Source organism: Flavobacterium sp. AK-345, assembly GCF_058310175.1.
This window is the reverse complement of sequence record NZ_JBZEER010000005.1, coordinates 1-230,686: the sequence shown is the minus strand read 5'-3', so window position 1 is coordinate 230,686 and position 230,686 is coordinate 1. Positions and strand designations below refer to the sequence as shown.

Below are 230,686 nucleotides of genomic sequence, written 5' to 3'. Positions count from 1 at the left end.
CCAGTTTCGGACAAAGCGGCGATTTTTACTTTCGTTTTCGCTATATCAGAAATAGTTTTTAGTTTCAAATTTGCTTTTGCAGCTCCGGCAGAACCTTGATTATCAAAATCTCCGTAATTATCCATTGCCAGAATATCTACATATTTGTCTCCTGGATATCGGCTTAAATAATTGGCTTCGGTAGTATAGGAGTTGTCAGGCGAAAATGCATATAAAATGTTGTGAACGCCTTTTGTGTTTTTCAAATAATCAACCGTAAATTGATATGCGGTTTTGTATTCATCGGCAGTACAAAAATTAGCGCCCCACCAAAACCAGCTTCCGTCAAATTCATGAAACGGCCTGAAAATTATCGGAATCAATTCTCCATTTGCGCCTTTTAAATTTAAAACAACGCTGGCAACTTTATCGAGTTTTTTCTTGTACCATTCGTGATTTGCTCCGCCAGGCAAAATACTTTTAAAAGCAGTGGTTTTTTGTTCCGATGACATATCGGCAGCATAAAAAGAATCTTCATTGTTAGGTTCTCTCAAATGCCAGCTAAAAGTATTTATCATGCCTTTGGCGTAAGCAATTTTCACATCATTTGTAATTTTTATTTCTTGCTGATAAAACCAGTTATCAGCCTGATTATTGTTGTTTTTATCGGTAATAAACATAAAATCAGAGCCTAAAACGGCTGGATCAAAACCTGTATTTTTCTTAATGTCAGAGTCGCCTGCAACATCTTGGTAAAAACTATTAAAAGCATCTTGCTGACCAATGGCAACTTTTGTTTTTGCAAGATTTTTTAAGTTATAAAATAAAGCTATAGTTTCTTTTGTAGCATTAGCATCAACCATATAATTGGTAACATTTTGCGTTGTCAAAGCATCATCCTGTGTAGGAGGATCTACTATAATTTCATTTTCTGCTTCTTTATCCGAAGAACAATTTATAAAAGGCAAAACAAAAAGACTTAAACATGCTATTTTGAGAAAAGTACTTTTCATTTTTATGCTGTTTTAATGCGGTGAATAAGTTCCATACAAGCCCGGCTATTATGATACGGACATTTCCAGAATCCGGCTTTGTCTTTTTCAATCAGGGAATTATCGCGATAAATACCCCAAAACCATTCGCCATTTTTAGTGTCCAGAATGTGGTTTTTTATAAAATCCCAGTTTTTCAAAACTATATCTAAATAAATTTCATTTCCTGTTAATTGATAAGCGTTGTAAAAACCAATTAAAGCTTCGGCCTGAACCCACCAGTGTTTTTCGGCAATTAGTTCATTCTTTTCGGGATCAAATTCGTACCATAAACCGCCGTCAGTATCTAAACCTTCTTTGGTCACTTCTGCCATTTGAATGGCGTGTTTTTTGTAATTGGCGATTAAAGTTTCATCTTCAGAAATTTCGGCGCATTGCAGCAAAAGCCACGCTGCTTCGATGTCATGACCGTATGAAATCACATCTGGTTTTTCGATCCAGTTTTCATCAAAAAACAAACGTAAATGTCCGGTTTCGGTATTGATGAAATGTTCTTCTATAGTTTGTAATAATTCGATAATATCGTTTTGAAGGGCTTTGTCCTTCCAAACTTTAAACAAATTTGCATATGCCTCAACAATATGCAAATGTGTGTTCATTGTTTTCTTTTCGTTGGCATCTTTTTCACTCAAACGCAAATCATCGATAGATTGCCAATCTCTTGTAAAAGCTTCCAGATAACCTTTGTTTGTTGGGTCGTAACTATTTTTCTTTATTCTTAAATATAAATTTATAGCTATTGCCAAAGCTTTTTCATCTTTAGAAATAACATAATATTCAGACAGTCCGTAAATGGCAAAAGCTAAAGCGTAGATTTGATTTTTTGTATCCTTTGGTGATTTATCAACATTGATGCTCCAAAATAATCCGCCAAATTCAACATCATAAAAATAGGCTGAAAGAAACTCAAAAGCGCGTTTTGCAATCTCTTTGTGTTCTTCATTTTTTGTGATTTGATAACTTGACGAAAACGACCACAAAATTCTGGCGTTTAAAACAGAACCTTTTTCTGCATCTTCAATAACATTTTCATCGTTATCAATCTGACCAATAAAACCACCATTTTTAGTATCGATTGAATTTTTTGACCAATAGTCTAAAATTGAATCCAATTCAGCTGATAATTCGGTTTTAAGTTGCTTTAGTTTTGTTGACACGGTGAATTATATTGCGTTATTTTTTTCAATTTGATTGATGATCGTTTTTACAGATCCTGCAGAAATAAAAGTATCTGCGGGAGCATTGGTAACATAATCAACCAGTTTTGCAACTGATGAAACAGCAACATGCATTCTCGTATCTGATGAAGCATAATAGATGTAAACGGTTCCGTCGTTGTCTTCAATCCATCCGTTTGAGAACAAAACATTTGATACATCGCCAACTCTTTCAATGCCTTCTGGCCCCATAAAATGACCTGCCGGAACATGTGTTACTTTTGTAATGTCGTTTAAATCTGTCATAAACATATAAAGAGTGTAGCGTAATCCTGCAGCGGTATTACGAACTCCATGTGCGAGATGCAGCCAGCCTTTTTCTGTTTTGATAGGAGCTGGGCCAAGACCATTTTTCAATTCGTAAATAGTGTGATATTGTTTTCCGAAGATGATTTTTTCATCCTTTACAATTGGGTTTGTCATATCTTCAACATAACCTAAACCAATTCCGCCGCCGGCACCAACATCAATAAATCCATCTTGTGGACGTGTGTATAAAGCATATTTTCCGTTTACAAATTCGGGATGCAAAACCACGTTGCGTTGTTGTCCGGTATTTGAAATTAAATCGGGCAATCTTTCCCAATTTACTAAATCTTTTGAGCGTACGATTCCGGCATTGGCTACAGCCGAACTGGTATCGCCTTTTGGTGCTTTTGGATCTTTTCTTTCGGTACAAAAAATACCGTAAACCCAGCCATCTTCATGATGGATCAAACGCATGTCGTAAACGTTTGTATCCGGTTCTTCAGTTTGTGGAATTACACATGGTTTTTCCCAGAACTTAAAATTATCGATACCGTTTGGACTTTCCGCTATAGCGAAAAAAGATTTTCTGTCGATTCCTTCTACACGAACGGCTAGTAAATATTTTCCGTTCCATTTGATGGCTCCGGCATTAAAAGCAGCATTCATGCCAATTCGTTCCTGCAAAAAAGGATTTGTTTTTTCGTTGAGGTCAAAACGCCAGTTTAATGGTACGTGAGCTGCAGTCACAACCGGGTTTTTGTAACGTTCATATATTCCGTTTCCAGCCTGATCCTGAGGCTTATTTTTTTGCTCAATCAGTGTTGTATGTTCTTTTTCTAATGCTATTTTTCTGTCTTGAAAAATAGTCGAAGATGTTATTGTAGTCATATAAATCGATTTCTGTATCCGTAATATTTTAATTTGTCAGGTCTCTTTTTTCATTTAAATCCTGTTCGATCGTTTGAAGTTTTTCTTCAGATAAAGGATAGAAAAAAATAAAAGCGACTGATATAAATGCTGCCAGAGCAGGAAGTATGCTTAACATTAATTGAATTCCGTTTTGGGTGGCAACGGTTTGTTCTACATTGGCCTGAAAACCAAAATAACCTAAAAGCCATCCTGCTCCCGCACCGCCAATTGTCCAGCCAAATTTTTGTGACATTGAGGAGGCAGAAAAAACCAAACCTGTGGCTCTGCGGCCTTGTTTCCACTCTGAATAATCGGCGCTATCGGCATACATTGACCAGATTAACGGGAAAATACAACCTGCGCAAATGCTTATCAAAATCTGGAAACTCATGATTAAGAAAACATCTTCTTTTCCGAAGAGATAGAAAACTAAACTTAAAAGTGCAGCCAATGCCATTGCGCCCAAAAAAGTTTTCTTTTTGCCAATTTTATTTGCAATTGGCGTTGCAATTATAACTCCGATGATATTTGCTGCTTGTCCTAGAACCAAATAAATAGAAGTTGGCGTCATATGAAAATCGGTTCCGAAAAGTGAAAAATCGAAGTTTACACTGCTGCTTACATAATATTTAAAGTAATAAACGGCTGCTCCATCACGAATGGAATTGAAAACCAGAGCACCAATTCCGGCTCCGAGTAAAATCCACCAGGGTTTATTTTGTAGCAGATCTTTTAAGTCTTCTTTTAAATTCGCCTGTTCGTCACCAATTGGTTTTACTCTTTCTTTGGTAAAGAAAAAACATCCCCAGAAAAAAGCTGTTGTTATAACCCCAAAAACGGAAATTGTTGCCAGCCAGCCTGTTTTGGAATTTAGGCTTCCGCCGAAATATTGTACTAAAGGTTCGATTAACCAAAGTGCCAAAAGACTTCCGCCAAAGGCAAAAACCATTCTGTAAGATGATAAAGTGGTTCTTTCTTTTCGGTCAGAGGACATTACGCCCAAAAGGGATGCATATGGCACATTGATTAACGAATAGATCATCATCATTGCGGAATATGTTACGTAAGCGTAGATTATTTTTCCTTTTTCGTCAAAATCAGGTGTGTAAAAAGTTAATACGCCAATTACGGCAAAAGGCACGGCAACCCATAATAAATAGGGCCTGAATTTTCCCCATTTGCTTTTTGTTCTGTCGGCAATGATTCCCACAATCGGATCAAAACAGGAATCCCAGATTCTGGTAATCAAGAACATGGTTCCTACAACGGCAGGTGCTAATCCGAAAACATCTGTATAGAAAAATAAAAGATACATACTGAAAATTTTCCAGAACATGGATGATGCGGCATCTCCAAGACCGTAACCTATTTTTTCTTTTAAACTAATTTTATCGTGCATTTAGGTCTTTTTTTATGGTTGTGGTTAGATTTGGTTAGTTGTTTTAATGTTTCTGTGTGTTGAATTTTTAGCACGCGGATGACGCGGATTTAAGCGGATTTTTAATTTTTAATTCTCAATTTTTATTGATATCCTTCTCAAATAAAGTTTTGTCCAAATTATAAAAATCAACAAAATCTTTCTCACTTATTTGTCCGGTATAGGGTGCGTAATAATGCATTTTTTGTTCTTTTTCCTGCCAGCCGTGATTTCGCCATAATAAAACATACGATATTTTATAATCTCCAATGGCTTTCAGTAAAGTACCTGTCCACCATTTTGGATCAGGAATTGCTTCATAACCAGCCTCTGCAACAGCAATTAATTTGTGCTTTTCAATGCCAATTTCGTTAATGATTTTCAACTGATTTTGAACTTCGGTGATGAATTTTTGTCCCTCTTTGTCGTCATTATTCTGATAAGAATCAAAGCTTATCATATCTGCGTAATTGTCTCCGGGATAATGAGCTAAAAAATCTTCTTTTGTGTTGAAACTGCTTGTGTTGTAGACATAAATCAGGTTGTGAACTCCTTTTTTCTGTAAATATTCAAAGGTAAATTTCCATGCAGCTTTAAATTCTTCCGGCGTGCAGTTTCCTTTTCCCCACCAAAACCAACCGCCGGTAAGTTCGTGATAGGGTCTGAAAAGAACTGGAATATTTTTCCCTTTTTTATCTTTTAAGGATAACAAATAAGCTGCTGCTTTATCTAGCCAAACGGTAAATTTTTGATGATTTTCTCCGCCTGGTAAAATTGTTTTCAATGAATTTGGTGTGTTATCCCAGGCACTTTTTCCAGTTGCAGGATTGTCAAAATGCCAGCTTATAGTTGTAATTCCGCCTCTTTCGTGACTTTCTTCTATATATTGCTTCATTTTGGTAAATGGAATTCCGTCGATATTATTAGGGCTGTCTTTTTCCAGCCCTGCCAAATCCCAGCCATAAACTCCGGGGTAATCTCCAACAACATCTTTTATATCGCTTCTGCCATCTTCATATTTCCACTTTACACCATAAGCAAGATCGTCCTGATGCCCGAAAAGAAATCCTTTCTGACTTAGTTTATTGAGTTTTTTGTATAGAGAAACGGTTTCAGGTGTTGCTTTATGATCTGAAAGTGACAAATTAGTATTAGCCTTATTATTTTGAGAAGAACAAGAACCGCCTATAAATACTGCAATTATTAAGGTTATTATGTTTTTTTTCATTTTAGAGTTTAGTTGTTTTCCTGTAATATGATATAAAAAGGTAAATTAATAATGACTTTTTTATAATTCAATTTTCGATCTTTAATTTGATATTGTTTTTTATATAAAATTATTAAAACTTTAAAAAGATATATTATTAAAAATGATTAATGTTTATTATTGATGTTGTTTTTGAAATAATGATAATTCTATTTTTCAAAGATAAACGGATGTTTATAGTCTATTTAATATTATTTTATCAATTATATATCATATTATTGCAAATAAAAAATTGAGTATCATTTTTATAAAACAGTTTTCAGGATGAGTAATGCTAAGAATTTTTACAGAGAAATTGCTCCGCTTTCTGCGGGAGACAGCTTTTTGGTGTTTGACAGAGTAAAAGATAATTTTGATTTTCCGGTGCATTATCATCCGGAATTTGAGATCAATTTTATTTTAAACGGAAAAGGAGTGAAGCGTGTTGTTGGAGATAATATTGAAGAAATTGACAATGTTGAACTGGTTTTGATTGGTCCCAATTTATATCACGGTTGGGAGCTTAGTAAGTGCACGAGTAAAAAAATACATGAAATTACGATTCAGTTCCATAATGATTTATTTCATGAATCTTTATTGTCGAGACGAATTATGAATCCGATCCGTGATATGTTTAATCGATCGATTCATGGTATTTTATTCTCTAAAAAAGTTACTGAAGAATTAACGCCAAGACTAGTAAAACTCTCAAAACTAGATGGTATGGACTACTTTTTGGAAATTACTTCTTTATTATATGATCTGGCAAATTCAAGAAATCAGCGTCTGCTTTCTACTTATACAGTAGATTATGATACGTTTGATGATTATGATAAAATGAAATTGGTTTATGAATATGTGCAGAAACATTTTGCCGAAAAGATCACTTTAGAGGATGTTGCTAATGTTGCGAGCATGTCTATTATTTCATTTAACCGCTTTATTAAAAAGCGCACCGGAAAAACTTTTGTCAATTACATAAATGATATTAGGATAGGATATGCAGCTCGCTGGCTTGTAGAAAAAGACATGAGTGTTTCTGAAGTTGCCTTTAAATCAGGCTTTAATAATATTGCCAACTTCAATCGTAGTTTTAAAGCTACTAAAAACTGTACACCAAGTCAGTATAGGGAAGATTTTTCTGGATTAAAGCGAATTTTATAGTGATACTTTTTTTGCACAAACAAATATTATTTTTAACGAAAACGTTTGCATTTCGCTCATTCGTTAATTTTTATTTATAATTTCAAGTTGTTTAAGGGTAGGTCATTGCGAATAATGTAAAAAAGATACATTTTATTTTTCATATATGTTTTTTTAAAGCGCTATAGTAAAAATATTATCATCAAATGATATAATACTATTAATTTAATCGTTTCTTGTGTTATAGATTTGTTAAATAATTTAGAAAGTAAACCACAACCCTTTATTACTGAATTATGAATAACAAATTTAAACTAACCAAACATTTATTATGAAAAGACTAATGACTAACTTCATTCATTGGAACGCTAACCACAGATTAGTTCCTTTGATTTTATTCTTGTTACTGACATGTAATTTTGTTACGGCTCAGGTAAAAGTAACAGGAATAGTTTCTGATGCTCAGGGACTTTCTATACCCGGAGCCAATATAATGGTCGTAGGAAGTAAAATTTCTGCCTCTACAGATTTTGATGGAAATTATTCTATTGATGTGCCTGTAAATTCAAATATTTCGGTTTCATTTATTGGATACGTTTCCCAAACTATAAACGTTAAAAGCGGAGGTAAAATAAATGTTGTTCTAAAGCTTAGTGCTGAAGATTTGCGTGAAGTACTTGTAAACGTAGGATATAGAAGCCAGAAACGAAAAGATGTTGCGGGTTCAATTTCTACTGTAACAGCCAAAGATTTTAAAGATTCCCAACAAGTTACGGTAGAACAATTATTGCAAGGACGAGCTGCAGGTGTTGTAGTTACAAATAACTCTGGCAGGCCGGGAGGAAATGTTTCTGTAAAAATTCGTGGTGCTGCCTCTTTAGGCGGATCAAATGAACCTTTGTATATTGTAGATGGGCTTCCTATTTCAGGAGATGCAACAAATCAGTCAACTGGAGGAACAATTGTAAGTGGTTATATAGGTACAAATACAGGTTCTGTAACCAATAGCCCACTGGCTTTTTTGAATCCTAGTGATATTGAAACCATGGATATTTTAAAAGATGCCGGAGCAACTGCAATTTATGGTTCAAGAGCTTCAAACGGAGTTGTAATTATTACGACTAAAAGAGGTAAAAAAGGTACAGGAAAAATAACTTATGACACAGCACTTTCTACTCAAAAGGTTACGAGATTGCTAGATACAATGAATTTAAGCCAATACGCCACACAGCAAAATGCATTGGCAAGTTATTATGGTGTTGCGCCAAGAGATGAGTTTGCAGTACCTTCTGTTTTGGGTAGTGGGACAAACTGGCAGGACGAAATATACAGAACTGCTTTAATGAACAGTCACCAATTGTCTTTTTCAGGAGCAAAAGATAACAACAATTATTATATTTCTGGGGGATATTTAAATCAGGAAGGTGTTGTTATTGGGTCTGATTTTAAAAGATATACTTTTAAAACTAATCTGGAATCAAAGGTAAAAGATTGGTTAACAATGGGCGTTTCTATAACAGCTGGTATAACAAATCAAAATATAACTATCGAAGGCTATAGCGATGGTATTATTGGTACTACAATATTATCGACTCCTGATGTGGCGGTTAAAAATTTAGACGGAACTTATGCTGGTCCGCCAAAAGACGGATCGCAGGGAGCCTGGATTAATCCGGTTGCAAGTACTTTGATGAATACCAATAAATTGGTTCAAAAGAATTTTCAGGGTAATTTTTATTCTACCATTAGATTGGCTAAAGGATTGGATTATCGTTTTGATTTTGGTGGTTCTACCAATATTCAAAATTTTGATGGATTTCAGCCTACTTATACATGGGGAGCAGCTGTAAATAAAGTTAATCATCTTCAGGAAAGAGCGAATACCTGGTATGGTTTAACGCTTAAAAATATGTTGACATACAATACTTCTTTAGGAAAACATAATTTTACTTTAATGGGGATTCAGGAAGCAAACGATTCTCATTGGTTTGGCGGAAGCCAGTCTATAAGCGGATTGTTAAGTAATGATGTACACTCTATAAACCTTGGAGATCAAAAGACTTTGGTAGCGAGCGAATATAAAGGTGCAAATGCTTTGTACTCTTTTGCAGGTTCTCTTAACTATAATTATGACAATAAATATTATTTGCAGGCTACAATAAGAGCTGACGGCAGTTCTAATTTTGCAGAAGATAAAAGATGGGGTTACTTTCCTTCGATTTCAGGATTTTGGAAATTGTCTAATGAGAAATTCATGGAAGGAACAAAAGACTTTGTAGATAATATTAAATTGAAAGCAAGTTATGGAGAAACAGGAAACCAAAATATTAGCGGCGGATTATACGCTTCTAACATCCAAACCATTAAATCGGCTTTAGGAAATTTCTTTACGGCAGGTAATATTGCGAATCCTGATTTGACATGGCAAACGGCAGAAGATACCAATCTGGGATTAGAGTTTAGTTTGTTTAAATCTAAATTAAATGCAAGTGTAGATGTATATAGAAAACAATCATCAGGATTTTTGTTTGTATTGCCTTTGCCAACTTATGTTACAGGTTTAGAACAATATCAAGGTGGTTTGGCGGCTCCTACAGTAAACTTAGGAAGTTTAAGAAATGAAGGTATCGAAGCTACTTTAAAATATTCTAACAATTTTAGTAAAGATTTTTCTTGGGATGCTACGGTTACATTCGCAAAAAACAACAATAAATTATTGAGTCTGGTTGATAACTTTGACTTAATTAAAGATGTTCAGGTTAATGGTTATACCACAAAAACGGTAACAAAAAGTGAAGTTGGTCAGCCAATAGGTCAGTTTTACGGCTATCAAACGGTTGGAATTATCAGAACAAATGAGCAATTGGCAAATGCACCAATTCCATTTACAGGAAACAAAGCAGTAAAAAGTGTTTTGGGAGATGTTGAGTATGTAGATCAAAACAAAGACGGATTGATTGATGAAAAAGATTTGACTTATATTGGAAATCCGGCACCTAAATTTACTTATAATTTTTCAAATTCATTTAGATACAAAAATCTTGATCTTACCATTTTCCTTACAGGATCTCAAGGTAATAAAGTAATGAACCTTACCAGAAGAGCTGCTACAAAAAATCAGCGTTTATATGAAAACCAATTGGCTGAAGCTGCTGATTTTTGGACCCCGGATAATCCGAATGCTAAATATCCGAGACCTGATGGCGGAGACGGACATCCAAATATTGCAATTTCTGACCGTTATGTTGAAGATGGTTCTTATTTGAAAATTTCGCAATTAACTTTTGCTTACAGCTTACCATCGGATGTTATTTCTAAAACTAAATTAAGTAAACTTAGATTTTATGCAAGTGTTCAAAATTTATACACTTTCACAAAATACACAGGTTATGATCCGGAGATTGGAGATTATAACCAAAATGCTTTATTGAGCGGGATTGATTCCGGACGTTACCCAACGAACCGAACAATTACTTTAGGAATGAATGTAGAATTTTAATAAAACGATTATGAAAATATATAAAATAAATTTTAAAAGCGTAGCGCTTTGCGTTTTGCTTACTTTATCTGCTTCATGTAGTGAAGATTATTTAGATCGACCTACTCAGGATGGTTATGTAAGTGATAACTTTTATACATCAGATGAACAAGTTCAGCGTACTACTTATGGAATGTATGGAAGAATGTGGGCGCCATTTTTTACAAAATGTTTTTTTGCACTTTCAGAAATGTCTTCGGGAAATTGCTGGTCTAATGTTGATGGAAATGAAGTTATTCAGTTTAAATTAACTTCTGATAGTTATATATTATCAGATCCTTGGAGATCATGTTTTGGAGTTGTTGCGCAATCAAATGATTTGATTAATAATTTAAATAATAATGCTAAAGCTGGTGTAAGCCCTGATGTAATAAAAAATACAATTGCAGAAGCGCATTTTTTCAGAGCAATTTCTTATTTCTATTTAGTTCGTTTATTTGGTCCTGTGCCAATTATTGAGGATAATTTAGCGCTTGCAAAAAATCCGTTGGTAAACAATAACAGAATTGAAGATGTATATAAATTTATTGAAAATGATTTAAAATATGCAGCAGCAAATCTTAAAGCAAAAGTTAGAGCCAGAGGCGCAAGTTCAGAAAATGTTTTTGTTTCTCAGGGAACTGCTGAAGCATTTTTGGCAAAGATTTATCTTTATCAAAAAGATTATCCAAATGCAAAAATAATGGCAGAAAAAGTAATTAATTCTGGCGAGTTTGCACTTGTACCAAATTATTCAGATTTATTTTTAACAAGCAAAAACAATAACGAAGAGTCTATTTATTCATGGCAATGGTCTGGTGCTGTAAATGAGTATCAGGCTGGGAATCCATCGAATGTTCAATATGGTTTGGAAATTTTAAACAATGCATCTTATGGAGCTGTTTACGTTCCTTCAAATGATATTCAGGAAGCATTTGAAACCGGAGATGTAAGAAGGAAAGAATCGTATATGATTTACGGTGACACATATCCTGGAATGCAAGGAGACGGCGTTGTTGGTTTCACCCTTGATAAAACAAAATATCCAAGCGCTTTGGATGCAACAGGTGCGGCAGTAAAAAAATATGTTGTAGGTGAGGCTACCGGAGAAACGGGACCTGCAGACAACTGGGCGTCTATGAGTAATTGTAATTATATCATGCGTTACGCTGATCTTTTATTAATTCATGCCGAAGCAATTATGGCAGGTGCAGATGAAACTAATAATGCTGCTGCAAAAGCATCTTACAATCTTGTTAGAAAAAGAGCAGGTTTGAGCGAATTAGATGCAAATACACCTTTGACACATACAGGTTTATTTCATGAAAGAAGAGTTGAATTTGCTTTTGAGGGAGAGTACTGGTATGATTTAGGCAGATTACCAAGAGCAGAGGCAATTGATATTATTTCGAAACAAGACAGAGGTTCAGATTATGAAGGAGTAAAACATTATACGCCGGTAGAAACAGATTTTATTTTTCCTAAACCAGCAAATGATGTTAGAAAAAATCCAAAATTAAAAGAAGCTCCGGTTCCTTATGTTTTTAAATAAACTTTAAAGAAAACAATTATGAAAAATCTAAAAAATATAATGTTGTTGAAGTTTTATTTTCTGGCTTCAATTTTAATCTTACTAAGTGCTTGCTCCAATGATGATGGAGGTTCATCGGGTACTTTAGCCGTTACCGGAATTAGCAAATCAGTTATTGATGATCCTTTAATAGAAGGTGACAGGCAAGTTGATGTACCTACTGATGTCATTAATGCAGGAAATACGTATATTATTAGAGGTTCCGGTTTTGCAACTTTAAAATCGATTTCTTTTAATGGTTTAGAGTCTGCTTTTAATCCAACTTTTGTTACCGATAATGCTATTGTAGTTAGTGTAGACCAAAAAACACCGTATTACAACGAAATGGACGAATTAAAAATCGTAACCAACATTGGTACATTAGTATATAATGTAAAAATAAGACCTCCATTTCCTAATATTAATGGATTTCCAATTAACCCAAATCCAGGTGATATTATTACCATAACAGGAGAATATTTTCTTAGACCTGTAGTTAATTTTGGCACTACTACTGTAGAACCAATATCTTCTACTTTGACAGAAATTAAAGTTCAGGTTCCAAATGATATCCAATACAAAAACTTATCAATAACGAATGTTTCAGGAACTACTGTTGCATCGCAATCTTTTGGAAGCGCTATTTACGATGATGCTTATACTTCGATAAAAGCATATGATGGTTTATGGAATGCTGCCGATGGTTATAATGTAGCTTATGATAAAGATGCTAAGCAAGGAACTAAAAGTATTCAATGGAAAGCTGGCGGATGGAATGGTTTGTATGTTGGTATCGACAAAACTAAGGTGGATATGACTAAATATAAGGGTATTAGAATTAATTTAAAAGGAGAAAAAACAGGAACAGCGAATATGATCGTAAACGGAAATTATGGCGCAACATTCAGTTTAGCATTCAAAACAGATTGGACTTATATTGAAATTCCTTTTAGTGCAGTGGGAAATCCAACAGAAATAACAGAAATTACGTTTCAGGAGTCTGGAAATTTTGGAGGAAATACAATTCTTATTGATGATTTTGGTTTTGTCTTAAAATAATAATTTAAAAACTTTCTAATGATTTTCATTTATTGAATTGGAATCTTTTAGAAAGTGATTTAATATCAAAAATAAACTTATGAAAATAATATATAAAATTAAGCAAATTGCAATGTGTTTGTGTTTGGTTGCCATGGCGGCTTCATGCGACGATTCACTGCCGGATGTTGGTGGCGCAGAGCAGAATTATAATTCGGTTTACGGCTTACTTAAAGCAAATACGAATCTAAGTCTTTATTATAAAGCAATTGGATTAACAAAATTAGAGACAACATTAGATACTGCAGATAGTTTTACCTTTTTTGTGCCAACAGATGCCGCATTTGAAGCATTTCTTGTAAAAAACGGTTATGTAAATACACTTGGTTATCCTGATATTAATCTCGTTCCTGTCGATGTTTTAAAACAAATCGTTTTAAGTCATGTTGTAAAAGGAGTCAAAAAACGAGTAGGAAAGTTAACAGGAGTTGAGGCAGATTATCTGGAAACCGGCCAATTAACAACATTGGCAAACCTCGCAAATTCAGATTTATACTTACTTGATGTAAAAGTTGAAGAAGGTGTTCTAAAAGTTAATGGTTCTGATAAAGCAGCAGTTGGTCTGGATTATTATGGAACAAATGGATTTGTACATGTTCTGGATAATGTCATTTCATTAATTCCTCCATCACCATCAATTACAAGTGTTTCGCAGGCTTTTGCTTCTCCTGGTGATGTTTTAATACTTAATGGAGCCAATTTTGTAAATGTAACTTCAGTGAAATTTGGAGAAGAAGAGGCTACATTCAAAACAGTTTCAAACTCAAAAATTGAGGTTACTGTTCCTGCTGATTTCGGATCTTATGCACTTATAAAGGTACAAACTGCTTTTGGTACCTCAAATACGGCCACTGTTGGAGTTAAATTTTTACTTTACGGAGATGATTTTTCAGGATCTGCAACACCAGAATCTTCTGGAGGCTGGGGAGGAGCTTCTGATTTTCAAAGTACAGTAAAAGTAAGCAGAGGAACGTATGCAATTGAAAAATATGCCGATGCATGGAGTGGTTTTAATATTGGATTCAATGCGTTAAATATAGCTGACTATGGTTACTTGAAAATTTCTGTTTATCCAACCCAAAGTACTAAAATCTTAGTTTCATTAAATTCTGATTTTGCCGATGAGTTTGGGACAACCGTTACATTAACAGCCGGACAATGGAATAATATTTCTATTCCGTTCTCTGACTTGAAAACAGATAAAGTTGGCGCAACTTTTAATACGCTTTTTATTAAAGAATACTCCAACGGAATTACGGTAGATCCGGGAAATCCAAGCATTCTTTATTTTGATGATATAGGATTTTTATAAGATTATATATTTTGAGTTTTGTTTTAAGTATTCCCTAATCTACTCAATTAGGGAATACTTTTTTTATAGTATATTTTTAAATTCACTTATGATGAAAAGAATAATTTTAATATTCCTATTAAGTATTTCATTTTTAGGCTTTAGCCAAGGGAATACACATACACAATCTGGAGTAAAATTTGAAGGTTTGGCCATGACTCCGCCAATGGGTTGGAATTCCTGGAATACTTTTGCAACCAATATTGATGAAAAACTGGTAAAAGAAACTGCTGATATAATGGTTTCTTCGGGAATGGCTGCTGCAGGTTATAATTATATTGTACTTGATGATGGCTGGATGACCAAAGAACGCGATGCTAACGGAGATTTGGTTCCAGATCCTGTAAAGTTTCCTAACGGAATGAAAGCTGTAATCGATTATGTTCACGGCAAAGGTTTAAAGTTTGGATTATACAATTGTGCAGGAACTCAAACCTGTGCCGGTTATCCCGGAACACGTGGATACGAATATCAGGATGCCCGTTTTTACGCTAAATTAGGGATCGATTTTCTGAAATACGATTGGTGTAATACAAAAGGAATTACCGCGCCAGAAGCATACACAACAATGAGCAATGCGCTTAAAACTGCCGGAAGACCAATTGTTTTCAGTCTTTGCGAATGGGGAGACAATCGGCCTTGGGAATGGGGAAAACCAGTTGGAAATCTCTGGAGAATCTCAGGTGATATATATCCTTGTTTTGATTGTGAATTCAAACATCCGGAAAATTGGTCATCCTGGGGATTTATGAAAATCGTCGAAATGCGAAAAGACATTCGTAAATATTCCGGTCCCGACCATTGGAACGATTTTGACATGATGGAAGTTGGCAACGAAATGAATGATACCGAAGATAAATCGCATTTTTCAATGTGGTGTATGATGGCGTCGCCTCTTGTTGCGGGAAACGATTTCAGAAAAATGTCAAAAGAAACATTGGCAATTTTGACTAATAAAGAATTAATAGCTGTCGATCAGGATAAATTAGGGATTCAGGGATTTAAATATTCTGCTGAAGATGGATTAGAAGTTTGGGTTAAACCTTTATCGGATGGAAATTGGGCTGTAACTTTCTTAAACAGAAGCGATGTTGCTAAAAAGATCAATTTCGATTGGAAAAAACATATTATTAAGGATGCAGATTTTGGTTATGAAGCCGATTTTAGCAAGACAGTTTTTAAATTAAAAGATCTTTGGAAAAATAAAGAAGTTGGAAATACAAAGAAAAACTTCGTTTCAGATCTGGCACCTCACGATGTAATTACACTGAGATTAATTCCGTAAATCAATTATAATGAAATCAAAAACTAAATTTTTTACTTTTATTTTCTTGTTGATTTTTTGTTTTTCAAATGCACAATTTGTAAAAAAGCATGGTCAGCTTAGTGTTTCCGGAACACAGTTGGTCGATAAAAATAATAATCCGATTGTACTTCGAGGAATGAGTTTTGGTTGGCATAGCATGTGGCCAAGATTTTATAATGAAAAAGCAGTCGCGTGGCTTAAAAAAGATTTTAACTGCAATGTTGTTCGTGCCGCAATGGGTATAGAATTAGGGCAAATGTCTTATATGAAAGAGCCACAATTTTCAAAAGAAAAAATTGAAGCGGTTATTAAGGGAGCAATAAAATCAGATATATATGTAATTATTGACTGGCATAGTCATAATGTTAATTTAAAAGAAGCCAAAGAATTCTTTGCAGAAATGTCTAAAAAATATGCGAAATACCCTAATGTAATTTATGAGATTTTTAATGAGCCCGATCAAGAAACCTGGCCGGAAATTAAGGTATACGCCGAAGAAGTAATTAAAGTTATTAGAGAAAATGATCCTAACAATATAATTTTGATTGGCTCGCCGCATTGGGATCAGGATGTTAATCTTCCGGCAGCAGATCCTATAAAAGGATACAATAATTTAATGTACACTATGCATTTTTATGCAGCTACGCACGGAAAAGAATTACGGGAAAAAACGGATGAAGCTATAAAAAGTGGATTGCCTATTTTCGTTTCAGAATCTGCAGGAATGGAGGCGACCGGCGATGGACCGTTAAATTATCAGGCATGGCAGGAATATATGGATTGGATGGAAGAACGTAAACTAAGCTGGATAACATGGTCTGTATCTGATAAAGATGAAACTTGTTCTATCCTGAATAAATCAGCGAAGTCTGAAGGAAAATGGAAAAAAGAAGATTTAAAAGAATCCGGAATTAAAGTTCGCGAGTATTTAAGAAGATACAATTCGCAAGAATAGTTTCTGTATATTATTTTATAATTAAAGCCTGTTCATTTTTGAGCAGGCTTTTTTGTTTATAAATAACATTCATAAAGCATTTTTTGGAGTTTAAGGCTGAATTTATTTTGTAAGAATTTTGAATTAAAAAAAATAACCGATAAAGCTTCGGTTTCAGGGGGTGTTGTTTTTCTTTTATTTTAATTAAAAACAACACACCCCCTATTTTTTATGGGGTATAATAGTTTTTGTTTCTTTTTGTAGATGTTTTTTGGTTGTTTATGGCTTCAATTTTGTTGTTGACCATGTTTTTTTAATGGATTTTTACGAAAAACCGTTATTGAATTTTCAAAAATAAATCTTTATAAATGTCAAATCACGATTATTGTTAAAATAATTTTTGTAATCCATAATTCTTTATCTAAAACGTCAAAAAAACAGATATCAATTCTTTTACTCATACAAAAGTTAATAAATTCGCTAATGAAAATGAAGAGGTTTTAAAGGGGAAAAAGAGGTTTTAGAAGTGGCTTATAGTATTACATACATATATAAAGATTTAACTAACCAGAATCAATTATTAACTAAAACCAATTTAAAAATGAAAAAAGCTTTTCACATTTTAGCCGCGATGTTAACTAGTTCTTTTGCTTTTGCACAAGACGAAACTGAAACAGCTACATCACCTGCAACGACCTGGGGAGGATCTGCAGATGCATATTATAAGTATGATTTTTCAAAACAAATGAATGGATTAACGAGCTTTACCAACTCACAAGATTCATTCGAATTAGGAATGGCTTCTGTTGAAGCATCACACACATTTGGTAAAGCTTCTGTTTTCGTCGATTTAGGTTTCGGAAAAAGAGCAGGAGAGTTTTCATATAATGAAACAACAGATAAAGATATTAACGCAAAATTTTTAATTAAACAATTATATTTTACATATCAGATTACAGAAGAATTTAAAGTAGTAGCCGGTAGTTTTGGTACACATATAGGTTATGAAGTATTAGATGCAGTCGATAATAAAAACTATAGCATGTCTTATGCATTTTCATATGGGCCATTCTTTAATACTGGGGTAAAAGCACAATATACCGCAGGAAAATTTACGGCAATGCTTGGAATAACAAATCCAACTGATTTTAAATCAGCAATGGATGCCGGTTCAAGCCAAAAAACATATATAGGACAATTGGGTTATATAGGAGAAACAGGAAGTGCTTATTTGAATTTTACAACAGGCAGTACTAACCCTACGCCGGGAAGTTTAGTTGTACCATCTGATGAAAATAAAACTCAGTTTGATTTAACCGCTTCAAAAACAATAAGTGATAGTTTTGGTCTTGGGTTTAATGCAACGTATGCCAAAACTAAAAATGATTTTGACAGTACTTTAGACGGAGAATGGTTTTCGTTAGTAGGATATGCTAATTATTCATTTAAACCATCTTTGCTTTTAGCATATAGAATAGAATATTTTGATGCTAAAGATGCTGCTCCAAGTTTAGGAACATTAACAGGAACTAGCGTTTTTGCAAATACAGTTTCATTGAATTATAAAGTTGGAAAACTAACAATAATTCCTGAGTTAAGATATGATGCATCATCAGAAGATATCTTTTTAGATAAAGATGCTTTACCAACAGGAGGCTCTTTCTATGCATTAATTGCTACAACATACTCTTTCTAGAGATAAAGATTGATATTTTTTTTTTTTTTTGGAGCTGTCGAAACATACTAATGTTTTGGCAGCTTTTTTATTTGTGCTTATTTTTTTTGCACAAATTAAAAGATGAGAAAGAGGCTGTTCATTGTGTTGAATTTTTTGTCACGGATTAAAAGATTAAAAAGATTCTCTTATTTGTGTTGAGCTTTTTTGCCAAGATTCGAACGATAGAGAACTAGAGAAGCAATTTCCCTATTTTTTTTCTAATTTCTAATTAAGCTAAGCGGATAATAAAAAAATAATCTGTGACAAAATTTCCACATTTTAAATTCGTGAAAATTAGTGTAATTCGTGGCGAAAACTTCTGTAAACACAAAAAGCGTTTCTAAATTTAGAAACGCCTTTTGTGTTTTATAATAATGATGTATTATTGAAGTTGCTTTTTATAAATCGAATAAATCGTATCAATCGTTTTTCGATCTAAAACAGATGTTGCATCCGTTTGAATATAATGTAGTTTAAACGCTTGAATTGCTGCAGTAAGATTCTTAGTGTTATAACCGATGATGCGCAAAGCAGGTTCAATTTTAAAATCAAAAGGAGCTTCTTCTAAAATTTCGTCTGGCCAGATTCCAAAACCTTTTTCTGCTAAGGTTTTCCATGGAAACAACGCACTTGGATCTTGTTTTCTTCCGGGAGCAATATCAGCATGACCTAAAATATTTTGAGTTGGAATATTGTAATCTTTTTTAAGTTTTGTCAAAAGCGCAACTAAACTGCTTATTTGTGCTTCGGTAAAAGGTTTAAAACCATTATTGTCAAGCTCAATACCAATAGAACTAGAGTTTAAATCTGTATTTTTCCCCCAAGTTGATGCACCAGCATGCCATGCTCTTAAATAATCATTTAGCATTTGCACTACTTTTCCATTTTCAGAAATAATATAATGTGCGCTAACCTGTGTTTTAGTTTTCGTAAAAGTGTTTATAGTTTGCTGTACAGAATCTTGAGCTGTGTGATGAATAATAATAAAACTCGGTTTTCTTAAATTAAAATTTACAGTACCAATCCATTCTGTGTTTATACCATTCAATAAAGCAGTTGACCCCGTTTTTGATAAGGTATCTTTTATGATACCTAATTGCTGTGCATAAGTAGTGTCAATAACTACAGGGCTAACAGCAGGTATTGGCTGAGCTTCTTTGCTTGTAATTTGATTTTCTAAAGTTTTAAGCTGTTGATCGTAGGCTTTTTCAGTAGTTTTATAAGGATTTGTAGAGCAAGAAGTAATAATAATTGCTAAAATCAGATAACAAAAATGTTTTTTTGCCATGGTTTTATTATTTTTTAAAGATATAGTTAAAACAATTATTCTTCTGTTTTTATTGCCTCTGTTTCTTTTTTATCGTCTTTGTTTTCTTTAGAATCTTTTTTCTTTTTAGATTTTGTTTTTTTGATCTCCTTAAAGTTCTCCATAAAATCGGTGTATTTTGGAATCTGGTCAGGATTTAAAAAAGCAGTTATTTTTTTAGTAGTGCTTTCTCTCAACGCTTTCATTTGCTCAATTTTTTCATCTTGGCTGCTGCTTTCGTTTTTCAAAAGAACCCCTTGTTCTTTCATGCTGTCTGTCAAAACATTGGTGATAGCAATAGCTTGCAATTCATCAAGGTTAACTTCGGGTTTCATTTGTTCTACGATCTTGGCTGCTGTTTCTTCAGCCGGAACTTCTTTTGGTTTGCTTGTGTTTCCTTGAGGACCTTGCATCATGCTTCTGTCCATGCCCATTCCGCCGCCTCTTCCGTAGCCATTGCTGCCATAACCATTGTTATACCCGTTTCCGTATTGAGCAGAAATAGTGTTGAAACATAATAAGGCGAAAACTAAAAGAAATAAAGATTGGATAGATTTCATAAATGTTTTTTCTAAAATTAGCAAATGAATACTGTAAATTTAAGCAGGTTCTCCGTATAAATCAAATTCTGTAGCTTCAATTATCCTTATATTAACAAATTCACCTGTTTTTACATAATGTTTTGATGCATCTATTAAAACTTCATTATCAACATCCGGGCTGTCAAACTCTGTTCTTCCAACAAAATGTGCGCCTTCTTTTCTGTCAATAATACATTTAAATACCTGTCCAACTTTTTCCTGATTCAAATCCCATGAAATTTGCGATTGTAATTCCATAATTTCATTGGCTCTGGCTTGTTTCACATCGGCAGGAACATCATCTTCAAGTAAATAGGCATGAGTGTTTTCTTCGTGAGAATAAGCAAAACATCCCATTCTGTCAAACTTCATTTCCTGAACAAAATCTTTCAAAATTTCAAAATCTTCCTGAGTTTCTCCAGGATATCCAACAATCAAAGTAGTTCTAATTGCCATTCCCGGAACTGCAGCACGAAAATCTTTCAATAATTGAGTTGTTTTTGCCTGTGTTGTACCACGACGCATCGATTTTAAGATAGAATCAGAAATATGCTGTAACGGAATATCAATATAATTACAAATTTTTGGTTCACGTTTCATTAATTCCAAAACGTCCATCGGGAAACCGGTAGGGTAGGCGTAGTGCAAACGAATCCATTCTATACCTTCTACTTTTGCTAATTCTTCTAAAAGCTCAGCAAGATTTCTCTTTTTATAAATATCAAGGCCATAATAAGTTAAGTCCTGCGCTATTAAAATTAATTCTTTAACGCCATTTTTAGCTAAGCCTTGAGCTTCTTTGACTAATTTTTCAATTGGTTGAGAAACGTGAGTACCTCTCATTAAAGGAATTGCACAAAAACTGCATGGTCTGTCACAGCCTTCGGCAATTTTCAAATAAGCGTAATTTTTAGGAGTTGTAGTTAAACGTTCTCCTAATAGTTCATGTTTATAGTCAGCTCCCAAAGCTTTCAATAGTTGAGGTAATTCTGTTGTACCAAAATATTGATCTACATTCGGAATTTCTTTTTCTAAATCGGGTCTGTAACGTTCAGATAAACATCCGGTTACGAAAACTTTATCAACTAAGCCTTTGTCTTTTTTATCAGCGTATTCCAAAATCATATTTACTGATTCAGCTTTTGCATTATCAATAAATCCACAAGTGTTAATTACAATGATATTTCCTTCTTCTGCAGCTGGTGCCTCGTGTTGTACTTCTTTTCCATTCGCACGAAGCTGTCCCATAAGCACTTCGCTATCATATACATTCTTCGAACACCCAAGAGTGATTACGTTAATTTTGTTCTTTTTTAAAGACTTGGTTCTCATACTTTTATAAATTGGAGTGCAAAATTACACTTTTTTATTCAAACACCACTTGTTTCGGTTTGTTTTACATGTTTTTTATGAAGCTAATCGTTTCAAAATTCTGGGTTCAATCTTTTTTCGTATTAAAAAAAAATCCGTCAGATAAAAAAACCTGACGGAAATTTCCATTCATCTATTTATTTTTAATTACAATTCAAATAATAAAGTCAGAGAAACATTATTCAGTTTCGATGTAATGTTTGGAGCGTCAGTAAGTCCTCTGTCAAAAATTCCCTGATTCGATTTTCTTTCTAAATAAGAATATGCTAAATCTACTTTTGTTCCTCCAAAATTATATCCTAAACCTCCAGAATAACTGTTTAAATCCCCAATCGTAGTTCCGTTTTTATACGGACTGCCTTCAAAACGATAACCGCCACGTAGGCTTAGTCGGTTTATTTTATATTCAGCACCAACTCTTAGTTCTCCATTGCTGGTCAGTTGATTGCTCATGTCGTTATTAACTCCTCTGAAACCTGCATCACTTGTAGGTTTGTATTTTGTATTACCATAATCTTTTATAGAATAATCAATGCTAATTAATCCTGATTTTCCAAATACATATGCTCCACTAAAAGTAAATTTACCTGGAGTTTGCAAAGTATAAGGTTCATATACATTTATAATATTTGGATTTACATCTGCAAAAAGTTCAGGACCATTTGCAGCTTGTCTGGTTGTGTAAACACTTTGTGAAACTTCATCATATAATTCATACCAAGTGTTTGATTCGTATGCTAATCCTAGTCTGAAAGCTTCTGTAACTTTGGCAATTGCTCCTAATTGAAAAGAGAAGCCATTACCATAAGTATATAATTCATTGTTAAATCTTAAATCAGAAATCGTTTCTTGCGAAGTAAGATTGTTGTTGTTGTATTCATAAAAGCTGCTTGATCTTCTATAATCTGTAATGTGTACATTTAAGTTCGCTCCCAGAAAAATACGATCTTTGTATGAAGTTGCAATATTAAAGCTTAATTTACTATTGTATCCCCTGGCGTAAATTTCATTTTCCTGATAGTAATTACCTCCGGTAGGGACGTTAGAGTTATATTGTGTGTTGCTATTATTATCAATGGCAGGATTTATTATAAAACCATTATAACCCAAATAAGCCTGCTGCTCATCATAAAATTGATCTCTGTAAGGTATATTTTTAATGTCACCCAAAGGAATTCCGTTAGCATAAGCTAAAAAATAATTTGCTACAGAATTTGGATTACTTCCAACAGAGAAGGTATTGCTGTCAAAATTATTGGTATTTTCATAAGTTGCTCCAATTACAACTTTATTCCATCCATTATTCGGGTTTCTGTCTTTGAAAACAAAAATACCACCAGCCTGATTCAGGATGAACGAATTGTCTTTGTTTTGAGTTTGGTTTCCATCAAGATAACTAGAATTATTAGCAAGATTTTGATTGCTTAATGTTAAACCAACCTGATTGTTGTTGAATACAGCAGATCCTGCAGGGTTTACAGAAAGAGAAGATAAATCTCCGCCAACAGCTCCAAAAGCTCCGCTCATGGCTCTAAATCTGGCAGTTCCGGTCAAATTGTCCTGAGCATAGCGTACGGCATCTGAAACTTCTTGAGAATGTGAGACGCTAAAAGTTAGTCCTGATAGAATTAGGAATAATATTTTTTTCATTTGATTAGGTGTTAAAATGATTTAAAGATTGAAACAGTAGAGGAATTATCTTCTTCCTCCACCGCCACCGCCGTAAGATCTTCCACCGCCGCCACCGCCGCCTGATGATCTCATGCTTCCGCCGCCGCCACTGTTATAAGAACGTGAAGAACTGCTGCTTGGTGTTGAATAACTTCTTGATGAGTTATTGCCGCTGTTGTTATAGCTTCTGCTAGTTGAGTTGCTTGATCCTCTATTTGAATAATCGTAACTACTATTTCTGGAAGAGTTGTTTCTGTTTGTAAAAGTAGGGCTTGTCGTTCTACTATTTACAGAAGAACCTCTTCTGTAATCAGAATAGCTGTTTTGTCTGTTTGTGTTGTAACTATTTCTGTTAGTAGTATAGCTTCTGTTTGAATAGCCTCTATTTGAATAATTTCTGTCTGTGTAGCTTCTGTTAGAATATCCTCTTGAAGTGTAATTTCTGTTATAAGCATAATTTCTTCCGCCATAGTAAGCTGCAGATCCTCTTCTTCCATAGTTATAGGCGTAGTTGTTATAACGGTATCCGTAACCACCTCCCCAGTATCCAGGGTATCCCCATCCAGGTCCCCAGTATCCAGGATAACCCCAGGCGTATCCAGGGTATCCCCAGTAGCCACCACCATAACCCCATCCATAATAAGGGTATCCTAATCCAAAGCCAAAACCTATTGACCAGGTTGGATCAGAATAATAGTTAACGGCAACTTCAGTATTACCGCTTCCCCATGCAGGATATGCATTCGTGGTTACAGCAGTTTGTGTGCTGTCATTTTCGGCATAATTGCCATAAGAATCTACATCAGTAAAAATTTCGGTCGGCTGATCGTCGTCTTGTAATGATTTAAAGTATTCTTTATATTGATTGTTGGTACCTGTGGTATTTGTTTGAGCATACGTTCTTGATGAACCACCATATACTCCGTCATTGTCATTATATGAAGTATTTTGGTAAGAACCACACGATGCTGCTAGAAAACTCAATAATCCAATTAAATAGAAATGAGCTGAGTTTTGGCGAAGAGAAATAGAAGTTTTCATATCTGTGGTGTTTTTTATTGTTGCACATTACAAAAATAGTTAGTTTTGTCAAACTATTTAGTTAAAATTATTAAAACAAAATTTGTGCCAAACTATTCAATATGAGTAAGAACCTCACTACAAGATCAGAAGATTATTCGAAATGGTATAACGAACTGGTTGTAAAAGCAGATTTAGCCGAAAATTCAGGCGTTAGAGGATGTATGGTTATCAAACCATACGGATATGCGATTTGGGAAAAAATGCAGGCTGAGCTGGACAGGATGTTTAAAGAAACAGGACATCAAAACGCGTACTTCCCTTTATTTGTGCCTAAAAGCATGTTTGAGGCTGAAGAAAAAAATGCAGAGGGATTTGCAAAAGAATGCGCCATTGTAACACATTATAGATTAAAAAACGATCCGGACAAACCCGGAAAATTAATGGTTGATCCAAATGCAAAGCTGGAGGAAGAACTTATTGTTCGTCCAACGAGTGAGGCAATTATTTGGTCTACTTATAAAGGATGGGTTCAATCCTACAGAGATTTACCTTTATTGATTAATCAATGGGCAAATGTAGTGCGTTGGGAAATGCGTACACGTTTGTTTTTAAGAACGGCTGAATTTTTATGGCAGGAAGGACATACAGCGCATGCCACAAAAGCAGAAGCGGTAGAAGAATCTGAAAAAATGATGAATGTTTATGCTGATTTTGCAGAGAATTTTATGGCGATTCCGGTTGTAAAAGGTATTAAAACCGAAACAGAACGTTTTGCAGGTGCTGATGAAACCTATTGTATTGAAGCATTAATGCAGGATGGAAAAGCATTGCAAGCGGGAACCTCTCACTTTTTAGGTCAAAACTTCGCAAAAGCATTTGATGTAAAGTTTGCTAATGCAGAAGGAAAACAAGAACATGTTTGGGGGACTTCCTGGGGAGTTTCTACCCGATTAATGGGAGCGTTGGTTATGACGCATTCTGATGATCAGGGATTAGTGTTGCCTCCAAATTTGGCACCTATACAAGTTGTTATTGTGCCAATCTATAAAACAGATGAACAATTAGCAGAAATTACGGCTGCGGTTAATGATTTGACTGCTAAGTTGAAAAAGTTAAAGATTTCAGTTAAATATGATGACAGAACAACTCAAAAACCAGGATTTAAGTTTGCTGAATGGGAATTAAAAGGAGTTCCTGTTAGAATTGCTGTTGGTCCAAAAGATTTAGAAAACGGAACTTTTGAGGTTGCGAGACGTGATACATTGACAAAAGAAGTGGTTCCTGCAGAAGGAATCGTTACTTATATAAATGACCTTTTAGAACAGATTCAAAACGATTTATTTAATAAAGCATTAGATTATCGTAATACACATATTACAGAAGTAAATAGTTTTGAGGAGTTTAAAGAGGTTTTAGATGGAAAAGGTGGTTTTGTATCTGCTCATTGGGATGGTACGGCAGCTACTGAAGAAAAAATAAAAGACCTGACAAAAGCAACGATTCGTTGTATACCTTTGGATAGTATCGAGGAGGCCGGAACCTGTGTGTTTACTGGTAATCCTTCTACAAGAAGAGTGCTGTTTGCTAAGGCATATTAAAAAAAATTAATTTTTTTTGCATCAGGTATTGTACATCTTAAAAATAGTTGTATTTTTGCATCCGCATTAGAGAAGCAGGCCCGTTCGTCTATCGGTTAGGACGCATGGTTTTCATCCATGTAAGAGCGGTTCGATTCCGCTACGGGCTACTACTTTTTTACTGCAAAATTGTTCTTAAAATACTGAGCATTAAAATGGCCCGTTCGTCTATCGGTTAGGACGCATGGTTTTCATCCATGTAAGAGCGGTTCGATTCCGCTACGGGCTACAAAATACCTCTATTTAAATATAGAAAAACTTAGAAGGATATGGTCTGTTCGTCTAGGGGTTAGGACTCCAGGCTTTCGTCCTGGTAACAGGGGTTCGATTCCCTTACAGACTACTAAAATTAGTTGTGAATAAGTTTTGTAAAATAAAAATTGGTGTCTCGGTTTTTGTTTTATTAGTTAAAACCAAAGTGATTGTTTTGCAATTGTGGGAGGTTTTTCTTTTTTAACTAGTATCTATAATAATTATTACATCTAAAATTAAAACAAAATGGCAAATCATAAGTCAGCATTAAAAAGAATCAGAAGTAACGAAAAAAGAAGAGTTCTTAACAGATATCAACATAAAACTACTCGTAATGCTATTAAAGCATTAAGATTAGCTACTGATAAATCTGATGCTGCTTCAAAATTATCAACTGTAATCTCTATGATTGATAAATTAGCTAAAAAGAACATCATTCATGATAATAAAGCTTCTAACTTGAAGTCTAAATTAACTAAACATGTTGCTAAATTGTAATTAATTACAATTTCCTAAAAATATAAAAATCCTCTTTTAGAGGATTTTTTTTTGTTTGAACAAAATTGAATTTTTATAAATTTTCAAAAAAAAATTCAAGTTCCAATATTTCTGTAGAAGTATTTGATTTTTTTTTTGATTTTTGATTATACGTTTTTAAAGCTCCATTTTCTTTTTTAAATATTCTAACATCGGCTTTGTAATTGGTTTTGAAAGAAAATCTATTATTATAGGGTATTTTTTGGCTTTGGCAAGATCGTGAGGATCAATTGTAGAAGACAAGACAATAACTTTTGCAGTATTAAATTCAGAATAAGCCTTAGAGGTAAAATGGTCTAAAAATTCCCAGCCACCCATCACCGGCATATTTAAGTCTAAAAAAATTAATTCCGGTTTTTTGCTTACCTTGTTTTTGTTATTGTATTTTAATGTGTTGAAATGATGTAATGCTTCTTCGCCATTTGGAGCAGTAATGATTTCTTTAGAAAAAGAAGATTTCGCAATCACTTTTTTGCATAGCATTAGTGTGATAGGGTCGTCATCAATACATAAAATTTGCTCAAGCATAATAATTAATTTTTAAATGTTATTGTAAAAGTAGTTCCTATGTTAACTTCACTTTCTATACTAATAGTGCCTCCCATTGTTTCTACTTGCGATTTTACAAGATATAATCCCAATCCTTTGCTGTCAGGATAGTTGTGAAATCTTTGGTATAATCCAAAAACTTTATCACGATTTCTTTCAAGATCAATACCAATTCCATTATCCTTAAAGGTTAGAATGACTTGATGATCTATTTGTTCTGCAGTTATAGATATTTTTAGTTTCCTGTTTTCTGATTTGTATTTTATAGAATTGGTGAGTAAATTAAGTAAAATACTTTCAATATAAGCTTTGTTTGTGTTTAATAATGGTACCCTGTCAAACTTAAGTTTGATTATTGGCTTATGTAATTCGATTTGAAATGATAGTTGGCTAAATACGTTTTCGAACACTTCTTTTAGAGAGACTTCTTCTTTTTGCATTGAAGGATTGTCTTTAATGATAATAACCTTTACTAAATCATTAATAGTCTCATTTAATAAGTGAGTTGATTTGCTAAATCCGGTCAAAATTTCTTTTAATTCAGGGTTTTCTATCGGAATATCTTCGGTAAGATTTAAAAGCCCAATTAAATTTGACAAAGGCGCACGCAGGTTGTGTGATGTGATGTACGAAAATTGTTTTAAATCTTTATTGTTTTGTGTTAATTCGCGAATAAGATGCTCTTTTTCTGTTTCTAGTTTTTTCTCATCTGTAATATTTCGTTGAATCGAAATCCAATGTGAAATAACACCTTCATTATTAAAAATCGGAATCATGGAAAAACGCACCCAATATTCTTCTTTATGTTTTGTGTAGCTTATGGTTTCTATTAAACATTCTTCTTCATTTTTAATAGCTCGCAAAAGTTTTTTTAATTCATCTGAATCTGAATTTGGGCCTTTGTTGAAAATATTAGTTGATTTTCCAATTATTTCATTTGAATGATAGCCTGACATTTGCAGGAATGCAGGATTTACATAAACAATTTTGGGTATTTTTCCGTTTATAGAGTTCGCTTCTGTAATTAAAATCGAATCTTTAGATTGTGTAATTACAGTTTCGAGAAGCTTCAATCGTTGCTCTTCTTCTTTTTGTTTGGTAATATCCTGGATTGCTCCAATCATTCTAATGGCTCTCCCGTTTTCGTCTTTCAGTAAAAAGCCACGGTCTAAAACGTATTTATAGGTTCCGTCTGCACATCTAAAGCGATATTGATCCTGCCATTTTTCGGTTTTTTGCTCTATAAATGAATATAGTTTTATAGACATTCTGATGCTGTCTTCGGGATGAATTTTGTCAAACCACCATTTTGAAGTTTTTCCAACCTCTTCTTGCTTGTACCCAAAAACGCTTTCAATTCCTTTATTCCAGTTAATGCTGTCTTCCTGTATTTTCCAATCCCAAATGGTATCGCTTGTGGCTTTTGCTACAATATCATATTTTTCATTCGATTCTTTGATTTCTTCGTTTGTCTGTTTTAATTTTTCAAAAATTGAGACATTTTTGCTTTCGTTTTTAGAGAGTATGTATTTGAAAACGAGACCGGTAATTAAGATGAAAATAATGTCTTTTATAATAAAAAAATAAAAGTTTTCTTTGGAGGAGATAAAACTAGCGAGTAATTTATGACAGATTATAGTCACAAATAACGAAATCATAATATAGATTAGAGTAATTTGGATAGTTTTACTTTTCATTACTCAAATATAATTAAATTAACCATAATTAAGCAAAAATTAGATTTCATTTTGACCTTAAAATTAACATTGAGAGTTGAACTAATTACTTGGATATACGCAAACTATCAAAGAAACGTTTTTTATATCAAAATAAAGTGTACCTTTGCACCCATTAAAAATCACAGATGGAATCTATTAGAAACATTGCAATTATTGCCCACGTCGATCACGGTAAAACCACTTTGGTTGATAAAATTATGTATCACTGTCAATTATTTCGTGACAACGAAAATACAGGTGATTTAATTCTTGATAATAACGATTTAGAGCGTGAGAGAGGTATTACTATTACTTCTAAAAACGTATCAGTTCAATATAAAGGAACAAAAATCAATATTATTGACACTCCAGGCCACGCGGATTTTGGAGGTGAAGTAGAACGTGTATTGAACATGGCCGATGGTGTATGTTTGCTAGTGGATGCTTTTGAGGGTCCAATGCCACAAACTCGTTTTGTACTACAAAAAGCGATTGACTTAGGTCTTAAGCCATGCGTAGTTATCAACAAAGTTGATAAAGAAAACTGTACTCCTGAAGAAGTTCATGAAAAAGTTTTTGACTTAATGTTTGAATTAGGTGCTTCTGAAGAACAATTAGATTTTCCAACTGTTTACGGCTCTGCTAAAAACAACTGGATGTCTGATGATTTCAGAAACCAAACTGACAACATTGAGCCTTTATTAGACATGGTTATCAAAAATGTACCAGCTCCTAAAGTATCTGAAGGAACTCCTCAAATGTTGATTACATCTTTAGATTTCTCTGCATTTACAGGTCGTATCGCTATTGGTCGTCTTGAAAGAGGAATTTTAAACGAAGGTATGCCAATTTCTTTGGTAAAAAGAGATGGTAAAGTTATAAAATCACGTATTAAAGAATTACATACTTTTGAAGGTTTAGGTCGTAAAAAAGTACAACAAGTAATTGCTGGAGATATCTGTGCTATTATTGGAGTTGAAGGTTTTGAAATTGGAGATACTATCGCCGATGCTGAAAATCCTGAAGCTTTACAAACTATCGCAATTGATGAGCCAACAATGAGTATGTTGTTTACAATTAACGATTCACCTTTCTTTGGTAAAGAAGGTAAATTTGTAACTTCTCGTCATATTAGAGAAAGATTAACAAAAGAATTAGAGAAAAACTTAGCTATGAAGTTAGGTGAAACTGATTCTGCTGATAAATTCATGGTTTTTGGTCGTGGAGTACTTCACTTATCTGTTCTTATTGAAACAATGAGAAGAGAAGGGTATGAGTTGCAAATTGGTCAGCCACAGGTTATCATCAAAGAAATTGATGGTAAAAAATGTGAGCCAATTGAAGAATTGACAATCGATTTACCAGAAAACCTTTCAGGTAGAGCAGTTGAATTCGTTACAATGCGTAAAGGAGAAATGCTTTCTATGGAAACTAAAGGGGAGCGTATGATTGTGAAATTTAATATTCCATCACGTGGAATTATTGGATTGCGTAATCAATTACTTACTGCAACAGCTGGTGAGGCTATTATGGCACACCGTTTTATTGGATATGAGCCTTACAAAGGAGAAATTGCCGGACGTAACAAAGGTTCGTTGATTTCTATGGAAAAAGGAAAAGCTATTCCTTATTCTATCGATAAATTGCAAGATCGTGGTAAGTTTTTTGTTGAACCAAATGCTGAAATTTACGAAGGTCAGGTAATTGGAGAAAACTCTCGTGCTGATGATATGTGTGTAAACGTAACTAAAGAGAAAAAACAATCTAACGTTCGTTCTTCTGGAAATGATGAAAAAGCAAGAATCATTCCACCAATTATTTTCTCTCTTGAAGAAGCTTTAGAGTACATTCAAAAAGATGAATATGTAGAGGTAACTCCAAAATCTATTCGTTTGAGAAAAATCTATTTGACAGAAACTGATAGAAAAAGATTTAAAATCTAAGGTTTTAAATTTCAATATAAAAATCCCAAATTCCGTAAGGAGTTTGGGATTTTTTATTTTTAAGATATTGGAATTTAGAATTTGATATTTGGAATTTTGTACTGTTATCTTTTTAAACTAAAATGACCTTTAACTATTTTGCCATCTACAAAAGTTAGATTAAACCAATAGTCATCTGAAGGTAATAGTTGCCCGTTAAAAATTCCATTCCAGCCACTGCTGTTTCGGTTCATTTGTTTTAGTAATTTACCATAACGATCAAATATAAAAAGAGTATAATTAGGTAGTTGATCTAAGTTTTTAATAAACCACAAATCATTATATCCATCTTCGTTTGGAGTAAAAAATCTAGGGTAGTCCAATACATATACAAGATAGGAGTTTGATAAACCGCAACCATTTATATCTCTGGCAATAGCATTATAAATTCCAGGAGCAACATAGGTAAATAACGGATCTTTTTGAAAAACAATTCCGTCTAATGAAAACTCATAATTTCCAACTCCTGTATATTCAAGTAAAACTGAATTTTCATTGGCAGAAAAATCTTTTATCGCTGCTCCTGTTATAGTTGCAGGTTCTGATAGAATTACTTTGAACTTTTTAGTCTTCTCACAACCATTTGCGTCTTTTACAGTAACTGAATAATCTCCGGCTGTATTTACGGTTATTGCATTTGTTGTACTTCCTGTATTCCACAAATAACTTGAGAAGCCTGTAGCAACTGTCAGATCGATTTCATCCCCTTTACATAGGTATTTAGATTCATCCTCAAAATTTGGCGGATCAAAAGTATTTACAACAAGTGTAATCGGAGTTATATCATAGCAATTGGGTCCGTTAATAATTCTCGCATAGATTATTTGTGTAAAAGCTGTTGTATTTTTAAAGATATTGGGTAAAGCATTTGTTTCTGTAACTGCAGCATTTGTGTCAAAATAATATTGAACAGTTAATCCAGCTGGTAACCCTGAAATAATTTGAGGAGTAACTTCTGCATTTAGATCAAATTGATACAAACCGTCTTGTATTTCATCTCCATCACACGTAGCTACCGGGTTTTGGCTTGCAATAGTTGTATTTGAAATTTGTAATGTTATTTCGGCTATTTTATAACAGCCGTACTTGTTTTCAAGTCTTGCAAAAATAATTTGAGAGGCTGATTTATTGGTATATTTTTCAGGCGTTAGAATTGGATTTGTTTTGGCTTCAGCATTAGTTAATGATTCATAATATCCACTGTTTAAAATTTCAGAATCATTATTTTTTATGATATTATTTACTTTCGTTAAATTGAAAATTGAAATTCCATCTGTATTATCATCACATTGTATTAAAGTCGTATTTGCCGAAAGGATTTCAGGTGCATAATCAATTTTTATTTCTCCTGATAGTACACATGTTGTTCCTATTACGGTAGCTTCAACCTTGTAGGTTCCGGCTTCTGCAACTTCAAAAGTTGAATTTGTGCCTAAAATTGTAGCAGGATTGTCTTTTTTATACCATTTAAATGTATGATCAGTAGCAGAAAGTTTGCTGTCTAAAAGAATTTTTTCTCCAAAACAAGCAGGATTATTGGTTGCAATTGTGCGATCTTCTCCAAAATCAATTTTTGAAATAAAACTTCCTGCTTCTAAGAATACAGCCGAATCATAATATTGATTCTTATCATCTGCAATAACGAGTTTTATGTGATATTTTCTTCCTGCAATTACATTAGTCTGCGCATTCATGACAACAGTTTGTCCGGCATAATTTACAGGGCTCGAACCATTATTTAATCCATTAAAATAAATTTCGTTTTTAGCTGGGCAGCCATCATATTTATCCCCGTTAATGGCGACGCTAGGTTCAATTTTTGGATGAACATTTGTTGATGAAACCGGTGTATTTGTATTAGGAAGTACAGCCAGATTTTTATAAGGATCGTTTGTTCCGACTTCTTTAATTAAAAATGCAAAGCCATCAGAATACACACATGGATAAAAAGATTGATATTCATTTGATGCAAAAATATAATTGAAACTTAAAAAGTTTGTTAACGGTACAAAATCAAATTCTAATGAAGTAGCATTTATAGAGCTAATTCCTAAAGTTTGATCTAAGTCTGAATCACCTAGCCATTTTGTACTTCCCTCACCTAAATCACTTTTATAAGGGCCAATTGCGTTTGTACTTTTAGAAGTTGCTAAAACTATACCTTCAGGAAAAGGAAAACGGGTTGAACCGGCATTAAAATAAGCAAAACTTTTTTGACCCGGACTAAAATCATCTCCTTTTCCTGATGAATTTGTAATAGAAACACAAGAACTGTTTACTAAAATATTTTCAATAAGCTGCTGGGGTGTTTTTTGATCATCAATACTTATAAATTGTGCATTTACCTTTACAGATAGACAACTTAGAAATAAAACGAACAAAACAATTTTAAAATAATTCATAGTAGCAAATATACTATAAATCTCTATTTTTTAGTATTCTGTAAGAAAAATAAACAAACAAATATGTCCAGATCATAACGATCAGAATTGAAAGATAATGGACGTCATAATCCTTAGTATTTTCAACACCAATTTGGTTTCCAATTGTTTTTATTACTGATAATCTTGTAAATGGTTCAACAATTAAATTAGACATTGCTTCTAAAGGTAAAAATTGCATGATATAGTCACCAGTATTACTATTTGGAAAAACCTGAAAAACTAAAAGTCCTTTTATGATTGATTCTACAAAAAGCCATACTAAAAGAAAACCTAATGCAAACGCAGATCGTTTTACGAAGATTCCTAAAAATAAACAAAAAGAAAAGAATCCGGTAAGTTTAACGAAAAAGGCCAAAAGGTAATCCAAATCCATGAAAATAACATCAAATTCTGTATAAGACGAAAAGCTAAAACCTAAAATTAAACTCATCACAAAAACAAAAATTGTAGAACATAATGCAAAAAGTACAACTGTCAGGAATTTAGATAAAATAAACTCTTTTTTGCTTAAACCATCAATTAGATTTTGTTTTAAAGTACCATAACTATACTCATTCGCCATCATTGAGACGATTACGATGGCCAGAAAAAGTTTCAGCCACGCGGCAATATAGGTATTAAAATGCCAGATGAAGGGGAAGTTGAAAATTCCCATTTCGGCTACATGAATTTTAACAACTCCAAAATCGAATTTTATCGATGCAATTAAAGCAATAAAGGAAAGTAAAATAAAATACGTTAAAGTAAGGACACGACTGGCTTTGTTTTTCCAGATTTTTTGTAATTCTATAGATATAAGTCGGTTCATGGTTTAGTTGTTTTTGATGGTGGCATTTTTGGTTAATTCTAAAAATTGTGCTTCTAAACTATTTTTACGTTTTACCAAATGGCTTAAAGTAAGATTTTTAGAAAACAAAAACTGATTCAGTTCTGATGCTGATAAATCTGATTTTAAGTAAACCAATAATTTTCCATCTTCTTCAGTAATTCTGTCTATTGCAGGATGTTCCTGCAAAACAGTTCTTAAAAGTACATTGTCATCTGCCATAACTTCAAAAAAGCCTTCATTTGCAGACATTCCATCTACTGAACCGGAATATAAAATTTCGCCTTTTCTTAAAACAATAACATGCGAACATACTTTTTCGACTTCATCCAATAAATGTGAAGCCAGTAGAATTGTCGTTCCCTGTGATGCTATTTTTTTTATTATATCTCTAATCTGGTGAATTCCCTGCGGGTCTAATCCGTTTGTTGGTTCATCTAAAATTAAAATTTCAGGATCATTTAAAAGTGCTGAGGCAATGGCCAAACGCTGTTTCATTCCTAAAGAAAAGGTACTGAATTTGCTGTTTTTTCTTTCTGATAAACCTACTAAATCCAATTTTTCGATTATTTTAGAATAGTCAATACTTTTTATTTTACAGACTAATTTCAGGTTTTCTTCGGCCGTCATGTAAGGATAAAAGTTAGGTCTTTCTATTATAGCACCAACTTTTTTTAGCGCTTCATGCGTTTGAATGTTCCCGTTGAACCAGCGATAATCGCCGGATGTTTTGTTTACAACATTCAGTACAATTCCCAACGTGGTTGATTTTCCACTTCCGTTGGGTCCTAAAATGCCATATACACGGCCTTTTTGTATTTCAAAAGATACATTTTTTAAGGCATGAATACGCCCGTATCGTTTGTGAAGATTTTCAATAGTAAGAATGGTTTCCAAATTTATTTCGGTTTTAGTTTTTAGTATGACGATTCAACTTGTATATTGTTACGCTAAATTTATTTATATCATGCTATTGATGTAAATTTGTATTAAAGATATTCAAAATGAGCGAACCTTTAATGGTTTTAAAAAAACCATCTTATCCTTTAACACAATCTCTTTTAAGTTATTTAGAACGATACGAACGAATTTCAAAAGTATCAGTGTTCTATGATGATTTGTTGCGGTTTGCCGGTTCTGTAAATGTTTATGATAAGAATGAAACCGATACGCTCTGGATTCGTGTTTATTATAGTGAATTTGAAAGAAATGAAATCGACCTCAATCTAAAAAAAGTCTATTCACTCTTGCATTCTGATGGAAATAGCGAGATTATCCAGTTTCTAAATATTGATGCGATTGATTATTGTACTTTCGGAAATTCGAAACCTTTTCGCATAAAGGTTAGAAATATTCTTAATGATAATTACGTTCATTTTTATATCAAAAAAGCAGATGCTTCAAGAATTTATGGTTTAGAATTGGAAGATATTCTTTCGCCTGATAAAATAAATTTTTTAGTTTTTAAAGACACTTTAATAGAAGAGCATATTATCGGAATTCCTGGGGATGTTTTCATGGATACTTTGCTGGATAATTGTACCGAAATGGAGAAATCTCAAATTGCAAAAGAGTTTGTAAAATTCAACGAACGTTGTATGATTCGGCTTTTAGGCGATATGCGAGCGTATAATTATGTAATTGTGCCAATTCACGATTTTGATCAGGTGGTTTATAAAATTCGTCCAATTGACTTTGATCAGCAATGTTATGAGGGAAATTTTAAAGTTTATCGTCCACAATTTTTTAAGGAAAATTATCCGATGATAAAGCTCATCAAAGATAAATTAGAAGAACGTTCTATTATTCAGTATAAAGATGAAGAAAGAGCAATTTTGGCAAAACGTATTCATTCTGCCGAAAACAGAATCAAAAAATTACTGAATATCATGTGTCATGATACCATTTCGACAGAAGAACATCTCAATCAACTAAAAATGGAATTGTACCGTTATACAAATGATATGAAATTTAAAAATGCAAAATCAATGGGGCATATTATGTTTGCAGCTTTTGAGTTTATTACACGTAATTTTAAAAATACTAACTTAATTTGAGTCTTTTTTTGCCACAGATTTCATAGAGTAAAATGATTTTAGAAACAAATCAAAAAAAACTTTAATTTATGAAATCCGTGGCTAATAATTAAAATAAATACTATGAAAAAGTTTTTTTTACTTGGAATTTCCGTTGCTTTATTGGCTTGTCAGCAACAATCAAATAATGATTTAAAGGAGCTTTATTCGCTTCCAAAAAAGTTGAAAGAAGTTTCGGGAATTACCTATTTCCCTAAAAACAATTTGCTTTATACATTAGAAGACAGTGGAAATAAAAACGCCATTTATGCTTTAAATTCTGATGGACAATTAAATAAAACAATAACAATTACAAATGCTACCAATGTAGATTGGGAAGATATTACCAAAGATAAAAATGATAATATTTATATTGGTGATTTTGGAAATAACGACAACGAACGTCAAGATTTATGTATTTACAAAGTTGCCAAGAATGAACTGAATAAAGATTTGGCTGTAGCCGAATATAAAGTTTCATTTTCGTATCCCGAACAAACAGAATTTCCGCCAAAGAAAAAAGAATTGTTTTATGATGTTGAAGGTTTTTTTGAGCATGGAAACTATTTTTATCTTTTTACAAAAAACCGCAGTAAAAATTTCGACGGCACAGTTTTTATTTACAAAATCTTAAACGCACCCGGAACTCAAAAAGCAACAAGAATTGGAGAATTTAAAACCTGCGATAACTATAATCATTGCGTTTTAACAAGTGCAACGATCAGTCCGGATGGAAAAAAAGTTGTGCTATTAAGTCATGATAAAATAGTTTTGTTTAAAGATTTTAAAGGAGATTTATTCCACAAAGGAACCCAGACAGAAATCAAACTAAATCACTTTTCTCAAAAAGAAGCCATAGTTTTTAAAGACAATAGCACGCTGCTTATCGCCGACGAAAAAACAAACAAAGTAGGAGGGAAAGTTTACGAGTTTAAATTAAAATAAGATTCTAAGTTGCTAAGGTTCTGAGATACTAAGAGAAAAAAATAAGCCACGAATTCACGAATTATTAGTAATAAAAATTTGTGAATTCGTGGCTAAAAACTTTGTCCTTTGCAACTTTGAACCTAGAAAATCTTAGAATCTCAGCAACTCAGAACCTTAGCATCTTTCAGCTAAAAACTATATGCCGCTCCAAAAATAACTCTTCCTACTTCATCAGGAGATTTAAAGTAAGAGATTCGTGCAGTTAACACATTAATTGCATTTACCCAAAGTCCGCCACCGTAATCCTGATGCCATTTTTTAGAATCTTCGCCGTCAAGCCATACTCTTCCATAATCAAAACCACCCAAAATTCCGTATGTTAATGGAGCAATTGTTTTTTGAATTTTACCAATGCTAAAACGTAAATCACTACTTTGAGAAAAATAAGAACTTCCTAAAAATCGTTCGTTTCTATAACCTCTTAAGTCAGTATCTCCACCTAAAGTTGCCCCGTGATAGAAATCATAATTATTATTTAATACAGCTTTTCCTTTTAGATAGGTAGCAAGAACTAATTTTCCGTTGTGATCAATTTTATGTGTAAATCCTAAAAGACTTTCAAGAGTTGGGAAATTTTGTTTGCTTTCATCTAAATTAGTCAACCAGGTTGCCGAAACCATAAAAGCCACGCCTAAAGTAGGTTTAGCAGCAAAATCGGAATTTTTAAAAAGATATTTTACCTTTAAACCGCCATAGTTCTGACTATCAAAAACATTTGGATTTATAATATTTGGTGTATCGATAAATCTGTTTTGGGTTTCTTCAACTGTCAGTCTTTGAAAAACAGGCTGCACACTAAATTCACTTCCATAACGTCCGACGTGTCTGATGGCACCTGAAACATTAAATTTTCTAATACGAACACGGTTGTAATCCATGTCAACTTCCTGATTATCATATTTGGTTTCGTTTCCGTAGCCAAAATAGTTCATGGCAAAATTTGGAGTTGTATAAAGTGATTCAACATCAATAACCCATTTACCCAATAATCCGGGAAAATGTGCTACATAATTAAATTCTAAACCACCCGTAGCAAAATAGTAAAATGCATTTATAACGTGTCTTTGCGTATACGGATTTTGTTTGAAATTGTTAACGGTATAATTTAAATTTACACCAACTTTTACGCCATCATCAGGATTAAATCCAATATTTGGAAGCCCTGAAATAACATTATATTTTGGTTTTTCGTAATTATATAAGTTCACATCATAATCATCAGTAAGCTCCGTTTTTGTTTTAGAATCCAGATTATAAGTATTGTTTTTTGATTTGAAATCGTAAACAATAACTTTTTTTCCGTTTTCGATATTATAAGTGTCATTATTTTGTCCGCCAATTAAACGAATTTTGATTTTTGATTTCTGATCTCCAACAACCTGAAAAACATCAGAATCGTCTAAACCATAAACCCAAAGATTTTTGGTTTTAGCATCCGTTACCGTTTTGGTATAAACAAGTTCATCACCGTCTTTTTTAATTCGGTATACCTGAATTTCAATGCTTTTTCTGGCATTATGATTTATAACGAATTTATCTTTTTTATCAGTCCCGGCAATCATTACTGTTTTAGACAGCACATCTGAATATTCCGAAGCATATTTTTGCAGGTCTTTTTTTCTGTTTTTCAGCTTACGTTTAATATCTTCAATAGTTTCATCCTGAACCTCTTTCGGCATATTTTTAAAAGCATTGTCAATATCAGTATCCGATAAGTTTTCCTGAATAAATTTTGCCTGTTCAATCCAGTCTTTTTCTTCAGAAGTTTTTAAGAAAGCCAAATCCATAGGATAAGGTTCTCTGGCAAGCCATTTTACATTATCAATTTTGTTTTTGAAAGTACGCATATGACGAAGCGCAGGAATATTCATTAAAAGAGAAAGTAAAGTTCCGTCGTATTTGGCAAAAGCCTGATCACGGTCACGCGGAATTGGTTTATAAATAACTTTGTCACCTTTTTTGTATTCTCCCCAACGCCATTGATCGCTGTGTCTGTCCCAGTCACCAATTAGCATATCAAACAAACGCGCTTTCATATATTCTTTTTCATCTACCGAATATTTTTCGTCTTTATGAAGGTTGGACATCATATCTTCGGTACTGATAATATCGGTTGGATTTCCAAAATTTTTGCCATCCAGATGATTATCTGCGGGTCTTTCTTCTACCATATACAATTCATCGCCAAAATTTGAATTGAATTCTTTCAATCCATTTTGTTTTGGAATATAATATAAAACAGGATTGGTGTGCGAAATCCCTAAATGATCTGCCATACTGCCAATTGCAAAAGGAGCATAAGGATGAGAAGTTGTATAAAAATCTAACAGAAAATTTTCAGTATATGTTTCTTCGAAATCATTTACAACGTATTGATCTTTAAATGCAACCGACTGTAAAAATACGGTTGCGCTTTTTTTCATGGCACGCATCACATATTCTCTTCCTTTTGGATCAGACATTCTTAAAGATACAGATTGATGTCCGCCGCCTTCGCGAATAGGTTTTAAACCACCCATTAAAGTGTCTACGGTAGCAATTCGGGCTTCGATAGGCATACTGTAATATTTTCTGTAATGCTGTCCGAATAAAAATTTATGAAACAAACTTTTATCGGTCATTTCAGCAGAATAAATTGAAGTATTAATTGTCGCGGGAAATTTATTTGATTCACCTGCTGCCCAGTTAATTTCTTTAGCTTTTATAATCTCACGTTCAAAAAGTAATTTTTCCTTTTGATTTTCATTTCCAAAGTAAGTCACTTTTGCATCTCCGCTTTTAAATAAAGTTAGTGTTGCATAACCATTTCCGCCGTACGAAAAATCATTTTCATTAATGGCTCTCGCAGCTTCAGATTTAGATCCTGCACCACTAATAATTTGCCTGATATTTTCTTTGCTAATGTATTGAAGGTTATGATCGTGTCCCGAAACTACAATTACATTTTTCTGCCCTTGTAAAAGTGTTTTAATTCTCTTGGCATAAATAGTATATTGTTTATTTTGAATATCCTGCGGACTCACGCCTGATGTTTTTCGAAGTAAATTAATCAACGAGCCAATTATAGGAAGCGGAATTTTTTTCTCTAAAGGAAATAATTGTTTCTCTAACGAAAATTGACCTCCATGTGTTCCGTTGCTTAATAAAGGATGATGTATTGCCAGAACAACTGTTTTTTCCTGATTTTTGTTTAGAATGTTTTCCAGCTCATCAAAAAAATCTTCTCTGGTTTTGATGTCACAATTATCATTAATTGTTGGATGATTGTTCCAATCTTCCAGAAACCATTCACTGTCAATAGCAACCAATGTAGCTGTACTATCAATTTTTATATCTTCTATCGGGCAGCTTTTTCTTGGCAGAAATGCTTTTTTATCGTTTAAATATTTCGTTACAAAATCTGCCTGGAGTTCCAAACCTTTAATACCGCTGTACCAATCGTGGTTTCCGGGAATAAAAACGGTTTTACCTTTAAATCCTTCTGTTAATTTTAATTGATTGGTTAGTTTTGTTTCTGCCAAAGTTTTATCCGAAGCATTGTTGTCGCTAGGAAAACCTTTTGGATATATATTATCTCCTAAAAATACTAAAGTCGATTTTTTATTCGCCTTCTTTAATTTTTGATGCAATAATTCAAGTGTTTGCTGCGATTGTTCTTCATCTGCATTTCCGGCATCTCCCACCAAAAATAAAGTGTGTGCAATTTTTATAGTATCAGTTGCGTTGTCAGTTTCGTTAGCGCTTACATTTTTTCCGTATTGCGCCTTATGTGTTGCGCAGGAATAGAGTAAGAATAATAGGGTAATTACTAAAGAATAACTTTTAATCTTAGTAATAAAATGATTATCCAAAAACAATTTCATAATTTAGTGGTATAAAAATATTCTTTATGAATCTAATAGAACAGTCCGAAGATTTCGTCAGTAATTTACTCAAAGATAAACTTTCTAATTTATATTCTTACCATAATTTTAACCATACTTTAACTGTAGTAAATGCGGTAAAAGAGCTGTGCAAAAAAGAAGATGTAGATGGAAATGAAAAAGAAATGCTTTTGGTCGCAGCTTGGTTTCACGATACAGGTTATACCGTTGGATATGAAAACCATGAAGAAGAAAGTGTTAAAATTCTAACTAAATTCCTGAAAGAAAAAGGACAATCTGATGAATTTATTGCAAAAGTTTCTTCCTTAATTTTAGCTACTATAAAAGAATATGTTCCAAAAACTCATTTGGAAAAAATCATAAAAGATGCAGATTACGCACATCTGATGGGATCCCAATATGAAACAACCTGCGAATTATTACGTCTTGAATTAAAAAACGCCTACAATGTTTCGTTTTCTAATGCCGAATGGGCAAAAGAAAACCTAAACTTTTTATTAAATAAACATCGCTTTTATACAGATTATGCCTTGAAAAAATGGCAGCCTTTAAAAGAGAAAAACTTGATTCTTGTTCAGAAAAAAATAGATAAACAAGAAAAGAAAGCAGCCGACAAAGTGGAAGAAGAAAATAAAAAGAAAGATAAAATAGAAAAACCCGATCGTGGCGTTGATACCTTATTTCGCGTTACGCTGGGAAATCATACGCGCTTAAGTGGAATTGCAGATAGTAAAGCCAATATTTTATTGTCAGTAAATGCAATTATTATTTCCATTGCACTTTCATCTATTATTCCAAAATTAGACAGTCCGAAAAATGCACATTTAGTGATTCCAACATTTATTATGCTAATGTCCAGTGTTACTACAATTATTTTTGCGATTCTTTCAACACGTCCAAAAGTAACTACGGGAGTTTTTACAAGAGAAGATATAGAAGCCAAAAAGATCAATTTATTGTTTTTTGGGAATTTCTACAAAATGCCTTTAGAAGAATACGATTGGGCAATGAATGAAATGATGAAAGATCGCGATTATCTGTATTCCACTATGATTAAAGATTTGTACTATCTGGGATTGGTTTTACAGCGTAAGTATAATTTACTCCGAATTGCCTATAATCTTTTTATGGCGGGAATAATTATAACGGTAATTGCTTTTGTAATAGCGTTTAAAGGAGTAGGAGCATAAGAGAAAAGCTCAACTAATTAGTTGAGCTCATCCAATAAATCCTGATAGGTTATTTTTTTTGTTGCCGGATTATTTACGTTGTTAATTACTTTTACACGAATAGCGCGTAAACCAGAAACTCCCTGAAGATCTTCTACTTCGAATTGTTCGATAGAAGGTTCCAGGATTTTTTTATGCTGTAAATATTTAATGTATTTCAAATATTCGGTTTCCTCATTATTTTGAGAATACACAATCGTAATTTTTTCTTTTTCAGTAATTCTGTCAGTTGTGCCTTTGATGTTTGCTTTGTCAATACGTTTTTTAACAACTTCATATCTTGCATTGTACGTTCCATCGACATCAAAACGTTTTTCATCCATTCTAAAACGAATAGAAAGCGCCTGACTAAAAACCAAAATCAACGAAGTTACATCCAACTCATAAGGTAAAGATTCTTTAAGCTGATGATGTTCTAATTCCATTTCGCATAAAGTCTGTAATTGCCACAAACGTAAATTGTGCAAATACATAATATCAAAAGGTTTTGTTGGCGAAATTGAAGCACCAATATATAAATTGTGTTCAACACCATCCGTTTTAAAACGCTCGTAATAATGCGGATAAATTTGTTGCGCCTCAAGCTGTTTTTTGTCCAGAACCGATGCTAATCTCTTGTTTATAATAGACATTGCATTATCGAATTTCTTTCTTTCCTGATAAAACATTCCTGTTTTTTCGTCCAGACTTTCAAAATACAATTCTTCCAGTTTTTGGTTTTTTGCCGTGTCTTTCGTATTCTTTAAAATAGGATGAATTTCTTCTTCTATATAACGTTGAATGTGTTGCTCAGTATCTGCTTTTAAAGGATTCTCCAGCTCAGCGCGCATAGACTCCAATTCAAATTTTCGTTGTTCAAGAAGTACTAAATTGCTGTTGGGTTTTTGATTTTCGAAAATATCCAAAAGTGTTGTCAGCTGATTTTTTAAATCTCTTTTAACCGTTTCATTTCTGTGTTCAGACGAACCTTTAATATCGATTTGTCCGTATAACGGAAACACATTTTTAAAAACAATTTCCTTAAAAATATAATCTTTTGTATGATTAATATTTTGAAAATAATTTTGAGATTCTTTTTTAAATTTCCAATAAACACTTGGGTGAATCGTAGTGTACTCACGCTGAATAATCGCTTCAACCTGATGTTGCATATCAGTATTGTATCGATCGATAGTGTCTGTTAAATAAGGTAAAACCAACTCTAGTTTAGTTGCATTTACACTATTTAAGTCTCTCGGATTTTCAGAAACCAATTCTACAACTCCCAGTAAATGTCCGTCTTTTACAACAGGCGCAAATACGGCACTTTGAATACCTAGTTTTAATAAATGTTCGCCAAGCCTGTTATTTGGAGATTCTTCAATGAATTTTTTTACATTTGAAATCACAAAAGGCTCTTTTTTATCTAATAAATTTTCAAACGAACATCCAAAAAAAGCATTTTTGCAATCTACTTCCTGTTCTTTAGAAAGTAAAAAACTCTGCAGCTGATTATCATATTTTACCGGTCTGATGAATTTTTCTTCTTCCGGATTATAAATAATAAAACCAACTTTAAGATGTGAAATCTTAAAAATCGATTTAAAAATATTCTCTATAATATCGTTAGAAGCAACCGTTTTTGTATCCGGTTTAAGTAAATTACTTTTCAAGTTCGAAATAGCACTTTCAGTCGTTGCATCAAATAACGAAACAATTCCGAAACCTTTTAAAGTCCAGCTTCCCGGAGGAAATTTAGATTTCCATAAATCAATATCATTATAATTATCAATTAATAAATCGATATCATCTTGTGTTAAATGCACTAAATTTTCTGTTGGAATAATTTCCATGAAATCGGCATTGTACAAAATTCGATAATGTTTTTCGACACCTTCTTCATCCGGAATATCATAAAAGAAAGGTTTATTGAAGTCAATATTTTGTTTATAATAACTGCTTAAAATAAGACAGCAATTGTTGATATAAAACTGATGACTATCAAAATCACGAATTTCCATGTAAAATTCATCTCCTGCATTACGCAATATTTTCTTAAAACGCTCAGTATAATTAAAAGATATATTTTGAAAAGGAATCGTAATCGCTTTTATTTCATTGTATGTTAATGCAGTAGGAAATAAATCTGCGGTAATATTTTTGATTAAAGCTTCATGCTTTTTAATTATTGTGTAGTCGTGAATTCCTGTTCTAAATTCCGGGATAGCTTCAACTTCTTTTAAAATTGCTTTGGCATAATTTGATCGATAATCAACATTTGATAAAGCAATTTCTTCAAAAGATTCAATTAGCTTATGAAAAGATATTATTGTTTGGAAAGGACTTTCGCTGTGTAGAAGATTATCCATTGGTATTTTTATTTAAGCTACAAAATTAAGCATAAATTAAGAATGTTTGACATTTTACGATTTCTTTCGTTTATAGCAACATAGATAGAATGCCTTAAAAATAGGAGCTTTTAAAAGCAGTAAATTATTTTAACTAAATATTAACATTAATTATAACGGAACGATCGTTCCGTTATAATATCTTTGTACCATAATAATTGAATAATCAATAATTTAAAAACAAATAAAATGAAAAATTTAGAAAACAAAGTAGCTATTGTAACAGGTGGAAATAGTGGAATAGGGTATGCAGCAGCAGCAGAATTAGTTGCTAAAGGTGCAAAAGTAATTATAACAGGAAGAAACAAAGAAGCTTTGGTAAAAGCCGAAACAGAATTGAACGTAACCGGAATCGTTTCAGACCAATCAGATTTAAAATCAATTGATAGTTTGGTTGAGCAAGTAAAAGCACAATTCGGAAAAGTTGACATCTTATTTTTAAATGCAGGAATTGCCTCTTTTGCTCCGGTAGAATCAGCTTCAGAAGAACATTATGACAGCATTATGAATGTAAATGTAAAAGGAGTTTATTTTACAGTTCAAAAAGTATTGCCAATTTTAAACGATGGTGGTTCTATTATCTTTAATACTTCAATCAACGCACATGTTGGTATGCCAAATTCAAGCGTTTACGCATCAAGCAAGGCTGCAGTTTTATCTTTAAACAAAGTTTTTGCTACAGAATTGGCGCCAAGAAAAATCAGGGTAAATGCTGTTTCTCCTGGTCCTGTTGAAACTCCGCTTTACGGAAAATTAGGTTTACAAAAAGAAGAAGTAGAAGGTTTTGGGGCTATTTTGGGAGAAAAAATTCTATTGAAACGTTTTGGACAATCTGCAGAAATTGCAAAAACTGTTGGTTTCCTTGCCTCAGATGATGCTTCATTTATTACAGGAACAGAAATTGTTGTAGATGGTGGACTTACTGTAAATGCAGTAGTATAATTTTTTTGACTAATTCAGGAACGATTGTTCCGTATTTTTGTATCTTTGCAAAGTAATTTAATTTTGAAGTTATGGCTAGAACAAAAGAATTTAAAGAAGATCAGGCTTTAGACAAAGCGATCGAGATTTTTTGGCACAAAGGTTACAACGGAACTTCGGCTCAGGATTTGGTAACGCATTTAGGGCTAAGCCGTTCTAGTTTGTATGATACTTTTGGAGACAAGCAGAAATTATTTGCTCAATCGTTACTGCGTTATCAAAAACAGTCACAAGATCAGGTTATTAAACTTTTGGATGAATCTGAAAACGTAAAAGAAACATTGCACGATCTTTTTAAACAGGCAACCGTAGAAAGTTTACAAGACCGAATTACAAAAGGCTGTTTCATGGTCAATTCTTCTGTAGAACTTGCCATGCATGACGAAGAGATTGCAAAAATCGTAAAAAACAACAGCCAGACAATGGAAGAAGTTTTTACAAAAGCAGTTCAAAAAGGACAAGCTGCCGGGCATATTTCTAAAGGTACTGATGCGAGGGTTTTAGCCAGATTTATTTTTAACAATTATTCCGGAATCCGGGTATTGGCCAGAACGGGCGAAAGAGATAAACAAGTTTATGACGATATTGTAAAAGCATTATTTTCTATATTATAATTTAGAAAACTGGCAATCAAAAAACGGCAATTACTAATGTAGTTGCCGTTTTTTGTTTTAATTGACAGAAAATAAAATAATTATCTGTTTCCATCAAGTAGTTTCATTTCATCTATAATAGAGACGATTGCTAATTGTTCATGTTCGTTTAATTTTTCAGTGTATAAAAGAGTAATTAAAATAGTATAAGAATCTTCTAAATTTGAATTTTCCTCCAATTTCAGATTATGTGGATTTTGATATTTTTTCAGCAATGTTTTTGTAGTTTCAAAAGCACGTTCTTCTAATGTAAGTTCTGTTTTTTTTAAAGTTGCCATTTTTTGGTGTAAGTGAGATAGAATATCAAATCTAGTAATTTATAAACAATAAATAAAAAACGGCAATTACTGAATGTAGTTGCCGTTTTTTGTTTTAAGTAAGTAATAGAAAATGAATAACTCTTAGCTTTTTTCTTCTTTGTTGAAATAAACTAAATAGTAATACATCTGTTTTTCTTCATCCCAGCCTTTTTCAACAAATTTTTCTGCGCTTTCAGGGTTGATAAAATCCATTTTAATCTGAATATGGGTATCCAGATTAATAACGTTTTTAATCGATTTTCTGGCGTCTGAAACTGCTGCGTTTGCAATAGGGAATGAGGTTACATCTTCGATGCTGTATTTTTCTCCTTTATCAACCTTATAGTTTTTGAATTCAGGAATCAAGTCCGGATTGTCTAATACTTCATTTAGGAAATTTTGTTCTTCAAACTGATCATTTTTAGCGAAATAATTCACAGATCTGTTCATAAACATTACTTCTTCTTTTTTGTCTTCTGCCGGTAAAACAACATCTTTTGCGAAGTTCTGGCAGAATTTTAAGTATTTTTTAGTGATGAAGTTCTCATCTTCAAAAGCATCTACAGATAAAAAGTGCTCTAACCAATAACGCGCATCATAACGGTTACTATCTACAGTTAGAATTTTATATCCTTCTTCTTTTTTGTAATTAAAAATCAAACAGCCTTTATCAAGTTTGCTCAGGTTGATTCCTTGCTGCAAAATCATTTCAAGATTGCTGTCTTTTTCTTCAAACTGTAAAAAGTCGGCTTGTAACTCACTTTTAAAAATTCCGATAGCATCAACAACGTTATTGTCGATACTTAAATTTGTTAAATACGTTACATAAACTTCTCCGTTTTTAATATGCGGATGGTTTGATTGCTCGAATAAATGCGTCGTGATTTTTTTTGAAATTTCCTGTAAGTTACCAGGATTAGTAAAAATCTCAGTTGCATATTTAAACATGTCATTGTAATCCAAATCGACTTCGTGCGCAAACTGATAATAGTTTTCTTCTTTCTCTCTAAAAGGTTTAAAAAAGTACTCTTTTATCAAAGGCACAATTTCATCATTTAAATTAAATGGCTGTTCCGATAAAAAAATAGCTTCGTTTCTGCTTTTGTTCCCTACGCGGTGTATCGCAAGCGTCTCGATGTGGGTGTTGAATAGGTTGATCATATTTTTTAGGTGCAGAGGTACAGAGGTTCAAAGCAACAAAGGTTATTTCCTGTCTTTTATTTTTCGGATAAAAGCACTTAACATTCGTTCTAATTCTCTGCTTTCTCCATTTATTTTGTTAAATTGATTTTCGTTTAAATATTTTAAATTGAATGAGATTTCAAGCTGTGTTTGCATCTCGAATAATATGACATTGAAATATTTAAAAATCTCAGGTAATCATTATTTCCATCTCTTCCGTAACCTTCAGCAATATTACTTGGTATAGATATAGAGCATCTTCTTATTTGTGAAGATAGTCCATAAATTTCTTCTTTGGGAAATGAATTTGTTAATTGGTAAATTTCAGTTACTATGGCCATCGATTTTTGCCAGATTAAAAGGTCTCGAAAAGTATTCATATTTTATATTTAAAAAAAAAAAATTAAATACAAAAATAAGAATATTCGTATATTTTAAATCAAAGATTTAAAAAGAAAAACCTCTGAGCCTTTGCAACTCTGAACCTTTGAACCTAAAAAACTAATTCCAATTCTCCTCAAATCCATAATCTTCAAAGCTGTCATCGCCTTCGAACATGTCAAGATCGTCTTCGTCAAGATCATCTTCAAATTCTCCGTAGATATCGTCGTGCATATCGGCTTCGAAAGTTTTTTCGGTGGCTTCGTCCGGCATTTCTCCATGAGAGAATAAAGTTTCAGGATAAATACCTCCGGCAGATTGTTCTTCAATAGCAGCCAATTCTACTAAGAAAGTCCACATGCTGATAAAATCATACACATAGATAATTTTAGTGTTTTCCTTGTCTAAAATAGAAGATAATGGATAATCGCCCATAGTTCGTTGTTCGCCGGGAATGTCGCCGGTATCAAAAAGTGGAATTTCATCTTCCTGATTCCAGGTTTCATCACAAGTATAAAATGAAGCAACTTCAGTTCCGTCAAAACCGAAAGCGTTGAAGATAGCATTGTGTAAATCCTCAAGCGTATCGTCTTCAAGAATTGCAATGTCTCTAAAAATGTCTTCTTCGGCGTCTAGAATTACTCTAAATTTATAAACCATAATCTTTGTATTTTTTGAAAAGTCAAAGGTAAAATATAAAAAATGAAATACGAATCACGAATTGCGATTTGTTGAAAAGATTTTTTCTCCGATCCTGCAAGGTTTTCAAAACCTTGTAGGTTTCAATAGCAATTGTAGTTATACCTACAAGGTTTTGAAAACCTTGCAGGAGAGAAAAACTATTATTTCCCAACCAAGCGTTTTCTAATCTTATGATAACGTTTATGATAAGAACTATGACTTGGATAGCTTCTGCTTGAAGTCATATTATTAAAAACCAAAGCTGTTAAAAGCAAAATCAAAACGCCGACTAATACTGGAGAAAAAACATATTCGTAACCCAAAGCTTTTATTTTGTCAGAACCAATAATCGCGATAAGAGCCGTTGCGCCTCCTGGCGGATGGAGTGTTTTGGTAATTTGCATTAAAATAATTGCCAGTGAAACGGCCAGGGGAGCAGCAATCCAGATAATATCCGGAGCAAGTTTATGAACTGTAACGCCAATAAAGGCAGAAACAAGATGTCCGCCAACTAGATTTCGGGGCTGAGAAAACGGACTTTGAATGATTCCGTAAACCAAAACGCTAGAAGCTCCAAAAGAACCAATTAAATAAACGGCATCGTTTCCTGAAAAATGAATCGATTGAATGTAAGCTAAAATTCCAATCCCGACAAACGATCCTATAAAAGACCAAAAATGTTCTTTAAAATCGATCAAAGTTTCTTTATAAAGAATATAACGTGTTTTGCGATAGCTCCTTTTTATTTTTTGGGTGGGCATTTTGTGGTATTATTTTGTTTTTTTGCCACAGATTAAATGATTTCAAAGATTAATTATCTGTGGCAATTAATTAATCTGTGGCAATATTTTTTTTACTTTATTAAACTTGGCGAATAAGAGTAAACTGTATACGGATAAATCATTTTTGCAGTGTATTTTGAAATTAAACAAACTACAAGAATCGGTAAAAATAAAGTATAATCATTTGTTAGTCCGCAAACTAAAAATATGGCTGTAAATGGCGCGTGAATACTGGCGCTTAAAACAGCTGCCATTCCGATAATCATGAAATTAACCGGAATTACATTTACATGGAAAAAAGTATTTAAAATCGAAGACAGTAATAATCCTAAAAAAGCGCCAATAAAAAGACTCGGAGCAAAAACACCCCCGTCGCCACCGGAAGCTAATGTTATGGAAGTAACAATAGGTTTTAAAAGTAAAATTCCAACAAAGGTAAAAGCCAGAGTTAATGTTAGCGGAAGTTGTGATGAACTGCCAAAAATCCCTTTTATAGCATGATATCCTTCTCCGTATAATTGTGGAAAAATAAAAAGAGAAACACTCAGAACTACAGATCCAATAATGATTTTATAATAATGTGTGTCGATTTTTCCAAATTGAGATTTGAAAAATAATACACAACGAGTCAGATAAACTGAATTCATTCCGGCTAAGATTCCTAAAAGAATAAAATAAGGAATCGCTCTTAAATGCCAGGTTGAAATTGTTACGGCGAATAAAGGTTCTTCTTTTAAAATAGAAAGTAATCCAAAAGCTATTGAAACCGCAATAACATTAGAGATAATAAAAGCGCGGGTTACTTTTCGTGAAATAACTTCCAAAGCAAATAAAATTCCCGCAATTGGAGAGCTGAATAAAGCTGTAACTCCGGCCGCAACTCCTGCACAAATTAATTCGGTTTTGTATTGACGAAATACATTTTCTTTTTGCTGAGCAACAGAACCAATTGTAGCGGTTGCAACAACGGTAGAAACTTCGATTCCTGTTGAGCCTCCAAAAATAACAGTTAATAATCCGTTTATAAAGTGTGATGGGATTTTATAAGAGGGTAAGTTTTTTGAAGTTGATTTTGTGCTTTCAAAAACTTCCTTGATTCCTTTATTTTCTTTTTTCTTAAAAAGATATTGTCTCAGGAAATAAATTACAGACAATCCGAAAACAGGAAAAAGAATGTAAAAAAGTGGGTTTACAGAAACTTCATGAAAGAAGATTTCTTCGTAATATTCAGTTATTTTTTTAAGTGAAATTCCTAAAAAGGCTGAAAGAAAGCCAATTAAAATAGAAACAATAACTAATTTTCGGAACTTAATAAATTGATGATTTTTTTTGATTTGCGCCGTTTTGTTCATCAGAAGTAAATTTGTAAACCGCATTATTTTTATGCGGATTACAAAATTAGAGAATCAAATTCGTTTTTTCGTAAAAAAGAATCATTAAAATGTGTTAAAACTTTAAAAAGAAGGAAAAATCTTTCTTTAAGGGGTAAGAATGCCACGAAGGCACTAAGACACTAAGTTTTTTGTTTTTTGTCATTTCTGACAAACAATACGTTTAATCATTTAATCTTAAAAAAAACTTAGTGTCTTAGTGCCTTCGCGGCAAAAATATCATCGCTCATAAAATTCAATGGGCAACAAATCAGGATCAGCAATAAATGTAAAACGTTTTTGAGTCGTTTCATCAATTCGAATTGGTTCTGCTTCTATATTTTTTGTGTTTAAAAAAGCAACAGTTTCGTCCAGATTAATTACTTCAAAAGCCAAATGGCGTAAACCAACAGCCTCCGGTCTTGAAGGGCGTTTTGGGGGATCCGGAAATGAAAATAATTCGATAATATAAGTGCCATTCAAAGCCAAATCTAATTTATAGGATTGTCGTTCTTCACGATAGATTTCTCTAATAATTGTCAGACCTAAAACTTCGGTATAAAAAGTTTTAGATTTTTGATAATCAGAGCATAAAATGGCAATGTGGTGGACTTTGTTTAAGGTAAGCATTATGTATTTGATTCAGTTTCCTGATTTAATTTTCTAATAATTTTTGCCGGATTTCCAACGGCTAGTGAGTTATCCGGAATGTCTTTTGTTACCACAGATCCTGCACCGATTACACATCCTTTTCCAATGGTAACTCCGGGACAAATAACAGAATTTCCGCCAATCCAGCAATCATCCCCAATAGTTACAGGATAAGCATTTTCAAGTGATTTTCTCAATTCGGCGTCAAGCGGATGCGATGCAGTGTAAATTTGAACATTTGGTGCAATAAATACATTTGATCCAATATTTACAGGGGCACAATCCAAAACAACACAATTTACATTGAAATAAACGTTATCTCCACAAAAAATATTATATCCGTAATCACAGTGAAAAGGCGGTTCTATATAAAAACCTTCTCCTGTATTAGGAATCAGTTCTTTTAATATTTCTTTCGCTTTTTTGGTTACCCTGTATTCTCTTACATTCAGAGTATGCAGAAGATTTTTTGCTGTTCTGCGGCCTTTTACTAATTCCGGGTCAAAAGCGTTGTAATATTCGCCCGAGATCATTTTTTCTTTTTCTGTCATTATAAGGGTATAATATTTTAGTACTGGCAATTTTCTGCAAAACTGCAGATGAATACTACGACGTTAATTTGGTAAAAAAGTTTTTTTTCTAAATACGATCAATTTGACATAAATCAAATCTTTTTCAGGAGCTAATCCCGCTATCCGTTTCAATCTTTTGCTCCATTTCATTACACAAAAGGATTTCCACTTCTATCGGGGCTAGGACACTCATTTTCAAAAGAATATTTTCGTTTATTTCGTCATTTCCAGAAACGAGAAGTTTTCGCAAGAACTCCATAAAGAAGTATCGTCTGTGTTGATTAAAATGCATATTTCTATTTAAAGAAGCTTCTTCAAAATAACAATTTGTCCCAAATGATAAACGTCATGCTGAATAATTCCATGAATATCTTCATAAAAATTATGATTGTTATTTGGATCTATTTTATCAAAACCTGCATCATCAAAATTACTCAAAAAGGCACTCCACTGTTCTTGAGATTTTGCAAGACTTTGTAAAGATTGTTCCCAGGCTGGTTCCGATGAATCTAATATTGGAACAAAATAATTGTGATCCGGAGTTGTGATAATTTCTCCCTGAACACGTCTTAAAATATTTCTTCTCCATTGTATTAGGTGATTGACAATTTCCCAAATCGTATTTAGATTAGGATTTACTTTTTTAATAGCCTGTGCAGCTGTAAGATCTTTTAAAGTATCTGCTAATGTGACCTCAAGCCACGGATTTCCATTATAAATGGACTGATATAAATTTGAAACTCTTTTACTTTCTGACATGATTGATAGTTTTTAAACGTGAAAGCTAAGATACGAATAAGTAATTTACAACTCATCCTCAAAAATCTACAATTGGGTTATTTATTATTTTTTTAGTAAGAATGTTAAAATACATTTGCTTCATCAAAATCAAAAACCATGACAACCAAATTACTTTTTACAATTAGCATTTTATTTTTTACAACAGTCATTTTTGCTCAAAATACCATTTCAGGAAAAGTGGTAGATGAAAAAGGAAAACCAGTTCCGGGAGCAAATATTTATATCGATGGAACTTACGATGGAGCAACAAGTTCTGAAACAGGAGAATTTTCTTTTGAAACAACTGCCGAAGGAAATCAATTTATAGTAGTGAGTTTTTTACTTTATGAAACATTCAAAAAAGAAATTGATGTTGCCAATTATAAAGATCAAACGGTAAAACTAAGAGAAAATGTAAACGCGCTTGATGCCGTTGTTATTACCGCGGGAACATTAGAATCTGGAGACAAAGCGAGAGTTTCTGTTTTAAAACCTTTAGATATTGTAACAACTGCCGGTTCTGCAGGAAATATTATTGCGGCTTTGCAAACATTGCCTGGAACACAAACTGTGGGCGAAGACGGACGTTTATTTGTTCGTGGAGGAGAAGCCAGCGAAACGCAAACTTTTGTAGACGGACTTCGCGTTGCACAGCCTTATGGCGCAACAACTAACAATTTACCAACCCGAAGCAGATTTTCTCCTTTCTTGTTTAGCGGAATCGCATTTTCTACCGGAGGATATTCTGCAGAATATGGCGAAGCTTTATCAAGTGTTTTATTGTTGAATACACAAGATGAACCGGATCAAAATAAAACAGATATTGCTTTAATGACCGTAGGTTTGGGAGTTGGAAATACACAAAAATGGAAAAAAAGTTCTTTTAGTATTAATACCAATTATATCAACTTAGCGCCTTATCAGGCTGTGATTCCGCAAAATGTAGATTGGAATAATCCGTATCAATCTCTAGGTGGAGAAGCTGTATATCGTTATCATTTTGAAAGAGGAATTTTTAAATTATACGCCGCTTTTGATTCAGAGAAATTCGATTTAAATCAAAAAAATGTGAACTTCACTGATCCAATAAGAACTGATTTAAACAATAATAATTTTTATTTAAACGGTTCTTACAAAGGAGATTTTGGAACTGGCTGGCAGCTTACAACCGGAATTAGTTACGGTTACAGCAAAAACAAAATCAAATACGATATAAATGATGTAGATACTAATGAAAATGCTGCGCAATTGAAATTAAAATTAAGAAAAAATATTTCGAACTATTTTAAATTATCTTTTGGTGCTGATTATTTTATCACAAAATTCAATGAAAATTTCAAGGATAATGTTTCAATTGATGTTGCAAACGGTTACGATTCAAATATCGCTGCTTTTTATACCGAAGGAGATATTTTATTCTCAAAAAATCTGGCAATGAAAGTCGGTGCCAGACTTTCGAATAATAGTTTATTAGACGAAACCAATATTGCACCAAGAGCTTCTATTGCTTATAAAGTTTCTAAAACGAGTCAGTTTTCATTTGCTTATGGAGATTTCTCTCAAACACCGGTTGTAGATTATATCAAATATTCAAAATACCATCAGTTTGAAAGTGAAAAAGCACAACATTATATTTTAAATTACCAGTTTACAAGACCTGGACAAACTTTTAGAGCCGAAGCTTATTATAAAGATTACAGCAATTTGGTTCAATATGATACAAGAGATATTGCTTACAATTCAGTTTTTAATAATAACGGTTCAGGTTACGCAAAAGGATTGGATTTGTTTTGGAGAGACAGTAATTTATTAAAACATTTAGAATACTGGGTATCTTATTCTTATATTGATTCTGAAAGACAATACAAGAATTTCCCAACGATGGCCACTCCAAATTTTGTTGCCAATCATAGTTTATCAATTGTAACAAAATATTTTATTACAGACTGGAAATCGCAAATAGGTTTTACAAACAGTTACAGTTCAGGTCGTCCTTATAATGATCCAAACCAAACGCAATTCATGAACGGAAAAACAAAATCATATAACAGTTTGAGTTTTAATTGGGCGTATTTATTGACAACACAAAAAATTCTTTATTTCTCAGTTTCAAACGTGTTAGGAACTCAAAACGTTTTTGGGTACGATTACGCCAAAACTCCAGACGCAAACGGAATCTACAACAGACAAGCCGTAACGCCAACCGCAGACAGATTCTTTTTCGTTGGTTTCTTTTGGACAATTAGTGATAATAAAAATGAGAATCAGTTGAAGAATCTTTAGGAAAGGTTCAAAGAGACAAAGGTTCAGAGGTACAAAGATTTTGGGCTGTTATATTTGAAAAACCTATAAAAAACCTTTGAACCTTTGGCACTCTGAACCTTTGTTCCTCAAAAAAACAATTCAGTAACCAAAATCAACAACTCAGTATTATTTAATTTTAAATGAATAATAACCAAAGTACTTTTGAAGTATAAATTAACAATCAGAGTTTTAATCATCAAAATCAGAAGGCACTGAGTTGCTAAGAAACTAAGAAAAAAACTTAGAATCTCAGAACCTTAGTCCCGAAGCCTCGGGATAGAAACTTAAAAAAGAAAAACCATGACCAAAATTATCGCAATCACAATGTTATTTATCTGCAGTTTTATTTCTGCTCAAAATGTAAAACTAACTGTTTCTGTTTCAGGTTTAAAAAACAACACAGGAGTTGTTAAAGTAGGTTTGTACAACTCAGAAGGTACATTTCTTAAAACAGTTTATAAAAGTCTTGCTTCTGAAATTAAAAACGATAAAGCAGTTGTAACATTTGAAAATCTTCCGGCAGGAGAATATGCAATTTCAACGTATCACGATGAAAACAATAATGGGAAATTAGACAGAAATGCAATGGGAATACCTTCTGAAGATTATGCGGCTTCAAACAATGCTAAAGGATTTATGGGGCCTCCTTCCTATTATGATGCTAAATTTGTTATCAATAAAGATTCAAAAATTGAAATTACATTATAAATAAATACTAATCAATAAATTAATATAACCATTTAAATTACTTATAAAATGAAAAGAATAATCACTTTAACCGCATTATTTATAGTTGCAATAAGCACTGCACAAACACAATTTGAACAAGGAATGACAAAAGCTTTCGGGCTTTGGAAAGAAGGAAAAAATTCAGAAGCATCGGCTATGTTTGAAAGAATTGCGTCGGCAGAAAAAACAAGCTGGTTACCCAATTATTATGTTGCAATGGTAAATACGACAGCAGCATTTAGTGAAAAAGATCCAACTAAAATTGATTTGATGCTAACAAAAGCGCAAGATGCAATTGATGTTGAAATGATAAAAGATCAAAGCAATTCAGAATTATACGTGATTCAGGCTTTACTTTATACGGCTTATGTGGTTGCCGACCCAATGACAAATGCGCCAAAATATTCTTCTAAAATTATGGAAGCTTATGCAAAAGCAAAAACCTTGAATCCAAATAACCCAAGAGCAGTTTTTGGAGAAGCTGATTACCAGTTAGGCGGAGCAAAATGGACAGGGGTTGACACAAAACCGCTATGTGCGCAAGTTGATAAAGCTATCGAACTTTTTGCTACTTTTAAACCAGAAACACCTTTTTCTCCAAAATGGGGATTAGACAGAGCTTTGGAAACCCAAAAATCTTGTAAAAAATAATTTAAGCTACTCATAAATGAAAGATCATAGAAATATAACTTATAGGGATTTAAAAAGCGGAACAATTGTTTCTTTCAAGATTTCTATGGTCTTTACAGTAATCTTTATAGCCTTTTTAGGGGTAGATTTAAATGTTAAAAACGTTCTTATTACTTTTTTTATAAGTAGTCTTTATTCTTTTGGTTTAGGTTTTGGCAACGGGTTTATCAACAGTCTTTTAGATAAAAAATGGGATTGGCTGGAGCAGACAAATCTTAGGGTTTATTACGGGATTTTGGTAACTGTTTTATATACGGTTCCGGTGGTTCTAGGAATAAACTATTACATCTTTATTGTTCTGCAAGACATGACAGTAAAAGAGTTTTTTGGAGAAAGAATGCTTTGGGTGCATCTTTTTTATATCATTCTTTCTTTAGGAGTTTCGACTTTTATGCAGGCCAGAAGCTTCATGGTAAAATGGAAACAGGCATCGAAGTTTGAAATAACACAGCAAAGAATTATTGCAGGAACGGCAAATGCGAAATTCGAAAGTTTAAAAAATCAGATAGACCCGCATTTTCTTTTTAATAGTTTAAATGTATTAAGTTCCTTGATCGAAGAAAATCCGGATAATGCACAACGTTTTACCACTTCTTTATCTAAAATTTATCGCTACGTTTTGGAGCAAAAAGATAAAGAACTGGTTTCTGTTGAAGATGAATTGTCATTTGCAAAAACCTACATGAATTTGCTGAAAATGCGTTTCGAAAATAGTTTGTTTTACGAATTGCCAGCAACAACAGATATTAATCCCGATGCAAAAGTGGTTCCGTTATCGTTACAGCTTTTACTCGAAAATACAGTAAAACACAATATTGTAAGTGAGCAGAAACCGCTGCATATCAAAATTTTTGTTGACGGAGATTATTTAGCCATTCAAAATGTTTTTCAAAAGAAAGAAGTTTTGCAGGATAGACAAGGAGTTGGTTTGCAGAATATTGTAGATCGATACGGAATTATAACCAACAGGAAGGTTTTGATAGAACAAAACAAGGAAACTTTCACCGTTAAAATTCCAATTTTAACCAAACAAATTACAGTTATGGATGCAAGTGTAGATTATAATGATGAAAATAAAGCTTATTTCAGAGCTAAAAAAAGAGTTGAAGAACTGAAAGGTTTTTACGGAAACATACTTTCATATTGTTGTGTAATTCCATTTCTGATCTTTATAAATTTAAAATTTTCACCAGGATTTCAATGGTTTTGGTTTTCGGCTTTAGGCTGGGGATTTGGAGTAGTAATGCACGCTTTTAAAGTTTTTGGTTATAGCTCTGATTGGGAAGAACGAAAAATTAGACAGATTCTGGAAAAAGAGAATAACAATCAAAAAAACTGGAAATAGTCATGGAAACAAATTCTGATATTGATCGTGAAAAATTTGATTTTCAAATCGCAAGTAAAAAAGTAATAAAACTAAAGTCATTTTATGTACATACGTTTATTTACATCACAGGATTAATTATTTTTATTTTAAAAGATTATTACGGATTTCCACTCAATTTCTTTCCGTTCAAATATCTTAATTACATTATAATGTTAATATGGACTTGTGTATTTATAATTTCAGCAGTTGATATATTTGCTTATTATAAGATTTTTGGAGAGGAATGGGAGCAAAATAAAGTCAAAAATATTTTAGATAAAAGAAAAGAAAAACAAAAATGGGAGTAATCATGGAAATGAATTTTAGCGAAGAAGACAGATACTATCTTGCAAAAAAGAAAGTAGAAAGCATAAAAGGATTTTACGCAAATCTTACGTCATTTATTGGTGTGAATGTGATTTTAATTTTCATTAATTTATATACAACACCAGATCATTTGTGGTTTTACTGGCCGCTATTGTGGTGGGGATTAGGCGTACTTTTTCACGGATTAAAGGTTTTTGAAGTACTTCCGGTTTTAGGAAAAGACTGGGAAAAAAGAAAAATCAAAGAATTTATGGAAAAGGAAAAAGAGAACAAAAACAAGTGGAAATAATTTAATTTATAATATAATGGGAAGATTTAGAAGACGTATGTACGAAGAATATTCGCAAGAATTTTCAACAGATGAAAGCTTTAATGAGGCGTACAGAAAAGTAAAAAGAATAAAAAGTTTTTATTCGCATTTAAGAATTTATATTATAGTAAACGCTATCATCATTGTTGCCAGTGTAAATGACGACTTTTTTTCAAAAGGAATTCTGGATAGCGGATTATTAGATTGGGAAACATATTCAACTGCTTTATTTTGGGGAATAGGTTTATTGGCTCACGGAGTCTCAGTTTTTGGAAGAGATGTGTTTTTTAGCGCTGATTGGGAGCAAAGAAAAATTGAGGAATATATGAAAAAGGAAGCTGCCAGTAATAAATGGGAATAATTGTAAATTTACTTTTTTAAATTTTGCTTTGTAATAAATGACAACACTAATAATAGAAGACGAAAAACCGGCTGCAAGGTTATTGCAACGAAAGTTAGAAAAGCTAAATATCGCTGTAGAAACCATGCTGCATTCTGTAGAAGAATCAGTTAACTGGTTTTCCAATAACGAGCATCCGGATTTGATTTTTCTGGATATTCAATTGTCAGATGGTTTGTCGTTTGAAATTTTTGAAAAAGTAGAGATTAAAAGTGCTATCATTTTTACAACTGCTTATGATGAATATGCCTTAAAAGCATTTAAACTCAACAGCATTGATTATCTTTTAAAACCCATTGACGAAGATGATCTTGACGTTGCGGTTGCTAAATTTAAAATGCGTTTGCCTAAAATAGAATCCGAACCCAAAAATCTTCAGCTGGATTTTGAGCAAATACGCCAAATGTTGTCTAATCCTTTTGAAAAGAGTTTTAAAAAGCGATTTACAGTTAAAATCGGTCAGCATTTAAAAGTAATTACCACAGATGAAATAGAATGTTTTTTTAGTGAAAACAAAGGAACTTACATTCATACTTTCGACAATCGCAACTATTTAGTCGATTCGACCTTAGAAATTTTAGAGCAGGAATTAGATATGAAGAATTTCTTTCGCGTAAGCAGAAAATTTATTGTTCCGCTTCCAGCAATCAAAGAAATTCAGGTTTACACCAATTCCCGTTTAAAAGTTATTTTACCAACGTATAAAGAAGATGAGGTTATTGTAAGCCGCGAAAAAGTGGGAGATTTCAAGAATTGGTTAGGGTAAAATTAATTCATAAATAACAATATGTATCTTTCCTACGGAACTTTATGCTGATTGAATTTAATTTTCAACGGATTCAAATGCGTTGCTACAATATAAACCATTCCTACTGAATTCATCTCAATAGTAAAGAGCCATCGGCTCGATCTATTTTGTAGGGCCGGATTTCAATCCGGTTTAAAATATAGAATTCAGCAAATCAAAAACATAAAAAAATCCTTCATTTGAAGGATTTTTTTATGTTTTGAAATTTATTATTTACTCAATCTGTGTAATGTAAATGTCATAGCACTTAAAAGGAAAAATGCCATTATTTGATGAATTAATCCTAATGCCAATGGCACACTATATAAAAGTGTAAATACCCCAAGTAAAAATTGAATAAAAACGAAAACTACCAAAGTTTTAATTCCGTTTTTTTGTGTTTGGCTAAGTGAAAATTTACTGCTTTTGTAAGCAAGAAAAAGAATCAGAGCCACAACAACATAAGCAAAAGTTCTGTGTACAAACTGAACACCGCTTTTACCTTCAATTAAGTTTTTTACCAAAGTCGATTGTTCAATAAAAACAGAATCGTGTATAAATTGACCATCGCTCATTAAAGGCCAGTGATTGTGAATTAATCCTGCATTTAATCCTGCCACAAAACCACCGTAAATAATCTGAATTAATAAAGCAACAAGAGCATATCTCGCAATATTTCGAAGCGGAATGATTTTATTGATGTCTCTCTTAGGATAAATCAAATCTAGCGCAACCCATAAAGTATAAGCAAAAGTGATAAAAGCAAAAGTAAGGTGTAATGAAAGTCTGAAATGGCTAACATCAGGATTATCAATTAATCCGCTGCGAACCATAAACCATCCTAAAAATCCTTGGAAACCGCCCATTGCCAAAAGAACAATGCATTTTTTAATAGTTTCGCGATCCAATTTTTTTCTGATTAAGAAATACACAAAAGGCACAAAGAAAACCAAGCCAATGATTCGACCAATAAAACGGTGAAACCATTCCCAAAAATAGATAAACTTATAATCTGAAAGCTGAAAATCATTGTGAATATTGATTTTTTGATATTCAGGAAACTTCTTGTATTGCTCAAAAGCTTCATTCCATTTTGCTTCTGTCAAAGGTGGAAAAGTATCGGTTACCAAATGCCAGTCAGTCATCGATAAACCCGAATTTGTCAAACGGGTGATTCCGCCAACAACAACCATTAAAAACAATAAAACACAACCTGATAGTAACCAAATGATTACTGATTTATTCTCTTTTTTCATTTTATAAATTACTTATTTCTTATACTTTTTTTAAGCCCAATTTCTCAGCTCTTTTAATTACAAAATCATAAGCCGCCTGATATTCATTTGGAATATCACCTTCTAAAATGGCTTCTTTTACAGCTTCTTTTAAAACTCCAATTTCGCGAGAAGGTTTCAAATCGAATATTTCCATAATTTCCTCACCAGAGATTGGTGGTTGAAAATTGCGAACATGATCGCGTTCTTCTACTTCAACAATTTTTTTGCGAACGATGTCAAAGTTTTTATGATACTTTTTAAATTTCGCCGGATTTTTGGTTGTAATATCAGCTTCGCACAACGTCATTAAATCTTCGACATCTTCGCCGGCATCAAAAACTAAACGACGAACCGCGCTGTCTGTTACAATATCTTGTGCTAAAACAATAGGACGTGAACTCATAATAACCATTTTTTGCACAAATTTCATTTTGTGATTCAATGGCATGTGAAGGCGTTCGAATATTTTTTTTGCCATTTTTCCACCCAAAAATTCATGCCCGTGAAAAGTCCAGCCTTGTTTTTTGTTGAAACGTTTTGTTGGAGCTTTCCCAATATCATGCAATAGAGCCGACCAACGCAACCAGACATCATCTGTGTTTGGGCAAATATTATCGACAACTTCTAAAGTGTGATAGAAATTGTTTTTATGTGTATGGCCTTCAATTTCTTCAACCTGATTTAATGCAGTTAATTCGGGAAGAATAATATCTAAAAGTCCGGTTTGATATAAAAGTAAAAATCCAATTGATGGTTTTGGTGTAGATAGAATTTTGTTTAATTCATCAACAATTCTTTCGCCTGAAATAATTTTAATACGATCTGCATTTTTAGTAATCGCATTCAATGAATTTTCTTCGATTTCGAAATTTAACTGTGTTGCAAAACGAATCGCCCGAAGCATTCGCAACGGATCATCAGAATAAGTAATATCTGGATTTAAAGGCGTTTTGATTGTTTTATTCTCTAAATCAGCCAAACCATTAAAAGGATCAGAAAGATCTCCGAAAGTTTTTTCGTTTAAAGATAAAGCCAAAGCGTTGATGGTGAAATCACGACGATTTTGATCATCTTCCAACGTTCCGTTTTCAACAATCGGATTTCGGCTATCAAAATTATAAGATTCTTTTCTGGCTCCAACAAATTCAATATCAGTATCTTCAAATCGTAGCATTGCCGTTCCGTACGTCTTAAAAACCTGAACTTTTGGTTTTTTAGGAAGCAATTCAGATACTTTCAAAGCCAATTCAATACCGCTGCCAACAGCAACAACATCAATGTCTTTTTTAGAACCTCGATTTAAAAGCAAATCCCGGACAAAACCACCAATGACATAACTGTCGACGTTTAATTCCTGAGATGCTTTCGAAATAATTCCGAATATTTTATGTTGTAAAGCTGTTTTATAGTTTGTTTGTATAGCCACGAATTCAGTAATTTTTATAAAATAATACGTTTGTGTTCAAGTGAGACAGAATTAAAGTTTGCTAAAATTGCTAAATGAGTTTTAGAAACTTTTAGATAATTTAGACATTGCGAAATATGTTTGGGATGCAGAAAATCACTTGATTTTATTTCAAGTATAATTTTATCAAACAAAACAAAATCAGCATAAAATCTGTGATTCAATATTATGTCTTTATAATTTACCAAATATTCTTTTTCTCTTTCAAATGGAATACTGGCCTTTTTGAATTCATATTCTAAAGCATCTTTATATACGATTTCTGAAAAACCTCCACCTAAATTTCTATGAACATCAAATAAAATTCCCATTATTTGATAACTTTCGAGTTGATATAATATTTTTGTCATTGTCTAAAATTTTCCGCCACGAATTCACGAATTTTTTTTATTAATTTTTTAAAAAGTTAATTTGTGAATTCGTGGCTATATTTAGAATACAACTTCCAATTTTATATTGAAATGTTATTTGGAATTTTATAGCGGCAAATTTACAACATAGAATGCGCCTTTTACAATCTATTGTTTACTTTTTTGAATAAATTCATATTTTTTAGGATCAAATTTTATTAAAACAAAAAACGGTAATCCGAATTTCACGAATCATAATCAATAAAAAAAGAAATTCGTGAATTCGTGGCGAAAAAAAACATCCGTTAGGTTGATTTATAGAGCTATCAAACAAATCAATCCTGATAGCTTATTATTAAAATTTCAATTTGTATTTTTGATTTTATAAAATCGCACAAATGAAAATTGTTATATCGCCGGCTAAATCTTTGAATTTCGAAAAAGAATTACCAACTACTCAATATACAGAACCCGCTTTTTTAAAAGAAGCACGTGTTGTTCATAAAGTTTTAAAACCCAAAAAGCCAGCTGAATTATCAGAGTTAATGTCGATCTCAGAAAAATTAGCCGATTTGAACTGGGAACGTAATCAAAAATGGAAAACGCCTTTTTCTCCAGAAAATGCGCGTCCGGCAGTTTATACTTTTGATGGAGATGTTTATACGGGTTTAGATGCTTATACCATTCCGTTAGATAAAATTGATGCTTTGCAAAGTAAACTCCGAATTTTATCAGGACTTTACGGAATCTTAAAACCGCTTGATTTAATGCAGGCTTACCGTTTAGAAATGGGAACAAAATTACCTGTTGGCGAATATAAAAATCTTCATGAATTTTGGAAACCAACCGTTACAGCCGCTTTAAATAAAGAATTAAAAAAAGGAGAATTATTTGTGAATTTGGCGAGTAACGAATATTTTTCGGCAGTTGATGTTAAGGCACTAAAAGTTCCAATAATTACGCCAGATTTTAAAGATTATAAAGATGGAAAATTAAAAATGATTAGTTTCTTTGCCAAAAAGGCGAGAGGAATGATGGTACGTTATATTATCGATAGCAATGCAGAAACTATTGAAGATTTAAAAGGGTTCAATTATGATGGATATGGTTTTGATGCCAATCTTTCTAAAGGAAATCATTTGGTTTTTACGAGATAGTTTTTTTGAGGTTCAAAGGCTCAAAGAGACAAAGGTTCAGAGGTTTTTCTAGAGAATTGTAGACTAGAATTCATATTCAAAATTATAAAATTAAAAAAGCCGGGTTAAATTAATAACTCGGCTTTTTCGTATTATAAATCAATTATTATAATTATTATTAATGCATTGCATCAGCAGGATTAATCTTGTTTTTTCCTTTTTTAATTAAAAGGATAATCGGTATACAACATAAAAACATAATTCCTAAGTACATAAAAATATCCATGTATGCCATAACAGTACTTTGTTTTAAAACAGTGTAATCTATAGCTTGATACGCTTTTTTAAGGGCAACATCAGCACTATATCCCTTAGACATGAAATTTTTCTGCATTCCTAAAATTCGTTGCTGGACCTGATAATTTGCAGGATCAACGTGCGTCAGTAAATTTACTCTGTGTTCCTGACTTAAACGGGTAATAAAAGTGGTAATAATCGCAATACCAAATGAACCTCCTAATTGACGCATCATTCCTGTAAAAGCCGCACCTTCACCTATATGCTTTCCTTTTAAGGTAGAAAGAGACAATGTAGTAATAGGTACAAAAAGTAATCCAAGACCAACTCCTCTTAAAATTAAGGGCCAGAACATATGCTCAACTCCCGTATCTGGAGTTAAACGATTATGCATCATAAAGGTAAAGAAGAAGAAAACCAAAAATCCAACTCCCACCATATAGCCCTGCGGAACACCTTTCTGAATCATGTTTCCAACAAATGGCATCATAATCGCTGTTGTAATCGAACCTGGAATCAATAATAATCCTGCGTCTGTCGCTGTCCATCCTAAAATAGATTGCGTGTAAATCGGGATAATTAAAGTAGAACCATATAAGCCAAACCCAAGAATAAAACACATTACAGTTCCAATTCTTAAATTTCCATCTTTTAAAACACTTAAGTTTACAATTGGATGTTTATAGGTGAGCTCCCTCCAAATAAACAGGACTAATCCAAGAACGGTAACAACGCTTAAGGTTACAATTAATGAATCATCAAACCAGTCGTCTTGCTGACCGTGTTCTAAAACAAATTGTAATGAACCGATAAATGTTGCAAGTAAAATAATTCCCCACCAGTCAACCTGATTTGCTTTTAATTTTTCTCCATATTTCGGGCTTCTTACAAAAGAAATAGCTAAAACTGTAGCAATAATTCCTAATGGAATATTAATATAAAAAATATAAGGCCAGGAATAATTTTCTACTAAGTAACCTCCCAAAGGCGGTCCTAAAGTTGGACCAACAATTACACCCATTCCGTAAATAGCCTGAGCCATACCACGTTTTGCAACCGGATAACTTTCTGTAATAATAGTTTGGGCTGTTACCAATAAAGCTCCACCACCCATACCTTGTACAAACCTGAAAGCAACCAATTCCCAAATATTACTGGCGTTACCACACAAAAAAGAGCAGACTGTAAATATTATGATTGAAGCCACAAAATAATTACGTCTTCCAAATTGCTGCGATAGCCAGCTCGTCATCGGTATTACGATAACATTCGCAATTGCGTATGCCGTAATTACCCAAGCCACATCTGTCAAAGTAGCACCAAGGCTGCCTCGCATGTCTGTTAGCGCTACGTTTACAATCGTCGTGTCAACAATTTCCAACAGTGCACAAAGTACTGCAGTAATCGTAATGATCACACGTCTGTATCCGTATTCTACTAAATCGTCGTCTGCTTGTACTGCTGTTGCCATATTTTATTTTAAATGTACGTCTACGTCAACATTCATTCCCGGACGTAATAATTTTACTTTTTCTGGATCGTTTGATTCGTCTAAACTAATTTTTACCGGTAATCTCTGAATCGTTTTTACGAAGTTACCTGTCGCGTTATCAGGAGGTAATAATGAAAAACGTGATCCTGTAGCAGGCGAAAATGATGTTAAAGTACCTTTGAATTCATAATTTGGATATGCATCTACTTTTAAACTTACTTTTTGTCCCACAACCATTTTGTTTAATTGTGTTTCTTTGAAATTAGCTACAACCCAGGCTTCAGTATTATTAATGATATAAAATAAAGATTGTCCTGGCTGAACCAATTGTCCCGGCTGAATATCTACTTTAGAAACCTGACCGTCAATTGCTGCAGTTACAACAGTATAAGTAAGATTTAATTTTGCAACATCAAGCATAGTTTTAGCTCTTTTGATGTTTGCTGATGCAACTTCTGTTTGTTTATCAGAAACTTTCGATTTTGACTGAATTACAGATTTTTGGTAAGAAGATGCTCTTTGTTGTTGTTCTAAAACTCGAACTTGGTTTTCAGCTTCGTCTTTTGCAGCCTGAGCTTGTTCAAATTGTTGTTTTGTAATAGTATGCGTTTTATACAAATTGTTATAACGGTTGAAATCGTTTGTCAATTGTCTCAATCTGATTTTTGCACTTTCTATAGAACCGCCTGCAGATCTCATTTGCGCATCAGAAACTGAGATGCTTGCGTAAGCACTTCCAATATCTGCTTTCGCAGCTTCGTATTGCCCTTCAGCACCTAATAAAGCAGCATTTGCTTCATCAATCTTCAATTGGTAATCTCTTTTATCGATAGTAAATAAAGTATCTCCTTTTTTTACAAAATCATTATCTTTTACATACACTTTGCTGATATATCCTGAAACTCTCGGGATAATCGGATTCATTTTTTTCTCGATCTGAGCATCATCCGTTTCTTCGTGTGCTAATGAATGCATGTATTTTGTTATTCCGTAAGTTCCGCCCACTAAAATCAATACGGTTAGTATAATGATGAATTTAGTATTTGTTTTTTTCTTTTCCATGAGAGCTATCGATTATATTTTAGAAAGATTGAATGATTGTGATAATTGTCCTGATACTGAAAGTAATTCGTAATATTTTTGAATTATAGTTGCTTTAGATACCGCCGTATTTATTTTAGCGCTTAATTGTTCAACATCGGCTTCAACCAAATCATTGGTATCAGCAAGACCATTGTCAAATTTATCTTTTACAAGTCTGTAATTTTCAACTGATTGTTGAAGCGCTTCATCATAAACAACACTTTGATTAATAGCCAAGTCATAATCTTCAATAGATTTTTGAACTTCAACTTTAATACGGTCTGTCATAATAGCTTCAGTATTTTTTACTTCAAGTGCTTTGCTTTCAGCTTGTTTTACATGCGCGCTGTTTTTAAGGATACCAGATAAATCATAAGATAAACCTAAACCAAAATTCATCGCATATTTTACAGTAATTATATCTTTAAGATCTAACGCAGTGTAACCGCCAAGTAACGAAATAGTTGGATAGTACCCGGATTTTGCTATTTTAATGTTGGCTTCAGAAGCTTTTTGCTGCAAGCGAATAGCCTCTAAATCTTTTCTGTTTTCAAGAGCCAAAGCATCAGATGTTGGTGCGTTGGTTGTCTTTAAATTAAAGAAATCATCTTCGTTAACCTGAATTTTTACAGACGGATCTAATTTAAGGATTGTCGTTAAATAAAAATTAATGTTATTGATATTATTATTAGCTTCATCAATAGATAATTGTGTTTTAGAAACCAATAATTGTGCTTTCAATAAATCATTTCTTGGAATAATTCCGTTTTTTTCCAGTTCTGTAAAATCAGTAACACGTTGTTTGGCGCTTTTTTGATTTTCATTTAAAACATCCAGCGTTTTTTGTGCCTTGTATAATGCAGTGTAGTAAGTGATTACTGTTAAAGCAACATCCTCTTTTGTTTTAATGGCATTAACGCTTTCAGCTTGATACAAGCTTTCGTATGCATCAATATTACTTTGAATTTTAAATCCTGCAAAAAGTGGCAAGCTTAAATTTGCCATTCCTATCATTGCGCGATCCGGAGAAGCTAAAGAAGCACTCTCACCTTGATTTGGCATGTCAATCGAAGCCTTTGTAAGGCGCTGATATTGACCGGATATTTTTAAATCAGGATATTGGTTATTCTTAACCGTTTGTAATTCGTATTTTTTTGTGTTTACCTTAGTGTTGGCAAGCGTAACTTCGTTACTTTTTTCCCAAGCCATTTTAACGGCTTCGTCCAAGGTTAAACTTGTTTTTTCTTGTGCTTCTATTGATGAAATTCCGATGAAGAAAATACCAAAGAGCATTAATTGATTAATTTTCATAAACAAGTAGAGCTTTTATAGTTTGTTGAATGTGCTTAGTAAGACTGGTTTTAATGTAATTGTTATACATTTCCTCGGTGTTTAAATTCAGTAATTCCACAAAAAATGATTTATTCATGTGGAAATGAAAAAAGGTTCCGATTATGGTCGGTGTAAGAAGCGGAATTATAATATCTTTTCTGAAAACGCCTTTGGCCTGGCCTTGTGCGATAATAGTTTCTACCGATTTTAAATTTCCTTTTTTTAATTCAGTAAAAGCGATCATGCTTCTTTCTCGTTTTTCGGAGTTGAGTTCAAAATGTAAAACCCTGAAAATCCCTTTGTTACAACTTATTCTGTTAATGTAAATTTCGATTAATTTATTGACTTTATCAATCGGTTCGAGATTTTCTTGTAATAAATTTTCGAGTTGTAATTTTAAATCAGAAGTTTTGTAAATAATCAAAGCTTCTAGTAGCCTTTCCTTTGAGCCAAAATAATACGAGACCATTGCAATGTTAATTTTTGCATGTTTGGAAATATCCCGTATCGATGTACCCTCAAATCCTTTCTCAGAAAAAAGCTTTTCAGCAACTTCCAGAATCTGAATTTTTTTATCGTTTAATTCGATGTGTGACATGGTATTGTTTCTATTCGGGTACAAAATTAAACAAGTGTTTAAATTAAACGATCGTTTAATTTTTGTTTAACATAATATTAACATAAAACGGTGTAGTAGATTTTGAGCATAAAAAAAGCTGAAATTTACATTTCAGCTTTGAATTTTTGACAAACTAGACTTTATTGTGTTTTTATTTTGAGTTTAACTATCGAATCTCCCCAACAAATTCCGAAATTTTTCCAGAACCACTTTCACTCAAATGTTTAATAAAAGCACTACCAATAATTGCGCCTTTTGCAAATTTTGTAGCCTGATTAAAAGTTTCTTTATTCGAAATTCCAAAACCAATAATCTGAGGATTTTTCAAATTCATGTTTGAAATTCTTTCGAAATAATCTTCCTGAACATTTCCGAAACCAGATTGAGAACCTGTAACACTTGCAGAACTTACCATATAAATAAATCCGTTTGAAACACTGTCTATAAAACGAATACGTTCGTCTGAAGTTTGAGGTGTAATCAAAAACACGTTTATCAATCCATATTTTTCAAAAATAGCTTTGTATTGATCTGCATAAACGTCAACCGGTAAATCTGGAATAATTAATCCGTCGATACCAATTTCTGCACATTTTTTACAAAAAGCTTCGACTCCGTATTGCAGCATCGGATTAAAATAACCCATAATAATCAACGGGATTTTTACGCTTTCGCGGATATTTTTCAGCTGATCAAAAAGAATTTGAGTTGTCATTCCGTTATGAAGCGCCGTTGTAGAACTCGCCTGAATTGTTGGTCCATCTGCCAAAGGATCGCTAAAAGGTAAACCGATTTCGATTAAGTCAACACCATTTTTTTCTAAATCCTGAATAATCTGAACTGTATCATTTAAGTTAGGATACCCGGCAGAAAAATAAATAGAAAGTATTTTTTTATCTTCTTGTAATTTTTGAGTTATTCTGTTCATTTCGTTTATGTTTTTTCTCCTGCAAGGTTTTCAAAACCTTGTAGGTATTTATTAAGTTTTATTTTTGCCACAGATTAAAAGATTTTCATTGATTATTGTGCAAATTTACTTCACGCAGATTTAAATAGATTTAAGCTGATTTGCGCAGATCTTTTTTAAATCTGCTTTAATCTGCCAAATCTGCGTGAAAAAAATCTTTTTAATCGTGCAAATCCGTGGCATTATATTTTTTTAAATCTTCACAACTTTGCTTGTCCAATTATCATTTTGATTTTCTACTAATAATAATCCGGAATCTGAATCATTCATTTGCCCAGCCAATTCACCTTTATTATTCCAAAAAGCGCTTTGTCCTGCCGAAGGATATCCCCAGGATTCTCCGCTAAAATTTGCCATCAAAACATTCATTTTATGTTTTTGAGCATAATTTTGTAAATCTCGATACGCATTCGGAATCCCGTTTGGAGTAAAGAAAATACTGGCTACATAAATATCAGTTTCTCTTTTACAGGCATTTTCAGGATGAAGCGGATTATCAATATCGGCACAAATTGCAAACGAAATATTTTTATTCTCAATCGTGATCATCGGATTATAATTAAAAGAAGATTCAAAAAATTCATCTTCGCCTTCATGCAAAAATTGCTTTGTATATATTGAAACTGAATTATCAGGAGAAATAATAAATTCTCCAATAAACATTCCATTTTCAATTTGAATTGGTGCACCGGCAACGATAATGATATTATTTTCGACAGCTAATTTTTTTAAATGATCCAAACGGGAATCATCTTTTTTGAAAGCCAATTTTTGCGCATCTTCTCTTTCATAGCCTGAAATTGATAACTCAGGAAATACGATTAATTGAGCTTTATTTTGAACAGCTAATTCTATAAGACGATAATGATCTAATAAATTAGCTTCAATATTTCCTCGTGTTGGTTTTGTTTGTGCTGCTGCTAGAATCATTTTGATCTGTAAATATTAATTTTCCATGTAAATCCAGGCTTCTGTTCCGGATTTCAATTTTACTCTAACTCTTTTATAGGAATTCGATTCGAATATATCAACTTTAGCTAAATCAGCATTAGAAACATCGAAAACTACGCCATGAATAATGTCTGAAGCATCTGCGCTTGGTATAACTACAACATAGTCTGCCATTCCAAATTCTTCTTCTATTTGCAAACTTTTAAGCTTGTGACCCAAAAGCTGATCCGGTTTTCCGGTTAATATTCTATTAAAAACCTGTCTTTGAATTTCTTTAGATCGTAATGTTCCGTAAGAAAATAATTGTTCCATGATTGCTATTTTTCTTGTTATTAGTTTTTGCGTTAGGGATGGGAGCGGTATCTCCCGATTTAGAAAAACAAGGCTTTTTAGCCGTAGTTTTTGTTAATCGGGAATTTAGCGGACAGCCCGATCCGCCGCGGCGGAGAACGCCCAAATTATTATATTACAACTTAAAATAATCAATATAATTGTCTAAATCTTTATCGCCACGACCAGAAAGACTTATAACCACAATATCTGTTGGTTTGAATTTCTTTTGATCTAAAACCGCAAAAGCATGCGCGCTCTCAATCGCCGGAATAATTCCTTCTAATTTAGTCAATTGTAAACCTGCATTCATTGCGTCGTCATCGGTCACCGAGAAAAATTCTCCACGTCCCGTTTGTGCCAAATGTGCATGCATTGGGCCAACTCCTGGATAATCCAAACCTGCAGAAATCGAATATGGTTCTGTAATTTGTCCATCGGGAGTTTGCATTAAAAGGGTTTTACAACCGTGAATAACGCCCACTTTCCCTAATTTACTGGTTGCAGCGCTATGCCCGCTGTCGACACCTTTTCCGGCAGCTTCAACAGCAATAATACCCACTTCCGGCTCATGCAGAAAGTGGTAATACGTTCCTGCAGCATTACTTCCGCCACCAATACAAGCGACAACGTAATCAGGATTTTCACGTCCTTCTTTTTCTTTTAACTGCCATTTTATTTCTTCTGAAATTACACTTTGAAAACGTGTCACCATATCCGGGTAAGGATGAGGTCCAATCGCAGATCCGATAATATAATGGGTATCTACCGGATTGTTAATCCAGTCGCGAATCGCTTCGTTTGTAGCATCTTTCAACGTTCTTGAACCCGAAAGTGCGGGACGAACTTCTGCGCCCAACATTTTCATACGAGCCACGTTTGGTGCCTGACGCGCAATGTCAATTTCGCCCATATACACGATGCATTGCAAGCCCATTAAAGCACAAACTGTTGCCGTTGCAACGCCATGCTGGCCAGCTCCGGTTTCGGCAATAATACGTTTTTTACCCAAACGTTTGGCAACCAATATCTGCCCAATTGTATTGTTAACTTTGTGCGCTCCTGTATGATTTAAGTCTTCTCTTTTTAGATAAACTTTGGTGTTGTATTTTTCAGACAAACGCTTCGCAAAATAAAGCGGACTAGGGCGACCAACATAATCTTTTAGCAATTGATCAAATTCTGCTTTAAAATCTGGTTCACTGGTAATTTTTAAATAATTCTGGCGTAATTCTTCTACATTAGGATACAGCATTTCAGGAATATAAGCTCCTCCAAATTCTCCGTAATATCCTTTTTCGTTAACGTTAAAATTCATTTTATTAAAATTTTAAAAGTTGGCAACATCAAATTTTCGTTTGAAATTGCTAAATAGATTTTTGTTTTTTAGCCCCGGTTCGATTTCAAATTTACTATTTAAATCGACTGCATAAATAGGAAGATTTGTTTTTGAAATTTCTTCTATGGCTTTTAATTCATTTATTCCGATGCCGCCACTCAAAAAGAAAGGCTTTTTCGAATTGTATTTTTTTAATATCGTCCAGTCAAAAGTGGTTCCGTTTCCGCCTGGTAATTTTCCTTTTGTGTCAAACATAAAGTAATCACAAACAGCTTCGAAAGGTTTTATAATTTCGAAATCAAAATTTTCATCTGCTGAAAAAACTTTGATGATTTCGATTTTCTTTGGCAATTGTTTTTTTAAATCTGATAAAAATTCAACCGATTCATGTCCGTGCAATTGAACGGCTTGTAAATTGTATTTTGCAACTTTTTCCAGAATTTCTTCCTGAGACTGATTTACAAAAACCCCCACTTTTTTGATCGTTTCTATTAGTTCCGGAATTTCTCCGTTAAAGTATCGCGCGGATTTCTCCCAGAAAATAAATCCCATATAATCGGGTAGGAGTGCACCTACCTCGAGGATGTTTTCTGGATATTTCATGCCGCATATTTTGAGTTTCATTTTTATTGTTGTTTTTGCCACGAAGGCGCTAAGACACTAAGTTTTTTTAAATTTTGATTGCGCTTAAAAAATGCAAAGCTTACAAAGTTTTTTTCGCCACGAATTCACGAATGATAATAAATAAATTCGTGGATTCGTGGCTATTTTTTATATACTCAAGTTTTTAATAAACTCTGTTGCGGCTTTTCCGGCGTTATCAGTTTTCATGAAGTTTTCTCCAATTAAAAATCCGCTGTAACCGTATGGTCTTAATTCTGAGATGGCTTCGATTGATGAAATGCCACTTTCTGAAACTTTAACGAAATCATCCGGAATTTGCGATGCCAATTGTTTACTGAAATCAAGACTTACTTCGAATGTTTTTAAGTTTCTGTTGTTTACGCCGATCATATCTAAGGTTGGCATAATCGATTTTTCTAATTCTTCTTCGTTGTGAACTTCCAATAGAACTTCTAAACCTAATTTCTTTGCAAATTCAGATAATGATTTGATTTCTTCACGAGTTAAAACGGCTGCAATCAGTAAAATCAAATCGGCTCCAAAAGCTTTGGCTTCAAGAATTTGGTATTCATCAACAATAAATTCTTTTCGCAAAAGCGGAATATTTACACTTGCTCTTGCTAAAAGTAAATCGTCAAGAGAACCGCCAAAGTATTTTCCGTCTGTTAAAACTGAGATTCCGCAAGCGCCTGCATTTTCATATCCTTTTACGACTTCTTCAACCGTAAAATTATGATTGATTACGGATTTTGAAGGCGAACGACGTTTGTGTTCGGCAATAATTCCTGTTGAACTTGTTCTTAGTTTTTGACTCAAAGAAATAGTTTCTCTCCCAAAAAACACAGAACTTTCCAATTGTGAAACTGGAATGATCGATTTTTTTAGAACGACTTCTCGTTGTTTATCAAATATTATTTTATCTAATATGTTCATGATCTCGTTTGTTTCAAGTTTCAAGTTTCAGGTTTCACGTTCCAACTAACTTGAAACTTGAAACCTGAAACAAAAGAAACTATTTTTTTATTTACTTAATTCTTGTAATGTCTGTAATGCTTTTAATCCTTTTCCTGAGAACAAGCTTTCTTTCGCTAATTCAAATCCTTCGAGCGGAGAACATTTTGTAACCGTTGCGATTGCCATTGCTGCATTGGCTAAAACTACATTATTCTGTGCTTCAGTTCCCTTTCCAGAAATGATTTTAGTGAACATTTCTGCCGATTCTTCGATGGTTTTTCCGCCTTCGATTTCGGTTTGAGATAAAAGTCTAACCCCAAAATCTTCCGGTTTCAACATTCCTTCCATATGTGATGTTATCGTTTTTGTTGGTCCTGTTAGTGAGATTTCGTCATATCCGTCAAGCGAATGTAAAATGGTGAAATTGATATCGGTATTTTGATATAAATAAGCATACATTCGGGCTAATTCAAGATTGAAAACTCCCACCAATTGATTCTGTGGAAACGACGGATTTACCATTGGTCCCAACATATTGAAGAACGTTTTTACAGCTAATTCTTTACGGATTGGTCCAACATTTTTCATTGCTGGGTGAAATAGGGGAGCATGCAAAACGCAGATTCCGGCTTTGTCGATACATTTTTCTAAAAACGAAGGATCATTGCTGAATTTAATTCCCATTTTTTCCATCACGTTGCTCGATCCTGAAATGGATGAAACTCCGTAATTTCCGTGTTTGGCTACTTTTATTCCTGCTCCAGCTGAAATAAATGAAGCTAAAGTTGAGATATTGAAAGTATCTTTTCCATCACCGCCTGTTCCGCATAAATCAATGGTATTATATGCTGATAAATCAACGCGAACACACAATTCTAATAAAGCTTCACGAAAACCCGAAAGCTCATCAATCGTAATGCTTCGCATCATAAATACGGTCAAAAATGCCGAAATCTGACTTGGATTATAACTTCCGCTTGAAATATTAATCAAAACCTCTTTTGCTTCTTTTTTAGAAAGCACTTCGTGATTGATTAATTTATTTAATATAGTTTTCATTTTTTTTTAAGTTGCTAAGATTCTAAGATACTAAGGTTCTAAGTTTTTTAAACTGAGACTTTAAACTGAGACTGTTTACTTGTTTTTCAATGTTCATTTCCCTGATAAATCCACATTGGTTCTGTTTTTCCTGCTCTTTCAAAACCATTTTTTTTATAAAAGTCAACCGCTTTTCCATCTGCGGTTAACATTTGCATGTGAAAGTGACTGTATTTCTCCTGCATTTTATCTACAATCATTTTTCCAATTCCTTTTCCCTGATAATCCGGAAGAACCAATAAATGTGGATAATAAACGGTTAAAAATCCATCAGAAATTGCATTCCCAAGTCCTACTAATTTTTCCCCTTCCCAAGCTGTAATTAAGGTTTCTGAATTTGTAAGTGCATTGTATAATTCATTTGGTTTATTGGCAGAACTCCATTCGTTGGCTTTGTATAAAATCAGAATGTCTTCAATGTTGATTTCTTTTGTTTCTGAAAGCGTTATTTCCATAAGGTTCTAAGTTGCTAAGATTCTAAGTGACTAAGGTTTTAAACTGTGACTGTATATTAGCTTTTTATCCAATTTTCTAATATTAATTTTCCCTTCGGAGTCAAAACACTTTCCGGATGAAACTGAACACCTCTTACGTCAAACGTTTTGTGTCTTAATGACATAATTTGACCGTTTTCATCAATTGAAGTCGCTTCAAGAACGTCTGGTAAATTTGCGTCTACAACCCATGAATGGTATCTTCCAACTTCGAATTCGTTGCCTAAACCTTCAAACAAAATTTCATCTGAAACTACTGTTTTGACATTCGTTGCAACGCCATGATACACTTTATCAAGGTTTGAAAGCGTTCCGCCAAAAACTTCACCAATTGCTTGTTGTCCCAAACAAACTCCAAGAATACTTTTTGTTGGAGCATATTTTTCGATTACGGCTTTTAATAATCCCGCTTCATCCGGAATTCCGGGTCCTGGTGAAAGTAGAATTTTATCGAAAGTCGCGATTTCGTCAATCTCAAATTCATCGTTTCTGTAAACGGTAACTTCGCAGTTTAAATCTTCCAGATAATGCACTAAATTATAAGTGAAACTATCGTAATTGTCTATAACTAATATTTTTTTCATGTCTTAATTTTGTTTCAGGTTTCAGGTTTTTTTTGTTTCAAGTTTCAGATTCCAACAACTTGAAACTTGAAACAAAGAAAACCTGAAACTATTTTTACTCTCGAACGTACTTTTCTGTAATAATGCGGTCGATTCCTAATTTTTCTATTTTTTCGACTCCTTTTTGAGTTAGTGTATCATTTTTGATTTTTACTACGAACTCAAATTTCCTATTTTCCCATTGGCGGTTATTGAAATATTCCAGATTCTCGGTGTAAATACTATCTTTTAAAGTGTATTTTCCGCCTCCGCCAAAGAAAACTGCTGCTGTGCTGTCTTTTCCATTATTTAAATCATGATTGAAAAAAGCAAAATGTGTGTCATTTATAATTTTAATCATTTTTGTTTTTGGATTGAAAGTCGAGAATGTTGAATCTTTTTCTGTTGTTTCAGCTGAGATAAGTCGCCAGGTTCCTTTAATTGGATTCTCTTTTTTTTCCGAATTACAAGCTGTTACGCTAATGATTAAAACTAAAATTAAAATCGCTTTTTTCATGATTATTTATGGTTTTATAGTTTGTTTGTTAATTATTTCATGTTTTACCAATCGTTGTCTCCAACGGTTGAAACCGTTGGCTATGTTTATATACGATTCCTTTTATAACTGCTTTTTAAACATTGCCCGAGGTTTCAACCTCTGGGAGACATTGTAGATTATTTTGTTCCCATGTTCCAACAACTTGACCCGAGGCTGAAAGCCGAACGGACGAAGTAAACTTGAAACTTGAAACAAAATAAACTATATTTTCTCCGCCATTTCCAGCGCTGTGTTCAAAGCTCTTAATTTATTATAAACTTCCTGCATTTCGCTTTCTTCGTCAGAGCTTGCTACAATTCCCGCTCCGGCCTGACAATGCAATTGATGATTTTTACTTAGGAAAGTTCTAATCATAATGGCGTGATTAAAGTTTCCGTTAAAATCCATGAAACCAATTGCACCTCCGTAGAAATTACGATTTGTTTTTTCGTAATCTTCAATCAATTGCATTGCTCTGTGTTTTGGTGCTCCGCTTAAAGTTCCTGCCGGGAAAGTATCTGCAACAACTTGCATCGTTGTTGCTTTATCGTGTAGATGCCCTGTTACTTTTGAAACCAAGTGAATTACGTGCGAGAAAAACTGAACTTCTCTATATTTCTCAACATTTACATCGTGTCCATTTCTGCTTAAATCATTTCTGGCTAAATCGACCAACATTACATGTTCGCTGTTTTCTTTTTTATCTTCTGATAGTTCTTTGGCTAAAAGTGCGTCGCGTTCGTCATTTCCGGTTCTTTTAAAAGTTCCTGCTATTGGGTGAATTTCGGCTTTTCTGTTTTTTACGATAATTTGTGCTTCGGGCGAAGACCCAAATATTTTAAAATCTCCATAATCAAAAAAGAACAAATAAGGAGACGGATTTATACTGCGCAAAGCTCTGTAAACATTGAATTCATCACCTTTAAAACCTTGTGTAAAACGACGTGATAATACCAATTGAAATACATCTCCGCGAAAACAATGTTTTTTAGCTAAAGCCACATTATGTTTAAATTCCTCATCTGTTAAGTTAGAAAAACCCTCACCTTCTTTAGTGAATTTGTATGAAGCTATATTTCTGGATTGTAATAATTGCTCAATTTCCGAAATGTTATTTTTCCCATCAACACTATGACAAAAAATGTAAGCTTCATTTTTAAAGTGATTGATAGCAATTATATTTTGATAAACGGCATAAAATACATCAGGGATTGAAGTTGCGTTGTCTTTTTTGGCAATCGAAACTTTCTCAAAATAACGAACAGCATCATAAGAAATGTATCCGAATAATCCGTTATTGATGAATTTAAAATCGTTTTTCTCTGATTGAAACTGACTTGAAAACTCCTGAATTACTTCTGGAATATTAGTTGAAGCATCAATTGAAATTTTTTCTGTTGTTCCGTCAGGAAACGTTTTTGAAATGGTTTCGTTTTCGATTTTAATCGTCGCAATCGGATTGCAGCAGATGTAAGAGAAACTGTTGTCATTTCCATGATAATCACTACTTTCCAATAATAAACTATTAGGAAATTTATCTCTTATTTTAAAATAAATACTTACCGGCGTAATAGTGTCTGCCAGAATTTGTTTGTAGTGTGTGTTGAGTATAAAAGGTTTCAAAGTATGTTGTTTTAATTTTAATTTATTTCACTTGAGTTTCGACCAAAAAAAAAAGGCTTGTCGTGATGACAAGCCTTTTAAATTTATAGTTTACAATACCATAGGAAGCTTTGTTCACGACGATTGACGTAAATTCTTCCACCACCAAATATTGTTCATTGTTGTTTTCATATCTTATTTTGATGTCACAAATATATAAATGTAATTTGGATTAGAATACATAAAATTTGAAAAAAAACTTTTCTAAATCTGCAAATTTGTTAAATTTCGACAGATAAGATGGTTTTAATTACTTAGTTTCCAATTGCAATAGTGTTATTTTGGTTTACTCTAAAATCTGGACTTCCTTTGATATTAGGCGTTGTAAATAAGTCAATGTTTCTAATTTTAGTAAAATCCAAAGCAAATTGCGGTTTGCTGTAATAACTTTTAATTCCCGCATCATTACTGCTTGATTCACTTGTAATTTCGCCCTGGCAATTATTTACAATTACATTTTTGAAGTTGATTTTAGATAAATTGGCATCTCCATTTCCTATATTTCCTTCTAATATAACAAAAGGTGTAAAACCGGATACGATACTATTTGTTAGATTAAAAAATGTATTTTCTTTTATATGAATAGATTCTCTAACCAATCCCTGATTATTTTCTTCCAGATTAACAAGTGTAATGTTAGAGGCATTTATTTTAGTCAATTTATTGATGTCCGTATTTTCGATTTTATCATAAGAGTCAATTTCAAAACATCTTGAACCTGAAATATCTGATGAAAACGGATGGCGAATAGCAATACTGTTGCTAATATTAATTTGCGCTCCCTGTGTAAAATCAAAATCATCATCAGTAGTTCTGTAAGAAACTAAGTTGTTCATGTCTAAATTTCCTCCGTAACATTCAAATGAATCGTCGTTTGAAAAACTAATTTGTATGTTATTTAAAACTGTCTTTTTTCCAACTGCGGCTAATGAAAGCCCGTTAAGTTCTTTCAAAGCACTTAATTTTCTTCCTGAATATTCGATTCTCACATATTTTAAAATTCCCGAATTGTCTTCGGCATCCTGACCACCATAATGATTTAACAAAGGATCAAGATCAAAAGGTAAAGTGTGTAATCCTCCAAGGCTATTTATTGGAGCTTTTCCCATAATAACAATTCCACCCCAGTCACCTGGTTTTCTATCCAAAACATCCTTGTTTGATGTAAAAATGATAGGATCGGTTTCTAAACCTTCAGCCATTATTTTACAGCCATTTGTTATTACTAATGTTCCGCAGGTTTTATCATCTCCGCGAATTACAGTTCCCGGTTCGATAGTTAAAACAGCATTATTGGTTACATAAACAGTGCCAACCAATTGATAAGTGTTTCGTTTATATAATTTGGTGTCTTTGTCAATCGTTCCTGCAATAATATTGCTAGCTTCGCTATATTCTGTGTTGGCCGGTTTAAAATTAGTCCAGTTGTTCATCCAGTTTGTGGTGCCAACAATTCCTCTTTGTTGTTGTGCCTGTAGAAAAAAACTGCTTAGAATGCTTAGAATTGCAATGCTGATTTTTGTTTTCATAACTATAATTTGGATTTCTAGTTTTTGATTTTTTAAGTACTCCAAAATTAAAAGCCGTATGTTAATCAAAACATTGTGCGTTGTTATGAAAGGGTTATTTAAGTGTTAAGAACGTTATTATTGTGAAAAGTATAAAAAAGAAACCCCAAAAGCCTAAACTTTTGGGGTTTTCTAAATTTTGAATCAGTAAGTCTAAAATATTAGAATTTTAAAGCTACAGTTAATTCGAAATCGTCATTGATAGTTTTGTCTCCTAAGTTTTCGAAGAAGTTACCAGAGTTGTATTTGATATCATATTTAGTTCTGTCAACTTTAAATGCAGTTGTAGCAGTGTTTCCAGCTACAGTGATGTCAAAAGTTACAGGTTTAGTGATTCCTTTGATCGTTAAATCAGCAGTTACAGTATAAACGTCAGTTGCTTTAGCTCCGATAGTTTTGAAAACTAATTTTGCAGTTGGAAATTTGTCAGTTCCAAAGAAATCGTCAGCTTTTAAGTGACCATTCAATTTTCCTTGGTATTCTCCAGTTAAATCAGTTGCAGTTAAAGAAGTCATATCAACAGTAAAACTACCACCAGTTAATTTTTTCCCTTTGAAAACTAAAGCTCCGTCTTTAAAGTTTACAGTTCCAGAGTGCTCTCCAGTTACTTTTTTACCTACCCATTTGATAGTAGATGCTTTAACGTCAATTTTTTTAGTTTGAGCATTTACTGAAATACTAGCCGCTGCTACGAATAATGCTATTGCAATTGTTTTTAAATTTTTCATTTTGTTAAAATTGATTTTGGATTAATAATAATTATATAGTGATAAATAATTCTTCGTGAGATTTTCTAACTTTTTTGTAGTGCTGAGCGTCGTCCTCATCATGTCTGTAACCTACAGTTGCAATAACTGAAGCGTTTAAGCCTAATTTATCGAAACCTAGAATTTCGTTAAATGCAGCTGCATTGAAGCCTTCCATTGGAGTTGCGTCGATTTTTAATTCGGCAGCAGCAGCTAATAAAGTTCCTAAAGCAATATAAGTTTGTTTTGCTGTCCAGATATTTTTAGCATCTTGTGATAAGTTTGAGATCACACCATTCATCATATCCGCAAATCCGCCTAAAGCTTCAGTAGGAAGACCTCTTGTTTCGCTTATGTTTTTAATATAAGCTGCTACAGATTCTGGTCCGGCATTTAAGTCATTTGCAAAAATGAATAATTGAGATGCATCAGTAATTTGAGTTTGCCCGTAAGCAGCAGCTTTTAATTGCTCTCTTAATTCAGGATTTTCTACGATAACAACTTTATATGGTTGTAATCCGTATGAAGAAGCAGCTAATCTAACAGCTTCTTTTAAGGTATTTAAATCTGCATCTGAGATTTTTTTTGTTGCATCAAACTTTTTTGTTGCATATCTCCAGTTCAAATTTTCTAATAATGTACTCATAATATTAATTTTGTTGGGTTCGGTATTTTTCTAATAATCGATTTAATAATTCTAATTCTTCCGGACTTATATTTCTGGCAAATGAACGCTCGTGTTCATCTACTTTCGGATCTAATTCTTTTAAAACATCTAATCCTTTTTGAGTGATTGATACTTCAATCTTTCTTCTATTGCCAGGACAAACATTTCTTGTAACATAATCTTTCAGTAACAGTTTGTCTACCAGTCTCGTCGTGTTGCTAGTTTTAGCAAGCATTCGCTCCTGGATCACACACATATTAGCAGGATTACCTTTTTGTCCTCTTAATATACGTAGCACATTATATTGTTCTCCGGATAAATCATACGGTTTCATCAACTCGCTGAAATGATCCTGAATCACGTTTTGCGTGTACATGATATTCAGAATAACTCTTTTCGCATTATCCATCTTAACTGTACTTTTAATAACCTCTTCAATTGTCATAGTCGTAAGTGTATAATTTGTATATACAAATGTATATCTTTTAATAGTTGTATATACAAGTGTTGTGTTAATTTTTTGTTAATTCAAATTAACAGCTATTATAACTTCATAAAGCCTATAGAATTAGTATAAAAGTAATGCAAAATTTTGATTAAGATGTTATTTGACTGATAATAAAATGGTTTCCTATAATTTTATTCTGAAATTGATTTGGGATAGGAGCGTACTAAGCAGGTTTTTTGCACTTATTAAGAAAGGCTTGTTGAAATTCAGGCAGTAAAAAACCTTTAGAAATTTCTTTAAAGTTTAAAATTTCTTTGTTGATCCAGACTTCATTATGTCCTATTTCTTTGGCAAGTATTCTCGCTACTTTTTCAGATGATTCAATTGCGGCTCTGGCATCTAAGAATAGTAAGCGAACACGTCTTGCTAAAATATCATCAACAGTTCTGGCCATTTCATGTCGAATAGCCCAAACAACTTCTGCCATTGTAAATTCGTGATCGGGATGTAATTTCTCTTTTAATTCGGGTTCGTTTTCTTGTAATTCAATTATTTTTGGGATATCCGAACCGTAGATATATAAATGATTTTCTCTATCTAAAGCAGAAGTGTCCTTATTTCCATGAATAGGAAGAAACTCCGTATTACAATCCTTTTTAGGAAGTTTGCCTGTCTTGATTGCTTTGTTTATAATGTCCTCAGAAATTTTTCTGTAAGTGGTCCATTTTCCTCCGGTAATTGTAATCAAGCCTGTTTCTGAAACAATAATTTTATGACTTCTGGAAACTTCTTTGGTACTTTTTCCTTCTTCCTCGGGAGCTGCCAAAGGGCGTAAACCGGCAAAAACAGATAAAACATCGGCTCTGGTTGGTTTTTTGGATAAAAAAAGCTGAGCAGTCTGCAACACAAACTCAATTTCACTTTCCAGAGCGATAGGTTCTAAACTGTGTTTTTTTATTAATGTATCGGTTGTTCCCACAACAATATAATTATGCCAGGGTACAGCAAATAAAACTCTTCCGTCACTTGTTTTGGGAATCATTAAAGCGTGTTCACCCGGTAGAAAAGATTTGTCAAATACAAGATGAATCCCCTGACTGGGAACAATATATTTTTTATAAACCTTGTCATTTAGTTTCATTATAGCATTTGTAAAAACGCCTGTTGCATTAATGATGGCAGCTCCTTTTATTTCGTATCTGTCACCTGTTTCATGATCAATTGCCAAAACACCAATAATTTGGTTTTTATCGTCTTTTAATAAGTTTATGACTTTGGAATAATTTAAAAGACACGCTCCTTTTTCAATAGCAGTTTGTGCGAGATTAATGGCTAAACGCGAATCATCAAATTGCCCGTCATGATAAATAACACCGCTTATCAAGCCTTTCCTTTCAACGGCGGGTAGCATTTCGATTGTTTTTTTCTTTGAAATATATTTTGAACTGCCAAAACTTAAACGCCCTGATAATAAATCATAGATTTTCAATCCGAAAGTATAAAACCAGCCGCCCCACCAATTATAATTTGGAATTACAAAAGATTGGTTTTTGACTAAATGACTTGCATTTTTTGCCAATAAACCTCTTTCTTTTAGTGCCTCTCTTACCAAATGAATATCTCCCTGTTCCAGATAGCGCACACCGCCATGAACAAGTTTGGTACTTCTGCTGGAAGTTCCTTTTGCAAAATCTACAGCTTCGAGCAAAATAGTTTTGTATCCTCTGCTTGCGGCATCAAGAGCTGTCCCTAAACCGCTAGCTCCGCCACCTATTATAATAACGTCCCACTTTTCAGTGTTTTTTAATATTGATAACTGTTCTGAACGTTTCATATTTATGGATTGTTTTGGCGGGTATTATTTTTAACAAACATAACTAAAGAAAATGAAACCAAACCTATTTTTAAAATTTGTCTGTTAATAGATTTAAAAGAGCAACTCTGGAAAAGTTATTAAAAGGCAAACCCGACAGATTTAAAACCTGTCGGGTTTGATATTTTAATTCGGAAAAAAAATTAATGAGGAAGTTTATCTTTTATCAAACCATAAAACCATGTTCCTGCAATCGCACTTAATAAAGTAACCACAATTACCGTAACTCCAGTACCAATTTGAGCAAATAAAGGACCAGGACAGGCTCCGGTTATTGCCCATCCAAAACCAAACATTAATCCGCCATAAATTTGTCCCTTACTGAAAGTTTTAGGCTGAATTTCTATTTTTTCTCCCTGGATGGTTTTAATATTAAATCTTTTTATGATTTGAACAGAGATTATTCCAACCACAACGGCACTTCCAATTACGCCATACATAAAGAAAGATTGTAATTGAAACATTTCCTGAATACGAAACCAACTAATGATTTCTGCTTTTACGAATACAATTCCAAAAAAGATTCCAACCAAAAGATATTTTAGGTTTGAGAATCCGGAATCTTTCAATTGACTTCCGTTGATTCCTTCTGTATCTGTATTTTTATTTTCTAAATTATTCATTTTTGAAATTTTAAAGTGAAAGAATATCCTAAAGTGCAAGAATATAAGGCAGAATCAAATTTGCCATGATAAAACCACCAATCATAAAGCAGATTGTTGCCACTAATGAAGGCCATTGCAAGTTTGAAATTCCCATAATCGCATGGCCGCTCGTACAGCCGCCGGCATAACGCGTTCCAAAACCAACTAAAAATCCACCAACGACAATCATAATAAAGCCACGAAGTGTAAATAAACTTTCCCAGGAAAAAAGTTCTTTTGGCAATAAACCAGAATGATCTGTGATTCCATAAGATGCTAATTGTTGGGAGAGCTGTGGTGTAATTTCAACCTGATTTGGATTTGATAGAAAATAAGCTGCTATGATTCCACCAAGGAAAATTCCGAAAACGAAAAATAAATTCCAGCTTTCTTTTTTCCAGTCGTATTTAAAAAAGGAAATATTCGCCGGAATGCAAGCTGCACAAATATGGCGTAATGAAGAACTAATCCCAAACGACTTATTGCCAATAATCAACAAAATTGGAACAGTCAACCCAATCAACGGGCCAGCAACATACCAAGGCCATGGTTCTCTTAAAATTTCTAGTAGGTTCATAGTTTATTTTAAAAATTAGATTTTTATTTTTTACCATTAAGATATTAAGGGAATTAAGATTTGGCAGCTTAATGAAACTTGATAAAGAAAAATTAAGTATTACTAGCTTAATAAACTTAATATCTTAATGGTAAAAAAAATGTTAACGTTTATGCTTTCAAAACTTTACTTTGGCAAACAAAATCTGATTTAGGAATATTTGTTTTTGCAATGGCTCCAAAACCTCCGTCAATTTCGGTAAAATTTCTGAAACCGCGAGCTTGCAAAATCGAAGCCGCAATCATACTGCGATATCCTCCTGCGCAATGCAAATAAAAATGCTCATTTGGGTTAATGTCTTTTACCCAGTCATTTATGTAAGCAAGTGGTTTACTGTAAGCATCTTCTATATGTTCCGCTTCGTATTCAGTTTCTTTACGAACATCAATAATTTTATCTTCTTTAATATTGAATTTATCAGCAAATTGTTCAGCCGAAATTCGGTTCACCGTATCCACTTCAAAACCTGCTTTTTGCCAAGCCTCAAAGCCACCTTCAAGATGTCCAATAATTGTATCAAAACCTACACGACTTAAACGTGTTACTGTTTCTTCTTCAAGACCATTTTCGGTAACTAATACAATAGGTTGTTTTACATCAGCAACTAAAGTTCCAACCCACGGTGCAAAATCACCATTGATTCCTATATTAATTGATTGCGGAATAAATCCTTTGTAGAAATCAGCACTTTTTCGGGTATCTAAAATCAATGCTCCGGTTTCTTCGGCAACAGCTTCAAATTCTGTTGCTTTAATGGCTTTCATCCCGTTATGCAAAACCGATTCGAAGCTTTCGTAACCGCCTTTATTCATCGCCACATTCATGCTGAAATAGGCTGGCGGAGGCAATAATCCGTCCGTAACTTCTTCAATAAATTCTGCTTCGGTCATATTGGCACGCAAAGCATAATTTGTCGCTTTTTGATTTCCAATTGTCGAAACCGTTTCTTTACTCATATTTTTTCCACAAGCGCTTCCCGCACCATGCGCAGGATAAACAATTACATCATCGGCCAAAGTAATGATTTTTTTTCTTAAAGAATGAAATAAAATCCCGGCTAATTCATCCTGAGTCATTCCAGCAGCTTTTTGTGCCAAATCCGGACGGCCAACATCACCAATAAATAAAGTGTCTCCAGAGAAAATAGCGTGATCTTTTCCGTTTTCATCAATCAATAAATATGTGGTGCTTTCCATCGTATGGCCTGGAGTGTGCAAGGCTTTTATGGTAATATTTCCAACTTTAAATTCCTGCCCGTCTTTTGCAGAAATGCAGTCAAATTCGCAAGCCGCATTTGGCCCGTAAACAATTGGTGCCTGAGTTTCTTTGCTCAAATCGATATGACCTGAAACGAAATCAGCGTGAAAATGCGTTTCAAAAATATATTTCAATTTTACCTGATCGCGCTCTAAACGATCCAAATAAGGCTGGATTTCTCTAAGTGGGTCGATAATAGCTGCTTCTCCGTTTGAGGTAATATAATATGCACCTTGTGCTAAACATCCGGTGTAAATTTGTTCTATTTTCATGATATGTGTTGTAAAAATAAGGGAATACAAAGGTAACTTAGTTTTTATTTAAAATGAGTGACTAATGTTACACAAATTTGATTTTTACGTAAAAATTTGAGGATTTTATCATAGAAGTAACTTAAGTAAGAATTCTACATAATTGAACTTACATCATTTATATAGTAGAAAAAAAATCTACGTAATTTTACAGCCTAACAAAATCATTATGAACACAGAAGATTTATTGAATCAAATTGCTTTTATAAAAGAAATTGATAAAGTAAAATATATTCAGCGAAAAACGAAACTGTTTAATAGCGACCGAAATGAAAATGATGCAGAACACAGTTGGCATTTGGCATTAATGACGATTGTTCTGGCTGAACATTCAAATGAACCAATTGATGTTTTGAAAGTAGTAAAAATGGTTTTGATTCATGATATTGTCGAAATTGATTCCGGTGATGTTTTTATATACGATTCTGAAAAAAATCATTGTAATACAGATGAGGAACGATTGGCGGCAAATCGCATTTTTGGTTTATTGCCAAAAAACCAAGCCGAGGAATTAATTGCAATTTGGGAAGAATTTGAAGCTGGTGAAACCAATGAGGCCAAATTTGCAAAAGCAATGGACAGATTAGAACCTTTATTGCAAAACACCTCAAACAACGGAGGAACCTGGAAAGAGTTTGATGTGAAATATAATAAGGTTTACGAAAAAAAAAGCGTTATAAAAGAAGGTTCCGAAATTGTATGGAATTACGCCGAAGGTTTAATTAATGAAAGCGTAGCAAAAGGAATTTTGAAAAAATGATTCAACATAGCCCGCGGTTTCAACCGTGGGAAACGTATGGTGATTATGCATGAGTTCCCGCGGTTGAAACCGCGGGCTATGTTTTGTTGAAAAGTTTAACAAATATCAGGTTATAAAGTTTTTTTTAAGGCAGGAATTTCGGGTTTTAATGGGTAAATTTGTGGGACTTCATAAACAAATACCACTCATGGAAGAAATGCTTTTTTATGACCGAATGCAATTTGCCTTCACAATTACCTTTCACTATCTTTTTCCGCAACTTACAATGGGTCTTTCGCTGATCATTGTTTATTTTAAATGGAAATACCTCAAAACCAAAAACGAACAATACAATCACGCCACGCATTTCTGGATGAAAATTTTCGCCCTGAATTTTGCAATGGGCGTTGTAACCGGAATTCCGATGGAGTTTCAGTTTGGAACCAATTGGGCAAAATTCTCTGAATTAACAGGCGGAATTATTGGTCAGACTTTGGCGATGGAAGGCATGTTTTCCTTCTTTTTAGAATCCTCATTTCTTGGAATATTTTTATTTGGAGAAAAACTTCTCGGACATAAATGGCATTTTGTCACCGGAGTATTAATTATGATTGGTTCCTGGGCGAGCGGTTATCTGATTATTGCCACACATTCGTGGATGCAGAATCCGGTTGGTTATGAAATCCTTGAAAACGGGAAATTTGTCCTTACGAATTTCAAAGCCTTGTTTCTCAATCCGTGGTTGTGGCCTTCATATTTACACAATCAGGCGGCTTCTTTGGTAACGAGTTCATTTGTCGTAGCCGGAATTGGTGCTTTTTATATTTTGAGTCAGAAGAACGTTTCTTTTGGGAGATTGTTTTTGAAAACCGGAGTAATTTTCGGATTGATTTCGAGTATTATTGTTGCTGTTCCAACGGGAGATTTACTGGCTAAAAACGTTGTAAAATACCAACCCGTAACTTTTGCCGCGATGGAAGGAATTTTTCATACCGAGAAAAAAGGTTCAGAAATTGTTTTAATCGGTCAGCCCGATGTAAAAGATAAAAAATTGGACAATAAAATCGCAGTTCCAAATATTCTGAGTTTCTTGACTTACGGAAATTGGGATCAGGAAATCAAAGGTTTAGACCAGTTTGAAGAAGATTTACATCCAACAAATATTTCGGGATTGTATTATGCGTATCATATTATGGTGGGGCTCGGAACTATTTTTATTGGATTAATGGTTTTGTCACTTTTTCAGTTAATTAGAGGAAAATTATACCAAACCAAATGGATTTTATGGTCGCTCATGTTTATGATGCCTTTTCCGTATATCGCCAATACAACAGGTTGGTACACAGCAGAATTAGGAAGGCAGCCTTGGCTTGTTTATAATTTATTGCGAACAGCCGAAGGTGCATCGCCAACCGTTTCATCAGGAAATACTTTATTTACCTTATTAGGCTTTATCGGTTTGTATCTTTTACTCGGTATGCTGTTTTTGCTTTTAATTGGAAAAATTATCAATAAAGGTCCGCATCATGTGGAACTTTCAACAGAAAAAATATAAGTATGGAATTTTTTTGGTACGTAGTTTTAATGGGAATTCTGGCCGTTTATATTGTACTGGACGGTTATGATTTTGGAGCAGGAATTATACATTTATTTTTTGCCAAAACAGAAAAAGATAAAAAAGCAATCACCAATTCCATTGGTCCGTTTTGGGATGCCAATGAAGTTTGGTTGATCGCTGCCGGGGGAGTTTTATTTTTTGCTTTCCCAACTTTATATGCTTCTTCTTTCAGCGGATTTTATTTGCCTTTGATCATGATTTTATGGCTTTTGATTTTTCGTGCCATAGGATTAGAAATGCGAGGACAAGTGCATCACCCAATGTGGGAAGCAATTTGGGATAAAGCTTTCGGAATCGCGAGTTTGCTTTTAGCACTGTTCTTCGGAATTGCTTTAGGAAATATTGTTCGTGGTGTCAATCTCGGAATGGTGCAAAACGGTGTTTCAACACAAGAACCACATTTTTTCTTTTTGCCTTTATGGAATCCAACGTTTAGTCCGCAGGCAAATGAATTGGGAATTATAGATTGGTTTACACTTTTTCTGGGAATTGTGAGCGTTGTTGCTTTAATGATTCACGGTGCCAATTGGATTGTTTTTAAAACCAATTCAGACTTGAATCCGCAACTTAAAAATATGGTTTTCAAACTGAATATTGGTTTATTGGTTTTGGTTTGTATATCCCTGCAAATCTGGCATTTTATTGAGCCTGAACCGTTTCATAATTTTATTGAAACACCAATTCTCTGGTTTTTTCCTGTAATGGCTTTTGTTGGTATTTTAGGATTATTCAAAGTGCGTTCGTTCAAAAAAGACGGCCACGGATTTATATTCTCGTCTTTATTTTTAGTTGGTGGATTTGCTTCAACAGCTGTTTCGATTTTTCCAAATGTTTTGCCTTCAACAAATAAAGTAAATCCATCTCTTACGATTTATAATACCGCGGCCGGAGAATACGGTTTAAACGCCGGACTGAGCTGGTTTTTTATCGCTTTGTTTTTGGTGATTATTTATTTTATTATTCAATATCGCGTTTTTAGTGGGAAGATGGATGATATTGGGTATGGGGAGCATTAGGTTTTTTTGTTAGCCACGAATTCACGAATTAATTTTCGCTGTAAAATCTTTGTCAAAGTTTTAAACTTTGACAAAGATTCAAATGCTATTGTCTTTTATGCCGTTTAAAAGTTGATTGTTGTAGTGAGATTGCTTCCTTAAATTTAATTAATGAAATAAACTTCTTGTTTACTCTAGTTGCGTTAGGGATAGGAGCGGTATCTCCCGATTTAGAAAAACAAGGCTTTTTAGTCGTAGTTTTTGTTAATCGGGAATATAGCGGATAGCCCGTTCGCCGCGGCGAAAACGCCCAAAAAATACAAATCCGCTTATTTCCTGAAATAAACGGATTTTTTTAGTTTCATCTTTGCCAAAATTTAAAACTTTGACAAAGATTACTCTACAAGTGAACTAAAATAAAACCTCTTTTGTGATAATATAAAATCCCATAACGAGAACAAACCAGCCAAAAATAGGTTTCAGTTTTGTTCCGTCTATTTTTTTAGAAAGCTGGCTTCCAATTATCATTCCCATGAGTGCCATTGCCGAAATGCCTAATAAAAAAGGATAATTTATGGGGGTTCCGATGTATAAATCTCCTGCGAAGCCTATCGAAGAATTGATTGAGATAATTAATAATGAAGTTCCAACGGCTTGTTTCATGGGTAATTTCGCGAAGAAGAGAAGGGCAGGAATAATCAAAAATCCGCCGCCTGCACCTAGAAATCCGGTTATGATGCCGACAATAAAACCTATAAAACTAAGTTGAAAGTAATTCGTTTCGGCACCTTTTATTTCGGGTTGGTTTTTTCGAATCATCGAAATCGCAGCCGTAATCATCAATACCGAAAAGATGATCATAATCAGAAAATCTTTAGAAACAGAATAAGAAGCAATCGAAAATAAAGTAGAAGCAATCTGCGGAAAAATAACTTCGCGAATAATCAGAATCGAAATCACAGAAGGAATCGCAAAATACAAAGCCGATTTTAGTTTGAGGTTTCCCATTTTGTAATGGCTGTAACTCCCAAACATTGCGGTTAATCCAACAATAAATAAAGAATAAGAAGTGGCTTGCTCGGGATTTACTTTAAACAAATACACCAAAATCGGAATCGTTAATATAGATCCGCCGCCGCCAATTAAGCCAAGCGAAATCCCGATAATGATTGAAGCAAAATATCCTAAATATTCCATTGCATTTGTTTTTATGCAAAGGTGCTTCGTTAATTAGAAATGTACAGTAACATTTATCACATAAGAGTTTTTTTGCTTGCGGATTTTTTTTGCCCGCGGATTTGGCAGATTAAACGGATTCTCGCAGATTATTTTTTTTTAATTTTAAAAGTTCTAATTTGTCACGTCGAGCGTCCCGAAACTTCGGGAGAGAACCCGCAATGCATATCTCCCGAAGTTTCGGGACGCTCGAACTGGCAAAAAGAAAATCAGTGAAAACCAGTTTAATCAGTAAAATCCGTGGGCTATTATTTTTTTAAAAGCTCAATCTGGTTGCGGTTAAGTTTGACCAAACCGCGTTGTTCCATTTTTTTGAGTAATCTGGATACGACTTCGCGTGACGTATTTAATTCGGTTGCGATTTCCTGATGCGATAATTTTACTTCAGAACAGCCACAGGCATCAGAATGTCTTTTTAGATAAAATTCTAAACGCTCGTCCATAGACCTAAAGGCAATATTATCAACAACTTCTAAAACTTCTTCAAAACGGCTTCGATAAGTTTCAATTACAAATTCATACCATGTTCTGTGTTCCATCATCCATTTATCCATCATTTGCAGCGGAATCATCATAACCGAAACATCTTCGACAACTTTTGCCATAATCTGGCTTTTCTCACTTTTGGCTGTACAAATCATAGAAATTGCACACGCTTGTCCCGGTTGAAGATAATACATTAAAAATTCGCCGCCATCTTCGCCTTCACGATAAATTTTGATTTTTCCTTTGGTAATCAAAACTGTGTTTTTAATGTATTGTCCGGTACGCATTAAAATGGTTCCTGCTTCAAAATCCTGTGCGCTTCCATTTTCTTCAATAGTAGAAATAAGTTCGCTGGAGAAATTAGGAAATATGTTTTGTAATGAATTTTGCATGTATCTGGTTTGCTTTTTTGCCACGAATTTCACGAATCAGCACGAATTAATTAGTGAAAATTAGTGAAATTCGTGGCGAACAATTTTAATCATTTTAATTTTTTAATCTGTGGCAAAAAAACTTCATCACTAATTTATTCGTGAAAATTAGAGCAATTGCTTCGCCTGTTCGCTATCGCTCGGGTCGTGGTAAACTTTTTTTATCAAATTAAGATTAAAGAACATAATATTATACAAAGATAGCAGATTGAAACGTTATTAATTGTCAGAAAACTATTTTTAAGATGTATTTTACGTAAATGCAAAAAACCTATTTTCCATCGATTTTATAGAGTATATTTTTAAAAATAGTAAGTAAATTTGTATTTCACTGATTATTATACTTTCTCTAAAACGTTTTCTGAGAATAATAATCGAAATCGCATTTGGTACGTTTTTAATTAATAGAAACGTCGTAATTTTACAAAAAACACATATTATGAATTTATCACAAGAAGATTGGGTTAATCAGCTTGCTGCTGACGAGAATGCAGTTATACTGGACGTAAGAACTGAAGACGAATTTAATGACGGTTATATCGAAAATGCCTTAAATATTGATATCAATAAAGGTCAGGCATTTATTTATGAAATCGAAGAACTTGACAAAAATAAAAATTATTATGTGTATTGCCGTTCTGGAGCAAGAAGTGCCAAAGCATGCCAGGTTATGAATGAGTTAGGTATACAAAATGCCTATAACCTGCTTGGTGGAATCCTGGACTGGGAAGGTGAAACTATAAACCCATAAAAGTGAAGAAGAGGCATAAAAGGCCTCTTTTTTCTTTTGAAATTGCTATTAATAACCAAACTATAAAAATTACCAGATTATGAGTTTTATACCCGAAGAATATCAGATTAAAACACTAATAAATCAAGACACTTATCTTGTAAATGGAGAATTGAAACAATGGACAGGACAAACAACTCCTGTTTTTTCAACGATTTCTTCTACAGAAAAATACTCGCCAACATTATTAGGATCAATCCCGTTTATGGGAGAAAAAGAAGCGGCAGAAGTTGTTGAGGCTGCCAATGGTGCATACCATAAAGGTCAGGGCTTATGGCCAACGATGAAAGTGGCTGACCGAATTAAATGCATGGAGAATTTCGTAAGACAAATGAAGGATACCCGCGAAGAAGTGGTGAAACTTTTGATGTGGGAAATTGGAAAAAACCTTGGCGATTCGCAAAAAGAATTTGACAGAACCGTAGAATATATTCAGGATACGATTGATAGTTATAAAGAACTGAACGGACGTAGTTCTCATTTTGAAAAAGTACAAGGGGTAAATGCCATGATTCGCCGCGGACCTCTGGGTGTTGTTTTGTGCCTTGGACCTTACAATTATCCGCTTAACGAAACTTTTTCGTTATTGATTCCCGCTTTGATTATGGGAAATACGGTAATCTTTAAACCGGCAAAACATGGTGTTTTATGTATTTCGCCATTATTGCATGCTTTTAGAAGTAGTTTTCCAAAAGGTGTAATCAACATTGTTTATGGCAGAGGCCGTGAAATTGCTTCTCCAATCATGAAATCGGGAAAAATTGATGTTTTGGCATTAATCGGGAACAGTAAATCAGCGATTGCTTTGCAGGATCAGCACCCTAATAAAAACAGATTACGTTTGATTTTAGGTTTAGAAGCCAAAAACCCGGCGATCGTTTTACCGGATGCCGATTTAGATTTGGCAATTCAGGAATGTATTGCAGGATCTTTGTCTTTCAACGGTCAGCGTTGTACAGCATTAAAAGTATTATACGTTCACGAATCTATTGCAGAAGAATTTAACAGACGTTTTTCTGAAAAAGTTGACGCATTAGTATTTGGAAATCCTTGGGATAAAAATGCTTCATTAACACCGCTTCCTGAAACAGATAAGCCAGCCTATATTCAGGGATTAATTGATGATGCAACTTCTAAAGGAGCAAAAATTCTAAATGAAAAAGGAGGAAAACATACTGAAAACTATATTTTTCCGGCAGTTTTATTTCCGGTAAATAAAGAAATGAGAGTTTATCACGAAGAACAATTTGGACCCGTAGTGCCAATTATCTCATTTAAACATATTGATGAACCTCTGGATGATATGGCCGAGTCAAATTACGGACAACAAGTAAGTTTGTTCGGAAAAGATATTAAAACTTTGGCTCCACTTATTGATTCTTTAGTGAATTTAGTGTGCAGAGTAAACCTGAACAGTTCTTGCCAAAGAGGTCCGGATGCTTTCCCTTTTACAGGACGTAAAGATTCTGCTGTAGGAACCTTAAGTATCCCGGATGCATTGCGTTCATTCTCAATTCGTACGTTTGTAGCTTCAAAAGATATCGCTTACAATAATGAAATTTTGCAGGAATTGCTAAACAGCAAGGAATCAAACTTCATTAATACCGATTATATTTTGTAGTGATCAAGGTTATATATTAAATTGTAGATGCCGTCTTTTTCTTTTGAATTAGGCGGTTTTTTTGTTTGCCACGAAGGCACAAGGGCGCAAAGTTTTTTTGTTTTGAGCTAAATTTTAATCTCGCAAAGTCGCGAAGACACAAAGTTTTTTTAATTTGTGTCTTTAAAAAAGAATCTTTGCGTTCTTGTGCCTTCGTGGCAAATTAACCCTAAACTTAAAAATATCTTTAAGTAATTGTAACATTCAGCAGAAAAACGCAACTAATAGTAACAGCAACTATTAAATAAACAAAATTCCCAAAACCACGTATGGAAAAATTTATACTAATTGTCTTTTTGTTTTTGGCACAAAATAATTTTGCGCAGGAACTTTATATGCCGCGTAATATCAAAGAAGCTTACGCAAAAGGGACTCGCTCGATGGACGGAAAACCTGGAAAAAATTACTGGCAAAACCACGGAAAATACGATATCGCATTAACTGTAAATGCTGATACAAAAGTTATTAGCGGAACTGAAACTATTGTCTATACAAACAATAGCAGCGATACTTTAAAAAACTTACCAATTCGTTTTGTAAACAACCTTCATAAACCTTCTTCGCCAAGAAGCGGTGATGTTAGTAATGATTTTTTAAGCGACGGATTGACTATTACATCTTTAAAAATTGAAGGAGAAGTTTATAAAGAAGATGCTAGAAGCTGGGGAACGGTTGGAAATGTAAAAATGAAAAAACCATTGCCTCCACATTCTAAAATTACAATAAATATCGATTGGCATTATCCATTGTCTAAAGAGAGTGGAAGAGAAGGACAAATAGATAATACTACTTTTTTTGCCGCTTACAGTTATCCTCGTGTGACTGTTTTTGACGATTACAACAGATGGGACAGATTGCCACACACGGATCGTCAGGAGTTTTACAATGATTTTAATGATTATACCTATTCTGTAAAAGCACCTAAAAACTATGTAGTTTACGGAACCGGAGATTTATTAAATCCGGATGAGGTTTTACAGTCTGAATTTGCAGCGCGTTTGAAAAAATCATATGTAACAGATGAAATTTTGCATATTGCAAACGAACAGGAAATGAAAAGTGGCGCAGTAACCAAACAAAACGAATGGAATGTTTGGAAATTTGAAGCAAAACATATCTCAGATGTTTGTTTTGGTTTAAGCGATCATTATTTATGGGATGCGAGCAGCGTTGTTGTAGACAAAAAAACAAATCGTCGTGCGAGCGTTCAGGCGGCGTATGATGTTAAAGGAACTGATTTTGTAAATTCGATTAAAAACAATCAATATGCTCTGGACTGGTTTTCAAATAACTGGCCGGGAATTCCGTATCCGTTTTCTAAAATGACCGCTTTTCAGGGTTTTGCAGATATGGAATATCCAATGATGTGTAATGATTCGCAGATGAATGATCCGGTTTTTGCACAATTAGTTCAGGATCATGAAGTAGCACATACTTATTTTCCTTTTTATATGGGAATCAATGAAACACGTTATGCTTTTATGGATGAAGGCTGGGCAACAACTTTTGAATATTTAATAGGAATTGCAGAACATGGGAAAGAAGCTGCTGATAAATTTTATAAAGAATTTAGAGTAGAAGGTTACATAAATGATGTTTCAACAGAAGAAGATCAGCCCATAATTTCAATGTCATCTCAACTTTCAGGCCCGGGTTACGGAAACAATTCATACGGAAAAGCTTCTCTTTCCTATATTGCATTAAAAGATTTGCTTGGAGATGATTTGTTCAAAAAATCGCTTCACGCATACATGGATAACTGGAACGGAAAACATCCAATTCCGTGGGATTATTTTAATTCGATGAACACCGCTTCAGGAAGAAATTTGAATTGGTTTTTTAATAACTGGTTTTTTACCAATAATTACATAGACCTTTCCGTTAAAAAAGTCGAAAAAAATATTGTAGCTATAGAAAACGTGGGAGGTTTTGCTATTCCATTTGATGTAAATGTCATTTACACAGACGATTCAAAAGAAACTTTGCACCAAACTCCGGCAATTTGGCAAAACAATCAAAAAACAGCTTCAGTTACATTAAAAAATAAAAAACAAATTAAGCAGATAACACTTGATGGTGGTATTTTTATGGATGCCACACCAAACAACAATACCTTTTTAGTAAGATAAATTATCTGTTTTAGTAATAAAAAATCCTCTTTCTTAAAATAAGAAAGAGGATTTTGCGTTTTAATTAGTTGATATATAATTATTTGCGTGTTTTTGGTTTGTGCTTTATAAAAAAATACGTAAAAGCGTAAAATAGTTACGAATTTAACAATTATGTTTGCAAAAAAATAAAGCCATTTTTAAATGAGAAAAAAATACTTTACTATTATTATTTTATTATTTGCTATTAAAAGCTTTGCTCAGATCGATGCAAAGGCTAAATTTCAAAAAAATAAATACGAATTAGCTGTTGCCTGTTACAAAAAATCAGATTTTGTAAACGCATTGGATCTATTTTCTGTGGCATCAAAAATTAAACCTGAAAATGAATTGGGTCAGGAATCAATTAAAAAAGTAGATACTTTAAAATGTCTCCTGAGAAAAGATATGATGCAAAAAGCTTTGGGTATCTGGAAACTGATTGGCGATAAACCACTTTGGGCAGTAAAAACAACAAAAGATTCTCAAAACAAGTTAGTTGATGAATTTGTTGAAATATCAGAAAATAAGATTTTGTTCTACGAGCAGGACAAAAAAACCTTAGTAAAAAAAATAATAAAAACAGAGAACTTAGTTTATTACAACAAAGACAAATCAGATTCATTATTTTCGGCCGTTATTTTGTCTGATGGTACAATTTGGAATTGCACTGTCGATGATAAATCACATGTATTACACGTAATAAACATTGCCAAACAAACGGAAAACGGTGTTGAAAAAATTGAAAATGAAAATTTAGAACGTTATTATTTGAAAATGTAATTACTGCTAAAAAAGAGTTTTTCTAATTAAAATACTTATAAAAGCCGCAAAGAAATAAAACTCTTTGCGGCTTTTATTTTTCTCAGAATTAATGATTCGCAATCAATTTTTATCGTTTTTGTTTTATATTTATTGTCTAACTATTAACGCAAAAACAAAGATGAAACAAATTAATTTTCGAGGTAATTTTTCAGGTTTTTTAAATTTCAATATGATTCTTTTATGTTGTATTTTATTGTTTGGAAATTATTCAAACGCTCAAAATAAAAACCAGATTACTATAGGAACAATTGATAGTATTTCTTCGAAAGTTTTAAATGAACAAAGAAAAATTTGGATTCATCTTCCCAGAAGTGTTCAATATAAAGGATTTTCTATCCAAAAATATCCGGTCGTTTATTTATTAGACGGAGATGCTCATTTTAGCTCTGTTGTTGGAATGATAGAAGAATTAAGCGAAATAAACGGAAATACAATTTGTCCGGAAATGATTGTTGTAGGTATTCCAAATACAAACAGAACCAGAGATTTAACCCCAACACATTCTGATATCGATTTGCCTTTTGTAAATAAGGGTTTAAGTGAACAATCTGGCGGAGGAGAAAAATTTACAGAATTTTTAGAGAAAGAATTGATCCCTTATATCGATTCAAAATATCCAACAGCACCTTATAAAACACTAATTGGGCATTCTTTTGGCGGATTAACCGTTATGAATGTTCTTACCAATCATACCGATTTATTCAATTCTTATGTTGCCATCGATCCGAGTATGTGGTGGGACAAGCAAAAGTTTTTAAAAGAAACCACAAAAACATTAGCAACTAAAAATTTGGCAAATGTTTCTCTGTTTTTGGGAGTTGCCAATACAATGGAAGACAATATGGATCTTCTAAAAGTTCGAAAAGATACTTCAGTAATTACAAAACATATTCGATCTGCATTAGATTTAAACGATTTTTTAAGTCAGAATAAAAAAAGCAATTTACAATATCAATACAAATATTATAAAGACGATAATCATGGTTCGATTCCCTTAATTGCAACTTATGATGCACTTCGTTTCCTTTTTTCTTTTAATCAATTAAAGCTTTCAATTGGAGAGCAAATGAATTTCAATAAAGCGGTTTTTGCTAAAATTGAAAAACATTATGAAAATGTATCGAAACATCTTGGTTATAAAGTAAATATTCCGGAGCAGGTCGTAAATGTATATGGTTATCAGGCTCTTTCAAAAAAGGATAATGATTTGGCAGGTTATTTATTTAAACTAAATGTAACAAATTATCCAGAAAGTCCGAACGTATTTGATTCTCTTGGAGATTTTTATGAAGCAAACGGAGATAAAAAAAATGCTATTACCAATTATCAAAAAGCATTGACTTTAGATAAAGATTTTCCGGAAACAAGACCGAAATTAGAGAAACTCTTAAAATAATTATTTAGTAAAAAACAGCCATGTCAGGAGAAAAAGATTTAAAGCAATTGCTAAAAAGCATGAAACCGGAACATATTTCCGGAGATTATGTTTTTTGTAAAGTCGCCAATTTAGAAAACGTAAATCTAAATGAAGTTGAAATGTTCTTTAGAGAAAAAGAAGCGATTACCTTAATTCTGAAAAAAGAAATAGCAGAGATTCTAAAGCTGGAATATTCAGTTATAATGGCGTGGATAACGTTAACCGTTCATTCTTCATTGGAAGCTGTTGGATTAACGGCAGCATTTTCGAAAGCACTTTCAGAAAACGGAATTAGCTGTAATGTTGTTGCAGCATTTTATCACGATCATATTTTTGTAAATAAAAAAGATATAGAAAAAGCAATGGAAATCCTGAACGCATTTTCGAATTAAAGCTAAATATTTTTGCCACCGATTTCACCCATTATAATTCTTTAAATCTGTGAAATCGGTGGTATTTATTTTTATAAAAATTTAAACCCAAGCGAAACATTCACAATTCCTGTTTTTAGTTCTCTATCGGAAGCATCAAGATCTGATAGACCTGCAAGGTAACGAGCATCTAAAGTAAATCTCCATACATCGACGCCTACACCGCCAAGAATACTGCTGTTGTCCTGCTCGAAAGCAATTAAGCTAAGATCATTATTGGCTTTTATATCAGAGTAATGTTTCCAGTTATAACCAACAAAAACACGAAGATTTCCCAGTTTTCCAAACGGAAGTATTTTATAACCAGCAATTAACGAAGCATCAGTTCCTGATAATTCATATTCCGTTTCGCCAATTCCGGTTTGAGAAACACTAAATTTATTTTTTGCATAACCAAATTCGGCCTGACCGTAAAAAAGCAATAAATTAACTCTCGCAAATCCGGCAAAACCTATATCTGTACCTGAACTTTTAGAACTAAAATCATCTGTTACGGCCGAAGTAATATTGGATGAAAATTGAGGTCCGAATTGTATTAATTGTGCAAAACCATTTACACTTATACATAATAATACTGCTGCAAGGAATTTTTTCATAACTGGATTTGTTGTTTTTAGTTCCTATAAAAATAATTATTATTCATTAGAATAGCGAGATTTATCTTATTTATTTTTTAATTATTTATCTGGTATTTAAATAGATATGTTTTTGTTTTTTCTTTGAGGAAGAATAAAAGTAAATTGGCTTAATTTTGAAAACAAAAGAATTGAAATGAAAATTGAAGCAATCCAGGCTTCCCAAACCTGGCAAATCAGACATGAGGTTATGTGGTCCGATCAGCCTTTTGAATTTGTTCAATTAAAGGAAGATGATTTAGGAGAACATTTTGGTGTTTTTACAGATGACCAATTAGTTTCAATAGTTTCCTGTTTTTTTTCTGGAGATGAAATGCAGTTTAGGAAATTAGCAACTTTAGAACAATTTCAGGGACAGGGTATTGCGTCAGGATTATTGCATTATATCTTGAAATTGGCAAAAGAAAGAGGAGCAAAAAAAGTTTGGTGTAATGCCAGAACAAATAAAAAGAATTTTTACGGGAAATTTGGAATGACAGATACTTATAAAACTTTTGAAAAAAACGGACAGGAATTTACTATAATGGAAATTTTGTTTTAGAAAGCGTATCATAATTATGAAATAAAATATAGAGAATCAAATATTTACGATTCTCGTTTTTTGGAACTTGCTTATTTGTCAATATTTTAGTGAAGTTACTTTTATGTTAATTTGCTCTATTATTTCCGCACAAAATCGCTCGATTTATTGTTGAATTAATAGTGAAATAAAAAGAAAACGTTTTCGCAAATTATAACTTGTTAAGACTTTCTTATTTTATTTTTTTTCTTCCGATCTTTTATTACTTTCGCACTCAAATGAGAAAGTTAGTAGTATTTTTAACATTTATGAATTTCCTTCTGCTAGGCGGAGGGCAATACCTTAATGCTGAAACACATCTAAATTCTCACCACAATCTTGAGAAAAGACACCGCGTAAAATTCACCAATAACGAACAAGGCAGTTCAATAATTGAAGATGCTGATATAGATTTGGATGAAGAATATTTTGGTGACGATTTTAAAGGTGGTCTTTCCAATAAATTTTTTGCAACAAACTACAGCTTACTTGATAGCTGGTATTTGACATTATCTCGTCAAAGCGCTGCAAAATCTTCCAATCATTTTGATATTTTCGGCTCATCTTGTGGCCAGTCAAATCCTATCTACATTACTCAGAGAGTTTTAAGAATTTGATTCTATTTATACATCGGTTACCAAAAGCGTGATCATGCATAAATATGGATTATATTTTTAGAGTTTATTTCTTAAAATTTACCACACTTACGACATTCAATTCACGTATTGGCGACTGATGCTTTCTACATCTAAAGGGATTTTTGCATCCCTATTCAATCGCTTAATTTCCAATTACATACCAATGAAAAGAATTATCGTGTTAACGGGCATGCTTGCCGTGTTGTGCCTTACCAGTTGTACATCAAAAAAAGAAGAAAAAGAAGAAGAGGAAAAATTTACAGTTACCAACCCTGTAAAAATTGACACTTCATTTACTAAAGAGTATGTTTCGCAGATAAAATCTGTTCGAAACATCGAAATCCGCGCCCAGGAAAAAGGGTTCTTACAAAACATTTATGTTGATGAAGGCCAGTTTGTAAAAAAAGGCCAGTTGTTATTTAAAATTATGCCAAACATGTATCAGGCAGAATTGCTTAAAGCACAGGCAGAGCAAAAATCAACAGAAATTGAATTGCAAAATGCTAAGCTATTGGCAGATAAAAATATCGTTTCTAAAAACGAATTAAGTGTAGCTCAGGCAAAATTACAATCAGCAAAAGCAGAAGTTGCATTAGCAAAATTACATTTATCATTTACCGAAATCAGAGCGCCGTTTGACGGAACAATCGATAGAATTCCTTTAAAATTAGGAAGTCTTATCGACGAAGGAGAATTATTGACAAGCCTTTCAGATAACAGTCAGATGTTTGCTTATTTCAATGTATCTGAGCCGGAATATCTTCAATATCAAACTGATGTAAAAGACCGTGCAGGAAACAATGTTGGTTTGCTTTTGGCAAATGGTGAACCTTTTAAATACAAAGGAAATGTTGAAGTGATTGAAAGTGAATTCGATAATGAAACAGGAAATATTGCTTTTAGAGCCAGATTCCCAAATACAGGAAAACTGTTAAGAAATGGTGAAACAGGAAAAGTTCAAATGCTTGTTCCGTTGAAAAACGCTATCGTAATTCCACAAAAAGCAACTTATGAAATTCAGGATAAAAAATACGTTTTTGTAGTTGATAAAAACAACGTGGTAACTTCTAAAGAAATCACAATTACAGGTGAAATTCCGGATTTATATGTTGTAAGCAGCGGACTTGGAGAAAACGATAAAATCTTGCTTGAAGGAGTTCAAAAGGTAAAAGACAATGATAAGATTAAATTCGAATTCCTTTCTCCTAAAACGGTAATGAATAATTTACGATTAAAAGCGGAGTAATAAGTTTTGTTGTAATTGTTTCAGGTTCCAGGTTTTAAGTTGCGCACTGAATCTGGAACTTGAACCTGAAACTTTCAAATTCCAATTTGGTTTAATCATTAAAAAATATAAAAATGTTTAATAAATTTATTCAAAGACCTGTACTTTCGATAGTTATATCGCTTGTGATAGTCTTTTTAGGGGTGTTGTCGGTGATGAATTTACCAATTACCCAGTTCCCTTCAATTTCTCCACCAATGGTAAATGTTACGGCAGATTACCCTGGATCAAATGGAGAGTTGATGATCAAATCGGTTGTAATTCCTTTAGAAAGAGCTCTAAATGGAGTACCGGGAATGAAATATATGACTTCTGATGCCGGAAATGATGGTGAAGCAAGTATTCAGGTTGTATTTAATTTAGGTACAGATCCTAATCAGGCAGCCATTAACGTTCAAAACCGTGTAGCTTCGGTTACCAATAAACTTCCTCCTTTAGTAGTAAGAGAGGGTGTGAAAATTACGCGTGAAGTTCCGAGTATGTTGATGTATGTGAATCTTTATAGTACGGATAAAAATACCGATATGAAGTTCTTGTACAACTATGCCGATATCAATGTACTTTCAGAATTAAAAAGGGTAAACGGTGTTGGATCTGGAGATATTTTGGGAACACGTGAATATGCAATGCGTATTTGGTTGAAACCTGACAGAATGCTGGCTTATAAGATTTCTGCCGATGAGGTAATGGAAGCATTATCAAGCCAGAGTTTGGAAGCTTCTCCGGGTAAAACGGGAGAAAGTTCCGGTAAACGTTCTCAGGCGTTTGAATACGTTTTAAAATATTCAGGACGTTTTACAACAAAAGAACAATATGAGAATATAGTAGTAAGATCAACCAGTAACGGCGAACTTTTACGTTTGAAAGATATTGCAAAAGTGGAGTTTGGAAGTTCGATGTATGACATTTATTCGAACTTAAATGGTAAGCCTTCTGCTGCGATTGTATTAAAACAGTCTTTTGGTAGTAATGCGAATCAGGTTATTGAAGACGTAAAAGCAAAACTGGAAAAAATCAAGCAAAAATTTCCAAAAGGAATGAATTATGAAATTTCGTATGACGTTTCTAAATTCCTTGATGCTTCTATCGAAAAAGTAATTCATACCTTGATTGAGGCTTTTATTTTGGTGGGATTAGTTGTATTTCTTTTCTTAGGAGACTGGCGTTCTACCGTTATTCCTGCAATTGCGGTACCCGTTTCATTAGTAGGAACTTTTGTGTTCATGACTTTCTTTGATATTTCATTGAACTTAATTACGTTGTTTGCTTTAGTATTGGCAATTGGAGTCGTCGTCGATGATGCGATTGTAGTTATCGAAGCCGTTCACGCCAAGATGGAAGAAGAACATCTTTCTCCATTTAAAGCGACTAAAAAAGCAATGCACGAAATTGCAGGAGCTATTATTGCCATTACATTCCTTATGGCGGCGGTATTTATTCCCGTTGCATTTATGTCTGGTCCGGTTGGGGTTTTCTATAGACAATTTTCTATCACGATGGCAACAGCGATTATACTTTCGGGTATTGTGGCTTTGACTTTAACACCGGCACTTTGTGCAATGATGTTGAAAAACAATCACGGCAAACCGAAAAAGAAAACACCTGTAAATGTATTTATTGATGGTTTTAACAACAAGTTTAATCTTGCTCAGGGCAAATACCAAAATGTATTAGGTAAAATCGTAAACAGAAGAGCCGTTACAATTATTGCACTTTTAGGATTTTGCGCCGGAACATGGTTAATCAGCAGTACAGTTCCTTCAGGATTTATCCCAAATGAAGATCAGGGAATGTTCTATGCTATTATCCAGACACCTCCGGGATCATCATTAGAAAGAACCAATAATATTGCCGAGAAACTGCAAAAAATAGCAGAAGGAGTAGAAGGAGTAAAATCAGTTTCTTCATTGGCAGGTTATGAAATTTTAACTGAAGGTACAGGATCGAATGCAGGAACTTGTTTGATCAATTTAGAAGACTGGAACGATCGTAAACAATCTGTACAGGAAATTATGACAGAGCTGGAAGAAAAATCAAAAGATATTGCAGGTGCCAATATTGAATTTTTTCAACCACCGGCAGTACCGGGATATGGAGCTGCGGGAGGATTTGAGCTTCGTTTATTGGACAAAACAGGTTCTAGTGATTTCAAAAAACTGGAAGCAGTTAATAAAGATTTCGTAGAAGAATTGAACAAACGTCCAGAATTATCTAACGTGTTTAGTTTCTTTAGTGCGAGTTTCCCTCAGTACATGATGAAAGTCGATAACGATTTGGCTCAGCAAAAAGGAGTTTCTATTGAAAACGCGATGAATACCTTGTCAACTCTTGTGGGTAGTAACTATGAAATCAGTTTTATTAAATACGGTATTAACTATAAAGTAATCGTTCAGGCCGCTCCGGAATATCGTGCGCAGCCAGATGATATTTTAAAACTTTATGTAAAAAATGATCGTGATGAAATGGTTCCTTTTTCGGCCTTTATGAGATTAGAAAAAGTATACGGACTTTCGGAAATTACGAGACATAATATGTACACTTCTACAGAAATTAGTGGTGGTGCAGCTCCGGGCTATAGTTCTGGTACAGCCATTAAAGTAATTCAGGATGTTGCAGCCAAAAAATTACCTAGAGGATATGATATTGACTGGGCAGGTATTTCTGCAGATGAGGTAGCTCAGGGTAATCAGGCAATATGGGTATTCCTTATTTGTTTAGGATTTGTGTACCTGGTTTTGGCGGCCCAATATGAAAGTTTTATTTTGCCATTATCAGTAATTCTTTCTTTACCTGCGGGTATTTTTGGAGCTTTCCTTTTATTAAAAGTTGCAGGATTAGAAAACAATATTTATGCACAGGTTGCCATGGTAATGCTTATTGGTTTACTTGGTAAAAATGCTGTATTGATTGTAGAGTTTGCGATACAAAGGCATGCGGCAGGAAAAACAGTTCTTGAAGCTGCAATGGAAGGTGCAAAAGCAAGGTTCCGTCCTATTTTAATGACTTCATTTGCTTTTATCGCCGGATTATTACCACTTGCATTTGCATCTGGTCCGGGTAAAATTGGTAACAGAACTATTGGTACTGCAGCTGCGGGAGGTATGCTTATCGGAACTATTTGTGGTGTATTTGTGATTCCCGGATTGTATTACATCTTCGCGAAAATTGCAGAAAAACACAAATTAGTTAAACATGAAGAAGAGAATCCATTAACAGAAGAAATTGACAACAATCATGTATAAATTTAAAACATATCAATATGGTGTTGCGTTGGGTGCTTGTCTTGCTGTAGCAAGTTGTAAAGCTCCACAAACGGTAGCCGAAACACCAAGTAAACCAGTTCCGGAGGTTTTTGCAAATAGCAAAGACACAACGAATATGGCAACTATTCCATGGCACGATTTCTTTAAAGATCAAAATCTGGTAAATTTAATTGACTTAGCCCTGAAAAACAATCAGGAGTTACTGATGACTTTACAGGAAATTGAAATTGCCAAAAATGACGTTCGCGTTAGAAAAGGACTTTTATTGCCTACTGTTGGTGTTAGAGCCGGAGCGGGTGTAGAAAAAGTGGGTAGATATACAAGTCAGGGTGCAGGTGATGCTTCGACAGAAATTATGCCAGGTAAGGAAACGCCTGATCCGCTAGGGGATTTCAAAATAGCCGCTTACGCGAATTGGGAAGTTGATATCTGGAAAAAACTACGTAATTCTAAAAAAGCTGCGTTAACCCGATATTTGGCTACTGTAGAAGGAAAAAACTTCGTAGTAACAAGCCTGATCGGTGAAATTGCAAATTCGTACTATGAATTATTGGCTTTAGACAGTCAGCTTGATATTGTAAAACAGAATATCGAATTGCAATCGAACGCTTTAGAAATTGTAAAAGTTCAAAAGCAAGCAGCGAGAGCAACAGAATTGGCAGTTCAGAAGTTTCAGGCTGAGGTTTTGACTTCAAAAAGTTTAGAGTTTGACATTCGTCAGAAAATAAAAGAAGCAGAGAACAAAATTAATTTCTTAGTGGGGCAATATCCACAGGAAATTAAAAGAGACAGAAGCAACTTCCTGACTTTGTTGCCTTCAACGGTACAATCTGGAATTCCATCTCAATTGTTAGCCAATCGTCCCGACGTTAAACAAGCCGAATTGCAACTTACAGCTGCAAAACTAGATGTAAAAGTTGCCCGAGCAGAGTTTTATCCATCTTTGGATATTTCTGCAGCGGTTGGTTTTAACGCTTTTAATCCGTCGTATTTGTTTACGCTTCCAGAATCGTTATTGTATTCTTTAGCGGGAGATATTGCGGCGCCATTAATTAACAGAAATGCTATTAAGGCAGAGTTTAACAGTGCCAATGCAAGACAGCTTCAGGCTTTGTATAACTACGATAAAACAATTTTAAACGCTTACATCGAAGTTTCGAACCAGCTTTCTAAAATTGATAATTTAGGAAAAAGCTATGATCTAAAATCGCAACAGGTTGATGCCTTAAACACTTCGATTGACGTTTCTAACGATTTGTTTAAATCAGCCAGAGTAGATTATTTTGAAGTATTAATGACGCAAAGAGATGCTTTGGAAGCTAAACTGGAATTAATAGAAACTAAAAAAGACCAATTAACGGCTGCAGTCAATGTTTATAAAGAACTAGGCGGCGGTTGGAAATAATATTGCCTTGTTAATTTGTAGACAAAAGCCTTTCGGGAGTAAATCCTGAAAGGCTTTTTATTTATATTGTTTTTGAAAAAAATCTATATGTTAATCCGTTTGGTATAACGCAACAAAAGTTTAATTAAACACATAGAAACATAGATTTTGTTTTTTTTGAAAAAAGTAAATCAAAAAGATACTCGTTTCTCACACATAGCTATGTTTGTTAAAATAAGTTAAACGCCTTTTTTTAAGTTCAATAATTCTATGTTTCTATGTGTTAAAATAATACACCCAAGAGGAAGAGGTCAAATTCTATTAAGAGTCTTTCTCATTATTAATCTCAGCTTCTTCCTTTTTTGGAACGTAGTTTAGCTCTTCTTCAATCTTTTTGCGGTCTTTTTTATTTTGTCTGATCAGAATATAAATCAGTAAGACAACGCCAATAATTATTGCACTTATAATAAACCAGTTGATTTCCATAAAATTGCTATTTAAGTTGATGTGAATTTCCTGATTTTGTTTTCTTAGTTTTGTTTTGATAAAAATTCACCAAACCATAATCCTGATTGTTTGATGGTTCTTTTTTGAGTCTCAAAATCAACGTGAATCAATCCAAATCTTGCATTATAACCTTCGGCCCATTCAAAATTATCGGTAAGACTCCAGACAAAATAGCCATCAACGTTTAAACCTTCGTGTTTGGCTTTTAAAATCTGTTCCAAATTATCCTGTATAAAATGAGTACGTTTAATATCATATACTTTTCCATTTGTAACAGTATCCGGAAAAGCCGCGCCATTTTCAGTTATAATGATTTTTTTGATGTTTTTATAACCGTTAAATCTTTTCAAAACATGGTATAGGGCAGGAGGATAAACTTCCCATCCCATTTCGGTGGTAATTACATTTCTTTTTTCGGCACTAACAAGTTCGGCACCAATATACGGAATGAGCATTGATGATCTTACTACTTCCCGTGTATAACATTGTAAACCGATGAAGTCAAAATCAAAAGCAAGATTATCAAGATCGCCTTTTACAATATAATTGTTAAGTTTTTTAAGTACAGGCAAATCTTCCTGTGGATATCCAAGTCCTAAAATAGGTTCTATAAAAGTTCTGTTCAGCAAAGTATCGACCCTTTTTGCGGCCTGAATATCGGCAGGTTTGTCAGAGAAAGGTTCAATATGTGTACAGGAGAAAGTGGTACCAATATTTGCATCAATAACTTTATTTCGCAATATTTTTGCGCCCGCAACAGTTGCCAATGTTACATGATGCATCGCTTTGATGTAATTGGTAATTCCTTTTTTTCCCGGAGCATGAATTCCTAAAAAATATCCTGCGCCTGTAAAAACAGAAGGTTCATTTATTACCATCCAGTTTTTAACCCTGTCGCCAAAATATTGTGCACAAACCTCAGTATATTCTGAAAACCAAGAAACACATTCCCGATTGGTCCATCCGCCTTTTAATTCCAGCGCATGTGGTAAATCCCAATGATAAAGTGTAATCCAGGGTTCAATTTCACATTCAATTAAAAAATCAATGATTTTGTTATAGTAGTCAATTCCTGCCTGATTTACAGGATGAACTCCCGTAGGCATAATGCGCGACCAGCTAATAGAAAATCTAAAATTTGGAATATTTAGCTGTCGTACTAACTGAATGTCATCTTTATAAGTATTATAAAAATCACATGCATTAATAGCGTGATGACCATTTTTTATTTTGCCTTTTTGAGAAGTAAAAACATCCCAGATCGAAGCACCTTTACCTTCGGCATCGTGCGCTCCTTCAATTTGGAAAGCGGCTGTAGAGACTCCCCACAGGAAATCCTTCCCAAATTGTTCTTTATTTAGTAGTGAGTGGTCAATTTTATTCATTTAAATATGCTGTCCTTTATTTTTTAGTCATTAATGAAGGAAAGTAGTTTGCATTGCTCTTAAAAAAAGCCATTCTTTAAATGAAGTCAGGAATGATAAGTTGAAGAATTTCATGATATATAGTTTTAATCAAATTAATAAAACATATATAAATTGAGCGTAACCTAAAGGTTATGAAATGGTTAACTATATTTTTTGTCCGAAAAATCAATATTGAATAAAAATTAACAAAAGCTTAATTAAAAGAGCTATAAGTGATAATTATGCAACGATATTAGTTAAAATTATCTAAAAATATAAATTATGTAAGAAATGCCAAAAATTATAGAACATACTTCAGCTTCTTTCCACCTAATTTTGACTTAGTAATTAAAAAATAATTAAAACGAGATCACATCATGAAAAATTTAAAACAAATATTATTCGTAGTAGCATTAAGCTTTGGTATGTTCGCAACATCTTGTAGTAGCGACGATAATGAAGGAGAAACAATTGTTCCAATTCAAGGTAAATTCAACCTAAGTCAAACAGGAACAATAGTTAATGGACAAGAAGTATTGGTAGATGCTCCACAAAATGCAAGTGGATGTAACAGAGATTATTTAGAGTTACGATTAAGTAACACAGCAGTTATAGGTGATTACGACGGTGCTAATTGTGCTTTAACAGAAACTACAGGTACTTATGTAAGATCTCATAATGATTTAACTATCACTGTAGGAAATGTAAGTTCAACATCTGATATCATGAATCTTACTAACAAAGAGCTGAAAATTAAAGATAAAGCAACTGGTATTATTACAGTTTATACAAGATAATTTATTTTTTTGAAGCAAATCCTGACTTCATAGAAGCCAGGATTAAAACGGAAACGACTCCATAAAAGTTGTTTCCGTTTTTTTATTTATGATTATAAGGGGATATAGATGTCAAAAGTGGCACCTTTATCCTTTTCACCTTTGGCAGTAATATAGCCATTATGGTTTTCTACAATTTTTTTTACGATAGCCAGGCCAATCCCGGTTCCGTTATATTTTTCTTTTCCGTGTAAACGCTGAAAAACTTCAAAGATTTTGGTGTTATATTGTTGGTCAAAACCAATTCCATTGTCAGAAATACTGATGTGGCAATAACTTCCTTCATTGGTTAAATTGTCTTCAGAGCTTTTTACCTGATGAATTATACTTTTTATTTTTATAACCGGCTGAATATCCGGTTTAGAAAATTTAAGTGAATTGCTTACCAAATTATATATTAATTGTCTGAATTGAAATGGGATGATATTAATTTCACAAGATTTCGTATTTTCGACAACTGCATTTTTTAGTTCCAGTTCCTCTTTTAGATCTTCTTTTACTTCATTTATAATTTCAGAAATATCTGTTTTTTCGAATATTCTTTCCTGGGTATTTGTTCTTGAATAAGAAAGCAAATCATTAATAAGCGTTTGCATTCTTTTGGCTGCGTTTTGCATTCGCTGAAACTTATCTTTTCCAACATCAGATAAATTTTCAGATTCTCTTTCCATAATCTGCGAAGCAAATGTTTGAATTTTTCGAAGCGGTTCCTGCAAATCGTGACTTGAGATATAGGTAAACGACTGAAGCTCTTTATTCATTTTCTCCAGTTCCATATTATTGCGCTCCAATTCTTCGGTTCTTGCTGCAACTTGCTTTTCTAATTCGTTTGTAAAAGCCTTTTCAGTCTGAATGTCTGTAAAAGCGCCAACCCATTTTATAATTTTATTTTCTTCGTCAAAAACCGGCTCGCCAATAACGGCATGCCATCTGTAATTTCCATCTTTACCTTTTACTCTTACATCGCACTTGTAAATCTCTCCAGTTGCGAGACTATGGCCCCAGATTTTTATATTCTCATCATAATCATCCGGATGAATCATAGCCTTCCATTCAGCTTCTCCATTAGGATGAATGCCTGTATATTCAAACCATTTTCCTGATGCAAACAAAGCGTTTCCTTTTTCGTCTGTTTCCCAGATTAATTGCGGAATACTTTCTGTTAAGGAACGGAATCTTTTTTCGCTTTCTTCTATTTTTTTTCTTGCCAGAACTTTTTCAGTAACATCAATTATGGTCACTTTTATTCCAGAAATGCAGTTGTCTTTCTCACGCATTGGTGCGTATTCAAAATCAATATACATTTCATGACCGCCATTTTTGCCATTAATAAAAATTAACGACTCAGACTCAGAATGTACTTTGCCGGTTGTGTAAACTTCGTTTAATAAATGGGCGTATTTTTGTTCTTTGAGTTCCGGAAATATGTCTAAGATTTTTTTGTCCTGTACATCACTTTCATTTTTTCGCCAAATATTTTTTAATAAAACATCATTAGCAATTTCAATGACCATATCGCGTCCCTTCAGTATTGCCTTTGGTACAGGAGAATACATAACCAGATTGCGGAATCTTTTTTCGCTATCCTCCAGTTCCTGCTGATTTTTTTTCTCCAGAGTAGTGTCTCTTATAGTCCCTATTAATTTTTCGGGATTATTGTTTTCATCATAAAAAACTTTCCCCTTGCTTTCCATCCAATGTATCGATTTGTCAAGCCAAATCATTCTCGCTTCATACTGTAAATATCCTTTTCTAAAAGCGCTTTTAAGTGCCTTGTTTCGTACAGGCATATCATCGGGATGAATATGTTTTATTAATTGTTCGTGTGTTAATTGAATATGAGTGTCATAACCGCCAACTATTTCAAGATATTTTTGCGAATAAATAGCTTCTTTTGTTTTTACATTCAATTCCCAGGTTCCTAATTCGCTGGCTTCTACAACAATATTCAGGCGTTCTTCGTTTTGTTCTGTTATTTTTCTTGATTGAACTTTTTCGGTAACTTCGGTAACCGTTACTATAATTCCGGATATTTCGCCATTTTCTTCTTTTAAAGGATGATAAAGAAAATCGAAATAAAGATTTTGCAGTTTTCCGAATTTATTGATTGGTACGGGAAGTTCATTTCCGTGATACGGAATTCCGGTTTCCAATACACCAATTAATAAATCACTTACCGTTTTTTCTGTTTCAGGCAACGAATCAAATAAAGGTCTGCCAACAAAGGTTTTTTCTTCTTTGCCTACTAATTTTAAATAGGCTTCATTTGCCATTTCAACCATAAGTTTTTTACCACGCAAAATGGTAATTCCAACCGGAGCCTGTTTTACAGTATTACGAAAACGCTTATCACTTTCTTCTATTTTTTTCTTTGCCAGATTTAAATCAGTCAAATCAACTCCCGTATTCATTACACCATAAATATTACCATTTATGTCGTAAAGCGGCGTTAAGCTATAATTAAAATAATAAGTATGAAGTTTTCCATTTACCGTTAAATCAAGCGGTGTATTTTGAGTATGAAACGATTTTCCTGTTTCAAGAACCTCATTAATCTGCTCAAATACAAGCTGATTATCAAGTTCCGGCAATACCTCTTTAAAAGATTTTCCGATGACATCATTTCCTTTTCCCCAAATATTGATAATAGATTCATTTGCAAGTTCAATTCGCATTTCTTTCCCCACATAAACTGCAATAGGAAAAGGTGCATTATCTACCAATGCTCGTACTTTATGCTCGCTCTCTTCAACTTTTGCTCTCGATAATACCTGAGACGTTACTTCAATTGCCACGGCTACAATGCCAGAAATACTTCCGTCAGGTTCAGTAAGCGCTTCGTAGGCAAAATTGATATAGGTGTCTTCTATTTTTCCATTTCTGGGAAGTTTAACGAGTTGTTCGTTAGCCGTAATTTTTTCGCCCTTTTTGTATACATTATCCAGTAAACTTTCAAGATAATTGTTTTTAGTTTCCGGTAATGCTTCAAAAATGGGTTTGTTAATGACCTCTTCATTTGTAGTTCCCCATAAATGAACCATTTGCTCATTTGCAATTTCAACAACATGATTTTCACCTCTAAAAACACACATTGCTACAGGAGCCTGCATGATATTATTTCGAAATCGGATATTGCTTTGTTTTAAGGCTTCAGAATTTTTTTTCTTTTCAGTCGTTTCAATTACGGTGACCAAAACACCGCCAACTTCTCCGTTTTCTTTTTTGATCGGACTATATGAAAAATCAAAGTAACATTCTTCTGTAAATCCATTACGGTTTAAAGGCACCATAAAATCAGGAATACTAACGGATTTTCCTTTCATTACATCCGCAAACATAGGTCCAATGGTTTCCCAAATTTCAGAAAATGTTTCTTTCGAACTAATTCCTAAAGCTTCCGGATGTTTAGTTAAACCCAAAATAGGCCGAAAACTGTCATTATATAATTGAGTATATTCATTTCCCCATGCAATGTACATTCCAAAAGGGTTATTAAGAACTACAGACAGCATAGTACAAAGACTTTGGGGCCAAAACACCGGATCGCCCAAAGGTGTTTTACTCCAGTCTTTAGACCGTATGAGTTTCCCCATTTCTGCGCCACCTTCCAAAAAATACAGCTCTTTATTTGTAATACCCATTCAAATAAATTTAAGGTTGAAGGATGAAATTTTCTCTTGCAGGTTGTTTAAAATTGCTTTCAGAGGCAATGCTTAAAGCGCTTCCAATTACTTTTTTTAATTTAGAAAATTCACCGGGTTTTTGAATATAATAAACAGCTCCTTTTCCGTAAACTAAATCTACAATATCTCTGTCTAAGGAAGTAGAAAAAATAATGACCGGAAGATTTCTATATTCTTCCAGCTGTTTTATTTCCGTTAAACATTCCAGACCATTTTTTCGGGGCATATTTAGGTCAAGAAACAAAATATCGGGTAAATTTTCCGCACCACTTTCAGATAAAAAATCCATAAGTTGTACTCCGTCATTTACCGTTACAAGCGATGTAGGAAGAAGTAATTCGTCGAGAGCTTCTTTAAAGAAGTCACAATCATCTTCGTCGTCGTCTGCAAGTAAAAGATTGTATTGTTGTTTCATTATATTAAGGTAGAAATGTTTTAGCTAATATAAAACTATTTTTTTTACAAATATTAATGTGCAATAAATCAAACTCTATAATTTTTTATAGAGTTTAATAAACCGTATTGTCTTTCCCTTCATTTTTGGAGAAATAAAAGAAGCGAAATTATTTTTCGATATTCCTTGCGTTTTCCTGCAAGGTTTCTCAAATCTTGTAGGTATCTTGATTTAAATAATTAATCCTGCAAGGTTTTAGAAACCCTGCAGGATTAAAACTGTGAATATTTACTTTTTATTATAAAATATAAATAATGAAAACAAGTTTGAAATTAAACCCGCAACGAGCCACGAACGCATCCAAAAAAATAAAAAAGCAGATTTGTTTGTACAATTAATACTGGCTAATGTAAAGGTGATAAAAAACGTTGTTATAAAATTTTGCAATATTGGAATTAGGTATTTCTTATTTTGAAACCGAACCATTTTCATCTCAATTCAAATTGATAAGTTGAGGTCCGAATTCTTCGTAAAAAATATTTTCCTGACTTACATTTAGATTTACCAAAGCTTCGTATTGTGTTTTAATAAATATTTCGGGACCACAGATGTAATATTTTGCCTGATCTAATAAAATAGAATCTTTGCATTTATGAAGATCGACGCGCCCTTGAATTATTTCGCTTTGACTCTCATTTTTATCTTCTAAAGTGTCATAAAAAGTAAAAGTTTCAAGATGTTTTGCTTCTTCTTTTAATGTTGTAATTTGATCTTTAAATGCGTGAACAGATTCATTTCTGCAGCCGTGAATCCAGATTGTTTTTTTATTCTGAATGTTATTTAAATTAGTTTCGAGCATGCTTAACATCGGCGTAAGCCCAACTCCGCCACTGATTAAAACCAATGGATTTGGAGTATCTTTTTCTAAATGAAATAATCCGGCAGGAGCAGAGATTGAAATAAGATCGCCTTCTGATTTTGAATGCAAAGTATTCGAAACATAACCTGATGGATTTGGTGCAATGCCGCTTTCTCTTTTTACCGAAATTCTATAATATTCGGGATTAAAAGCGCTTGACAAACTGTATTGTCTGGGTTGTAAAAGTTCTAATTCGGGCACATAAACCTGAACGCTAATAAATTGGCCGGGATGATAATTGGTGATTTCTTTTCCGTCTTCGGGATAGAGGTAAAAGGATTTGATTTCGGTGGATTCTTCTACAATTTTTTTGATGACGAATTTTCTCCAGCCATTCCAGCTCCCGGGCTTGGCGCTGTTTTCCTGATACATTTCTTTTTCAATATCAATCATAATTTGGGCAAGCTGATAATAAGCAACTGTCCAGGCGTCTAGTATTTCCGGTGTTGCGGCTTCTCCAACAACTTCGCCAATTGAAGCGATAAGTTGTGTTCCTACAATTTTATATTGATCGGGCTGGATGTTTAAACTTCTGTGTTTTGTTCCAATTCCTTTTAGAACTCCAATTAAAACACTCGGATCGTCAATATTTTCAGCGTAAGCCAAAACTGCATTTGCCAGCGCCGATTTTTGTCTTCCGTTGGCCTGATTTCCCATATTAAACATGTTTCGCAATTCAGGATGATGCGTAAACATTCTTTTATAGAAATAATTGGTAAGATCTTCGCCGCTTGCTCTTAAAATTGGAATTGTAGCTTTGATAAGCTCTTTTTGATGTGGATTCATTTTTAATAATTAGGATTTGATTAGGATTAAATATTCAGATTCTAAAGCAGTAAATGTGTTTAGAATTTGATATTTACAAATTTAAATAGGGCAGAAGGCTCTGTTTTATGACTCAAATCATAAGAATTAAAAAAGATGGGAATAAGTTGAAGTTATTTTAGAAGCGAATAACTCCGAAAAAGATCTGATGAATTTGAGTTTGCGTTAGGGATAGAAGCGGAAATCCTTTTTTTGAGCTTTTTCTGCTCAAAAAAAGATTGGGAGCGGATAGCCCGACCGGAGGAACGCCCAAAAGAACTAAATCCTGATCTAAAAGTTAGCCGCAAATTTGACAAATTCGACACACAATCTAACTTGGTAATTTTATTCAGGTAGAAAATAATTGAAATTAATTTACGAATTAAGCCAGTTTTTGAAATTGTTAATTTCTTTTTTACTTAAAATTATAGGTTCAGTATCGGGAACGGAAATGTTAAGCAATAATTCGATTTTTTGGCTGGAATGTTTTACAATTTCCTGAATATGATGCCTGTTGATGATGTATTTTCTGTTGATTTTGAAAAATAGTTTTGGATCCAGACTATTGATAAGATCTTTAAGATTGCTGTTGTATAAATAGCTGTTTCCCGAATTGGTGTGAATAAAAAGATGTTTTCCGGTAGCAAAAAAATAGGGAATTGCAGTGTCATTAATAGAGATGAGTTTGTCTCTGTGATTGACCAAAAAATGATGTTGAATATTGCTTTGGTTTTCAATTTCAACCAAAGACTCAAGAATTGGGTTTGGATTGAAAGTTTCCTTGATGTTTTTGTATTTAGATAAAGCTTCTAATAATTCCTGTTCTTCATAAGGTTTTAGAAGATAATCGATCGTAAAATGTTTAAAAACTTTTACAGCATAAGAATCATAAGCGGTAATAAAAATAACAGGACATGAAATGGTTGCTTCTTCAAAAATGTCAAGACTTTTTCCGTCTCCCAAATGAATATCCATAAACGCAAGATCTACTATTTTTTCTTTAAAAAAAGCCACAGCATCTTTTACAGATTTTAATATCGTTACTTCACTTATGGTGATAATTTGTTGTTGTTCGAGAATTGATTTCAGATAATTTGAAGCCAGATGTTCATCTTCAATGATGGCAATTTTCATTTTCCTTTTTTTTGCAAAGGTAAAAAAAAAGCTCCGTTAAAAACGGAGCTTAATTTCAATCTACAAGTTTGGATTATTTAAACGTGCATCTTTAGGAAATGGTATCGTATAACGCGGATCATTTTCGATCAGTTTATATTCATTTCCTTCACCATCATAATGCAGGATTTCTTTTTGATTATTTCTTCTTAAATCAAACCAGCGGTGTCCTTCTGCAGCAAATTCACGGTGTCTTTCTTCACCAATAAAATCAAGAAGTTCAGTTTGGTTCATTGCATCGATTTCAATACTAAGCTGATTGAAACCGGCAGCTTTGTATCTGTTTTTGATAAAAGTCAGTACAGTAGTCTTTGCCGTTGTAAGATCATTTAATTGTGCCGAAGCTTCTGCTTTAGTCAAATATAATTCAGAAGTTCTGAATGAACATTTTTGAGCATCTTCTCCACCTTTTAAAATAGAAATATCGCCTCCAAATCTTTGAAAATACAAAGCATAACGCAAATCGTTTGTTTGATCGTAGGCATCAGTCAATTCAGATGAAGCGTAAGAAATATTTTTTAAACCAACAACGAAGACATCTTCAAGAGCCAAAATTGATTCTACACCATCGTAACGGTTAGCTAAAACAGGTGTAGCATTTAAATCTACTAAAGCGCTTTTAATAGCTAATGCTTTATCTGCAGATTCTATAGCTTTTGCCCATTCTTTTTGGTATAAGAAAACACGAGTTTCTAATGCATAAATTGCAGCTTTAGAGAAACGATAGTTTAAACCTTTTGACTGCGTGTCTTTGTTAAGCAATTTTTTAGCTTCTTCTTTGTCAGAAAGAATTTGCTCGTAAATTCTGGCTGTGCTTTCAGGAACATACGCTTGCTCTAAATCTACTTTTAAAGCTAAAGGAACTCCTTTGTCTGTACCTGCAGTTGCAGCATCGTAAGGTTTTGCAAACAGGTTCAATAAATCAAAATAAGCATAAGCTCTTAAGGCATAAGCTTCTCCAATTAATTGATCTTTATCAGCAGATACCTCAAGTTTACCATTTGCATCATTGATAATTACGTTTGCATAGAAAATAGTATTGTAAAGAGCTGCATACTGAAATTGTGTTGTAATACGGTCTGGAGTTGCATCATTCCAGTGATAAACATCTTTGAAAAAAGGATAATCAGGGCCAAAACTATAAGGATCCAGTAATAATTCATCTCCTCTTAGCGAAGCAAGGTTTTTATGTGAAGGGTAAGTTTCGTAACCTTTTGTAAGTACTGCTCTGTAATCTGTTAATGTTTCCGGAATTACTTTGCCGATTGGCTGTACGTCCAGATAATCATCACAGCTTACCGTAGTAATAGCTGTGACGAAAAAGAATGCATATTTTAATATATTTTTCATTTTAAATCAGTTTAAAAAGTTAAGTTACATCCTATAGATATTGATCTCGGGATTGGTTGCGCATAGATATTTCCGAATGTTTCAGGGTCAAAATATCCTTTGTAATCAGAGCTTACAACAAATAAGTTTCTTCCCTCAATACTAAATCTAATATCTTCCATGAAAATACTATTAGTCGCTTTTTTAGGTAAAGAATATCCTAAACGCACACTGCTTAATCTCATGTAACTCATTTCTTTTACCCATGTATCAAGTAATGCAGTAGTATTGAACGGGCCTGAATCAGCATACCAGTTGTAAGCCATCCATGTATCATCTCCTGTTCCTGAGTTTCTACCCACAATACCTGGTAAGTTTGTATTGGTATTTGTAGACGAATGCGCATTCAAAATAGCAGTAGAATAGTTTTGTCCAGGATCTACTCTTGTTCCATTATAAGGAGGCGTCTCAACAACAGTTTGTTTAATGTTAAAAGTAGTAGCAATGGTTAGGTCAAAGTTATGTACTTTAAACGTGTTGATAAAACCTCCTGTAAATTTAGGGTCACGATCTCCTACGTAGGTAAATAGGTCTCTCGTTTCCTGAGCTGTTAAGCTCGATTGTGATAATTCTCCAGGGAAAATAAGAGGGTATTGGTCAATAAGGGCAAAAAGGGTATTCGTATTAACTGTTTCTCCTTTTTTATTAATATATAAAGGATAACCATTTTCATCAATTCCTGCTGTTTTCAGGGCAAATACAGCATTAACCGGATGTCCTTCTCTTGAAGGCAAATAACTATTTTCTCTAATCTGAATACGATCTACATTACTCTTGTTGTGAGAGAAATTAATGTTTGTAGTCCATGAGAAATTAGGACGCTCGATATTTTTTGTTGTTAATGCAATTTCATAACCTTTATTAGACACTTGTCCCCAGTTTAGGTTAGAGTATTCAAAACCATTTTCAACAGGAAGTGATTGTAAACCAATTAAATCAGTACTTTTTCTTCCGTAAACATCAGTTACTACGCTTACACGGTTGTTAAACAAACCAAGGTCAAAACCAAAGTTGGTATTGGTTGTTTTTTCCCATCTTAATTTATCGTTTGGCGGAGATAAGACATTGATAGTCTGCTCATTTTGTCCAGGTAAAAGAGTTGTATTACCGTATGCTCCAACTACATAAGGAGAAGTGTTTTTGTCGATATTTCCTTGTAAACCATAAGAAGCACGTAGTCTTAAGGCAGAAATATATGGATTCTCTTTTAAGAAATTTTCTTCGGATACTAACCATGAACCAGAAAGAGCCCATAATGGTAAGTATTTGTATTTAGGATCTACACCAAATAAATCTGATCCGTCATAACGCACACTACCAAAAGCAGTATATTTTCTGTTGTAAGTATAAGATGCTGTTGCAAAGAATGAAGCAAATGCATTTTCATTCTCTGTTTTTTGATAGGTTCTGTATGTAGCCTCATTAGCAGCATTTGCGTTAGGAAAAATGATTGGTTGAGTAGTTAAAGTTTGAGGGTTATATCCAAAACCTTTAGTTGCGATAAAAGTATTGTAATTTCTTCTTAATTCGCTACCCGCCATTACCTCAACCTCGTGCTTTGTGTTGAAAACAGCACTGTAGTTTAACATCGTTTTCCAGTTGTATTGGAAAAAGTCAGTGTTTGAATTTTGGATAATTCCACCATCAGGAAGGAAGTAAGTAGGAACTCCACCACTAAATCTTCTTGTTTTTTCTCTTTCTTTTCTAGTGTAATATGTTTCTTTATCAGCAAATTTTTCAGAAGCGCTGTTGTCAAATTGAAGACCTACCTGAGTAGTTGCTTTGAAGTTTTTAGTAATGTTATAATCAATATCAAGTATCGCTTTTATAGCTCTGTTTTTTAATTCGTAAGATGTGTTTTCTCTTTCTTCAAGAATATTAAAAGGAACATATACAGAGTTATTGCTGTATCCGCTAATGTCCTTGTCATAGTTATAACTACCGTCAGCATTTCTAGGAGTTAAATAAGGGTTTACAGTTCTTGAGTAATTTGCAGGATTTGTAAAACCATCTGTGTCTGAAATGTAAGATTTTGTGGTACTTTGTGAACCAAAAATACTAATACCAACACGTAATTTATCACTTACTTCAAAGTTGTTTTTTAAAGTAAGATTGTATCTGTCGAATCCGGTTCCAATTGTAGTTCCTTCTTCATTATAAGCACCCAAAGAGAAATAGTAGTCAGATTTTTCTCCACCACCAGATAAACTCAAACCGTATTGTGTATTTACTGCATCCTGGTACAATAAGTTACCCCAGTTTGTATTGTTGTTTCTTAATGCATTGATAGAATTTTGAGAATCTGTACTTAAAGCTGAAAAACCTCCTGCTCTGTAAGCCCCTAATTCATTAGCGCCATTTAAAATACGGGAAACTTGTCCGTTCTCACTTCTGTAAGTTAAATTTGGATCAGCAGCCATTCCTAATTCAAAATCAACTTTTTGAGATGAATTCATCAAGTTTAATTTAGAAAAGTCAGGTCTTTGTGTAAGGAAAGTATTGGTAGTAAAGTTTACTCTCATATTTCCTTTTCTACCTTTTTTAGTAGTAACAACGATAACTCCGTTTGCAGCTCTTGCTCCATAAATAGCAGTTGCAGAAGCATCTTTTAAGATCGTAATATCTTTAATATCTTCAGGGTTTAAACCTGCGATAGAAAAGTTTGTCAATTGATCGATGTTGTCTTTGTCGTAATTTTGTGGAACATCATTTCCTTCTAAAGGCAAACCATCTAAAACCCATAACGGATCTTGTGGACCTGAAAGCGAAGCTGTACCACGAATTCTCACTTTTGCAAGAGTACCCGGAGCTCCAGTAGCCTGAGTTACGGCAACACCCGTAACCTGACCAATTAATAATTGATCAATACTGGCAACACCCGCTTGTTGAATGTCGATCATGTTAGCCTTACTAATAGCAGAAGTTAATTTTCTGGTTTCGATTTTTTGGTAACCTGTAACCACAACCTCTTTCAATTCTGCAGTTTCAGATTTCAAACTAACATTGTAGTTTTTTTGACTTGTAACTTCAAGTGAAGTAGACTCATATCCGATATAAGTTACCCTTAAAAACTTTACGTTACCGTTTATTTGTAATGAAAATGTACCATCAAAGTCAGTAACGGTACCAAGGCTTGAACTTTGAATTACACCTTTTTGTTGTGTGCTGTTTGAAATAGAAGCATTTTCTACAAAGACAGATACACCATATAGGGGCATACCATCTTTTGAATCTGTTACTTTTCCTTTAATAGTTCTGGTTTCCTGGGCATACCCGGACAGGGCAAGGAGAAAACTCAGCATGTAGAATAGATTTTTCATTCTGGAATTTGGGTTTGGTTAAAAATTTATAATGTGTTGTTTAATGCTCTTTCAATACGCTGAATCAGGTCGAAATAATGGTTTTTAGTTTCCTGGTTCCCGATGTTTCTTTTCGATTTTAATAATTGTAAAACCTGATTTAATTCTCCTTTTTTATCCGATGTTACTTCCGAAACTCTTTTCATGGCAGACTGATTAATATTGCGTGCCATTTTCGAATTATCCAAATAATCACACAATTGCGGCATGTTTAGGTTTTCGTGAATTTCGATAGTCTTTTTAGGTTCTGTTTTTTCAAAAAGTTTGTTTGTTGATACAATTAAAACATCAACATAATTTTTCTGAGTTAAACGTTCTAAAATCGTAAGTGATTTATTCTGAATTGTCGAAGCAAAAATATTCTGGCGTAATGTTTTAAATAATTGCGTTACCGTAAAAATATTTTCTTTCGTTTCATTACGCTGAAACAATTCGTTTTCAGTAATTCGAAGCAAACGATCGTCACTTAACATGCTGTAAAGAACTCCGTATTGTAATTCTCTCGCCAATGTGTAAGGCGTATATTCGTATGGTCCTATCGGAGTATCTTTTAAAGGATTTGTTTTGTCTAAAATTGGATTGAAAAACAACCATTGAGGAAGCGTAAGAGTGTTTTTTAATAAATAAGCCACAGCTCTTTTTTGTATCTCAGCCGGAACCGCAACATAACTCGCTTTATTATCACCGTGAACCGTAGGATTTAAATAAATTCCGCCAAGATTGCTTAAAACATGGTAGTTGTACAAATTCCACTGACCAATTGCGCCAATATAAAGGTTACCTGTTCCGAAATAAGATTCGTCTTTATCATACGTCCAGTCCAGAATATTGCTTACCACTCTTTTCAGGTTTTTCAGTCCGTATTCTCCGGCTTTCATGGCATCATTTCCTAAATCTTCAGATTGAGAACGCGGATCAATTGTAGCGTCTGCGCTTTGTTGTTCTCCGTAAAAATAAATAGGATCATTTTGATATTTGGTAATCAAAGCGTTTAAAGCAGTATGTTCTTCATTTTCATTTGCATACCATCTGTAACCCCATTCGATAGCGTATTTATCATACTCACCAATTTTTGGTGTAATCGTTTCTACATGATCTTCTGGCTGAGCGATATAATTGTATCGTGCATAATCCATAATAGAAGGAGCAGTTCCGCCCATTTTTGCCGTAAAAGCTGGAGATCGTAGTGATTCTACATCATAAGCAAATGAAGCGCCCATGTTGTGTTTTAAACCAAAAGTGTGTCCCACCTCATGAGACGAAACAAAACGAATTGCTTCTCCCATATGTTCATCACTAAATTTGTTTCCTCTTGCTTTCGGGTCAATTGCACCGGTTTGTATGCGCATCCAGCTATGAAGTGACGTCATCACATTATGCCACCAGATAATGTCTGATTCGATAATTTCGCCACTTCTTGGATCAACAACCGCTGGTCCCATCGCATTTGACTTTTGCGACGCAACATAAGTAATAACAGAATAACGAACGTCATCGATGTCAAAATCAGTGTCTTCATCCGTAGGTTCTTTTGCGATAACGGCATTTTTAAATCCCGCTTTTTCAAACGCGATTTGCCAGTCACGAACCCCTTCGATGATATAGGAGCGCCATTGTTTAGGTGTCGATGGATCGATGTAGTAAACAATGGGTTTCTTAGGCTCTACTAATTCGCCATTTTTATATTTTTCAAGGTCTTCTTTTTTAGGTTCTAATCTCCAGCGTGTTATCAATTCTTTTTCACGCATTTCCTGCTGATCATCACTAAAATACCAATGTTTTTCAGAAAAATAACCAACACGTTTGTCTGCAAAACGAGGGTGCATCGGAGTTTTATCTAATAATATAATATTACTCGTAACGCCCAGAGTAACCGAAATGCCAATGCCGTCTTCGAAAACCGAAGTGGTAAGCTGAGATTTAACAACTATATTTTTTGGAAAAGTTTTCACACTTTCTATATACGAAAGCTCCGATTTTACAGATCCGCTAAGGCCAATATTGCTTAAAACATCGTTGAAACTTTTTTGTTTTCCGTCAAAAACTTTATTTGCTTTGATTACGATCGAAGTAGAATCATTATTTTTTGTTTCAATATCAAAAACTTCTATAATAGATTCTGAAAAATTTGCATTTACCGAAGCTGTTATAGCGTCTCCTGTTGGCGAAGAAACGTTTGGGACAGATGATTTTACCCAAACTTTTTTTGCAACAAGATCTTTATGAAAAGTAATAATCTTGTTTTCATAGTTCATTCCTCTGTTAAGCCCTTGCTCATTAATCGTCATAGGAACGTTTGAAATTTTATTAACCACCAAAAATTCTCTTTGAAACAAAGAATCATTGATTTCTAAATACAAATCTGTTTTTACCTGAATGGTATTAAACAAACCTTTTTTGAATGTACCTTGTTTGATAAGGTCATCGTATTTTTTCCCTTTTGAAGTTTTAAGAGAATCTGCAGCTTGTTCAGTTTTGTCTTTGTCTTTTTTATTCTTTTTTTGAGAAACCATAGTACCGGTACTCAATAGTACAGTTGCTAAAACAACGGTTTTTAGGTTTATCAGCAATGCCTTTTCCCTCATGATGAAAGTTAAGTTTAGGTTAATTTTTGCCGAAATTATTCTGTAAATAATGTTAAAAAAAACAAAATGGAGTGAGTGGCTTTTTTTTGGGAGTGAATGTTTTCTTTTTAGCCAATAAGCGGTAAAATGCAAGTAAAATCACCGTCTTTTTTGTAGGCCTGAAAATGAGTTTTAGAGTAATAAGAATAAATACTTTCTAGGTATTTGTGACCAAATTTAGACTCTTGTCCAAAGCTAGGTTTCTCGTTTAGATTATTGGTAATAACAACCTCATTTTCTCTAATTTCGATGTTGATTTTAAGAGGGGTTTCGTCAGAAGCAATATTGTGTTTTATGGCGTTTTCAATAGCAATCTGAAAAGCCAGATACGGAACTTTCTTCAACAAAACATTTTCATCATCAATAGTATTAATGGTAAAAACGAATTCTTCCTTAAAACGGGTTTGCTGTAAAAAGATATATTTTTCGATAAAAAGTAATTCTTCCTGCAGCGTAACGATATTCTGCACCGGCGGATTAATAAGATATCGGTAAATTTTCGAAAGATTCAAAGTAAACTTACGCGCTACGGCCGTATCACCATCAATAAGCATATAAAGTGAATTGAGCGAATTGAATAAAAAGTGAGGATTAATTTGTTCTTTCAGCTGTTGTAACTGAATGAGGGCTTTCTCTTTATTTATCTTTTCATTTTCCAGAAGAAGCCTGTTTTTTTCTTTTGATAAAACAGCTTTTTCCTTAAAAGTCTTTTTATTAAAAATAGTAAACAGATAGAAAAACAAAATCAATATCGAAGTCGTAATGACATATATTAACGAAGCGTATTTTTTGACAGCCTCAACATCTTCACTTCCAATTTCTTTGGGAGAGCTCACGCTAATATACCAGTTTGTATTTTTTACATTCAGTCGTTTTGTATATCGTACAATATCTAATTTCAGATATTCAGAAAGCGCAATTTTTTTACCATAAAACTCGTCATTGATAAACGTAGTATCTTTCGGAGTCATATTGGTAATCTTAAAAACATTTTGATTCAGAAGTTTTACTTCCGGATGATAAAGAATTGTTCCTTTTTTATCAAAAACAAAAGCGTAATTGGGTAAATTCTTATTGATGTTCTTAAAATAAGATTGCAGTGATTTAAGATCAACATCAAAACCGTATCGAACAATGGTTCCGTTTTCTGAAATAGATTTAAAATAAATACGCCAAAAAATGTTTTCATTATCCTTAACAATACTACTCGATTGATTTTTAGCGTTATTTTTTAGAATTAAATCTTTTATAGTAGCATCAAGATTTGAATCGCTTTTAGAAGTAGTAAATTCTATTTTACCATTATTGATCTGAAACCAATTATTTTTAATCAAACTATCATTGGCATGAATCGTACTTAAAACCTTTAAATGATCAGAAAGATTTTGTGCAATACTAATTTTGATAATATGATCCAGCTCTTTTTGTGTGTCCAGAAAACGTGAAAATTCCTGTTGTACAACTTCTTCTCTTTTAAGAAAGTTGCGATGTGTACTTTCTGTATTCGATTTTTCGGTTATCTGCGTAATCAAATTACTTAATACATAAAGAGAAAGCAATGTAAGGGCAATAAAAATAATTCCTAAAATGAAAAAGTTTCGGCCTGAAAAGATATTTTTTAAAGTGAATTTCAAAGATTTTTTTTAAATAAAGGAATATTAATTGTGGATTTTTTTTGCCGGGCAAATATAGTATTTTCTTTAAAACTGTTTTCTTTTTTTTCTTCGGATGTGGCTGATGCTCAGATTGAAAGAATTTTACTCTTTATTTTTGATTGCTTAAGCTTTGTCAAAGTTTAAAACTTTGACAAAGCTTATCACTACGAAGCACACATTTCTAAGTTGAAACTTGTTTCCTTTTTAGTCTTAGTTTCAATCAAAGAAATCGATGTCTCTATGTGTTTTAAAAAAATAAGCAAAAATTTTTTTTCACATCAAATAAAAAAATAATAAATAAAAGAATGTTCATTCATTTATTATTTTAACTTTGCTAAAAATAGTTGTCATGAGAATAAGAGATATAGATAAAGAAAATTTGGTCATTGAAAATGCAATCGATCAAATTGTACGAGATGGATTTCAGGGTTTTAGCATGAATAAATTAGCAAAAGCCTGTTCTATTTCTGTAGCCACTTTATATATCTATTACAAAGACAAAGATGATTTAATTCAAAAAATAGGCGGAAAAATGGCATTAAAGTTCTTTTCGGGAACGGTTAAAGATTTTTCGCCGGATATGTCCTTTGAAGAAGGTTTGTGGAAACAATGGGAAAACCGCGCCAACTTTACGATGAAATATCCAAAAGAAGTTGCATTTTTTGAAATAATCAAACATTCGCCTCACGCAGAAACTATTTTAGATTCAATTAAAGAGTTTTCAGATTTCAGGGCTATTATGAAACAGTTTATTGACAACGGACTGGAAAATAAAGAGCTAATTCCGATGACATTTGAAGCTTTTTGGAGCATCGCTTATGGGCCATTATATACTTTACTGAATTTTCACACCGAAGGTAAAAGTATGGGAGGAAAACCATTTGTGTTGACCAAAGAAATAATGAGAGAAGCTTTTCAGGCGACTATTAAAGCATTAAAACCATGAAAAATTATGGAAACAGATTTACACAAAATACACATTTTTAAAACAAACATTGATAAAATATATCCGGATTGTGCCATCAATACAACATTGGGCAATCACAAGGATATTCAGCAATGGAGTGTCGATTGTGAAGATGTCGATCGTGTACTTCGCGTTGTTTCAGAAACGCTGCAGCCAGAAGTAATTATCGGCATCATCAATGAACTTGGCCACGAGTGCCAGGAATTACCTTAATCAAAATATCACCTATATCTTATATGGAAAAAAATACAACAGAAAGCTTTGCTTTTACTTCACATCAAAAAATAATTATTGCCATACTGGCACTTTTACAATTTACCGTCATACTCGATTTTATGGTAATTTCTCCTTTGGGAGATATCCTGATGAAAACATTGGATATGACAACTGCAAACTTTGGTTTTGCTGTTTCTGCTTACGCCTTTAGTGCCGGAATTTCGGGATTGCTTGCTGCAGGTTTTGCTGATAAGTTTGACAGAAAAAAACTCTTGATTTTCTTTTATACCGGTTTTATTATCGGAACTGTTTTTTGTGCCCTTTCTACAAGTTATTTAATGTTGCTGATGGCAAGAATCGTTACCGGACTTTTTGGTGGCGTTATTGGTTCGGTTTCATTGGCAATTGTAACCGATTTATTTGTTATTCAGCAAAGAGGACGTGTTATGGGGTTTATTCAAATGGCATTTGCAACCAGTCAGATTTTGGGTATTCCCGTAGGATTATATTTTGCAAATAACTGGGGCTGGCATTCGGCATTTATTATGATAGCCGTTTTAGGAGCGCTTATTTTAATTGCCATAATTACGCAAATGCAGCCCATAACAAAACACTTAGAACTGCAGTCAGAAAAAAATCCTTTTTTGCATCTTTGGCACACGTTAAGCAACAAACATTATCAGGTAGGATTTACAGCAATTGCCTTTCTCTCTGTTGGAGGTTTTATGCTGCAGCCATTTGGGACTGCCTATTTGGTAAACAACATCCATATCAGTCATCTTCAATTGCCAATGGTGTTTTTCTTCACCGGACTTTCGGTGCTTTTTATAATGCCTTTGATTGGAAAATTGAGTGATAAAATAAGTAAGTTCAAATTGTTTGCGGCAGGATCTGTGATTTCTGTTATAATGATTTTAATTTACACCAATCTGGATCCAATTCCGTTATGGGAAATTGTCGTAATCAATATGATTCTTTTTATGGGAATTATGAGCCGTATGATTCCCGCAACAACCCTTAATACAGCAATTCCTGAAATGAAAGATCGTGGTGCTTATATGTCTATTACTTCATCTTTGCAACAAATTGCAGGTGGAATTGCAGCCGTTTGTGCCGGGTTTATTGTTCATCAGGAAACAAAAACTTCGCCATTAGAAAACTATGACATATTGGGTTATGTAATTGCAGTCGTTACATTAATGACAGTATTTTTAATGTGGCGGGTAAATCAATTGGCAAAATCAAAAGATAAAGCTTTGGAAACGCCTGTTATTATCGAATAAAATTTCAAAATACTTAAAATAAAAATCCTTGTAAACTTATGTTTACAAGGATTTTTTATATTTAATCCGTAAATGTAATATCGAAAAAAATAAGTCGTATTGCTTGTGTTTTACACCCTTATTCTGCAGTTCCCGAAGAGGAACAGGATTACTACATATCAAACTGTCATAGCTGTCAAAATGGTAAACGAAAACTTCTTTAAAAGACTCGAAAAAATCATGGACAACTCAAAATCAAACATCATTTTGAACGTTTATTACTAATAAATCGTAATGGTCAAAATAACCTTATAAAAAAAATAATTATTTGCTAAATGCCTATATTTACTAATGATTCTTCTGATTTAGTAGAATAAAAAAATGATTTATTCAAAAAAACAATTACAAAATCGTTTTAGTAATTGTTTTTGCATATATTTGTTATATCGTTAATAAGCTTACAAAACCACAACCTACTGAATGAAAAAGATTACTATTAAGGATATTGCTACAGAAGCCGAAGTATCCATATCTACGGTATCTTTTGTCATTAATGGTAAGGGAGAGAAAATGGGAATTAGTGGTGCTGTTATTAAAAAAGTACAAGATGTAGCAGAAAGGCTTAACTATAGACCAAGCATGATTGCGACCAGCCTTAGAACCGGAAAAACGCGATCTATTGGTTTAATTGTTGAAGATATTTCCAATCAGTTCTTTGCTGATTTGGCCAGAGTTATTGAAGACGAAGCTAAAAATATCGATTACAGAGTTTTTTATTGCAGTACAGGCGATGATGATGAACGTTCACAAGAATTAATACACAGTCTTTTACAGGCAAACGTAGATGGTTTTATTATAACTCCCACAAAAAATCTGGAAGAAAGTGTTGAGCTTCTTATAAAATTAAAAAAACCGGTAGTTTTAATAGACAGGTATTTTCCGGGACAAAGAGTAAGCCATGTTGTAATGGATAATTACGAAGCATCAAATTCAGCTACTAAATTCCTGATTAATAAAGGCTGTAAGAATATTGCAGTTGTTAATAATACTTCTGAAATGATTCAGATGTCATTGAGGGAAGATGGTTGCAGAGACGCATTGAAAGAAGCCGGAATTTATAAAGATTCACTTGTTCTTCACATGGAATACCACAGCGATGAACAAAACAGAATTGCAGCTGTAGTAGAATTTTTTCAGAAGAATAAAGAAATTGATGCCGTTATATTTCTAACGAATTATATGGGACTTACAGGTTTGCAAGCTTTTAAAGATATGGGAATCAGAATTCCGCAGGATATATCAGTTGTTAGTTTTGACGATCATGACAGTTTTAAATTACATACGCCAACCATTACAGTGATTGAACAGCCAATAAAAGAAATTGCTGTTAAATCGATACAATTGTTAATGAGTCAAATGACTGATATGGAGGTTTATAAAGTGGAAAAAAGCCTTAAAAAAGGAAAATTAATTATAAGAGAATCGGTGTAAAAACCAGCTTGAAATAGGAAAAAAATAAAAGCAAATTGATTTTGTTTTTTTTTAACCGTTTTTACTAAATCGTTTTAGTAAAATTTTAGTTGAGTAAAATAAATAATCCGCAATACAGTTATATTTGGTTTGCTATATCGATTGCGTAAAATATAGAAAGTCTATGTTGCTATTAACCAATAGTATTCAATGCGTGGAGACCACTGAATACCATATACAATTGAGTTCAAATTTTATTAATTATTTAAAACAAGCAGATTAAACAAAACAAAATCAAAACAAAATTAAACCAAAAAATGCTTATGAAACGAATATTGGCAATGTTAGCGATGGTGTTGTTAAGCAGCTTAGGAGCTGTAGCACAAAACCGCTTAATAACAGGCATAGTAGCAGATGGAGATAACAAGGGAGTTGTTGCTGCATCAATCGAAGTTCAGGGAAAACCTTTTAGCGCAATTACAGATGCTGAAGGCCGATTTAGAATGAACGTTCCCGAAGGTAAGGTTACTTTGAATGTATCTTCTATGGGTTTTGTATCAAAATCAGTAGTACTTCAGGAAAATGAAACCAGAATTTCAGTTGTATTGGTAGAAAATACACAGGAATTAAAAGATGTTGTAGTAACTTCATTTGGAGTTAAAAAACAGCGAAAAAGTTTAGGATACGCAGTTGGAGAACTGAAAGGAGACGATCTGACAAAAAATAAAGAAATCAATTTAGGAAATGCACTTCAGGGAAAAATTGCCGGAGTAAACGTTTCTGCGCCCGTTACAGGTCCATCCGGATCAAGTCGTGTTGTAATTCGTGGAGCAACTTCTGCTTCAGGACTTAACCAGCCCTTATATGTTGTAGATGGTATCCCGATAGACAATAGTCAGCAAGGAAATGCCGGAATGTACGGAGGAGCAGATAAAGGAGATGGAATGTCTTCTTTTAATCCTGATGATATAGCTTCGATGTCTGTATTAAAAGGTAGTGCAGCTTCTGCACTTTACGGATACAGAGGATCAAACGGTGTTATTTTGATTACAACTAAAAAAGGAAAAAGCGGAACTGGAATTGGAGTAGATTTTAGTACAAATTCTACCTTCAATACACCAGCAACTCTTTTACATTGGCAGGATCAATACGGAGCTGGAGCGCCTGTAAATGGTGTTGCAACAAGATTTACAAGTTTACAGGAACTTAGGGATTCTTACTATTTTGCCTGGGGTGATAAATACGACGGAACCCCTTCTATTGGTATCGATGGAACGACAAGACCATATCAGGCATACGGACAAGACAACGTTAAAAATTTCTACAGAACCGGATATTCTTTCAGTAATACTTTAGCAATTTCCGGAGGAAACGAAACGACTAATTTCAGGTTATCTTTTGGAAATACTAAAGACGAATCTATTTTGCCAGGAACGAACTTTGGAAGAAATAACGTGACTTTGAGCTTGAATTCAGCGCCAAACAAAAAGGTAAGCATAGAGACAAATGCACAGTATATTTCTGAAAAAAGTCATAACAGACCTTATTTGAATGACTCTCCAAGAAACCCGTCTTTTCCGGTTACTTTTATGACTCCGGGAACAGACATTAGATGGATCAACAATGCATATGATGAAAATGGAGGAGAGGCAGACTATTTTGCATCAAATGTATATCAGACAAATCCATATTTTGCTACGCAGGAAGACCTGAACAACGATCTTAGAAAACGTTTTATAGGTTCTGCAAAAGTAAATTATAATATTACCGATAAAATTTACGCAAAAGCTGTAGTGGGTATCGATGATATTAATTATGAATTTACAGAGATCGAACCAACCGGAATTAACTATGCACCGGGAGGAGCTTATGAAAACACAGTTCAAAACCGTTCTGAGTTTAATGCTTCAGGTTATTTAGGATACAAAGGCGATATCGTTAAAAATCTTTCTTTAGATGCTTTTATCGGAGCAAACCGTCAGGATAACAGAATGAGTGGTATTAAAATGAGAGGAAATAACTTCATAGTTCCGTTCAAGTATTTTTATGCAAACACTCAGCCTGTAAAAACAGAAAAATTATTTTCTGAAAGCCAGGTAAATTCACTTTTTTATTCAGCAGATTTAGGGTATAAAGATTTCTTGTATGTGAGTTTAACGGGCCGTGAAGATTGGTTTTCAACTTTAGATCCGGCAAATAACAGTACTTTTTACCCATCTGTGAGTACGAGTTTTATTTATTCTGAAGTAATTAAATTACCGGAATGGATGTCTTATGGTAAAATTAGAGCAGGTTGGGGTAATGTTGGTGGAGCTTTGCCGGATGCTTATGCTTTATCACTAACTTATACTGCGCCAGACGGACAAACAGATTCGCAAGGACAGCCAATTTTAGGTATTAATGGAGAAACAGTTCCAAACAAATATTTAAAACCTTATAATGTAAGTACAATCGAATTTGGTTTCGAAAATACATTTTTCAACAACAGATTAAGTACAGATTTGACTTTTTACCAAAAAAGAACAACGAATGATATTGCCGATGCTGATATTTCTAAAGCTTCCGGTTACAGAACTACAAAAATCAATGTGGGAGAAATCCTGAATCAGGGTGTTGAATTTGCCGTAAATGTAAAAGCAGTAAAAACACCTAATTTTAGCTGGAGTGTTGGTTACAATTTTGCTTACAACGAAAGTGAAGTTGTTAATCTTTCCGATAAAATTCCAACAAAACTTTTAGATGATAACAGAGATGCAAGAGCTTCAGTAGTATTAGAGAAAGGACAGCCTTTTGGTGTAATCAAAGCTTATGATTATTTGAGAGATGCAAACGGAAATATTGTACTTGACCCAAGCGGTAAATTCCTTAGAGGAAACTTAATCATTGCAGGACAAGGTGTTGCGCCAACTTCAATGGGACTTTCAAATGATTTCTCTTATAAAAATTTCACACTTTCTGTTTTCGTAGATGCGAAATTTGGAGGAGAAATTTATTCTGCAACAAACCAATTAGGAATGCGTTACGGATTATCTGAAGCTTCGCTTCCTGGCCGTGAAGGCGGAGTTGCAGTTTCAGGAACTGATACTAACGGAAATCCTGTAAACACAACCGTTTCTGCATACGATTACTGGAGAAGTTATAGCGATGTAACATCAAATTTTGTTTACGATGCTGATTTTGTAAAACTAAGAGCAATCTCTTTTAGCTACAATTTTCCAAAAGAGTATATCAAAAAAACACCTTTCCAATCGATTAGTTTAGCATTCTCTGCCCATAATTTATGGACAATTTATGACAAAGTGCCTAATATCGATCCAGAGTCAAACTATAATAATAGTAATGCTCAGGGACTTGAAAGAGCTTCTATGCCTTTGACAAGAAATTATGGTTTAACACTTAATGTCAAATTCTAATAATAAAAAGATGAAAAATAAAGCTATAAAAATATTTTGTATCGCAATTGTTAGTGCCATGACATTAGCATCATGCGATAAAGGATTTGAAGAAATGAATACGAATCCAAATGCCTTAACAGATCCTGCAATAAAATCGATGTTTACACTTGCTGAGATTTATGTTGACGGTCAGGATTTTTCTAATACACGAGGAAATAACATTTATGCAGCACAAATCGTACAGCAATTTTCTTCACCAGGAGGAGCAGGTTCAAAATACACCTATTCTTCTGAATATTCAGCGGCTCTTTTTGGAGAATCTTACGGAAAAGGATTGAACCAGATTTATCAGTTAATGTCGGTTTTACCAAACACTGATGAAAATTCAAACACAATTCAGGCTTTAAGAATTATGAAAGTTTTAATGTTTCAAAAACTAACAGATACTTATGGAGAAGTTCCTTATTTTGAAGCAGGAAAAGGATACAATGGAAATATTTTTACCCCAAAATATGACACTCAGGAAGCTATTTACAATGACCTTTTAAAAGAATTAGACGAAGCCGGAACAGCGTTGGATGCTAACAAAGGTTTTGTTGGTGCAGCAGATTTGTATTACCAAAGCGATGTTGCAAGATGGAAAAAATTGGCCAATTCCGTAATGCTAAGAGTAGCGATGCGTTTATCTAAAGTAAATCCGGCTAAAGCTAAAGAATATGTAGAAAAAGCAGTTTCAAAAGGTGTTTTTACTTCAAATGATGATAGCCTTGTTTTAAAACATGATGCAGGTCCACAAGGAGTTAGAACAAATCCTATCACTTCTGCATGGGTTACAAATGATTTGAACGGCGGAGAAGCAAATATAAAATTCAGTAAAACATTTATCGATTTATTGAAAAACACAAATGATCCGCGTTTAAGAATCTATGCTAAATTAGAAGCAACGGGAGATAACAACCCTGCAAACCAACAAGGTCTTGCCAATGATGCTAAAGACTTTCCGGGAGGAGACAAAAAAGTTTTCTCAGACCCAAATACTTCAACCGTATTACGTTTAGATGCACCAACATTAATTATGTCATATGCCGAAGTTCAATACATATTGGCAGAAGCAGCAGTAAAAGGCTGGAACGTTGGCGGAAGTGCACAGCAATATTATGAAAACGGTGTAAAAGCAGCAATGGAAATACTAACCATTTTTGGAGACAAAGTTCCAGCCGTTACAAGTGCAGAATACAACACTTACATCACCACTTATCCGTTTAAAACTGCAGGAACTGATGCTGAAAAAATCGAACAGATTATCACTCAAAAATGGATTGTATTGTTGTTTAATGGTTTTGAAGCTTTTTCAGAATACAGAAGAACAGGATATCCGGTTTTAGTTCCGGTAAATGATCCTACGGGAGAAACAAACGGAACAATTCCGAGAAGATTAATCTACGATCAGTCAGAGCTTTTAACAAATGCAGATAATTATCAACAAGCAATAAGCCGCCAGGGATTAGACAGAATGACAACCAGAATCTGGTGGGATAAGCAATAGTTTAAATTTAGTCAGTTAGTTGAGTTTTTGACTTAAGCCGGGTAGGATTAACTGTACCGCGCCCGGCTTATTTTTTTTGAAGGTTCAGAGGGACAGAGGTTCAAAGAGACAAAGCTTTGCGAACTTACATCAACTTTTTATGCTCAAACCTCAAAAAAACTTTGCGTCCCGAGGCTTCGGGATTGCGTAAAACCTTTTCGAACTCTGCGGTTAAATTTTTATGTTCAAAAGGAAGAAAAAAATGCACTTTACAGTAAATTTATATTCAAAGATTATCAGAAAAAATCCACCTAAATCAGCGTCATCCGCGTTCTATTATCACTTGCAGTAAAAAATAAAAAATGAAATTTATAAAAAACTTTTATTGGTTAATATGTCTTTATATTGCGAATCTCTCATTTGTAGTCAATGCTCAAAATATTGATATAAAAGAAGATTGGCAATATCGGGAAACAAAAACTGATAAATGGTTTCCAGCCACAGTGCCGGGAGAAATTCACACTGATTTACTGAATAATAAAGCAATTCCGGATCCATTTTACAGAGACAATGAAAAAAAAATACAATGGGTAGAAAAGAAAGATTGGGAATACAAAACTACTTTTAAAGTAACGGCATCAACATTAAAAAAGAAAAATACAGAACTGGTTTTTGATGGATTAGATACCTACGCAACAGTTTATCTAAACAGCCAATTGATTTTAACAGCCAATAACATGTTCCGTCAATGGCGTGTAGATGTAAAGAAGATTTTAAAATCTGGAAATAATGATTTGGTTGTTGTTTTCAAATCGGCACAAAATGTAGTCGATTCACTGGCAAAAAAAGATTTGCCATTTATAATTCCGGACAATCCGCGAGCTTATGTTCGCAAAGCACAATACCATTTTGGATGGGATTGGGGACCAAAATTCACCACATGTGGAATATGGAAAACACCGCGTTTAGAAGCTTATGATGAAAAATCTTCGGAGAAACCATACGTTCTAAATCGCAAAATAGAATTAATACAACAGCCTGACAGTCTTGGTAAATCATTTTATTTTAAAATTGATGGAAAACCAGTTTATATGAAAGGCGCCAATTATATCCCCTCAGATGCTTTTCTTTCGAGAATGAACAAAAAAGAATATGAAAAAGTAATTGCTCTCGCCAAAGATGCCAATATGAATATGCTTCGTGTTTGGGGCGGTGGTATTTACGAGGACGATTATTTTTATGATTTATGTGATAAATACGGAATCAATGTCTGGCAGGATTTTATGTTTGCCGGAACAATGGTGCCGGGTGACAAAGCTTTTTTTGATAATGTAAAAGAAGAAGTTCAGTATCAGGTAAAACGCCTGCGACACCATCCAAGTATTGTTTTATGGTGCGGTAACAACGAAAGCGATGAGGCTTTTAAAAGTTGGGGCTGGCAAAAAAGCATGAAAATGTCCAAACAAGATTCAACCCGTTTGTGGCATGATTACGTACGATTGTTTCACGACAGTATTCCGAAATGGGTAAAAGAAGTCGACGGAAAAAGACCTTACATTAGTTCTTCACCTTTATTTCATTGGTCAAAAGAAAAGAGTACTACCCAGGGCGACAGTCATTATTGGGGAACGTGGTGGGGTTTGCAGGATATTGAAATCACAGAGAAAAAAACAGGCCGTTTTGTGAGCGAATACGGAATGGAAGCAATGCCTAATTATTCTTCAATAGAAAAATTTACCCTGCCCGAAGACCGATATTTATATTCAGACATTCTGGAAGCGCATCAAAAAGCCGGAAAAGGATTTATGAAATTAGAATCTTACCTGAATCGTTATTTCATCAGTTCAGAAAAAATAAAAAAGATGTCTGTTGAAGATTATACCTATCTCACACAATGTCTGCAATATTTTGCTTTAAAAAATATCATCGGAATCCATCGTTCAAAAGCACCCTACAATATGGGAACTTTAGTCTGGCAGCTTAACGATTGCTGGCCCGTAGCAAGCTGGAGCGTAACTGATTATTACGATCGACAGCCCAAAGCGGCATGGTATGCGATGAAAGAAGCCTATCGGGATGACAAAACCCCTGAAATTGAGTTAACACGCCCGATAGATTTAAAACTCGAAGATCCAAAATTAACATGGGTAGTAAAAGGAAATAAAGTAACTTTAAAAGCTGAGAAACCAGCAAAATACGTATATGTTTCCATAAAAGGATATACCGGAAAATGGAGCGATAATTACATTGATCTGAAAGAAGGAGAAGAAAAAACAATTTCTTTTGAAGGGAAAATAGATAAGCCGGTTTTAAAAGTCTATTCGCTTTTTGAGGTTTTGAAGAAATATTAATTAAGGTTCAAAGTTACAAAGGTTCAAAGCGACAAAGGTTTTCCGTAGAGACGCACAGCAGTGCGTCTATTTGGGTCCAAATTTAGAGAAAATAGCACATAAATTTGTGTCATCCGCGTTCCATCACGCAATTAAATAAAAAATATAGAATAATGTTTACAAAGTATAACAAAACAGTCTTTACCAGTATTTTAGCGATAAACCTATTTTTTGCAAATCCCGCAATTTCACAGCAAAAGAAAGCAAAAGAAAAAAATATCGATTACACTCAATATGTAAATCCCTTAATAGGTTCAGCAGGTCACGGTCACGTATTTGTTGGCGCCAATGTTCCTTTTGGAGCCGTTCAGCTAGGACCTGTAAATATTTTTGAGGGCTGGGATTGGTGCAGCGGTTACAACTATGCCAGTAATACCATTTTAGGTTTTACGCACACGCATTTAAGCGGAACCGGGATTGGTGATTTAAATGATATTCTTTTACTTCCAGTTTCAGGGAAAGTGCCGCTTTTTAAAGGCACAAAAGAAGATATGGTAAACGGTTACGGTTCTTATTTTTCTCATGAAAATGAAATAAGCAAACCCGGTTATTATAGTGTTTTATTAGATAAATATAAAATCAAGGCAGAACTAACGGCCAGCGAAAGAGTTGGTTTTCATAAATATACTTTCAATTCGGCTACAGATTCTCATATCTTATTAGATCTTGCCGATGGTGTAGGATGGGATAAACCCGTAAAAACTTTCATTAAAAAAATAAACGACAAGACAATTGTTGGTTATCGTTTCTCTTCGGGATGGGCTGTTGATCAGCGTGTTTATTTTGCAATCGAATTCTCTGAACCTATTTCAAATCTGGCATTATACGATGATAGAACAGCAGTTTCAGGAAACGAAGGCGAAGGTTTAAAAATGAAAGCAGTTTTAGATTTTACGTCTTTAAAAAACAAACAGGTTTTAGTAAAAGTTGGAATTTCCCCGGTAAGTTATGAGAATGCCTTAGCAAACATAAAAACCGAAATTACGAATTGGGATTTTGATAAAACAGTCAAAGAAGCCACTTTAAAATGGAACAATGAATTAAGTAAAATCCAGATCAAAGCCAATGATAAAACGATGAAGGTTTTTTATACTTCATTGTATCACAAGGCATTTGCACCTTCAATTTTTAATGATGCAAACGGAGACTATAGAGGAACAGACAAAAAAGTTTACGAAAAAGCCAATTTTACCAACTACACGACTTTTTCACTTTGGGATACTTACAGAGGTTTGCATCCTTTATACACCATTACACAGCCGGATAAAATTAATGACATCGTAAAATCATTTTTGGCAATTTACCAACAGCAGGGAAGATTACCCGTTTGGCATTTAATGGGAAATGAAACCAATACAATGAACGGAAATCATTCGATCGCTGTAATTGTAGACGCCTATTTAAAAGGCTACAGAGATTATGATACTAATTTAGCATACGAAGCCATCAAAAAAACAGCCATGCAAACCCGCGACGGAATGGATTATGTTCAGAAATTAGAATATATTCCTGCCGATAAAATGCTGGAATCTGTTGGAAACGCTTTAGAATATGCTATTGATGATTACTGTGTAGCGCAAATGGCAAAAGCCTTGAACAAGACGGAAGATTATACTTATTTTACAAAAAGAGCCAATTTGTACAAGCTTTATTTTGATAAGGAAACCACTTTCATGCGAGGAAAATTAACCGATGGAAATTGGAGAACACCTTTTAATCCGCTTTCGTCAGCACATCGAAAAGATGATTATGTAGAAGGAAATGCATGGCAATATACCTGGCTGGTTCCACAGGATCCTTATGGTTTAATTGATTTGTTTGGAAGCGAAACTAAGTTTTTAGAAAAATTAGACCAATTATTTCTGCTAACAGATAAAGTAGAAGGTGAAGAAGTTTCTCCGGATATTAGTGGTTTAATCGGGCAATATGCACAAGGAAACGAGCCCAATCATCATATTCCGTATTTGTATGCATACGCAGGCCAGCCTTGGAAAACTGCAAAACTAATTCGCGAAATTGATGATAAATTTTATTCGACAAAACCGGACGGATTATGCGGAAATGAAGATTTAGGGCAAATGTCAGCCTGGTATGTTTTATCGGCAATGGGATTTTATTCTGTTAATCCCGCAAATGGAATTTATGTTTTGGGAAGTCCATTGGTAAACGAAGCCACAATTCATCACAAAAAAAGTATCTCATTTACATTGAAAGCAATCGATAACAATGCCACAAATATCTATATTCAAAAAGCAGAATATAACGGAAAACCGTATACAAAATCATACATAACAAACGATATGATTGCAAACGGAGGAGAATTGAAATTATTTATGGGAAATAAACCTTCGTCGACTTTTGGAGTTAAAAAAGAAGACAGACCTTTTTAGTTTTAAGTTGCAGTTCTCTGTTTCCTGCAAGGTTTTCAAAACCTTGTAGGTATAATTTAAGTTCTAAATTACGTAAGCTTTGTCAAAGTTTAAAACTTTGACAAAGCTTTGCAAGTCGATAATTCACATTTTACAACAAAGACCTGACGGGTTTTAAAAAACGGGTTAGGATAATTATACAGAATATGAAAATAACGCATTTGTTTTTTTTGGGATTAATACAGTGTTTTACTGCAAATGCACAGTTAGATCCCGTAGATTATGTAAATCCATTAATGGGAACACAATCGTTGCCCAATCTTTCAAACGGAAATACCTATCCCGCTATTTGCAGGCCTTGGGGAATGAATTTCTGGACGCCGCAAACCGGTAAAATAGGAGACGGATGGGCGTATACGTATACCGCCGAAAAAATTAGAGGATTTAAGCAAACGCATCAGCCTTCGCCATGGATGAACGATTACGGACAATTTTCGATTATGCCCGTAACAGGCAAAATAGTTTTTGACGAAACAGAAAGAGCAAGCTGGTTCAGCCATAAAGCTGAGGTTTCAAAACCATATTACTACAGCGTTTATCTTGCTGATTATGATGTTACAACAGAAATTACGGCAACAGAAAGAGCAGCACATTTTCAAATTACATTTCCGGAAAACGAGAAATCTTCGATAGTTGTTGATGCTTTTGATAAAGGATCTTACATCAAAATAATTCCATCAGAAAATAAAATTATAGGTTATACAACACGCAATAGTGGCGGAGTTCCAACGAATTTTAAAAACTATTTTGTTTTGGTATTCGACAAACCTTTTGCATCCAATTATACCTGGCATGATAAAATTTTAGAAAAAGATAAATTAGAAAAAACTAATATTCATGTGGGCGCAATAGTCACTTTTAAAACCAAAAAAGGAGAAATAATAAATGTAAAAACAGCTTCATCATTTATTAGTCCGGAACAAGCCGAATTAAATTTGAAGAACGAATTAGGTACATCATCATTTCAGGAAACTTTAGAAAACTCTAAAAAAGAATGGAATACTGTTTTGAGTAAAGTTAAAGCCGAAGGTGGAACTGAAGAACAGCTAAAAACATTTTATTCCTGTTTATATCGTGCGACTTGTTTTCCTCAAAAGCAATATGAAATTGATGCTAATGGCGATGTTATTCATTACAGTCCATACAATGGTAAAGTTTTACCGGGTTATATGTACGCAGGAACAGGATTTTGGGATACTTTTCGTGCTCTTTATCCATTGCTAAATTTGGTTTATCCTTCGATAAATAAGGAAATGCAGGAAGGTTTAATTAACGATTATAACGAAGGCGGATTTTTGCCGGAATGGTCAAGTCCCGGTTTTAGAAATGTGATGGTTGGAAATAATTCTGCTTCAGTAGTTTCGGATGCTTATATAAAAGGATTGCGTGGTTATGATATCAATAAATTGTATGAAGCCTTAATTCACGGAGCCAACAATGAAGGACCGATGGATGCTGTGGGAAGAAAAGGAGTTTCGTATTATAATACATTAGGCTACGTTCCTTATAATGTAAAAATTAATGAAAATGCTGCCAGAACGCTTGAATATGCTTATGATGATTTTGCTATCTGGAAATTGGCAAAAGCCTTAGACCGTCCAAACAAAGAGATTAAGTTATTCGAAAAAAGAATGATGAATTATAAAAATCTCTATAATCCGGCAATCGGATTAATGAGCGGAAGAAATCTGGACGGGAGTTTTCCGGCCAATTTTAATCCGCTAAAATGGGGAGATGCTTTTACAGAAGGAAATGCCTGGCATTATAGCTGGAGCGTTTTTCATGACATACAAGGTTTGATTGATTTAATGGGCGGAGAGAAAAATTTCACAGCAAAATTAGATGCTGTTTTTACAACGCCACCGGTTTTTGATGACAGTTATTACGGATCTGTAATTCATGAAATTCGCGAAATGCAGATCATGAATATGGGGCAATATGCACACGGAAACCAACCTATTCAGCATATGATTTATTTGTATAATTATGCAGGAGAACCGTGGAAAACACAATATTGGTCCAGAGAAGTAATGAATCGTTTATACAAACCAACACCGGACGGATATTGTGGTGATGAAGATAACGGACAAACTTCGGCCTGGTATATTTTCTCTGCAATGGGATTTTATCCGGTTTGCCCGGCAACAGAAGAGTATGTTTTGGGAGCGCCTTTGTTTAAAAAAGTAACCTTACAATTAGAAAACGGAAAACAATTTATTATCAACGCTCCCGATAATTCTGAAATTAACCGATATGTCGAAGAGTTAGAATGGGGCAATAAAAATTATTCCAATAATTATATCAACCATTTTGATGTATTAGAAGGCGGCGAATTAAATTTCGATATGACAAGTTCTCCTAATTTAAAAAGAGGAACTTCAGCAAAAAACTATCCTTATTCTTATTCAAATTCAAAATAATATTATGCACTCACGTAGAAAATTTATAAAAAATACAGGCATTTTTTCTGCCGGATTATTGGCACTTCAAACCGATGTTTTTGCACTTCCGTCAGATACTTTCAATTTTGCGCTTAAAGATTTTATCAGCAAAAGACCTCCATTGGCAGAAAGGAAATTTACAAGCGAAGCTGTAGAAAAAGCAATTGTTCGCATCAAAAAACAAATTGCCAATCCGGAGCTTGCGTGGCTGTTCGAAAATTGTTTTCCCAATACTTTAGACACCACTGTTGATTTTGAAATTATTGATGGAAAACCGGATACTTACGTCATTACCGGCGATATCGATGCGATGTGGCTTCGTGATAGTACCGCTCAGATTTGGCCGTACATTCCGTTTGTAAAAGAAGATAAAAAACTGGCAGAGTTGGTAAAAGGCGTAATCAATCGTCAGGCGAAATGTATTTTATTAGATCCTTATGCCAATGCCTTTTATAAAGATTTTACAAAAGAAAGCGAGTGGAAAAATGATTTAACCAAAATGCAGCCCGGAATTCATGAACGCAAATGGGAAATAGACAGTTTATGTTACCCAATTCGTCTGGCGCATGGCTACTGGAAGGAGACTGGAGACATAAGCTTATTTGATAGTAAGTGGAAAGAAGCCATGCTTTTGGTATTACAAACATTTAAAGAACAGCAAAGATTAGATGGGAAAGGCGGTCCTTATAGTTTTCAGCGTCAAACGGCGTGGGCAACAGATGGCGTTCCATTAGGCGGATACGGATATCCTGTAAAACCTTGCGGACTAATTGTTTCTATTTTCAGACCAAGTGATGACAGTACGTTATTTGGCTATTTAATTCCGAGTAATATGTTTGCGATTGAAGTACTTGGATATCTGATCGAAATTTTCTCTTTGCCAGCCTTAAAAGATGATAATCTGATTGCTAAAGCCAAAGAACTAAGAGCCCAGGTTCAAAAAGGATTAGAAGAAAACGGAATCATTGAACATCCGAAATTTGGAAAAATAATTGCTTTTGAAGTAAACGGATACGGCAGTTTTCATATGATGGATGATGCCAATGTTCCTTCGTTATTGTCATTGCCGTATTTAGGTGCAATAGAGCCTGATAATCAGCTTTATTTGAATACGAGAAAAGTAGTGCTTTCAGAAAATAATCCGTTTTTTTATAAAGGAAAAGCAGGAGAAGGAATTGGAGGTCCGCATACGGGAGTTGATACGATTTGGCCAATGAGTATTGTTTTAAGAGCCATTACAAGTATAGATGAAAAAGAAATTAAAATGTGTATCAGCAATTTGATCAAAACTAATGCAGATACCGGTTTTATGCACGAATCATTTCATAAAGATGATGTTGCCAAATTTACCCGAAAATGGTTTGCATGGGCAAATACACTTTTTGGAGAAATGATTGTTCACACGAGCATCAAATATCCTCAGATTTTAAAAGACAAAAACATTTAATTAAAAAATATTAAACCATTAAAAGATTAAGAAAAATTAAGGAATTGTACTTGATTTAATTCTATGTGTCTTGATTTTGTTAATCTCTTAATGGTAAAAAAAAATACAAAAGCATGAATAAAAACTACGCTGTAGGAATAGATATTGGAGGAACACATATTACCGCTGCGGTTATCAATATTTTAGATATGAAAGTGATTGACTTTTCACTGCATAAAGAATGTTTCGATTCTAATATGCCGGTTGAAAAAGTCATGGCTGTTTGGAAAAAAGCAATTGAAATTTCGATTGGAAATTCAAAAATAAAAAACATAAAAGGTCTGGCGATTTGTATGCCAGGCCCGTTTGATTATGAAAACGGAATTTGCCGGATCAAAGACCAATCAAAATACGAACATTTTTACGGTTTAAATGTGCGTGATTTGCTTCACGAAACACTAAATCTTTCAAGCGATTTTCCAATTCTTTTTGAAAATGATGCCGTTTGTTTTGGTAAAGGCGAAGTTTTTAAAAACTCTGAAAATCTTTCAAAAAAAGTAATGGCAGTAACTCTGGGAACCGGACTTGGCGCTTGTTTTATTGATAAAGGAGTTTCGATTTCTACCGGAGAATCAGTTCCTCAGGATGGAGAGATGTGGAATCTTACGTATAAAACCGGAATTGCCGAAGATTACATTTCGGTTCGCGGACTTTTAAATAATTACAAATCGTTAACCGGAAAAAATCTGAATAACGGCTTAGAGCTTTTTAATTTGGCTGTAGCCGAAGATAAAATTGCCATACAGGTTTTTGAAGAAATGGGCGAGGATCTGGCTTTGGTTGTGATTTCGTGGTTACAAAAATTTGGAGCAGAAAGTTTTATTATTGGTGGAAAAATTGCAAATGCAAGTGAATTTTTCCTGAATTCCTTCAACAGAAAATTAAAAGAAAACGACATTGAAATCACAGTTTCTATTTCTGCAGATAATGAAATTGCAGCATTATTAGGGGCTGCGAGTTTATTGTTAACGCGTGATTAAATTATGCCAGAAAAGGCTGCCTGGCAAAAGGCAACCTTTAATGACTAATAAAAAATAAAAAGTATTCTAAAGTTCTTATTTTTCCGGATTTACCTTTCCGGATTCATAATTACCTCAACACTATTAGAACTATCCAAAATTTGCTTGCTTAACTGCTGAATAGTTTTCGGATTAATTTTAGAAATTAAATTTTTATAATCGGCGTCCTGTAAAAACCGAACCTGATTCATTGTAATATTATAGATTTTATCACTCCAGAAAGAATTGGTTTTCATCGATTCTTCTCTGTTTTTCAAAAGTGCTTTTTTAATGTCTTCCAGATCATTTGCATTCACCGGTTTCGATTTTAAATCATTGATTTCCTGCCATACAATTTGCATTAATTTCTCTTGTTTGTCAGGATTACAATCAAAACTCAAAGAAAGATCAAATGCTTGTTTTGGTGTTGTCAAAAGACTTCCGCTCACATTTACGCCATAACTTCCGCCTTCTTCCTCGCGAATGGTCTGCAAAAAGCGTTTCGAAAGCAATTCGCCAATCACATACATGCCCAATGCATTTTCTTCGCTGTATTCCATTTTACCGGTTAAACTCAAATAAGCTGTGGTTTTTGCCACTTCCATTGGGCGTTTAAATATCACTTTGGTTTTTCCTTTGGCAGGTTCTATATTATGATCTTTAAAAGTTTCTGTTGCAGCCGGATTACTTTTAATATTTCCGATATATTTTTGAATTAAGCCTAAAGCCGAATCCGGAATGTTTCCAACAAAAACAAAAGTAAAATCAGCAGCATTATTAATTCTCTGTTTATAGATTTCTTCTGCTTTTTTTAGGTCAATATTTTTTAGAAATTCTTCATTAAAAAGAAAAGTTCTCGGATTATGGTTTGAATTCGCCAATGCAACCGTATCATTAAAAGCGTTGTCGTTATCTTTTTTAAGATTTTCTAAACGGTTTTGATATTGCGATTTTAAAATCTCAAAAATAGTAGGATCAAAACGCGGCGCTTCAAAAGAAAGATACAGCAATTGCAGCATCGTTTCAAGATCCGCCTGATTGCTACTTCCCTTAAAACCTTCGGTATTGTCTGTAATAAAAGGCGAAGCCTGAGCTACTTTTCCGGTTAGTTTTTCTTTTAATGCCGTAATGTCAAAATTACCCAATCCGGAAGATCTTGCCAATGTGGTTGCAATTTCTGCAGATGCCAAATCTTCTGTTTTTACCAAAGATTTTCCACCTTTTCCAAAAGCACTAAATACAATCTGATCCTGAGAGTAAGTGGTTGGCAAAATAATTACTTTTGCGCCATTTTCAAGCGTATAACCTTTTGCTTTGTCTATTCCGGCAATTTCAAACGTACTTTTTACAGCGACAGGTTTTAGGTCTGAAGCAATTAAGGGTTCTTTGTTTTCTTTTTTAGAATAAGGTTCCAAAGTCATGTTTTCGACCTTTTTCATTACCTCAACAACAGCTTCTTTTTTAGGGAATTCATTCTGGTCTTTATCAGAACCACTAATTAAAACGACCTGATTTGTGGGCTGCTGAATGGTTTTCGCGTAAGCGTTTAATTCTTCCAGCGAGATGTTTTTTAGGATCCCAACAATAAGATCATAATCATCTTCTGGCGAAAGAAAAGGTTTTGCTTTCAGGAAATAATTGGTCAGCTTATCGGCCCAGTCATCGCTGTTTACTTTGTCTTTATTTTTAATAAAATCATCATAAGAGCTTATGAAGTTTTTCTTGGTTCGCTCTAATTCTGATTGAATCGCGCCGTATCTTTTCATTCTTTCGGTTTCGGTATACACTTCTTCAAAAGATGCCAATACTTTTCCTTTTTTAGCTAAAGCCGAAATATTAAAAGAAGTGTTTAATCTTGAAATTGGCTCAAAATAGGTTTTTAAACTCAAACTCGAATTTTGGTTTTTCAGTAATAATTCTTTCAAACGATTGTTTAGAATACTAGTGTACAAAGAATTCATAACATTTTTTCGGGTAACCGAAACATCTTTTACCAATGGTTCATCCAGAACATATTGCAGCGTAATGCTGGTTGATGAAGCTTCTTTATCAGTAGCGATGCCAAAATACAATTCGTTGTGTTTCGGAATATCAAAATACTTTCTTTCTGCCACTTTTTTAGTCAGTGGAATAGTCGAAAATATCGTTTTAACTTTTTGTTCAATAGCTTTTACATCAATATCTCCCACAATAATTACGGCTTGTAAATCAGGGCGATACCATTTTTTATAATAATTTCTAAGTTCGTCGTATTTGAAATTATTAATGATGTTTAAATCGCCAATAACATCTCTTTGCGCATATTTTGAACCTTTGTATAAAAACTGATCCATTTGGCCTTTTAGACGAAAATCGCTTGTTCGTCTCGTTCTCCATTCTTCTCTGATTACACCTCTTTCGGCATCTATTTCTTCATTTGTTAAGGAAAGAGAACCAGACCAGTCGTGCAATACCCAAAGCGTAGAATCGATCAGCGTTTCATTATTTACCGGAACGCCGCTAATGTTGTAAACTGTTTCATCCTGAGCAGTATAAGCGTTAATGTCTTTACCAAAACTTACGCCGTCTTTTTCGAGCATTTTGATAATTCCTTTGCCTTTAAAATGTTCTGTTCCGTTAAAAGCCATGTGTTCTAAAAAGTGTGCCAATCCGTTTTGGTTGTCTTCTTCGAGAATGGCACCTACATTTTGAACAAAGTAAAAACTCGCGCGGTCTTTTGGTTCTTCGTTATGCAGAATATAATAGGTTAAACCGTTTTTTAGTTTGCCGGTTGTTACGTTTTTATCCAGCGGAATTGTGGTTTTGAACTGAGCTAATGCGCCTTGAAAAGACAACACTAAAAGTCCAATGATGATATTTTTTTTAGTATTCATTTTGTTGTTTTTTATCTTCTGTTTCTTCTAATTAATATAAAAGCGCCAGCAGCTATTATCAATAACGGAAATAGAGCAATGAAGGTAATTTTAGTGATAAAAACCTGATTTGAACTTACCATTATTTTATTATCTGTAGATTTGGGACGTGTGGTATCAATAGGAAATTCGTAATTGCTGAACCACGTAAAAACATCGGTAAAAAACTGAAATGTTCCTGATTGCTGACGACCTAATTCGGCGTTGCCCATGAAATCGGCATCTCCGGCCACAATTATTTTTTGCGATTTACCGTTAATATTTCTCGTTAAGGCTACAACAAGCGGTACAGCTTTGGTCGATGGCTGTTTCTTTAAATCTTGAGAAATGGAACTAATTCCTGCTGGAGATTCCCAAACCGGCTGACTGTTTGTTTTTAATAATGGTGTTACTTTAAATCCTGCATCTTTTGCAGTAATGATTCCGCTGCTTCCCAAAAGAGGAATTGTATATTGACTTTTATGTAATTTAATAACCGTTGTGTCAATTGTTTTTTCAAATTCAGTAACGAGATAATCCGGCGCATTTGTTTCGCTTTCCTGAACCAATGTTTGTTTGGTAAAACCTAAACCTAATTTGGCTGTAATTGGAGTTAATGCTGTGTTGGTTTCAGGTTCTGCCAAAAGCATTACGTTTTTTCCCTGATCTATATATTGGCCGATGCGATCAATGGCGCCCTGGCTTAACTGCGTTTTCGGATCGGCAACAATTAAAATATCAGTTTGTTGCGGAATATTCTGTGCATTAATGTCTACAGAAGCAACATCAAATCCCTGATTGATTAAAGAGTTTCTGAAGGTTATTTCGTTGAAACCTATTTTGTAATTTTTGTCTCCATTTTTTTCAATGCTTCTTTCCATGTTTCCTGTAGCAAAAACAATTTTTACAGGAGTTGTAACCAAACGTTTTAATGAAGCTGAAATTTCTTTTTCAAAAGGAATTTTAAACATGTCATCGTACATACGTAAGTAAGTTTTCTTTCCGTTGTATTCGACCGTTCTCACAACTCTGTTTTGTTCTGGTTTTAAGTTGATTATTTTGTTTATTTCGTCAGGAGAGTATAATTTTTTTAGTTTTATATCTTGAGTTTCCAGCAATTTTTCTGCCAGTTGTTTGTCATTCAATCCCGGATTTTGCTCATACAAGGCTGTGTTTGTAGACGTATCGTAATAATACACATAATCCATTTCTATCTGAGGTAAAAAACGAGAGTATTTGTCAAAACTGGCAAAATCCTGATTTTGAGAATACGGCATACCCATATAATAATTAATATCTAACAGGTTGACATAAGTGGTGATTTTGATAGGACCATCGATTTTTTTTACAATTTCCTGACTTGCTTTGGTTAGTGTTCTGTCGTTTGTGCGCGTCATATCTGCATAAAAAGTCAATGGAGCTCTGGAAGTAATATAACCAAGTGAAAATATTGCAACGACTAATCCGCTATATTTTAAAACTCTTTTTGAAACAGTCTGAGCATCTCTGCCTGTTTGTAATTTAAAAATACTCAAGCCAATAAAAAGCGTACTCACCAAAATAAAATAAAGCACATCTTTACTCACAATAAGTCCTTCGATCATTTCATTGGCGCGCCCGGAAATAGAAAGGAAATAGGTAAGATCTTTAACATAATCAATATCCTGCCATAGTTTGCCTACAAAGTTTAAACCTGCTAAAACTACTAAAGTACTAATGGCAGCCACAACCTGATAAGAGGTAAGACAAGACATGAACAAACCAATTGCGGCGTATGTGCAAACCAATAAATACAAGCCCAAAAGGCCCGATAAAACGAAACTAATGTCTAAATTATCAATACAAAAATAGGCAGAGACACCAATTAAACCCAGAATAGCCATAAATAATAAGCAGTAGCCGGCAATGGCAAGGAATTTACCCAATACGATATCTTTAATTTGGATGGGTGATGAAAGTAAAAGTTTGATAGAACCGCTATTGATTTCGCGGCTTATTAATCCCATTGTTAATAGCGGAACATAGAGGTATAAATAATTTTGCATTTCGGTAAAAAGACCACTAAATCCAGAAAATATGACTTGTGTCATATTATCCATGTTTTGTCCCATTTTTTGACCCTTTTCAAAACGTTCGAGTGTGTCAAAGAATTTCCAGCTCGACTGGATCGAAAATATTACTAAAACAACCCATGCAACAGGCGAATAAAACATGGTGTTGAGTTCTGTTTTAGCGATTCTATATATTGTTTTCATTTGTGTATTTTTTAAGAAGTAGGAGAGTTTTTAGAAGGCGCTTTTTTAGATAATTGTGCAAAAATTTCATCAAGAGAAACTTTCTCAAATTGAATTTCACGTAATTTCCAGTTGTTATAAACGCTGAGCGCTACAATTTTTTCGGCGATTTCCTGTGTACCTTCAAAAGTGATCTGCATTTTTTTATCCGAAAGAAAAACAGCATTTAGAACTTCAGGAATATCTTTGATGACCTTAATTTCAGGCGGATTTTCAAAGCTTACCGTTAAAGTATTGGCTTCGATGTGATTGTTAAAAGCTTCGAGAGAATCTGCAAAAACCATATGTCCGTTTTCGATCATTCTAATTTCCTGACAGGTTGCCTGAACTTCAGATAAAATGTGAGAAGAGAAGATAACCGCTTTATCTTTTGAGATTTTCTTGATTAAATTTCTAACTTCTAAAATCTGGTTAGGATCCAGTCCGTTTGTTGGCTCATCTAAAACTATTAATTTCGGTTCGTGAATAATGGCCTGTGCAATACCCACACGCTGTCTGTATCCTCCTGATAAATTGCGGATTAAGCGATTGCTGAAATGCGAAATTCCGCATTGTTCCTTCGCTCTTTCCACGGCATTTTTTAAATCTTCTTTTTTTACATGACGTAATTCTGCACAATGCGTTAAGTATTCATTTACCGTTAAATCTAAATGCAAAGGTGGTGTTTGAGGCAAAAATCCAATTAGTTTTTTAGCTTCAACTGGGTTTTCTTTTAAATTAATTCCGTCGATAAAAATATTGCCTTTGGTTTGGTTTAAAACTCCGCAAAGAATATTCATCGTGGTCGATTTTCCTGCTCCGTTAGATCCCAGAAGCCCTAAAATCCTGTTTTCTTTGATTTCAAAACTAATATTTTGTATCGCCCAATCCTTACTATATTGATGCGACAAGTCCTCAACTCTTACAATTGTTGTTTCCATAGTGTTTTTTAAAATGCAGGAATGTATTTTTACTGAAAACACATTCCCGCATTATTTTAATATTTAGTATCCTGTATTTTGAATTAAGAAGGGATTCGAACGAATAGCATCTTCCGGAATTGGATATAAATTATCCGTAGTTTTCCAGATTTTATCAGTTAAAACAGAAAGTGTTTCATCAAGTTTTCCGGTTCTTTTAAGATCCAGCCATCTGTGACCACATTCTGCAAAAAACTCACGTTGTCTTTCCAAAGCAATTAAATCTGCTAACTGGGTAGGATCTGTTAAAGATGTGGATTCTAATAATGCTCTGTTTCTGATCACATTGATATCTTCCTGAGCGCCTGTAATGTTATTTAATTTCACACGGGCTTCTGCTCTTATCAGATAAAGCTCTGCTAATCTTAATATTGTAGAACGCTCTGCAGGAGAATCATTAAAGTTATTTTTGTATTTATAGGGTGCAATGCCCAAAAAGACGCCGGCATTGTTACTGATATCAATCGTCCAGTTTGTTTTTCTGTCATCACCGGTTTCAAAAAGAGCATTCCCTTTTCTTAGTAATAAGGTACCGCCGGATGTAAATACAGCAGATCCTTCATAAGTATAGGTTACATTAAAATACGGTATTTGCAGGATAGCTTCTTCGTTATCAGCGATAAACGGATTGTTGGTATCTGTTAAACCGGTAACGATTTTGTAAGTGTCGCTTTGATTTATTACGGCAGAGGCATGAGCATCAGCTTCATTCCAATTTCCTAAATACAAATTTACTCTTGCCAATAAAGTTTCGGCAGCCCATTTTGTAGCTCTGATTCTTTCGTCATCATAATTGTCATAATTAACCGGAAGATCTTTTGAAGCATCTGTAAGATCAAGAACAATTTGAGTATAAACCGCCTGCTGAGCAGTTTTTGGTGCCAAGGCAGTTACGTCTATATCTGTCGATAATATTAAAGGTACATCACCCCAAATATTGGTTAGGTAAAAATGGGCATAAGCTCTTAAGAATTTTGCTTCGGCAAGCCATTGTTTGCTTTTAGCAGGATTAAGTGTGGTGCTTTTGCTAATTCCTTCTATTACATTATTAGCATTATAAATCGTTTTATAAAATTGGCCCCACATGCTGCTCATCGATCCGTCATTTTCAGGGATTTCGTTAGAGCTATAAACATTGGCAATACCAGTTCTGGGTACTAACTCATCTGAAGTTTCGCCAAGAACAGAATGCAGATCATTATAATAAGCAGATTCGACCATGCTTTGGTAAATTCCGTTTACGGCAGCTTCGGCAGTTACATCTGATTGATATACAGTTGAAGATGATAACTGATTACTTGGCAAATCAACATCTAGTGCTTCATCGCAGCCTGTAAGTCCTGCTAAAAGAAAAAACGAAAATATATAGGTATATTTAGTATAATAATTTTTCATGATTTTTAGATTTAAAATGTAAACTGAGTTCCAAGAGTGATTGTACGCATAGGAGGTAAAGCCAAACCTTGCGTTTCAGGATCAAGTCCTTTGTATTTAGTAAAAGTTACCAAATTCTGGCCCTGAAGTGAAATACGAATACTCTGCAGTATTTTTTGCGTAGCAGTATCTAAAGGGATCATGTAAGAAGCACTCACATTTTTAAGTTTGATGTACGAAGTATCTGTTATAGTGGCAGTAGAGCCTAAATAATTAAAGAAACTATTTTGAAAACCTGAACTCAAAGTATTTCCTTGTGTCACATAATTATTATATTCATCAACCTGATAATTGCTAATGCTATACGGGTAACCCGGTTGTGCTCCAGTAGTAGCCATTAAAGTAGTACCTTCCTGTTTTACAAACTGAAATAAAAAGTCTAATGAGAATTTTTTGTAACTAATTGTATTTGAAATTCCTCCATAATATTTAGGATAAGTTGGCCCGTAATATTGTCTGTCACCTCTGCCAGTCTCAGCAAGTCCGTTAGATATTCTGCCATCACCGTTTACATCTTGAAACTGAGCAATTCCAGCATCATTTACGCCTGTAAAAGTGTGTAAATATCGACTGTTTAATGGTTTTCCAACGATATATTGCGTGTAGTAACTTGTAAATTCGATACCATCAAATCTGTTCAGTTTATTAGCATTGGTCGAAATATTAAAAGAAGTAGACCAGTTTAAGTTTTTAGTGTGAATGTTTGTTGTACCAAGAGTAAACTCCCATCCCGTGTTTTCAACCTCAGCGGGTAAATTTGCCGTGTATGATGTAAATCCTGCCTGAGAGCTAAGTGTATAGCCCACCAATTGATTGCTCGAAGTGTTTTTATAATAAGCAGCAGTAAAGGAAACACGATCATTAAAGAAACTTAAATCAATAGCTGCTTCAAATTTCTTTGTTAATCCCCATTTAATGTTAGGGTTTTCAATTCTGGCAGCTGTCATAGATGGATTTCCATCACCATAAGTTCGGGTGTCAAAAGTATCGGCATATTGATAATCTCCAATTTCATCGCTTCCTATTTCTCCATAACTAGAGCGGATTTTTCCAAAGCTTAATACCGTATTATCTTTCATGAAATTTTCTTCTGTAAAAGCCCATGCTCCACCAATAGAACCAAAATTTCCAAAACGGTTGTTTGCTCCAAAACGAGACGAACCATCTCTTCTAAAGTTGATATTCAAAATATATTTATTGGCAATATTGTAGTTAAGTCTGCTAAAAAGAGAAATGTATTTGTATTCTGAACTGCCGTTGTAAGCCGTTACATTTTCTGCAGTACCTAAATTTCCAATTAAATTATCTGAACTGTAACCGCTTGAATTTACATAAGAGGGCATTTCAGATTTTCTGTTTTGCCATGAACCTCCAACCAAAGCAGATAAATTTCCTTTCCATAATTCAGTCGTATAATTCAGCTGAGGTTCTACAGAAAAATTATTCGTGTTATTGGTCGAAACCGTATAGGATCTTGAAAAGTTTAAATCAAAACCGTTAGCTTCTGAATAGGCAAAATTACCAGACGATGCAGGCAAAGTTTGCTTGCTCTGCATTTGGGCTCTTCCGTAACCTAAATCTGTTTTAAAAGAAAATCCTTTTGCAATTTCATACTGTACGCTGAAACTTGTAATCAGGTTTATTCCTTTATCATCTACTCTTTTGCCCAAAGCGCCAATAGGGTTGATGTCGCTAAAATAATCCGGTGACCAGTACAAGCTTCCGTCTGCATTATATAAAGGACGGTTTGGTGCAGTACCCACCGCATAAGTTGTAATATCAAAAAAAGGAAGTTTGTTATTATCTGTAGCAAAAATAACAGAGGCTCCCAATTTTAGTTTTTTATCCAGCGTAGTGTGGTTGACATTAAAGTTGGTAGAAAATTTATTATAACTAAAATCTCCGGGAACCACAGTGGTTTCTTTGTGATAAGCGGCACTTAATAGGAAATTCGTAGTATCACTTCCGCCTTTTAAGGAAGCCGAAAAATTATTAAAGTTTGCTGTCCCTCCAATTAATTTTTTCTGCCAGTTGGTTTGCGCATTCGGATCCCAGTCTGTAAGGGCAATACCATTGCTATCAACATCGGCCACATCGCCATTATTGTTTAAAGCAGTTTGCAGCATATTAAGATAAGCAGGCGTATCTAATGTTTTTACCATGTGTGCTACCTCAGAAACTCCTGAATTGGTGGTTACGGTAAATTCTGTTTCTCCTGATTTTCCTTTTTTGGTCGTAATAAGTACAACTCCATTTGCTCCTCTTGAGCCATAAATGGCCGTTGCATCAGCATCTTTCAAAATTTCGATGCTTTCAATATCATTCGGGTTGATAATATTAAGCGGACTTGTAGATTTTTGAGCGCCTTGTATCACATTATCCTGCTGTACCTGCTCTTTAATATCGTTTCCAATATAAGGAACACCGTCTACAATATAAAGCGGAAGATTGTTTCCTGCAATAAAATTTCTGCCTCGAATACTAATGTTCATGTCACTTCCTGCATAACCAGAAGTCTGTGTTACAAAAACACCCGGAGTTCTTCCTTGTAATGTTTGCAAAAGATTCGTTACAGGCTGTTTTTCAATATCTTCAGAGGTAATTTTAACTACAGATCCAGTTGCTGTTCTTTTAGTAGTTGTTCCATAACCAATAACTACAATCTCATCTAGTTTAGCTAAATCGGGCTGCATTTTAATGGTTACAGATACTTGGTTTTCAACAGTAATATCCTGAGATTTATATCCTAAATAAGATACTCTCAAAACGTGTTTTCCAGAAGGCAACTCAATATAAAATTGTCCGTCAAAATCGGATATTCCCTGTTTGTTTCCGCCCAAAAGTGTAACGGTTACACCCGGCAATGGCAGACCATTTTCATCCAGCACTTTTCCTGCAAGCATATAATTTGCTTCGGCAGTATTTTCTTTTGCTGAATTGGTTTCTGTTTTGCTGCTTTCTTTTCTGTAAATCACAACATTTTTATCTACCTGTTTATAGACAAGGTTGCTGCCTTTTAGTACATAATCAAGAATATCGCTTACAGATCTTCGTCCTTTTGGTGTATTTATTTTCGGAAAATCTTTAATAATCTGCGGTTGATACGCAAAAAGTAATCCCGTTTTATTTTCAATATTTTTAAATAAAGTCTTTATATCCTGGTTATGAAGTTCAATATCAACAGATATCGATTCTAAAGACTGACCGTTCATTTCATTTGCGAAAACCATGTGGGTGCCGCAGGTCAATAAGAAAATGTGGAATAAGCTGATTCGCATAATCTTGAGGGTTTTTTTTGACAGGTGAAATAAAGGTGCATTCTTTTCCCTATCAAACGTGGTTGTTTTACAGCGTAATTTCATAAATTTGCATGTTTTTTAATGGTTACTGGTATAATTATTAAGAATCGTGGCCATCTGGTGTAGGAGCTAGATGGCTTTTTTTTGGTTTTATGCTATAGGCTAGTTTTTTTAAGGTTAATTATTAATAGATTTTTATTCGCAACCTTTTCCTTCCAGAACAATTGCGCCGTTTTTTGTATAGTGATATTCCGTTTCAATAACACTGCAGATTACTTTTAGAATATGATCCAGATCTTCATCATTTAGGAAGCTCGCAGTAATTCGGCAATTTTTAATATTTTCGTTAGAAAGCGTAATAGGCACCTTATATTTTTGAGAAATAAGCGCAATCGCTTCTTCCATATTAATGTTATCCAGAATCAGGTATTTACTTTTCCATTCTACAACAGCTTCGGCATTTACCGTATTTTGTGTGTGATCAAGCGTGTTTTTATTTACCGTAATCTGCTGGTTTGGCGTAATTACGCCATATACTTTTTCGACATCACCAACCTGTACTTTACCACGGGTTACCGTAACTTCAATTTTTCCGGATTTGCTGTAAGCATTAATATTAAAAGCTGTACCTAAAACTTTGGTTTGTATTTTATCAGTATGAACGATAAACGGCTTTGTCTCGTTTCGTTTAATGTCAAAATAGGCTTCTCCGGTTAAGGTTACTTCTCTGGTTTTAGTATTAAAAGTATTCTGATTGTATTCTATGCTGCTGTTTTCATTCAGCAAAATCGTACTTCCGTCAGGCAAATGAATAAGCTGTTTGCCGCTAAAAGCTAAAATCGGATTTACTTCTTCGGCTGTTTCAGATGTTGTTGTTTTTACAGGATCAGGTGTATTTGTATAAAAGAAAACACTTCTGATGGCGAATAAAATCGTAATCGCTGCTGCAATCGACAAGATTACGCGAATTGTTTTTTTAGATGATTTTTCTCTAATCGGAATAACTTTCGTTGAAGGACTAGAAAGAATATATTTTAAAATACTATCACTTTTTTGAGTGTCTAAAAGATCCAAACCTTTATTCTCCTGAAGCAGCATAGTGATTTTTTCTTTGATGAAATCATCATGCATTCCATTACGAATAATTTCCATTAGCTGCTGTTTTTCTACTTCAGAAATTGTATTCTGTAAATAGCTTTCCAATAATTCTTCAAATACTTTTTGATGCATTTGCTTTGTAATTATGAGTTAATATTAGTTTTATAAATGGTAAACCTGGGGAAGTTTAAAATTTAAATTCAAAAAAAAAAAAAAAGGAAATTCCAATATTTAAATTCCAAAAAATGGAATCTTTAAATTTATAATCCCAATATTGAAATTTCGTTTTCAGTGATAGGAAACTCTAAAAACTAAACCCTAAACATTGGAATTTGGAATTTGGAATTTAAATATTGGAATTTCCCCCTTAAATTCTTGTTCTTTATTATAAAGACGATTGAAAAAGAGGGAGGGAGTAGTCGAAAGTGAAAAAAATGTAAAAAAATCGTAAAAAAAATAATTTGCGAATGTTTAAAGGTGTTTTCCGAAGTAAATTCAAATACTTGAAAACAAAAATAAAGACATAAAAAGATTCATGTAAGGCGAAATTTTAAAACGGACAAATTTTAAAGCCTGAGCCATGTGTTTTTTAACGGTTTCTGTAGAAATGCCTAAATTCTCTCCAATTTTTTGATGACTTAAACCTTCCATCTTCGCCATTTTGTAGATTTTTTGCTGCTGTGGCGGAAGCTGTTCAATAATTTGATTTAAAATAACATTGTACTGATCGTCTTTAATTGCCGTATCAGTATCATCAGCAGCACTATTTTTATAAGTTATATCAGAAGCCATATTCGTTTCGCGGGCTATTTTTTTGATCATATCAAAAATATGATTGCGGGAAATAATGAAAAGATAATTTTCAAAATTGGTTATTTCGGCTGCCTTTTCCTGATTCTGCCAAATTTTTAAAAATACATCCTGAACAGCTTCTTCAGCCAGAACTTTTGATTTTGTTATTTTTAAAGCTGTACCGTAAACCAAATTTTTATAACGATTGTATAATTCCGTAAAAGCCAGCTCGCTTCCCTGAGATAACTCATGAAGAAGTTTATTTTCGTCAAAACTGGAGTTTAAAGACATAATCAGAATGATTTATTCACTTTAGCAATATTATTAATTTTTTGGATACTCAAATATTCTTTATTTCTAATCGCCTCTATAAATGCTGAATTGTTAATTTATAAGCAAGAAATCTTTAATTTTTTTAAAAAACGGAATATTCTTTTGCAGAAGATTCAAATATTTGCAAATCTCTGTTTAGTGAATTGTAGGTTAAGTCTTGTTTTAATTGAGAATCAGCAAAGATTTAAATTGAAAATAAGTCATTTTTTGAAGAATCTTTAGAAATTAATTATAGAATTGATTTAATTGAAAGTGAAGGAATTGTAAACGATATTTTATGATTTTAAAAAGGGCTTAAAATCAAAAAAAATATTTTGTTATCATTTAATTACTAAGTTTGGATTTAAATTAAAACCCATGACAAATAAAATTATACTACTTTTTATAGCTTACAGTGGAGTTGTTTTTGCACAGGCAATTAAAAAACCTCTGGTAAGTGCGATAACCATAAAGGATTTAAAAACAGATATGTACGAAATGGCCGGCGATCATTTTAACGGTCGCGAAGCCGGAACTTTAGACGAATTAAAAGTGTCGATGTGGCTGGCCAATAAAGCCAAAGAAGCGGGAATGTCGCCAGCCGGAGATGACGGAACTTTTTTTCAGTTTTTTGATTTATACAGACATCAGGTTACTGCAAATACAACATTCAAAATAGGGCAAAAACAGTTCAAATTGTGGAGCGAAGTTTTAATAGCCGAAACTACGAATACCAAAGTCAATGCTCCGTTAATTTATTTAGGAACCTCGTCGACTCAGGAAATTGACAAAATTGATATTAAAGGAAAAGCCGTTGTTTTATTAGCTTCGAAAGAAGGAATTCCGGATGAGATTTCGCTTTTTGACAGACGTTATCCCGGACTTGTAAAACAAAAATATTATGAATTTTTAATTCAGAAAGGAGCCGTTGCACTTATTATTGTAGCCGATGAATTAGGAGAAAAAAGCTGGTCGCAGGTAGAGCCGCAAATGACGAGAGGCGTTTACGGAATTCAGGGTTTTAGGGATAAAATTCCGGTGCCGCCAAGAATGCCTGTTTTTTGGCTGCACAACGATCAGTTAGAATTTCTAAAAAACTCAAAAGATAATTTATCTGCCGAAGTCGTTTCAGAAACCTACAAATATCCCTCTGTAAATGTGGTTGGAAAAATAGAAGGAACTGATGCTAAATTGAAAAATGAATATGTACTTTTTAGCGGTCATCAGGATCATGATGGCGTGAGACAAAAATACGGTCAGGATTCTATTTACAATGGTGCAGACGATAATGCAAGTACGTGTGTAGCGATGCTGGCAATGGCAAGAGCGTATAAAAAACAACCCGGCAAAAGAACTGCTTTATTTGTTTTTCATGGTGCAGAAGAACGTGGTTTATTAGGATCAAGCTGGTATGCTGAACATCCTACAGTTCCTGAAAAAGATATTGTTGCGGTTTTAAACGGAGACATGATTGGCCGAAATAATGTGAATCAGGCAGCACTTTTAGGTTCGACTCCGCCACACGAAAATTCCTCAGATCTCGTTGCGATTGCGAAAAAAGCCAATGACGAAGGTCCGAAATTTGAATTGGATAAATTGTGGGACAAACCAGAACATCCGGAGTATTTTTTCTTCCGTTCAGACCATTTGCCATATGTACGCAAGGGAATTCCGGCTGTGTTTTTTACCAGTGTTTTGCACAGTCAATACCACACACCAATGGATGAATCTGAAAACATTGACTATACAAAACTCCACAAAATGACAGAATGGATGTACCGCACCGGATGGATTTTATCGAATGATGCAAACAGACCAAAACTTTTACCAAAGGCGGATTTGGAGCGATAATATATTTAGAAAAAAGGAGACTTTCTTAAATTAGAAAAGTCTCCTTTTTTTTATTTCTGATTTGAAATCTCCACTAAATATTCAAACTCCCTTTTTATTTCTTTTTCTGCTTCAAGCAAATAATCAGTCGAAAATGGCGCGCCACAATCTTCGCTATCGAGTTGGTAAATCAATTTCTGATCTAAAAAATAATATCTGTTTACTGTTATTTCTGCTTTATTAAAATCGAATACTTCGGTATCGTTATTACTTTTCATGGCAATAGAATCATAATACATGGGGCGATTGTATTGGTAGTATTTGTCAAAAACAAAAGATAATTTTTGATTTTCTAAATGGTAAACCGTTAGTTTTTGAAAAGTTTCACTCAAATAATGCGTGGTGATTTTTTCCAGTTTTCCGTTTTTGTAATAAAATTTTGCTTCTCCGCCTTCTGCCGTTTCCCACAAACTTTTGGTTTTTATAGTCCAGTTTTTTATGGAATTAATCCGTTTAGAATTTTTTAAAACCGGACTTAATTGCTTTTTTAAATCTTCATTTAAATAAATAGTATCCCGTTTAGAATTTTCAACCGCTTGATTTTTGCTTCTAAAAACCGAATTACAGCTCAGATTATAAATAGTAAAAAGGCTAAAAATCAAATATAAAAATAAGTTTTTCATTTGCTGTAAATATCAATATTATGCCAAAGGCTGAACGGCGTCGATTAGTTTGTGAATTTTAATCAAAATTTGTTCTTCATATTCCAGCTGTTTTTGTTCGCTTTTTTTTCCGGAACTAAAATTTTCGCTAATAAAATAACTCTTTACAAAATGACTTTTTTTGGCGCCTAAACTATAATGCCAGCTTCCCATGTACGAACTTACAAAAATTACAGCTTCTTCGAGTTTCATTATCTTTTTTTCTGAAAAAAACGGAATCGTTCTGTAAACAGCATTGCTTCGTATATCAAAAGTATAACGAATTTTGGCTCTTATTATAATATCATATAAACTGTGCAATACGCCATAAATCAATAATACAGCAATAGAATATCGCATTACTTCGCTTAGTATTTCACCCAATAATGCCAAAAGAATTCCCGCTGCAAAAATTCCTGCCAAAAACCACTGTGATACATTTTGTAGCGGTTTTACAGGCTGAAGAGAAAACCAGTTTAGATTTTCTTCAATTCCGTATTTATCTCGAATGTTCATTGAGCCTCATTATTTCGTCAATTTCATTTACCAGATTTTGCATCGATCTTTTTGTAAATCCTTGTGCAATCATGGCTGCTTTTTCTTCTCCGTTTTTTAAATAATAGACATTCAAACAGGTATTTGTCGTAATTAAATATTGTGTAATGCGCACCAATTCAAAGTTTAAAAAGTCTTTTAGCGGAATACGAACAACAGGATTTATTAATCCCACTTTTACCGTAATCTCATTTTTGTCCAAATCGATGACAACATGTTTCATCCAGATCGAAATAAAACAAAGAACCGCCAAAATGCCAAAAATCCAGACCATGATGATTTCATTTATCCAAATACCCACAATGGCAAAAGCCGCCATACCAAAACTCACAATCAATCCAAAAATGTATTGCTTTTTCATGATATACTGATTGCCGTTTTTTGTAAAATGTTGAAGTTCCATAACTTTATTCTATGTTGATGCCATCTATTACAAGTCCGCTGCAATTAAGAGATAAATAGGCACTCGAATAATCATTTGTAAACTGGTCTGTTAATGCATCTAAAGTTGCCTTTTTAAATTCAATTTTTCGCGCAGGCGTTTTTCCGTTAGTATCAGTCATCATAATTTGTCCGTCAAGCCCTTTTTTGTTTTTCGCAAAAGCAGTTAATAAATTAATATCATGGCGTTCTAAATCTATCGCGATATAATAATTTTTCTGAATAGAATCTTTGGCTGTAAGATTGGCCGATTTGCTAAAAGAAATACTGGAAGATCGAACCTGCACCGTGATCGGTTTATTTCCGTCTTTAACCATGATTTCAATTTTTGTATGTTTATCATCAAGTTGTTGCCCATATGCAATTCCCGTTAAAAAACAGAAGAAGAGTAGCAGTAAAGAAAGTTTTTTCTTATTCATAATAGAATTCATTTTAAAATAATTAATTAGAACAAGATTACGCTATACACGAGCCATTAACAATTGGGAATTGGTAAATGGATGGTTTTGGTTTTTGTTTGGTTCATTCTGAAATATATTGCGAATCCTGTAGGTTTTTTATTTCTTTTAAGATCTTCTCATTTAGAGTTTTATGAATTTAAAATCGATACCGAAATGTTTGGTAAATCAAACACAATTTGTATTTTGCCGGTATTAATGATTATTTATGTATCAAATTTTTACTAGTATTTTAGATAAAAACAGCAAATTAAAGTTCCTTTTATACCTTTTGGTTTTGTTTTTATTTGCAATATCAATTCAGGCACAAAATATTTCTGCAGTTGAAAAAATGGCTGCAAAAGGATATGCCAAACGTTTTTCTGATACTGTTGCCTGTCTTAAAATTCAGCAGCAGGCGCTTCAATTGGCTATAAAAAATAAAAGCAAAGAAGATGAAATAATTTCATACGCCTACATGGCCATGACACAAAGGCGATTGCTGCATCTTAAAGAATTTTTGCACTATGCAGATACCGCTTATTTTTTGGCACAAAAAGTTAAAAACATAAGGGCTAAGGCACAAGCAGCTGCCGCAATGGGATCTTTAAAATCTTATATTGATGATAAACCTCAGGCACTGAATTATTTGTTAGATTCTTATAAATTATTTTCGAAGATAAATGCACACGATCAATGTGCAAAAATTGCTTCGGATATCTCTTATCTTTTTTCGCCTGCATCGCCAACAAAAGTCGAAAAGTATGCACGTGAAGCCATGAAACATGCCGAAAAATCTGGTGATCCCGAAAGCCAAATGTATGCGAGACTGGCTTTTGGAAGTTTTTTAACCGATAATATTGAAACCGAAGGAGTAAAAGACTGGGAATCGACTTTAAATTTTTTTCAGGAAACGGTTTCCTTTGCTGAAAAAAATGAAGCTAAAATAGTCAGCAAAAGTAATATTGGCATAGCGTATATAAATCTGGCTGATCTGTATACAAAAGGGCCTCAGCCTATTAATGAAAAAGCTTTTTTGCAGAATCTGGAAAAAGCAACCGTTATTGCTAAAAAATATAATATCAAAATTATATACCGAAGCGCGATAGGTTTAAAGGGATTTTATTTTACGCAAAAAGGCGATTATATTAAAGCCGAACTTTTATTTATTGACGGTATCAAGTATCAAAAAAGTCTTCCTTATACGGATAATTATCTTTTGGCCACTTTTTATGATTGCTTAAAAGAAGTTTCGGTTAAGCGAAGAGATTTTGAAGCCTATTATGGTTACGATACGTTATTTACAAAATACAACCAGTTAAAGTACAAAGAATCAACGCAGTCAATTCTTCAAAATGCAGATGCGAGATATGAATCTGCAAAAAAAATAGAACGTATCAAACAGCTTGAACTTGAAAATGAACTCGAGCAGCAAAATAAATTATTAGGTTACGGAATTGCCGGCGTTTTGTTAATTGGACTCGTTTTTATGTTTCGTTCGTATCATTATCGTCAGCGGTATTATCAAAATCGGGAAGAATTTTTGCAGCAGGAACAAGCCAACAGCGAATTGAAAATGCAGTTAATGGAAAAAGAAACAATCGAAAATTTGTCGGCAAGATTATTTCTTGAACGACGATTGCTTCGCTCGCAAATGGATCCGCATTTTATTTTTAATGCTTTGGGAAATATCCAAAGTATGATCCTTCAAAAAGATACCGTTCCCGCCGTTTCGTATCTCAATAAATTTGCTAAACTTACCAGACAGGTTTTGGAGCAATCCAGAAAAGAAACCATATCGCTGAAAGAAGAAATAAATACCTTAAAAAATTATATCGAATTACAGCAGCTCCGTTTAAATAATGGGTTTGATTATGTAATTGAATGTGCCGATGAAGTAGAAAAGGACATTCTGATACCGCCATTATTGATTCAGCCTTTTATAGAAAATGCAGTCGAACACGGTTTAAAACCACAGGCAAATCATATAAGAGGACTGATCGAAATTTATTTTGCACTGGATGAAAACGGAAGCAATTTAATTTGCACTATTAAAGATAACGGAATAGGATTGGCGGCATCCAGGAAACTGAAAATTAATGATACGCACGAATCTCTTTCGACCACAATTACAGACGAAAGACTGGCAAAAATGAAAAAAGAAAACCCAAATGCCGGTTTTAAAGTTATAGAACGTGATAATGTTACAGACGGGCAGGGTTGTATCGTAATTTTAAATATTCCGACATTATGATTTATAAAGCGATAATTATTGAAGACGAAAACAGGCTGAGAGAAGCCTTATCGATTATGCTCGAAATGGTGGCCGGAGATTTGGTTCAGATAATTGGTTATGCAGAAAGTGTTGACGAGGCAAAAAAAATGATCGACAGACTAAAACCTGATCTCGTTTTTATGGATATTATGCTGAAGGACGGAACTGGTTTTGAAGTACTTCAGCAACTTACTTTTCAATCTTTTCATCTCATTTTTACAACCGCTTATGAGCAGCATGCCGTAAATGCTTTTAAGTATAGCGCCATAGATTATTTGCTCAAGCCCATTGATCCGCAGGAATTAAAAATGGCAATCGACCGAATTGCAGTTTTAAAAGAAAGAGTTCTTGAAAACCAGCAAATTAATGAGCTTCAAACTAATCTCTCTAAAACACCGGACAGGATTGTATTGCCCACGCAGGAAGCGATGTATGTGGTAAAATTAGATCACATTATCAGATGCGAAACTTCGGGTTCTTATACCACATTTTTTCTTGTAGATGGCAGAAAAATAATGGTTTCCAAACCGTTAAAGAATTACGAAGACATTCTGGTTCCGCCCTTGTTTTTTCGCGTTCATCAGTCGCATCTCATCAATATAAACGCCATTTTAAGTTATTCGCGAGAAGGAATGATACACATGAATGACAAATCTGCCGTGCCTGTTTCGAGAGGAAAAAAAGAGCAGTTTTTTAAATTAATGAAAGATGAATTATAATGATATAGCTCTTGACGGATTATACATTCAAGTGCTACAAATACCAATTAAAAGCTACCAGTAACAAAGTGTTTGCTTGAAGTTTCCGGTGTTGTATTTATTTTTGAACCATACAAATAAATAGAACAATGGATAAAAAAACATTATCAATCCTGAGCTACATCACCATTATTGGTTGGATTATAGCCTACGTAAAAAGCAAAGATTTAACGCCAAAAAGTGATTTGGTAACCTATCACCTTAAACAAGGCTTCGGAATTTTTCTGGTATCATTTGCTGTAAATATTGTGCTTTCTGTAATCGTATTTTCGATTACTTCACTTTATTTTCTGAATTATATTGGTTACGCTATTTTCATTTTATGGATTTTCGGAATCATAAATGCAGCCAACGAGCAAAAGAAACCTATTCCGGTTATCGGGAAAATTTTTGAGGATAAATTTGGTTTTATCAACTAAATCTAATCTCCCTTTTTAATTTTGGTTTTTGAATATTAAAACCAAATTCTGCTTCTTTTTTAACTTGTAGTTTTTATATGAAGTAAAGTTTTTTTGAAGGCAAAATCGCTGGAAATAAATTCGGAATTTAATTTGGAAAATCAAAAGAGAGATAATTTATAATTGTCTCTTTTTTTTTATAAATATGCTAATTAATAAAAAAATAACATAAAAAAAAGAATGTTTATATTGTTTAAGTATTTGTTAATCAGTTTATTGTTTGGATTTAATCAAATTCTAATGTTATTCTAATGTTGCGCTTTCAATTTAGTTTTAAATTGCGCACCCACGAAAAAATGGTAGGAAAATCAGCTTAAATAAGATTGGTTTTTATACAAAATGAGAGCTGTTTTTTTGGGTTAAAAAGTAAATTTAGAAACGATAGAATGCTGAACAAAATTAAAAATAGTCTTTTATGCAAATGCCTTCAGGTGTTGCTAATTGGGTACTTTTTAATGAGCAGTATGAACATGTCTAATAGTCTGAGCCAAATCATTAAAGAAAATACAGAACAGGATTCTATTAAAGGAATGACCTGTAATTTTCTAAAAAAGATTTTTAAATGTGACGGTATTACCGAAGAAAAAAATGATTTTGAATCTAAAGATGCAAAGACTGCTAAAGTTGCAAAAGGTATTCCTTCATTAGATTATTTAATTCCTTTAAGTGCTTCATTGCCTGATTTATATATTAAAACAGGGACTAAAGGAAAAAATTATATAAATAACCCGATTTTCACTTTCGGTTTTCATGGCAAAATTCATTTGCCACCTCCTCAATTCATAGTATAAATACTCTTTTTTTTTCGGATTAGAAGCAATTCTAAAATCCTTTATATGGCATTTGCCGTATATATTATCTATCTATTAATCTTGTATTTATATATAAATTCATGACACCATTTAAACGTTTTATTAATTTACTCAAACTAGATAAACGCGACGTATATCAAATTATTTTTTACGCTGCTTTTGCTGGTTTGGTCAACCTTTCGCTGCCGTTAGGAATCCAGGCTATTATCAACTTTATACAAAGCGGCCAGCTTAGTGTTTCCTGGATTGTACTTGTATTTTTAGTTACTGTCGGAGTAGCATTTGGAGGTGTTCTCGTTATTTTACAGCTTCGAATTGTGGAGAATTTGCAACAGCGAATTTTTGTGCGATCTTCATTTGAATTTGCTTACAGAATGCCTTTAATCAAATTTAAGGAAATGCATTCTGAATATGCGCCTGAAAAAGCAAACCGCTTTTTTGATACTTTAATGGTACAAAAAGGAACTGCAAAACTTTTATTAGACTTTTGTACCGCTTTTTTACAGGTAGGTCTTGGGATTATATTATTGGTTTTATACCATTCTTTCTTTACGGTTATCGGGCTTTTCTTTATCGCAATTTTGTATATCATTTTTAAATTTTCATACAAAGAAGGTCTTGAAACCAGTCTTAACGAATCGAAGTTTAAATACAAAGTCGCGGCCTGGCTTCAGGAAATAGCGCGCAACCGCGAAAGCTTCCGCAAAAAAGGAAGTTTCGAATATGCTCTCGAAAGAAATGATAGTTACGTAAGTCAATACGTCAATTACCGCGAAAAGCATTTTCAGGTAATGAAAAAACAATACATTCAGCTTACTATTTTTAAAGTAATAGTTACGGCTGCCCTGCTGTCGATTGGTGGTTTTCTGGTAATTCACCATCAAATGAACATTGGGCAGTTTGTAGCTGCTGAAATTGTTATCGTATTACTAATCAATTCTGTAGAAAAAATAATCTTTGGTCTGGAATCTTTTTATGATGTGCTGACTTCTGTAGAGAAAATTGGTCAGGTAACGGATATGGAAATATCCTGTATTCCGAAAACAGCAACAGTAACCGAAACCGGAATTACAATCGAAACCGAAAGCATTGCCTATAATTATCCGGGTTATAATAAAAAATCACTTAAAAATATTAATCTAAAAATCGCTCAGGGCGAAAAAATAGTATTAAGAGGAACAAACGGAGCCGGAAAAAGTACCTTATTACGTTTACTTTCCGGTTTACTTGAACCTGAAAGCGGTGCCATGTACGTGACAGATAATTACATGAACCGTCTGGACGAAGATGCATACAGAGCGCAGGCCGGAACTTTCTTGCAGGGCGATACGCTTTTTGCAGGAACCATTAGAGAAAACATTCTTTTTGGAAATAAAGCCATTAATAATGATGATTTAAAATGGGCATTGGATAATGTTTGCCTGACACCGTATATTAAAACTTTTCCAAACGGACTCGAAAATCAGATTCATCCGGGTGGGGGAGAACTTTCTGCGTCGGATATTCAAAAAATATTGTTGGCACGAAGCATTGTTCACAAACCTAATATATTATTTCTCGAAGATCCTGTTGATAAAATGGACGAATTGACTTCGGGTAAAATCATTGATTTTTTACTTTCCGAAGAAAATAACTGGACGGTAATTGTAACTTCTAAAAGTGATGTCTGGATGGACAAATGCGACCGTATGATCACGATTGATGACGGAAAAATTATTAACGACATAAAGCTTTAATCATGCTCAATATATCTAAAGATAATAATATACTCATAACTCCGGGACAATACGCTTCTATTACCAGCGTTGCCCGCAGACCACATTATAAAATTTTAAACAGGGTAATAGTTGGTTTTTTACTATTTGCTGTTGCATGTCTTTTTCTACCGTGGACTCAAAATATTTCAGGGAGTGGTTCTGTTACAACTTTAAAACCGGATCAAAGACCTCAGACCGTCCATAATGCCATTGCCGGAAGAATCGAAAAATGGTACGTTCAGGAAGGTGATTATGTAAAAAAAGGAGACACGATTTTGTTTATTTCTGAAACCAAAGAAGATTATTTAGATCCGAATCTGGTTGGAAATACAAAAGATCAGGTGGATGCAAAAAAAATGGCAGTAGAATCATACGGTGATAAAGTAAACTCACTTGATGTTCAGGCACAGTCGCTTAATACAGAAAGAGAATTAAAACTACAACAGGCTCAGAATAAAATAAAACAGGCGCACTTAAAAATTAAAAGTGACAGTATGGATCTTGAAGCTGTAAAAACGCAATTAAGAATCGCTACTACTCAATTTAATCGTTCGACAGCACTTAACAAAGAAGGTTTAAAACCACTTACAGATGTCGAACAAAAAAGATTAAAACTTCAGGAATCTGAAGCGTATATCATTACGCAGCAAAACAAACTTTTGAGCAGTAAAAACGAACTGATCAATGCGAAAGTCGAAATAAATAGAATTACAGCCGAATATACTGAGAAAATTTCGAAATCAAAAAGCGATAAGTTTACTGCTTTAAGTACGCAATATGATACTAAAGCCCAAGTAAATAAACTGCAGAATCAATATGTAAACTATAGTTTAAGAAACGGCATGTATTATATTACTGCTCCTCAAAGCGGTTACGTAAATCGTGCTTTATTGGCGGGTCTTGGCGAAACAATTAAAGAAGGAACTCCGGTTGTAAGTATTATGCCGTCTAGCTATGATATTGCAGTAGAAACTTATGTAGATCCTATCGATCTTCCGTTGGTGCATCGTGGTGCAAAAGTTAGAGTTTGGTTTGATGGATGGCCAAGAATTGTATTTTCAGGCTGGCCGGGTTTATCTTATGGAACTTTTGGCGGAAGAATTGTAGCAATTGAAAACTTTATAAGTGCCAACGGAAAATACAGAGTGCTTATTTCTCCGGATGGTAAAGATCAAAAATGGCCAAAAGAATTGAGTATTGGTGCAGGGGCACAAAGTATCGCCTTATTAGAAACAGTTTCTGTATGGTATGAAATATGGCGTAACCTAAATGGTTTTCCGCCAAATTATTATAAGTCAGATGAAAAAGCAGCAAATGGAAAAGAGAAAAAATAAAATAAGATACGTTGTGTTTTCTTTTTTGTTTTTCCTTGGTTTTTTACATTCATACAGTCAGGATTTTAACAAAGAAGAACTAAGCTACAGCGAATTTTTAGGATACGTAAAAAAATACCACCCGCTGGTAAAACAAGCCAATCTTGAAGTAAGTAATGCACAGGCAAAACTTATGGTGGCGCGTGGTGGTTTTGATCCAAAAATTGAAGTAGATTACAATAAAAAAGAATTTAAAGGAACAGAATATTATTCGCTGTTAAACAGCAGTTTCAAAATCCCAACTTGGTATGGAATTGAAGTTAAAGCCGGATTTGATGATACAGACGGGCAATATTACAACCCGCAAAATCGTACACCAGAGGCAGGATTAACTTCTCTTGGAATTAGTGTGGCTCTGGGGCAGGGAATGTTCATCAACCAACGTATGGCCGATGTAAGAGAAGGTAAACTACAGATAAAATTAAGCGATGCCGAACGAAAATTAAAAGCGATAGCTGTTTTATACAAAGCAAGTGAGGCTTATTTTGAATGGAGGAAAAGCTTTAACGAAGCCGAACTTTATAAAAGTTATCTGGGTTTTGCGAGTACCCGTTTTGAAGGCGTAAAAAAACTGATCGAACTTGGTGATTCTCCCGCAATTGATAGTGTCGAAGCTAAAATTACTGTACGAAACAGGCAACTGAATGTTGAAAACGGAAATTTAAAATTGGCAAAAGCCAGACTTAATCTTTCAAATTATTTATGGATTGAAAATGTTCCTGTAGAATTGGAAGATCATGTAAAACCGGAACAAAATTTAATTGAAACTGTTGAAGAAACGCTAAAAACAGATGCGATGATGGTAAATGTTGAAACATTAGAATCGCATCCTAAAATACAAGCTTTAGAAACTAAATTATCAATATTGGAAATCAACAGAAAATTAAAAGCAAATTCGCTTTTGCCAAAGGTCAATGTTGGTTACAATTACATTTCTGAACCTGTTTATTTTGATTCTTTTAATGCCGATGATTACAAATTTAATATTGATTTCAGCATTCCGATTTTTTTGAGAAAAGAACGCGGAAGCCTAAAACTGGCTAAATTAAAAATGCAGGATTTAAAATTTGATATCGATCAGCAAAGACTAGAACTCAAAAACAAAATAAAAGCGCAGCAAACTGAAATTACATCTTTAAAAAAGCAAAAAGAAGTTATTGACAGTCTGGTAAAAGATTATTTGACAATGCTAAACTCTGAAGAGAAATTGTTTTCATTTGGCGAAAGCTCCATTTTCCTGATCAATTCGAGAGAGAATAATCTGGTGAGTGCAAAACTGTCTCAAATTGGTATTGAAAATCAGTTTTATATTTCAAATGCCGAGTTGTATAAGATACTGGCAAATCCGGATTGATTTTATTTTTTTAATAGTTAATTGTTTAAAGAGAAACCTGTGAATTTTTATTTACAGGTTTTTTTATATAGTTCATTTATAGGTAAAAATCTTAAATAACAAACTAATTAAAATCAAAACAATAGATTTTATCTATTAAAGTAGATTGATATAATATTCATAACGCATACATCCTTTTTATTTTGTTTGTAAATTAGTAGTATCGAAAATAATACAAAAAACAAAAAAATAAAATTTGTAAATCATGGAAAATCAATCAAATGACATCAGCAAGTGCCCTTTTCACAATGGCAGTATGGATAATGCAGCTGCAACAGGCACAAAAAACCGTGACTGGTGGCCCAATCAGTTAAAGGTAAGTATCCTGCGACAGCATTCGCCACTTTCAGATCCTATGAATAAAGACTTCAATTATGCAGAAGCATTTAAAAGTCTTGATCTTGAAGCAGTAAAAAAAGATTTGCACGCACTTATGACAGATTCACAAGATTGGTGGCCGGCAGACTTTGGTCATTACGGAGGTTTATTCATTCGAATGGCATGGCATAGTGCAGGAACATATCGTGTACAGGATGGTCGCGGTGGTGCAGGTGCAGGGCAACAACGTTTTGCTCCTCTAAATAGTTGGCCGGATAATGTGAGCCTTGATAAAGCAAGAAGACTTTTATGGCCTATTAAACAGAAATACGGACAAAAAATTTCATGGGCAGATTTAATGATATTAACCGGAAATGTAGCTTTAGAATCTATGGGCTTTAAAACTTTCGGTTTTGCCGGAGGACGCGCTGATGTATGGGAACCGGATGAAGCTGTTTATTGGGGTTCAGAAACTACATGGTTAGGTGGAGATGAACGTTATAGTGATGGTTCTGAAGGAGTACCAAAAGAGCATGGCGTTGTATCTTCTGATGATGATGCAGATGGTCATGTTCACTCCAGAAATTTAGAAAATCCTCTTGCTGCTGTTCAAATGGGACTTATATATGTAAACCCTGAAGGTCCTGACGGAAATCCTGATCCGATTGCTGCAGCCAAAGATATTAGAGACACTTTTAGCCGTATGGCGATGGATGATGAAGAAACGGTAGCATTAATTGCCGGAGGACATACATTTGGAAAAACCCACGGTGCAGCTTCTTCTGATCACGTAGGTAAAGAACCAGAAGCATCAGGTCTTGAATTACAGGGATTTGGCTGGCAAAATAGTTTTGGTTCCGGAAAAGGTGCAGATGCAATTACAAGCGGATTAGAAGTTACGTGGACAAAAACGCCAACGCAATGGAGTAATAATTTCTTCGAAAATTTATTTGGTTTTGAGTGGGAACTTTCTAAAAGCCCAGCAGGAGCGCATCAATGGGTAGCAAAAAATGCCGAAGCGATTATTCCGGATGCTTTTGACAGTAGTAAAAAACATTTGCCAACAATGCTTACTACAGATTTATCATTAAGATTAGATCCTGCTTATGAAAAAATATCACGTCGTTTTCTTGAAAATCCTGATGAGTTTGCAGACGCTTTTGCCCGTGCATGGTTTAAGCTAACACATAGAGATATGGGACCTCGCGAGCGTTATTTAGGACCGGAAGTTCCGCAAGAAGAATTGTTATGGCAAGATCCTATTCCGGAAGTAAATCATACATTAGTAGATGAAAATGATATAGCTCAATTAAAAGGTAAAATACTAAATGCAGGATTGAGTACCTCACAATTAGTAGCAACGGCATGGGCTTCGGCTTCTACATTTAGAGGTTCTGATAAACGTGGCGGTGCAAACGGTGGACGTATAAGATTAGCTCCGCAAAAAGACTGGCAAGTAAATAATCCTGCACAACTTAAACAGGTTTTAGACAAACTTGAAGGTATTAAAGCAGAATTTGATGCAACGCAAGAAGGTAAAAAAGTTTCACTAGCCGATTTAATTGTTTTGGCAGGTTGCGCCGGTGTAGAAAAAGCAACAGGAAATACAGTTAGAGTGCCTTTTACACCAGGTCGTATGGATGCGTCTCAGGAACAAACAGATGTTGAATCATTTGGATATCTAGAACCTAAAGCAGACGGTTTTAGAAATTACAGAAAAACAAGATCAACAGTTTCTACAGAAGAACTTCTTCTTGATAAAGCAAATTTATTAACACTTACTCCACCAGAATTGACGGTACTTTTAGGAGGATTACGTGTGTTGGATATTAATACAGATGGAAGCAAGAATGGAGTTTTTACACATCGTCCGGGTCAGTTAACTAATGATTTCTTTATAAACTTGCTTGATATGAATACCCAATGGAAAGCAGTATCAAATGATAAAGAACTTTATGCAGGAAACGATCGTAATACAGGTCAGCCAAAATGGATTGGAACTCGTGCAGATCTTGTTTTTGGATCTAATTCAGAATTAAGAGCAATAGCAGAAGTATACGCAAGCGCGGATGCACAAGCAAAATTTGTAAATGACTTTGTTGCAACATGGAATAAAGTAATGAATTTAGACAGGTTTGATTTAGCAAAATAAACATTGTTAAACATCAAAAAAAGAGGAGATTTATATCTCCTCTTTTTGTTTTTATCTTAAAAAACCACTTCTATCGTAGTTCCGTTTCCTATGTCAGATATTATTTTTAACTTTCCTTCTAATGCATTGGTTCTCTCTTCAATATTTTTTAATCCAATACCATATTTTACTTTTTCGATATTAAATCCATTTCCATTATCCCAAATCCGAATCGTAATTTTATCTCCGGTTTTTAATAACATTATATAACATCTTTCGGCATTCGAATATTTATTGATATTTTGCAAAGCCTCCTGAATAATGCGGTAAATATGTATTTTGTTGATACTTGATACAGAAAACCAATCTATATATTTATCTACCGATACATCAAACTTTGTGTTAAACTGATTTTTTTGAGATTCAACAAGATTTGTCACTATTTCAGGAAAACTCTTATCTTCAAAAAGCAGGTTTTGTGTTAAATTATGCGAAACCCGTCTTATTTCATTTTCTGTTTTTTCAAGTTCCTTAACCAATAGCTCTTTTTTATCTGTTTGAATTGAATCTAGTTGAATAAGATTGAATCGGGTAGTAAAAACACTATTCACAATGCCATCATGTAATTCCATTGCAATACGATTTCGTTCCTCATTGCGGGCCAATTCTGTTTCAGATTGTTGCTGTAACATCAACTGATATATCTTTTCATTTGCTTCCTGTTGTTCTTTAATATAAAACAGTTCTTTATTTTTTGATTTCAAGCGATATATTATAAAAAACACAAATGAAAAAAGAATTACAATGCCAAAGCCAATAATAATATAACTGTTTCTTTTAGATAAAATTTCATTTTTTTCTTCAACCTGATCTGTTTCAAAAGCAATTCTTGCAAATTGATTTTTTGTTATTCTTTCTACTTTTTGCAGGCTGTCATCAATTTTTAAATACTGATTTGTATAAAACGTCTTGTTTTTGAAGTCATTCTCCATCAACAATTTTAAAGATTGAATAGTTAATTCGTTAGATTTTATTTTTTGGGATAATTCAAATCCTTGCTTAATATAATTTAACGCTTTTACAGTATCTTTTTTAAATAGAAAATATTGCCCAATATTAATTTTATTGGATATCATAATGGGTTTTATGTCAAGACTATCGCTTACTCTTAACGATTCGCTCAACAGTTGATATACATTCGTATAATTTCCTGTTTTCATTTGAGAATGCCCAAGATTATCGAGCAGCATTGCATACGATTTTGGATAATTTTGTTTTAAATCCTTGATTTGTAAAGCAGTATTATATAATTGTATTGCTTTTTTATGATTGTTTAGTTTTTCATAAATCCGGCCCATATTATTGCAGCAGGAAATTCTCGATTTAATAATTTTTTCCTTTGGATAATTTTCTTTTTCAAGCTGATTTAATTGCTTTAAAGCGAGGTTGAAATATCTTAATGAATTAGAGCAGTCATTAACTTCATTCAATGAAATAGCCAACAAAACATAAGATTCATAGATTAATCGTGTATTGGTAGTTTTCGAAAGAAGCCTTAAAGCGCTGATAGCTTCAATTTCACTTTCAGAAAAAATTCCGGCATCAAATAAAATTCCGGCTTTGTATAATTGTGTTCTTCCTGAATTTAAAGTATCATTTTTTATTTTGTAAAGCCTTTCAGACTGCGAATAATAACTAAAAGCACTGTCTAATTGCGATTTCTGTTCATAATAATCGCCAAAAAAATAGAGTGCTTTTGCAATATGAGTAGTATCATCCTGTTTTAGTCCAAGATTGTAAACTTTTTTAACAGCAGTTAGAAATTTTTCATATTGGCCAATATTGTAATACTTGCTGGCAACTTTAAAATACAAATTTCTGGTAACAGAATCATTTTCATATTTTGATAAATAATTATAAATAGTATCTACTATTTTTTCTTTACTATCATTTTTAAATGTTTCTGAATCAGTATTTTTTAAAGCTTCAATTACTGCTTTTTTAAATTTGCTGGAATGATTTTTTTTGTGGCATGCTATAATTAAAAAAAAAACCAACAAGAATATTTTAGATTTTATCTTCAATGTCTTCGGAAAAAGTTTATCCAAAAATAGATATTAATAACCAGATAATTAGAAACATTATCTGGTTATTATAAAAATATTACCCTTGATTTTTATCTTTATCAGATATCTCAAGTAGATTTTGAGGAGTTGTACTATTTAAACTGTCAGTAGTTACCGATGGCAAAATTTGGTTCTTGTTTATTAAATTTTCTGTTTTCCCCTCTTCCAAATTGTCAGTAGAGCAAGAAGAAATGACAATCATAGCCGCAATAGAGCCAATAGCAAATAATAGCTTTTTCATAAAAAGTAATGAATTAAATAATTAGTAAATAATATCTGGGGCAGTCTTCCTTTCGGAATTACCTTTTTGAAAAGCCGGGAAGTGACAATTCTAATTATTGAAAATGACATTACTTAAAAGCAACATTTTCCCCACTTTCAATAATTATTTTGGTTGATTATAATGGCAAATAAACAGGAAAAAAGAGGTTTGATATTTAGTTTTTGCCTTGCTTATAGTGACCCTGTTGATTACAATAGTTTAAGGCATAATCGAAGTGGTGAAAGGGATCATTTAAAATAAAAGGACTATTTTATTCGTTTTTAGATAGAGGAAGCGGTATCTTCTAAATGTTTATTTTTCTGATTATAGAATCGACATTATCTTTGTAAGTAAGTGAAAAAGGGAGTATTTCGTTGTAATTTAGGTAGCATTTTGATTTGCTGAAATGTATTCTGGAAACATGATTTATGTTTACGATATAGCTTTTATGAATTCGTAGAAAGTAAAAGGGCAATGTACTTTCAAAATGTTTTAAAGTTTTGTAGGCATTAACCGTTTTTCCGTTATCCATTTGAATATCAGTTGTGTTATTGTCTGCTTTTAAATAAGTTACATTTTGCAGCGCCACAAAATGATAATCACTATAAGATTTAATGCAAATACTTGTTGCAAGGTGTACAGGGGTTTTCTTTTCAAATTTAAACAGCAATTTCCCTAAATCATGCAACTGTAATGACTCTACGATATAATCAGAAAATCCGGATTGTATTGCTTCAAACGCGTAATTTGATGATTCTGCCAAAGCAACAAAATAAGGTAGGGATTCTACATATTGAAATAATTCTGCAATGGTTTTAAAAAGTACAGTTCGCTCTTCAGCTTTTGCAGGAATCTGTACAATTACCAATTGTGGTTTTAGTTTTATGATTTGGTTTATTGCCATTTGATTATCTTTGGCTACACCGGCACAAAAATAATTAGGAAAATTCTCGAAAAGTTCTAAGGTTTTTTTAGCATTGGAGGCATTGTCATCAATAATAAGAAAGGAAAACCGCATAAATTATACTAATAATAAGAAAGCGCAATCTAGAAAAGTTTAAATTTTCAATGTTGCAGAAAAACTGCCTATTTTGTTAAAGTTAAATTTTAATTAATGAATATACTTGTAGTAGATGATCATCCGATGACTGTAGAGGGCTATATTAATGCACTTTCAGGAGATTCTTTTGCCTCAAATAAACCACATTTCACAAAAGCTCATAATTGTGAAGAAGCTTATTTTGCCATTACCAAAAATATCGCTGCAAAACAATCTTTTGACATCGCCATAGTTGATAAAGGATTACCTGCTTATGAAGAAAAATCTATCTTTTCGGGCAGTAATTTAGTTTTGTACATTAAAGAAGTTATGCCAAACTGCAAATCTATTATGATTACGGCGCATACCGAGATAATTATCGTTTATGATATTGCAAAAAAAGTTCGCCCGGAAGGTTTAATTATAAAAAATGATATCACTCCGGAGAAATTGCAGGAAGCAGTATCAGACGTAATGCAAGGCAAACAATATCAAAGCCCGACCGCAAAAAAATGCATCAATGAAATTTGGAAAAAAGAATTGATGGTCGAAGATTACAACCGTCAGATTATATTTTATTTATCCAAAGGCTTTAAAATAAAAGAGCTTGATGGTGTTATTTGTTTGACAACAAGCGCTATTCAAAAACGTATTCTCCGCATGAAAAAAATCTTTGACGTAACTGATGATTCTGGTTTAGTGAAAGAAGCAATAAAACAAGGATTTATTTAAGTCCACTTCACGATTTTAACATATTTTACTTATAAATAACCTTCTTTGTTAAAGGTTGTTTGCGATATGTTAGCATTCCATTTCTTCTTTATAAGTTTGGTAAGAGTTATTTAAAATTAACGAAAGCAATGTGCACTTTGGATTAATTTCTGAGATTTGAGATAGTTTTTAACTATTTATTAATCATCAAAAAAACCTTAGATGAAAAAAAATAAGCCTAAAAGATGTTAAAAATGCATTGAACAGAGACGAAATGAGAATAATTTCCGGGGGGTCATTTTCTTGTTATTGTAACGGATCTTACAACGGTCAATCTGGATTAGTTTCAGATTACGTTGGTAGATGCTAATCTGCTAAAATGCAATATTTGATGATTAAGGCTGATTTATTTCAGCCTTAATCTATTAGAATCATATTCTAATTTAGAAAATAGAATGAAAAAATAATTATGGATTGATGTAGTTTTGCCAAAAAAAAGCTTGAAACCTCATATCATAAAGCCATTCCGTTTCAGCAGGAAATGTCAGGAACCGCAGAGATTATTACCGAAGATTTAAGATTAGCAGAAAAATTGTTATATCAGTTTCGTGATATTTTTAGAACATAAGTATGCAATATTGCTAAACTTTAAAACTTATTTAAAAACAAAAAGCCTGTAAACATTGAGTTTACAGGCTTTTTTGTGGAGTCGCCGGGAATCGAACCCGGGTCCAAACAAGCAACTAAAGAGCTTTCTACACGTTTATTTCCTGATTGGATTTTCGATGTTAAGCTAGGTCAGGAACAACCACTCAACACTTATCTTCTTAATTTCGATATCCACCCGAAGCTCATGGAAATCTAGGTTTATTTTTACGGTTCCCCTGTACTGACCGCCACAAACCAAGGCTTTCAAGGAGAATCCAGCTTCCCTATCTGATAGGGACGTGGCTAATCTTACTATAATTCAGATTATGCAGCTAAAGCGTAGTTATTTTCGCCGTGTAAAAGTGTAAGATCTTATATTTACGAGCAAGGTCTCAATGCTCGACGTGCTTACTTTCCAATTCGACTTGCTGTCAAAACCAGTCGACCCCAAAAATGAGTTTGCAAATTTATACTTTTTGACGTTAGATAAATAATAAATTTCACTTAAAATTTAATTATTCTTCATCTTTAAAAACAAACGGATAATCGCCAAAAATTGGAGCCAGTTTACGAACTGCATACGTCTTTCTGGTCATTTTGTTTGAAAGCGCAATAATGGTTACATTTTCTTTCATCAACGGAACATAAGATGAGGTATTTCCGTGCCACCAGCCATTATGGAAGTAATAATTTTGCCCCGAATCCCAATTGATCATTCTGATTCCAAGACCGTAATTTTTTGTTCCTTTGCGTTCATTACTGTAACCTGTATAAACTTCTTTTAGTAATTCAGGTTTTAAAAAACCAGGTGCATTTCTTGCTCTGTCAAATTTTAAAAGATCTCTTACAGTAGAAAATATATTTTTATCTCCATATACATTATCCAGATAATCAAAACCAATTTCTACGCCATTCCCTTTATAAGAAGGTACAATGTTTTTTCGATCCTTGTCATCGTCAAAAACGTACGTATGTGTCATTCCTAATGGTTTAAAAATCATTTCAGACATTGCTTCTTTATATTTTAAACCTGTAACTTTTTCAATAATAAGAGCCAGCATGGCATAATTAGTATTGCAATAGCTAAAACGAGTTCCCGTTGGTGCTTCCAGACCAATGTTTTTAGTTGCCAGGATATCAAGAATATCCTGATTAGTTAATTGATTATGTCTGTCCCAAACTGATTTATCATGATCTGTAAAATACGCATAGTTTCGCATTCCGGTTCTATGGGATAATAACATTCTAATGGTACAATTTTCGTAGGGAAATGTTTTTAAAATTGTATTTACTTTTTGGTCCAAATCAATTTTACCTGCATTTACAAGTTTTAGAACAGCCGTAGCAGTCAATACTTTACTTACAGAAGCAATCTGTACAGATGTTTCTGCTGTAATTTTTGTCCCTTCATTTTTATTAGCAAATCCGTTATATCTTTCAAAAATAATCTGACCATTTCTCGCTACCAGAAAACTTCCGTTCATGCTATTGTTTGGCCAGTTTTTATTGTAAAAATGATTTATTCTTCCTGTAACTGAGTTTACATAATTTGCCGGAAGTCTTTTTTCAGGACCGGCCGGTTTCATTTTAGGTAATGTATCTTCTACTGTGACAGTTGGTTTTTGTGTCGTGGCTTTTTCTTTTCCGCATGAAGCAAAAACTAAAATTAGGAAAAGTATTTGTGGTATATTTGTTTTTTTAAGGAGGCTCATTTTCATCATTCTTTAAAAACAAATATATAGAATTCAATAATTATGTTTTTGTTTTTTCATCCTCTGAAGAAACTTTTTTTAACATTTTTTTAACTTCTTTTTTTGTTAGTCGATTGTGCATCAATGATTAACGTTGTAAAAATGTTTGAAATCAGAAAAAAACAACAAAATTTTAACTTTTTTTGTTATATTTGAAACAAATTGAATCTAAAAAGTTATATTAATATTTATCTTAATCTGATATAAATGAAATTTGGAATTATAAAAGAAAGAAAAAACCCACCAGACAGACGTGTAGTATTTGCTCCGGGTGAACTTGCAAAATTAAAACAGCTTTATCATGATGCTACCGTGGAGGTAGAAAGCTCAGATATTAGAATTTTTTCCGACATTCAATATAAAAGTTTAGGGATTACTATTACAGATGATGTATCAAATTGTGATGTTTTATTTGGTGTCAAAGAAGTCCCGGTTGAAAATTTAATTCCAAATAAAGCATACTTCTTTTTTTCGCACACAATTAAGAAACAACCTTATAATCAAAAACTACTAAAAGCAATTTTAGAAAAAAACATCGATTTGTATGATCATGAAACTATAGTTGATGAGCATAATCGCCGTTTAATAGGTTTTGGAAAGTATGCCGGAATGGTTGGTGTTTATAGCGGAATTCGTGCTTTCGGAATAAAATTTGAACTTTTCAAGCTTCCAAAAGCGGAAACTCTTGCCGGAAAAGATGATTTAATTAAACATCTAAAGCGTATTACAATCCCAGCTTTGAAGTTTGTCGTTACCGGAACAGGAAAAGTAGGCTCCGGGGCGAAAGAAATTCTGGATGCGATTAAAATAAAAGAAATCACAGTTGAAAATTATTTAACAAAGAACTATACACAAGCGGTATATGTTCAGCTGGATGTTTTAGAATATAACAAACGAATTGACGGTCAAGCTCTTGATTTTAATGATTTTGTAGAGCATCCTGAAGCTTATGTTTCTGATTTTGAAAAATTCACTAAAGTTTCAGATATTTATTTTGCGGGTCATTTTCACGCAAGTGGCGCTCCGATGATTTTAACCAAAGAAATGCTCAATGCCAGCGACTGTAAAGTAAAAGTAGTGGCAGATATTTCTTGTGATGTAAACGGACCAATTGCCTGTACGTTGCGTTCGTCAACAATTGCTGAGCCTTTATATGGTTATTTTCCTTTAGAAGATAAAGAAGTAGATGTTTTTCACCCTGCTGCGGTTGTGGTTATGGCAGTTGATAATTTGCCATGCGAAATTCCAAAAGATGCCAGCGAAGGTTTTGGTGAACAATTTATGGAACATGTTATTCCTGCCTTTTTTAATGGCGATAAAGATGGAATTCTTAAACGTGCCAAAATCACCGAAAATGGTAAGTTAACACCAAGATTTGCGTATTTACAAGACTACGCTGACGGGAAGTAAAAAAAGTTTCAGGTTTCAGGTTTCAAGTTAAAAAGCGGTATAAAACTTTTAAAGTTTTATACCGCTTTTTGTTATTCAAATAGTTTGTAGTTAGTTCTGCGATCCAGAACGTGAAACCTGAAACTTGAAACTTTTTTAAATAAAAAATCTAAACCATCTCCTCCGGTTTCACCCAGGCGTCAAAATCGTCTGGAGTTACATAACCCAAACGAACGGCTTCGTCTTTTAGAGTAGTTCCGTTTTTGTGTGCGGTTTGAGCGATTTCTGCCGCTTTATAATAACCAATTTTAGTATTTAAAGCCGTAACAAGCATTAATGAATTGTCAACTAATTCTTTGATGCGTTTATAGTTAGGTTCAATTCCCTGAGCGCAATGCTCGTCGAATGAAACACAAGCATCTCCTAATAATCGCGCAGATTGAAGGAAATTAGCAGCCATAACAGGTTTAAAAACATTTAGTTCATAATGTCCCTGCATTCCGCCAACGGCAATTGCCATATCATTTCCAATAACCTGAGCACAAACCATGGTTAAAGCTTCGCATTGTGTTGGATTCACTTTTCCGGGCATGATAGACGATCCGGGCTCGTTTTCTGGGATATGAATTTCGCCAATTCCGGAACGTGGACCAGAAGCCAGCATTCTAACATCGTTGGCGATTTTATTTAAAGAAACAGCTAATTGTTTTAATGCACCGTGTGTTTCAACAATGGCATCGTGAGCAGCCAAAGCTTCAAATTTATTCTCTGCAGTTACAAAAGGATGATTGGTAAATTGTGCAATATATTCGGCCACTTTTACGTCGTAACCTTTTGGAGTATTAAGTCCGGTTCCAACGGCTGTTCCGCCTAAAGCGATTTCAGACAAATGAGCTAAAGTATTTTTTAAAGCTTTTAATCCGAATGCCAATTGAGCAGCATATCCTGAAATTTCCTGTCCTAATGTTAACGGTGTTGCATCCATAAGGTGCGTACGTCCAATCTTTACAACATCCTTAAATTCTTTCGCTTTTGCGGATAAAGTAGCGTGTAGTTTTTCGACTCCGGGAATTGTGGTTTCCACAATCATTTTGTAAGCAGCTATATGCATTCCGGTTGGGAAAGTATCGTTAGATGACTGTGATTTATTTACATCATCATTTGCTTTTATAAATTGTTCACCTTCGCCAATTTCAAAACCTTTAAGAACCTGAGCACGATTTGCAATTACTTCATTTACGTTCATATTACTTTGCGTACCTGAACCGGTCTGCCAAATTACAAGCGGAAATTGATCGTCTAGTTTTCCTTCTAAAATTTCATCGCAAACAGCAGCAATGGCATCACGTTTTTCGATTGGCAAAACGCCCAAATCGTGATTGGCATAAGCGGCCGCTTTTTTAAGATAGGCAAAACCTTCTATAATTTCTTGTGGCATAGACGCCGATGGACCAATTTTGAAATTATTTCTGGAACGTTCTGTTTGTGCACCCCAATATTTATCGGCTGGGACCTGAACTTCGCCCATGGTGTCTTTTTCTATTCTGTATTTCATTTTGTTGTATGTATGATTATTGTTTGTTGTTTGTTGTGGTGTATTGAACGCGGATGACGCTGATTTACTTCATAAAAACGCTGATTAAAACGGATTTTTTATTTTCATGTTTAAATTTCTTTTGAAAACGATTGCCCTAGCCCTGATGGGAACGACATCCTTTTGTGGCGGGGTTCGCCACAAAAGATATAGTGGACAGCAGGAAACAGCTCCTGAAAACACTCATATTCTTCTTATTTAGATAGTTAAATAATAATCGTGAAAAACCCTTATTTAAAATGAGTTTAAATATACGGATAATTGTGATTTTACGAAAATTGATTTGGATTTTATTGCTAAGGAAAAATATAAAACTTACATTTGTCATTACATTCAAAAATTCCGGAAAACATGTTTGAATTTTCACAGTACTTAGGTTTTTTACTTTTCTTGACCATACTAACTATAGGGTTTTGGTTGATGTTTTTCTTAGTTGGTTTCGTATCTTATTGGGTTACGGGTGCTAGCTGGGAAATGTTCAAAGAGAAAAGAGCAAAGAAAAGACAAGAACAATCGATTTAATTTTAAATTGATTTCAATAAAAAAGGACCCGTTTTACGAGTCCTTTTTTTATGCTAAAAAAATAAATTCCAATTTTTTTTAAATTCCAAATTCCAACAAGAGAAATCAAAATCGCAATTAAAAAATTCCAAATTCCAATTTTATAAACCTGATTATTAGGTTCTAAAGTTGGAATTTGGAATTTAAAAAATTTGGAATTTAACTGATGTTATCCTGGGAATTCTCCTCCGCCATCTCCGCCACCTTCATTTTTAGGCATTGCATTTTTCTCTCGTTCGTTTTTAGCTTTGTTAAAACGATAGGTAAACGATAAGTTGAATTGACGTTTACGGAATTGCATTTCGCTGTATGATGTTTGATTTTCAAGATAAGTATATGATTTCATGATTCTTGAGTTGAAAATATCACTAATATTAAAAGCAATTGTAGCTTTGTCTTTTAATACATCTTTACTAAAAGCAGTATTGATACCCAACTGACCTAAGTTTTTACCTTGTGCAGTTTTTTGCTCTCCATTGTACATTCCGGTTAATTGCCAATCGATTTTGTACGGCAAAGTAACTTTAGAATTAATTCTTGCAAACCATGAATTTGCTTGGTTGTCAAGATTTTGTACTACTGTTTCTCCGGTTACAACATCTACATAGCTGTTTTCTCCCGTTGTTTTTACATTGTAAAAGTTGAAGTTACTGTTTACTTTCCACCATTTAAAAGGTGTGTAATTGAAGGTAAATTCAAAACCAAATTTTTGCTCCTGACCTAAGTTAATAGGTTTGCTTAAAATAACAGGAATTCCATTTACTAATTCGCCGGTAGGAGATCTCACAAAACTGAAAACGTCTTTCGTATCTTCAAAATAAGCCGAAGTATTGAAAGTTACTTTGTCCCAACGCTTGATAAAGCCGATATCGTATTTGTCTGTTAATGATGGGTCTAAGTCTGGATTTCCCTGAAAAATATTAATGTTACTTGAGTAATTTGTTGCAGGGTTCATAAAACGTCCTCTCGGTCTCGATAAACGCTTGCTGTAACTTGCTGTAAAATTACTTTGATCTGAAATTTCGTAGCTAATAAACGCACTTGGAAATAAGTTGTTGTATTTTTTAGTGTTGAAATCGTTATTGTCTAATAAGTTAACCTGGATATTAGTGTCTTCCCAGCGCAAACCAAATAAGTAAGAAAATTTGTTTACTTTGAAACCATATTGGGTATAAAGTGCATTGATGTTTTCTTTATATTCCAATGTATTTGATAAATTTGGATCTGGTTGATTTAGATCGTCTGTTATTACATATTGGTTGTTCAGGTCGCCAAAACTTCCTTTATATCCAGCTTCAAACTGGCCTCCTTTGCCTAATGGCAAAACATAATCAGCCTGTAATAAAACTTGTTTTTGAACCTGATCGTTTAAAGTAGTATTGAAATTTGGCGATGCGGTAATAATACTGTTGCTGTCATCTGTATTTCTTGAAATAGATAAATCAGCAGTAAGTTTATGACCTTTGTCGTTGAAGTTTTTGATTAAATTAGAAGTAAACTCTACGTTTTCACTTCCGGTATCGGCATTGTTTAATCGAGATGAAGCTCCGGTAAAAGTACGGGCAGCGTCGTAATTATTGTAGTTGATTACATCTACATCTTCTCCGGTATTTTTTTGGTAGTTAATGGCGTTTGTCCAAAAAGTAGTTGGTGTTAATGTCCATTCTATACCCGCTCTTCCGTTAAATCCGTCTCTGGTTCTTTTAGTATCACGATCTTCGTCTAAATAACTTTTAGTTGTACCGTCTTCGTTAAAATATTCAGAATTAGTTTTTCCGCCACCTTCGTTTGTTCTGTAGTTGTAACCTCCAGTGGTAAAGTAGTTTAATTTTTCTGTTTTATAGTTTAAATTGGCGCTTAAACCATACGTTTCAGGAAGTCCTGTCGAAGCAATAAAAGTTCCGTTGAAACCTTGATTTTTTCCTTTTTTCAAAATAATATTGATCAAACCAGAACCGCCTTCTGCATCATAACGGGCCGATGGGTTGGTAATAACTTCTACTTTGTCAATAGCATCTGCCGGAAGCTGACGTAAAGCTTCGGCAACATTAATAGCGTTTGATGGTCTTCCGTCAATTAAAATACGGATATTATCGCTTCCTCTTAAGCTTACATTTCCTTCTGTATCAACAGAAACCGAAGGAACGTTATCAAGAACATCACTTACAGTTCCGCCCTTAACGATCATATCCTGACCAACGTTGTAAACTTTTTTATCAAGTTTTATTTCTACTGTCGATTTTTCTGCACGAACTACAACTTCATTCAATTGGGCTGCATCTTCAGACAGGTTTACTACACCTAAGTTAGTATCATCCTCAATGCTTTTTTGTTTAATTTCGGTTGATTTAAAAGAAATAAACTCAATTTTTATGTCGTAAGTTCCTGGTGCAACAGCAACTTCAAATTCACCTTTTGGGTTCGTTATTCCTCCGGCAATAACTTTGGTGTCGTTAGGTGCCATTATCGAAATTGTTGCATATTCAAGTGGTTGTTTACTCACTTTTTCGAAAACTTTTCCGGTAACTTTTACCTTGTTTCTTCCTGCAGGTGGTTGTTGCGCATAATTGTAAAAACTTGTAAAAAGCAATACAAGTAATACAGCAAATTTGATTTGTTTCATTGTTTTTTCTGGTTTCTTTTTCTTTTTAGACCGCAAATGTAGCTTTTGGTTTAAAGAGAGAAATCACAAAAAAATGTTAATGTGCTTCTTTATAATCAATCTAAAAAGGCAGCAACCAAATCAGGATCTCTTCCTATAATGGCTTTTCCGTCTTTTACAACAATTGGGCGTTCAATTAAAATAGGATTGTCAATCATGGACTGAATAATTTCATCATCATTCATTGTTTTTTCTTTATAATTTTCGATCCATATTTTTTCTTTAGTTCTCACTAATTGAATAGGTTGAAGATCTAATTTTTGTAATAAAGATTTTAATTCGTCAAAAGAAGGCGTTTCTGTTAAGTACGGAATAATTTCATATTCCTGATTTGACTGATCAATAAATGCAAGACAAGTTCTTGATTTTCCACAACGGGGATTATGATAAATTTGTATCATTTTGTTAATTTTAATATGTTGTAAGGCAGTTAAAGTAAAATTTAGGTATTTTAGCTACACCAAAAGTAAGATTTACTTATTTATCATATATCTTTTAAAAGCAATAAATATATCATAACTTTAAAAGATATTATTTCTCATTTTTTAAATTTTTAATATATGTTTTTAGAACAAGGAATTAAGCCCGAAAATAAATTTTGGAAATACCTTATTGGATCAGTCATTATTATTACAGCATCATTTGTTGGTCAAATTCCTTTTTCTGTCGCAGTTCTGTATAAAAGTTTTAAAGATAAAGCTGTTTTTCCTACGGATAATGCGGAAGTAATGAAAATGTTTGAGCCTAATCTGACATTGTTTTTGGTCATGATATCTTTTGCTTTTGCCTTTGCCGGAATTTATTTCGTAGTAAAGTATCTGCACAATCAAACTCTTTTATCAATTACAACATCACGTCAAAAAATAGATTGGGGGAGGGTTTTCTTTTCCTTCATTTTATGGGCGGTTTTTTCAATAATTAGCTTTTTTATAATTTATTTCAGAGCTCCTGAAAATTTTGTGTGGAATTTTAAATTAGTTCCGTTTTTAATTTTGGTAGCTGTTGGTTCTATTTTAATTCCGATACAAACCAGTACAGAGGAATATGTTTTTAGAGGATATTTAATGCAAGGATTTGCCAATTTATCTCTAAACAAATGGTTTCCATTACTGATGACTTCACTAATTTTTGGATCTATGCATGTTTTTAATCCTGAAGTAACAAAAATGGGTTACATTATTATGATTTATTACATCGGTACAGGTCTGTTTTTAGGAGTAATTACCCTTATGGATGAAGGAATGGAATTGGCTTTAGGTTTTCATGCTGCTAATAATTTGGTAGGTGCTTTATTGGTAACTTCGGATTGGACGGTTTTTCAAACACATTCTGTTTTTATAGATTTGTCAGAACCTTCTGCGGGTCTGGATGTTATCCTGCCTGTGGTAGTGGTTTATCCTATTTTGCTTTTTATTTTTACTAAAAAATACAATTGGAGTAACTGGAAAGAAAAATTAACTGGAAAAATAAACGTAGTAGAATCATCAAATTAAATATCATATGTTACAGTTAACGCATAAAAATGTTCACAATTATTTTAAAATAAACGGATATCATTTAACTGCAGATGAATTGCGTCGCGTGGGTTATGATTATATAAAAGAAGGCGATGCAAATGATAGAGCTATAGGCGAGTTTTTATTGGATTGGTTCGATGATAAAGATTATATCGAAATGAGAACTTCGGGAACAACAGGATTGCCAAAAGTGGTAAAACTGCAAAAACAAGCCATGATTCAATCTGCATTGGCTACCGGAGATTTTTTCGAATTAGAACCTCGCGATAAAGCTTTACTTTGTTTACCTGTAAAATTTATTGCTGGTAAAATGATGCTGGTTCGTAGTTTTATTTTAGGTCTTGATTTAGATATCGTTGAACCAAGCACGCATCCATTAGCTTTAAACACAACTAAATATGATTTTGTTGCAATGGTACCTTTACAAGTTCAAAATTCAATTGAAGCTTTACAAAATGTTAAAAAACTGATTGTTGGCGGAGCTAAGATGGATTCATCTCTTGAGGAAAAAGTTTTACCGTTAAAAACAGAAGTTTATGAAACTTATGGGATGACGGAAACCATTACTCATATCGCTGCAAGAAGGGTAGGAGAAAACGTTTTTACCGTTTTGCCAAACGTAAAAATTGCTCAGGATGATCGTGGCTGTCTTGTTATTACTGTTGATACCATTTCTGAGGAACCAATAGTAACTAACGATTTGGTAGAAATAATAAGAGAAAATCAGTTTATTTTTTTAGGAAGAATTGATAATGTTGTCAATAGTGGAGGAGTAAAATTGATTCCAGAGCAAATAGAAGCAAAACTGATTGATAAAATTAATTCCAGATTTTTTGTTACCGGAATCCCGGATACTGTTTTGGGCGAAAAATTAATTTTGGTTATCGAAGGTGAAAAACAAGATTTTGCAACTGATTTTTTTGATGTTCTGGACAAATATGAAAAACCAAAAGAAATTGTTTTTGTTCCGAAATTTAAAGAAAACGAAAACGGGAAATTGTTGCGTAAACCGAGCTTGGTATAAAATTACAATAAAAAAATCCCAAATTCCAATTTTATAGTTGGGATTTGGGATTTAATTTTTTGAAATTTATTTCCTTATTCTTTTCTCTCTAATAATGCCATATAAAAACCATCAAACCCAGATTCTGAGGCCAAAATTTTACGGTCTTTTATAAAATTAAATTGTTTTCCTATTTCAGTTTTCAGGAATTTTTCAACTTGCTCCTGATTTTCCGATGGTAAAACGGAACATGTTGCATAAACTAATTTTCCGCCTGGTTTTACAATTTTAGAATAGCTTTCTAAAACTTCAGACTGAACTTTACGAATGTTGTCAATAAATTCAGGCTGTAATTTCCATTTTGCATCAGGATTTCTTTTTAACACTCCTAAACCGCTACAAGGCGCATCAATTAGAACACGATCTGCTTTTTCGTGTAGTTTTTTGATCACTTTTGTAGTATCGATAATGCGATATTCAATATTAAAAGCACCATTTCTTTTGGCTCTTAATTTCAATTGTTTCAATTTACTTTCGTACAAATCCATTGCAATCAATTGTCCCTTGTTTTCCATGAGAGAAGCAATATGCAATGTTTTTCCACCTGCTCCGGCGCAAGTATCTACAACACGCATTCCTGGTTTTACATCCAGAAAACCAGCCACTAATTGTGAGTTGGCATCCTGAACCTCAAAAAGGCCTTGCTTAAAAGCGTCTGTTAAAAATACATTAGCTCTTTCTTTTAAAACTAAAGCTTCAGGCTGATCTTTTAAATATTCTGTTTCAATATTTAAATCCATCAACGTGTTTCTCAGGTTTTCTTTCGTTCCTTTAAGTGTATTTGTTCTTAAAATAACTTTAGCAGGCTGGTTTTGAGCAGCAATTTCTTTAGACCAAACTTTTTCGCCTAATTCTTTTACTCCCAATTCATCCATCCAGTCCGGAATAGATTCTTTGAATGCTCTAACTTTTGAAAGTTCGTCAAAACGTCCTTTTATTTTTCTTTCAGGTGTGCCTTCTAATTGTTTCCAATCCGGAATTGGATATCCTCTTAAAACGGCCCAAACTGCAAACATTCTCCATAAATTGTCTCTGTCAAATGGTTCTTTAACTTCGGCAATTTCAGCATATAATCTTTTCCAACGAACAATTTCGTATATCGTTTCAGCAACAAACTTCCTGTCAGAACTTCCCCAACGTTTGTCTTTTTTTAAGGCTCTTGCTACCACTTTGTCTGCATATTCTCCTTCATTGAAAATTGCATTTAAAGAATCGATGGTAGTATAAACTAAATTTCTGTGTAATCTCATTTTTATTATTTGAGTTGCAAAGGTACTATTAATTGATTGAAAGTTAAATTTTTAATTCTAATTGTGGTTTCAACTTTCATTAAAAAGAAAAAAAACACTCTAATAAAGTTTAAAAGAGTGTTTTCTGAATTTATTTTGAAATAACTTTTATTTTATAATTCTCGTTAATCCAATATTTTCCGGAGCATGAAGCACCATTGGGAATTTCTCTATTTTTACAGAACTACTATCTAAACCGAAAGCCCTTTCTTCAGACAAACTTAATTTTTTGATGAAGAAATAAGAATTCATGATAATATTCTCGTGCCATCTTAAATCATTGTCGTTTGATAAAAACTTCTCAGACAATACAAATTTAAAGTCACCAATAATATTGTTTTTATTTAATGATTCGTAACGACTTGTAATATCTACTTCGCCATTTTTTACCATATCTCTGATTACTTCACGAAACATCAAATTGATTTTTGTTGGCTCTCTAAAACCTAAATTAAAATCAACTCTGTAAATATCGTCTTTTGCAATTTCAGTTACTTTGTATTGTGTTTTGTATGGTTCAGTTAAAATATTTACATGTACAAACCAATAAATGTCAGCTCTTTTAGGACGTTTTTGTAATATAGAATACATTACTTTTTGTTCTAATTCGTCAACACGATTGGCATTGGTCATGTAAACTAAATGCGTAGCATATTTTGGTATCGATAAATCTTTGCTTAACTCAACTAATACTTTTTTGTAATCGTCAATCTTAACGATTTTGGTGTAGTTTTTATTTATTTTCTTAGCCAGATACCAAATGGTCATAATCGAAATTAAAACTGCAGCGATAATTAAAGTTACATAACCACCTTCGGCAAATTTGGTAACATTGGCAATTAAAAAGCTAAATTCGATCAATAAATAAATAGTGATTAACGGAACCATGAAATATAATTTTATTCTTTTCATGATTAAGTAATAGTTCAGCAAAATAGTAGTCATGATCATACATAACACGATCGCTAAACCGTAGGCATGCTCCATATTACTAGATTTTTCGAAGTGAAGAACGATTCCCACACAACCAAAAAACAATAACCAGTTAATCGACGGAATATACAATTGTCCTTTTACTTCAGTAGGATATTTGATTTTTACTTTAGGCCAGAAATTCAATCGCATCGCCTCGTTAATCAAAGTAAACGATCCGCTAATTAAAGCTTGAGATGCAATTACAGCTGCCAAAGTTGCTATAATAATTCCCACAGGCTGAAACCAGTCCGGCATGATTAAGTAAAACGGATTTCCATTTTCTCCGCCCAAAGTCTGTAAAGTTTGACCTTCATGGTGAATTAAATAAGCTGCCTGACCAAAGTAGTTTAATACTAAAGTTAGTTTTACAAAAATCCAGCTTATTCTAATGTTTTTTCTTCCGCAGTGTCCCATGTCTGAATACAAAGCCTCGGCTCCGGTTGTACATAAAAATACTAGCCCAAGAACGAAAAATCCTTCCGGATGTACTTGCAGTAAATGATAAGCATAATACGGGTTAATGGCTTTTATAACTTCGACATGTTGCGCAATTTGAATAACTCCTAAAGTTCCCAACATGGTAAACCAAATTAACATCATTGGTGCGAAAAATTTACCAACTAGTTTAGTTCCAAATTGTTGAATTGTAAATAAAACAAATAAAATCCCGATAACGATTGGAATAGTATTTATTTCAGGATAGTATGTTTTTATTCCCTCTATAGCAGATGATACTGAGATGGGCGGTGTAATAATTCCGTCTGCCAGCAAGGCGCTACCACCAATAATTGCAGGAACAATAAGCCACTGTATTTTTGTTTTTTTGACTAATGCATATAAAGCAAAAATACCACCTTCGCCATGATTGTCAGCGCTTAAGGTAATAAGGACGTATTTTATAGTAGTCTGTAATGTTAATGTCCAAAAAACACATGAAATACCTCCTAAAACGATATCCGCAGTAATAGCATGCTCGCCAAGGATGGCTTTCATTACATACAATGGAGAAGTACCAATATCTCCATAAATAATTCCTAGTGTGATTAATAAACCCCCAATAGACAACTTACTGTGTAAGTTTTTATGTGCTGCGCTCATGTATATTTTTATAAAAGACGGTTGCAAATTTACTGTTTTAAAACAAATTAGCGGTAATTAAAATTAAAAAGATAAAAAAAAGCACAATCGTCAAATTGTGCTTTAATTTTTTATTAAGAAATAAGAATTTATTAACCTCTTCTTCCGCCGCCTCTTGATGAGTTAGATCCGCTTTCTCCTCTTTGCGGTTGGCTGCTTCTTGATTCCTGACTTGCTCTAGGAGATTCAGAACGTTGCGTGTTTTGAGAGCTTTGTGCTCTTGATGAGTTATTATTAGAACTTGATCTGCTGCTTTCAGAATAGCTTCTGGTTGGCTGTGTCTGTTGAGGCACAGAGGCTGGTCTGCTTGTGTTTGATCTGTTTTCAGAATAACTTCTTGTAGGCTGTGTTTGTTGTGAAGCTGTAGAAGTTCTGTTAGTATTAGATCTGTTTTCGCTTGAATATCCTCTTGATTCAGTTCTTTGTGTATTATTATCAACTCTTGCAGAATTATTTGGCGTAGCCGAATTATTTCTACCCGCAGTAGCTCTTTCAGAATTGTAACTTCTGTTTGTATTAGTTCTGTTTTCTGTGTAATTTCTGTTTGTTGTTGTTCTGTTATCAGAACCAGAAACTCTATTAGAATTAGATCTGTTTGTGTTATATGTGTTTGATCCTCTGTTTGTTTCTCTGCTTGCAACACGTCTTTGATCTAACTCATAACGATTATTTACATTTGAATGTCTTTGAGAGAAACCGTAATTAGGGCGCATTGTTTCGTAACCATAACTACGTCTTGTTTGATAGATAACAGGAGCTCTGTAACTTCTACGTGTGTTTACATAGTTGTAATGGTTGTTTACGTTGATGCAAACATTAACGTTGTTTCTATATCTGTAAATAGGGTAAGGTCTCCAGGCAGAATAATATGTTGGGTAAACATTCCAACCCCAAGTTGAATAATATGGTCTGTAATTTGTTACCCAAAATGAAGTGTAAATTACTGGTGCTACACTATAAACAGGCTCGTAAATGTAATTATCTCCATATAAATAACTGTTACCCACAACCTGAACAACAACTTTATTAGAATTGTCTCTTTCAATATCTATAGTTGCAATGTCCTGATACACATCACGATCAAGTACAGCCTGAATAATTACAACGTGAGTTCTGTCTTCTACAGATTCTATTACACGTAAATAATCAACCTGGTCATCACCATTTAAGTCAAGGTTTGAAATTTGATATTTAGGATCGTTCAGTCTTCTTTCAAAATCCTGAAGATTATCTGAATCTCCAAACATCGAGGCAACAGCTCTAAGATCAAGGTTATCACTTATATCTGAATTTTTTGCATATACAGTAGTTTGGCTTTGTGCTTTACAAGATCCAAAACCTATTGCTATTATCGCTATTAAAAGTAGTTTCGTTTTCATGATAAAATCATATTAAGTTTAATATTGTTGGATATCCAATTACTGTGCCAGAAAAAAATATCAAACCTCTTTTAAATGTTATAAATAATTGTATTTTAGCAATAAAAAAAATCTAATCTATATGAAAAAAGTACTTTTATTTTGCACTCTATTTGTTTTGATGGTGTCTTTTAAAACGCTGAACTTCAATGAGAAAAAAGCTTTGTTCGGTGGTTTTACTTCAGTACAAATAGATACTTTATTTAAGGATAAAATTAGTATTAGAGCAATATTAATTGATAAAAATAAAGTGTGGTACGGAGGAGATTATTCTCGCTTTGGCTATTATGATTTAGATAAAAACGAAAAATTTGAAGAACATATTTATCGTGACACTTTAAAATTAGAGTTCAGAAGTATCGCACAAACTTCACAAAATATATATTTATTAAGTGTTGCAAATCCTGCTTTGCTTTATCAGGTTTCTAAAAAAACACAAAAAGTAAAACTAGTTTATAAAGAAATCAATCAGAAAGTTTTTTACGATAGTATGCAATTTTGGAACGATAAAGAAGGTATTGCAATTGGAGATCCAACAGAAGATACATTTTCTATAATTGTGACCCGCGACGGAGGTGAAACATGGACAAAATTATTATCAGATAAATTGCCAACAAACTCGCAAGGAGAGGCGGCTTTTGCAGCAAGTAACACGAATATTGTAATTAATGGAAATGATACATGGCTGGTTTCCGGAGGAAAAAAAGCACGTGTTTTTTACTCTGCCGATAAAGCAAAAACATGGAAAGTTATTGAAACTCCAATCGTACAGGGAAAGGCAATGACGGGTATTTTTACAGCCGATTTTTATGATTCTAAACACGGATTTATTGCCGGAGGAGATTATGATCTTCCAAACAAAAAATCAAATAATAAAGCTTTTACTGCTGATGGCGGAATGACATGGACATTAATAGGTCAGGATATGGGGTTTGGATACGCTTCTTGTATACAATACGTTCCGGGTGGAAATGGAAAAGAAATTATATGTGTTGGTTCAGAAGGGATACAATACTCTCAAAATGGAGGTGAAAACTGGATGCAGTTATCTACTGATTCCTCTCTGTTTACGATTCGTTTTGTCAATAGAAATACAGCTATTGCTGCAGGTTTTAATAAAGTAATCCGTCTTCGATTTAAATAATAATTGTTGTATTTTACCGCAAAGTGCGCTAAGGTTTATTTAAGCATATGTTTAGAAAACACAAAGTTCGCAAAGCTAATTAAATAGAAAGCTTTGCGAACTTTGCGTTTTCTAACCCAATCATATTAAAAAATTTTGCATGCCTTGCGGTTAAAATCGTACTTAGAATTTAGTACTTAAATAAAATAACAAGACCCCTAAATAATAAAGTAAGTATTATTATATAGGGGCCTTGTCGCTGTTGTTTCTTTTATTCTTTTTTGGCAGCTTTATCGCGATATTGTTTTAGCAATTTTCGATTAAAGTCATCTTCAGATTTTTTAAGCTTTAGTATTTTTTTTGCCGAAAGGACTTTTTTAAGATTTGTCATATATTTTTCACGCAAAAGATATAATTCTTTATCAGTACTTTCTATTTGTGCCAAAAGTGTTGCTGCATCTTTTTCAGATAAAGAATTGATATTATCATCATCTAATCGTCGTAAATACATTTTCATTTTTTCATGACGCAATTCAAATTGTTTGTCGTCATAAGTGTTGTAAATTGGCCAGAATTTTTCTGCTTCTGTTGAAGTAAGTTCCAGTTCTGTCGTTAAAAAAGAAACTTTATAAGCTTTGATTTTTTCGCGTTTTTCGTCTTTATCACTTTGTGCATAAAATGAAAAACTTACTAAAAACAGCAGAATCGGTAGTATATTTTTTTTCATCTTTTAAGTTTTTTATTCTGAAATTAAATTTTCAATGTTTGGATTTGAAGATAAAATATCTTCCAGTGTTTCCTGTTCAATAGCAACACTCTTATTAAGTTTGTCAATATCTTTTGTATCCAATTCTTTAATTAAATCATATTGATTCAAATTAGACTGATAGGTTAAATAGGTTTCTAAAGTAGCTTCGTCAAGTTCTTTTGATGTATTGTTGTAGTTGTTTACTATCGGAATTAATAATCCTATAAAAACAACGGCAGCAGCAAGCATCGAAAGAACATTTTTACGTTTGTAAATCGGAATTACTTTTACCTCTTTCGTTTCGTTAATTTGCTGTAAAACTTTTGCTGAAAAATCATCAAAATAATGATCCGGAGTTTTAAATCCAGTTGTTATTTTCGGTTCGTTTTCTAATTTAAATGGTTTCATAATGTCTATAAGATATGTTTTATAACAAAAGGTTTAATTTGATGTAACATATAATTCGATTTTTTTTACTGCATGATGATAAGATGCTTTGAGTGCTCCAACCGAAGTTCCCAGAATTTCTGCGATTTCTTCGTATTTTAATTCCTGGAAATATTTCATTTTAAACACCAATTGCTGCTTTTCCGGCAATTTTACAATAGCTTTTTGAAGTTTAATCTGAATCTCATCACCATCAAAATAAGTATCGGCTTTTAAATTGTCGATTGTTTTATTTTGTAAAGCTTCTGATGTTATTCCGTTTAATTTTGCTTTTTGACTCAAAAAAGTCAATGCTTCATTGGTAGCAATGCGATACATCCAGGAAAAGAGTTTACTTTCTCCCTTAAAATTTTTTAAATACTGAAAGACCTTCACAAAGGTATTTTGCAAAACGTCATCGGCATCATCATGGTTTAAAACAATGTTTCGAACATGAGAATACAGTGGTTTCTGATAATCAGACACGAGTTTTTGAAACGCAATGTTTTGCGTTTTAGGATCTAATAATTGTGCGATAAATTCCTTCTCGTTTGTCAAGCTTTATCATTTAACTTATTAGAATGAATTTAAAACAAAAGGTTTAATCTACCTTTTAATTTTTTTAGAATTCAGATTGCTCTTCTTCTTTTGCAGGTGGAGGGGTAGTTGTTGTAGCTGCCGGTTTTTGTTGTGCTGGTGCCTGTGTTTGGGTTTGCGGTCTGTAAACCGGAGCTTCAACCGGAACCGGAACTACTTTTGGTTTTGTTGGAAAATAAATTTCAGTTACTAATTTCGACGGACTTTTTACATCCAATTTGCTAACCGTTAAAATTTCAAGATGTGACCATCCCAATTCAGGAACAATTTTTTCATTGTTTATAAAAGCTCTTGTTTTTACAATTGCCTCATTAGTATGCGAGTAATCGCCGGTCAATGTGGTTTTTACAGCTTCGAAACTATTTAATTTTCCAGCTAAAATATCACTTCCTGCGCTAATCGAAATCTCTTTATTGATTGGCAAACAAATAGAAATTTTTGCCAAACCTGTTGTTATATCGTAAGTATGATATATAATAAATGGTTTTCCATTATTATGTAATCCGTTAGTCTGGCTAAAATGAATCAGTTTCGGAATTACGACTCTGGCATTTTTATTTACTTTAGAAATTTCACTCGTAAAAGTTTGTTTAATATAAGGAGTCTCTGTTTTTTTAACAACACCATTTACTTTTACAGTAAAAGTTTTAGTTTCGTAATCTAAGTTTTTGTCAATGTTAGCAAGACTTTTTTCATAAATAGTACCAATAACATTATCAGATCCGCCGTTTAAAGCGGTATAGATTTTAAATAAAAAACTCATTGTTCCTTTGGCTTTCCAGGTTACAACAGTTTTACCTGCCAAAGTATCTTTAAAAGTCCAGTTTACATCAGCTTCTGTGCCGTCAAATTTCATTTTTTGCTGAATACTCTCGCCGTCTTTTGTTTTAAGCGTAATCGCACTTCCTATTCCTTCAGCGCCTTCCCATGAATAGGAAGCTCCGTTTCCGATAGTTTTATTTGGAAAAGTCATTCTCATTGAAGGATCTTGCAGAGACCATGATTCAAAATCTTCATAATTTCTAAAATCATTTACATAGTTATAAACTGTAGCTCGGGATGAATTAATCACCTTGCTTCTTTCAATAGAAAAAATTCCTTTTTGAGTAGCAACAAATACAGTTAGGGCAACTAGAGTTAGTAATAATAATAGAAATAGATATTTTAAAATCTTCATCGTGCAGGTTATTTGGTTCGTAAAGTTATAAATTTTATTACTAGTCTGGCGAATAGCGCAAAAATAAAACGGTACTTTTTAGTTATAATATGATCAATAAAAATATTTAGACAGAACGGTAATAATAAAAACTTAAGTATAAATCTCAGGCTTCTGTCTTTATATTTTAAATATAGAAATAAATTCCGGAATTACCTTTTAAAAAAGATTTTGATAACAAATAAAATCGCAATAAAAAGTAAGAAACCAATTAATACTTTGTAATTTCCTTTGTAAAAAATTTTGTGCAGTGCAAGATCTTTTCGGTAAGCAAAAATCATAACGATTACAAATGCGATAAAAAAACAGACTGCGAATATTAATTGTCCCTGACTAAACATAAGTTGAAATTATTTTTGACAAATTTAGAGAATTGTATATGAATAGTTGCTAATTTGGTACTCCATTTAACTAAATAAAATCATGAAGAAACAAATAGATGCTGTAAAAGAATTTCATACGGCTTTTAAAATAGGACACAGCGAAACACCAATTGCAGATTTGGGCGAAACTAAAAAATACCTTCGTTATAATTTAATGAAAGAAGAAAATGAAGAATATCTCGATGCAGTGCAAAAAAATGATTTAGTCGAAATTGCTGATGCTCTTGGAGATATGATGTATATTTTATGCGGAACAATTATTGAACACGGTTTGCAGGATAAAATTGAAGCCGTTTTTGATGAAATTCAGCGTAGTAATATGAGTAAATTAGGCGAAGACGGACAGCCAATTTACAGAGAAGATGGGAAGGTAATGAAAGGCCCGAATTATTTTAAACCTGATTTTTCTAAACTGTTATAAAAAAACTTGTTGCCACAGATTAAAAGATTAAAAAGATTTTTTCACGCAGATTTAAGCAGATTTTGTTATGCTGTTTGAGTATAATTTATCAGGAATGATATAAAATGAGAATAAAATCTGCTTTAATCTTTTTAAATCTGCGTGAAAAATATACCACATAGCTATTGGTGTTTAGAATAAGTAAAACGCCTTTTTTTAAGCTTTAAAAAATCTATGTTTCTATGTGTTAAAATATTTTACAATTTTAATATAATAAAATAGAAAACCCGACAAATTTAGAATCTGTCGGGTTTGTTTTTATAAATATCTTTTGATTATTGAACTTTAACCGTCCATCCAAAAGTATCTTCAGATAATTTATTTTGAAGATTTGTTAGTTTCTCTTTTAATAAAGAAGCATATGAATTTTCAATAGGATCCATTTCATAATAAACATCCTGATAGGAGAATCCTTTAATTACACTAATTACAGCAGCAGTTCCAGCTCCAAAAATTTCTTTCAAAGATCCGTTTTTAGCAGCTTCTACCAATTCTGAAACAATAACAGGACGAACTTCTATATTTAATCCTTCTTTTTCTGCCATAGCAATTAAACTTTTTCTGGTAACACCATCCAAAATTCTTTCACTTGTTGGAGCAGTCAATAAAGTATCATTAATTCTAAAGAAAACGTTCATTGTTCCCGCTTCTTCCAATTTAGTGTGCGTTGCATCATCTGTCCAGATAACTTGTTGAAAACCATCTTTGTTTGCCAAATTAGTTGGGTAAAACTGTGCAGCATAGTTTCCAGCCGCTTTTGCAGCACCAATTCCACCATTTGCAGCTCTACTATAGTGTTCAGCAATAATTACTTTTACTTCGCCACCATAATATGATTTTGCAGGAGAAAGTAAAATCATGAATTTATATTCGTCAGAAGGATTTGCAATTACGCCGGGTCCTGTAGCAATCATAAAAGGACGGATATACATACTGCTTCCATTTCCTCTCTGAATCCATTCCTGATCAATTTTCAATAATTCATTTAAACCTTCCATGAAGATGTCTTCTGGAACTTCAGGCATTGCCATACGAACCGCAGAATTGTTGAAACGTTTGTAGTTTTCATCAGGTCTAAACAACCAAACATCATTGTTTTCATCCTTATAAGCTTTCATTCCTTCAAAAATAGCTTGTCCGTAATGGAAGACTTTTGAAGATGGATCCATTAAAATAGGAGCATAAGGCTTAATGACAGGATTTTGCCACTCTCCATTTTTAAAATCACATTCAAATAAATGGTCTGTAAAAACAGCACCAAAGCTTAAGTTTTCAAAGTCTACTGCGCTTATTTTAGACGAAGTAGCTTTTCTGATTTCAATTTTGTTTGTTTGAGTTGTACTCATAGTAATGTATGTTTTTTATGTAATGTTCATCTCAATAAAATGAATCTAAAGTGATGATTTGGTGTTAAATAGGTTTTATTCAATGCAAAATTAAGTAAAATTATACAATTTGCTTGGTAAAACTGCATTAATTCCTGTGTTTAATTGAGATTTATTTATCTTATAATAAACGGAAATAAAATACTTAGTTTTATAAAGAATTTATGAAAAAACAACCGAATTTTAAGGCTTTACGCATTTGTTTTGAGTAAATTTGACTAATAAAATGGGTTTTAAACGAATAAAATCCTGCTAGTAATCTCAAAAAAGTGGAAAGAGAAATAATTAAAACGCTAGATGGCTCAACGACAATTCATTTGAAAGAATGGGATGAATGTTACCATTCTAAACATGGCGCAATTCAGGAAGCAAAACACGTATTTATAAAAAATGGACTTTCATTATTTGGTGATAAACCCGTTTCGATTCTTGAAATTGGTTTTGGTACCGGACTTAATGCTTTTATTACTTTTCTGGAAGCAAACCAAAAACAGCAAAATATAGATTATGTAGGGGTAGAAGCATATCCTGTTGATGGAAGTGAAGTTTTGGAAATGAATTATGTGACAGAACTCGGCGCATTGGAATTCGATAACATTTTTGAAAAAATGCATAAATGTGAATGGAATAATAAAACCGAAATTAGTGCCTGCTTTTCGTTAACTAAAAGGAAACAATTTTTTGATGAAATAGACGATTATGAAATTTTTGATTTGATTTACTTTGATGCCTTCGGATATAGAGTTCAACCGGAGTTATGGAGTACAGAAATTTTTCAGAAAATGTATAATAGTTTAAAGCCAAATGGTGTTTTGGTAACTTATGCTGCCCGAGGAGTTGTTAAAAGGAGCATGATTTCGGTAGGATTTACCGTAGAAAAGTTAGCCGGACCACCAGGAAAGCGTGAGATGTTTAGAGCGACTAAAAGCACTTAAATCAGTTATTTAGAATAGTTCTATATTGATTTATATTTATTAAGAAAACGGTTTCGTTGCTAAAATTTTTAAAAAAATAAGTTAAAAAGCATCTTTATGTGTGATATTTGTTTACATTTGGTGCGAGTTTAGAAATATAAATAACCCCCATATTCATATTTTATTATGTCAAAAATGATGTTTGATTACACGAAATCAATACTTGAGAGAGTAAGTTTCGATCCGATACTTTTCTGTAAAGAACTAGAAAAAGCTATCAAAACGCTGTTACCATACGAAATGGAGCAATTACAAGAGTGGTTATTAAATTTTATTATTGAAAAACCAGAACTAAAACCAAGTTTACTACTCATCAAAGTATAAAAAAAGGAGCCTAATCAGCTCCTTTTTTATTTTATTTCTTTTGATGCAGCGGGCTAATGATTTGTACATTTTGAAAAACAATTGCACCTTTTACAACTCCGGCAATTGTAGACCTGAGAGCGTCAATAATTTGCATTTTTAATTCGCTCTTTGGGTAAATTAAACTTACCTCGCGGGCAGGTTTTGGTTCCTTAAAGTTTCGTAGTTTCAGTTTATCGGAATCTTTCAAATCTAAGGTGTGCAAGTACGGAAGTAACGTTGTGCCCAAACCTTCATCGGCTAATTTTATAAGGGTTTCAAAACTTCCGCTTTGAATCTGAAAATTATTTTGTTCTACATCAGTTCCGTTTTTGCATAAATTTAAAATTCCGTCTCTAAAGCAATGTCCATCCTGCAAAAGCAAAATTTCGTTGATGTTTAAATCGGCAACTTCAATTTCGTCCTTTTGAAAATTAGCATGCTGTTCCGGAATATAAGCTACAAACGGTTCGAAGTACAAAACAATTTCTTTAATTTTTTCATCTTCTAATGGAGTAGCGGCAATCGCAGCATCAAGATGTCCGTTTTTTAATTTTACAATAATTTCATCCGTATTTAATTCTTCAATTAAAAGCTTCACTTTTGGATATTTCTTGATAAAATTATTTAAAAACATAGGTAAAAGCGTTGGCATAATCGTCGGAATAATTCCTAAACGAAATTCTCCGCCAATAAAACCTTTTTGCTGTTCTACAATATCTTTAATTCTATCAGCTTCATTTACAATATTTTTGGCCTGATTTACAATCTTTTGACCAATTTCTGTAAGTTGGATTGGTTTTTTTGTTCTGTCGAAAATTAAAATATTCAATTCTTCTTCAATTTTCTGAATCTGCATGCTTAAAGTGGGTTGCGTAACAAAACATTTTTCGGCAGCAAGGGTAAAATTTTTATGTTCGGCTACAGCTAATACATATTGTAATTGAGTTATCGTCATTTTGATAGTAATTTTTGATACAAAAATAAGAAAATATAATTTTTTTTTATACTTTTTTTAAAGAACTTCCTCTAAATTTGTAGTAAGTTACTGTAAAAACAATAAAAACATGAAAACAAATATTTTAGGATTACCTGTAAAAGAGTCAGAATTATTAGTAAAAGAGCTAAACGTTTTATTATCAAACTTTCAGGTTTATTATCAAAACTTAAGAGGAATTCACTGGAATATTAGAGGAAAACGTTTCTTTGATTTACACGTAAAATTCGAAGAATTATATACAGATTCACAATTGAAAATTGATATGATTGCCGAAAGAGTCCTGACCATAGGCGGAACTCCGTTGCATACATTTGAAGATTACATTCAAAATAACAAATTAACGGTTGGAAAAAACATTTCAAATGATGAGAAAGCGGTTCATTTAATCGTTAATTCTTTATCTGATTTATTAAAAATTGAAAGAGAAATTCTTAATAAAGCTGCAGAAATCAATGATGAAGGAACAAATTCTATGATGAGTGATTTCATTGCCGAACAGGAAAAAACAATTTGGATGATGAATGCCTGGCTTGAAGAAGAGTTGTAAAAAGCTCTTTATAAATAAATTAGAAACAGAATGGTTAATTAAACATCATTCTGTTTTTTATTTTTGTTAAATTTCTATAAAATTTTACGTTCTTCGCTTTGATTTTATTTGTTTAACGCTATTTTTGCCACAATGAAATTAGTTGCTCGCATATTATTATTCATATTTATTGCCTTCTTATCAACTCCTACAGTAGTAACGTTGATGAAGAAATGTAATAATACGTCTTTATCTTTCAGTTTTTCTGAAGAAGAGCATTCACATAAAGAACTTAAAGCAACTGTTCATCCGGCAATACTTCAACATGAAGTTTTATTGCCTGCTTATATTGAAAAAAGAACAATAGTTTCTGAAAATATTGCCAAACTTGATAATATTTCTCAGAGCATTTTTGCTCCACCTCCCAACTTGTCATAATACTTCCGATTATTTAAAAAACTGTATTCTATCATAAATACAGTAGATCTTTTATGTATCAATTATTAGTATTGTATTATGTCAAAAAAAATTAATCTTTTTGCCAACCTTAAATCTGATTTTGCTTCAGGTTTAGTGGTTTTTTTGGTGGCTCTTCCGTTGTGTTTAGGTATTGCAATGGCTTCTGGAGCGCCTTTATTTTCTGGAATTATCGCAGGTGTTATTGGTGGTATTGTGGTTGGGTTTTTAAGCCAGTCACATGTTAGTGTATCTGGTCCCGCAGCTGGTTTAACAGCTATAGTTTTAACCGCAATCACTGATTTTGGTGCCTTCGATGTATTTTTAATGTCTGTTTTTATTGCCGGGGCAATTCAGTTAGCATTAGGATTTTTAAAAGCCGGAAGTATTTCAAATTATTTTCCAACCAATGTTATCGAAGGAATGTTAGCAGGTATTGGTATCATTATCATCCTAAAACAAATTCCGCATGCTTTTGGTTACGATGCTGATTTTGAAGGCGATCAGGCATTTATTCAAAATGATGGAAGCAATTCATTTTCATTTTTATTCGATGTTATCAATCATATTCAGTTAGGGGCAGTGGTTATTTCATTAATTTCGCTGGCGATTTTAATTTCGTGGGATAAAGTTCCTTTTTTAAAGCGATTAAAATTAGTTCCGGGTGCGCTTATTGCTGTTATTTTAGGAGTAGTCTTAAATGAAATTTTTATTGCTACCGGAAGCTCTTTGGCGATAGCAAAAGAACATTTGGTTTCTTTACCGGTTCCAAAATCTTTTGATGAATTTAAATCTATTATAGTTACGCCAAATTTTTCTGCCGTAACAAATCCACAGGTTTGGGTTGTTGGTGTTACCATCGCTATTGTTGCTTCTATCGAAACTTTGTTGTGTATTGAGGCTTCAGATAGAATGGACGTTCAAAAACGTTATACTGATACCAATGTTGAACTTAGAGCTCAGGGAATTGGTAATATAGTAAGTTCACTTTTAGGAGGTTTGCCAATGACATCTGTTGTAGTAAGATCTTCAGCAAATAACAATGCCGGGGCAAAATCTAAAATGTCGGCAATTATTCACGGTGTACTTTTATTAGTAAGTGTTTTGTCTATTCCGGCACTTTTAAACAAAATTCCGTTGGCTACTTTAGCAACTGTTTTGATTTTAGTTGGATATAAATTAGCAAAACCTGCAACGTTTTTCCATTTCTGGGAAAAAGGAAAATATCAGTTTGTGCCATTTATTGCCACTTTGGTATTTGTTGTAGCGACCGATTTATTAAAAGGTGTGGCATTAGGAATCATCATCAGTATTATTTTTGTATTGAGAGGAAACCTGAAAAGAGCCTACAGCTTTAAAAAGGAAGAATACGAAGACGGAGATGTTATTCATATCGATTTGGCGCAGGAAGTTTCATTTTTGAACAAAGCGGCAATTAAATTAACATTGAGTGAAATTCCTGAAAATTCAAAAGTAATCATCAATGCTCATGATACGGAATATATTGCTCATGATGTTCTTGATTTAATTCGCGAGTTTAAAGAAACACGTGCAATTGACGAAAATATTAAGGTGAAACTGAAAGGTTTCAAAAAAGCGTATGAATTAGAAAATACGCCGGATAATAACAATCACGTTTCGATTGAACATTATTATGATGTTGCAAAAAGAGCGCTGGTTAAGAAAGAAGTTACAAAAGAACAATTTTAAAACAATTAAATAAATTTTAGGTATTTCTAAAGTGAAGAAATATCAGAATTTAGGTAACTTTACAAAAAGTAGTCTTTATTGATATTTTTAGACACTATAAATGCCATTATAAAATAGTAATACATTATGAGAGAATTTTATCAAAAATTATTAGACAACAATAAAGAATGGGTTGAAAAATCATTAGCATTAGACCCAAATTATTTCGCAGATTTAGCAAAAGGACAAACACCGCCATTGTTATGGATTGGATGTTCTGACAGCCGTGTTCCTGCAAACGAAATTATTGGTGCTAAACCGGGTGAAGTTTTTGTACACAGAAATATTGCCAACATGGTCGTACACTCTGATATGAATATGTTAAGTGTTTTGGATTATGCAGTAAATGTTTTGAAAGTAAAACACGTTATTGTTTGCGGACATTACGGTTGTGGTGGTGTAAAAGCTGCAATGGGAAATATGTCTGTTGGAATTATTGATAACTGGATTCGTCATATTAAAGATGAATATCGTTTACATGATAAATATTTAAATTCAATTGAAGACGAAACAGAACGTTTTAATGCTTTTGTTGAAATTAATGCTAAAGAACAAGTTTACAACTTAGCCAAAACATCAATTGTACAAGGTGCGTGGAAAAATGGTCAGGATTTAATGCTTCACGGATGGGTTTACGGTTTAAATTCTGGTTTTGTAACCGATTTGAATGTAAATATTGCTTCGAATGATGAATTAGACGAAGTTTACCAGCTTAGTAATTTATAAGAAATAAAAAATCGCCTCAAAAGGGCGATTTTTTTTATTCGTTTTCGTCTAGATTTTCATTAAATGCCGATGGTAACATGGTTGGAATAAACTTGATTAAAATCGGTAATAACAAACTTCCTCCCGGAAGTAAAAATATAGTAAGCGACGGGATCGTTTTACAGATATCCAAAATCTGTTTTTTTACTTTTTTCTTTTCTTTCGCATCCAGATCCCTCGTTGTAGAATGAGCCAAAAGAACCATTAATTCTTTGCTTTGAACAATTTCCCTAACAAGTCTGTTTTTATTTCTTATAATCAGTTTTACAACCGTATGCGTCATTTGGTCGTAAAAATGCTTTACTGGGTTTGAGTAATTAAAATAAGGAATTTTATGTTTATGGGTTGTAATAAAACTATGTGTAGTATCAATACTTTGTGTTACAAAATTATCAGAAACACGCAACATCGATCCTAATGAATATAGAAAATAAGCTTCTTCATTTTCTACAACACCATCGCTCCATAAAGCCATTCCTGCCATATCAATCAAATAGTATTGCTCTAATCTGTTGATGAAATAGTCTAATTGTAAGGTTTCTAAAGTCTCAACAGTAACTTTTGAAAATTTTGAATAGCGAATAGAAGCCTCAAAAAGTTTAATCAATAAATCGTCATGTTGTGATTTTACTGTTTTGGTTTTTAAAGCCAAACCAACAATACCAAGTACCGTTTCTTCAATTCGTTTTAAATATTTCTCGGGAATTTCACCATGAGCCAAATACTGTCTGAAAGCCAAAACATCTATAAACAACAAAGCGTTGGTTACCAAATGCGAAAAGTTTTTACTAATAATACTATCATTAGTCTGAACTCTTTCATCGATTATATTTTCTAAAGAAAGGGAAGGAGTATCTTTTGGAAGTAAAATTTTAAAAAGATTAAAGCCCTCAGGATTCATTTCATTGTAGAACCTTAAAACCTCTGCAATAAAATTCTTTGGTTCGGAATTTCTTTTTTCTAAACAAAAAACACCATATAAAGTATTTAATAAGGCAATTTTAGAAATTTCGGTTTTAAACCAGCCTTTTATCGGAATTGGAATTTGGGAATCAATCGAAATAATGTGCCCATAGATAAAGCCGGTTTCTCTCACTTTGTAGTAAAAAGAATCCACAGTTTCAAAAGGAATTGCTTCTGAGAACTTTTGTTCGCTAAAAAATTTATCGATCCAGCCGGGTGCCGATGGGTTAATCATTATTACTAGTTTGAGGCTACAAAGCTATATCTTTTTCTTGTGGTATGTTTAAATTTTAAATGAAATAACCACTAAATTTTGTGAAAAAATAGTGGTTATTATGCTTTTACTTGATAATTCCTGCACAAGCCGCTCGACCGCCTGCATTTCCGGTTGGCTGAGTGGTAAAATCATCCGTTCCCTGATGCACGATTAAACCTTTTCCTAGTATATTTTTGGTTTCATCTTCACAGCCGATACACCATTCGTCAGTAGTCAATGTGATAGAACCATTACCTTGGGCATCTGCGGTAAAGTTTCCGATATCACCTTTGTGATACTCTCCAACTTCCCATTTTCCGTGCTTTTTAAACGTTGGATTCCAGTGTCCACCTGCAGAACTTGCATCAGCTGCAGAACAATCTGCTTTTTCGTGAATGTGTATAGCGTGAACTCCGGGTTGTAATCCGGCCATTTTTGCTGTAAATGTTACTTTTCCATTTTTCTCAGTAAAAGTTGCTGTTCCGGTAACAGTGCTGCCACTTTTTGGTTCCAGTGCAACCGTTAAAGTTTTAGCATCATTAGATTTTGTACTTGTTTTACAACCAACAATTAAGGCTGTAATTATAGCGAAAGAGAGGATTATTTTTTTCATTTTTAAGGCATTTAATTAAATAATAAGTAAATTTAGCATAAAATTACTGAAACTCTCTGAGGCCAAAAGTTAAAAAAAACCAAAACTATTGGTTTTGCTTTGTTCCTGTTTTTATAAAAATGATTCAGTTCTGGGTACGATTTTACGTAAATAATTTAATTGAAATTTTAAATTTAATCAGTAATATTATGATAAAGAATGCTTTAATTTTAGTTTTTTTAGGGCTTGTATCGATCTCATGTAAATGCACAAAAACAGGTACAGTTTCTAAACTTGACGGAACCTGGGAACTTAATTATATTTCAGGACCAAGAATTGCTTTTGATGGTTTATACCCAAATAAAAAACCAACAATAGTTTTTGACTCAAAAGAAAACCGTGTTTCGGGTAATAGCAGCTGTAATTCATACACAGGAAAATTGAGCGTTGACGGCAACAAAATTGATTTTACACAACCAATGGCAATGACCAAAATGATGTGTGGAGATGGGCAAGGGGAGCAGACGTATATCAATACGCTGCAAAAAATAACTTCGTACGATATTACAGATGATGGCAAAACACTGAATTTAATGTCCGGTGATATTGCCATGATGCGATTCACTAAAAAATAGAAATCATGAAAAGGGTAGCCATTTTATTGATGCTGTTTTGTTTCTTTAGTTTTGATGGTTTTGCGCAGGAAAAAACCAAAAAAGAATTAAAACAAGAAAGAGAACTTCAAAAACAAAAAGAAATTGAAGCACTTATCAATTCTAAAAATTTTGTTTTTGATGCAGAGAAAGCGTATCCGCAAGGAACCAGAATGCTTAATTTAGATTACAATACTTATTTTATAAAATTTACTTCAGAAAATGTAGTTTGCGATTTGCCTTTTTTTGGAAGAGCATTCAACGTAGGGTATGGGGCAGATGGCGGAATAAAATTTAAAGGAAAACCGGAAAACATCAAAGTAGAACAAAAGGGAAAAAAATACCTGATCAAAACAACCGTTAAGGGAACAAATGATGTGTATGATCTTTTGTTTACTATTTTTTATGATGGCGGTACATCGGTTAGTATCAATAGTAATAACAGAGCATCCATTTCTTACGATGGAAGAATTCGTGCTCCGAAAGAGAGCGAAACTAAAAAATAAAAAAACGGCAGTTATCTCTAAGGCAACTGCCGTTTTTTATTCTTTTAAAAGAATTTATTTAGCTGTTTTAACTTCATAAATAGCATTAAGCATTCCGTTTTTTGGACTATCCAAGGTAAGTTCCCAGAACATAATTCCGCCTAATTTTTTAGCTTTTACATATTCAGTTTTTGCTTTGATAGACTTAATATCATCAGATGTTGCAAATGTTTTTGTACCCGCATTATACCAATATGGTGCTTGTGCTTTTTCATCATAAAAATATTTCCAGCCATTTGCTTCTGTATAAGTTGTAGCAAAGTTTTTGAAATCAGCGCCCTGAATATGTTCTCCGGCTTGGTATAGGCCATTATTTACGTTTTCTACATTTTTCCATGTTCTCGAATAAAAGGCACCGCCAATAATTAGTTTTTCAGCAGGAACTCCTTGTTTTAGTAAAAAAGTAACCGCTCTGTCTGTAGATTCTTCATTAGGATTTGTGCTGTATAATGGCGTATGATGTCCTGTAACTTTAGAATAACCGTTTACCAAATCGTAACTCATAATATTGATACGATTTACTAATGGTGTAATTGCTTTCCAGTCGATAGATTCGTCAAGATATTTTTGAAAACCTCCGGCAGCAAAACTCAATTCGTATTTTTTTCCTAAAGTAGAACGCAGTATTTTGATTAATTCTGTAAAATTAGGTTTATCGGCAGGTTGAAATAAATGACCCGGAAGTCCTTCAATTGCAGGATATTCCCAATCAAGATCTAAGCCGTCAACTTTAAAATAAGTACTTACTTCTTTTACGGATTTTGCAAATTTCAATCTTCCTTCAGCAGTCGAAAATGCTGCAGAACAAGGTTCGCAACCTCCCCAACCACCAAGTGAAAGTACAATTTTTAGTTGTGGATTTGAAGCTTTTAAGGAAACCAGATGTTTAATTGTAGTAGAATCTTTAGCAGAATCTACACTTAGTTTTCCGTCTTTTAGATGACAAAAACTAAAAATAATTTGATTTAGTTTGTTTACTTCGTATTCGTTAATTAGTTTATCATCACCAGTATAGTAAGCAATGACATCCATTTTTTTATTTTTTTGTGCAAAAAGATTTGTAGTAAGAGCACAAAATAATAAAAGGGCAATCAGGTTAATTTGTTTCATTTTTAAGCTATTAGTTTTTTGAAATGCTAAATATAAAACATTAGAATATAAAAATTGCTATAGAATATGTAACAGAATTGTAATTTTAATAAAGATTTGTGAAATGGTTCGCATGATAATGTAGAGGCGCACAGCAGTGCGTCTTACACAAAGCGGAGACGCACTGCTGTGCGCCTCTACAATATGGTGAAAAAAAAATTCACATAGTGAAAAAAAAAAAATAAACCCGCACTGTTTCGGATTAGTGCGGGTTTAAACAAATTAAAAGCTAAAAACTATTTTTGTATTAGAAGCAGTATTCGTTTTCTGCAACTAATTTATTGGTAATTGTTTCTCTTAGTGCCACTACGTTTGGCAAGTTGGTGTATTTTGTAAAACGTTTTAATCCCATTAACATCATACGTTGTTCGTCACCTTCAGAGAAAGAAGCGATTCCTTCTTTTCCTCTTAAATTTACGATATCTACAGCTTTGTATAAGTATAATTTTGCCATAGCAATTTGCTCTTGTACTTTAGCTTCACCTTGATTTTTGGCTAATTTTTCAGTTCTAAGAATAGTACTTTCAGCCATATAGATCTCGATTAAGATATCAGAAGCAGCCATTAATAACTGTTGGTGAGAATCTAAATCCGGACCGTATTTTTGAACAGCGCTTCCGGCAACCATTAAGAAAACTTTTTTCAGGTTAGCTATGATTCCTTTTTCTTCAGCAAATAATTCAGAGAAATCAGGAGTATCAAAAGATGGAATTCCCATTAATTCTTCCTGAACTTTCATTGCAGGTCCTAATAAATCAACGTGACCTTTCATAGCTTTTTTGATCAGCATACCTACAGAAAGCATTCTGTTGATTTCGTTTGTACCTTCATAAATACGAGCGATACGAGCATCTCTCCAGGCACTTTCCATTGGAGTGTCTTCAGAGAATCCCATTCCACCAAAAACCTGAATTCCTTCGTCAGCACAATTCTGAACATCTTCAGAAACAGCCACTTTTAGGATAGAACATTCGATAGCATATTCTTCAACACCTTTCAATTCAGCTTCCTGATGACTTGTGCCTTCTGCTTCACGGGCAGCGATTCTGTCTTCGATATCTTTTGCAGCTCTGTAAGAAGCACTTTCTCCGGCATAAGCGCTAGTAGCCATTTCAGCTAGTTTAGAACGAATTGCTCCAAAGTTTGAAATTGCAGTATTAAACTGAATTCTTTCGTTAGCATATTTTACAGCTCCAGAAGTAACTCTTCTTTGTGCATCAAGACATGCAGCAGCCAATTTAATACGACCAACGTTTAATGCGTTCATTGCAATTTTGAAACCGTTTCCTCTTTCAGACAACATGTTTTCAACCGGAACTTTCGTTTCGTTGAAGAAAACCTGACGTGTAGAAGAAGCACGGATTCCTAATTTATGCTCTTCTTCATTCATAGAAATTCCGTTAGACGGATCGTTTTCAACGATGAAACCTGTAATGTTTTTATCATCTCCAATACGGGCAAAAACGATGAAAACGCTGCAGAAACCTGCATTCGAAATCCACATTTTTTGTCCTGTAATTTTATAATGCGTTCCATCTTCAGATAAAACAGCTTTTGTTTTTCCTGAGTTAGCATCAGATCCTGCGCCTGGTTCTGTTAAGCAATAAGCTCCAAACCATTCTCCGGAAGCCAATTTCGGAACGTATTTTTTCTTTTGTTCTTCAGTTCCATAAAGTGTAATTGGCATAGTTCCAATACCTGTATGCGCTCCAAAAGCAGTTGAGAAAGATCCTGTAGCACCAGAAATGTAATCGCAAACCAACATTGTTGATACGAATCCCATTCCTAATCCACCGTATTCTTCCGGAACAGCAACTCCAAGAAGTCCCAATTCACCAGCTTTACGCATACTTTCTTCAGTAAAAGCGTAATCTTTTTTCTCAAAGCGATTTTTGTTAGGCCAAATTTCTTTGTCTACAAACTCCTTCACAGAGTCACGCATCATTAACTGCTCTTCCGAAAAATCTTCTGGTGTAAAGATATCTTCGCACTTTGTTTCTTTAACTAAAAACTGACCACCACGGGTTACGTTTTTTTCGATTGTATCTGCCATTGCTTTTGTTTTTTTAGGTAAAAGATGAAAGAATCAAGAAGAAAGATTTTTGTCTAACTTACTTATGAAACCCGTAGTCATCTTTTGAAATTCAATTATTTTGTTTTCTATTTCTTCTGTTTTTTCCTTTGTTAAATACTCATTCTGATACGCTATTAACAATTGTGTTTGCAATTCAAATGAAGAACCTAAACTAATATTCAAATAATGTTGAAAATGTTTATTTCCTCTGTTTGAACCTTCTGCAATATTTGACGGCATCGAAACGGAGCATCTGTTCATTTGACTTGTCAAGCTGTATATTTCGAATTTTGGAAAAGTTAATGTTAGTTTATAAATATCATTTGTAATATTCATAGCTAAAATCCAAATTTTCAAATTCTTAAAATTATGTCTCATGTTTTTTAAGCCAAGGTAAAAAAGTATGAATTTAAAAAGTAAGTTTTTTATTACTCTTATCTCATTCTCCTCAAAAAAATCTTTCCTCTTGCTTCTTGGCTCTATTCTCTCTTTTAAAGAACCTCGTAAATCCCTGCAGAACCTTGTCCAGTCCCCACACACATAGAAACAATTCCGTATTTATTACCTCTGCGTTTCATCTCATCGAATAACTGAACAGAAAGCTTAGCGCCTGTACATCCCAGAGGGTGACCTAAAGCGATAGCTCCACCGTTTACGTTTACGATATCAGGATTTAAACCTAATTCGCGAATTACAGCCAAAGACTGAGAAGCAAAAGCTTCGTTTAATTCAACTAAGTCAATATCTTTCAATTCTAAACCAGCTTGTTTTAAGGCTTTCGGAATTGCTTTTACAGGACCGATACCCATAATTCTTGGTTCAACACCAGATGAAGCAAAATTTACTAATCTGGCAATTGGCTCAAGATTCAATTCTTTAACCATGTCCTCACTCATGATTAAAACAAAAGCAGCACCATCACTCATTTGTGATGAGTTACCTGCTGTAACGCTTCCGTCAGCAGCAAAAACAGGTCTCAATCCGGCTAAAGCGGCAACTGATGTTCCGGCTCTTGGACCTTCGTCTTGTTTAACAACGTATGATTTAGTTTCTTTTTTTCCATTTTCATTGATGAAAGTCTGGTCAACAGTAATCGGAACGATTTGTTTGTCGAATTTACCTTCAGCCTGAGCTTTCAACGCTTTCATATGAGAGTTGTAAGCAAACTCATCCTGATCTTCTCTTGAAATTTTATATTGGTTGGCAACCGCTTCAGCCGTTAAACCCATTCCCCAATAGTAATCTTCGTGACCTGCAGCAGCAACTTTATAATCCGGAGTTGGTTTGTAACCTCCCATTGGAATAAAACTCATGCTTTCAGCTCCACCAGCAATGATACAATCTGCCATTCCAGATTGGATTTTAGCAGTTGCCATTCCGATAGTTTCTAATCCGGATGCGCAATAACGGTTAACCGTTACACCAGGAACGTCTTCAACTTTTAATCCCATTAAAGAGATCAAACGTCCAACGTTAAGTCCTTGTTCTGCTTCCGGCATGGCATTTCCTACCATAACGTCATCGATACGTTTTTTGTCAAAATCAGGCAGTTCATCCATCATAAACTGAATAGTTTCTGCTGCTAATTCATCAGGTCTTTTAAATCTAAAAACCCCTTTTGGTGCTTTTCCAACTGCGGTTCTATATGCTTTTACTATATATGCTGTTTTCATTTGTTTTGTTTTTTTAAGATTTTTAGAAGAAAGAGGCAAGAAGCAAGAGAAAAGACAAAACTAGTTTTGAAGTCTTGCTTCTTGCATCTTTGTTCTATTTTTCTAATTACGAAGTGGTTTTCCTTTAGTTAACATATATTGAATTCTTTCTAAAGTCTTTCTTTCTGTACATAAACTCAGGAAAGCTTCACGTTCGATATCTAATAAATATTGCTCAGAAACTAAAGTTGCTTCAGATAAATCACCACCGGCCATTACATAAGCCAGTTTGTTAGCGATTTTTTTATCGTGCTCAGAAATGTATTTTCCAGCTTCCATTTGGTCTGTTCCAACTAAGAACATTCCAAGTGCTTGTTTACCTAAAACCTTAACATCAGTTCTTCTGATAGGTTGTGTATAACCAGCTTCTGCCATTAACAAAGCATGTTTTTTAGCTTCGGCAATCTGACGGTCTTTGTTTACTACGATAACGTCTTTTCCATGTTGAAGAAGTCCTGTATCAAAAGCTTCATAACCAGAAGTCGAAACTTTTGCCATAGCGATTGTTAAGAAATACTCTTGAAGTACGTTCAATTCCACGTCGTTTTTACGGAATAAATCTGAAGCTCTTAATGCCATTTCTTTAGATCCACCACCACCAGGAAGTACACCAACACCAAATTCAACCAATCCCATGTAAGTTTCTGCGGCAGCAACCACTTTATCAGCGTGTAAGCTCATTTCGCATCCACCGCCAAAAGTCATTCCGTGAGGTGCTACAACAACAGGAATAGAAGAGTAACGAACGCGCATCATCGTGTCCTGGAACAATTTGATAGCCATGTTCAATTCGTCATATTCCTGCTCAACTGCCATCATGAAAATCATTCCGATATTAGCTCCAACAGAGAAATTTGCTGCCTGATTACCAATAACCAAACCTTGATATTCTTTTTCAGATAAGTCGATTGCTTTATTGATAGCCTGAAGTACATCGCCACCAATTGTATTCATTTTAGATTGGAATTCTAAGTTTAAAATTCCATCTCCTAAATCCTGAATGATTGCACCACTATTGCTCCAAACTTTTTTGCTTTCGCGGATATTGTTCAGAATAATAAATGCATCTTGTCCAGGAACTTTTACTTGTGATTTTGTTGGAATGTTATAGAAATAAGTTGCTCCTTCTTTAACAGAATAGAAACTTTCGCTTCCAGAAGCAAGCATTTCTGTAACCCATGCAGCAGGCTCTAAACCTTCTGCTTTCATGATTTCGATTCCTTTGGCAACACCAATTGCATCCCAGATTTCGAATGGACCATTTTCCCATCCAAAACCAGCTTTCATGGCATCATCAATTTTATATAATTCGTCTGAGATTTCAGGAATTCTGTTTGACACATAAGCAAACATTCCAGAGAAACTCTTACGGTAGAATTCTCCCGCTTTGTCTGTTCCTTTTACTAAAACTTTAAAACGATTGATTGGTTTATCAATAGTTTTTGTTAGCTCAAGCGTCGCGAAATTTGCTTTTTTAGCAGCGCGGTATTCTAATGTATCTAAGTCTAAAGAAAGAATATCTTTATCTACTTTTTTATAAAAACCTTGTCCAGTTTTGCTTCCCAACCATTTGTTTTCCATCATTTTGTTGACAAAATCAGGAAGTTTAAACAAATCGTGTTGTTCGTCTGTTGGGCAGTTTTCATAAATACCATTGGCAACGTGTACCAAAGTATCTAAACCAACAACGTCAACGGTACGGAAAGTAGCCGATTTTGGACGACCAATTACCGGACCAGTCAATTTATCCACTTCTTCAATCGTTAATCCCATTTCTTTTACCAAATGAAATAAACTCTGAATGCCGTAAATACCAATTCTGTTTCCAATAAACGCCGGAGTATCTTTAGCAACAACCGAAGTTTTTCCTAAAAATTTAGAACCGTATTCGTTTAAGAAATCCAATACTTCATTCGACGTTTTTGGACCAGGAATAATTTCAAATAATTTTAAGTAACGCGCAGGGTTAAAAAAGTGAGTTCCGCAGAAGTGTTGTTGAAAATCTTCGCTTCTACCTTCGCTCATAAAATGAATCGGAATACCAGAAGTGTTTGAAGTAACCAAAGTTCCCGGTGTACGGAATTTTTCAATTTGTTCAAATACCAGCTTTTTGATATCCAAACGTTCTACTACAACTTCAATAATCCAGTCAACATTGGCAATTTTTGCTATATCATCAGTCGTATTTCCAGTCGTGATTCGGCTTGCAAATTTTTGACTGTAAATAGGAGACGGTTTCGATTTTAATGAATTCGCTAAGTGCTCGTTTACCACTCGGTTGCGAACAACTTTGCTTTCAAGCGTTAATCCTTTTTTAGTTTCAGCTTCTGTCAACTCGCGTGGTACGATGTCAAGCAGTAAAACTTCAACACCAATATTGGCAAAATGACAAGCTATTCCTGAACCCATGATTCCGGATCCAATTACAGCAACTTTTTTAATCGTGCGTTTCATAGTAGTTAATATTTGTTTTTTATTTGAATTTGAAGTTTCCCGTTTTGATAAAAATCGGGTTATTCATTTTCTATTTTTCTGTTTGGGTAAATATGTTTTTGTCCTGAATTAATTCGTTTATAATTTCAGAAACTTCGATAAAATGTTTCAGTTTTTCGTCAGAAACATGTTTTCTAATTGTTTCATTAAATTTCAGAACTGTATTTTTAGATAAATCTCTTTTTTCTTTTCCAAATTCAGTCAGGTAAATTAAAACACCGCGACCATCACTTGGGTTTTTTTTGCGAACAATCAAACCTTTGTCTTCCATAGATTTCAATGTTCTGGTAAGGCTCGTAGCTTCCATTCCCATTCTTGGCCCTAAAGCTGTCGACGGGGTTCCTTCTTCTTTATCAATACTTAAAAGAGCAAATCCGGTCGCCATTGTTGCGTCGTATTTGGCTGCTTCTTCATTATACATTCTTGATACAGCTTGCCAGGTGGCTCTTAAAATATAATCTATCGTTTTGTCTTTCATATTGTAACTATATCGATTTCAAATATAATCAAAAAATACTATGCATGCATATAATTTTTTAATAAATTTTTGGTTAGTAAAAAAATCCCTCTGAAATAGAGGAGTTTAGGGTTAGTTTTGGAATTGAAATATACTATTCTTTTTTGAGATTTATACAAATTTAAGATTCTAAAAAAAGATTATGCCTCTTAAATAGGTCTTTAATTATTCTTTATGTAAAATAATAAGAGTTTAAATGCGAATAAATTTTATTCATCATAACGATTTAATGCCTTTTGAAGTATCTTTTTCATGCGATTTCGCAGGTTTTCCGGACGCAGAATTTCAATTCCGTCGCCAAAACCCAATAAAAGGCGTTCCATTTCATAATTAGGCGAAATAAACAAATGCACAATAACACTTTTATCTTCGTTTTCCTGAATCAGTCTTTGACTTTGATGCAAGGGTTTCGTTAATACATAAGGTGCATTTTCAGGGTTTATCCAAAGTTCAATGCGTCGTGGCTGCAAACCAGAATTTACCGTTACGCCAATGATATTCTTATAAAATGATTCAGCATCAAAATCTTCTTCCAAATACGGAAGATTAAAATCATAATCAATCGCAATAATTCTATCCAAAGCCAAATTGCTAACAGGAGCAGAACCTTTTTTCTTCCCGATAAGAAACCAGCGATTATTAAATTCCTTCAAAATAAAAGGATGAAAATGAAACTTACTTTCCTCAATAGATTTAAATGATTTATACGTAATAACAAGTGTAACCTTTTTAATAATCGCCTGATAAATTTCGTCCAGATAATGAAGTCCTTTTAAATTGTCGTTTTTATCGAGATAAATAACCGGTTTGGTATGCGATTTTTCGGCATAGATTTTATCCTCCAAACGCTGCAGAATATCTGATACATCATTAAATAAGGAGAAATCCTTAAATTGTTTCAACATCGAAACCGTCTCCGTTAAAACATTCATATCCGTTTCCGTCAGCGGAATATCCGTTATCGAAAATTCATCGTCTTCATATTTGTAATACTTTTTATCGTAAACCACAATTGGCGCGTTATAACCCAGTTTTTCACTTCGCATCAACTGAATATCCATTTGAATAGTTCGTTTGCTAATAGAGTTTTCGCGGCCTTCGTATTCAAACAAAGCTTCAGAACAAGCTTCAATCAAATCCTCCAAAGTCCATTGCCGGTATTTATTTTGTAGACATTTGTCTATCGTTTTATACCGAATTAAAGCGTTTTTATTTTGAGACATTTTTATATGTTTAAACTTTAAATTATGAATTGATTTTGATTTACTTTCTCATTATTTTGGTGTAAATAAAATCTTATAATTAGTTGGTTGCGTTATTTTTGTTAAAATTTATTGAATAGGTATTAATTCTTGATTTGGTAACTTAAGTGCTAAAAATACACTTTTTATTGTACTGCGCAAAATACTTGCGCATTGGGTTGGCTGCTTCTTTTTAAAATGGGTATTTGTACTATTTTTTTGTTTAAGAAAAACGTATACTTTTACGACTCAAAAACAAATTCTTTTCTATGAGGAAACTCTACTTTTTACACCTATTTTTTGTTTTATTAATTACTTCTTCGGTTTTCGGCTTTCATACAGTCGATAAGAATTTAACAGTTCGTAATAACAATATAAACTTTGTTGCACCACCCAATGTAGATTTTACTTTTACCAATGACGGTGCATGTTCCGGAGCTCCTGTTAGCTTTAATCCTGTTGTAAGCGGCGGTGCTGCCCCATATAAATATGTATGGAATTTTGGAGATGGAACTCCTAATTCAACAGACAGTAATCCAAGTCATAGTTACACAGCGTTAGGTTGTGGTTTCCAAAATTTTAATGTAACACTTACCGTAACTGATGCTAATGGCGAAGTAAACTTGAGAACAAGAACTGTTTCTGTAAAACAAAAACCCGATTTAAAATTTGTAGACCAGAATAATCCAGGATCTAGCAAACCTTTTGAAAGATGTGGAGATAATAACTCGAATCCTAAATATACGATCAATGTTGGAAATAATTCTACTTCAGTAGGTTGTATATCAGCATACAATGTAGATTGGGGCGATGGAACTTCTGAAGCCAATGTTACTTTTCCAAAAACGCATGAATTCCAAAAATTAGGTTCTTTTAATATGGTCATAACCGCAAACGGAAGTAATGGTTGCAGCAATTCAATTACGTATGTCGTTAAAAATTCCAATAACCCAATTGGAGCTCTTATCGCTCCGGGTAATACGACCAATTTATGTATACCAGTTCCGGAAATGAATTTTGCGATAGGATCGTGGGGACTTAATCCCACAAGTACTAGATATGAGATTAATTATGGCGATGGTGCGGGACAATCATTTACGCAAGCCCAATTAGAAAGCTCATCTTACTATAATGCAGCAAATCCTCAAGCTTCATTAAATTTTCCTATACCTCATAAATTTACTAGAGCTAACTGTCCCAATGGAAATAAAGTTACATTAATTATATATAATGATATTTGTGGAACATCTACAATTCTAGAAGCCGGACCTATTATTATTTTAGATGTGCCACAAGTAAGTTTTAATGTAAATAGTATTGCCTGTGCTAATACATACACCTCTTTTAACAATACAACTTACGCAGGATATACTAACGGATGTAGTACTACGAATGTTTACACCTGGAATTTTGGTGACGGAACTCCTGTATCCAGAGAAGTTAATCCAACGCATGTTTATACAACACCGGGTACATATACCATTACATTAAATGCAACAACGCCTTGTGGAGCTGGAAGTGCATTTCAAAGACAAATATGTGTAGAGCCTATATTAGAGCCTAATTTTACTTATGGGAATGCTTGTGCATCGAGTAATCTACAAATTACTAATACAACAAACACCACTTTAAGCTGTGGAACGGAAACTTATTATTGGGAAGTTTATAACTACGTTGACGGTTTTTGTGGTAAAGAAGCAGTTCCGGGAACCGGAAGAGGTCAGTGGAATTTTGCCAATGGAACAAATTACTATTCTAAAGAACCTGTTTTTAATTTTATAATGCCGGGTACTTATTATGTAAGGCTAACAACCAGAAATTCTTGTGGAATAGACCGATCTATTACAAAACAAATACAAGTCAAAAAACCACCAGTTATTACCTTACAGCCTATTTCTGATTTTTGTAATTCGGCAACCATAAAACCAGTAGGAAAGGTTGAGGAAACTTGTTCCCCAAATAGTGAAATTACTTATAAATGGACTTTTGACGGAGGAACTCCATCTTCCTCTACTTCGTTGAATCCGGGATCGATAAATTACACCACGAGTGGGGATTATAAAGCTGTTTTTGAAGTTACAAATAGCTGTGGTACTACTAGAGCGGAGAGAAATTTTTCGGTCAATACTGTTCTTTCGCCAGTAATAACGCCAAAAACAATACAAATTTGTAGTGGTTTGTCGTTTCAGGTTACGCCGTTTTCAAACGGAACAGACAATGTACCTGCAGGAACAACTTATATTTGGTCTACGCCGGTAGTTTCTCCTCCGGGCGCTGTAAGTGGAGCAAATGCACAATCAAGTCCTGTTTCGACAATTAGTCAGTTTTTAACCAATAATACAAATAGCCCAGCTACGGTAACGTATACAGTATCGCCTATCTCTAAGGTTTGTCCGGGACCTAATTTTACCATTACGGTTACCGTTGATCCTTTGATAAAAGTGGTTGAAACGATAAAAACCGTAACCTGTTATGGGTTAAGTGATGGGGCAATATCAATAACCGTAGCTGGAATTCCTTTTCTTACTGGAAATCCGTACAAATTCTCGTGGACAGGTCCTAACTTTAGTAGTACAGATCAAAATATTTCGAATTTAAAAATGGGTACTTATTACTTGACTGTTACCGATAACGGAAAATGTCCTTTTGTAAAAAGCTATTTTGTTGGCGAGCCAGGACAATTTCAAATTCTGTCACAACCTAAAACGGACATTACATGTTTTGGTGCAAATGATGGAAGAATTAATGTAAATGTAACCGGCGGAACTCAGCCTTATAAATACGTGTGGACAAAAGACGGAGCTGCATTTCCAGTGAACTCTGGCAATCTTTCTAATTTGACACCCGGAAAATACGATGTAACCATTACAGAAGCAAATAGCTGTAATATTCTACCAGGAAGTTATACCATTATAGAACCGCCATTGTTAGAATTAACCTATGTAAGCCAGACCAATATTTTGTGTTACGGATATGCTACGGGAGAAATTAATGTAAAAACAGTTGGTGGTCGGGTAACCGAAACATCTCCGGGTGTTTTTAATTACAGATACAGATGGACAGGGCCAAACGGATATGTAAGTACAGTTCAAAATCCGAGAAACTTGTATGCAGGAACTTATAATCTAACGGTAACCGATAATTCTGGTTGTACGGATAATTTACAGGTTATTGTACTTCAAAATGATGAAATAAAATTAAACTATACCAAAACAGAAATTGCCTGTTATAATTATGCCGATGCTTCGATTACCATAAATAGTATTACAGGAGGAGTTCCGTTTGCAACGGGAGATCCTTATATTATAAAATGGAGCAATTTAGGCTCAGGGCTTGTGCAGAATAATTTATCTGCCGGAACATATATTATTACCATTACAGATTCATTGGGCTGCCCTAAAGTGTTTACCATAATCATCGATAATGCGCCTGTATTTACCATCAATCCAAACGTAAAACAAATTACTTGTTTTGGTCAAAAAGATGCACACATCCGTTTAAATCTTGTTGGAGGAAAAGCGCCTGTTAAACTCGTTTGGGATGATGATGCAACAGCAGGAATTGAAAGAAATAATATTGGGCCAGGGGATTATTCAGTAACGATTACCGATGCCAAAAATTGTCAAATCAAAGAAACATTCAAAATTGTAGAGCCTTTATTGCTGGAGATCAGAGCAGATGTTTCGAATCCGTTACAATGTGACAGAGCAGATACAGGTCAAATTAATTTGGTAGTAACAGGTGGTACACAGCCTTATTCGTACAGTTGGTCAAACGGACAAAGAACGGAAGATTTAGCGAATCTTGTACCTGGAAAATATACCGTTATTGTAACAGACGCCAATGGCTGTAAGCAATCAGATACCTGGACAATTACCAGATTCGACCAGCTAACGCCAACAGTTGAAGTTTTAACCGATTTTAATTGCGAGACCAAATATGTGAAACAAACATTCGTTGGACACGTAAAAGGTGGAATTCCGCCTTACACCTTAAGCTGGTCTGATGGTGTTATTACAGGTGCCAATAACGAAATTATGAATACCGAAAATAATGGTTTAATCATCTTTAGTGTTACAGATAGTTTTGGCTGTAAATCAGATTATGCATTGAATGTGGATACACCGGTTTTGGGCGAGGCTAATTTTTCAACGGGTTCTTATGGTAAAGAAATGTTCGATTTATACTCGATTTATGATCCGGTGAAATTTACAAATCTGGCGACAGGCGATTTCGTTAGTACTTCATGGGATTTTGGCGACGGTGTTTTTTCAACAGAAGAAAGTCCGGAACATATTTATACCCGAGTTGGAACTTATACCATAAAACAAACCGTTAATTATCCTTTTGGATGTCAATACAGCTACAGCGCGACAATAGTGGTCGAAAAAGGGTATAGCCTTATTATGCCAAATGCATTTACACCCAATAATGATGGTTTCAACGATACATTTGCGCCCGTATTTTTGGGATTGTCCGACATTACTCTTGACGTTTTTGATACGTGGGGAGCCGTTGTATATTCAGAATCCGGGATAAATATTAGGGGATGGAATGGAAAGATAAAAGATTTAGATGCCGAAAACGGTAACTACTATTACAAAATCACTTTAAAAACCTTTTACAACCATACGGTAGTAGAAAAAGGGCCATTCACATTAATTAAATAAGCAACAAGATTTACAATGAAATTAAAACTATTTTTTATACTAATAACATGTTGCTTTTTTTCGCAGGCAAGAGCGCAAGATCCAATTTTTACACAATATTTTTTAATTCCCGAAACACTAAATCCAGGATTTTCGGGTTTTATGGAAACTACTTATGCCGGAATAATTCACCGCGAACAATGGCCGGATCTTGATCTGAGAATTGATACAGATTATGCATTTGTAAACACGTGGAGCGAAGATATTAACAGTGGTTTTGGAGTCAGTGTCTTAAACCAGAGAGAAAATGTAACCAATTATAATTTTTTTGAAATCAACGCCAATTATGCGTACAAAGTACGATTAAATGATTATTGGTTCTTTAGACCTGCTATAGAAGTAGGTTACGGAATAAAATCGTTTGCATTTCAGAATTTATTATTAGAAGATCAGATTAATATAGGAACGGGCGTTATAAATCCAAATTCAAACGACCCCATTTTATTAAACAGCAAAGTCAACTTTTTTGATGTTTCAGCGGGAATGGTTTTTAATACCGATGAAATCTGGATTGGACTTTCGATGAAACATTTAAATAAACCAAACATTGCCTTTAGCTCACAGGGAAATCTGCCTTTAAATACTTTTTTCTCCCTAAGCGGTGGTTACGAATTTCTTATTGCAGATTATATAGATGCGGTATTCCTGCCGTATGAAACTAAGTTTTTTGTAACATCAAACTACATGCAGCAAGGCCGTTATAACCGATTTGATTTGGGAGCTTCGATACTATTCGAAAAAATATTTTTTGGTGCTACAGCCGTAACAAATCCTGCAAAAAACGGAATGAATGGCGATTTGCTAACTTCTGTAAACTTATTTACAGGATTGCAGTATGAAAACCTAAGATTGGGATTATCTTACGATTTAAACACGACCAAAATTGGTAAAACAGGAGGAATTTATGAATTATCCCTAACGTATCAATTTAGCTTAGCTAAAAAATGTTTTGGCTGCCCAAATTACGAAGGCAAAAGATAAAATAAAAAGGCATTTTTACGTATAGCAACCCGACAGGTTTTAAAAACCTGTCGGGTTTAACAATTGTTACGATATCAAGTCAATAACAAAATCTCTTTTTCAATATTGGCTCTCGCTTTTTCTTCAAACAAATCTCTAAAGGTTTTAGTTTGAAAAATAAAATTATTTTCCAAAAAATGTCGCAAAGCTTTTGCTCGTCCGGGTTTGTATAGAAAATCAGGATAAATGTTATATTCTTTTCTAATCTGTTCAAAATAAATTTGATATTCGCTCCAGTCTCGCGCGAGAATTTTCAAATCAAAATCAATTAGCCAGTTAATATCTTCAATTTCATTATATTGATGAAGCTGTGTAGCGCAAATCATATCAAAAACCAACTTTGAATTGATATTGGTTTCTTTCGGAAGAATCTTGACGGCATATTCAGCACTTTTCAGTTCATTATCTTTTTTACTGCTTTTATAAACGTAATCGTGATAAAAAATAGAAAATAAAACTTCGTTGGGAAATTTTAATTGATCAGCATAGATTTCAAAACATTCAACCATATCATTTATATGCGTCAGATTATGATAATACCTTGATTTATTGGAATATGCCTTTTCTAAATCTAACCAATTTTGCTCAATTTCACTTTCTCTGAAACCAATATTGGTCAATAATTCAGAATATATTTCTTTTAAATTCATGTTGTTTTTATTTAAATCTGATGAAAAGCTCCATCGGAGTTTAATATTTATAGCCAATTTTTATACGGTATAGTAGTTTAGCTCCAGCGGAGCGTAATATTTATAGCCAATTTATCCAGGATAGTAGTTTAGCTCCATCGGAGCGTAATATTTATAGTTTATTTAGGTATTCTACAAAAGCTCCATCGGAGCGATATTTTAGGTTTTTATTTTTATTAATAAAATAATCCCACCCCCATGGGTTTTTTCAATAAATTCCTAAAAACTATAAATATGTTGTCCCTATACGACTTAAGCTATTTTGATAAAATAATCTTTACTCAAATATAAAATTCTTTTTTTACTGCGCAAAATAATTGCGTAGTGATATTGAAATCTTTGTTCAAGAAATAAAAACAAACGTTCATACAAATAAAAAAAAAGAATAAAACAGGTCAAGTTTGAGTTACTTCGAAAACACTTTCCAATGTACACACTTACACCATTACCTTTTTATTCAATTTAAATTGAGGCAGTAGCTCAGCGGTAGAGCAGGTAGTTTTGAAATTATCCTTCAAAGGTCAATCAAAACTTACTTCGTACACTTTTAATGTCCGGGTCGTGGGTTCGAATCCCATCTGCTTCACTATTAATGGTCAATTAAAACTTACTTCAGAACACGGCTAATTTCGGTTCGAATCCGAACATAGTTTTAAAATCATCATTAATAAAATGAGGGTCAAGATTAACTTACTTCTCGGCGGAAGCGCCACCAGATAAACTTAGTTAATCCATTACACTCAAATTTCAGGTCAAGTGTTTCTTACTTCAAAATCTTTTAGGTAGAAATCAGAAACGCAATTATCTAAATTTTAAAAATTAAAAAAAATGAAAACAAAAGAATTATTAAAAATCAGTTTACGTCAAAATGCTATTTTCATTCCATCAGAAATGATTGCGAATGATATCAAAAATTTATCAGGAACAACATCGGTTTTATTGGCCAATGTTTCAAAACTCGGATTTACATTTTCTGAATCGTTATTACACGCTTTAAACAATGTAAAACCAAATTATAAAGTGGAAGTTTTAGAAGTACTAAGAGAAGTTTTAGGAACCGATACAAACTGGACGCCTTTGGTTAAAGAATGGAATATCCCAACGGGAGAATCTGTTTTGGATCATGTTGTGACGTATTTCTGGAATGTTTTAAATATAAAAAGAGGAACGACTTTGCAATGCGGACATGTTATTCCGGACAATACTTTTCCTTTAGAAAGATACAACGGTTGTCCGTTTTGCGGAACTCCGTTTGAATTCGGTAAAATCGAAAACTTAGGTCAGGGAAGTAAATTAAAAGTATTGGATTTATGGTCAGAAAAGGAATTACAAGATTTCTATAAATCGTTATTGCAATCCAAAACCGCTCTTGACGCTACGCAAATAGATAGTTTAAAAACGGCTTTGAAATATTTGCCTTTGCCAAAAACAGATATTGCCATGAAGGAAACTTTGATGTTGGTAATCGATATTTTAATTGAAGAAGATCAGGCCGAAAATGCATCTCAGTACTTTAAATCGCCAACCGATATTTTAAGATATTTATGGTTTAAAAATACAGGTTTATTGCAGATAATCGAGCCAAAAACAATCATAAAAAGAACGTCTAAAAACGCCCAACATTTTTATAATGTTTTGGATACAAGTGCGCAGGCAAAAATTGCATCTCAAAAAGATTTGAAACTTAAATATTCAAGAAAAGAATGTTTGATGGTGGCGAACTGGTTGAACAATCTTGATATGGATGTTGAAACGATGTGCGAAATCATGCATCCAAAAAGAGGAATGTGGGTTCGTGTGATCAGAGCGTTGCGTTTGGCAGAATACAGCAAAAGAAAAGGCTTTGAAAAATTGGCTTTTTTAATGGATGTATTTTACAACCAGGTTTATGATGTTTGGCAAAGTAAAGTAAACACATCAAGATTAAAGTTTGATGCCGATAAAACTTTTGCGTTGTTAAAACAGCGTCCGGGATTGTTTGCACGTTCTTTATTTTCGAATATGCTTTGGTTTGGTGCAGACGAAACGGTGGCACATTTTGAAGAAATTATCGATAAAGTTCCGGCCAGATTGGTATTCACTTTAAACATGTATGCACAAAATTATTTTGATAAAAACATGCAAAGAAGCGTGAAACCTTTGGGCGGAACAAATAAAAGAATTGCAGCAAATGCTTTATTGAATTTGTATGACGAAGCACAATTAGAAGCGATGAAAAATCAAATCGAATCGTTGTGTCTTTTAGCGATGAAGCAGCGATTTGCCGCAATCGCAAACCCAAACAAAACGATCTATATTGATCCACAATTGTTTAATATGCCAGTTTCGATTGGTGATAGAAGCGAGACGGTTCAGGATTTGCCGGTTGCTTTAATGGGAACACGTTTCCCGATTGAAGGAAACGAAGTGCGATTGTTTATGCAATGGGGAAAAGATTTGCAGGCACAGCATTTGGATATGGATTTAAGCTGTCATATCGCTTATGAAGATAAAGCCGATATCTGTTCTTTCAGCCGATTGGAAACGGTTGGTTGTAAACATAGCGGTGATATCAGACATATTCCGAATAAAATTGGAACAGCAGAATACATCAATATCAACATCGACGAATTGGCGAAAGCCAACGCAAAATTTGTAACTTTTACCTGCAATGCCTACAGCAACGGAAGTATTTCGCCAAATTTGGTTGTAGGTTGGATGAACAGCAAATACCCGATGAAAATCTCCGAGAAAACCGGAGTTGCCTACGATCCGTCGTGTGTAGATCATCAGGTTCGCGTTACGCAAAATGTTGCCAAAGGTTTGGTTTTCGGAGTGTTGGATGTAGCCAAAAGAGAAATCGTTTGGTTAGAGATGACTTTCGGAGGACAAGTTGTTGGAGGTTTGGATTTTAAAGGAGTTCAGGCATTATTGGCAAAATTGAGCAGTAAATTGAATATTGGTAAATTGTTAGAACTTAAAGCAGAAGCCCAAGGTTTAACAATCACCGAAAATCAAAACGCCGATGAGGTTTACGATGCAAAATGGGCGATAAATGCTGCGGCAGTTACGCAATTATTGATAGATTAGTGGCAAAGGTACAGAGTTACAAAGTGACAAAGGTTTTTGTGGAGTAGCGTTGCAGTGCATCTTCGCAAAGTGTGGTAAATTTAATCTCGCAAAGTCGCGAAGTAGCAAAGTTTTATTGAAGCTGTAAACCTACTGTTTGTCATCTCGACAGAGGAGAGATCACATAAAGTGAAGACACACAGTACGTCGCTCTCTGGATGCGATTTCTCCTCTGTCGAAATGACACAAAATGAGTTGACATAAAATAAGGAAAGAAAATCTGCTCAATCTGCTCAATCTGCGTGAACAAAAAAACTTTGCGCCTCTGCGTCTTTGCGCGAAAATTAATAAAAATAAAACTACGCAAAATAACTGCGCAGAACAAAACAACCTTTGTACTATCAAAATACAAAAACAATGAAAACACAAATAAACGGTACAGATATAATAGAATTAGGATTCCCGGAAGGAAAAATAATTGGAATCGCATTAAAAATAAACAGTAAAAGACACGGTTTGAAACGTGATGAAATGATAGCCAATTTCAAAAACGTTTTAGAAACGCCGGAAAACTATAAAGACGACGCTATTTTTAGCAAACTAGCCATTGCCCTAATCGAAAAAGCAAATGAAAAACCGGAAGATTTCATCGCTTTAAACCAAAATCCGAATACATATGCTTCTTACGGAGCAGAACATATCGAAGACGGCGCGAGAAAGCAAATGGAAGTAGCGATGCAATTGCCCGTTACCGTTGCCGGAGCTTTAATGCCAGATGCGCACCAAGGTTACGGATTGCCGATTGGCGGAGTTTTAGCGACTAAAAACGCCATTATTCCGTATGGTGTTGGGGTTGATATTGGGTGTAGAATGGCGTTATCGGTTTATGATATTGCGGAGGATTTTTACTTTGAAAACGAAGCCAAATTCAAAAAAGAATTAATTGCCAATTCTATTTTTGGAGCGGGTCACGGTTTTCACGGACAATACAAATCAGATCACGCGGTTTTAGAAAACGATGCTTTTAATATGACTCCGTTTGTGAAGAATTTGAAAGATAAAGCATGGTCGCAATTGGGTTCTTCGGGTGGTGGAAATCACTTTGTCGAATTCGGGATCATGGAATTTGCCAAAGACGATACGGTTTTGAATATTCCAAAAGGAAAATATGTCGCTTTGTTAACGCATTCCGGTTCACGCGGAATGGGCGCGACAATTGCCGGACATTATACTAAAATCGCCAAAGACGTTTGTAAACTTCCGGAAGTCGCTAAAAACTTAGCGTATTTGGATATGAACTCACAATTGGGGCAGGAATATTGGATGGCGATGAATTTGGCGGGAGATTACGCATCCGCTTGTCACGAGATTATCCATAACAAAATGGAACGTGCTTTGGGTGCGACAATTTTAGCCAAAGTCGAAAACCACCATAATTTTGCATGGAAAGAAATCTGGAACGGCGAAGAAGTGATCGTACATAGAAAAGGAGCAACTCCGGCCGGAAAAGGCGTGATGGGAATCATTCCGGGAAGTATGACCGCGCCGGGATTTTTGGTGAGAGGAAAAGGTGAGGAGAACGCCATCAATTCGGCTTCGCACGGAGCAGGAAGACAAATGAGCCGAACACAAGCCATAAAAAACATCACTAAAAACGAGATGAAATCGATTCTGCAACATCACGGCGTTACGCTTATCGGAGCAGGTCTAGACGAAGCCCCAATGGCCTACAAAGATATCAATCAGGTAATGGAAGCCCAACAGGATTTAGTTAACGTTGTAGCAAAGTTCACCCCAAAATTGGTAAGAATGGCGGATGATGGAAGTAGAGAAGATTAGTTTTTTTGAAGGTTCAGAGAGGCAGAGGTTCATAGGGACAAAGGTTTAGCCCATTTTATGTCATTTCGATCCCGAGGCTTCGGGAGAGAAATCTTCGAAAGAAGCTCGACAAAGATTGAACCCAATATTGTCATTTCTACGAAAGGAGAAATCACATCCAGAGAGCGACGAACTGTATAGTTACGTCATGTGATTTCTCCTTCCGTTGAAATGACAAACCACCCGAAAAAAACTTTGCGCCTCTGCGCCTTTGCGCGATTAAAAAAACAAAATAGACTAAAAAAAACTTTGTGCCTTAGCGCCTTAGTGGCAAAATAAAAAAAATGAAAACATACATAGATATCGGAATTAATTTAACCAATAAACAATTCCAAAACGACATAGACGATGTAATACAAAACGCTTTAGATGCCGACGTATCGCAAATGATACTAACCGGAACAAGTGTAAGAAATAGTGAAGAATCATCGCGAATAGCAAAAGAATATCCCGGAATATTATATTCCACAGCAGGAATTCACCCGCATGATGCGAAAAGTTTTGATGCGCAAAGCATTTCGAAACTGCGGAATTTACTAAAACAAAAACACGTAGTTTCGGTAGGCGAGTGCGGACTCGATTTTGATCGTGACTTTTCGCCCAGAAATATTCAGGAAACGTGTTACAAAGCCCAATTAGAATTGGCGATTGAAGTTCAGAAACCTTTGTTTTTGCACGAAAGAGCCGCTTTTACAAAGTTTATAGACATTACAAAAGAATATTTGCCACAATTGCCAAAAGCCGTTGTGCATTGTTTTACCGGAAGTTTGACCGAAGCCAAAACCTATCTCGATAACGGATTATATCTTGGTTTTACCGGAGCAATTTCAGACAGTAAACGTTTTGAGCATTTAAAAGAAGTGATTCAGTACATTCCGCTTGACAGAATGATGATCGAAACCGATGCGCCATTCATGCTGCCAAAAAATGTACCCAATAATCTCCTGAAAAAATACCACGAACGCCGTTGCGAACCTGCTTTTCTGCCTTTTGTTGCAGTAACTGTGGCGCAGTTTAAAGGAGTTTCGGGAATTGTGGTTGCGGAGGAAACTACTAGGAATACTAAAGAGTTTTTTTGGGATTTAGTGCTTTCTAACAGTTCCGAAACCTAGGGATCAAAAACTGTTAGGTATAAATTTGGTAGCTTTTAAATTCAGGTATTTGTACTTGTTTTAAAGGCTTTCTGTTTATTTATATTTGGTGTCGAAGAATGTCTTGAACAATTATGAAGATTATGGAAAAACCATAAAATAATTAGTATAATATCATGTATTTTTGATGAAAGTGATTTAATGCAAAAGTAAATCAAAGATGAAAAGTATTTGTACATAAAAGACTTTTAATAACTAATTATTTGTTGAACGCGACAAGTTTAATTTGGAAAATGTGAGTAACTTGGGAATTGGGAAAAATTGAATGAGTTTTTTTAAGAGAATAAATAAATAAAAATAGAAATCATGGATAAGCAATCTGGATATACTTGGAAATTAGGAATGTTTGTAACAATTGGTTTGTTGCTTT

The 230,686-nt window shown here is 33.7% G+C and carries 184 protein-coding genes, 4 tRNA genes and 1 other RNA gene (1 of these 189 cut by a window edge); 84 read left to right on the top strand and 105 right to left on the bottom strand.

Annotation, left to right across the window (positions count from 1 at the left end):
• From AC4FQ3_RS11650 to AC4FQ3_RS11630, 5 genes are all read right to left on the bottom strand, one after another.
• A protein-coding gene (locus AC4FQ3_RS11650) for a glycoside hydrolase family 26 protein (protein ID WP_491181961.1) crosses the window boundary here: on the bottom strand, positions 1-992 show its 5' portion. 238 nt of this gene lie to the left of the window's left edge; only the first 992 of its 1,230 coding nucleotides appear in the window; the start codon lies at positions 990-992; the stop codon falls past the left edge of the window.
• Between the two features lie 2 nt (positions 993-994).
• Positions 995-2,188 carry an AGE family epimerase/isomerase gene (locus AC4FQ3_RS11645; protein WP_491181960.1) on the bottom strand — a complete coding sequence of 398 codons (1,194 nt, stop codon included), beginning with the start codon at positions 2,186-2,188 and terminating at the stop codon, positions 995-997.
• A gap of 6 nt (positions 2,189-2,194) precedes the next feature.
• A complete protein-coding gene (locus tag AC4FQ3_RS11640) occupies positions 2,195-3,385 on the bottom strand; it encodes a glycoside hydrolase family 130 protein (protein WP_491181959.1) in 1,191 nt (396 codons plus the stop codon).
• Positions 3,386-3,413: 28 nt separating this feature from the next.
• Positions 3,414-4,805: an MFS transporter gene (locus tag AC4FQ3_RS11635; protein WP_042565240.1), complete on the bottom strand. Its 1,392-nt coding sequence runs from the start codon at positions 4,803-4,805 to the stop codon at positions 3,414-3,416.
• 115 nt (positions 4,806-4,920) lie between these two features.
• Positions 4,921-6,051, bottom strand: a complete 1,131-nt coding sequence (locus AC4FQ3_RS11630; protein WP_491181958.1) for a glycoside hydrolase family 26 protein — start codon at positions 6,049-6,051, stop codon at positions 4,921-4,923.
• Positions 6,052-6,354: 303 nt separating this feature from the next.
• Here AC4FQ3_RS11630 and AC4FQ3_RS11625 point away from each other — a divergent pair, with 303 nt between their 5' ends.
• From AC4FQ3_RS11625 to AC4FQ3_RS11590, 8 genes are all read left to right on the top strand, one after another.
• Positions 6,355-7,233 (top strand): helix-turn-helix domain-containing protein, encoded by an 879-nt coding sequence (locus AC4FQ3_RS11625; protein ID WP_042565242.1) that lies wholly within the window; start codon positions 6,355-6,357, stop codon positions 7,231-7,233.
• A 310-nt stretch (positions 7,234-7,543) separates the two neighbouring features.
• On the top strand, positions 7,544-10,711 hold the full coding sequence (locus AC4FQ3_RS11620) for a SusC/RagA family TonB-linked outer membrane protein (protein WP_491181957.1): 3,168 nt from the start codon (positions 7,544-7,546) through the stop codon (positions 10,709-10,711).
• Between the two features lie 10 nt (positions 10,712-10,721).
• On the top strand, positions 10,722-12,281 hold the full coding sequence (locus AC4FQ3_RS11615; protein WP_491181956.1) for a RagB/SusD family nutrient uptake outer membrane protein: 1,560 nt from the start codon (positions 10,722-10,724) through the stop codon (positions 12,279-12,281).
• An 18-nt stretch (positions 12,282-12,299) separates the two neighbouring features.
• Positions 12,300-13,358 (top strand): IPT/TIG domain-containing protein, encoded by a 1,059-nt coding sequence (locus tag AC4FQ3_RS11610; RefSeq protein WP_491181955.1) that lies wholly within the window; start codon positions 12,300-12,302, stop codon positions 13,356-13,358.
• 79 nt (positions 13,359-13,437) lie between these two features.
• Positions 13,438-14,709 carry a fasciclin domain-containing protein gene (locus AC4FQ3_RS11605; RefSeq protein WP_491181954.1) on the top strand — a complete coding sequence of 424 codons (1,272 nt, stop codon included), beginning with the start codon at positions 13,438-13,440 and terminating at the stop codon, positions 14,707-14,709.
• Between the two features lie 88 nt (positions 14,710-14,797).
• Positions 14,798-16,033, top strand: coding sequence for a glycoside hydrolase family 27 protein (locus AC4FQ3_RS11600; RefSeq protein WP_491181953.1), 1,236 nt, complete (start codon positions 14,798-14,800; stop codon positions 16,031-16,033).
• A gap of 10 nt (positions 16,034-16,043) precedes the next feature.
• The gene (locus tag AC4FQ3_RS11595; protein WP_491181952.1) at positions 16,044-17,009 is read left to right on the top strand and encodes a glycoside hydrolase family 5 protein; all 966 of its coding nucleotides are present in this window, start codon (positions 16,044-16,046) and stop codon (positions 17,007-17,009) included.
• Between the two features lie 580 nt (positions 17,010-17,589).
• Complete coding sequence (locus tag AC4FQ3_RS11590) at positions 17,590-18,684, top strand: outer membrane beta-barrel protein (RefSeq protein ID WP_042565261.1); 1,095 nt, start codon at positions 17,590-17,592, stop codon at positions 18,682-18,684.
• Positions 18,685-19,087: 403 nt separating this feature from the next.
• Here AC4FQ3_RS11590 and AC4FQ3_RS11585 read toward each other — a convergent pair whose 3' ends face one another.
• The 5 genes from AC4FQ3_RS11585 to AC4FQ3_RS11565 form a co-directional block, all read right to left on the bottom strand.
• Positions 19,088-19,993, bottom strand: coding sequence for an N-acetylmuramoyl-L-alanine amidase (locus AC4FQ3_RS11585; RefSeq protein ID WP_042564690.1), 906 nt, complete (start codon positions 19,991-19,993; stop codon positions 19,088-19,090).
• A 35-nt stretch (positions 19,994-20,028) separates the two neighbouring features.
• A complete protein-coding gene (locus tag AC4FQ3_RS11580) occupies positions 20,029-20,571 on the bottom strand; it encodes a hypothetical protein (RefSeq protein ID WP_042564689.1) in 543 nt (180 codons plus the stop codon).
• A 39-nt stretch (positions 20,572-20,610) separates the two neighbouring features.
• Positions 20,611-21,924 carry a 30S ribosomal protein S12 methylthiotransferase RimO gene (gene rimO / locus AC4FQ3_RS11575; RefSeq protein WP_042564688.1) on the bottom strand — a complete coding sequence of 438 codons (1,314 nt, stop codon included), beginning with the start codon at positions 21,922-21,924 and terminating at the stop codon, positions 20,611-20,613.
• Between the two features lie 186 nt (positions 21,925-22,110).
• Complete coding sequence (locus AC4FQ3_RS11570) at positions 22,111-23,613, bottom strand: OmpP1/FadL family transporter (protein WP_491181951.1); 1,503 nt, start codon at positions 23,611-23,613, stop codon at positions 22,111-22,113.
• Positions 23,614-23,658: 45 nt separating this feature from the next.
• On the bottom strand, positions 23,659-24,675 hold the full coding sequence (locus tag AC4FQ3_RS11565) for a hypothetical protein (RefSeq protein WP_491181950.1): 1,017 nt from the start codon (positions 24,673-24,675) through the stop codon (positions 23,659-23,661).
• Positions 24,676-24,776: 101 nt separating this feature from the next.
• On the opposite strand from AC4FQ3_RS11565, the gene proS reads away from it, so the two are divergent.
• The 5 genes from proS (at position 24,777) to rpsT (ending at position 27,044) form a co-directional block, all read left to right on the top strand.
• Positions 24,777-26,255 carry a proline--tRNA ligase gene (proS, locus tag AC4FQ3_RS11560; protein WP_491181949.1) on the top strand — a complete coding sequence of 493 codons (1,479 nt, stop codon included), beginning with the start codon at positions 24,777-24,779 and terminating at the stop codon, positions 26,253-26,255.
• Positions 26,256-26,332: 77 nt separating this feature from the next.
• Positions 26,333-26,404, top strand: a tRNA-Glu gene (locus AC4FQ3_RS11555).
• A 47-nt stretch (positions 26,405-26,451) separates the two neighbouring features.
• Positions 26,452-26,523: transfer RNA gene (locus AC4FQ3_RS11550), tRNA-Glu, on the top strand.
• Between the two features lie 42 nt (positions 26,524-26,565).
• Positions 26,566-26,637 (top strand) — tRNA-Glu (locus AC4FQ3_RS11545).
• A 155-nt stretch (positions 26,638-26,792) separates the two neighbouring features.
• A complete protein-coding gene (gene rpsT, locus AC4FQ3_RS11540; protein ID WP_041517133.1) occupies positions 26,793-27,044 on the top strand; it encodes a 30S ribosomal protein S20 in 252 nt (83 codons plus the stop codon).
• A 156-nt stretch (positions 27,045-27,200) separates the two neighbouring features.
• On the opposite strand, the gene AC4FQ3_RS11535 is transcribed toward rpsT, so the two are convergent.
• Positions 27,201-27,611 carry a response regulator gene (locus AC4FQ3_RS11535; protein ID WP_042564684.1) on the bottom strand — a complete coding sequence of 137 codons (411 nt, stop codon included), beginning with the start codon at positions 27,609-27,611 and terminating at the stop codon, positions 27,201-27,203.
• A gap of 5 nt (positions 27,612-27,616) precedes the next feature.
• Entirely contained in the window at positions 27,617-29,329 is a 1,713-nt protein-coding gene (locus AC4FQ3_RS11530; protein ID WP_073395381.1) for a PAS domain-containing sensor histidine kinase, read from the bottom strand.
• 167 nt (positions 29,330-29,496) lie between these two features.
• Between AC4FQ3_RS11530 and typA the strand changes: the two genes are divergently transcribed.
• The gene (gene typA, locus AC4FQ3_RS11525) at positions 29,497-31,293 is read left to right on the top strand and encodes a translational GTPase TypA (RefSeq protein ID WP_042564682.1); all 1,797 of its coding nucleotides are present in this window, start codon (positions 29,497-29,499) and stop codon (positions 31,291-31,293) included.
• Between the two features lie 104 nt (positions 31,294-31,397).
• Here the strand turns inward: typA and AC4FQ3_RS11520 are convergent, their stop codons facing one another.
• From AC4FQ3_RS11520 to AC4FQ3_RS11510, 3 genes are read right to left on the bottom strand one after another with little or no spacing between them, the layout of a single operon-like run.
• Positions 31,398-33,734 (bottom strand): T9SS type B sorting domain-containing protein, encoded by a 2,337-nt coding sequence (locus AC4FQ3_RS11520; protein WP_491181948.1) that lies wholly within the window; start codon positions 33,732-33,734, stop codon positions 31,398-31,400.
• A 13-nt stretch (positions 33,735-33,747) separates the two neighbouring features.
• A complete protein-coding gene (locus AC4FQ3_RS11515; protein WP_491181947.1) occupies positions 33,748-34,584 on the bottom strand; it encodes an ABC transporter permease in 837 nt (278 codons plus the stop codon).
• 3 nt (positions 34,585-34,587) lie between these two features.
• Complete coding sequence (locus AC4FQ3_RS11510; RefSeq protein ID WP_491181946.1) at positions 34,588-35,499, bottom strand: ABC transporter ATP-binding protein; 912 nt, start codon at positions 35,497-35,499, stop codon at positions 34,588-34,590.
• A 107-nt stretch (positions 35,500-35,606) separates the two neighbouring features.
• Here AC4FQ3_RS11510 and AC4FQ3_RS11505 point away from each other — a divergent pair, with 107 nt between their 5' ends.
• Positions 35,607-36,659 (top strand): hypothetical protein, encoded by a 1,053-nt coding sequence (locus AC4FQ3_RS11505; protein ID WP_042564678.1) that lies wholly within the window; start codon positions 35,607-35,609, stop codon positions 36,657-36,659.
• 102 nt (positions 36,660-36,761) lie between these two features.
• Positions 36,762-37,622 carry an SdiA-regulated domain-containing protein gene (locus AC4FQ3_RS11500; protein WP_491181945.1) on the top strand — a complete coding sequence of 287 codons (861 nt, stop codon included), beginning with the start codon at positions 36,762-36,764 and terminating at the stop codon, positions 37,620-37,622.
• 170 nt (positions 37,623-37,792) lie between these two features.
• Here AC4FQ3_RS11500 and AC4FQ3_RS11495 read toward each other — a convergent pair whose 3' ends face one another.
• Positions 37,793-41,527 (bottom strand): metallophosphoesterase, encoded by a 3,735-nt coding sequence (locus AC4FQ3_RS11495; RefSeq protein ID WP_491181944.1) that lies wholly within the window; start codon positions 41,525-41,527, stop codon positions 37,793-37,795.
• A 26-nt stretch (positions 41,528-41,553) separates the two neighbouring features.
• On the opposite strand from AC4FQ3_RS11495, the gene AC4FQ3_RS11490 reads away from it, so the two are divergent.
• Positions 41,554-42,738, top strand: coding sequence for a Pycsar system effector family protein (locus tag AC4FQ3_RS11490; RefSeq protein ID WP_073395375.1), 1,185 nt, complete (start codon positions 41,554-41,556; stop codon positions 42,736-42,738).
• Between the two features lie 17 nt (positions 42,739-42,755).
• On the opposite strand, the gene AC4FQ3_RS11485 is transcribed toward AC4FQ3_RS11490, so the two are convergent.
• Positions 42,756-45,125 carry a GAF domain-containing protein gene (locus AC4FQ3_RS11485; RefSeq protein WP_491181943.1) on the bottom strand — a complete coding sequence of 790 codons (2,370 nt, stop codon included), beginning with the start codon at positions 45,123-45,125 and terminating at the stop codon, positions 42,756-42,758.
• Positions 45,126-45,353: 228 nt separating this feature from the next.
• On the opposite strand from AC4FQ3_RS11485, the gene AC4FQ3_RS11480 reads away from it, so the two are divergent.
• On the top strand, positions 45,354-46,106 hold the full coding sequence (locus tag AC4FQ3_RS11480; protein ID WP_491181942.1) for a glucose 1-dehydrogenase: 753 nt from the start codon (positions 45,354-45,356) through the stop codon (positions 46,104-46,106).
• 71 nt (positions 46,107-46,177) lie between these two features.
• A complete protein-coding gene (locus AC4FQ3_RS11475; RefSeq protein ID WP_491181941.1) occupies positions 46,178-46,759 on the top strand; it encodes a TetR/AcrR family transcriptional regulator in 582 nt (193 codons plus the stop codon).
• A gap of 80 nt (positions 46,760-46,839) precedes the next feature.
• Here the strand turns inward: AC4FQ3_RS11475 and AC4FQ3_RS11470 are convergent, their stop codons facing one another.
• From AC4FQ3_RS11470 to AC4FQ3_RS11425, 10 genes are all read right to left on the bottom strand, one after another.
• Entirely contained in the window at positions 46,840-47,076 is a 237-nt protein-coding gene (locus AC4FQ3_RS11470) for a hypothetical protein (protein WP_491181940.1), read from the bottom strand.
• A 123-nt stretch (positions 47,077-47,199) separates the two neighbouring features.
• On the bottom strand, positions 47,200-48,258 hold the full coding sequence (locus AC4FQ3_RS11465; protein ID WP_026984812.1) for a nucleoid-associated protein: 1,059 nt from the start codon (positions 48,256-48,258) through the stop codon (positions 47,200-47,202).
• 42 nt (positions 48,259-48,300) lie between these two features.
• On the bottom strand, positions 48,301-48,435 hold the full coding sequence (locus AC4FQ3_RS11460; RefSeq protein WP_491181939.1) for a four helix bundle protein: 135 nt from the start codon (positions 48,433-48,435) through the stop codon (positions 48,301-48,303).
• Entirely contained in the window at positions 48,402-48,620 is a 219-nt protein-coding gene (locus tag AC4FQ3_RS11455) for a four helix bundle protein (RefSeq protein ID WP_491181938.1), read from the bottom strand. Before AC4FQ3_RS11455 ends, AC4FQ3_RS11460 begins: the two co-directional genes overlap by 34 nt.
• Positions 48,621-48,780: 160 nt before the next feature.
• Positions 48,781-49,320 carry an IS1096 element passenger TnpR family protein gene (locus AC4FQ3_RS11450; RefSeq protein ID WP_073395370.1) on the bottom strand — a complete coding sequence of 180 codons (540 nt, stop codon included), beginning with the start codon at positions 49,318-49,320 and terminating at the stop codon, positions 48,781-48,783.
• Between the two features lie 182 nt (positions 49,321-49,502).
• The gene (locus AC4FQ3_RS11445; protein WP_491181937.1) at positions 49,503-50,102 is read right to left on the bottom strand and encodes an HPP family protein; all 600 of its coding nucleotides are present in this window, start codon (positions 50,100-50,102) and stop codon (positions 49,503-49,505) included.
• Between the two features lie 92 nt (positions 50,103-50,194).
• The gene (locus AC4FQ3_RS11440) at positions 50,195-51,475 is read right to left on the bottom strand and encodes a chloride channel protein (protein WP_491181936.1); all 1,281 of its coding nucleotides are present in this window, start codon (positions 51,473-51,475) and stop codon (positions 50,195-50,197) included.
• A 258-nt stretch (positions 51,476-51,733) separates the two neighbouring features.
• A complete protein-coding gene (gene gloA2, locus AC4FQ3_RS11435; RefSeq protein WP_302097167.1) occupies positions 51,734-52,123 on the bottom strand; it encodes an SMU1112c/YaeR family gloxylase I-like metalloprotein in 390 nt (129 codons plus the stop codon).
• Positions 52,123-52,698 (bottom strand): sugar O-acetyltransferase, encoded by a 576-nt coding sequence (locus tag AC4FQ3_RS11430; RefSeq protein WP_073395516.1) that lies wholly within the window; start codon positions 52,696-52,698, stop codon positions 52,123-52,125. Before AC4FQ3_RS11430 ends, gloA2 begins: the two co-directional genes overlap by 1 nt.
• A 318-nt stretch (positions 52,699-53,016) precedes the next feature.
• Positions 53,017-53,475 (bottom strand): DinB family protein, encoded by a 459-nt coding sequence (locus AC4FQ3_RS11425; RefSeq protein ID WP_491181935.1) that lies wholly within the window; start codon positions 53,473-53,475, stop codon positions 53,017-53,019.
• A gap of 138 nt (positions 53,476-53,613) precedes the next feature.
• On the opposite strand from AC4FQ3_RS11425, the gene AC4FQ3_RS11420 reads away from it, so the two are divergent.
• The 8 genes from AC4FQ3_RS11420 (at position 53,614) to AC4FQ3_RS11385 (ending at position 60,388) form a co-directional block, all read left to right on the top strand.
• Positions 53,614-55,779, top strand: a complete 2,166-nt coding sequence (locus AC4FQ3_RS11420) for a TonB-dependent receptor (RefSeq protein WP_073395367.1) — start codon at positions 53,614-53,616, stop codon at positions 55,777-55,779.
• 321 nt (positions 55,780-56,100) lie between these two features.
• Positions 56,101-56,508, top strand: a complete 408-nt coding sequence (locus AC4FQ3_RS11415; RefSeq protein ID WP_491181934.1) for a DUF2141 domain-containing protein — start codon at positions 56,101-56,103, stop codon at positions 56,506-56,508.
• 48 nt (positions 56,509-56,556) lie between these two features.
• Entirely contained in the window at positions 56,557-57,180 is a 624-nt protein-coding gene (locus tag AC4FQ3_RS11410) for a hypothetical protein (protein WP_491181933.1), read from the top strand.
• Positions 57,181-57,196: 16 nt separating this feature from the next.
• The gene (locus tag AC4FQ3_RS11405; RefSeq protein WP_491181932.1) at positions 57,197-58,564 is read left to right on the top strand and encodes a histidine kinase; all 1,368 of its coding nucleotides are present in this window, start codon (positions 57,197-57,199) and stop codon (positions 58,562-58,564) included.
• A gap of 2 nt (positions 58,565-58,566) precedes the next feature.
• Positions 58,567-58,893: a 2TM domain-containing protein gene (locus AC4FQ3_RS11400; protein ID WP_042564661.1), complete on the top strand. Its 327-nt coding sequence runs from the start codon at positions 58,567-58,569 to the stop codon at positions 58,891-58,893.
• Positions 58,884-59,201, top strand: a complete 318-nt coding sequence (locus AC4FQ3_RS11395; protein WP_082036945.1) for a 2TM domain-containing protein — start codon at positions 58,884-58,886, stop codon at positions 59,199-59,201. The genes AC4FQ3_RS11400 and AC4FQ3_RS11395 overlap by 10 nt, the downstream gene beginning before the upstream one ends.
• Before the next feature lie 16 nt (positions 59,202-59,217).
• The gene (locus AC4FQ3_RS11390) at positions 59,218-59,583 is read left to right on the top strand and encodes a 2TM domain-containing protein (RefSeq protein WP_491181931.1); all 366 of its coding nucleotides are present in this window, start codon (positions 59,218-59,220) and stop codon (positions 59,581-59,583) included.
• Positions 59,584-59,620: 37 nt separating this feature from the next.
• Positions 59,621-60,388: a LytR/AlgR family response regulator transcription factor gene (locus AC4FQ3_RS11385; RefSeq protein WP_042564659.1), complete on the top strand. Its 768-nt coding sequence runs from the start codon at positions 59,621-59,623 to the stop codon at positions 60,386-60,388.
• A 251-nt stretch (positions 60,389-60,639) separates the two neighbouring features.
• Here the strand turns inward: AC4FQ3_RS11385 and AC4FQ3_RS11380 are convergent, their stop codons facing one another.
• Genes AC4FQ3_RS11380 through AC4FQ3_RS11370 form a run of 3 tightly spaced genes read right to left on the bottom strand, consistent with a single transcriptional unit; the run spans position 60,640 to position 63,501 of the window.
• On the bottom strand, positions 60,640-61,665 hold the full coding sequence (locus tag AC4FQ3_RS11380; protein WP_491181930.1) for a COX15/CtaA family protein: 1,026 nt from the start codon (positions 61,663-61,665) through the stop codon (positions 60,640-60,642).
• 19 nt (positions 61,666-61,684) lie between these two features.
• On the bottom strand, positions 61,685-63,112 hold the full coding sequence (locus AC4FQ3_RS11375) for a CCA tRNA nucleotidyltransferase (RefSeq protein ID WP_491181929.1): 1,428 nt from the start codon (positions 63,110-63,112) through the stop codon (positions 61,685-61,687).
• A 14-nt stretch (positions 63,113-63,126) separates the two neighbouring features.
• A complete protein-coding gene (locus AC4FQ3_RS11370) occupies positions 63,127-63,501 on the bottom strand; it encodes a GxxExxY protein (protein ID WP_491181928.1) in 375 nt (124 codons plus the stop codon).
• A gap of 398 nt (positions 63,502-63,899) precedes the next feature.
• Between AC4FQ3_RS11370 and yaaA the strand changes: the two genes are divergently transcribed.
• The gene (yaaA, locus tag AC4FQ3_RS11365; protein WP_491181927.1) at positions 63,900-64,658 is read left to right on the top strand and encodes a peroxide stress protein YaaA; all 759 of its coding nucleotides are present in this window, start codon (positions 63,900-63,902) and stop codon (positions 64,656-64,658) included.
• A gap of 157 nt (positions 64,659-64,815) precedes the next feature.
• On the opposite strand, the gene AC4FQ3_RS11360 is transcribed toward yaaA, so the two are convergent.
• The 23 genes from AC4FQ3_RS11360 to AC4FQ3_RS11250 all read right to left on the bottom strand — a co-directional run bounded on the left by AC4FQ3_RS11360 (position 64,816) and on the right by AC4FQ3_RS11250 (position 87,110).
• Positions 64,816-66,405: a DHA2 family efflux MFS transporter permease subunit gene (locus AC4FQ3_RS11360; RefSeq protein WP_491181926.1), complete on the bottom strand. Its 1,590-nt coding sequence runs from the start codon at positions 66,403-66,405 to the stop codon at positions 64,816-64,818.
• A 3-nt stretch (positions 66,406-66,408) separates the two neighbouring features.
• Positions 66,409-67,488 carry an HlyD family secretion protein gene (locus AC4FQ3_RS11355; RefSeq protein ID WP_042564655.1) on the bottom strand — a complete coding sequence of 360 codons (1,080 nt, stop codon included), beginning with the start codon at positions 67,486-67,488 and terminating at the stop codon, positions 66,409-66,411.
• 12 nt (positions 67,489-67,500) lie between these two features.
• The gene (locus AC4FQ3_RS11350) at positions 67,501-68,820 is read right to left on the bottom strand and encodes a TolC family protein (protein ID WP_073395354.1); all 1,320 of its coding nucleotides are present in this window, start codon (positions 68,818-68,820) and stop codon (positions 67,501-67,503) included.
• The gene (locus AC4FQ3_RS11345; RefSeq protein WP_491181925.1) at positions 68,810-69,439 is read right to left on the bottom strand and encodes a TetR/AcrR family transcriptional regulator; all 630 of its coding nucleotides are present in this window, start codon (positions 69,437-69,439) and stop codon (positions 68,810-68,812) included. The genes AC4FQ3_RS11350 and AC4FQ3_RS11345 overlap by 11 nt, the downstream gene beginning before the upstream one ends.
• A gap of 187 nt (positions 69,440-69,626) precedes the next feature.
• Positions 69,627-70,388, bottom strand: a complete 762-nt coding sequence (gene trpA / locus AC4FQ3_RS11340; protein WP_491181924.1) for a tryptophan synthase subunit alpha — start codon at positions 70,386-70,388, stop codon at positions 69,627-69,629.
• A 231-nt stretch (positions 70,389-70,619) separates the two neighbouring features.
• Positions 70,620-71,357, bottom strand: a complete 738-nt coding sequence (locus tag AC4FQ3_RS11335) for a carbon-nitrogen hydrolase family protein (RefSeq protein ID WP_491181923.1) — start codon at positions 71,355-71,357, stop codon at positions 70,620-70,622.
• 15 nt (positions 71,358-71,372) lie between these two features.
• Positions 71,373-71,690, bottom strand: coding sequence for a gamma-glutamylcyclotransferase family protein (locus AC4FQ3_RS11330; protein WP_491181922.1), 318 nt, complete (start codon positions 71,688-71,690; stop codon positions 71,373-71,375).
• A gap of 154 nt (positions 71,691-71,844) precedes the next feature.
• Positions 71,845-73,026: a tryptophan synthase subunit beta gene (trpB, locus tag AC4FQ3_RS11325; RefSeq protein ID WP_073395348.1), complete on the bottom strand. Its 1,182-nt coding sequence runs from the start codon at positions 73,024-73,026 to the stop codon at positions 71,845-71,847.
• 12 nt (positions 73,027-73,038) lie between these two features.
• Positions 73,039-73,671: a phosphoribosylanthranilate isomerase gene (locus AC4FQ3_RS11320; protein ID WP_491181921.1), complete on the bottom strand. Its 633-nt coding sequence runs from the start codon at positions 73,669-73,671 to the stop codon at positions 73,039-73,041.
• 147 nt (positions 73,672-73,818) lie between these two features.
• On the bottom strand, positions 73,819-74,604 hold the full coding sequence (gene trpC / locus AC4FQ3_RS11315; RefSeq protein WP_491181920.1) for an indole-3-glycerol phosphate synthase TrpC: 786 nt from the start codon (positions 74,602-74,604) through the stop codon (positions 73,819-73,821).
• A gap of 87 nt (positions 74,605-74,691) precedes the next feature.
• The gene (trpD, locus tag AC4FQ3_RS11310; RefSeq protein WP_491181919.1) at positions 74,692-75,684 is read right to left on the bottom strand and encodes an anthranilate phosphoribosyltransferase; all 993 of its coding nucleotides are present in this window, start codon (positions 75,682-75,684) and stop codon (positions 74,692-74,694) included.
• Positions 75,685-75,770: 86 nt separating this feature from the next.
• Positions 75,771-76,178, bottom strand: coding sequence for a GNAT family N-acetyltransferase (locus tag AC4FQ3_RS11305; protein WP_491181918.1), 408 nt, complete (start codon positions 76,176-76,178; stop codon positions 75,771-75,773).
• A 56-nt stretch (positions 76,179-76,234) separates the two neighbouring features.
• A complete protein-coding gene (locus tag AC4FQ3_RS11300; protein ID WP_073395343.1) occupies positions 76,235-76,801 on the bottom strand; it encodes an anthranilate synthase component II in 567 nt (188 codons plus the stop codon).
• 94 nt (positions 76,802-76,895) lie between these two features.
• A complete protein-coding gene (locus AC4FQ3_RS11295; protein WP_491181917.1) occupies positions 76,896-77,336 on the bottom strand; it encodes a hypothetical protein in 441 nt (146 codons plus the stop codon).
• 243 nt (positions 77,337-77,579) lie between these two features.
• Positions 77,580-78,980: an anthranilate synthase component I family protein gene (locus AC4FQ3_RS11290; protein ID WP_491181916.1), complete on the bottom strand. Its 1,401-nt coding sequence runs from the start codon at positions 78,978-78,980 to the stop codon at positions 77,580-77,582.
• 293 nt (positions 78,981-79,273) lie between these two features.
• Positions 79,274-80,548, bottom strand: coding sequence for a beta-helix domain-containing protein (locus tag AC4FQ3_RS11285; protein WP_491181915.1), 1,275 nt, complete (start codon positions 80,546-80,548; stop codon positions 79,274-79,276).
• A 200-nt stretch (positions 80,549-80,748) separates the two neighbouring features.
• Positions 80,749-81,315, bottom strand: a complete 567-nt coding sequence (locus AC4FQ3_RS11280) for a YceI family protein (RefSeq protein ID WP_042564641.1) — start codon at positions 81,313-81,315, stop codon at positions 80,749-80,751.
• Positions 81,316-81,346: 31 nt separating this feature from the next.
• Positions 81,347-81,979: an NAD(P)H-dependent oxidoreductase gene (locus AC4FQ3_RS11275; protein WP_491181914.1), complete on the bottom strand. Its 633-nt coding sequence runs from the start codon at positions 81,977-81,979 to the stop codon at positions 81,347-81,349.
• A gap of 4 nt (positions 81,980-81,983) precedes the next feature.
• The gene (locus AC4FQ3_RS11270; protein WP_491181913.1) at positions 81,984-82,445 is read right to left on the bottom strand and encodes a MarR family winged helix-turn-helix transcriptional regulator; all 462 of its coding nucleotides are present in this window, start codon (positions 82,443-82,445) and stop codon (positions 81,984-81,986) included.
• A gap of 226 nt (positions 82,446-82,671) precedes the next feature.
• Positions 82,672-84,282: a glycerol-3-phosphate dehydrogenase/oxidase gene (locus AC4FQ3_RS11265; protein ID WP_491181912.1), complete on the bottom strand. Its 1,611-nt coding sequence runs from the start codon at positions 84,280-84,282 to the stop codon at positions 82,672-82,674.
• Positions 84,283-84,464: 182 nt separating this feature from the next.
• Positions 84,465-84,944, bottom strand: coding sequence for a DUF6691 family protein (locus AC4FQ3_RS11260; RefSeq protein ID WP_491181911.1), 480 nt, complete (start codon positions 84,942-84,944; stop codon positions 84,465-84,467).
• A gap of 28 nt (positions 84,945-84,972) precedes the next feature.
• On the bottom strand, positions 84,973-85,542 hold the full coding sequence (locus tag AC4FQ3_RS11255; RefSeq protein WP_042564636.1) for a YeeE/YedE family protein: 570 nt from the start codon (positions 85,540-85,542) through the stop codon (positions 84,973-84,975).
• Positions 85,543-85,691: 149 nt separating this feature from the next.
• Positions 85,692-87,110: an MBL fold metallo-hydrolase gene (locus AC4FQ3_RS11250; RefSeq protein ID WP_491181910.1), complete on the bottom strand. Its 1,419-nt coding sequence runs from the start codon at positions 87,108-87,110 to the stop codon at positions 85,692-85,694.
• Between the two features lie 208 nt (positions 87,111-87,318).
• Between AC4FQ3_RS11250 and AC4FQ3_RS11245 the strand changes: the two genes are divergently transcribed.
• The 3 genes from AC4FQ3_RS11245 to cydB all read left to right on the top strand — a co-directional run bounded on the left by AC4FQ3_RS11245 (position 87,319) and on the right by cydB (position 90,522).
• The gene (locus AC4FQ3_RS11245; protein ID WP_491181909.1) at positions 87,319-87,909 is read left to right on the top strand and encodes an HD domain-containing protein; all 591 of its coding nucleotides are present in this window, start codon (positions 87,319-87,321) and stop codon (positions 87,907-87,909) included.
• Between the two features lie 187 nt (positions 87,910-88,096).
• Positions 88,097-89,443 (top strand): cytochrome ubiquinol oxidase subunit I, encoded by a 1,347-nt coding sequence (locus AC4FQ3_RS11240; protein WP_463460170.1) that lies wholly within the window; start codon positions 88,097-88,099, stop codon positions 89,441-89,443.
• Positions 89,444-89,445: 2 nt separating this feature from the next.
• Positions 89,446-90,522 (top strand): cytochrome d ubiquinol oxidase subunit II, encoded by a 1,077-nt coding sequence (gene cydB / locus AC4FQ3_RS11235; RefSeq protein WP_073395332.1) that lies wholly within the window; start codon positions 89,446-89,448, stop codon positions 90,520-90,522.
• 390 nt (positions 90,523-90,912) lie between these two features.
• Here the strand turns inward: cydB and AC4FQ3_RS11230 are convergent, their stop codons facing one another.
• Both AC4FQ3_RS11230 and AC4FQ3_RS11225 read right to left on the bottom strand, forming a co-directional pair.
• Positions 90,913-91,698 (bottom strand): sulfite exporter TauE/SafE family protein, encoded by a 786-nt coding sequence (locus tag AC4FQ3_RS11230; RefSeq protein WP_073395331.1) that lies wholly within the window; start codon positions 91,696-91,698, stop codon positions 90,913-90,915.
• 287 nt (positions 91,699-91,985) lie between these two features.
• Positions 91,986-92,615: a Crp/Fnr family transcriptional regulator gene (locus tag AC4FQ3_RS11225; RefSeq protein WP_491181908.1), complete on the bottom strand. Its 630-nt coding sequence runs from the start codon at positions 92,613-92,615 to the stop codon at positions 91,986-91,988.
• A 478-nt stretch (positions 92,616-93,093) separates the two neighbouring features.
• Here AC4FQ3_RS11225 and AC4FQ3_RS11220 point away from each other — a divergent pair, with 478 nt between their 5' ends.
• The 6 genes from AC4FQ3_RS11220 to AC4FQ3_RS11195 all read left to right on the top strand — a co-directional run bounded on the left by AC4FQ3_RS11220 (position 93,094) and on the right by AC4FQ3_RS11195 (position 99,885).
• Complete coding sequence (locus tag AC4FQ3_RS11220) at positions 93,094-93,405, top strand: rhodanese-like domain-containing protein (RefSeq protein WP_491181907.1); 312 nt, start codon at positions 93,094-93,096, stop codon at positions 93,403-93,405.
• Between the two features lie 79 nt (positions 93,406-93,484).
• A complete protein-coding gene (locus AC4FQ3_RS11215) occupies positions 93,485-95,065 on the top strand; it encodes an NADP-dependent glyceraldehyde-3-phosphate dehydrogenase (RefSeq protein WP_042564628.1) in 1,581 nt (526 codons plus the stop codon).
• A 308-nt stretch (positions 95,066-95,373) separates the two neighbouring features.
• Positions 95,374-97,233 (top strand): M1 family metallopeptidase, encoded by a 1,860-nt coding sequence (locus tag AC4FQ3_RS11210; protein ID WP_491181906.1) that lies wholly within the window; start codon positions 95,374-95,376, stop codon positions 97,231-97,233.
• 183 nt (positions 97,234-97,416) lie between these two features.
• Positions 97,417-98,034 (top strand): hypothetical protein, encoded by a 618-nt coding sequence (locus AC4FQ3_RS11205; protein ID WP_491181905.1) that lies wholly within the window; start codon positions 97,417-97,419, stop codon positions 98,032-98,034.
• A gap of 160 nt (positions 98,035-98,194) precedes the next feature.
• Entirely contained in the window at positions 98,195-99,472 is a 1,278-nt protein-coding gene (locus tag AC4FQ3_RS11200) for an alpha/beta hydrolase-fold protein (protein WP_491181904.1), read from the top strand.
• 20 nt (positions 99,473-99,492) lie between these two features.
• Positions 99,493-99,885, top strand: coding sequence for an ACT domain-containing protein (locus AC4FQ3_RS11195; RefSeq protein WP_491181903.1), 393 nt, complete (start codon positions 99,493-99,495; stop codon positions 99,883-99,885).
• Between the two features lie 71 nt (positions 99,886-99,956).
• Here AC4FQ3_RS11195 and AC4FQ3_RS11190 read toward each other — a convergent pair whose 3' ends face one another.
• A complete protein-coding gene (locus AC4FQ3_RS11190) occupies positions 99,957-100,520 on the bottom strand; it encodes a hypothetical protein (protein ID WP_491181902.1) in 564 nt (187 codons plus the stop codon).
• A gap of 175 nt (positions 100,521-100,695) precedes the next feature.
• Here AC4FQ3_RS11190 and AC4FQ3_RS11185 point away from each other — a divergent pair, with 175 nt between their 5' ends.
• From AC4FQ3_RS11185 to AC4FQ3_RS11165, 5 genes are all read left to right on the top strand, one after another.
• Positions 100,696-101,100, top strand: a complete 405-nt coding sequence (locus AC4FQ3_RS11185; RefSeq protein WP_491181901.1) for a GNAT family N-acetyltransferase — start codon at positions 100,696-100,698, stop codon at positions 101,098-101,100.
• Between the two features lie 287 nt (positions 101,101-101,387).
• Entirely contained in the window at positions 101,388-101,735 is a 348-nt protein-coding gene (locus tag AC4FQ3_RS11180; protein WP_242607190.1) for a hypothetical protein, read from the top strand.
• A 184-nt stretch (positions 101,736-101,919) separates the two neighbouring features.
• A complete protein-coding gene (locus tag AC4FQ3_RS11175; RefSeq protein ID WP_491181900.1) occupies positions 101,920-103,002 on the top strand; it encodes an efflux RND transporter periplasmic adaptor subunit in 1,083 nt (360 codons plus the stop codon).
• A gap of 113 nt (positions 103,003-103,115) precedes the next feature.
• A complete protein-coding gene (locus AC4FQ3_RS11170; RefSeq protein ID WP_491181899.1) occupies positions 103,116-106,283 on the top strand; it encodes an efflux RND transporter permease subunit in 3,168 nt (1,055 codons plus the stop codon).
• Entirely contained in the window at positions 106,276-107,709 is a 1,434-nt protein-coding gene (locus tag AC4FQ3_RS11165) for a TolC family protein (RefSeq protein ID WP_491181898.1), read from the top strand. The genes AC4FQ3_RS11170 and AC4FQ3_RS11165 overlap by 8 nt, the downstream gene beginning before the upstream one ends.
• A gap of 300 nt (positions 107,710-108,009) precedes the next feature.
• Here the strand turns inward: AC4FQ3_RS11165 and AC4FQ3_RS11160 are convergent, their stop codons facing one another.
• Positions 108,010-108,174: a hypothetical protein gene (locus AC4FQ3_RS11160; RefSeq protein WP_491181897.1), complete on the bottom strand. Its 165-nt coding sequence runs from the start codon at positions 108,172-108,174 to the stop codon at positions 108,010-108,012.
• 44 nt (positions 108,175-108,218) lie between these two features.
• Positions 108,219-109,580 (bottom strand): GH1 family beta-glucosidase, encoded by a 1,362-nt coding sequence (locus AC4FQ3_RS11155; protein WP_491181896.1) that lies wholly within the window; start codon positions 109,578-109,580, stop codon positions 108,219-108,221.
• Between the two features lie 446 nt (positions 109,581-110,026).
• Here AC4FQ3_RS11155 and AC4FQ3_RS11150 point away from each other — a divergent pair, with 446 nt between their 5' ends.
• Positions 110,027-110,398 (top strand): lipocalin family protein, encoded by a 372-nt coding sequence (locus AC4FQ3_RS11150; RefSeq protein WP_243396816.1) that lies wholly within the window; start codon positions 110,027-110,029, stop codon positions 110,396-110,398.
• Positions 110,399-110,490: 92 nt separating this feature from the next.
• Here AC4FQ3_RS11150 and AC4FQ3_RS11145 read toward each other — a convergent pair whose 3' ends face one another.
• From AC4FQ3_RS11145 to AC4FQ3_RS11110, 8 genes are all read right to left on the bottom strand, one after another.
• The gene (locus tag AC4FQ3_RS11145) at positions 110,491-114,078 is read right to left on the bottom strand and encodes a PAS domain-containing sensor histidine kinase (RefSeq protein ID WP_491181895.1); all 3,588 of its coding nucleotides are present in this window, start codon (positions 114,076-114,078) and stop codon (positions 110,491-110,493) included.
• 10 nt (positions 114,079-114,088) lie between these two features.
• On the bottom strand, positions 114,089-114,535 hold the full coding sequence (locus AC4FQ3_RS11140) for a response regulator (RefSeq protein ID WP_042564616.1): 447 nt from the start codon (positions 114,533-114,535) through the stop codon (positions 114,089-114,091).
• Between the two features lie 472 nt (positions 114,536-115,007).
• Complete coding sequence (hmpA, locus tag AC4FQ3_RS11135) at positions 115,008-116,219, bottom strand: NO-inducible flavohemoprotein (protein ID WP_491181894.1); 1,212 nt, start codon at positions 116,217-116,219, stop codon at positions 115,008-115,010.
• Between the two features lie 393 nt (positions 116,220-116,612).
• Positions 116,613-117,371 carry a LytR/AlgR family response regulator transcription factor gene (locus tag AC4FQ3_RS11130; RefSeq protein ID WP_302097110.1) on the bottom strand — a complete coding sequence of 253 codons (759 nt, stop codon included), beginning with the start codon at positions 117,369-117,371 and terminating at the stop codon, positions 116,613-116,615.
• Positions 117,372-117,431: 60 nt separating this feature from the next.
• On the bottom strand, positions 117,432-118,760 hold the full coding sequence (locus AC4FQ3_RS11125) for a RagB/SusD family nutrient uptake outer membrane protein (protein ID WP_302097109.1): 1,329 nt from the start codon (positions 118,758-118,760) through the stop codon (positions 117,432-117,434).
• Between the two features lie 11 nt (positions 118,761-118,771).
• The gene (locus tag AC4FQ3_RS11120; protein ID WP_491181893.1) at positions 118,772-122,119 is read right to left on the bottom strand and encodes a SusC/RagA family TonB-linked outer membrane protein; all 3,348 of its coding nucleotides are present in this window, start codon (positions 122,117-122,119) and stop codon (positions 118,772-118,774) included.
• A 26-nt stretch (positions 122,120-122,145) separates the two neighbouring features.
• On the bottom strand, positions 122,146-124,743 hold the full coding sequence (locus tag AC4FQ3_RS11115; protein ID WP_491181892.1) for a zinc-dependent metalloprotease: 2,598 nt from the start codon (positions 124,741-124,743) through the stop codon (positions 122,146-122,148).
• Positions 124,744-124,850: 107 nt separating this feature from the next.
• Entirely contained in the window at positions 124,851-126,416 is a 1,566-nt protein-coding gene (locus tag AC4FQ3_RS11110) for a histidine kinase (protein ID WP_491181891.1), read from the bottom strand.
• 370 nt (positions 126,417-126,786) lie between these two features.
• Here AC4FQ3_RS11110 and AC4FQ3_RS11105 point away from each other — a divergent pair, with 370 nt between their 5' ends.
• The 11 genes from AC4FQ3_RS11105 to AC4FQ3_RS11055 all read left to right on the top strand — a co-directional run bounded on the left by AC4FQ3_RS11105 (position 126,787) and on the right by AC4FQ3_RS11055 (position 144,998).
• Positions 126,787-127,383 (top strand): TetR/AcrR family transcriptional regulator, encoded by a 597-nt coding sequence (locus tag AC4FQ3_RS11105; RefSeq protein WP_302097103.1) that lies wholly within the window; start codon positions 126,787-126,789, stop codon positions 127,381-127,383.
• Between the two features lie 6 nt (positions 127,384-127,389).
• Complete coding sequence (locus tag AC4FQ3_RS11100) at positions 127,390-127,617, top strand: hypothetical protein (RefSeq protein WP_073395314.1); 228 nt, start codon at positions 127,390-127,392, stop codon at positions 127,615-127,617.
• Between the two features lie 23 nt (positions 127,618-127,640).
• Complete coding sequence (locus tag AC4FQ3_RS11095) at positions 127,641-128,903, top strand: MFS transporter (protein WP_042562680.1); 1,263 nt, start codon at positions 127,641-127,643, stop codon at positions 128,901-128,903.
• A gap of 459 nt (positions 128,904-129,362) precedes the next feature.
• On the top strand, positions 129,363-130,373 hold the full coding sequence (locus AC4FQ3_RS11090) for a LacI family DNA-binding transcriptional regulator (protein ID WP_491181890.1): 1,011 nt from the start codon (positions 129,363-129,365) through the stop codon (positions 130,371-130,373).
• A gap of 302 nt (positions 130,374-130,675) precedes the next feature.
• Positions 130,676-133,765 carry a SusC/RagA family TonB-linked outer membrane protein gene (locus tag AC4FQ3_RS11085; RefSeq protein ID WP_463460199.1) on the top strand — a complete coding sequence of 1,030 codons (3,090 nt, stop codon included), beginning with the start codon at positions 130,676-130,678 and terminating at the stop codon, positions 133,763-133,765.
• Between the two features lie 10 nt (positions 133,766-133,775).
• Positions 133,776-135,293, top strand: a complete 1,518-nt coding sequence (locus AC4FQ3_RS11080) for a SusD/RagB family nutrient-binding outer membrane lipoprotein (protein WP_491181889.1) — start codon at positions 133,776-133,778, stop codon at positions 135,291-135,293.
• A gap of 341 nt (positions 135,294-135,634) precedes the next feature.
• A complete protein-coding gene (locus AC4FQ3_RS11075; RefSeq protein WP_491181888.1) occupies positions 135,635-137,623 on the top strand; it encodes a beta-mannosidase in 1,989 nt (662 codons plus the stop codon).
• A gap of 152 nt (positions 137,624-137,775) precedes the next feature.
• Entirely contained in the window at positions 137,776-140,052 is a 2,277-nt protein-coding gene (locus AC4FQ3_RS11070) for a GH92 family glycosyl hydrolase (protein ID WP_491181887.1), read from the top strand.
• A gap of 185 nt (positions 140,053-140,237) precedes the next feature.
• Positions 140,238-142,511 (top strand): GH92 family glycosyl hydrolase, encoded by a 2,274-nt coding sequence (locus tag AC4FQ3_RS11065; RefSeq protein WP_491181886.1) that lies wholly within the window; start codon positions 140,238-140,240, stop codon positions 142,509-142,511.
• Between the two features lie 4 nt (positions 142,512-142,515).
• On the top strand, positions 142,516-143,979 hold the full coding sequence (locus AC4FQ3_RS11060) for a glycoside hydrolase family 125 protein (RefSeq protein WP_491181885.1): 1,464 nt from the start codon (positions 142,516-142,518) through the stop codon (positions 143,977-143,979).
• Between the two features lie 113 nt (positions 143,980-144,092).
• Positions 144,093-144,998, top strand: a complete 906-nt coding sequence (locus AC4FQ3_RS11055; protein ID WP_491181884.1) for an ROK family protein — start codon at positions 144,093-144,095, stop codon at positions 144,996-144,998.
• A gap of 89 nt (positions 144,999-145,087) precedes the next feature.
• Here AC4FQ3_RS11055 and AC4FQ3_RS11050 read toward each other — a convergent pair whose 3' ends face one another.
• The 7 genes from AC4FQ3_RS11050 to AC4FQ3_RS11020 form a co-directional block, all read right to left on the bottom strand.
• Complete coding sequence (locus tag AC4FQ3_RS11050; RefSeq protein WP_491181883.1) at positions 145,088-147,889, bottom strand: M16 family metallopeptidase; 2,802 nt, start codon at positions 147,887-147,889, stop codon at positions 145,088-145,090.
• An 11-nt stretch (positions 147,890-147,900) separates the two neighbouring features.
• The gene (locus AC4FQ3_RS11045) at positions 147,901-150,162 is read right to left on the bottom strand and encodes a Gldg family protein (protein WP_491181882.1); all 2,262 of its coding nucleotides are present in this window, start codon (positions 150,160-150,162) and stop codon (positions 147,901-147,903) included.
• 11 nt (positions 150,163-150,173) lie between these two features.
• Complete coding sequence (locus AC4FQ3_RS11040) at positions 150,174-151,121, bottom strand: ABC transporter ATP-binding protein (RefSeq protein WP_491181881.1); 948 nt, start codon at positions 151,119-151,121, stop codon at positions 150,174-150,176.
• 63 nt (positions 151,122-151,184) lie between these two features.
• A complete protein-coding gene (locus AC4FQ3_RS11035) occupies positions 151,185-152,555 on the bottom strand; it encodes a RagB/SusD family nutrient uptake outer membrane protein (protein WP_491181880.1) in 1,371 nt (456 codons plus the stop codon).
• Between the two features lie 11 nt (positions 152,556-152,566).
• The gene (locus AC4FQ3_RS11030; protein WP_491181879.1) at positions 152,567-155,872 is read right to left on the bottom strand and encodes a SusC/RagA family TonB-linked outer membrane protein; all 3,306 of its coding nucleotides are present in this window, start codon (positions 155,870-155,872) and stop codon (positions 152,567-152,569) included.
• Positions 155,873-156,088: 216 nt separating this feature from the next.
• A complete protein-coding gene (locus AC4FQ3_RS11025) occupies positions 156,089-157,123 on the bottom strand; it encodes a FecR family protein (protein WP_491181878.1) in 1,035 nt (344 codons plus the stop codon).
• Positions 157,124-157,486: 363 nt separating this feature from the next.
• Positions 157,487-158,074: an RNA polymerase sigma factor gene (locus AC4FQ3_RS11020; RefSeq protein ID WP_463460210.1), complete on the bottom strand. Its 588-nt coding sequence runs from the start codon at positions 158,072-158,074 to the stop codon at positions 157,487-157,489.
• A 399-nt stretch (positions 158,075-158,473) separates the two neighbouring features.
• On the opposite strand from AC4FQ3_RS11020, the gene AC4FQ3_RS11015 reads away from it, so the two are divergent.
• On the top strand, positions 158,474-159,946 hold the full coding sequence (locus AC4FQ3_RS11015) for a M20/M25/M40 family metallo-hydrolase (protein ID WP_491181877.1): 1,473 nt from the start codon (positions 158,474-158,476) through the stop codon (positions 159,944-159,946).
• A gap of 50 nt (positions 159,947-159,996) precedes the next feature.
• Here AC4FQ3_RS11015 and AC4FQ3_RS11010 read toward each other — a convergent pair whose 3' ends face one another.
• From AC4FQ3_RS11010 to AC4FQ3_RS10995, 4 genes are read right to left on the bottom strand one after another with little or no spacing between them, the layout of a single operon-like run.
• Positions 159,997-160,608, bottom strand: a complete 612-nt coding sequence (locus AC4FQ3_RS11010) for a hypothetical protein (RefSeq protein ID WP_042563150.1) — start codon at positions 160,606-160,608, stop codon at positions 159,997-159,999.
• Positions 160,609-160,626: 18 nt separating this feature from the next.
• Positions 160,627-161,142 carry a hypothetical protein gene (locus AC4FQ3_RS11005; protein ID WP_042563149.1) on the bottom strand — a complete coding sequence of 172 codons (516 nt, stop codon included), beginning with the start codon at positions 161,140-161,142 and terminating at the stop codon, positions 160,627-160,629.
• Complete coding sequence (locus tag AC4FQ3_RS11000; RefSeq protein WP_042563148.1) at positions 161,126-161,584, bottom strand: hypothetical protein; 459 nt, start codon at positions 161,582-161,584, stop codon at positions 161,126-161,128. Before AC4FQ3_RS11000 ends, AC4FQ3_RS11005 begins: the two co-directional genes overlap by 17 nt.
• A gap of 4 nt (positions 161,585-161,588) precedes the next feature.
• Positions 161,589-162,041, bottom strand: coding sequence for a hypothetical protein (locus AC4FQ3_RS10995; protein WP_463460213.1), 453 nt, complete (start codon positions 162,039-162,041; stop codon positions 161,589-161,591).
• A 247-nt stretch (positions 162,042-162,288) separates the two neighbouring features.
• Here AC4FQ3_RS10995 and AC4FQ3_RS10990 point away from each other — a divergent pair, with 247 nt between their 5' ends.
• From AC4FQ3_RS10990 to katG, 8 genes are all read left to right on the top strand, one after another.
• Positions 162,289-164,313: a sensor histidine kinase gene (locus tag AC4FQ3_RS10990; protein ID WP_491181876.1), complete on the top strand. Its 2,025-nt coding sequence runs from the start codon at positions 162,289-162,291 to the stop codon at positions 164,311-164,313.
• Positions 164,310-165,053, top strand: a complete 744-nt coding sequence (locus AC4FQ3_RS10985; RefSeq protein WP_207384877.1) for a LytR/AlgR family response regulator transcription factor — start codon at positions 164,310-164,312, stop codon at positions 165,051-165,053. Before AC4FQ3_RS10990 ends, AC4FQ3_RS10985 begins: the two co-directional genes overlap by 4 nt.
• Before the next feature lie 128 nt (positions 165,054-165,181).
• A complete protein-coding gene (locus AC4FQ3_RS10980) occupies positions 165,182-165,511 on the top strand; it encodes a DUF4870 domain-containing protein (protein WP_042563144.1) in 330 nt (109 codons plus the stop codon).
• Positions 165,512-166,005: 494 nt separating this feature from the next.
• Positions 166,006-166,341, top strand: a complete 336-nt coding sequence (locus AC4FQ3_RS10975; RefSeq protein WP_491181875.1) for a hypothetical protein — start codon at positions 166,006-166,008, stop codon at positions 166,339-166,341.
• Between the two features lie 101 nt (positions 166,342-166,442).
• Complete coding sequence (locus tag AC4FQ3_RS10970) at positions 166,443-168,098, top strand: peptidase domain-containing ABC transporter (protein ID WP_491181874.1); 1,656 nt, start codon at positions 166,443-166,445, stop codon at positions 168,096-168,098.
• A gap of 2 nt (positions 168,099-168,100) precedes the next feature.
• On the top strand, positions 168,101-169,453 hold the full coding sequence (locus AC4FQ3_RS10965) for an HlyD family secretion protein (protein WP_463460216.1): 1,353 nt from the start codon (positions 168,101-168,103) through the stop codon (positions 169,451-169,453).
• Positions 169,434-170,846: a TolC family protein gene (locus tag AC4FQ3_RS10960; RefSeq protein ID WP_491181873.1), complete on the top strand. Its 1,413-nt coding sequence runs from the start codon at positions 169,434-169,436 to the stop codon at positions 170,844-170,846. The genes AC4FQ3_RS10965 and AC4FQ3_RS10960 overlap by 20 nt, the downstream gene beginning before the upstream one ends.
• A 244-nt stretch (positions 170,847-171,090) precedes the next feature.
• A complete protein-coding gene (gene katG, locus AC4FQ3_RS10955; RefSeq protein WP_491181872.1) occupies positions 171,091-173,355 on the top strand; it encodes a catalase/peroxidase HPI in 2,265 nt (754 codons plus the stop codon).
• A 56-nt stretch (positions 173,356-173,411) separates the two neighbouring features.
• On the opposite strand, the gene AC4FQ3_RS10950 is transcribed toward katG, so the two are convergent.
• The 3 genes from AC4FQ3_RS10950 to AC4FQ3_RS10940 all read right to left on the bottom strand — a co-directional run bounded on the left by AC4FQ3_RS10950 (position 173,412) and on the right by AC4FQ3_RS10940 (position 176,740).
• Positions 173,412-175,391, bottom strand: a complete 1,980-nt coding sequence (locus AC4FQ3_RS10950) for an ATP-binding protein (protein WP_491181871.1) — start codon at positions 175,389-175,391, stop codon at positions 173,412-173,414.
• A 106-nt stretch (positions 175,392-175,497) separates the two neighbouring features.
• A complete protein-coding gene (locus AC4FQ3_RS10945) occupies positions 175,498-175,701 on the bottom strand; it encodes a hypothetical protein (protein WP_042563139.1) in 204 nt (67 codons plus the stop codon).
• Positions 175,702-176,026: 325 nt separating this feature from the next.
• Positions 176,027-176,740 (bottom strand): LytR/AlgR family response regulator transcription factor, encoded by a 714-nt coding sequence (locus AC4FQ3_RS10940; protein WP_491181870.1) that lies wholly within the window; start codon positions 176,738-176,740, stop codon positions 176,027-176,029.
• Between the two features lie 96 nt (positions 176,741-176,836).
• On the opposite strand from AC4FQ3_RS10940, the gene AC4FQ3_RS10935 reads away from it, so the two are divergent.
• Together AC4FQ3_RS10935 and AC4FQ3_RS10930 are read left to right on the top strand one after the other, a co-directional pair.
• A complete protein-coding gene (locus tag AC4FQ3_RS10935) occupies positions 176,837-177,493 on the top strand; it encodes a response regulator (protein ID WP_491181869.1) in 657 nt (218 codons plus the stop codon).
• Positions 177,494-177,704: 211 nt separating this feature from the next.
• Positions 177,705-177,842 carry a TIGR04149 family rSAM-modified RiPP gene (locus tag AC4FQ3_RS10930; RefSeq protein WP_491182039.1) on the top strand — a complete coding sequence of 46 codons (138 nt, stop codon included), beginning with the start codon at positions 177,705-177,707 and terminating at the stop codon, positions 177,840-177,842.
• A gap of 331 nt (positions 177,843-178,173) precedes the next feature.
• Here AC4FQ3_RS10930 and ssrA read toward each other — a convergent pair.
• Positions 178,174-178,569, bottom strand: a transfer-messenger RNA (tmRNA) gene (gene ssrA / locus AC4FQ3_RS10925).
• A gap of 66 nt (positions 178,570-178,635) precedes the next feature.
• Positions 178,636-179,838 (bottom strand): serine hydrolase domain-containing protein, encoded by a 1,203-nt coding sequence (locus tag AC4FQ3_RS10920; RefSeq protein ID WP_073395292.1) that lies wholly within the window; start codon positions 179,836-179,838, stop codon positions 178,636-178,638.
• A gap of 240 nt (positions 179,839-180,078) precedes the next feature.
• Here AC4FQ3_RS10920 and AC4FQ3_RS10915 point away from each other — a divergent pair, with 240 nt between their 5' ends.
• On the top strand, positions 180,079-181,281 hold the full coding sequence (locus AC4FQ3_RS10915; RefSeq protein WP_491181868.1) for an NAD(P)-dependent oxidoreductase: 1,203 nt from the start codon (positions 180,079-180,081) through the stop codon (positions 181,279-181,281).
• Positions 181,282-181,429: 148 nt separating this feature from the next.
• On the opposite strand, the gene fumC is transcribed toward AC4FQ3_RS10915, so the two are convergent.
• The 3 genes from fumC to arsC form a co-directional block, all read right to left on the bottom strand.
• Complete coding sequence (gene fumC, locus AC4FQ3_RS10910) at positions 181,430-182,815, bottom strand: class II fumarate hydratase (RefSeq protein ID WP_073395290.1); 1,386 nt, start codon at positions 182,813-182,815, stop codon at positions 181,430-181,432.
• A 769-nt stretch (positions 182,816-183,584) separates the two neighbouring features.
• Complete coding sequence (locus AC4FQ3_RS10905) at positions 183,585-186,038, bottom strand: TonB-dependent receptor (protein ID WP_491181867.1); 2,454 nt, start codon at positions 186,036-186,038, stop codon at positions 183,585-183,587.
• A gap of 95 nt (positions 186,039-186,133) precedes the next feature.
• Entirely contained in the window at positions 186,134-186,478 is a 345-nt protein-coding gene (arsC, locus tag AC4FQ3_RS10900) for an arsenate reductase (glutaredoxin) (RefSeq protein ID WP_491181866.1), read from the bottom strand.
• A 159-nt stretch (positions 186,479-186,637) separates the two neighbouring features.
• On the opposite strand from arsC, the gene AC4FQ3_RS10895 reads away from it, so the two are divergent.
• Positions 186,638-187,570 (top strand): CPBP family intramembrane glutamic endopeptidase, encoded by a 933-nt coding sequence (locus AC4FQ3_RS10895; RefSeq protein WP_491181865.1) that lies wholly within the window; start codon positions 186,638-186,640, stop codon positions 187,568-187,570.
• Between the two features lie 7 nt (positions 187,571-187,577).
• Positions 187,578-188,618 carry an AMP-binding protein gene (locus AC4FQ3_RS10890; RefSeq protein ID WP_491181864.1) on the top strand — a complete coding sequence of 347 codons (1,041 nt, stop codon included), beginning with the start codon at positions 187,578-187,580 and terminating at the stop codon, positions 188,616-188,618.
• Between the two features lie 74 nt (positions 188,619-188,692).
• On the opposite strand, the gene AC4FQ3_RS10885 is transcribed toward AC4FQ3_RS10890, so the two are convergent.
• From AC4FQ3_RS10885 to AC4FQ3_RS10875, 3 genes are all read right to left on the bottom strand, one after another.
• Positions 188,693-189,907 (bottom strand): RsmB/NOP family class I SAM-dependent RNA methyltransferase, encoded by a 1,215-nt coding sequence (locus tag AC4FQ3_RS10885; RefSeq protein WP_042563127.1) that lies wholly within the window; start codon positions 189,905-189,907, stop codon positions 188,693-188,695.
• Positions 189,908-190,054: 147 nt separating this feature from the next.
• Positions 190,055-192,019: a KUP/HAK/KT family potassium transporter gene (locus AC4FQ3_RS10880; protein WP_042563126.1), complete on the bottom strand. Its 1,965-nt coding sequence runs from the start codon at positions 192,017-192,019 to the stop codon at positions 190,055-190,057.
• A 131-nt stretch (positions 192,020-192,150) separates the two neighbouring features.
• Positions 192,151-193,437: a hypothetical protein gene (locus tag AC4FQ3_RS10875; protein WP_491181863.1), complete on the bottom strand. Its 1,287-nt coding sequence runs from the start codon at positions 193,435-193,437 to the stop codon at positions 192,151-192,153.
• Between the two features lie 121 nt (positions 193,438-193,558).
• On the opposite strand from AC4FQ3_RS10875, the gene AC4FQ3_RS10870 reads away from it, so the two are divergent.
• A complete protein-coding gene (locus tag AC4FQ3_RS10870; RefSeq protein ID WP_042563124.1) occupies positions 193,559-194,620 on the top strand; it encodes a WD40/YVTN/BNR-like repeat-containing protein in 1,062 nt (353 codons plus the stop codon).
• A gap of 250 nt (positions 194,621-194,870) precedes the next feature.
• On the opposite strand, the gene AC4FQ3_RS10865 is transcribed toward AC4FQ3_RS10870, so the two are convergent.
• The 5 genes from AC4FQ3_RS10865 to AC4FQ3_RS10845 form a co-directional block, all read right to left on the bottom strand.
• Entirely contained in the window at positions 194,871-195,326 is a 456-nt protein-coding gene (locus tag AC4FQ3_RS10865; RefSeq protein ID WP_302097041.1) for a sensor of ECF-type sigma factor, read from the bottom strand.
• 12 nt (positions 195,327-195,338) lie between these two features.
• Positions 195,339-195,755: a hypothetical protein gene (locus AC4FQ3_RS10860; protein ID WP_302097040.1), complete on the bottom strand. Its 417-nt coding sequence runs from the start codon at positions 195,753-195,755 to the stop codon at positions 195,339-195,341.
• 33 nt (positions 195,756-195,788) lie between these two features.
• Positions 195,789-196,331, bottom strand: a complete 543-nt coding sequence (locus AC4FQ3_RS10855) for an RNA polymerase sigma factor (RefSeq protein ID WP_302097039.1) — start codon at positions 196,329-196,331, stop codon at positions 195,789-195,791.
• A gap of 64 nt (positions 196,332-196,395) precedes the next feature.
• Positions 196,396-197,547 (bottom strand): SRPBCC family protein, encoded by a 1,152-nt coding sequence (locus tag AC4FQ3_RS10850; protein ID WP_491181862.1) that lies wholly within the window; start codon positions 197,545-197,547, stop codon positions 196,396-196,398.
• A gap of 191 nt (positions 197,548-197,738) precedes the next feature.
• A complete protein-coding gene (locus tag AC4FQ3_RS10845) occupies positions 197,739-197,927 on the bottom strand; it encodes a hypothetical protein (protein ID WP_042563119.1) in 189 nt (62 codons plus the stop codon).
• Positions 197,928-198,009: 82 nt separating this feature from the next.
• Here AC4FQ3_RS10845 and AC4FQ3_RS10840 point away from each other — a divergent pair, with 82 nt between their 5' ends.
• Entirely contained in the window at positions 198,010-198,390 is a 381-nt protein-coding gene (locus AC4FQ3_RS10840) for a pyrophosphohydrolase domain-containing protein (RefSeq protein WP_042563118.1), read from the top strand.
• Positions 198,391-198,704: 314 nt separating this feature from the next.
• Here AC4FQ3_RS10840 and AC4FQ3_RS10835 read toward each other — a convergent pair whose 3' ends face one another.
• On the bottom strand, positions 198,705-199,775 hold the full coding sequence (locus AC4FQ3_RS10835) for a branched-chain amino acid aminotransferase (protein WP_491181861.1): 1,071 nt from the start codon (positions 199,773-199,775) through the stop codon (positions 198,705-198,707).
• 308 nt (positions 199,776-200,083) lie between these two features.
• Between AC4FQ3_RS10835 and mnmC2 the strand changes: the two genes are divergently transcribed.
• Positions 200,084-200,749 carry a tRNA (5-methylaminomethyl-2-thiouridine)(34)-methyltransferase MnmC2 gene (gene mnmC2, locus AC4FQ3_RS10830; RefSeq protein WP_491181860.1) on the top strand — a complete coding sequence of 222 codons (666 nt, stop codon included), beginning with the start codon at positions 200,084-200,086 and terminating at the stop codon, positions 200,747-200,749.
• 165 nt (positions 200,750-200,914) lie between these two features.
• A complete protein-coding gene (locus tag AC4FQ3_RS10825) occupies positions 200,915-201,112 on the top strand; it encodes a hypothetical protein (RefSeq protein WP_042563115.1) in 198 nt (65 codons plus the stop codon).
• 31 nt (positions 201,113-201,143) lie between these two features.
• On the opposite strand, the gene AC4FQ3_RS10820 is transcribed toward AC4FQ3_RS10825, so the two are convergent.
• A complete protein-coding gene (locus AC4FQ3_RS10820) occupies positions 201,144-202,088 on the bottom strand; it encodes a LysR substrate-binding domain-containing protein (RefSeq protein WP_073395279.1) in 945 nt (314 codons plus the stop codon).
• Positions 202,089-202,197: 109 nt separating this feature from the next.
• Here AC4FQ3_RS10820 and AC4FQ3_RS10815 point away from each other — a divergent pair, with 109 nt between their 5' ends.
• From AC4FQ3_RS10815 to can, 4 genes are all read left to right on the top strand, one after another.
• Positions 202,198-202,677 (top strand): Dps family protein, encoded by a 480-nt coding sequence (locus tag AC4FQ3_RS10815; RefSeq protein ID WP_042563113.1) that lies wholly within the window; start codon positions 202,198-202,200, stop codon positions 202,675-202,677.
• A gap of 204 nt (positions 202,678-202,881) precedes the next feature.
• Positions 202,882-203,094: a hypothetical protein gene (locus AC4FQ3_RS10810; RefSeq protein ID WP_242607161.1), complete on the top strand. Its 213-nt coding sequence runs from the start codon at positions 202,882-202,884 to the stop codon at positions 203,092-203,094.
• Positions 203,095-203,172: 78 nt separating this feature from the next.
• Positions 203,173-204,822 carry a SulP family inorganic anion transporter gene (locus AC4FQ3_RS10805; RefSeq protein ID WP_042563111.1) on the top strand — a complete coding sequence of 550 codons (1,650 nt, stop codon included), beginning with the start codon at positions 203,173-203,175 and terminating at the stop codon, positions 204,820-204,822.
• Between the two features lie 126 nt (positions 204,823-204,948).
• Positions 204,949-205,587, top strand: coding sequence for a carbonate dehydratase (gene can / locus AC4FQ3_RS10800; RefSeq protein ID WP_042563110.1), 639 nt, complete (start codon positions 204,949-204,951; stop codon positions 205,585-205,587).
• A 34-nt stretch (positions 205,588-205,621) separates the two neighbouring features.
• On the opposite strand, the gene AC4FQ3_RS10795 is transcribed toward can, so the two are convergent.
• Both AC4FQ3_RS10795 and AC4FQ3_RS10790 read right to left on the bottom strand, forming a co-directional pair.
• Positions 205,622-206,824 carry an LETM1-related biofilm-associated protein gene (locus AC4FQ3_RS10795; RefSeq protein ID WP_491181859.1) on the bottom strand — a complete coding sequence of 401 codons (1,203 nt, stop codon included), beginning with the start codon at positions 206,822-206,824 and terminating at the stop codon, positions 205,622-205,624.
• A 106-nt stretch (positions 206,825-206,930) separates the two neighbouring features.
• Positions 206,931-207,458, bottom strand: a complete 528-nt coding sequence (locus tag AC4FQ3_RS10790) for a superoxide dismutase family protein (RefSeq protein WP_491181858.1) — start codon at positions 207,456-207,458, stop codon at positions 206,931-206,933.
• Between the two features lie 188 nt (positions 207,459-207,646).
• Here AC4FQ3_RS10790 and AC4FQ3_RS10785 point away from each other — a divergent pair, with 188 nt between their 5' ends.
• Together AC4FQ3_RS10785 and AC4FQ3_RS10780 are read left to right on the top strand one after the other, a co-directional pair.
• On the top strand, positions 207,647-208,072 hold the full coding sequence (locus AC4FQ3_RS10785) for an META domain-containing protein (RefSeq protein ID WP_491181857.1): 426 nt from the start codon (positions 207,647-207,649) through the stop codon (positions 208,070-208,072).
• A gap of 5 nt (positions 208,073-208,077) precedes the next feature.
• Entirely contained in the window at positions 208,078-208,596 is a 519-nt protein-coding gene (locus tag AC4FQ3_RS10780) for a DUF4251 domain-containing protein (RefSeq protein WP_491181856.1), read from the top strand.
• A gap of 54 nt (positions 208,597-208,650) precedes the next feature.
• Here the strand turns inward: AC4FQ3_RS10780 and AC4FQ3_RS10775 are convergent, their stop codons facing one another.
• The 7 genes from AC4FQ3_RS10775 to AC4FQ3_RS10745 all read right to left on the bottom strand — a co-directional run bounded on the left by AC4FQ3_RS10775 (position 208,651) and on the right by AC4FQ3_RS10745 (position 217,803).
• The gene (locus AC4FQ3_RS10775; protein ID WP_491181855.1) at positions 208,651-209,745 is read right to left on the bottom strand and encodes a glycoside hydrolase family 18 protein; all 1,095 of its coding nucleotides are present in this window, start codon (positions 209,743-209,745) and stop codon (positions 208,651-208,653) included.
• A gap of 286 nt (positions 209,746-210,031) precedes the next feature.
• Complete coding sequence (locus AC4FQ3_RS10770; RefSeq protein ID WP_302097021.1) at positions 210,032-211,837, bottom strand: acyl-CoA dehydrogenase FadE; 1,806 nt, start codon at positions 211,835-211,837, stop codon at positions 210,032-210,034.
• 33 nt (positions 211,838-211,870) lie between these two features.
• Positions 211,871-212,236: a four helix bundle protein gene (locus AC4FQ3_RS10765; RefSeq protein ID WP_491181854.1), complete on the bottom strand. Its 366-nt coding sequence runs from the start codon at positions 212,234-212,236 to the stop codon at positions 211,871-211,873.
• A 113-nt stretch (positions 212,237-212,349) separates the two neighbouring features.
• Positions 212,350-213,531: an acetyl-CoA C-acyltransferase gene (locus AC4FQ3_RS10760; RefSeq protein WP_073395273.1), complete on the bottom strand. Its 1,182-nt coding sequence runs from the start codon at positions 213,529-213,531 to the stop codon at positions 212,350-212,352.
• Positions 213,532-213,633: 102 nt separating this feature from the next.
• Positions 213,634-216,024 carry a 3-hydroxyacyl-CoA dehydrogenase/enoyl-CoA hydratase family protein gene (locus AC4FQ3_RS10755; RefSeq protein ID WP_491181853.1) on the bottom strand — a complete coding sequence of 797 codons (2,391 nt, stop codon included), beginning with the start codon at positions 216,022-216,024 and terminating at the stop codon, positions 213,634-213,636.
• A 70-nt stretch (positions 216,025-216,094) separates the two neighbouring features.
• Positions 216,095-216,541: a MarR family winged helix-turn-helix transcriptional regulator gene (locus AC4FQ3_RS10750; RefSeq protein WP_042563102.1), complete on the bottom strand. Its 447-nt coding sequence runs from the start codon at positions 216,539-216,541 to the stop codon at positions 216,095-216,097.
• Positions 216,542-216,789: 248 nt separating this feature from the next.
• Entirely contained in the window at positions 216,790-217,803 is a 1,014-nt protein-coding gene (locus tag AC4FQ3_RS10745) for a helix-turn-helix transcriptional regulator (RefSeq protein WP_491181852.1), read from the bottom strand.
• A 287-nt stretch (positions 217,804-218,090) separates the two neighbouring features.
• Between AC4FQ3_RS10745 and AC4FQ3_RS10740 the strand changes: the two genes are divergently transcribed.
• Both AC4FQ3_RS10740 and AC4FQ3_RS10735 read left to right on the top strand, forming a co-directional pair.
• Positions 218,091-222,491 (top strand): PKD domain-containing protein, encoded by a 4,401-nt coding sequence (locus AC4FQ3_RS10740; RefSeq protein WP_491181851.1) that lies wholly within the window; start codon positions 218,091-218,093, stop codon positions 222,489-222,491.
• 15 nt (positions 222,492-222,506) lie between these two features.
• Entirely contained in the window at positions 222,507-223,511 is a 1,005-nt protein-coding gene (locus AC4FQ3_RS10735) for a PorP/SprF family type IX secretion system membrane protein (protein WP_456313100.1), read from the top strand.
• 74 nt (positions 223,512-223,585) lie between these two features.
• Here AC4FQ3_RS10735 and AC4FQ3_RS10730 read toward each other — a convergent pair whose 3' ends face one another.
• Positions 223,586-224,200, bottom strand: a complete 615-nt coding sequence (locus AC4FQ3_RS10730; RefSeq protein WP_491181850.1) for an HD domain-containing protein — start codon at positions 224,198-224,200, stop codon at positions 223,586-223,588.
• A 508-nt stretch (positions 224,201-224,708) separates the two neighbouring features.
• Here AC4FQ3_RS10730 and AC4FQ3_RS10725 point away from each other — a divergent pair.
• From AC4FQ3_RS10725 to AC4FQ3_RS10710, 4 genes are all read left to right on the top strand, one after another.
• Positions 224,709-224,825: transfer RNA gene (locus AC4FQ3_RS10725), tRNA-OTHER, on the top strand.
• Positions 224,826-225,067: 242 nt separating this feature from the next.
• Entirely contained in the window at positions 225,068-227,308 is a 2,241-nt protein-coding gene (locus AC4FQ3_RS10720) for a hypothetical protein (protein WP_491181849.1), read from the top strand.
• A 396-nt stretch (positions 227,309-227,704) separates the two neighbouring features.
• On the top strand, positions 227,705-229,126 hold the full coding sequence (locus tag AC4FQ3_RS10715; RefSeq protein WP_491181848.1) for an RtcB family protein: 1,422 nt from the start codon (positions 227,705-227,707) through the stop codon (positions 229,124-229,126).
• A gap of 323 nt (positions 229,127-229,449) precedes the next feature.
• Positions 229,450-230,277, top strand: coding sequence for a TatD family hydrolase (locus tag AC4FQ3_RS10710; protein ID WP_491181847.1), 828 nt, complete (start codon positions 229,450-229,452; stop codon positions 230,275-230,277).
• Positions 230,278-230,686 lie beyond the last annotated feature (409 nt).

Bases quoted from the DNA above. Each gene is read 5' to 3' on its own strand.
- AC4FQ3_RS11640 (WP_491181959.1), bottom strand. From the start codon at position 3,385: ATGACTACAATAACATCTTCGACTATTTTTCAAGACAGAAAAATAGCA.
- AC4FQ3_RS11635 (WP_042565240.1), bottom strand. From the start codon at position 4,805: ATGCACGATAAAATTAGTTTAAAAGAAAAAATAGGTTACGGTCTTGGA.
- AC4FQ3_RS11630 (WP_491181958.1), bottom strand. From the start codon at position 6,051: ATGAAAAAAAACATAATAACCTTAATAATTGCAGTATTTATAGGCGGT.
- AC4FQ3_RS11625 (WP_042565242.1), top strand. From the start codon at position 6,355: ATGAGTAATGCTAAGAATTTTTACAGAGAAATTGCTCCGCTTTCTGCG.
- AC4FQ3_RS11620 (WP_491181957.1), top strand. From the start codon at position 7,544: ATGAAAAGACTAATGACTAACTTCATTCATTGGAACGCTAACCACAGA.
- AC4FQ3_RS11615 (WP_491181956.1), top strand. From the start codon at position 10,722: ATGAAAATATATAAAATAAATTTTAAAAGCGTAGCGCTTTGCGTTTTG.
- AC4FQ3_RS11610 (WP_491181955.1), top strand. From the start codon at position 12,300: ATGAAAAATCTAAAAAATATAATGTTGTTGAAGTTTTATTTTCTGGCT.
- AC4FQ3_RS11605 (WP_491181954.1), top strand. From the start codon at position 13,438: ATGAAAATAATATATAAAATTAAGCAAATTGCAATGTGTTTGTGTTTG.
- AC4FQ3_RS11600 (WP_491181953.1), top strand. From the start codon at position 14,798: ATGATGAAAAGAATAATTTTAATATTCCTATTAAGTATTTCATTTTTA.
- AC4FQ3_RS11595 (WP_491181952.1), top strand. From the start codon at position 16,044: ATGAAATCAAAAACTAAATTTTTTACTTTTATTTTCTTGTTGATTTTT.
- AC4FQ3_RS11590 (WP_042565261.1), top strand. From the start codon at position 17,590: ATGAAAAAAGCTTTTCACATTTTAGCCGCGATGTTAACTAGTTCTTTT.
- AC4FQ3_RS11585 (WP_042564690.1), bottom strand. From the start codon at position 19,993: ATGGCAAAAAAACATTTTTGTTATCTGATTTTAGCAATTATTATTACT.
- AC4FQ3_RS11580 (WP_042564689.1), bottom strand. From the start codon at position 20,571: ATGAAATCTATCCAATCTTTATTTCTTTTAGTTTTCGCCTTATTATGT.
- rimO (WP_042564688.1), bottom strand. From the start codon at position 21,924: ATGAGAACCAAGTCTTTAAAAAAGAACAAAATTAACGTAATCACTCTT.
- AC4FQ3_RS11570 (WP_491181951.1), bottom strand. From the start codon at position 23,613: ATGAAAAAAATATTATTCCTAATTCTATCAGGACTAACTTTTAGCGTC.
- AC4FQ3_RS11565 (WP_491181950.1), bottom strand. From the start codon at position 24,675: ATGAAAACTTCTATTTCTCTTCGCCAAAACTCAGCTCATTTCTATTTA.
- proS (WP_491181949.1), top strand. From the start codon at position 24,777: ATGAGTAAGAACCTCACTACAAGATCAGAAGATTATTCGAAATGGTAT.
- rpsT (WP_041517133.1), top strand. From the start codon at position 26,793: ATGGCAAATCATAAGTCAGCATTAAAAAGAATCAGAAGTAACGAAAAA.
- AC4FQ3_RS11535 (WP_042564684.1), bottom strand. From the start codon at position 27,611: ATGCTTGAGCAAATTTTATGTATTGATGACGACCCTATCACACTAATG.
- AC4FQ3_RS11530 (WP_073395381.1), bottom strand. From the start codon at position 29,329: ATGAAAAGTAAAACTATCCAAATTACTCTAATCTATATTATGATTTCG.
- typA (WP_042564682.1), top strand. From the start codon at position 29,497: ATGGAATCTATTAGAAACATTGCAATTATTGCCCACGTCGATCACGGT.
- AC4FQ3_RS11520 (WP_491181948.1), bottom strand. From the start codon at position 33,734: ATGAATTATTTTAAAATTGTTTTGTTCGTTTTATTTCTAAGTTGTCTA.
- AC4FQ3_RS11515 (WP_491181947.1), bottom strand. From the start codon at position 34,584: ATGAACCGACTTATATCTATAGAATTACAAAAAATCTGGAAAAACAAA.
- AC4FQ3_RS11505 (WP_042564678.1), top strand. From the start codon at position 35,607: ATGAGCGAACCTTTAATGGTTTTAAAAAAACCATCTTATCCTTTAACA.
- AC4FQ3_RS11500 (WP_491181945.1), top strand. From the start codon at position 36,762: ATGAAAAAGTTTTTTTTACTTGGAATTTCCGTTGCTTTATTGGCTTGT.
- AC4FQ3_RS11495 (WP_491181944.1), bottom strand. From the start codon at position 41,527: ATGAAATTGTTTTTGGATAATCATTTTATTACTAAGATTAAAAGTTAT.
- AC4FQ3_RS11490 (WP_073395375.1), top strand. From the start codon at position 41,554: ATGAATCTAATAGAACAGTCCGAAGATTTCGTCAGTAATTTACTCAAA.
- AC4FQ3_RS11485 (WP_491181943.1), bottom strand. From the start codon at position 45,125: ATGGATAATCTTCTACACAGCGAAAGTCCTTTCCAAACAATAATATCT.
- AC4FQ3_RS11480 (WP_491181942.1), top strand. From the start codon at position 45,354: ATGAAAAATTTAGAAAACAAAGTAGCTATTGTAACAGGTGGAAATAGT.
- AC4FQ3_RS11475 (WP_491181941.1), top strand. From the start codon at position 46,178: ATGGCTAGAACAAAAGAATTTAAAGAAGATCAGGCTTTAGACAAAGCG.
- AC4FQ3_RS11470 (WP_491181940.1), bottom strand. From the start codon at position 47,076: ATGGCAACTTTAAAAAAAACAGAACTTACATTAGAAGAACGTGCTTTT.
- AC4FQ3_RS11465 (WP_026984812.1), bottom strand. From the start codon at position 48,258: ATGATCAACCTATTCAACACCCACATCGAGACGCTTGCGATACACCGC.
- AC4FQ3_RS11460 (WP_491181939.1), bottom strand. From the start codon at position 48,435: ATGCAAACACAGCTTGAAATCTCATTCAATTTAAAATATTTAAACGAA.
- AC4FQ3_RS11455 (WP_491181938.1), bottom strand. From the start codon at position 48,620: ATGGCCATAGTAACTGAAATTTACCAATTAACAAATTCATTTCCCAAA.
- AC4FQ3_RS11450 (WP_073395370.1), bottom strand. From the start codon at position 49,320: ATGGTTTATAAATTTAGAGTAATTCTAGACGCCGAAGAAGACATTTTT.
- AC4FQ3_RS11445 (WP_491181937.1), bottom strand. From the start codon at position 50,102: ATGCCCACCCAAAAAATAAAAAGGAGCTATCGCAAAACACGTTATATT.
- AC4FQ3_RS11440 (WP_491181936.1), bottom strand. From the start codon at position 51,475: ATGAACAAAACGGCGCAAATCAAAAAAAATCATCAATTTATTAAGTTC.
- gloA2 (WP_302097167.1), bottom strand. From the start codon at position 52,123: ATGCTTACCTTAAACAAAGTCCACCACATTGCCATTTTATGCTCTGAT.
- AC4FQ3_RS11425 (WP_491181935.1), bottom strand. From the start codon at position 53,475: ATGTCAGAAAGTAAAAGAGTTTCAAATTTATATCAGTCCATTTATAAT.
- AC4FQ3_RS11420 (WP_073395367.1), top strand. From the start codon at position 53,614: ATGACAACCAAATTACTTTTTACAATTAGCATTTTATTTTTTACAACA.
- AC4FQ3_RS11415 (WP_491181934.1), top strand. From the start codon at position 56,101: ATGACCAAAATTATCGCAATCACAATGTTATTTATCTGCAGTTTTATT.
- AC4FQ3_RS11410 (WP_491181933.1), top strand. From the start codon at position 56,557: ATGAAAAGAATAATCACTTTAACCGCATTATTTATAGTTGCAATAAGC.
- AC4FQ3_RS11405 (WP_491181932.1), top strand. From the start codon at position 57,197: ATGAAAGATCATAGAAATATAACTTATAGGGATTTAAAAAGCGGAACA.
- AC4FQ3_RS11400 (WP_042564661.1), top strand. From the start codon at position 58,567: ATGGAAACAAATTCTGATATTGATCGTGAAAAATTTGATTTTCAAATC.
- AC4FQ3_RS11395 (WP_082036945.1), top strand. From the start codon at position 58,884: ATGGGAGTAATCATGGAAATGAATTTTAGCGAAGAAGACAGATACTAT.
- AC4FQ3_RS11390 (WP_491181931.1), top strand. From the start codon at position 59,218: ATGGGAAGATTTAGAAGACGTATGTACGAAGAATATTCGCAAGAATTT.
- AC4FQ3_RS11385 (WP_042564659.1), top strand. From the start codon at position 59,621: ATGACAACACTAATAATAGAAGACGAAAAACCGGCTGCAAGGTTATTG.
- AC4FQ3_RS11380 (WP_491181930.1), bottom strand. From the start codon at position 61,665: ATGAAAAAAGAGAATAAATCAGTAATCATTTGGTTACTATCAGGTTGT.
- AC4FQ3_RS11370 (WP_491181928.1), bottom strand. From the start codon at position 63,501: ATGACAAAAATATTATATCAACTCGAAAGTTATCAAATAATGGGAATT.
- yaaA (WP_491181927.1), top strand. From the start codon at position 63,900: ATGAAAATTGTTATATCGCCGGCTAAATCTTTGAATTTCGAAAAAGAA.
- AC4FQ3_RS11360 (WP_491181926.1), bottom strand. From the start codon at position 66,405: ATGGCAACAGCAGTACAAGCAGACGACGATTTAGTAGAATACGGATAC.
- AC4FQ3_RS11355 (WP_042564655.1), bottom strand. From the start codon at position 67,488: ATGGAAAAGAAAAAAACAAATACTAAATTCATCATTATACTAACCGTA.
- AC4FQ3_RS11350 (WP_073395354.1), bottom strand. From the start codon at position 68,820: ATGAAAATTAATCAATTAATGCTCTTTGGTATTTTCTTCATCGGAATT.
- AC4FQ3_RS11345 (WP_491181925.1), bottom strand. From the start codon at position 69,439: ATGTCACACATCGAATTAAACGATAAAAAAATTCAGATTCTGGAAGTT.
- trpA (WP_491181924.1), bottom strand. From the start codon at position 70,388: ATGAACAGAATAACTCAAAAATTACAAGAAGATAAAAAAATACTTTCT.
- AC4FQ3_RS11335 (WP_491181923.1), bottom strand. From the start codon at position 71,357: ATGATTCTAGCAGCAGCACAAACAAAACCAACACGAGGAAATATTGAA.
- AC4FQ3_RS11330 (WP_491181922.1), bottom strand. From the start codon at position 71,690: ATGGAACAATTATTTTCTTACGGAACATTACGATCTAAAGAAATTCAA.
- trpB (WP_073395348.1), bottom strand. From the start codon at position 73,026: ATGAATTTTAACGTTAACGAAAAAGGATATTACGGAGAATTTGGAGGA.
- AC4FQ3_RS11320 (WP_491181921.1), bottom strand. From the start codon at position 73,671: ATGAAACTCAAAATATGCGGCATGAAATATCCAGAAAACATCCTCGAG.
- trpC (WP_491181920.1), bottom strand. From the start codon at position 74,604: ATGAACATATTAGATAAAATAATATTTGATAAACAACGAGAAGTCGTT.
- trpD (WP_491181919.1), bottom strand. From the start codon at position 75,684: ATGAAAACTATATTAAATAAATTAATCAATCACGAAGTGCTTTCTAAA.
- AC4FQ3_RS11305 (WP_491181918.1), bottom strand. From the start codon at position 76,178: ATGGAAATAACGCTTTCAGAAACAAAAGAAATCAACATTGAAGACATT.
- AC4FQ3_RS11300 (WP_073395343.1), bottom strand. From the start codon at position 76,801: ATGAAAAAAATATTAGTTATAGACAATTACGATAGTTTCACTTATAAT.
- AC4FQ3_RS11295 (WP_491181917.1), bottom strand. From the start codon at position 77,336: ATGAAAAAAGCGATTTTAATTTTAGTTTTAATCATTAGCGTAACAGCT.
- AC4FQ3_RS11285 (WP_491181915.1), bottom strand. From the start codon at position 80,548: ATGAAAACAAAAATCAGCATTGCAATTCTAAGCATTCTAAGCAGTTTT.
- AC4FQ3_RS11280 (WP_042564641.1), bottom strand. From the start codon at position 81,315: ATGAAAAATTTAAAAACAATTGCAATAGCATTATTCGTAGCAGCGGCT.
- AC4FQ3_RS11275 (WP_491181914.1), bottom strand. From the start codon at position 81,979: ATGAGTACATTATTAGAAAATTTGAACTGGAGATATGCAACAAAAAAG.
- AC4FQ3_RS11270 (WP_491181913.1), bottom strand. From the start codon at position 82,445: ATGACAATTGAAGAGGTTATTAAAAGTACAGTTAAGATGGATAATGCG.
- AC4FQ3_RS11265 (WP_491181912.1), bottom strand. From the start codon at position 84,282: ATGAAACGTTCAGAACAGTTATCAATATTAAAAAACACTGAAAAGTGG.
- AC4FQ3_RS11260 (WP_491181911.1), bottom strand. From the start codon at position 84,944: ATGAATAATTTAGAAAATAAAAATACAGATACAGAAGGAATCAACGGA.
- AC4FQ3_RS11255 (WP_042564636.1), bottom strand. From the start codon at position 85,542: ATGAACCTACTAGAAATTTTAAGAGAACCATGGCCTTGGTATGTTGCT.
- AC4FQ3_RS11250 (WP_491181910.1), bottom strand. From the start codon at position 87,110: ATGAAAATAGAACAAATTTACACCGGATGTTTAGCACAAGGTGCATAT.
- AC4FQ3_RS11245 (WP_491181909.1), top strand. From the start codon at position 87,319: ATGAACACAGAAGATTTATTGAATCAAATTGCTTTTATAAAAGAAATT.
- AC4FQ3_RS11240 (WP_463460170.1), top strand. From the start codon at position 88,097: ATGGAAGAAATGCTTTTTTATGACCGAATGCAATTTGCCTTCACAATT.
- cydB (WP_073395332.1), top strand. From the start codon at position 89,446: ATGGAATTTTTTTGGTACGTAGTTTTAATGGGAATTCTGGCCGTTTAT.
- AC4FQ3_RS11230 (WP_073395331.1), bottom strand. From the start codon at position 91,698: ATGGAATATTTAGGATATTTTGCTTCAATCATTATCGGGATTTCGCTT.
- AC4FQ3_RS11225 (WP_491181908.1), bottom strand. From the start codon at position 92,615: ATGCAAAATTCATTACAAAACATATTTCCTAATTTCTCCAGCGAACTT.
- AC4FQ3_RS11220 (WP_491181907.1), top strand. From the start codon at position 93,094: ATGAATTTATCACAAGAAGATTGGGTTAATCAGCTTGCTGCTGACGAG.
- AC4FQ3_RS11215 (WP_042564628.1), top strand. From the start codon at position 93,485: ATGAGTTTTATACCCGAAGAATATCAGATTAAAACACTAATAAATCAA.
- AC4FQ3_RS11210 (WP_491181906.1), top strand. From the start codon at position 95,374: ATGGAAAAATTTATACTAATTGTCTTTTTGTTTTTGGCACAAAATAAT.
- AC4FQ3_RS11205 (WP_491181905.1), top strand. From the start codon at position 97,417: ATGAGAAAAAAATACTTTACTATTATTATTTTATTATTTGCTATTAAA.
- AC4FQ3_RS11200 (WP_491181904.1), top strand. From the start codon at position 98,195: ATGAAACAAATTAATTTTCGAGGTAATTTTTCAGGTTTTTTAAATTTC.
- AC4FQ3_RS11195 (WP_491181903.1), top strand. From the start codon at position 99,493: ATGTCAGGAGAAAAAGATTTAAAGCAATTGCTAAAAAGCATGAAACCG.
- AC4FQ3_RS11190 (WP_491181902.1), bottom strand. From the start codon at position 100,520: ATGAAAAAATTCCTTGCAGCAGTATTATTATGTATAAGTGTAAATGGT.
- AC4FQ3_RS11185 (WP_491181901.1), top strand. From the start codon at position 100,696: ATGAAAATTGAAGCAATCCAGGCTTCCCAAACCTGGCAAATCAGACAT.
- AC4FQ3_RS11180 (WP_242607190.1), top strand. From the start codon at position 101,388: ATGAATTTCCTTCTGCTAGGCGGAGGGCAATACCTTAATGCTGAAACA.
- AC4FQ3_RS11175 (WP_491181900.1), top strand. From the start codon at position 101,920: ATGAAAAGAATTATCGTGTTAACGGGCATGCTTGCCGTGTTGTGCCTT.
- AC4FQ3_RS11170 (WP_491181899.1), top strand. From the start codon at position 103,116: ATGTTTAATAAATTTATTCAAAGACCTGTACTTTCGATAGTTATATCG.
- AC4FQ3_RS11165 (WP_491181898.1), top strand. From the start codon at position 106,276: ATGTATAAATTTAAAACATATCAATATGGTGTTGCGTTGGGTGCTTGT.
- AC4FQ3_RS11160 (WP_491181897.1), bottom strand. From the start codon at position 108,174: ATGGAAATCAACTGGTTTATTATAAGTGCAATAATTATTGGCGTTGTC.
- AC4FQ3_RS11155 (WP_491181896.1), bottom strand. From the start codon at position 109,580: ATGAATAAAATTGACCACTCACTACTAAATAAAGAACAATTTGGGAAG.
- AC4FQ3_RS11150 (WP_243396816.1), top strand. From the start codon at position 110,027: ATGTTCGCAACATCTTGTAGTAGCGACGATAATGAAGGAGAAACAATT.
- AC4FQ3_RS11145 (WP_491181895.1), bottom strand. From the start codon at position 114,078: ATGGGTATTACAAATAAAGAGCTGTATTTTTTGGAAGGTGGCGCAGAA.
- AC4FQ3_RS11140 (WP_042564616.1), bottom strand. From the start codon at position 114,535: ATGAAACAACAATACAATCTTTTACTTGCAGACGACGACGAAGATGAT.
- hmpA (WP_491181894.1), bottom strand. From the start codon at position 116,219: ATGAATCCACATCAAAAAGAGCTTATCAAAGCTACAATTCCAATTTTA.
- AC4FQ3_RS11130 (WP_302097110.1), bottom strand. From the start codon at position 117,371: ATGAAAATTGCCATCATTGAAGATGAACATCTGGCTTCAAATTATCTG.
- AC4FQ3_RS11125 (WP_302097109.1), bottom strand. From the start codon at position 118,760: ATGAAAAATATATTAAAATATGCATTCTTTTTCGTCACAGCTATTACT.
- AC4FQ3_RS11120 (WP_491181893.1), bottom strand. From the start codon at position 122,119: ATGAAAAATCTATTCTACATGCTGAGTTTTCTCCTTGCCCTGTCCGGG.
- AC4FQ3_RS11115 (WP_491181892.1), bottom strand. From the start codon at position 124,743: ATGAGGGAAAAGGCATTGCTGATAAACCTAAAAACCGTTGTTTTAGCA.
- AC4FQ3_RS11105 (WP_302097103.1), top strand. From the start codon at position 126,787: ATGAGAATAAGAGATATAGATAAAGAAAATTTGGTCATTGAAAATGCA.
- AC4FQ3_RS11100 (WP_073395314.1), top strand. From the start codon at position 127,390: ATGGAAACAGATTTACACAAAATACACATTTTTAAAACAAACATTGAT.
- AC4FQ3_RS11095 (WP_042562680.1), top strand. From the start codon at position 127,641: ATGGAAAAAAATACAACAGAAAGCTTTGCTTTTACTTCACATCAAAAA.
- AC4FQ3_RS11090 (WP_491181890.1), top strand. From the start codon at position 129,363: ATGAAAAAGATTACTATTAAGGATATTGCTACAGAAGCCGAAGTATCC.
- AC4FQ3_RS11085 (WP_463460199.1), top strand. From the start codon at position 130,676: ATGAAACGAATATTGGCAATGTTAGCGATGGTGTTGTTAAGCAGCTTA.
- AC4FQ3_RS11080 (WP_491181889.1), top strand. From the start codon at position 133,776: ATGAAAAATAAAGCTATAAAAATATTTTGTATCGCAATTGTTAGTGCC.
- AC4FQ3_RS11075 (WP_491181888.1), top strand. From the start codon at position 135,635: ATGAAATTTATAAAAAACTTTTATTGGTTAATATGTCTTTATATTGCG.
- AC4FQ3_RS11070 (WP_491181887.1), top strand. From the start codon at position 137,776: ATGTTTACAAAGTATAACAAAACAGTCTTTACCAGTATTTTAGCGATA.
- AC4FQ3_RS11065 (WP_491181886.1), top strand. From the start codon at position 140,238: ATGAAAATAACGCATTTGTTTTTTTTGGGATTAATACAGTGTTTTACT.
- AC4FQ3_RS11060 (WP_491181885.1), top strand. From the start codon at position 142,516: ATGCACTCACGTAGAAAATTTATAAAAAATACAGGCATTTTTTCTGCC.
- AC4FQ3_RS11055 (WP_491181884.1), top strand. From the start codon at position 144,093: ATGAATAAAAACTACGCTGTAGGAATAGATATTGGAGGAACACATATT.
- AC4FQ3_RS11050 (WP_491181883.1), bottom strand. From the start codon at position 147,889: ATGAATACTAAAAAAAATATCATCATTGGACTTTTAGTGTTGTCTTTT.
- AC4FQ3_RS11045 (WP_491181882.1), bottom strand. From the start codon at position 150,162: ATGAAAACAATATATAGAATCGCTAAAACAGAACTCAACACCATGTTT.
- AC4FQ3_RS11040 (WP_491181881.1), bottom strand. From the start codon at position 151,121: ATGGAAACAACAATTGTAAGAGTTGAGGACTTGTCGCATCAATATAGT.
- AC4FQ3_RS11035 (WP_491181880.1), bottom strand. From the start codon at position 152,555: ATGAAAAATTATTATACTAAATATACCTATATATTTTCGTTTTTTCTT.
- AC4FQ3_RS11030 (WP_491181879.1), bottom strand. From the start codon at position 155,872: ATGCGAATCAGCTTATTCCACATTTTCTTATTGACCTGCGGCACCCAC.
- AC4FQ3_RS11025 (WP_491181878.1), bottom strand. From the start codon at position 157,123: ATGCATCAAAAAGTATTTGAAGAATTATTGGAAAGCTATTTACAGAAT.
- AC4FQ3_RS11020 (WP_463460210.1), bottom strand. From the start codon at position 158,074: ATGTCTTTAAACTCCAGTTTTGACGAAAATAAACTTCTTCATGAGTTA.
- AC4FQ3_RS11015 (WP_491181877.1), top strand. From the start codon at position 158,474: ATGACAAATAAAATTATACTACTTTTTATAGCTTACAGTGGAGTTGTT.
- AC4FQ3_RS11010 (WP_042563150.1), bottom strand. From the start codon at position 160,608: ATGAAAAACTTATTTTTATATTTGATTTTTAGCCTTTTTACTATTTAT.
- AC4FQ3_RS11005 (WP_042563149.1), bottom strand. From the start codon at position 161,142: ATGAACATTCGAGATAAATACGGAATTGAAGAAAATCTAAACTGGTTT.
- AC4FQ3_RS11000 (WP_042563148.1), bottom strand. From the start codon at position 161,584: ATGGAACTTCAACATTTTACAAAAAACGGCAATCAGTATATCATGAAA.
- AC4FQ3_RS10995 (WP_463460213.1), bottom strand. From the start codon at position 162,041: ATGAATAAGAAAAAACTTTCTTTACTGCTACTCTTCTTCTGTTTTTTA.
- AC4FQ3_RS10990 (WP_491181876.1), top strand. From the start codon at position 162,289: ATGTATCAAATTTTTACTAGTATTTTAGATAAAAACAGCAAATTAAAG.
- AC4FQ3_RS10985 (WP_207384877.1), top strand. From the start codon at position 164,310: ATGATTTATAAAGCGATAATTATTGAAGACGAAAACAGGCTGAGAGAA.
- AC4FQ3_RS10980 (WP_042563144.1), top strand. From the start codon at position 165,182: ATGGATAAAAAAACATTATCAATCCTGAGCTACATCACCATTATTGGT.
- AC4FQ3_RS10975 (WP_491181875.1), top strand. From the start codon at position 166,006: ATGAGCAGTATGAACATGTCTAATAGTCTGAGCCAAATCATTAAAGAA.
- AC4FQ3_RS10970 (WP_491181874.1), top strand. From the start codon at position 166,443: ATGACACCATTTAAACGTTTTATTAATTTACTCAAACTAGATAAACGC.
- AC4FQ3_RS10965 (WP_463460216.1), top strand. From the start codon at position 168,101: ATGCTCAATATATCTAAAGATAATAATATACTCATAACTCCGGGACAA.
- AC4FQ3_RS10960 (WP_491181873.1), top strand. From the start codon at position 169,434: ATGGAAAAGAGAAAAAATAAAATAAGATACGTTGTGTTTTCTTTTTTG.
- katG (WP_491181872.1), top strand. From the start codon at position 171,091: ATGGAAAATCAATCAAATGACATCAGCAAGTGCCCTTTTCACAATGGC.
- AC4FQ3_RS10945 (WP_042563139.1), bottom strand. From the start codon at position 175,701: ATGAAAAAGCTATTATTTGCTATTGGCTCTATTGCGGCTATGATTGTC.
- AC4FQ3_RS10940 (WP_491181870.1), bottom strand. From the start codon at position 176,740: ATGCGGTTTTCCTTTCTTATTATTGATGACAATGCCTCCAATGCTAAA.
- AC4FQ3_RS10935 (WP_491181869.1), top strand. From the start codon at position 176,837: ATGAATATACTTGTAGTAGATGATCATCCGATGACTGTAGAGGGCTAT.
- AC4FQ3_RS10920 (WP_073395292.1), bottom strand. From the start codon at position 179,838: ATGAAAATGAGCCTCCTTAAAAAAACAAATATACCACAAATACTTTTC.
- AC4FQ3_RS10915 (WP_491181868.1), top strand. From the start codon at position 180,079: ATGAAATTTGGAATTATAAAAGAAAGAAAAAACCCACCAGACAGACGT.
- fumC (WP_073395290.1), bottom strand. From the start codon at position 182,815: ATGAAATACAGAATAGAAAAAGACACCATGGGCGAAGTTCAGGTCCCA.
- AC4FQ3_RS10905 (WP_491181867.1), bottom strand. From the start codon at position 186,038: ATGAAACAAATCAAATTTGCTGTATTACTTGTATTGCTTTTTACAAGT.
- arsC (WP_491181866.1), bottom strand. From the start codon at position 186,478: ATGATACAAATTTATCATAATCCCCGTTGTGGAAAATCAAGAACTTGT.
- AC4FQ3_RS10895 (WP_491181865.1), top strand. From the start codon at position 186,638: ATGTTTTTAGAACAAGGAATTAAGCCCGAAAATAAATTTTGGAAATAC.
- AC4FQ3_RS10890 (WP_491181864.1), top strand. From the start codon at position 187,578: ATGTTACAGTTAACGCATAAAAATGTTCACAATTATTTTAAAATAAAC.
- AC4FQ3_RS10885 (WP_042563127.1), bottom strand. From the start codon at position 189,907: ATGAGATTACACAGAAATTTAGTTTATACTACCATCGATTCTTTAAAT.
- AC4FQ3_RS10880 (WP_042563126.1), bottom strand. From the start codon at position 192,019: ATGAGCGCAGCACATAAAAACTTACACAGTAAGTTGTCTATTGGGGGT.
- AC4FQ3_RS10875 (WP_491181863.1), bottom strand. From the start codon at position 193,437: ATGAAAACGAAACTACTTTTAATAGCGATAATAGCAATAGGTTTTGGA.
- AC4FQ3_RS10870 (WP_042563124.1), top strand. From the start codon at position 193,559: ATGAAAAAAGTACTTTTATTTTGCACTCTATTTGTTTTGATGGTGTCT.
- AC4FQ3_RS10865 (WP_302097041.1), bottom strand. From the start codon at position 195,326: ATGAAAAAAAATATACTACCGATTCTGCTGTTTTTAGTAAGTTTTTCA.
- AC4FQ3_RS10860 (WP_302097040.1), bottom strand. From the start codon at position 195,755: ATGAAACCATTTAAATTAGAAAACGAACCGAAAATAACAACTGGATTT.
- AC4FQ3_RS10850 (WP_491181862.1), bottom strand. From the start codon at position 197,547: ATGAAGATTTTAAAATATCTATTTCTATTATTATTACTAACTCTAGTT.
- AC4FQ3_RS10845 (WP_042563119.1), bottom strand. From the start codon at position 197,927: ATGTTTAGTCAGGGACAATTAATATTCGCAGTCTGTTTTTTTATCGCA.
- AC4FQ3_RS10840 (WP_042563118.1), top strand. From the start codon at position 198,010: ATGAAGAAACAAATAGATGCTGTAAAAGAATTTCATACGGCTTTTAAA.
- AC4FQ3_RS10835 (WP_491181861.1), bottom strand. From the start codon at position 199,775: ATGAGTACAACTCAAACAAACAAAATTGAAATCAGAAAAGCTACTTCG.
- AC4FQ3_RS10825 (WP_042563115.1), top strand. From the start codon at position 200,915: ATGTCAAAAATGATGTTTGATTACACGAAATCAATACTTGAGAGAGTA.
- AC4FQ3_RS10820 (WP_073395279.1), bottom strand. From the start codon at position 202,088: ATGACGATAACTCAATTACAATATGTATTAGCTGTAGCCGAACATAAA.
- AC4FQ3_RS10815 (WP_042563113.1), top strand. From the start codon at position 202,198: ATGAAAACAAATATTTTAGGATTACCTGTAAAAGAGTCAGAATTATTA.
- AC4FQ3_RS10810 (WP_242607161.1), top strand. From the start codon at position 202,882: ATGAAGAAATGTAATAATACGTCTTTATCTTTCAGTTTTTCTGAAGAA.
- AC4FQ3_RS10805 (WP_042563111.1), top strand. From the start codon at position 203,173: ATGTCAAAAAAAATTAATCTTTTTGCCAACCTTAAATCTGATTTTGCT.
- can (WP_042563110.1), top strand. From the start codon at position 204,949: ATGAGAGAATTTTATCAAAAATTATTAGACAACAATAAAGAATGGGTT.
- AC4FQ3_RS10795 (WP_491181859.1), bottom strand. From the start codon at position 206,824: ATGATTAACCCATCGGCACCCGGCTGGATCGATAAATTTTTTAGCGAA.
- AC4FQ3_RS10790 (WP_491181858.1), bottom strand. From the start codon at position 207,458: ATGAAAAAAATAATCCTCTCTTTCGCTATAATTACAGCCTTAATTGTT.
- AC4FQ3_RS10785 (WP_491181857.1), top strand. From the start codon at position 207,647: ATGATAAAGAATGCTTTAATTTTAGTTTTTTTAGGGCTTGTATCGATC.
- AC4FQ3_RS10780 (WP_491181856.1), top strand. From the start codon at position 208,078: ATGAAAAGGGTAGCCATTTTATTGATGCTGTTTTGTTTCTTTAGTTTT.
- AC4FQ3_RS10775 (WP_491181855.1), bottom strand. From the start codon at position 209,745: ATGAAACAAATTAACCTGATTGCCCTTTTATTATTTTGTGCTCTTACT.
- AC4FQ3_RS10770 (WP_302097021.1), bottom strand. From the start codon at position 211,837: ATGGCAGATACAATCGAAAAAAACGTAACCCGTGGTGGTCAGTTTTTA.
- AC4FQ3_RS10765 (WP_491181854.1), bottom strand. From the start codon at position 212,236: ATGAGACATAATTTTAAGAATTTGAAAATTTGGATTTTAGCTATGAAT.
- AC4FQ3_RS10760 (WP_073395273.1), bottom strand. From the start codon at position 213,531: ATGAAAACAGCATATATAGTAAAAGCATATAGAACCGCAGTTGGAAAA.
- AC4FQ3_RS10755 (WP_491181853.1), bottom strand. From the start codon at position 216,024: ATGAAACGCACGATTAAAAAAGTTGCTGTAATTGGATCCGGAATCATG.
- AC4FQ3_RS10750 (WP_042563102.1), bottom strand. From the start codon at position 216,541: ATGAAAGACAAAACGATAGATTATATTTTAAGAGCCACCTGGCAAGCT.
- AC4FQ3_RS10745 (WP_491181852.1), bottom strand. From the start codon at position 217,803: ATGTCTCAAAATAAAAACGCTTTAATTCGGTATAAAACGATAGACAAA.
- AC4FQ3_RS10740 (WP_491181851.1), top strand. From the start codon at position 218,091: ATGAGGAAACTCTACTTTTTACACCTATTTTTTGTTTTATTAATTACT.
- AC4FQ3_RS10735 (WP_456313100.1), top strand. From the start codon at position 222,507: ATGAAATTAAAACTATTTTTTATACTAATAACATGTTGCTTTTTTTCG.
- AC4FQ3_RS10730 (WP_491181850.1), bottom strand. From the start codon at position 224,200: ATGAATTTAAAAGAAATATATTCTGAATTATTGACCAATATTGGTTTC.
- AC4FQ3_RS10720 (WP_491181849.1), top strand. From the start codon at position 225,068: ATGAAAACAAAAGAATTATTAAAAATCAGTTTACGTCAAAATGCTATT.
- AC4FQ3_RS10715 (WP_491181848.1), top strand. From the start codon at position 227,705: ATGAAAACACAAATAAACGGTACAGATATAATAGAATTAGGATTCCCG.
- AC4FQ3_RS10710 (WP_491181847.1), top strand. From the start codon at position 229,450: ATGAAAACATACATAGATATCGGAATTAATTTAACCAATAAACAATTC.